The following is a 191,990-nucleotide window of genomic DNA, read 5'->3' as shown; positions in this document are numbered from 1 at the left end:
CTCAACAACTGGTTCAGCCTCAACAACTGGTTCAGCCTCAACAACTGGTTCAGCCTCAACAACTGGTTCAGCCTCAACAACTGGTTCAGGCTCAACAACTGGTTCAGGCTCAACAACTGGTTCAGGCTCAACAACTGGTTCAGGCATAACACTATTAACTGACTGCGCTAAATGGTCATTATCATCAATACCGCTTTGCAGCTCATCGTGACTTGGTGTCTGATAATCAGCATTATAAAGCTCTGGCGGCGGTGCTGACGCTTCATGTGCAATAGCATCTGGGGCTGATGCCGAAGAAACTGGTTCTATAGCTGGTACTTTTGTAGCAGACCCATCACTATCATAAGTATTGCTCAAGACTTCATCGACTGGCAATGGACGAAACGCCAGTAATCGCAAAATGCACATCTCAAGCGCTTGCATCGGCGTACTTGCAAGTTTGACACCTTCACGGGCTTGTACAACAATCTCATAATATAGCTGCAATACATCAGGGCTGATATGCTGAGCTAGCGTATAAATATCTTTTGCTTGCGCCTCATTGACATTAAGAGCGACCTCAGGCAACAGTTGGGTCAATGCCAACTGATGTAACAGCTCAGCGAGCCCATCGAACATGCTAGTCGCATCGACCATTTGCGCACGCATTTGCTCAATGTGAGCAGCAACCGCAGACTTATCATGATTATAAATATCCGTGGTTAGACGTACTAAGTCAGCAGCGTCAATGAGACCAAGCATTGCATTGACAGTAGCATCATCCAATGCGCCTTGGCCAAAAGCAATGGCTTGATCGGTCAATGATAGAGCATCACGTACAGAACCTTTAGCTGCACTTGCCAATTGCCAAATGGCTGGCTGAGTATAGCCTACCTGCTCTTTAGTCAAGATATTTGCCAAATGCTCGCTAAGTAACGTTTGAGGTAATGGACGCAGTACAAACTGCAAGCAGCGCGAAATAATCGTAATCGGTAACTTTTGTGGATCAGTCGTCGCTAATAAAAACTTAACATGCTCCGGTGGCTCTTCTAGCGTTTTTAATAGCGCGTTAAAGCTGTGCGTAGACAGCATATGTACTTCATCAATCAGATAGACCTTATAACGCCCTTGGCTAGGCGCATAAGGCACATTGTCTAATAGCTCACGCGTGTCTTCAACCTTGGTACGAGATGCGGCATCAATCTCAATAAGATCAATGAAACGCCCCTGATCAATAGCAACGCAGTTATCACATACACCGCAAGGAGTACTAGTAATACCAGTATCACAGTTCAAGCATTTAGATAAAATACGCGCAATCGTTGTCTTACCCACACCGCGCGTACCTGTAAACAGATAGGCATGATGCAAACGATTATAATCAATCGCATTAATTAGCGCTTGAGACACATGCGTCTGCCCAATCAGCTCGTGAAAGTTTTTTGGTCGGTATTTGCGAGCTAAAACTTGATATTGCTGCGTCATAATAAATGCCAATGTAAATAATACAAATATAAAGGAAGCGTCGGGCTAATGAATCATACTATGTTTAGGTTATAACTGAGCTTGAAGTTGGGCCAGTCGGTCATATAAGCGCTGAGTGCTTTCATCAATCAATGAGCCAGCTTGATGAAAAATATCCAGATAAACCTCAGTGTTTACACTGTCTTCACATGGCCGAAACTCTACGCCCAGTAAAAACAAATCATCCATTACAGGCTCTTGTAACTGAACATTAATATCTGACAATAAATCTTTATAAGAGAGCCTAACATTCTCTGCGCTCAGCGAACTGCTATCGTCTTGCGCATAAAACACCATGAGATAATGGCGTCCAAATACATGATAAGAATGCTCATGGCGGACATACCCATTCCAGCGCGAGTCTTGATCCATGGTTCTATAAGCTAGGATTTTTTCTACTAGACATGCATAGGTATACATTGACTCATCTACCAAAATATCAACCTGCTCATTTGGTAAAGGTCTACCTGCTTCATAATAACGCTCAAGAACACTGTTAAACAGCTTGAACCACATCCGAGTATTTTTTTGCATCTCAGCCATTAAGGCACCGGCATACACGTTCTGATTCGGCTCTACTGCTTTAAGTAAGCGTAATTCAACTTGCTCAATTAACTCGTTATCGATTAGCTGCTCTTGCACCCTAATCGCTCTATGATGAAAGTCAGGTGATTGTAGAAACTGTTTAAGCAATGTCGATTCGTTTTGAAATGATACAAAGCTAGATAGCTGACGACGATGGAAGTCTAAAAAAGTTGTCAAATCACTTGGAGTAACCAACTGATTGAGGATATCAACGAAGTTTTGATGACTAAAGACTTGTAGGATACTTTGCTCATCATCTAAGTCTAAAACACAGTCTTCTGCAAAAAACCGACTGCCATATTCGTAGCCAACTGCATAAGATGAATGGCCCAATTGATCGTCTTGATGATTAATAGACAATGACGTTAAACCGATAAAATAAACCGCTTTATCAGTTGTCACGGTATTTCTATCTACAATTAGGCTATCGTTTTTTTGATAAATCTGAGCGTGGCGTTTGATAAGTTGGTTAACAACTTCTTTTCTCCACTCACGAACTCTAGGATTATCCACTTCTTGTCTATTCGCTTGCATCACAACCGTATTGACGAGCAGATAAATAGTAGCGCCAGAAAACTCAAAAACAAAATCATAACCCTGAAAATGATCAGAGTCAGTGATTTTGTCATCAGGCAACTCATACAATGATAAAAAACATTGCTGAATCATTTTTTGCCATGGCGCATGTGATGCTTGCTGAATATCCATAATACCTCTATAAACGATATTTCACAAAAAAGCTTATACCCATTCTGTGAAAATGAGCAAAAGCTTTTTATGCTGAGTTAAGTATCAGTTTGGATTTATAGCAAGCAAACCCACATTAGCTATCTTGTTTGCGGCGCATATGCGGGAACAAGATCACATCACGGATACTAGCAGAGTCGGTAAATAGCATTACTAGACGGTCAATACCAATACCCTCACCGGCTGTCGGTGGCAAACCATAAGACAATGCTTCGATATACTCTTCATCGAAATGCATAGCTTCATCATCGCCAGCGTCTTTTTCAGCGACCTGACCACGGAAGCGCTCGGCTTGGTCTGCTGGATCATTAAGCTCACTGAAGCCATTGGCCAACTCACGACCACCAACGAACAGCTCAAAACGATCAGTAATCTCAGGATTGTCATCACTACGGCGCGCTAGAGGCGAGGTCTCAGCTGGGTACTCAGTAATGAACGTTGGCTGACGTAATTGATGCTCAGCCGTTTCTTCAAAAATAATTGTCTGTAGTTTACCCACACCAAACACATCTTTAACTTGCTGCTTAAGTGTCGTAGATGCGTACTCTGCTAGGTATTCACGATCATTGATACGTGTCATGTCAAAGTTTTCAGCATATTTTGCAATCGCATCAGACATTGATAGACGAGCAAATGGTGCTTTTAGGCTAATGGCTTCTTCTTGATAAGTCAGCTCTGTTGTGCCCAACACATCTATTGCTAACTGATTAAACAGACGCTCAGTCAAATCCATCAAGTCATGATAATCAGCGTAGGCTTGATAGAACTCAATCATGGTAAATTCTGGGTTATGACGGGTTGAAACCCCTTCATTACGGAAACTACGGTTAATCTCAAATACTCTTTCGAACCCACCAACAACCAGACGCTTAAGATAAAGCTCAGGCGCGATACGTAGATATAAAGGCATGTCTAATGCATTATGATGTGTCTCAAACGGACGGGCTACTGCGCCGCCTGGTATCGGATGCATCATTGGCGTTTCAACTTCCATAAAACGCTCATTGAGCATAAATTGACGAATACCGCTGACGATCTGACTACGAACCATAAAGGTATTGCGAGTCGTCTCATTGGTCATCAAATCAAGATGACGATTGCGATAGCGCGCTTCGACATCAGCCAAGCCATGGAACTTGTTTGGCATTGGACGTAGTGATTTGGTCAGTAGCGTAATTTCTTCAATATGCACATATAAATCGCCTTTACCTGAGCGACCGATATAGCCAGATACCCCAACGATATCACCCAAATCTAGTGATTTGATGCTCGCACGCGTCTCCTCATCAAGCTCTTTACGTGCTACATATAACTGAATACGGCCTGTCATGTCTTGGATCACGATGAACGAACCACGGTTGAGCATGACTCGACCTGCCACGTTGACCTGTGTTTTTTCACCATTTGCTGCTTTTTCTTCAATTTCCTGCTTTGAGACACCATCAAAAGCCGTCTGTAAGTCTTGCGCATAATCAGTGCGTTTGAACGTATTAGGATACGGCTGTTTACCTGAAGCACTGATATCGTCTAGCTTGGCTTGCAGTTGTGCGATTAGCTCGTTAGCATCTTCTACGACTGGGGTTTGATCTTGGTTCTGATTATTGTGCTTTGACATAACACTCTCAATATTTTTAGGTAATTAAATGGATAAACGAAAACAGAAAAATTAAATCAATACTTATTATTATAAGAACAGACATGGTGATAAAAACGATAAAACTGTTGGTGCTTTTAAAGACTAGCTACTAGTCATTGCCACCGATACTGGCCATCAAATCAGCCTGATGCTCACGTAATAGTGCATCAAGAATCTCATCCAAGTCGCCTTCCATAATGGAGTCGAGTTTGTATAAGGTAAGGTTGATACGGTGATCGGTCATGCGACCTTGTGGAAAATTATAGGTACGGATACGCTCTGAGCGATCGCCACTACCGACCAAGTCACGACGTATAGAATCCGCCACATCGACCTGTGCTTGCACTTTGGCCTGTTGAATTTTAGAGACCAGCATTTTCATAGCATGTGCACGGTTTTTGTGCTGGCTACGCTCTTGCTGACACTCTACCACGGTACCTGTCGGAATGTGCGTCAAACGTACGGCAGAGTCAGTCGTGTTCACGTGCTGACCACCCGCGCCGCTTGAGCGGAAAGTATCCATCTTGATATCAGCAGGATTGATATCAACGCTATCATCAATCTCAACTTCTGGCATGACCGCAACGGTACAAGCTGAGGTATGCACACGACCTTGGCTTTCGGTTTCAGGGACACGCTGTACACGGTGAGCGCCTGATTCAAACTTTAAACGACCATATACACTATTGCCAGATACGCGAGTGATGATTTCTTTATAACCGCCATGCTCACCTTCATTTGCAGAGAGCACTTCTAGTGTCCAGCCCTGGCTCTGCGCGTATTTTTGGTACATACGGAACAAGTCACCAGAGAAAATCGCTGCTTCATCGCCGCCTGTCCCGGCACGAATCTCCAAAAATGCTGGTACTTTATCATTAGGATCTTTTGGTAGCATCATCAGATTAAGCGCTTCTTCCATCTCTACGATGGTATCACGTGCACTCTCAATCTCATCGATCATCATCTCTTTCATGTCAGGATCTGTTGCATCGGCTAGCATCGCTTCTGCATCAGCCTGATCCGTTTCTGCACCCACGTAGTTTTGCCACAGCGTCGTGATCTCCATCAAGTCGCTGTGCTCAACAGACAATTCACGGAACTTATTATTATCACTGATGACACTAGGATCTGATAATAAAGCGGTGACCTCTTCATAACGGTCTACCATCTGGTCTAAACGCAGGCGTAAGGATTCTTTCATAAAAGGACTTTTAATTAGATAAGAGGAATAAGCCCGTGATTATAGCAAATTTTTTGGGGTAAATTAAAACCTCTAATCATTCTTGTTGATATTGTCGGTAATCTCGATGTTATCTTCTCCAACATCTCTGTTTATATTTAGATGTCACAGCTTAATTTCAATAGCAAAAACAACAGACAAAAAAATAGCTAAGAATATTCTTAGCTATTTTTATCAAAACAAGTAGTCAAAGTATTAGACCTTGCGAACTAAGACCGATCCAATAGAGTAACCTGCACCAAATGAGCAAATAACGCCCAGATCGCCTGATACTAAGTCATCTTTGTGGCGATGGAATACAATCATAGGACTCGCTGAGCTAGTATTGGCAAATTCAGCAATAACACTCGGAGCAATCGATTTATCGGCATCTTTACCAACCACGGTACGTAGAATCAAATCCAACATATTGGCATTGGCTTGATGCAACCACATCATCTTAACATCAGATGTTGGGATGTCGTTTTCTTGCAAGTGCTCAGTGATAATCTCTGACACTTTTGGACAGACTTCACGGAATACTTTACGACCGTTTTGCAAAAACAGCTTGTCAGTAACCGGTGCTTTGATATCTGGATACATTTCAGTCTGCGCTGCTAGATACTCTGAGCGATCCATAAAGCCGTATTCGTTTTTGATGTTGGTCGAAAACTGAGTAAATAGCTTAGAGTTTAGAATCTCATAACCTTTTGGCGTATCTAATTCTTCAACGATAGAAGCGGTCGCCACATCACCGAAGATAAAGTGGCTGTCACGGTTACGCCAGTTTAGATGCGCTGAGGTAATCTCAACGTTGACCACAGCAATACGTTTGGCCAAGCCAGAGATGATAGAACCATGTGCTTGTGACAGACCAAAAGTCGCCGCACTACATGCAACGTTCATATCATAAGCAAAGCCGCCAATCATACCAATTTCGTTCTGGATTTCGATAGCAACCGCAGGATAAGTACGCTGGAAATTTGAGCAAGCAAGGATGATACCATCTAAGTCATTGGCCTCAAGTCCAGCATCAGCCAAAGCGTCTCTCAGTGCTGCTGCACCCATTTCGGCCATTACCGACAGCTCTTCGCCCAAGTTACGGTAAGGAATAACTGGCGCCATGATTTCAGTATTTAAGATACCTTCTTTTTCCATCACATAACGTGATTTAATGCCAGATACTTTTTCGATGAAAGCAGCTGAAGAAGGCTCTAGTGCCGTCACTGTCTCTGCAGCTATCTCTTCAGCATGTTCGGTATTATAGTTTTCAACATACTGGTTAAATGACTCAACTAGCTCTTCGTTACTAATGCTGTAAGGTGGGATATAAAGACCAGTGCCTGTGATACAAGTCGTCATGATAAGCTTCCTTGTCTACTACTGTGGTGCTTGGAATAAGCATAAAAGTGGAAAAATAATAGCCATTCAAATTCAGTGAATAACTGTAAACTTAAAATCAGTGTGTTTATTATGCCTGAATATTATAATTTTTCTAATACTTTGTTACAAATAACCTGTTTGTTGCCATAAATAAGCAAAGACTGGCCGCATTTTTCGGTAGCTACGTTATAATTGGCATCATTTTATTCTGTACTATTTGTCGAACGATCTTAATTATTCAGAACATTGACACACGCTCATACTTAGGAATGCTAATGGCAGAACTTCTCAACTGGTTATTTGGTCAATACGCTGACTACTCTACGATATTCATCGTCCTTGAATTGATTGCTGTTGTCTTCGGTGTGGCCAGTGTCTTACTCGCCAGCAAAACCAATATTCTAGTCTTCCCTATCGGACTGGTCAGCACTGCTATATTTGTGTATCTACTATGGAAGTGGCAGCTGTTTGGCGATATGTTTATCAATGCTTACTATACCGTGATGAGCTTGTATGGCTGGATTAACTGGTCAAAGAACAAGAAAAACCAGTCTGTTGAGCATGGGCAATCAGATGCTAATAACGTCCGTATTGAGCATTTGCATGCAGACGACATCCCTATCCTCTCTGCTTTGGCAGCAGGAACGATAGCTTTTGTAGGCTTGGTTTATTATTTCCGCCCAGTGATTAATAATGGCTTTAGCCTAGACGGTGCGGTACTTGGACTCCATTTATTTACTTGGGTCGATTATACTGACATGCTCACTACCGCTTTATTTTTGATGGCAATGTGGCTCATGGCACGGCGTAAAATCGAGCATTGGATACTCTGGATCATCGCTGATGCGATATCGGTACCGCTATACTTTTATAAAGGTTTTACTTTTACCGCGCTACAATATGTAGTCTTCACTCTTATCGCAATCTGGGCATACTATGAATGGCAACGACGCTACCGTGTACAACCTCGAGCAGCATACGCCTAAATCTGTCATCAACGTCGCGGTTTTAGGGGCAGAAAGTACGGGTAAGACGACCTTATGTCGTGATTTGGCCGAGCATTTTGATACTCCTTGGGTGTCAGAATACATGCGCACCTACTTACAGGCAAAGTGGGACGACGAGCAGCTGACTTGTACGTGGGAAGATCTGATCCCTATCGCACAGGGACAGGTTACACTAGAGAATACCTTGGCCAAACAAGTCGCTCAGTCGAATAATGCCAGTCATTATTTGTTTTGCGATACCAGTTTGTTTGAGCTGATGGTTTATTCTTATTGGTATTATGGCGACTGCCCAACGGATCTTGAGCAAGCAGCGTTGGCGCATCACTATGATTTGATATTATTGACTGAGGTTGATACGCCATGGGTGGCTGATGACCTGCGAGACAGTCCACACCAACGCGATGAGATAAGCGACTATTTCGCCAGTCAATTAAGCAAGCATCAAAAACCATTTCAACGCATTAGTGGCGATAGAAAAGCGCGCGTTCAGCAAGTAGTAGCGCAGCTCGCTAATATAGATAAAATATCGCCTGACTAAAGCTAAAATAAACCATACCTATAATCAACGTTATTTATTCTTTAAGACTTTCGTGTCTTTAAAAATTTTTTGTATTTGAAACCTAAGAGATACCCATGCTAAAGAAGTTTGAGCTTTATTTAGAAAAAACCATATTTAATAGCCGCTGGATACTGGCGCCTTTTTATCTAGGATTAGTGCTAGGCATTATTTTATTATTTATTAAGTTTGTCCAAAAGCTATGGTATATGTTTGCTGACATTCTGACGGCCTCTGAAGCCAGTGTGATTGTAGATATATTGGTATTGGTTGATATCTCTCTGGTTGCCAGTTTATTGCTTATCATTATATTCAGTGGCTATGAAATTTTTGTCTCAAAAATCGATACTGGCACCCATGATGATCGTCCTAGCTGGATGGGCAAAGTAGACTTTTCTGGCCTAAAGCTCAAAGTTATCGGAGCGATCGTTGCTATCTCGGCGATTGACCTTTTGAAATCCTTTATGGATATATCTAGTGGAATGAGTGAACTTGATGCTGACAAGCTCATGTGGAAGGTCATTATTCATATGACCTTTGTATTGTCTGGCTTGTTATTCGCTATCATGGATAAAGTCGTTGGCGATACAAAAAAGCATTAAACACATTAATAATCGAAAAACAATTATCCGAAAATATCAACTTTTACCCTTTCACAGTTATTCCATATTTCCTGCACATCTTCTCTTCATGCCCTCTCTATGATGTCTTTTAAAGCCACAGTCTGCTATCTCGGCAGCTGTGGACTAAAGACACTTAGGAGGCGACCACATGCAAAAAACATTATTGACTAAGTTATCCATCATTGTAGGACTTTGTATCGTTTTTTCGATTGGTCTCAGTATGATTAGCGACATCATATATGAGAGACAATACTACGCAGAGTCAGTGATAAAAGAAATCACCGAGCAGCACGTCAATCCACAAGAAGTCATTAATCCATTTATCGCCATCCCTACGACAGTCACACCAGCATGTCAGTCATCTGATACACCAAATGTAAAGAACAAATGCGAACCGTCATACTCGAAAATCGAGACGATATTTGCCTTTCAGACGCAGGCAGCACAGAACCTAAAAGTAAACACAGACACCTATAAACGCGGTATCTATAGCGCTACTAGCTATGATGGTCAGCTGACATTCAATCAAAGTTATACGCTTGGTAAGACTTTAAAAAATTTAGACCAGGCTGGAACTACAATTGACGATGATGCAGATAAGACACAGCTAGCCAAAACCATTACCCACTGGAACAAGGTAAAACTTATCATTCCTGTGTCTGATTTGCGCGGTGTCGCTACCCTGCCTACTGTCACAATTAATCAAAAAACAATTGCAGCAAACTATCCGCAGATACCAATAATAGAGAACTTAACCTATGTCGAAGTAGATATTCCTAAAGATGTATTGGATCAATTAATCAATCCTACTAGCCAGCAGAATAAAGATAGCTTGGCTACCACAGGCTCAATAAATACAGATCTAAATAAATCAGAGGTGAGTAGCAAGTTATCTAATCCTAGAGACAATCAAGCGCTCAATATTGTGATCGACTTACCATTAGCTGGCATTAGTAATTTAACGACTGTCCCAACTGGGCAGAACTTTACTCTGTCTATGCACAGTAACTGGCAGACACCAAACTTCATCGGCAAAGCATTACCAAATACCAAGAGCATCACCGCTAAAGGATTTGATGCCAGTTGGCAAAATCAGTATTTAACCGTTGCAAATAATCAGTACCTCTCTCAATGTCTCAGCTTGCCTAACCATCAATGTACTGTCATAAGTGAATCAACGCTCAATATCGATAGTCATTCGTACAATCCTGATTCGCTTGAGGCATCAAGAGGTCTGACGACAGACAGTACAGCAGTAGCTGGTAGTAATCAAAGTGTTCTGCTAAACAGCTTTGGCGTTAGTTTTGCAAGCCCCAACGATGTCTATCTACAAACTGAAAGAGCCATGAAGTACGCCTTGCTATTAATTTTGGTATCTTTTGGCACTTTCTTTTTATTTGAAGTGCTCAAATCAAGTCGTATTCACCCTATCCAATACTTATTGGTCGGTTGTGCACTGCTGTGCTTTTACGTCTTGTTGCTACCGCTGGCCGAGCAAATCGTCTTTTGGCAAGCCTATATGGTAGCGGCCAGTGCTTGTGTTGGGCTTATTGGCTGGTATAGCTATTATGTATTTGGCGGTTTAAAACGGGCAGTAATCTTTACCGCGACACTTGCTGGGCTATATGCTGCGTTTTTCGGTATTTTAAGTACAGAAGATCTCAATCTATTACTGGGTGCGATATTCTGCTTTGTGATACTTGCCTGCGTGATGGTGATGACTCGCAAACTTGACTGGTATAAAGTGACATAAATGATGAGAGCCATGCGCTGTATAAAGCAAGTCAGACAAACTGTCAGTAAATGAGAGGTTTTTATCTGATAATTTGAAAAAAATTGGCTGCCTTAGCTTATTAACTGAGCTAAGGCAGCCAAGTAGTAATATTATTTGACGATATGATTGTTTAACGCTTTAACCCAATTATTGCAATTATCCTCGCAGCGCGGGCAACACTGATTGGGGTCAGAGATTTCATCAACGTAACCGCAATACATACAAGCATAATAAACACCTGCTTCTACTTGCTCGACCGGTCGGTATTGCTTGGGGAAAAGCGGCATCCCGTAGTCTGTTTTTTCAGAGGTGTGCAATAAAATACTAAAATTGCCATCAGCTTCGAGCAAACCAGTACGCACTTGACCTAAATGCTCAACCCCTTGTTGGCGCATTTCAGCAAAAAACTCATCGTGTGACATTTCACCTTTTTTGATTTTATCAAGCACCAGCATGCCATCTTCTACAATATACATTGAGCGCCCCTCTAGCAGGTCCTCAAAAGGCTGGAACTTCATCATCGCCCAAGTACAGAGCCTATAAAATGAAATGACCGTACCCATGATTAATACCGCTTGGATAATAGGCAGGTCTTCGGTGAACATGGGATCACCTGCGATAGAGCCTAACGATAAAATGATGGTTAACTCAAAAATAGAAAGCTGACGAACGCCGCGCTTACCAGTGAATCGCAAAAATGTGATAATTAATACAAACATGACAGTGACACGTATTAAAATTTCTACGGCAAACCACCAAGTTGTGTCATGAATAAAAATACTTGCCCAATTCATACTATCTTTCCTATTTATTTATCTAATTATTGTGTTTCATGAGTGTTGTTCTAATAGTTCATTTGACGCGAAGCACATCATCCCTATTTTTAGACCTTATCGTCAATACAACTATCGTTATTCTGATTTAAAAGAGACTTTTTGCCATAAGTACGACAAAATATCCTGTCTTGTGAAACGGCTATAGATTAGATTAATCAGTTATAAATCTATTATCTTTGCTAAGAATAAACGTTCGTTATAACAGCGTATCTTAAGACCTAAAACTAAAATCCTATGTTTGCCTGTTTTGTGCCATTTATTCATTGTAGGAATTACTTTTGAAAGCCACGATTTATACTATTATTGCGTTAATCGCCTTTGCTGCAAATTCTCTGTTTTGCCGAATGGCATTGGCGGAAGGCTACATCGATGCTTGGAGCTTTACCATCATCAGGCTAGTGAGTGCGACGGCCTGTCTAGGTATTATCATGGCTATACATGCTTACAGACTGCGACGCCAAACGTCTAATCATGACGAATCTACTGTCCACGCTATATTAAATGACAAAGGCAGTTGGTTAAGTAGTCTCAGCTTGGTGATTTATGCGCTGTGCTTTTCAATTGCGTATGTAGAGCTGGATACTGGCACTGGGGCATTGATTTTGTTTTCAGCGGTTCAGCTGACGATGATTGGCTGGGGTATCTATAAAAAAGAACAGCTCAGCGCGCTACAATGGTTAGCGTTTGTCGTTGCAGTGGCGGGGTTTGTATATCTGATGTTGCCATCCGCTGCCATACCGTCACCATTGGCTGCAGCGTTAATGGCTATGAGCGGCATAGCTTGGGGAGTATATAGTATACGCGGCAAATCATGTGTCTCACCGCTGCGAGCGACAGGGTTTAATTTTGTGCGTAGTTTAGTCGCTGTGCCTATACTACTACTGGTAGGTATGACGTATCTAGATGACTTAGGTTTGAAAAATATCAATTTGGATGGTATTACCATTGAAGGTGTACTACTCGCCTGTGCATCCGGAGCGATCGCCTCAGGGTTGGGCTATAGTATCTGGTATACAGCGATGCCACTATTGAAAAACACACAAGCCGCTATCGTTCAGCTATGTGTCCCTGTGATTGCTGCGTTGCTAGGTGTGATATTTTTATCTGAGCAGTTAACTATGCCCTTTATTATCGCAAGTACGGTCATTTTGGGCGCGGTCTTGGTGTTTACCTTAAATAAAAAAGTACCGGTATAAAATAATGCTATTAACAACCTATCATTAGCTAAACTGCTCAGAAAAAGTTCCAGCTTATGATTCTACCAGACAACATAAAACGCCCCGACTCTTATAAATCGAGGCGTTTTATATTCGAGTTATTATTTTAATATTGCTAGTCTACGGTCAACAGTCGTTGAACAACAGCATTTAAGCAACAGTAACTTCTAGACGAGTATCGACATTGCCGCGAGTAGCATTAGAATACGGGCACACCTGATGCGTAGCTTCGATCAACTGCTGCGCCTGCGCTTCATCAATACCTGATACTTCTACAGACAGCTCTATCTCTAGGTTGTAGCTACCGTCAGCTTTCATACCGATACCTACTTGCGCAGAGGTTTTTGAAGCGGTAACAGGCAATTTCATGTGCTGTGCAGTCATGCTCAAAGCGCTATCAAAACAAGCCGCGTAACCCATTGCAAAAAGCTGTTCTGGATTCACGCCTTCTTTGTCTTGCTCTTGAAAAGATACCAAGTCAAATCCTAAAGAACCATCGTCTAATCCAGTATGGCCAGAACGTCCACCAGTAGCGGTTGCACGCGTTTTATAAAATATTTTCATGAGTAATTATTCCTTGTTTCATATTATTAGAGGTCGTACTTACGCTGTTGCGATGAGATTATTATAGAATCCTCTGCATTTATACGTTAGAACAAACCTCTATAACTCTTGCCTAATCCTACAAATATTTATACTATCAGGCAACTCTATAAAATAAGCACTCGTGATGAATCAAACGACTATTGACCAACTTTTAGCAGTACTACCTAGAAATAAAACCATCGAGTCCGCTGTTTCAGGCTTGTTCTTTTACTGCGCGGACAAACCAAGCAAAGCCGTGAGCTATATTCAAGAGCCAAGTATTTGTATTGTACTGCAAGGTGAACGAGAGATTTACTTGGGTGCTGACTGTCAAAGGTTTGACAATAGTAACTTGATGTTCTGTCCAGTTAATATACCGCTAAGTATGCATATTAAACACGCTTCGATAAAGAACCCTGTCATTGTTTTATCAATGAAATTAGATTTAGCCATGATTAGAGATGTCTTATCACAGATACCGACCACACACCCAGTAGCAGGCAGCCATTTAGGAATAAAGTGGCACTTAGATGACACCGTAATGGACGCGTTTGATCGATTGATACACTTGCTTGATTATCCAAACGATATTGATTTTCTGTCTTCTTTAATTCAACAAGAAATATACTATCGCCTACTCTTGGCTGAGCAAGGCAACAAACTTAAGCAATTGGTCGTTAGCGGTAGCCATACACACCGCATTGCCCAAGCAACTGACTGGATAAAGGCACATCTAGATGAACCTATCATGGTTGAGAGCTTGGCTAGTAGATGCGGCATGAGTGTCTCAGGGTTTCATCAGCATTTTAAAGAAATAACCCAGCTGAGTCCGCTACAGTATCAAAAAAGCTTACGTTTAATGGAAGCCAGACGCTTAATTAAGATGCATGGGGCGCAAATATCACAAATAGCGATGCAAGTAGGCTACGAAAGTCCTAGTCAGTTTAGCCGAGAATATAAGCGGTTTTTTGGTCTGAGCCCAAGCAATGAGTTGTAGTTATAATTTTGGGGCTGTAGTAGATAAGCACTATGCTAGACTACTTTTATGAAGATAACCCGTTGTAAACTAAGTAAAAAAGCACAGCGAAGGCTGTTAGAGTTTTTCACAGCTGAAGTGACTGCTAGAACAGCCGCAGATTTGCTTGATATTCAGCCTAATACTGCTGCACTTTTTTATCATAAAATAAGACTTGTGATAGATTACCATCTCTCATTAGAAGCTGATGAGCTTTTTGATGGTGAGGTCGAATTAGATGAAAGTTACTTTGGCGGTGTACGCAAAGGCAAAAGAGGTCGCGGGGCAGCTGGTAAAACCGCTGTATTTGGTATTCTAAAACGAAACGGTAAGGTTTATACCATTGTCGTAGCAGACACCAAACAGACTACCCTAATGCCTGTTATTAAGCGTAAAATCAAGCCTGACAGCTTTGTTTATACGGATAGCTATCGAAGTTACAATGCATTAGATGTGAGTGAGTTTAAACATTTCAGAGTCAATCACTCTATAGAGTTCATTTGCGGTAAGAACAATCACATCAATGGCATTGAGAACTTCTGGAATCAGTCCAAACGAACACTCAGAAAGTATAATGGGATTAATAAGAAGAACTTCCATTTGTTTTTAAAAGAGTGCGAGTTTAGATTCAACTATGGCTCACCATCTAATCAGCTGAAAACCTTGAGAAAATGGTGTGATATTTAATCCTTATCTACTACAGCCCCTTTTATTTTCTAATAGAATAAATTTAATTTGCTTAGGCTATTTTCTACTATACCTATGAAACTCTTCCCAAAAAAACAACATTTTTAAGTTGAATAACTTGTGAAGTATTTCAAATAAATAGAAAAATTGGTTGACGTGACCATATATTCGTATTATAACATATTGCATATATTTAAAATAATGAATGTATAGGAGCAGCTTTACTCTGTGTACGATCGATGTAAAGCGATCAATAGAAAGCTTAGGGAGGAGATAACATGATTCGTTTAAGCTACACTCTCAAATGCTGGGCACTTGGCATCACGTTTTTTACAGTGTTCTACTTTATGGTAGTCATGAGTGACCCTGGCTTTAGTAAGTACATTTATATGTTAGCTTTCAGCACTTTGCTATTCCCTATCGCTAAGCGTGCAGTCGATGTCATGACCGATTTTTTCGCACCAGATATTGAATTGTTCAATGGATTGTTACCATCACTTTTAATCAATATTGTGATTTGGATACTTACTCCATTTATCGTCGCATTAACTGTGATTGCCTATATACTTTATAGCATGGGTGTATTGACAGAAAAGATTAGCCATTAGATACCAATCATTAAGTGCCAATTATCAAGTACCAATCATTAAATACTAGACATTAGATACCAGTCGCTAACTATCAAACATTAAGCCTTAATAGCTCATAGAGAAGATAGTTTGCAAACTATCTTCTCTAACTATATATAGCTACTAAAACGATCAATAGATTTAACTTACAACGGCTAATTGCTGGCTTTTTTGCCAACAAACTGTACTACAGCGCTAAGCCCTTGATGGCGCTTTCCTTCTGATACCATACGCAACTTCTCTACACCAGTCACTTCGTTCAGCCCTACAAGCTCATTTTGAAAGTTCTTTAAAGTGCCAAAACGTTCCCTTTGACTGGCAGGTAGTCCACCGACTGCCTCTGTTTCAAGCTGTCGTTCTGTATAAGCTTCGACGATAAATACGCCATCTGGCTTGAGAGCAGTGCCAACTTGTGCATGTACATATTGACGTACCGTTTTGGGCACGTGTGCCCAGATAGAAACTATAGCGTCCCATTTATCCTGACCAAAGTTGTAATCTGCTAAATCAGCTACTTGCGTGATAATAGCTACGCCTCTATCTCTGGCCAACTTGTTCGCTTTGGTCAGACCTACTTCGGACTTATCCATCGCAGTTACCTTGAAGCCTTGCTCAGCTAAGAATACTGCATTCCTACCCTCGCCCTCTGCTAGACAAAGTACGTGTCCACCTACAGGTATCTGCTCAAATGTCTCTCTCAAAAAATCATTAGGTTCGGTGCCAAATGCGAACTCTGTGCCGCTATAGCGTTCATCCCACATCCTAATAATCCTTTTATTTGAGATTGATATCCAATTTAGTAGGTAACATATGGCATGTAGAACACATAGTAATAAAGCACACATCATAAAATTAATGCGCACTCTATAATATAGCGTACCATACAAACCTAAAACTTAGCCTAACTCACCTTATCCCACATCTTGCTTAGACGCTTGGGCGATACTGCCATACGAGTTTTCATAGGCTGGGCAAACAGTTGAATACGATACTCTTCCACCATCCAACGATACTCACTGATAGCTTCTTTATCCGCACGTCCTGCTAGCCGCTCCATATGCAAGTCAAGCGCGTAGACGCCATCAAGGTCAGCGTCGAGATTGTGCTCCAGACGCTCTAGTCGAATCTGTAGCGCTTCAAGATAGCGTGGGTACTGTTGCCAGTGGCTATAGTCCATCCGATAAACAAAATCTGCCAAATGTAAGTCTTCTAGCTGATCTTCGATATCATCGATAGACTCACCAAATATCTCACGATCTAACATCAATAACCCTTGGCGAATGCGCTGCCAACGAGTGTAGACATTCTTAAGCGTTTTGATGACGCTTTGACCAGTTAATAAGAAGTTATTCACTACCACTTCGAGAGTTTGTGCATACTCTTCAGAGGTAAACGGTAGCTCCTCGCTCAATCCAACTGCGATGTTATCAGCGCTTTCTGGTAAATTTTCAGAATGATCAAATAAGACATAGTGCTCTTCGAGAGCCGCGTCTAACGCAGCATCTATAACGATCGTTTTGAGTTTATCCATGTCGCCAAGTGGCGCAAATGCCAGTTTAAAGATACTATCGATTTGGCTCGTTAATTGCTTTTTCTTTGCACCAAGTTTGCCTTTGATTAAAGTCAGCACCCCGATACGATGTGCTTGAAGTGCTGCATTGACATCAGTGTATTGATGAATCGATACAGCTTCTCCCGCTTCATCAGCGACAAGCGCTGCAAACTGTTTCATCACCACACCTGCACTATGATGGTTTTTGCTAAAAGCAAAATGCTCAGGGAACTCAGTATGCACGCCTTGCTGCTCATTTACCGCTTGACTGGTTTCAGATGCATGACGAATCTGTAGGGTTTGTAGATCACGGCCTTTTTCGATGATACGGTTTTTCTCATCGACCACGCAGATTTGTGGCTGCAAATAACGATCAATCGTAGATGGATTGAAGTTCTCTGGCGTCACCGACATGATACCGCGACGATGTAATGCCTGACACAGCTGCTTCAGTAACCCTTGTCCACCCTTTGGTTGCAACTCATCAAACAAACTGTCTGCAGTATTGGGTATCGGTACGATTTGACGACGTATCTCTTTTGGTAGCGACTTGAGCAGCTGCAACACCAATTCATAGCGCCAACCGGGCACGCCCCACAGTAGCTCAATAGCGTCGAGCTGCGGTAATGCGGCAAGCGGTACACGTATGGTCACACCATCATCATCGCTGGCTGGATCAAAGATATAGCGGAGTGGCAGCTTTAGATCGCCCAGCTTCCACACTTCTGGGAAGTCACCTGTGGTCGGCGCTTGGCTATTAAGTACGTCTTCATCAGTAAAGAATAGATGCTTGGCATTATGCTTTTCGACTTCTGCACGCCAATCTTCAAACGCTTTGCGACTGGCAACGTGCTCAGGAATTTTCTTATCATAGAACTGATACAGCGTCTCTTCATCTACCAACAAATCGCGGCGACGCAGCTTGTCTTCGATACGCTCAACATGAGCAATCTTATCCATGTTATGTTGTAAAAATGGTGCATTGCGACCAAAGTTGCCCGTCACTAAGCCATCACGGATAAATATCTCTCGTGATTCAACTAAATTAACTTGCTCATAGTTAGTCAGCTGCTTACTAATAATAATCAGCCCAAACAAACTAATCTGTGCGTAAGCTTTGACGCGTCCTGTTTTCTTGGACCAATGTGGTTCGAAATAGTGATATTTCAGCAAGTCACCTGCTGCTGAAATAATCCATTCTGGTTCGATTTTGGCAACAGTACGCATAAAGACTTGTGAAGTCTCCACCATTTCAAATGCCATCACCCAAGGGGGTATTTGTTTAAACACCGTACTGGCTGGGAATATCTTGGCCTTTTGCTGACGCGCAGCCAAATACTCACCGCGGCTTTCAGTCTTATGCGCGATGATAGACAATAAACCCGTCAATAACGCTCTATGCAGATTGGCATATTTGACCGCTTTTAGCTCTTCATCTTCGATCGCTGTCGGATCATTGACAGCCACATTTTTATCAGCAGCTTTTGATTCATTGACATCAGTTAATTTCAGCTCAGTGACCATTTGTACCAATTGACGGTGTGTCTGATGCCATTCACGTACACGTGGGAAGCTTAAATAGTTTTTCTTAGCAAACTGCTTACGCTGATTACCAGACAGTTTATTGCCGTCTTCATCTTTTTCAAACAGCGCCTTCCATAGGCTCAGATAAAACAAAAAGTCAGAGTCGTCTTGACGGAAGACCGCATGCTTTTGATCCGCTTGTGTACGTTTATTGGCAGGACGCTCACGTGGATCCTGTACAGCAAGCGCGGCCACAACGATCAGCATTTCACGAATACAATCAAAATCAGAACCAGCCACCAGCATACGTGCCAGCCTTGGATCGATTGGCATACGTGCCATTTTCTGACCAGTCGCTGTCAAACGTAGGTGATCAAGCCCTTTTCTCGCTTTTGGCTTGTTAGCTTTGTCTTGAGCAGCAATGTCTTTCTTAGAAGTAATAGCGCCCAATTCATCTAGCAGTTTATGACCATCAGTAACCAATCGGCTATCAGGCGGCTCAATGAATTCAAAGTCATCCACACTACCTAGACGTAGATTGGCCATTTGCAAGATTACTGACGCTAAGTTAGTACGTAAAATCTCAGGCTCAGTAAACTCAGGGCGGCCACTAAAATCTTCTTCACTATAAAGACGAATACAAACACCTGGAGCAACACGCCCACAGCGACCTTTACGCTGATTGGCAGCTGCTTGTGAAATTGCTTCAATCGGTAAACGCTGTACGCGTGAGCGATATGAGTAACGCGAAATCCGCGCAAAACCCAAGTCAATAACATAACGAATACCCGGTACGGTTAATGCGGTCTCAGCAACGTTGGTCGCGATAACAATACGGCGACCTCGACCCGATGGTTGAAAGATACGCTGCTGCTCTTCATAAGTCTGCCGTGCAAACAATGGCAGTACTTCTGTATGGCGAGGGCCATGACGCTCAAGCACTTCCTGCGTCTCGCGAATCTCCGCTTCAGTCGCAGCAAATATCAAAATATCCGCTTGATCGGCGTGACCCTTACTCTGCGCATCGCTAAAGCACTCTTCGACAGCGGCGACCACAGCACGTGGCAGGTTCTCTTCAAAATCATCGTAGCTGTCATCTTCTGAGCTATTCACTGGCTCATCTGTCAACGGACGATAACGGACTTCTACTGGAAAGCTACGGCCTTCTACATTAAAAATAGGCGCAGGGACTTGCCGTTTAAGCTTGCTATCATAACGGCTAAAGTATTCACTAAAGCGCTTGGTATCAAGGGTTGCCGAGGTAATAATGACTTTTAAATCTGGGCGCTTGGGCAGCATCTTTTTGAGATAACCCATAATAAAATCGATGTTTAAACTACGCTCATGCGCCTCATCGATAATAATCGTATCGTACTTACTCAAGAACCGATCATGACCCAACTCAGCGAGCAAAATACCATCCGTCATGAGCTTTACAACAGATTGCGCTGTCCCTTGCTCATTAAAGCGAATCTTAAAACTGACCGTATTACCTAATGGCTCACCCAGCTCTTCTGCGATACGGTTTGCCACACTACGAGCAGCCAATCGTCTTGGCTGTGTATGCCCTATCTGGCCTGTAATACCGCGCCCTGCTAGCATCGCAAGCTTAGGCAACTGCGTCGTTTTACCAGAACCCGTCTCACCAGCGACAATAATGACTTGATTATCGATAATCGCTTGTACTAAGTCTTCTGCGCGCTGGCTAACAGGCAGATCTAGATTTAGTTTGGCAGGTAAATCACTTGGAATACTATCGATACGTGCCTGCACAGCTTCTTGAGAACGCGTTTTTATTTTCTCGTACTGAGCACGTTTTTTAGCGAGTACATCATCTGAGTTGTTCTTTTGTTCAGAACCCTGATTAGGTTGTTTCTTCTTAGACACAGCAGCACGTGCCAGCTCTCGTTCAAGACGGCTTAAGTAATAGCTGTCTTTAGCAAGTACTGGTAGATCCGCCAGTGGTACTGCTGGCTTCTTAGTATCTTGAGTTTCATTTACAGTAGATGTATCTGAATCGCTGTTTTCAGGAATATTGGGCTTAGAAGTATTGGGCATATTTGCTTAGGCTATTTATTATGTAGAATTGGTTAGATTATGGGGGTAATTGGGGTATGATTCAAGTTAGTCGAGTCCTGATTGCTCTCGTAAGCTGTCCATTAGGTTTATTTAATCAAGCGTGTATTGAGTTACTTTTATAAAATTTAGATAAATCTATTATAGCGCCAATTTCTTTAAATTCTTGATGCTTAGATAGCCGACGTACTCTTTGTCTTCTTTAGCATTCAGCTCATCTGTATCACTAATAGGCTCAATCGAAAGCTGAACATTGGAGATAAGATCATTTACGTTATATATGTCATCTATATCTACTGCAAACTTATCATCAATATGAGAAGCTGCATTGAAAGGTGACGTTTTATCTTTAAAAGTAGATTGCTTATAAAAATCACTTTTTTTTGCTTGTTTGATCGCGTCAGCTTGGTTAGGTGCAACGATGAGTAGCTTATAATGGAATTCTTCAAAACTGTCCTGCTGATAGCCACCTAGATTGATAAAGAATAACTTTAAGTCAGCAGCAGCCTTTAATTGCTGACTTGGTTCAATTAACTTAATGGCATAACTACCCACTTTGGCAATCGCTCGATACGAATCAATATGCCATTTATTTTTTACCTCAGGCCAATGTTCATTGATATCTCCTATCAAGTCACTCACTTGACTGGCTGCACCAAAGAAAATATCGTGTTGCTCAATCAGACGGCCTTTAGGACGGCCGCCCAATTGAACCATATATAGTGTTAGCATTTTACGTAATCTCTATTAAATAAAAACCCATAGTTAATCTAAAGGTAATGCTGTCATTGCTAGGATAGAACGTTTTTAAGTACTGTCATACTGGAATCACTCTACCCGTCTTCAATGCAAATGCCCAATCTTCACGTCCGTTTCTTAGAGCCATATTTGCTGCTGCTTCATGGTCATAAGCGACCCTGACATGCTCAGTTTGCCAATGTTTACCTTGTTGAGTCTCAATACATTTGATAAGAGCATAATTAGCATGAGGCGAATAAGTTTGCATCTTATGAATAATAGGCAAATCGTCTTCGTAAGCTGGATAGCCAACGCTACCACTATTCACAATAGTTTGTCCTGACGACAGTACTACTGTACGCGGGATGTGTGTATGACCACATAAGATAACATCATTATCAATACCATCAAGTAACGCCAATATAGTCGCATCATTACGCACTATTGGTTGACCCGTTTCGATATCCTCTAGTAAATATATCATGTCATCGGTCGGCGAACCATGGCAGAGGTATACATCCTCACTAACATGAAAATAAAATGGCAAAGACCGCATCCATTCAATCGCTTTTTTAGAGAGATCTTTGATAATAAAACCCATGGTTGGATTATTAGCAATTTCTGCCGTAGTGGCTTCATAAATCTGCCTATCCTGATTGCCTCTAATGGTAATAATATCATCTCGATTTGCCATTAATAGCTCATAGGTAGCATGAGGTGCTATTGGCCCGTATAAAATATCACCAAGATTGACAATCTGATCAACATCTCGATATCTTATATCGGCAAGCACAGCTTCAAGAGCGTAGATATTACTATGAATATCTGAAATCGCAGCGATGGTTGTTATCTGTTTCTTTTCTAAGTTATCCATTTCCTGACTCACTAATTAAAAACTGCTTTACAACGTCAACGGTTGCTAACGGATCTTCTTCGTGCGGTACATGACCTAAGTTATCAAATATTTTAAGCTGACTATTACGTATATCTCTATGAAATAACGCGGCATTTCCTACAGGAATAAGATCATCTTTTGCACCCCATAAGATCAAAGTCGGCATGTCTAGCTGCTTTATTTGAGCTTGATCGCTCTCATCATCAGTTTCATTTAGGCGACGACTCAAAGCCTGCCGATTACCTTTACGTAGGGTCAATTCATAGTATCTATTAACTAAGGCATCGTTTACTTTGCTATTGTCTGCATACACACTTAAAACGCTTTTCTCAACAACACTTCTGGGTAGGATACGATTTAAAATTGGTGACATCATTGGATATTTAGCAAGTTTAAAACCAATAGGGACATGTTTGGGTGTTGCTGGATAACCAACTGAGTCTACCAATATCAATTGACTGACACGCTCAGGATACAAAGCGGCGGTGCGCCACGCTACCTTGCCTCCTAATGAATTACCGGCTAGCGTGACACGATCCAATTTCAAATGATTGAGTACTTCAATGACAAACGCCGCATAATTTTCGCTGCTGTATCGCGTGCTCTCATCCACGTAAGGACCGGTCAAACCGAACCCTGGTAAATCCATGCTCACGACACAGTATTGATCAGACAGCGCCTTGGTCCAGCCCTCCCATGTATGCAAACTTGCCGATGTACCATGCAATAAAACGATTGTTTCGGGTCGGTTTTTTTCGGCTGCATCGCCACGGTGTGTATGACAATTAGCTGACTGCACTACATGCGCCTGCATACCTTGTATGTCTATAAATTCGCTGTTGGGTAGTTGCCATTGTTTTAACTCAGCGATGGTACGATCAGGTGCCCAATATTTTGCTATAAATGCCATTAACACGGCAATTGCGCCTAGTAATATCAGAACAGTTGCTTTTAATAAGTACTGTGTCATGTGATCAAATCCATTTAATAAGATGACGTTAATAATAAACATTCTATACCGTTATCTCATACGATAAGCCATAAAAAACCCCAACGTTCAATTTGTCTTGAACATCGGGGTTTCACTTATACTAAGCAGATATGACTAGGATTGTAATGACTACTTGATTATATCAAGAAAAAGTACGCCCATAGCCCGATAACGATAGTAGCAATGATATTTAATATGATACCTGTACGAATCATTTCTGTTTGCTTGATCAAACCTGTACCAAACACAATAGCATTTGGCGGTGTGGCAACTGGCAACATAAAAGCACACGATGCACCAATACCGATGACCAATACGAGCACCTCATGTGGCAAACCCATCTGCTCTGCAATAGCGGCAAATACAGGCACTAACAATGCTGCCGAGGCAGTATTGGAAGCAAATTCTGTCAAGAAAATAATAAATGCTGAGACTGCCATCATCACAATGATAAGTGGTGCAGAAGACAGCGCAGTTGCTACGGTTTCCCCTAGTACCAAAGACGCCCCAGATACTTTCAAAATTGTCGATAGCGCAATACCACCACCAAACAACATGAGCACACCCCAATCCGTATTGTCTGATACTTGCTTCCAAGATACCAATCCTAAGCTCACTACCGCAGCTGCTGCTGATAGTGCAACGATAGCATCAGTGTTCGTGATATCTAAAGCTGCTCCGATCTTTTTGGAAAATATCCAGCTCAATGCCGTAACGATAAAGACGATGATAGTGACGATGCGTGGCTTGTTCCAAGCAATCGGCGCATCGTCAACAAGGACAATGGTACGATTTAGGTTCGGCTTTAGGAACACATACATCGCACCCAACAATAATGGTAACAGTACCAGCATCATTGGAATACCAAACTTCATCCAGTCTACAAAGGCAATATCGAGCGCCTTTGCTGCAATAGCGTTTGGCGGCGAACCAACAATCGTACCTAGGCCGCCAAGGCTGGCTGAATAAGCAATACCTAATAGTACAAAGACAAACGTACCGCGGTCTTTTTCACGATCGACTTGCGTCAAGATACCGAGTGCCAATGGGAGCATCATCGCAGCCGTAGCGGTATTCGATATCCACATCGATAAAAATGCCGTCACACCAAATATCAAAAATACTGCTGTACTCAGTTTGCCACCAGACATCGATAGAATCTTTAGTGCGATTTTTTTGTCTAGCTGCTGCACATGCAATGCTGCTGCCAAGGCAAAACCACCAAAGAATAGATAAATAGTAGGATTGGCAAAGCTTTGCAGACCGATTTCAGCATCGAAGTCTGGTATGCCAACCAAGGCACCGATTACTACGACAAGTAGCGCTGTTATGGTGACGTGCACAGCTTCTGTAAGCCAAAGCACCCCAATGAAAAACAGGACTGCGAGACCTTTATTAGCATTGATATCGAACGGCAACACATTATAAATAATCAACGCAATAATCGCGGCAATAGCGACCACAATTAACCCTTTTCCTGTACCTTTTGGGAAGGTATCAGTAAATAAATATTCATTACCATCATTAGGAAGATGGCTATCTAGCTTTTGCTCTGACATAGAATGTCCTTATTGAATCAAAGACGGTGTAAGAAACCTAAAAATAAAACATAAATTATCGGTTAGTGTATTTTGATAAACACATTACCATTGAGGTAAATCTAATTATCTGCAGACATCACTTGAGATATATACGTCGAAACTCGCTTTTCTACAACTTATGCTAGTAATCCGTAAACTTAGTCGCTAACCACGTGATCAGCTTTATTATTAGTTGCATGGTTGATTGCAGTCTCAGTTACACATAGTCACTAAACAAGTGTACTCTGTATATGTACAAGACTATGACCACATTGCATACTAGGTAAGTTAAATAAAAGCCAAGCGCTAATAAATGCGAGCGTCAACGAATAAAGATTTAATTAAAACATCTCTATTAAGAAGTAAATAAAAACACTGGAGTACTTTATGACAGACTCAAATAAAACGGACTCAACGACCAAAATGGCACCAAAAGACATCAATCAAGATGGCCTAGCCAAAGAAGATCAACAACGTACTGACGACTCTATGCTCGATATGATGCAAGGGATGCATGAGCACGAAGATCATAAAGAATAAGACCAAAGCATGTTTTGATAGCTCGCTATTCTACACCTAAATAAACATGCAAAAAACCAATACAGTTAATAATAGGCACGATAGGCGTTTATCACTATGATAAGCGCCTATCTTTTTTTGGTTCTCTCACCTCTGGCAGATGATCTGAGACATAGTTGTATACAAATGCTGCTGTAGATACAATGGCGATGGGAACAAACAAAGCATCATAGCTGACTTTTGCAAACAAGAAAGCGCCTACTGCGCTACCACCGCAGAAACAATACCAGATAATGGCTTGAAACCCTAAGGTTGGCTTACTAATAGAACGACCAGCAAGCCAATTACCAATTGCCGCCCCCATGTCTGAGGTCAGCCCTGTCAAGTGGGTGGTCCGAATGACCGCCCCACTATAAGTTGCCACCATCGCATTTTGCAGTCCACATGCCATTGCTGCTGCTAATTGCCCTAAGTAATCATGCTGCTGATACAACCAATAGCTAACCAACAGTAGTGCTGCTTCTAGATATAGCGCTCGTCCATAACGACGACCGAGTTTCAATGATGTCTGTCCAATGACAAAGCCGCTTAGTATAGCCCCTGCCAAAAAGGACAGCAACAAGGTACCAATATATAAAATACTACGCGCGTCTGAATGAGCGATTGCCGCTGCAAACAAGCTCACATTGCCCGTGACGTGCGAAACTGATAAATTGGCAAACCCCATTAACGCCGTCGTATTCACGCAACCAGCACTAAAGGCCAATACCGCCCCGCCCCATAGTATCCACCTTGGTAACTTGGTTATCATATCCCTCGTCCAAAAGCACGCAGCCAAAAAGCACGTAGCCAAAAAGACTCATAGTATAACTAGAAAAGACAGCCATTTGGCTGTCTTTTCTATTATCAAACGAATCATCTATAACAATTACTGTGCTGGTTCATCAAGCATCATCAACTGCTCGCTGATAGCTACTGTATTGAAGCCTGCATCAACGAACATAATCTCACCTGTGATACCAGATGCCCACGGCGACAATAAGAATAACGCAGCGTTACCTACTTCTGTCTGTGTGATATTGCGTTGTAATGGCGCAATTTTTTCGCTGATATCGAGCATTTTACGGAAAGATTTGATACCACTAGCCGCTAGCGTGCGGATAGGACCTGCAGATATCGCATTAACACGGATACCTTCACCGCCCATAGACGTTGCTAAATAACGAACACTGGCTTCTAAACTGGCTTTTGCCATACCCATGACATTATAGTTTGGCAATACTGAAATACTGCCTTCGTAGGTCAATGTCAACATAGAACCATGGCGCATCGCTAGTAATTCACGAGCCGCTTTAGCCAATGCAACGAAGCTATAGCTAGAGATGTCATGCGCGATGTGACTGCCTTCACGAGTCGTTGCGCTAACAAAATCCCCATCCAACTGATCCATTGGGGCAAAACCAATGGCGTGTACCACACCATCAATACCATCACCCCAATGCGCGGTTACTTGCTCAAAACAAGCAGCAATCGACTCATCAGAGGCGACATCACACTCTAGCACCAAATCCGCTTCGAACTGTTCGGCAGCCATGTCCACACGCTTTTTGATTTTATCATTCGGATAAGTCAGGATCAGTGAGGCGCCTTCGCGGTGTAGCGCTTCTGCAATAGCCCAGGCGATAGAGAGTTTACTTGCGATGCCAGTTACGACAAATCGTTGTCCTTGCAATAGCATAAGATTTCCTTTTGAATCAATCGAGATGATTTAGAGTATAGGTTTATTTAGAGTAATCAGAAAGTGACGCGTCATGAAATGATGCAAATCAAAAGATGACTTATTATACACGAATTAGTTTAAGTAAACAGTCGTAAACTGTACTTGTCGACTCTCATTAACGTTGTATTAACCTCTCATTTAGTAAACCAATCAGATATCTGCCATCCATAACGGTCTTTATATAAACGTTCTAAACGTTATACACCGTTATAGTTATGACCCTATTGATTTGTCTGACGACTCTGAACAGATTAAACACTCAACTGCTTGCTACAGCAGTATGAAGTTCAGCAGATTTCGAGTATAATCACAGCCCTTCCCAGCTTGCACAATTTTATAAGAATCCTGACATGATAGGATTCAACGTTAAGCTACACCCACATTTTGGATGGCTGCCAAACTTATGAGTAACACCCCAATAATAACCCCAGATTATAAAGAAAGTACCGAATCCTATCGCCAACTGATTGGTTCAACTGGCGAAGACTTAGATCGTCCTGGTTTATTAGACACGCCTGTACGTGCGGCAAAGGCTTTTGCTCACTTAACCAAAGGCTATCATCAAAGCATTGAAGAGGTGGTCAATGATGCGGTTTTTCCATCGACCAATCGTGAGCTAGTACTGGTACAGAACATTGAGTTTTATTCACTGTGCGAGCATCATATGCTACCGTTCCATGGTGTGGCTCATATTGGCTACCTGCCTGATGGTCAAGTACTGGGGCTATCGAAGTTTGCCCGCATTGTCGATATGTTTGCCCGTCGTCTACAAATACAAGAAAACCTGAGTGAACAGATTGCACAAACCATCATGGATGTTACTGGCTGTCGCGGCGTGGCGGTAGTCATAGATGCCTCGCACATGTGTATGATGATGCGCGGTGTCAGCAAACAGCATTCAACCACGCGTAGTACCGCGATGCTTGGTGAGTATCAACACAACAATCAAGCTCGTAATGAGTTTTTGGGTGCCGTCCCTAAGCGCCAACCGGCGTTTTAAACTATTAATATTTTAGGCTGTTATGAGTAACAACAAACAAAAAGGACGCTAATGCGTCCTTTTTATTTGGCTGAGCGATAGAAAATAGCACTAACCAACTGGTTTTACATCATCTACCCAATCGCCATAACCAGCAGCTTCCATATCTGCAAGCGGAATAAAGCGGAGCGCTGCTGAGTTCATGCAATAGCGCTTACCTGTCGGTGCTGGACCGTCATCAAATACATGGCCCACGTGTGAGTCCGCGTAACGGCTACGAATTTCAGTACGGGTTCCAAATATTCCTCTATCTGGCTTTTCAACCACTAAGCTCGTATCCAATGGGCGAGTAAAGCTCGGCCAACCTGTACCAGACTTATATTTATCACGCGAAGAATACAGTGGCTCACCAGATACGACGTCCACGTACAATCCAGGCTCTTTATTATCCCAGTACTCATTATCAAAGGCGCGCTCGGTACCTTCTTTTTGTGTGACCTTGTACTGAATATCACTAAGGGACTTCTTTAGCGCATCTTGTGAAGGTTTTACAAATGTATCTGGGTTAAAACCTTTGCCTACCTTACTATCCGATGTGTTATTTGGCGTCACTTGCTGTGTGCTATCTGCTTCGGGCGTAAACTTACTAAAATCAAGCTCATAGTTTTTACCATAGACACTCTCGATAAATTGATAGCGACCAGAATTAAAGGTATAAGCTTTATAGCGTATCGGGTTCTTTTTATAATAATCCTGATGATACTCTTCAGCAGGATAAAAAGTGCTAGCAGGAACAATCTCGATCACTACTGGCTTGTCATACACACCAGATGCTTGCAGGGATTGCTTGGCTGCTTCTGCGATTTGCTTTTCTTGCGCATTGTTATAGAAAATTGCTGGACGGTACTGTGTGCCGCGATCAACATACTGCCCTTTATCATCAGTAGGATCAGCGATTCTCCATAGCGCCTTTACTATACCATTGTAAGTAATCTTCTTAGGATCATAATACACCTGCGCCGCTTCTGTATGCCCAGTACCACCTGCCGACACCTGCTTGTAGGTTGGGTTTTCAGCGGTGCCACCCGTATAGCCAGACACGACTTCTACCACGCCAGGGATTTTTTCATAACCTGCTTCAACACACCAAAAACACCCACCCGCTACTGTGGCTACTGCCAATCCTGGCGTAGTCGGTGCATATGGGTTAGCGGCAGTTGTGTTCTTTACAGTAGAGCTGTTTTCAGTTGATGCGCAGCCTGCGTAAATCGCACTACTCGCTATGATAACTAACCCTATAATTCTAGATGGTAATATGCGGTTCATGAAAATCTCCTAAGCGTAATGTCCTTTACATATCCTAACGCTTTTGTATCACTAAAACATTCCTATACTGTTATATATTTACAGTTTATTAAGATATTTTTTATCAACTGAGTTTAATTACAATATAAATTAAACGGTTATTTGATAACGATTATATATTTTAGTATGAGTTAACTATAGAAATAAGGCGGAAACTTTATTACCTCAATGCATTAAAAAAGCCCATTCTCAAAAAAGTAATGGGCTTTTATTTATCGTAAGGTTATCAATGTAAGCATAGGATTACGAAGATTTTTGGCTACCTTTATCAGCACGTTCGTCACTTACCTGCTTAATTTTCGTTAGAATTTCTTTGATTTCAGTTGCTGACAGATAGGTTGGCACGGCATAAGTATCGCTGACCTCTTTTGCAGCTGCCTTTGCAATATCATTAAAGTCGCTGGTTTGCATACCATTGACAGTCGGATCAATATTTAGATCTGCAATCAAGTCTCTAACTTGCGCAATCAGGTTATCTGCTATCTCACTATCGCCATTAGCTGCTTGACCATCCTGTACCATACCAGTTCTTTTCGCCAATGCAGCCAGTCTTTTTTTGCTCGCTTTGCGATTGACGTCGAGCACATAAGGCAACACGATGGCGTTAGCACGACCATGCGGAATACTATAGTAAGCGCCTAACTGATGCGCAATAGCATGCACATAACCCAGACCTGCTTTGTTAAAGGCAATCCCGCCGTAATGAGCGGCGATACCCATCTCTTCTCTTGCTTTTAAATTGCCACCGTCTTTATAAGCTAGTGGTAGGTAATGCATAACAGATTTTACGGCAGAGGCTGCATAATAATCTGTCTCTACGCTAGCATTGGCACTCATCCATGCTTCTAAAGCATGGGTCAATACATCAATGCCAGTATCTGCTGTTATATGGGCTGGCATGCCTTTCATAATAACTGGGTCAATCGCAGCGGCTAGTGGTACCATTCTTGGGTCGATAGACAATGCTTTTTGATGCGTTTTGTCATCAGACACTACTGCACCAAGTGTCGCTTCTGAACCCGTGCCAGCTGTCGTTGGTACGCAGTATAGCGGCGTTGCAGGCTTTCTTGCTTTAAGAATACCGATTAGCTGCTTTGGCTTGCACTTATTGCCTTGAGACATTGCTATCATTTTGGCCGCATCGATCACTGAGCCGCCACCAATAGCTATGATAGAGTCACAATTGGCCTCTATAGACTGACGTAGTCCTTCTTCAACTACTTTAAAAGTAGGATCTGGCGTAACACCGTCATAGATGTGGTAACTGATATTTTTCGCATCTAGATAATCGGTAACTTTTGCTGGTATGCCCAGTTTGTTGAGCACTGCATCCGTGACAATAAACACATTGGTATTGCCTTCATTGATAAGCATATCGCATAGCTCGTCACAGGCAGTCTCGCCAACGAATAACATCGGTCTTCTGATAGGTATCACATAAGATACTGCTTTTAATACCTTTGCCCGAGTCTTAGCCACAGCCAAATAACCAGCATGCTGCAAACTGTTGTTCTTTACCAATTTAGTAATACTGTTTTGTGTTTTCATGAGCACAAAAATCCTTTTTAATGATGGTTTTAACGGCAATAAAGACCGTTAAAGACCGTTTTTGCCAGCCAGTTAAATATTACTAATTTACGAGCGCCAGAATGTATAAAGATACGTATCACAGCATTATAAAATGGGCAGCTCTCTAAAATTATTGTACCACTGCTCTTTTCAATATGTCGCTATTATTATGAACTGCAATGTGTCAATTTTATACCAAGCCGCTTATTTTAGTCGCTTAATTTGATTGATCAATCTAAGTGGCTACAGTAAGTCGTTTAAACTAGTCAGTACTTGCCCTTAATAATTGCTGAGTGTAAGTATGTTGTGGATGATTAAAGAGATCTTCGGTACGTCCAGACTCTACGCAAGTGCCTTGTTTCAATACCATGATATGCTGACACAGTGCACGTACTACCTTGAGATCATGACTGATAAAGACATAGCTGACTTGCAGTCTTTCTTGGATTTCACGTAATAAACTAACTACTGTTACCTGTGTGGTACTATCGAGCGCAGAAGTAGGCTCATCCAATATAAGTAGACTGGGTTTCATAATAAGTGCGCGCGCCAGTGCCACGCGTTGACGCTGACCACCTGACAGCTCATGCGGATAACGCTGCGCAAATGCTAAAGGCAAATGTACCGTAGCAAGGCTATCTAGTACCGCTTGCTGACGGGTAACTTTATCCACGCCTTGTACCAGCAGCCCTTCTTCCACGATTTGCATGACCGTCATACGCGGATTAATACTGGCAAATGGATCTTGAAATACCATCTGTATCTGCGAGCGGAAGTTACGTAGCGCTTTTTTGGACAATCCTGAGATATCTTGATCATTGACCACTATCTGCCCATTCACACGTGCTTGGTTGCTCAGTAGTTGACTAAGCGCCAGTGCAATGGTGGTTTTACCAGAGCCAGATTCTCCAACGATACCCAATGCCTGACCTTTTTGCAGTGTCATATCGACACCTTTGACCGCATCGAACCAGCGCTTGGTACCTCCAAGCAGACCTTTTTCAATTGGGAATTGTACATTAAGACGCTTCACTTCTAGTACGCTTGATTGTTTATCTGCGTTATCGTCTTCTATGATTAATGCTTGCCCAAAGTCTTGCTTGATAAGTGTGCGAGTATAATCGGCCTTAGGCTGATCAAATACCGAAGATGTTTTACCCTGTTCAATCGTTTGACCTTGGCGCATAACGATGACCTTATCACTATAGCGCCTGACCAGATTGAGATCATGACTGATTAGTATCATCGCCATATTGTGCTTACGTTTGAGATCATCTAGTAGCACCAAAATCTCATGCTGCAAGGTAACATCGAGCGCAGTCGTTGGCTCATCAGTAATTAAAATATCAGGCTGCTGAGCCAATGCCATGGCAATCATCACTCGCTGACGCTGACCACCTGATAGCTCATGTGGGTAACGGTTCAACTTGTCAGCAGGATCTGTAATATTGACATCATTTAGCAAAGCAATGCTGGTGTCTCGCCATTGCTTTTTAGGTATTCCGCTTAGACGCAACGATTCAGCAATTTGTTTGGCGACCGTATGTAACGGATTTAATGCGGTCATTGGCTCTTGAAATACCATACCGATACGCTGTCCACGAATAGCACGTAATGCGGCATTACGCGCCTTATCATTCGCTATGGGCAAGGTCGACATGCCTGTTGTACTTGCCAGCTGCACCTCACCAGTAACGGTGAGGCTGTCTGGTAACAAACCTAATAGCGCAAGACTGGCAATTGATTTACCAGACCCCGACTCACCAACGATGGCCAGAGTTCGCCCTTGTCGTAGCTCATAAGACAGCGCATCGACCAATTGGACGCCTGTAGTCGTCGTGATAGTGAGCTTATCTACGGTTAGCATAAGTTTATCTTGTGCACTATTAGGGCTTTGACTTGGTGCGCTGTTTTGCTTGGTGGCGATAATATTTTCAGTCATGTTAAGAACGCCTCGGATCAAACGCATCACGCAGCGCTTCGCCAACGAAGATAAGCAATGACAAAATAAAGGTCAAACTAAAGAAGCCTGACAAAGCAAGCCAAGGTGCATCGAGGTTATTTTTACCTTGTACCATTAGCTCGCCAAGAGACGGCGAGCCAGGCGGCAATCCATATCCCAAGAAATCCAGCGCGGTTAAGGCGATAATATTGGCCGTTAAAATAAATGGCAACTGCGACAAGCTAGAAGCTAATGCATTGGGTAAGATATGTCTGAGCATGATTTGGCTGTCCGAAACGCCTAAATTGCGTGCAGCTCGTACATAGTCAAAGTTGCGGGCTCGCAAAAACTCTGCCCGTACCAAACCAACCAGACCCATCCAGCCGAACAACAGCATCATGGCGAACAGCATAATAATACTAGGACTAAACAGACTGACCAAAATAATAATCATAAATAGCTGAGGCATACCGCCCCATACTTCCATAAATCGCTGCCCTGCCAGATCTACCCAGCCACCATAATAGCCTTGTACCGCACCAACGATAATTCCAATCAGTGCGCCTGCAAGCGTCAAGGCCAAACCAAACAGTAACGACACTCGCATACCATAAAGTATCCGTGCCAGCACATCACGCCCCATATCATCAGTGCCAAGCCAGTTCTGAGCATTGGGTGCTGCTGGATAAGGCAGACCAAGCTCGACGTTGGGCGTCTGGTCGGCAAACGGAATAGGCGGCATTATATAAAACCCTTGCTCATCAATCAGCGACTGCACTGCAGGGTCTTTATAATTAGTTTCGGTCTCAAATACACCGCCAAACATCGTTTCAGGATAGGCCTTTAATACCGGAAAGTAATAATCGTCTTGATACTGCACTAGTAAGGGTTTGTCATTGGCAATGACATTCGCGGCCATGCAGATAACAAATATCACTGCGAAAACAAACAGCGATATCACCCCTAGACGATTTTGACGAAAGCGATTTAAACGCGCTTGCCAGATAGGGTTTAAGCGTTGCTTTTTTGTGGTAGATAGCTGCTCAGGCATTGGCGCTTTATCTGATTCGCTATTAATAGGACTGCTCTTTGATGAAGGTTGATTACTTGACATTAGCGCCCCTCAAAATCAATACGAGGATCAATTAAGTGATAGCTCAAATCACTGATTAACTGCAGTAGCAGCCCCACTAAGGTAAAGATAAATAGTGTGCCAAATATCACTGGATAATCGCGTTGTTGAATGGCCTCAAAACCTAGCAAACCGAGGCCATCAAGTTTAAAGATAATCTCAATCAAAAAATTACCCGCAAAGAAGATACCAACGATAGCGGCTGGAATACCTGCGATAATAATCAACATCGCATTGCGAAAAACATGGCCGTATAGCACCTGACGCTCACCTAAGCCTTTAGCACGAGCGGTCAATACATACTGTTTGCCCAGTTCCTCTAAAAAGCTGAATTTGGTCAAATAGGTCAAACCCGCAAAACCGCCTACAGTACTTGCCAGCAGCGGTAACGCTAAATGCCAAAAATAATCTTTCACTTTACCAAGCGCGCTGAGCTGATCAAAATTCTCGGACGTCAGTCCCTGTAATGGAAAGATATTCCAATAGCTGCCACCCGCAAAGAAAACCAATAAAATCACTGCAAAGACAAACACAGGTATCGCATGTCCGATCGCTAGCAGCATAGCCGTGGCTTTATCAATGCCTGAGCCATGATGCATCGCTTTATAGACGCCTAACGGAATGGCGATCATATAGATGAGCAGCGTACTCCACAGCCCAAGCGATATCGAGACTGGTAACTTCTCTACGATGAGGTCGGTCACTGACTGCCCTTTAAAAAAAGACTCACCAAAATCTAGCTGAGCGTAGTTCTTTAGCATGAGCCAAAATCGCTCTGGAGCGGATTTATCAAAGCCATATTGAGCATTGATCGCAGCGACCATCTCCTCAGAGAGACCACGCGTGCCTTGATAAGTACTGTCGTTGCCACCTGCACTGCCCGCACCAATATTACCGCCAAGCGCATTGTCTTTTGCGCCCTGCTCAATAAGTGCCAGCTGCTGCTCAACAGGCCCGCCCGGTGCCGCCTGTACGATCACAAAATTGGCAAGCAATATCAAAAATAGTGTCGGCAATATCAGTAGTAGTCTTTTTAAGATATAACGACCCATAATGGCGACTTCCTAAATAAAGAGAGATAGCAATGACGTTCAGCAGCGAATTGTGGTGTATTAAATAGGTGCTTAAAAGCAAACTATTTGTTAAAAACTTACTTTAAAAGTTGTTTTTCAGCTCACGTAACGCTGCAAATACCGTTAACGACTTCTCATCATCGATAGGCATTTTGGATTTAACTCCTGCGATTACACTCGGCTCTTGTGTACGTAAAAACACATTTACCGTGCGCTCATGCTCTAGTGTCACTGGTAGCGTTGCCATGCCTTGTTCAGTTTGTACCTCTGCTCGTGCTAAGGCTTGCTGCATCGATTCATTGTCAGGTTCAATAGATAGACCAAAACGTAGGTTACTGGCCGTATATTCATGCGCCGGATACAGTAGCGCCTCATGAGGCAAGCCGTTCAAACGCTTAAAGCTCTCATGCAGTTGCTCAATCGTACCAGTAAACACACGTCCACAACCTGCACTAAACAACGTATCACCGCAGAAACAATGCTTTTGCCCATCGATATCCAAAATATAGGCCATATGGCTAGCGGTATGCCCTGATACATCCCAGACTTGCGCAGAGCAGCCCCATGCGCTCACCGTGCTACCGTCTTTGATAGTTTGATCTTCATCGACGCCATGCTCACTATGCGCAACCAGATGAGTCATCGGATACGATTCCTGCAACTCTGCGACGCCGCCGATATGATCATGATGATGGTGAGTCGTCCAAATCGATGTTAGTTCGAGCTCATGCGTCTCTAGATAATCAATGACCGGCTGGGCTTGACCTGGATCAATGACAATCGCCTGCTTATTATTTTCATTAATCAATGTCCAGACATAGTTATCGCTAAATGCTTTGATTGGGTGAATACGGATACTCATGTTAAATCCTTACCGGTAGTTATTTTTGTTACGTGTTATTTTGAATTATCTAGGGCGTGTCCTCAATTCAAACGAGTGCCCTCTAAATGGGCTAAAAACAGCTAAATTTTGCCAAACATCGTCAAATAGTTGGTCAATATCTCGATATTATCTGCACTATTTTCCTCGTTTGACGGCAATTTATCTCATTTTTATCACCATTTTTAAAATGAGGACACGCCCTAATCTAACTGTTATTTGATAGCAATATCATATAGGCTCAGCTGTCCGTTATCACAAGGTCAAACCTCATATAAATACTGTCTACTGCTTTAAATATTTATTAATGCGCCCTTCTGCCTCTTTATCCACCCACCAGTAATCGATACCAACAGCATTGGTCGGTAGTTTTTCGGTATGACGATACTGATCCCAGTAGGCGACATTGGTGCCAGATTTGCCGTATAGCGGTACGACATAATGCCCTGCGCGTAACAACCGATCTAGCACCTGCGTATACAGTACAATCTCGTCACGATTTTTAGCATTACCAAGGGCAGCAACGACTTTATCGACAGCTGCATTCTTGATGCCAACACTATTATGATTACCCGGCTCGTCAGCAGCAGCGCTACCCCAGAATGCCGCTTGCTCAGCACCAGGAGATAGACTTTGAGCAAACACGTCCACGACCATATCATAATCAAAACGGCGCATACGCTCATAATATTGCGGCCCATCAACTTGGCGCAAAGTAGCATCAAATCCCAAGCGTTTTAGATTGCGAATATAAGGCAACAAGACACGGCCCATGGTCTCGCCTGTCATCAAAATCTCAATCTGAGCAAGCGACCCATCAGGTTGATATAGTTTCATATCCTCATAATAAAACCCAGCCTCTAATAACAGCTTACGCGCCTCTAATAATCCTTGACGATTAAAACCATTACCATCACTGGTAGGTAGCTGCCATTCTGCTAATGTTGCTTGGCGCTGTGTCGGTTCAAGCTCAGACAATAACGGTGTCAATACCTGCATCTCTGCATCAGATGGCGTACCCTTTGCTGCAAGCTCTGAGCCATGGAAGAAGCTCTGCAAACGCTCGTACTGCCCATGAAATAGGGTTTTATTCATCCATTCAAAATCATAAGCAGCTGTCAGTGCTTGGCGAACTTTAATATCTTGAAAGATTGGGCGACGCAAATTCATCACCAACGCTTGCATCGGTACTGGATTTTGACTGGTTATCGTCTCTTTTTGGATAAGCCCTGCTTTTACGGCAGGGAAATTATACCCAGTTACCCAGTTCGATGCTTTATTTTCGGGGCGAAAACGGTATTGACCAGATTTAAAACCCTCAAAGGCAATCTCATCACTTTGATAATAAACAAACTTGATCATATCAAAGTTGTAGCGGCCACGATTGACCATCAAATCACGACCCCAATAATTGGGATCACGTATATAACTTACCGAACGCCCAGCATCGACGCGTCCCAACTTATAAGGACCACTACCCATCAATGGTGACAGACTGATTTTCTCAAAATCGGCATCAATGGAAGACTTGGCAAATATAGGGAACTGGCCAACAGTCAGTAAAATCTCTTTGTTGTCAGCAGAGGCAAAGACAAACTTTACTTGTTGATCATTAATGATTTGAATGTCTTTGATATCGCTAAGATAACTGCGAATATACATGGGGCCTTTGTTCAATATCGCCTCAAAAGTCGCTTTTACATCGCGACTGGTCACACCCGACCCATCCCAAAAACGAGCATTAGGATTGAGATGATAGATAATCCAGCTGGTATCATCTGGATCATATGTCACTTTACTTGCCAGCTGTGGATACATGGTAAATGCTTCATTTAATGAGCCAGTCATCAAAGTATCATACAGATAGTCTGTGCCAATCATCGCGACGCCTGTGGTCATCCATTTATTGGCGCTATTAAACGTACCGCGAGCATCTAGAGACAGCGTACCTCCTGATGGCGCTTTTGGATTGGCATAAGGTAAGTAAGGTGCATCGATGTACTTAGTAGGACTATTGTGACCAAGCGCGGTCGTCGTGATAGGTGCAGCGATACTGCTCGGTATCAAACTGACGGTGATGGTTAGCAATACAGCTTTTAACAGGGCGTTTTTTATTATCATGACGTTATAATAAACCTCTATGCTAACCAATATAAATATCAAAACGTAAAGCCTGACAGCAAAACAGCGTTATAGCAAAATTTTATCATAACAAACTTAGGTTTTTTAACCTAATGGTTTGCCGTGGATATCGCTTCATGGTGATAGCATTAAGCGATATCCACGGCAAACCATTATTACTACGCGCTAGCATGACCAAACTGTCTGTTTATAAATATAAAAAAGGCGCAACCATGACTAGTTACGCCCTTCTTGATGTGCAGTTTATATATAAAAACTTTATACGTTAGCGGTTACTCTTTTGCTTATGCATGCTTTTTTTCGAACGCAATCATAAAGTCAACCAGCTGCTGTACCCACTCAATTGGTACGGCATTGTAGATGCTGGCTCGCATACCGCCTACGTCACGATGACCTTTTAGATTTAACAAGCCAGCTTTTTCTGACTCTTCTAAGAATACTTTATAAAGGCTGCTGTCTGCTAAAGTAAATGGCACGTTCATGATAGAACGATACTTAGAATCTACTGGATTATTATAAAAACTGCTGTCATCGATTGTCTTATAAAGTAAGTCAGCTTTTTGCTGATTGATTTTACCGATAGCAGCTACACCTCCCTGCTCTTCCAACCAATCAAACACCAGCCCTGCTAAGTACCAAGAATACGTCGCTGGCGTGTTAGACATAGACTCTTTGTCAGCTTGATGCTCATAGTTCAGCAGCATAGGACACCATTCACTTGCTTGCCCCATCAAATCGTCACGGATAATGACAATGACTAGACCTGCAGGACCGATGTTTTTCTGGGCGCCCGCGTAGATCATGCCAAATTTAGACACATCTATCGGCTGCGACAAGATACAAGATGACATATCAGCAATGATTGGCGCATCTACTTGTGGCGGCTCAAATATCTGTAGGCCATGAATTGTTTCATTAGCACAGTAATGAAAATAAACGGCGTCTTTACTGATATTCCAATCGCTTTGCGCTGGTACGTCAGTAAAGTTATTCTCTTTGCCAGTCGCAACTAAATTAATCTCGCCCAAACCCAATGCTTCATAGCGCTTAGCTTCTTTGATTGCTTTACCTGACCACGCTCCTGTCGTCAAATAGTCACCGCGTCCGCCATTTAACAGATTCAATGGAATCGCAGAAAACTGCAAACTTGCGCCACCTTGCAAAAACAGCACTTTATAGTTATCTGGTATTTCCATAAGCGTGCGTAGCTTAGCTTCCGCCTTGTCAGTAATGGCCATATACTCTTTACTACGATGGCTGACTTCCATGACCGACAGGCCGCGACCTTGCCAATCAAGCAGTTCGCTCTGCGCGCGCGCTAATACGGCTGTTGGCATAGTAGCAGGACCAGCACAAAAATTTGGCAGGCGATGCGGGGTGGCAGTTGCTGTAGACGTTGGGGTTGTAGGCATAATCACAGTCCTAGGTATGATGAAATAAAAGGATGTTTTTTATTTCAGTTTGTTGATAAAGGCAATGGTATCGATGTTAGTTTTTATACAACTCAATGAGATATCTGCTCCCACAACTGACGTTTAGCATCACTGTCTGCGAGCATTGCTTCTAATGTCGGCACAGTGGTCAGATTGGGATGTTGGAGGCCGTTAGGCAGCGCTGTCAGTGCAGCAACTTGTATCTCTTCACTCCGGCCAATTCGAAAGATATATCCTGCAAGACTGGCATTGGCAAGCTCAGCAGTATCCATACCGTCGCAAATCGGGAATGATGTTGTCTCGCAAGTGATTGATAGCGCTTGAATGATGTTTTGCCATAGTTTTTGACTGTCACTATTTAGCGCTTTGATATCAACCAATATCACCCAGTCACCATAGCGGCCACCTTGCAGGTCAAATGGTGCTACTTTTTTTAAGCTATCATCATTTATGCTGTCATCACTAGTACTCTGCGGAAAATTACTCTGCGCGAATTGAGGCTGCTCAATAGGGGCATTCGTAGAGGTTACAGCAGTTCGGTTCGATGTAGTACTTGGGATGTCATGATAGTTAGACCCAGTACTTGAACTAACAGTATTTGAACTAGCAGCACTTGAACTGACCGTAGTTGAATCAACGGAATCAAAACTATAAGTAACAGGGCTTTGCTCACTAGCCGTCTGTTCAGTAGTAGCTTGCAAATCAGTACCATACTCATCGGCAACATAGTCGCTAGCGTTATAATCATTGATATCATAACCACCAGAAGGTTGATCAACTGTGTCTACCACTCTAACGCTCGCTATTACTTCATTGTTATTAGACTCAATATCAGTGGAATCAATATTTGACTGCTCAACCGAAGCTGTCGCAATGTCAGCCATATTGATGGTTTCTGACTCAGGTTGTACCCACTGATTGATACCCATCATCGCTAGAATTTGGCGTTGCTGCACACGGCGCTGTAATACAGTTAGTGGGTCTTGGGTATCACTCATTCGACTCTACTATCCTACTCATTTTGTTTATATCATTTACAGATGTGTTTATGGTTTTGGCAGCTCTCACTGAGTATGCATCACACTATTAATCAAATACTAGATCCATACCCATCAAAACAGCTGTCGAATACCGAGCCAACGCTCTGATATTGCCAGCAAACAATCGTATTCATCTTGGCTGATTATCGTATCGTGTAACATCACCGTATGCAACGTACTTAGCCATTGGCGATACTCATTATGAGTCGGCTGGTTCATCTCACTTTCATTATAATCTATTTGGCTACCGTCCTGTTGCTTCTCTCGATAATTATCAGCATTCTGAGCACCTACCAAGCGCTTGATAGAGTGATTGGTAGAGACAGGAACCGCAGAAATAATCGCCAATAACTGAATGCTATTCAAGTGCTGTGCGGTCAATAATAGCCACTGTAAATTAACGTCGCTTACTGTCATAAGATCAATATTAATCAAGCGCGCATGCCGTCTCAAATCTACAATATAATGCGCCACACTGTCGTTACCCTCACTCAATAACGATCGGTCATGCATTGAAATCATCTGGCCTTTTGCATCTTTTGATAGTCGATAAGCCAATAAGACAACAACTGATACTTCTGATTTACTAAGTCCTGTAAACACCTGACCTGAAGGGTCCAATTGCGCCCTTACGTCTTCCATACCAGTCTTCAGTATTTGCGGCCATAGAACCTGCGAGTCCGTATCTTGTAAAACTTCAGACAATATCGGTAGCAACTGCTGCAAATGCAACGCTTGCCATAGTGATGATATTGGCGATTTTTGAAGTGTTAAAGCTAACGAGTTATTCAGAGCCATAGCATTGGAGTTATCACTAGATATATTTTGATCTGATGAATCATAAGCTAAGCTTTTGGTTAAGTCAGATGTCAGTTGTTGGTTAAATAACTTAAATATGCCCTGCTGATAACGCAACAACATCGTACGGCATTTTTCTTGTTTTTTATAGTACTGATGACTGTCGTGACTATGATCGTTTTTACTTTTGAGCTTTAGATCTTCAATACATAGTTCAGATAAATTATTTTGATGCAATTGGTTTAAGGCGAGCTCAATCAAAGCGCTGTCTAAACGCCTGTCCAAACTGGCTACTACTGTCATCAGCTTAGTATCTATCCTATGTGGCAATACTTGCTCATGGGAAGTCGAGTCAGTCGCAACAGAGAAGCCATCATTCCAAATATCATTCAAACTATAAGTGGCAGTCGCTGATAATGATTGATACTGATGACAAAGCAAAACAGCTTCAATTAATGCTAGCGCACCTAGAGGATGATAACTATGATTGAGTATATACTGAGGTAGTGACACCTTTTGAATATCGCTAACATCAATTAGTGTGTTTTCTAGTAGATCAGCGTCAGGTTTGGATTGCCACGGTTTTAACAGCTGATGAGTACCAACGTCTTCGGCCTGTACTTGAAGCCGCCCATCAATTACTACATCAACTTCTACGGCAAACTCTAAACCGTCATCAATCCCTGATTCGCTACTATCCGTATTACGACCGTCGCTTATAGACTCAGCAAGGACTTTTGTGTCACTTGTCTGTTTAGTGTCACCTATATTAATCGTTGCGGCTGTTTGAGATCCAAGTACTGACGAGTGCCGCGTATTTTTTTCTGGCAAATATTTACTTAGGCTATTTTCTTTTGTTATTCCCCAATCACCTAAGCGGCGTTGCCTATATATTTCTTTGACCTTTTGCTGATTTATTCGCTTTTCTTTGGCGACTTGTACCGCGAACTGATGATAAGCATCCGCATTAATAGCGCTCATACGCTCAGTCAAGCTTGGGTGTGTGGCAAACCATGACACATCCCCTAAGTCTGCCCCACTACTAGCAAAGAAAAAATGACTGAGTCCATTGATATCAGCAATGCCAGACAAACGCGAGCCGAGCGAGTCTTGATGAATGGCTTTTAAGGTTTCGATAATCGCAGGCGTACGTGTCAATTGAACACTAGTGGCATCAGCAAGTAGCTCGCGCTCACGATTAAAACTGTGCTTAATCAACTGCGCGCTTGCCATACTGGAGAAGCTTAAACCATGCAGTAGCAATGTCCAGACACTACGCGGGGCTTGACGATCTATTATAGGCGGCGTTTGCACCCATTTAGACTGACGCTTGGCTGAGGACTGCTGTTGTTGTGATTGCTGCTGCCAGTAAGCGACCCATTCACTATGCGTGGTGAAATTAGCGGTTTGCGCTTCTGTATTGCGTGCAAGCGTATCAACCTGTCTCTGTGATAGAAACTTTTGGGAAATACTATCGCTATCAAAATAACGGTAATTAGATATTGGGTCACTCCAGTCGTATAGTATCTGCAAGCCTGCCAATACCACCATCAGCTGTAAATTGAACGTAGCATCACCGTGCAATATATGACCATATTCATGACCAATGAGTCCGTATAGCGCCTCATCAGACAGTTTATCTAACGCACCTTGAGTAACGACGAGTACCATATCTGAGCTATGGCGACCAGCGACGAAACCGTTGATACCCTGCTCGTCAGGTAGCACGTACAAAATAGGGGTTTGCAAACCTGCCGCAATGGCCAGTTGTTGAGCGATTTCATAGTAGCGACGATAAACGGGCGGAAAATCGCGCTCGTCACGTACTGCTATATGACGTGAACTATAGCGAACCTTTTCTTCAGCTTCGTGTTGATGAGCGACTCCTTGACTGTGCTCCCATGCTTCTTGGCTGTTATCAATGAATAGCCTAACCGCCCCTACTCGCTGAGCAATAGCGCGGCCACCTGCTCGCAGGCGTCGATACTCTAAAAAACTACCACCAACGAAACTGCCTAACGTCAAGACAATGACCAGAACCAATACCCAGTAGTATATACCGCCTGTAAATACTGTCAGCAGTATAGACATGACAGCCAGTCCCACTGCCATATGAGCAAGTACAATCAGGAAAAACAGTCCATAAAGTAATAGACTGCGCCGCGTACGTATCCGCTGTTCACCAAAAAAATCCATCAGATTAGGCTGCCTAGAGTTCGCCAAAATTGTCTAAACCTTAGCCCATATTGACAATCGGTGCCTGAGCAATCGCTTCTCTGTCTTCGAATACCAACTGACTGAGTGGACGAAAGCCAAACGTCGTACTAACGAGGTTATTAGGAAAGACTTCGCGATCATTATTATAAAACATTACGCTGTCATTATAATGCTGACGGGCAAATCCGATGCGATTTTCCGTATTGGTTAGTTCGTCCATGAGTTCCTTGATCATACTATCGGCTTTTAGCTCAGGGTAGGCTTCGACGACAGCGGAGAATTGACTCAACGCTTTGGACAACATACCTTCTGCTTTTGCAAACAGTGCCATGTGCTCTAGTGAGTCTGGCTGATGCTTATTAGAGTCTTGTAGATCTTGAGCATGATTACGCGCATTAATGACTCGGGTTAACGTCTCTTCTTCATGGCTTAAATAACGCTTGGCGGTCTCAACCAAATTTGGAATCAAATCATGACGACGCTTCAATTGCACATCTATTTGAGCAAAGCCATTCTTTGCTTGGTTACGTGCGCGTACCAATTTGTTAAATACTGATACGCCAAACACGACTACTAACACTATAAATGCAATAAATAGCCAAACAAACATCTTCATAATCAAACCCCAAAGTGTCTAGAATGTTAACAAAAGTTATTACATTGTATTTTAACTCATATTAATCAATGACGCTTTTAAATTGAACAGAAAATTAAATAGCGTATCGAACGAAATTTTGGACAAAAAAAAGCCCTTTACAATGAAGGGCTTAATACATCATAAGATCATCTTTAATACTTTTTGATGTAAAGATCAAATTTCAGGCAAAAAAAAGCGACTCCAAAAGCACATCCTCGGCACACATCATAACTATTACCGTTGCTACCTTCCGGTCCTGGCGGGATTCATAGAACAATGTTGCGAGGCTACCAATGGAGCCACCAGATGCAAATTATACAAGGATTTTTTTATTTTGCAACCCCTGTGATAAAACTGTTTGTTTTGCGCGATAAATAGCCTATAGATTGGCTCACAAAATTGTCACAGTAACTTATACATATTTTGTTACTTTATAGAATGAAGCTAAGCAGCTGTTTTAATCTAAAAAATAACAGGCTTGGCTTTTATATAAAAAAAAAGGTAGACACCATTCATATGGTTGCTAAACATGAAAATTCACTTAGGAGATAATAATGAAAAACACTTTATTAAATAAAGCAGCACTAGCTTCTGGTACAGTTTGTCTCATGACCGCCATGATGGGCAGCGCCCATGCAGAGCCAACAGGCTATGATCAACTGACGTTTCAAACAGAAGTAAAAGAAGAGATCCAAAACGATGAAGTGCGCGCCAGCTTATACAAAAAAGCACAGGCAACAGACTCGAAGACATTGGCTACGATGCTCAGTACCTCTATCAATAACGCGATGAAAATCGCCAAGCGCTACCCTAGCGTGACCGTGAGCACAGGACAGCAGCGCACCTATCCACGCTATGACAAAAACGATAAGATTATCGGCTGGACAGGACAGGCAAATATAGATCTGAAAAGTACTGACTTTGCAGCGACCAGCCAGCTCATTGCTGACTTGCAAGAAACATTGGTCATGGATAATCTAAACTTTGGGGTTTCAGACACCAAAAAAGACGCCCTTGAGCAAAAACTTATGACTGAAGCATCACGCGCCTTTCAGCAGCAAGCTAAGAATCTCACTCGGGCATGGGATGCGCGCAATTATCGCGTGGTCAATGTTAATCTGAACACAGGCAGCAACTATCCACGCCCAATGTACAGCGCCATGAGCATGAAATCAGGAATGGCAGACGAGTCAGTGCCAAGCCAAAGCTTTGAATCTGGTAACAGTACGGTATCGGTCACTGCTAACGGTACCATTGAGCTAACCAAATAAGTCAACGTACTTCTAAGCCAATCAATTGATATTAAAAAAGGTAAGTACCATCAATGGTGCTTGCCTTTTTTTTACTAGGTCGTGTCCTCATTTTAAAAATGGTGATAAAAATGAGATAAATTGCAGTCAAACAAGAAAAATAGCGCAGATAATATCGAGATATTAGTCAGCTATTTGACGCGGTTTGGCAAGATTTAGCCATTTTCAACCCATTTAGATGACTATCGGTTAAATTGAGGATATGCCCTAGCGATATCCATCATATTTAATCGTTGTCGTTATTGGGATTGAGACTGAGCCACTTCTTTTTGACTCAGTTTCAACTTCATTTTTTGATACCACGATAGGTTTTGATATGCCAAAAGCTGCTGTGCGATCTTTTTCTTGTTTTGTAATGTGGTATTGTTTTGAATCACATAGACAGTAATGGCTACTTGCTCAAGCGTTCGACCTGTCTCGCCTTGTATCAAAGCTTTTACCGTATGAGCACCTGGCAACACATTTACCGTAGCAATCGATGTACTCAGCCCCTGTGCCACTTCCTTATCATCCAGATAAATACGCACACTGTCACCTGCTTGTAGCGCAGGCTTGATTTGTACAACCACATCAATACTTTGCACTGGGCGGCGATAAGCTCTCTCTTTACTGGGTTCAGCAATCGTTAATTGATAGCTGACTGGTGCTTTCACTGTCGCAGTCGTCGTAGCAGTGGCAGGTGCATTTAGTGTTTGTGTCGCCGCAACTGGTTGAGTGATGACATCAGAACCACTTGTTGCACTGCTACCTGCTGTAGTAGCAACTCCTGAGCCATTCGTCTCATTACCTGTTGTGATGGCTATTTGACTGATTTGTTTGCCAGTTTGCTGCTCATAACTCTGCGGACGATCGGTAAAAGTTACTTGACCGGTTTGCTCGTCAATAACTTTATAGATAGGTGCAGCCTGTGTAAGCGGCATACAAAGACTGGTAGCAATTGTCAGAAGTGCTACCTTTATACTGCCTTTCAAAAAAGAAGATTTTGATAATAATGCCATAGTCAGTCAGCCTAATTGAGGTCTATTACTAAAAATTGAGTATCTATCATTATGCGATACTTTCGCAGTGAAATCAGTAGTCGTCGATATGAATTCGGTAGTAATGTCAAAGAAAGATGCTCCATAAAGATTTTCACCTCTATAAAAAGACATAAAAAAACCAGCTAAGAATAACTTAGCTGGTTTTTATGACTCAAAATAACTGAGTGCTTTAGCGACTAATTAGCAGCTGTAGTACATATCAAACTCAACTGGATGTACAGTTACGTTCAGACGTTGTACTTCTTCTTCTTTCAAAGCGATAAACGCTTCTAGCATGTCTTCAGTGAAGACATCGCCTTTTAACAAGAAGTCATGATCATCACGCAATGCTTGCAATGCGACGTCTAAGCTCTCTGCAACCGTTGGGATTTGTGCTTCTTCTTCTGGTGGCAAGTCATACAAGTTTTTGTCAGCAGCTTCACCTGGATGCATTTTGTTTTGGATACCGTCAAGGCCGGCCATCAACAATGCAGCAAACGCTAGGTATGGGTTAGCCGTTGGATCAGGGAAACGGGCTTCTACACGTACCGCTTTCGGGCTGCTTACGTGTGGAATACGGATAGATGCTGAACGGTTAGATGCTGAATAAGCAAGTTTAATAGGCGCTTCATAATGTGGTACTAGGCGCTTATAGCTGTTCGTTGATGGGTTAGTAATCGCATTCAACGCACGAGCATGCTTGATAATACCGCCAATGAAGTACAATGCTGTTTCAGACAGACCAGCGTACTCATCACCAGAGAATGTATTTACGCCGTCTTTTGAAATTGACATATGTACGTGCATACCTGAACCGTTATCACCAACGATTGGCTTAGGCATAAAGGTCGCTGTTTTGCCAAACTGATGCGCAACGTTATGAACAACATATTTCAATTGCTGAACTTCATCCGCTTTACGTACCATCGTGTTAAATGCAACACCGATTTCAGACTGGCAAGAAGCAACTTCATGGTGATGAACTTCAACTGAACCTTCACCAACAATTTCTTCGATGCGTTCACACATAACAGCACGCATATCATGTGAGCTATCGATTGGTGGTACTGGGAAATAGCCGCCTTTCACACGTGGGCGATGCGCCATATTGCCCCACTCGTAAGTTTCGTTAGTCGACCATGCTGCTTCTTCAGCCGTGATTTTATGACTAACGCCAGACATATCAACTGACCATTTAACATCGTCAAATACGAAGAATTCAGGCTCAGGACCGAAGTAAGCAGTATCACCGATACCAGTAGACTTTAAGTACTCTTCAGCGCGACGTGCGATAGAGCGTGGGTCACGGTCATAACCTTGTAGCGTTGAAGGCTCGATGATATCGCAAGTCACTACTACAGTCACTGCGTCAAAGAACGGGTCAACAAAAGCAGTTTCTGGATCAGGACGCAAGATCATATCTGACGCTTCGATACCTTTCCAACCAGCGATTGATGAGCCATCAAACATTTTGCCATCTTCCATGACATCTTCATCAACGGTATGCGCTGGGAAGCTGATGTGCTGCTCTTTGCCGCGTGTATCAGTAAAGCGAAAATCAACCCATTTAGCATTAGAGGATTGGATAAGATCTAATAGTTTATTCGACATGAATAGTCTCCGTTGTGTTGATCACGTAATTGCGATTTAAAATTATTAATATGATGTTCTTGTCCAAGAATGTCAGATGTGCTCTCAATACTAAAACAGCGCATTCGATATTATGCTTATTATCAGCACTATTTTGCGTATTAGTCAAGATGCTCATCTAAAGCGTTTACTTAATCAGACCAATATTTGTGCACATGGTCTAACATACGCCAATTCAATCCTAACGACATTCTAGCAATATACAACTCATAATGCTGAACTCTTCGGGCTCTTGTTAATAATTATTTTTAGACCAATTTCTTGGCTTTAAAAATAATCATAACAGCAATAATGCAAAGGCTATGCCAATGTATTACCACTCTGATAACAGATATAGTTATAGATAGATTTAATTATCAATATTTACAGTGGTTTATACGATTAATATCGTTATATATTCATTAATTCTCATCTAGTTCAGTTTTAGAATAGCACTTAATTAGAGCACCAGTTGAGAACCAAAGGCACTTAATTGGTGCAAATACAAATATATTTATTATTGAAATGCTATTTATTAGTGCGCCGTTAATAGCTGAATTAATAACATTATCCCTGCTCAAACTATTTTCATTATCGACAAAATAATAAAAAATATGTTTTTACTTGGTGCTTACTTAGATAGCCCGTACCCTACATTTGATAGAAAACAAAATAGTGGTAAGATAACCGCGCGCAATAACCTCCTCTGTTATAGTCAGAGCTGCTTGTGTTCGGCAATCAAGTGACTCGATAACAGTGAGAACAAATTTTATGTTAAAAATATAATAAAACTGATAAGTTGAAGCCTTAATGATTTTGATGATCGATAATTACGATAGCTTTACGTACAATATCGTACAGTACTTCGGTGAGCTAAAGCAGGACATCACTGTCTGGCGTAATGATCAGGTCAGCATTGAGCAGATTAAAACCCTTGCACCTGATGTGATTGTGATTGGCCCAGGTCCGTGCGATCCTGACCGTGCAGGTATTTCGCTGCAAGCCATTGAGACATTTAAAGGAATTATTCCTATACTGGGTATTTGCTTGGGTCATCAAGCTATCGGTCAAGCCTTTGGCGGTCAAGTGGTCAAAGCTGGCGAAGTCATGCATGGCCGCTTATCAGCTATCTATCACAACGAGCAAGGTGTGTTTGCTGGCTTGCCTAACCCGTCACAGGTTACGCGTTATCATTCGCTCGTCATTGACAAGACAAGCCTACCAGACTGCCTTGAACTTACCGCATGGACACAGAATGCTGATGGTAGTATTGAGGAAATCATGGGTATTCGCCATAAGGCGTTTGCTGTAGAAGGCGTCCAGTTCCATCCTGAGTCGATATTGAGCGAAGCAGGTTACCAATTACTCAATAACTTTTTACAGACTCACGGCTTGTCTACTCTAACATCCGATGAACTACCACAAGTTGGTTAGGTTTGACTAAAAGCACGTCGGTAAAAATGCTGCTTTTATAAGCCCATACCAAATTTCACACAGATTCATATAAAAAATAATAGTAAGTGAGACCATAATGAGTACGAAAAAAATAGAAGAAACGCACACGCCAGAGAGTATTACAAAATTGTCTGATGATCAAACGCACCAATTGCTAACCACAGCTTTGGGTAGAATATTTCAACACATCGATTTAACCTTTGATGAAATGTATCAAGTGATGCTCATCATCATGCAAGGTAGATGTAGCGACGCTATGATGGGCGCTATCTTGACGGGATTACGTATGAAGGGCGAATCCATCGACGAGATTACTGCATCAGCCAGCGCCATGCGTGCACTAGCCGCCAATATTGAACCAAAGAACTGTGATTACTTGGTAGATATCGTTGGTACTGGCGGTGATGGAGCTAATCTGTTCAATGTCTCGACTGCATCAGCGTTGGTTGTTGCGGCGGCTGGTGCACAAGTTGCTAAGCACGGCAATCGCGGCGTCTCGACCAAATCTGGTAGCTCAGACTTACTTGAGCAAGCAGGTATCAGTCTTGCGCTCACGCCAGAGCAAGCAAAAGACTGTATCGAAAATCAGGGTATCGGGTTTTTATTTGCGCCCAATCATCATAGTGCAATGCGTTACGCCAACCCTGTACGCCGTGAGCTAAAAGCGCGTACCATCTTTAATATTTTGGGCCCATTGACCAACCCTGCTGGCACGCCAAACTTAGTCATCGGTGTGTTTACCGCGCAGTTATGTGAGCCAATTGCCAAGGTGATGAAAAACTTAGGCGCACGTCATGTCATGGTAGTAGGCGCAAAAGATGGTCTTGATGAAATCAGTCTTGCGACTTCGACCACAGTCGCTGAGCTAAAAGATGGTGAGATATCAGTCTATGACATAATGCCAGAAGATGCGGGTATCGAGTCACAAACCCTTATTGGCCTCGATGTCGACTCTCCAGCACAAAGTCTTGAGTTGATTCGTGCTGCGCTATCTGGAGCCGACACCCATGACCGTGCTGTACTTAAAGCACGTGACATGATTGCGCTAAATGCAGGTGCCGCGATATACACCGCAGGGCTTGCCAGCAACTACCCTAACGGTGTTAGCCGAGCACAAAAAATCATTCAAAATGGCGATGCTTTACTCAAACTTGAGTCTTTAGCCAACTATACCCAACAGCTAGTCGCTCAAGGTTAATCTATACGCATTTATATACTGTCTATAGTCAAAGAAATTTAAAAAGGATAACAGGCAGCCGACCGCAGATTGTACAAGTCGTACATCTAAGAAGGACAACGTCGTAGCCATTTAGTAGTTATTAATAGTTTTCTTACTATATTTACATTTAACGATATTCGGATACCAGTATGACCACAACTCATTCAGACATACCATCAGTGCTACAGCGCATTGTCGCCACCAAAGTAGAAGAAGTAAAAGCCGCTCGCGAAGCATTGTCTCTAGAGGACTTGAAAGCACAGGTCGCAGCTGATGATAAACCGCGTCGAGGTTTTGCCGCGGCGCTACGTGCTGCTGGCACTAAAGAAAATGGTATCGGTATCATTGCTGAGATTAAAAAAGCCTCACCGTCTAAAGGCATTATCAATCATAACTTTACCCCTGCTCTATTTGCGCAGCAGTATGAGCAAGCGGGCGCTAGTTGTCTGTCTGTATTGACCGACCGTGATTACTTTCAGGGCGATGACATCTATCTTATTCAGGCGGCTAATACTTCAAGCTTACCGACATTACGTAAAGACTTTATGATTGATGTCTATCAAATCTATCAATCTTACCTAATGGGCGCTGACTGCATCCTACTCATTATGGCTTGCCTAGATGATGCGCAGGTACAAGAGCTACATGCACTCAGTACTGAGCTTGGTATGGACGTATTGATAGAAGTACATACTCAGTCTGAGCTTGAGCGTGCGCTACAGTTGCCACGCTCAGCGCACAATATTTATGGTATCAATAACCGTGATTTGAACACCTTCGATGTTGACCTGCAAACCACGCTTGATCTCAAGAAAATTTTAAACGATGCCCTCGCTGCTGATAGTGCTGAGCAAAAACCACTTATCGTGACTGAGAGTGGTATTCATAGCAGTGATGATATTCGTCTCATGTTAAATAACGAGATTCAGCACTTTTTGATCGGTGAGCAATTTATGAAAACTGATCATCCTGGGCAAGCGTTACAATCCTTACTTGCGAGCGTCGCAGCAGACGGGTAAAGTAACTCAATAATTTATGCTTAAATAAATGCTCAATAGCTTGAACAATGTCTATGCTATATACACAGTTCAATCAACCATTCATCAATCAACGATACGTTAACTTTTATGTCAAACTCTCTGTTTTCAAAAGAAATGCAAGACCAGCTCAAAGAACTCAAAGGCCAGCTGAGCAAGGGCCGTGATACTAATTCACCTGAAGGTGAGAATCAAAAGCCAACTGAGCCGGTGTCGCTACCGACTCAAAAGCAAGTAAAAAAGACAGTCAAGCAGCTAGATAGTGAACATATCGATGACGATAAAGTTCTGTTTATGCAAGCCATGCACGGTGTCAATCAGCTAGAAGACAAAAATGTCCGCTCACCTGCCAGCGCAACTAAAGCAGGTAAACCTGATGCAGCGACATTATCTAAACGTGCCGCAGCTCAAGGTAGTGAAGCCAGTGATCTAGGCGCAGGCTTGTCAGATATGCAAGCACTACTGAACCCTGTCGCTGCTGAAGCTTATTTGTCTTATAAGCAGCCTACACTGCAAAATAAAATCTTTGATCAGCTCAAAAAAGGCAAGCTGCGTTGGTATGACGCGGTAGATATCCATGGCTGTACGATAGAAGAAGCACGCGAAGCGATGACTCAACTGTTGAGCCAAGCCAAGCAGAAAAACGAAACTATGGTAAAAATCGTCCATGGTAAAGGTAGCGAAGCGATTCTAAAAACCTGTATCAATGGCTGGTTACGTCAATTGCCAGAAGTACTAGCGTTTTGTTCTGCACCACCAAAAGATGGTGGTAACGGTGCTGTACTAGTACTACTTAAAAAACCTAAAGCAGATGGCGAATAGGTCTATTGTTAGTGATACGGTACTACATAAAAAGGACTGCTTATTTGCAGTCCTTTTTCTATCAATCATTTATGGTCTAGACGTAGACTGCAACGATGTTTCCTTCAATGAACGCTCTCTTTAATGTACATTCCATTTAATGTTAGCTTCTCATTCTGCATTAATATCTTGACTTGAGCTCCTTCTAATTAGCAAAGCGAAATCACTATGAGCATTCAGACTATTGAAAATACCAACGAGCTAGAACAGCAAATTGCTGCACTGATTACCATTGAACCAAGGTTCGCCCCTGTCCATAAGCAGGTCGGGACACCTAATCTTAGGCATAATGCAGGTGGGTTTGAGCAGTTGATGAGAGCGATGGTTGGTCAGCAGTTATCAGTTGCCGCCGCTGCCAGCATTTGGAAACGGTTGGTTGATGCAGAATTGATTACCCCGCAAGCGATACGTGAAGCGACAGACGATAGTTTGAAGACGCAAGGATTGTCTAAGCAAAAAACTCGTTATGTGCGTTCTTTAGTGGATCATGATATAGACTTTGCAGCCTTAGAAACTTTGCCAAATGAAGAGGTCATAACAACCTTGACAGCTGTGACAGGGATTGGACGTTGGACAGCTGAGATGTATTTACTATTTTCGCTAAAACGTGCAGACATACTCGCTGTCGATGATTTGGCCATTAAAGTTGCAGCCATGGAGTTATTAGGCTTAGCAGAGCGCCCAACCCCTAAGCAGCTTAAAGACTTAACTCAGCACTGGTCACCTTATCATAGTGCTGCCAGTCTATTGCTTTGGTCGTACTACGGCTCATTACGTGATAAAACCGCAGTACCTTTATAGCTAATTGAGCAAAAATAGCACTAATATTACTAAACGCCATTCGGGATAAAAAAGTCTCTTTTAAGGCTGGTTCCATATAGAAAAGCCAGATTTGTTTTTAGTGTGCTTAAACTTACTTTTTCTTAGCATATGACTTTTATGCTTTAGTGCCTTAAGCGCACCACTTCTGCTGACGGTCGCCATAGAGAATTTGTGGTGACTTGCAACATCATTTTTAGCCTTGTCGCTATCTTTACGAATATTAACGCCATCATCGTTGTAATCTTTCCTGTATACGCTTGTGTTTACTTCCTTGTTATCAGACACTTCATTATTAGCAGAGTTACTACTGTTATCTGATTCATTTCCTTCTGCTGATTCATCAGTGCTACTTCCCACATGATGTTCAAGCTCCGTTTGATTAACAATCAACTGCTGAGTCGGCAATGCATGTTCTACCTTATATTTCGCGACTTTCTTTAATATATCGACAAACAAAGCGTTTTGTTTGTCATAGAACTCAATGATACCAATAGCATTCACATAAGCTTGCAACTGAATAACATAGCAATCTTGGCGCAGCTCCAAAATATTGACCTGATTCCATTCTTGATTGGTCAAATCATGCTCTTTTATAAATTCATCCAAGTCATTGACCATTTTAAATATTACGTCAAGATCAGCGGTACGCTTAATATATAAGTAATGGAAGAAACGAAACATATCGCGAGAGGTAAAGTTTTCGATCTGCATCGATGAAAAATCACCGTTTGGTACCGTAACAATCGTCCGCGACAATGTCCGCACGCGCGATGAGCGAATACCAATGTCGATAACTGTGCCTTCGTAAGTACCGAATTTACAGTAATCACCGATACGCACAGGTGAATCAGCGACGACGACGACACTACCAACTAAGTTTTCAATCGTCTTTTGCGCACCAAGGGCTAATGCCAAACCACCCACACCCAGCGCAGCAATACCAGTGGTCAAATCAAACCCTAGATTGCCAAAGATAACAATGACAGCAAATATTAATAGCAGTGCTTTGACGACTTTACGCAATAGTCCCAAGATAGAGACTCGTTCTGTATAGTTTTTCTTATAGCTTAGGTTCACAGCACGGGTGAATATCGCATCGATGACGCGCAGTAATAGCCACGTTAATGCCAACCACGAGGCAATATCTGTAAAGCGATTGACAGGCTCTCGCAGCGTAACTGACACGCCAGCGTAGACCATGACCTCAGACAATATCAATGCCATGATAACAACTGACAGCGGTAAAATTACTTTATTTGGCAAAGGTAGCGGGACGCCGCGTACTCGAGGATATGCGATGCGTAATAAATGGTACAGTAGCCATACCATGATGTACGTCAGCACAAAACTACTGATAATCATCGTGAGTGCAGCGACCAAATCAGCCATTTGATAACCAAATAGCTTTTTGCCTTCTAATGAGTCAACGGTATAACGAGAAACCAAGGTCGGTTCAGTGTTCTCTATCACTTCTGGCACTGAGCTGAGCGTATCGCTCGAAAACTGCCAATACTGCTCACCCTGCTTTGATACCACTCTTTCGAGTAATAGTGGGACGCTTTTTTCACCGACATTGATGACACCAACATTCTCTTGGCTCGGTGGTAACTGGTCGGTCAGATTACCTTCAGGTGTATTGTTAATCTGCAAATCAGGTTGAAACCGACCACCTGCATCCAATGCTTGTTTGAATTGGCGTACGACAGTGGTTGGATTGTCAGACTTCGACAAGTTTAGATAATTACTTGCCAGTAAGTAATCATTTTCGCCTAATGCACTGATAAACCCTTGTACCGTATGACGCGGTGTATCTCTGCCAAATGAATCAGGCAATGGCGTACTTACTGTCTCTCCACTACTGTCATTACCTACTCCCAAAGCGCCAGCCTCAACAGCGTAGGCATTATTTGGCAATGCGATACTCAACAGCATAGTCAGTAATAGCATCGCGACTATAAATGGCATCTTAGTAATAGCAGAGAATAAATTAGGCGAAGGACTGGGAGTCAGATTATGCTTGATAGACAAAACAAACCTCTTAGTTTAAAAATGGCATGATAAATGACAGGTGGCGTCCATACTATAGTAACAATTATTTATAACAGCAGTGCTTTTGATTACGCAATTTTGTAGCTAACTGTATTGGTATTTGGTTTCTTACTCTATGTGCACTTCTAATAGTAGGTGTTTTTAAGGATAGGCTTATCTTATAAAATTCAATAAGTTCTCATAGAATATCTAAGTAAAGTAATTTTTAACTGACTATTTAGCAAGCTAACCTGAATAACATTCAGCCTACCCTGAATAAACATTAGGTTAAAGTAGTTTATAAAGCAGGTTAATTTGTAGATAATGAGCGCAGTTTTGCTTATATACTGTTTTTTGTAACTTTTGACCCCTTTTACGTCATAATAGTTACCTCTCATTTCTGCATTTTTAACTTGATTACTTTGGAATCGACTATGTCTGTATCACGTGCATCTTCACGTACCTATCTTCGTTTAAGTATTTTGAGCGTTCTTAGCTTACTTGCAGTAAATACTGCAATGGCAGCTACCTCTGAAAATATTTCCATCAACGATAGTAACCTACCACAAGTTGAGCTTGATGAAATTGTCGTGACAGCCACTCGCACACCTACTAAGACAAGTAATGTAATTGCGCAGACACGGGTGATCGATAAGGAAGAGCTACAACGTTATCAAGGTCAGACTGTTTTGGACGTACTCAAACGTCAACCAGGCGTCGCTTTTAAACAAAACGGTGGTCTTGGTACTACTTCAAATTTTTACATGCGCGGCTACGACAGCAAACAAATTCTCGTGTTAATTGATGGTATACGTTATAGCTCAGTCAGCGCTGGAGGCGCCGCGTTAAACTTGCTACCTGCTGATCAAATTGATCGAATTGAAGTTCTCTATGGAGCATCAGGTTCTAGCATCTACGGTGCGGATGCGATGGGCGGTGTCATTCAAGTATTCACTAAAGGCGGCAATATAGATCGAAGCAGTATGTCAGTTACCGCAGGTATCGGCTCAAACGATCATTATGTATACGGTGCAAGCGCACAACTTGCCAATACTAATGGTACTACATTAAGCCTTTCAGCCAGTCACAACGAAACAGATGGTATCAATGCGACCCGTCCAGATCCCAGTAATCAAAATGACCCTTATAATAAAGACGATGATGGTTTTGAGAGCGACAGTGTAAGCTTAGCAGTCAATCAGCGTTTTAGCGACACGTTACTGACAGGTGCTAGCATCTTGTATAGTAAATCCACTACTGAATATGACGATGGTACTTTTGAAGACGCTCATGCTGATCAAGAAAACGGCGCAGCACAAGCTTATGTCGACTGGCAATATATGCCTGATGCCTCTGTTAAGCTCCAATATGGTCACTCTATTGATAAAAGCGAGTCTTATGCTAAGTATCCAAATGTATTCGATGGTACTCAAGACCAGATTAGCTTAGTTGGTAAAAACAAGCTGCTAGCTGGTGAAGGTGTTTATGGTCTCGAATACCTCACTCAAGACTTAGACAGCACGGCTTACAGTATTGATGACCGTAATGTCAAAAGTGCCTTTGCTGGCTATGTCATCGCCAATGACCGCTTTGATGCACAAGCCAACCTACGCTACGATGATGACTCACGCTATGGTGATGAAACCACCTATAATTTGGGCGGTGCAATGCATCTTAGTCCTGATTTCCGCGTTGGTGCGAGCTATGCTAAAGGCTTCCGCGCACCTGTCTTTAATGATTTAAGCCCTGCATATGGTGGCGATCTTAACCTTAATCCTGAGACTAGCGACAACTATGAAGTATTTGCTCAGTACGATAGCACTCGGCACAGCACACGTCTGACAGGTTATCGCAGTGATGTGGATAATTTAATTGCTTACTCTAATTTCAAAGCAAAGAATATCAATAGCGCTAAGATTGAAGGCATATCATTAACCTCTGACTGGGAAATGAACGACTATCTGTTTGGCGGCAGCTATGACTACCAGAAGGCAGAAGACAGTAGTGGCGGAAGTGATGATGGCAACTCTCTTCCCTACCGTCCTGAACACAAGGGCTTGGTATATGTCGGATACCGTCTGCCAAGTTTAGATATACGCGCTGAATATCAGTATGTAGGGGACTATTACAGCAGAATTACCAATACTGACTCTCAATTTGTAGACAACTATGGATTGCTGAACATCAGTGGTAACTACAAACTTACTGATAATTTGTCTATGACTGCACGTCTAAACAACATCACTAACGAAGATTATATAACAGATATTGGCTATAATACTGACGGTATTAACTACTTTACCTCTCTAACCTACAACTGGTACTAATTTTGGCTGAGTAGTATCAAAAAACATTAAAACAAAAAAGGTCATCAGTCGATGGCCTTTTTTATGGCTATAGATTCCTGTTTGAGGTTTTGTTTGTCTAAGGCATCAGCTATTTATCTCAGTCAATAGGTGACAATTAACCACTCATCTATTACAATAACGACCTCCGAGAGGTGTTGCGCCATAACAGTGATTTACTGCATTAACATTCTATAGTTATGCAATCAAAGGTTATGTTAGGCTCGGTTAACTGTCGAGAGTCCATATTTTTGGTCGCCCACAGCACAAACAACGGCACCTGCGTTTTTATTCTTTTTATCATTCGTTAACCACTGATAGGAGCATATTATGGACGCAGTGTCTACTACACCATCTGCCCATACGATCGATCCCTCTTTCACTGACTACAAAGTCGCTGACATCAGCCTTGCTGATTACGGCCGCCGTGAAATTACCCTTGCTGAAGCCGAAATGCCTGCCCTAATGGGTTTGCGTCGTCGCTACGAAGCAGACCAGCCGCTTAAAGGCGCGAAAATCGCTGGCTGTATCCACATGACCATTCAGACAGCCGTACTTATCGAGACACTAGTTGCGCTTGGTGCTGAAGTACGCTGGACATCATGTAATATCTTCTCAACTCAAGACCATGCTGCTGCTGCAATTGCTGCTGCTGGTATCTCTGTTTATGCTTGGAAAGGCGAAACAGAAGAAGAGTATGAATGGTGCCTACGTCAGCAAGTCCATGTTGGCGGCGAAGCATCAGGCCAACTTTGGGATGCTAACTTAATCTTGGATGATGGCGGTGATTTGACTGCTTTGATTCACAATGATTATGCAGAGCTGCTTGACAACATCCATGGTATCTCAGAAGAAACCACCACTGGCGTTCATCGCTTGGTTGAGATGCTTGGTAAAGGTACACTTAAAGTACCAGCCATCAACGTCAACGATGCGGTTACCAAGTCTAAAAATGATAATAAATATGGCTGCCGTCATAGCTTAAACGATGCTATTAAACGCGCTACCGATATGTTCCTTGCTGGTCGCCGTGCCTTGGTTATCGGTTATGGCGATGTAGGTAAAGGCTCTACACAAAGCTTACGTCAAGAAGGCATGATCGTACGTGTTTCAGAAGTTGACCCTATCTGTGCTATGCAGGCATGTATGGACGGTTTTGAAGTATTATCACCATACATCGACGGTGATAACACGGGCGGCGCAGCTAGCATCAACAAGCGCTTGCTTGAAGATACTGATATGATCGTCACCACAACTGGTAACTACCATGTTTGTGATAGAAATATGCTAGCAGCCCTTAAACCTGGTGCTGTAGTATGTAACATCGGTCACTTTGATACCGAAATCGACACACAATTTATGCGTGATAACTGGCGCTGGGTTGAGATCAAGCCACAAGTTCATCAAATCTTCCGTTCAGACGATGAAAACGATTATTTGATCTTGCTTGCTGAAGGTCGCCTAGTAAACCTAGGTAACGCAACTGGTCACCCATCACGCGTGATGGACGGCTCATTTGCCAACCAAGTATTGGCTCAAATGTATCTGTTCGAAGAGAAGTTCGCTGACTTGCCAGCTGACCAACGTACTGACAACCTATACGTAAAAGTATTGCCTAAGAAGTTAGACGAAGAAGTGGCCGCTGCGATGGTTGCAGGCTTTAACGGTACGCTAACCAAGCTGACCCAAAAGCAAGCTGAGTATTTGGGTGTGCCAGTTGAAGGTCCATTCAAGCCTGACGCTTATAAATACTAAAAGGAGCCTGACTGTGAGTAAGCCTGCTTTCTCCTTTGAGTTCTTTCCTGCAAAGACCGAGCAAGGTCACGAAAAGCTTCTCAGCACTTACGATGAGCTTAATAAGTTATTACCAGCTTATTTTTCGGTAACTTACGGTGCGGGCGGTTCAACCCGTAGCCGCACCTTAGATATCGTACAGGCACTCAGTGCGCGTGGTACCACTGAAATCGCGCCGCATATGTCTTGTATTGGCGATGACAAAAGTGAAATCGCTGAATTGCTAGAGTATTATAAGACTTTAGGTATTAGACGTTTAGTAGCGCTACGCGGCGACTTGCCATCAGGTCAGGTGGGCATGGGTGAACTACCATTTGCGGTAGATTTGGTAAAGTACATTCGTGAGCATTCGGGTGATCACTTCCATATCGAAGTGGCCTCCTACCCTGAAATGCACCCACAAGCGCGTAGCTTTGAGTTTGACATTGATAACTTGGTAAATAAATACCAAGCTGGTGCCAATGCGTCGATTACCCAGTTTTTCTACAACGCTGACAGCTATCTGTACTTGCGTGATAAGTTAGAGAAACGCGGTATTGATACAGTAGCTCAGCCTTTGGTCGCTGGTATCATGCCAATTACCAATTCAAGCAATCTCTTGCGTTTTGCTGATAGCTGTGGCGCCGATATTCCGCGCTATGTACGTAAGCAGTTGACGGATTTTGGCGATGATAGTAAGGCTATTCGTGAGTTTGGCTTTGATGTGGTTTATCGTTTATGTGAACGCTTGATTGCCGAGGGCGTACCTGCCATGCATTTTTATAGCATGAACAAAGTTGAGCCAAACAAACGCTTGGTAGAAGCATTGGGATTGACCGCTTAAACTTGTAAGCATTCTAGAATATCCCTCAATCATTCCTGAATACATTATTAATGACTGGCGTTTCTAGGAGCGCCAGTTTTTTATTGTCAAAATTTTGACCAATAACCCTTTACCGTTTTATTCATACACTTTATCTTATTTGATTTTTAAAAATTTCTTCACTGTGTAATAATGCTGCTCTAAAAATAATTATCTTTATTAAGAAAAATTCTCATAAAACAAATGTCATTAATTGTCTCAAGTGATATTCTATAGATCTAATAATAATTACACTCAATCAAATAATAGGAATAAGACCACGTGCGACGTTTTTTTTATGCCGTTAACAACGACAATGCTGATGCCTCATCACTACCTAAATTGGGTGAGTTACCGCTAGGTAGCAATGTCGAATTACCCGATAGTGTAGTCCATCATTGGTGCCGTGTACTACGAGCCAATATTGGGGATCAAGGGATTTTGTTCGATGGATTTGGTGGCGAATATACAGTAGAGCTACAGGCAATCAGTAAAAAAAATACCACTGCTACTTTGCTTACACATATAGACGACGATCGTACGCCGCCTACTATCACTCAGATTGGTTTGGTAATGAGCCGCGGTGAGCGTATGGATTATGCTATCCAAAAAGCAACTGAGCTTGGAGTGACTGCCATTCAGTTGCTCAGCAGCCACCATGGCGAAGTCACATTAAAACCTGCTCAAGTTGAAAAGAAACTGGCGCACTGGCAACAAGTGGCCATCGCTGCTTGTGAACAATGCGGCCTTAATCGCCCACCTCTTATTCTTGCGCCACAATCAATCAACGAATGGCTAAGCAATACCAATTCTGATGCTAAGACTACTGAGGCTATGGCTACTGGCGTTACGAAGGCGCAAATGGCCGTCAGTTCTATCGTTTCTGTGCTTAGTCATGATTCTTACTATCAAGTATTAGCAAACGCTGCAGATCTATGTATGCAAATGAGTGTACCAGCAGCAGGACAACCTGCCATGCCTGACGCTCTATCTGATATTCTTAAACAACAGACCCCTTATATCAAACTGTTGATCGGGCCTGAAGGTGGTTTGAGTCACGATGAATGTCAGCAAGCGGAGAGTGTTGGATTTGAGCCTTGGCAAATTGGAACAAGAGTCTTGCGTACCGAAACTGCACCAGTGGTAGCGTTAGCTACTTTACACGCCTTAAGCACCTAGTAAAAACTGATAAGTATTAGTATGACTATCGTAGTTTTTATCTTTTATACTTATAGTCAAAAATAAAGTCTGTTCTGTATCGTACACAGTAAAACGCGATGCCAACTCAATGTTAATAAATTGATAATGCAGTTCTTATTTTTATAAGCCCTTATCTTTTGTGAGCCACTATTATGAGCAATTTTGACACTATTCCAGTATCAATCAAGCAGCAGTTGATGAGTACGCTATGTGAACAGCTTGAAGACGCCATATTTGTATTAGATGATAATTTACGTTATTTAGCGGTCAATGCCAGTTATGAGCTTATGATTGGCTACAAAGAAGATTTCTTGGTTGGTCGGCCACTTGGTATTTATGCTGCTAAGTTTTTATCAGAAGCAGAACAGCTTATCTTGAAAGACATCAGTAAAAACCTAAACAGTCATGGATTTTACGAACTTGATTTTTCGATGATCAATCGTTATGGCGAGCCTATTGATTGTCATGTCACTTATCGCAAGATTTATATAGATCAAATGGCTTATCATATTGGTATGCTGCGTGATATGTCTGCAGTTATTAAAGATCAAAAACAGGTCGCCCATTTACTCAACTATGATCAGCTCACAGGTCTCCCTAACCGCAAGGTATTTTTGAGTCAGACAAGTGACATGCTATTGGATAGTTACCAAGAGGTTGTCCTTGTACGCTTAAACATTGACCGTTATCGCAATCTTGCCAGCCTATTAGGGCCTGATGGTGCCAATGATTTAATAAAAAACTTTGCAGAAGGAGTCGAAAAGCTCAAACTGCATAATTTACGCTCCTTTTCTCACTTTGGGGGTGATGATTTTGCGCTATTATTTGAAGTTAAAGATGCCAATATGGTACGTCATCAGCTAGACACACTCATGCAAATGTGTGAGCGTCCCTTCTCTACTGACAAGAGCCATGCGACAGATGCAAATATCTATTACCATATTTCTGTGGGTGTGAGCTGTTTTCCAAAAGACGATAACGAAGTAACGGGTTTATTGACCAAAGCAGAAAAAGCATTGGACTATGTCAAGCAGCATGGTGGCGATGATATTCGCTGGTACGACGAGGCAATTGAAAGCGCCACCGCTGGTAGCTTAGAGCTAGAGTCTGAGCTTAGAACTGCTACCACTGAAGGTCAATTCGTTCCTTATTATCAGCCAAAGTTCTCATTAGAGACTGGGGCTATCACAGGTTTTGAAGCATTGGTACGTTGGCAACACCCCACTCGCGGATTGCTCAAGCCCGTTCATTTTATCAATGCCATTATCGCGCACAAGCTATCCTTTGATTTGTTTTCGCAACTGGCTATTAAAATCGTCAAACAACTAGCCGTTTGGCAACAGCAAGGGTTTCATCAACACGTCTGTATCAACGCTGATGCCGCGGAATTTAGCCACCCTGACTTCTTTGATATGGTAAGCACACTACTGACAGCAAATGACGTTGCTGCCCATCAGTTGCATATTGAAGTAACCGAGTCGTCTTTGATTCAGCGTCATGATAATGTAAAAAAACAGCTTAACTCGCTTAGAGAGCTTGGCGTACGTCTAGCGCTCGATGATTTCGGTACTGGTTATGCGTCATTAAGCTACTTGCAAGAATATCCATTTGATTTTATCAAGATTGATAAGAGCTTTATCTCCAATATTGAAACCGATCGTACCCAGCACGCGATTGTAAAAGCCATTTTAGACTTAGCAGTCGCTTTAGACATGCAGGTCGTTGCTGAAGGTATCGAAACTGAGCAGCAGCGCGATGTGTTGTTAGATATGGGTTGCAAAATTGGTCAGGGCTATTGGTTTAGCAAACCTGTGGCTGCTGATGTCGCCACTGCGATGCTGATTCAACAAAATGCTTCTGAGTAAACGCTAAGCTATTCGTTATTAATCATAAACTACTATGTTAAGACTCCTAACATACGAGCATGTTTAATGTTTATCACGTTTATATCTGTGAAATAACTTACAGGCTCGGTTCTACCAAATAATGTTGTCATTTATACTAATGCGTTTGTCTTTATGGCAAACGCTATTTTTTTGCCTGTCGTTTTTTCATGTTAATACCGGTCATATAAAGGACTATCTGTCTTAGTAACACTAAATTTTTCATATGCTTAATGCTGCTATCTCCTAGCGCCTAACGTCGATTGCATAACCGATGCAAGATAGGTTCATGACTTATCAGTCCTGTCACCAAACTTGTATAATCACCTATGAAAGCCTATCTTTTATAGTGAATTTGTTAGAGCACATTTAATCTCTCATTGACTCTGACAATCACCACTCTTTTTAACACTATTTTATGTAATCGATAGCATGGTTGACCTGCTTTACTGTTTATCATTTATTTAGATTTCCAGACTGGCTAGGCAAGAATAACGCACTAGAGAATAGTGCGACCATATGCTCATTATTGGCTATGATCGGTTACATTCCAAAAAGGACAGGAAGTTATGCAATACAAAGCGCCCTTACGTGATATCCAATTCGTTATGCATGAACTACTCGATAGTGAAAGCCACTACAAAACTTTGCCTGCGTTCCAAGAAGCTGACCGCGAGCTAATGGACAGCCTGTTTGAAATGGCTGCAAGCTTTGCTGAAAACGAACTGTCGCCATTGAACCAAAGCGGTGATGCTGAAGGCTGTAAGTTTGACAATGGTAAGGTCACCACGCCAAAAGGCTTTAAAGAAGCTTATGACGCGTATTGTGAGCTTGGCTTCCCTGCTTTATCTGCTGAAGAAGATTTCGGTGGTCAAAACATGCCGTTCTCATTATCTACTGTCATCAATGAAATGGTTGGTACGGCTAACTGGTCATTTTCTATGTACCCTGGCCTATCACATGGTGCTATCCAAACCATCGAGCATCATGGTACTGACGAGCAAAAACAAACCTATTTAGAAAAAATGGTCACTGGCGAATGGTCAGGCACCATGTGTCTTACTGAAGCGCATGCGGGTTCTGACTTGGGTATTATCCGTACCAAAGCTGAGCCTAAAGAAGATGGTAGCTATAGCATCACGGGTCAAAAGATTTTCATCTCTGCCGGTGAGCATGACCTAACTGGTAACATCATCCATATTGTATTGGCTCGTCTACCAGGTGCACCTGCTGGTACCAAAGGTATCTCATTGTTTATCGTTCCTAAAATGACGGTCAACGCAGATGGTAGCGTTGGCGAAAGCAACAATGTCGTTTGTGGCTCTATCGAACACAAAATGGGTATCAAAGCCTCTGCAACTTGTGTCATGAACTTCGATGGCGCAACAGGTTACTTGATTGGACCTGAAAACCGTGGCCTACAGTGTATGTTCACCTTTATGAACGTGGCACGTATCGGTACTGCCGTGCAAGGTTTGACTGCAGCAGAGTATGCATTCCAAGGTTCATTGACTTATGCAAAAGACCGCTTAGCGATGCGTTCACTATCAGGTACGAAAGCACCAGAAAAAGCGGCTGATCCTATCATTGTACATCCAGCTGTTCGTAACATGTTGTTGACGGAAAAAGCCTTTGCTGAAGGTGGTCGTGCGCTAGTTTATTATCTCTCACATTTTGCAGATACCGTCGCAAAAGGCGAAGGCGAAGCGTTGAAGTTTGCTGACCAAATGTTGTCACTACTGACACCAATTGCTAAAGCGTTCTTGACTGAAACAGGTTTAGAAGCTGCTAACCATGGTATTCAGGTTTATGGTGGTCATGGTTTCGTTAGCGAATGGGGTATGGAGCAGAACGTACGTGATACGCGCATTTCTTGCTTATACGAAGGTACCACAGAGATTCAAGCACTTGACTTGTTAGGCCGTAAAGTCTTGGGTTCACAAGGTAAGCTACTTGCTAACTTTGTAAACGTTATCAAAGAATTCTGTGAAGAAAACAAAGAAAATGACGAGATGGGTCAGTTCATTCGCCCACTTGCCAAGCATCTTAAAGAATGGGGCGATTTGACTGCACGCATCGGCATGCAAGCAACTGAAACGCCAGATGCTGTCGGCGGCGCTGCAGTAGACTATATGTATTTCAGCGGTTATGTAACTCTAGCTTACTTATGGGCGCGTATGGCACTGGTTGCTCAGACTGCTATCGCAAACGGTACTGGCGAAAAAGCATTCTATGATGCTAAAGTTAAAACAGCTCAGTTCTACTTTGCTAAGCTATTGCCACGTACTACTACGCACGTACAGCGTATCAGCACTGGTGTAGAGCCATACATGAGCATGGACGTTGATCAGTTTGCCTTTTAATTAAAGCGCTAAACTTCGTAATCGTATAATCTGAGCGGCAATATACTTCGGTGTGTTGCCGCTTTATTTTGCGCGTGCTTATGACGACTATCAACATAGTTTTGACAGTAGCAACTATCTATAAGCACCGACCTGTCTACCTTCTCACATTATAGTTATCAGCAAGGTGTCTATAAGCACTTCAATAGCCGCTGCTAACTTTTGGTGTACGCACAATTCACGAAGAAATACACTCGCTCACAAGCTTATTTGTTAAACTTTGATTATTAATCGCTAAGGTTATACCAAGAAAACAGTTGATAATCTTAACAACTTCAATTTTAATTATTTGAACCAAAGGAATGTTTATGGCTGTTTATAATGCCCCTCTTAATGACATGCGCTTTATCTTAAATGACGTATTTAAGGCGCCAGAGTTTTGGCAAAACAACGAAAACTTGGCTCATGTTGACATGGAAACTGTCGATATGATTTTAGAAGAAATGGGAAAACTGTCAAAAAACATTCTACTTCCTATTAACCGTAGCGGTGATGAAGAAGGCGCAACTTTCGAAGGTGATGGCGTCGTCACGACTCCGACAGGATTCAAAGAAGCCTATAAGCAATATGCTGAGTCTGGTTGGGTTGGCTTAAGCGGTAATGCTGAATACGGCGGTCAGGGCTTCCCTAAAATGGTTACCATGCTCACCGAAGAGATGGTTTTCACTGCCAACCAATCATTTGCCCTGTATCCAAACCTAACAGTCGGTGCGACGCTTTGTTTAAATGCGGCTGGCTCTGAAGAGCAAAAGCAAACTTATCTAGAAAAAATGTACAACGGCGAATGGGCTGGCACTATGTGCTTGACAGAGCCGCATGCTGGTACTGATTTGGGTATTATCAAAACCAAAGCCGTGCCTAATGATGATGGTAGCTATGATATCTCTGGTACCAAAATCTTTATCACTGGTGGTGAGCATGACCTTACTGATAACATCATTCATTTGGTATTGGCAAAAACACCAAATGCACCAGAAGGTTCAAAAGGTATCTCACTATTTGTCGTACCAAAATTCTTGGTCAATGCAGATGGTAGCTTAGGCGAGCGCAATACGTTAGCGGTAGGCTCTATCGAACACAAAATGGGTATCAAAGCCTCTGCGACTTGTGTCATGAACTTTGATAATGCTAAAGGTTGGATGGTTGGCGCGGAAAACACTGGTCTATCATCTATGTTCATCATGATGAACTACGAGCGTGTCACTATGGGCTTGCAAGGCCTTGGTGGTTCTGAGCTTGCCTATCAAAATGCAGCATTATATGCCAATGACCGCGGTCAAGGCCGTAGCGATACACAGCTACAAAGCCCAGAAAAACCTGCTGATGCTATTATCCATCATGCTGACGTCCGTCGTATGCTATTGAATGCCAAAGTAAACACTGAAGCGTCACGCTGTTTTGCGATGTACGTTGCCAAAAACCTTGATGAAGAGAAGTTTAGTACCGATCCTGAATCAGCCAAAGCGGCTGCAGCTCGTGTTGCCCTACTGACACCAGTTGCTAAAGCATTCTTGACTGATAAAGCATTAGAGGCCACTGTTGATTGTCAGCAAGTATTTGGTGGTCATGGCTATATCCGCGAATGGGGTATGGAGCAGATCGTTCGTGATACACGTATTGCGCAAATTTATGAAGGCACCAACGGTATTCAAGCGCTTGACTTACTAGGTCGTAAAGTTGCTCGTAACAACGGCAAGTACGTCACTCACTTCTTGGGTGAGATTCGTGACTTTGTTAGCAATATGCAAGCAGACCACGCTATTAAACAAGCTACGTTAAATGCAGCAGATACCATTGAAGAGCTAACCACAACTGTGCTTAACAACATCGGCGAACGCAAAAACGAAATCAATGGCTGTGCGGTTGACTACATGCATGCGTTTGGCTACCTCGCCTACTCGTACATGTTTGCGTTGATGGTAGAAGCTGCTAATGGTAAAGAAGGCGAGTTTTATACCAATAAAGCCAAGCTTGCTGACTATTTCGTCGGTCGTGTCTTACCGCGTATCGATGCTCATGCACAGATGGTCAAAGCTGGTAGTGACCCAATGATGAACTTTGATCTTGCTTATTTTGATGTTCCTGCAAGCTAAGTTAGCTTTAAAACTCACCTAAAATACCTTGATTAAAAGGACAGTCGTGTTACTGTCCTTTTTTTTGTCAAAATAACTGCTAACAAAATAATTCAATATCAATTGGCAGTTCCGATTAAAATAACGCAAGACCAGATGTCGCTCGACTACAATTGAACGATTGGTAAACATTACTCAACTACTTATACAGACTTAAATAATAAAAACGATTGAAACAACCATGATAAAGGGTGCGACGTGTCAGAATTAAAACGCATTTTACAACAGATTACCGCCTTGAGCGACGTGCCAGATCCTGCGGTACTCAAACGCTTGATTGATGAGCTACGAGTCAGTGATAAAGAACCTGCATTGGCCAACGAAAAAATTCAATCCCTTATTGATATCATACATCAGCATCCAGAATATGGAGATGGGCTGTCTAGTTTTGTACTAAAACTGATTATCCAATATCGACAAATTGCGCTATATACCGACACTGGTATTATGTCAGACCAAGGATTCTTCAACAGTTTACGCCGTTTGATTGGCCATCGGTTTTTACCATTATTACCACAAGATGACTCTGTCGTTGAACTGGTGGGCTACTTATTTAATAAACGCTCTGATGAACGCTGGCTTGCCAATATTGAAAAGGAAAAATGGGACAAACTGGTTGAGCTGGTGCGCGTAGAAGAGAAACATTTAAATCTAGTCGCTACCGCAAAAAACAGTATTTTAAACGCTATTATTATTTTGTCTTATCGCATCAGCGGTATCGGCTTGCATCCTGATTTGATGGAGTCCTATCCACAAATACTGAACTATTCCGCGTCTTTTGTTGCACAAAATCAAGAAGCCGTACTCTTCGTCAATCAATATCGTCAAGCACATGAGCTTGATACCTTGACAGACATTACGCCCGAGCAAGCAGTCGACCCTGCACCCCTATTGGTTATGCTTGAACAGTGCGAAGATATCGTCGCTACCGTACGCAAGCGGATTTATAAAACTGGTATCTCTATCCGTTTGACTAATATGATGCTGCGTTTAGATCAAAGTTTGCAGCGTATGCGGATTTTGACTGAGTTGGTCACAGATGATAATCAAAAGCGAGATCGTGCTGTTATCGAACTGATACAGGCGCTCATCACTACGGCCAATCAGCGCTATAGTATTGGTTATTTGATTGATAACAATACCAAACTGCTCTCTCGCAAAGTCACAGAAAATGCCAGTCGCGTCGGTGAGCATTATATTAGTACCGACAAAGCTGGCTATCAAAAGATGCTCAAAAAAGCCTCTATTGGTGGCTTTATCATTGCATTTATGGCAACCATAAAAATACTAGCGTATCACTTAGCGCTCGCACCCATGGGTCGCGCGTTCATCAACAGTATGATTTATGGTTTGGGCTTCGTATTTATTCATGTTATCCGTGGCACAGTAGCGACCAAGCAGCCAGCCATGACCGCTGCTGCAATCGCTTCTACCATTTCTGAAGGCTCTGGTAAAAAATCACATCAATTGACCAAGCTATCAGAATTGGTCGTCGATATCTTGCGTACCCAGTTTATTGCTATCATGGGTAACGTCATGTTAGCCGTACCCGTCGCCTTGATTATCTCTTTTGCTTGGTTGCAATATACTGGCGCGCCAATGATCGATACCGAAAAAGCAGGACACCTGTTACATGATCTCGACCCCTTTCACTCATTAGCACTACCCCATGCTGCCATTGCGGGGGTTTACCTGTTCTTATCTGGTTTGATTGCCGGCTACTACGATAACTTGGCAGTTTATAACAACGTAGGCGCGCGTATACAACGTCACAAATTATTAAAATACATATTGCCTAGTTCATGGCTTCAGCGTTTAGGCGGCTTTATAGAGGCCAACTTGGGCGCTATCATGGGTAACTTCTTATTCGGGGTGTTCTTAGGTAGTACCGCGACTATCGGCTATATCTTCGGCTTACCAATTGATATTCGTCACATTGCCTTTGCTTCAGCAAACTTGGCACACGGACTATTCAATATATCTGCTGATGACATCAGCTGGAGCCTCATCCTAATTTCTATACTTGGCGTGGCACTTATTGGTCTGGTCAACTTGATCGTTAGCTTTTCGTTGGCACTGTTTGTCGCCCTACGTTCTAAAGAAGTTCGCTTTTTTGAATGGAGTCGCCTCACAAAACTGGTATTTGGCCATATTATTAGTCATCCATCTGATTTTTTCTGGCCACGTGATAAGCCTATGAAATATGCGCGTATCGATAGTCAGGGTCACATGATATTTGATGATACCTCCGCACAAAAAAATGGCAAATCCATACCGAGTAATTATGTGGTAAGGCGTTTGTCTGATGTCAGAATCCTGCCTGAATCTAAACATGCTGATGCTCAACATTCCCAGACAAACACCGACATCAACTATGAAAAGCAGCCAACAGATGAGCATACGCAGCCGTATAGCTCTCCTGAAAAGGTAATGGATTTGGACGATGGTTTAGTCGATGACGAGCTAAACAGCGTTCATTATACCGATGACATCCAATACGATAAGGTCACCAAAACGATAAGTGCGGTTGATAGCGACGTTGTTAGTGATGATCCACACCATACTGACTCTGATGACAAGCAGACTGGTGACGCAAAAACACCTTTACCAAAACCTAAAAAACCACCAAAGCTACCTAGTTAAATAGGTAGCTTTGGTGGGTTTTTGCTCGATCGACTGTTGTTACTAAAATTATTTGTCATAACGTCTGTTATCAGAGTATGTTCGATGCGCTATAAAGGTAGCGAAGCATTGGCTATATAATTAGCATTCTTTTGTCTATCATCCTAAATTGTCCTAAATTAATTGACCACAGACTTTTGTAGTGGTCAATTAATTTAGGACACCTGATAAGAGGTTTTGATTAAAGTAACGTCTTTCTTTTTCAGCCGGCGATAAATAATGATTGAAGCTGTGCGGTCTCACCGTTTGGTAATAGCCCCAGATATAATCGCTAATAGCACTTGATGCTTCAGCTATATCCTCGTAGCCACCCTTTGGCATCCATTCTGTCTTAAAGCTTCTAAAGAAGCGCTCAGTGGGTGCGTTGTCCCAACAATTACCACGACGGCTCATACTTTGTGTCATACCCTTACAATCAGCTATCGCGTCAGCGAATTTCTCACTGGTGTAGTGCGACCCTTGGTCAGAATGAAACAGCACACCGCTTGGTTTAAGTCTAGTGTGATACGCCATCTGTAGCGCTGAGCTGGTTAAGAGACTGTTGGGAGAGTCAGAGACACTAAAGCCAACCACACGTCGAGCAAACAGGTCTAGAACAACCGCTAAGTAACACCAGCCACCTTTGATACGAACATAAGTCACATCACCTGTCCAAACTTGATTAGGCGCATTTGGGCTAAACCTGCGGTCTAATATATTGTCATGGGTTCTATGCGCTTGATCAGCGTGCTTGTACTTGTGAGACTTAAGCTGACAACTGACCAAACCCATTTGCTTCATAAGCTTAGCGGCTGAGTAGCGCGTCAACCTAATGTGATGCTCATTCCACAGCATGGCGATAATGGTGCGAGTGCCTGCTGACTGCTTTGATTCGTTGAATACCTGACGTATCAAAGCTTTGAGTTTGACACGCTCAATATCAATGGGCTTAGTCTGTTTGCCGTAGTAGTAGGTGCTTCTCACTATACCAAATAGACGACACAACTGGCTTTTATTTAGGCGTTTGTCTTGCTCTACAAGCTTACTTATCAGTAGTAGCTTTTGAGACTGTCTGATGCCAGTAGAGCTGAAGCCTTTTTTAAGATGTCGCGCTCCATGATCAATTGCTTAACTTGTTTGCGAAGCGCCTGTAGCTCTCGTTGTTCATCGGTGAGTGCCAAACCTTGAGTTGGCGTAACCGCTTGCTGCTCTTTTTTATACTTGCGTACCCAGTTATCTAGAGTAGATGCGCCCATCCCTAACGATTCTGCCACTTCTGCAATCTTACGCTTATGGTCAACTACTAAGCTGACGGCTTCTAACTTGAATTCTCGGGTATATTCTCTGCGTTTGGTAGTCATACTGGTTATCCTCTTTGGGGTAGTATAACCGCTTATGCGCTGTCCAATTTTATTATGCCACTACAAATCCACATTCATTGATACACAAAATAAAAAATGGTTTTTTCTATCAGTGATATTCAGAACTCAATATCTGCTTATATATATCAAGATGAAGCATTAATATTTAAGATATATGAAGAAGGAGCGATGAGGGTCATGATATATGAAAATCAGATCATTATAGAATATCTGAATTATCAGGATTTATACGCTAAAAGACTTACTATTATTGATGTGTATCCAATATTTAAAATTGACCACTCTACTCTGATAGACAAGGATATGAACCAGCTAAACTAAATACTTTAAAGGTATTATCATATTAAGATGTACCTACAGCGAACCAATCAGGTGCTTTCACTGGTTCGGTACCCTAGTGAGGACTTGAACACTAAGCTGTGGGCTAATGGTATCAACGTTTTAACTCGCTGAGATAGTCTCAGTGTACTTCATGGTGTACAAAACGTTAGATTATCAAGCTTAAAAAGCCTTGGATAGAACTATTGCTGAAGTTTTAAGGAGCCTTTCCCAAACTTTGTGTAACTGCTTATAATCCATTAACAGGAGAATAAGCAATGACTAACCAAAACGACATTAAAAAACTGGCCCAGCAGATGGCTGGTAGCATGAAAAGCTGAGAGCATCCTACATTTTGTGTAATTATTGATGAAAGCCACATAGCTGTTACACAGAATATAGGATGCTCTCCATTATTAAGCTTATATACCTATAGAATAGATAATTCTAGCCAATATGGAGGCGTTTTTCCTTTAGAAGCTTGAGAACGTGGCTGAAGAATACGCAATTCATATTTACCTGAATATGGAAGCTTGTAATAACCTTGGTTATCTAGTTCAGAGGAATATTCTCCTACATTGACAGAATCTGATAAATTCTTATTAAATAAATAAGAATCTACATTCCCTCCCGTTGTTTTAACAGAAAGCTTTTGGTTCTTTTTGGCATAAAATGTATAGGAATCGTACTTAATACCCTTTAATTTCCCATAATAGTTAGCTGAACTAGCGCCTTTTTTAAATTGAACATCAACAGTTTTAGCCACTGCATCTGAAGATGCGGCCATTACTGTAGGACTTACCATTAGAACAGGAAGCGCAATTAGAATAGCAGCCGTTAAGTTTTTCATATTTTAAATCCCCGAGCAGTAAAAAATACCGATTTTAACTTACTTCACGCTATTAAATTTTATAGATATGTTATATTAGTATTACTAATATAGAGAGTGCGTTGGTAAGTTACTGAATAAGGCTGCCCGTAATGGATAGTATTAATTAATGCCCTAGCTTCTAGTTCTACCGCAAACCTACCTATGGTAGTAAAAACCTGAATTTCATCACGTAAACAAAGAGAACACTGCTAAATAGTAGTGTTCTCTTATTATATTAAAGGAAAAATTATGCGTTCTTTGCTTCTAACGACAATGTGCTTAACGGGCAGCTTAGCTCTAGTGGCTTGTAGTAACCATCGTGCCGACACCACGGATCTGAGTAAGCAGCCTACAATAGAAGCGCCGGTAGCGTCAGGGGCATTTACTGCTTTTGGAAACAAAGGGAAAATTTGGCGAATAGTGATTGAAGGAAATGAGCTAAGTATAGAGGCAAATTTCTTAAAGCCAACGACAGCAACAGTTACCGTGGTGGGTTCTGGTTCTGTCAATACTGAAGGTGTCGAATACGCGAGTACTGTCAATGGACAGCCTATTGTTGTGAATATAAAAAATAACCTTTGTATCGATGACAATGGCTATCAAAATGAATTTACTGCAATATTAACTTACGCAGGCAAAGTATATCAGGGTTGTGCCGTTGCCGGTGCAATAGAAATTGCGCCTACATAGCAGATAAGCCTAACCTATGAATAAACCATTGAAAAAATTTAGCCTAGTATTCTTACCATCATTTTTGTGGGTCGTATTAACTGGGCTAGGATTTGGCTCTCAAAGTCTATCTAATTTGATTGAAATTATAGGAATTTTTATAGTATCTGTGCTGTGTTTATTTATCCCAGAACGATTTATAAAATATCAACACCTTCTTCTAATACTCTTAATAATCACTGCCTTAGTGCGTTTTTTAACCCCATATATACCGGAATAATATTAAACCAGTTGGCTATCTGAACCGCCCCGACTATATCGGAGAGCGTTTTATTTGAGTCAGGCAACTTTGCCTGACTCATTAAGACTATCATAATATTGCTTTTCAAACTCAAAAGGTGATACATAACCAATCGTACTATGCATTATCATATGAATTACCCGCGTTCCAACAAAGGTAATAACGCCAGAATCAGCCATCTGATCAGTATAACGAATAGATAAATACTGAACGCCTCTATCACTACGATGAATAACGTCTTTTGGGTTGTTTCTGTCTGCAATGGCTTGATTTAACGCTGCCATCACCATATCGATGTTCATACGATTAGATACCTTCCAGCCAACAATACTACGGACAAACACATCTATAATAAACGCAGTATACCCCAACGAAACCAGTTATTTCACCCTTTAAGTCTATTAACAGACTACTTAAAACAGACTGGTATAATGGAACTACTTATAACAGACTGTTTATTTAGCCTTATATATTAAGACGCTTATAACATTCATTATGAACTCGGGCACTGTGCGCTTGAAGTTATTACCTTACCGTCACCCAATCTATAAGCTAATAGATAATTACCCCACACGCAGCCACCATCGAGTGCGCGCGCATGTGGCAAATCAATCTCGCCTTTTAGCGCAGCCCAATGCCCAAATAGTATCTTACGAGTGCGCGGCACTTGCCACTCAAACCAAGGCAAAAAATCGATTGGCATAGCCTCATCTAAACCTGCTGAAAAGCTAAACTCAAGCAACCCATCCTGCTTACACAAGCGCATACGCGTAAAGTAATTAGCAATTGCACGCATCTTAGTAAATCCTTCGATACCTGCATGCCATTCATCCGCTTCTTTGCTATATAGATTCGGCAGCAATTGATCGAGCTGATTCAAATTACTTTGCAGCTGAGCTTCTAATTGCTGTGCGTATCCTGCAGCGGCTTCAATACTCCAATGCGGTGGAATCCCTGCATGTACTATTACCGTGTGCTCATCAGGATAGGCTAATATCGGCTGCCTACGTAACCATTCGAGCAACTCATCACAGTCATCCGCAGCAAAGATAGGTGCCGTTTTGTCTTTATTTTTAAGCTTGGCGGCCCCGCGCCAGACTGCTATCAAATTAAGATCATGATTGCCCAATACCGTTGCCGCAGCGCCTTGCTCACACAACACTTTGACATGACGCAGCGTGTTCAATGAGTCCTCGCCGCGTGCTACCAAATCACCAGCAAACCATAACTTGTCTTGGGCAGGATCGAAATCCAGTGTCTTTAGCAATTGTAGATATGCAGCATAGCAACCCTGTAAGTCACCGATAACATACTGATGGCGAAAACTCATAACACCTCAACGATTTAAATACGATAGTTAAAGACAGCTCGATAAGAAATAAATACTTAAGTACTAGTCATAAAAATAAAGCATAAAAAACCGCCATTATAATTGACGGTTAGTAGCATGCTTTTATGTATCAAAAATACATTATACGTCTAGCTGTTGTGAATGATTGCTTAGGTTCACAAAGTCTGTGACGCTTAATGTCTCAGGTCGTGCCTGCGGATCAATACCACAAGCCTCAAAATCGTCTTCGCTCAATGTCGGTAGCAACGTTGATTTTTTGAAGATAGCACGTAGCGTCTTGCGACGATGGTTGAAAGTCTCACGTACGACAATGGCAAAATGCTCTTCATCATTTGCGACTACTGGTTTGTTGATATGCGGTGTCAGGCGGAAGACAGCACTGGTCACCTTGGGTGGTGGATTAAACGCACCGCGAGGAACGGTCAGCAAATAATCTGTATCACAATGGTACTGCATGATGACCGATAAGCGGCCATAAGTCTTGCTGCCCACATCAGCTGTGATACGCTCAACCACTTCTTTTTGCAACATAAAATGCATATCTTGAATCACATCGGCATAGCTAAGCAAATGAAACAAGATAGGCGTTGAGATGTTATACGGTAGGTTGCCCACTACGCGCAGCTTACCGCGCTCTTCACTATATAGCTCACGGTAGTCCACATGCATCGCGTTGTCTTTGATAATCTCAAAGTTTGGATGGCTATTGGCACCGATACGAATACGCAAGCTATCTGCCAAATCGCGATCTAGCTCCACCACTGTCATTGCATCCACTTCTGCCAATAACGGCTCGGTCAATGCGCCCATACCAGGCCCAATCTCGATCAAATTGTCATCGCGCTCTAGACGAATACTTTCGACGATTTCGCGAATGACGCTAGTATCATGCAAGAAATTTTGGCCAAAGCGCTTACGCGGCTGATGTTTGGCAGCACGTAAGCTGTTAGAAATAGTTTGAGCATCAAATGAAGTTTTGGACATAAAAGAGTCTTAATGTATAAAAGATAAATGGGCGATGATAATGTAATGGCAGCGATATACTGACTTTATAATGGTGAATTATACCACAGCTCATAATTAGGCTGTGTTTTTGAATAATTATTATCGATAGACGAGCCATGCTTTCGAGTAACCGGCCCGGTAACTTTTTACCTCTACATTCATATAATATAAACTCTGACTATTCTAAATAGTAGCGTCAAATCAAGTGCTAGCAGACAGAAACAGGTCCAAAGATGGCGACATCATAACGATTGCGGCGTAAAACTAAATCGATAATTAAACGATTTTTAACGCTTCTTGGGTTTAATAAAGCCCCACTGCATAACGCAATTGGTTATGTTTCACCTTTTGAGTTTGAAAAGCGCTATTATGATAATTTAACCCTGTCAGGCATTGCTGTCTGACTCCAGTAAAGTAAGCCAGTCTCTGATATGGTCGAGGCAGTTTAGCCCTACGCGATCGTCAGCCCGCCAGATAAATACCCTTAGGGAACTCACATATGATCCTGAAACTTAACGTCACCCTCCATTATCGACTCTCAGAGCCAATGGATCTTTTGCTTCAGATTGAAGCTGCCGATCTTGCGGATCAACGGGTACGGTCAGCCGAGATTTGGACATCAGACGTTGCGCATTTTTCACGGGTTACCGCCGATGATGGCATAGGAGAGCGGATTTGGATTCATGCCGAAGGGGATTTTAGCTGCACTTATCTCGCAGAAATCGCCGTTGACCGTCCTGCCTTAGACATATCGGCACTGTCCCAAACGCCCTTGCATCTTTTGCCCGGAGAGACGATCAGGCATTTAATGCCGTCTCACTATTGCCCGTCAGAACAGTTCCATGCCTTCGTGGACGCCGAGTTTGGCGATCTCACTGGCGGCGCACGGATTGCCGCAATGCGCGACTGGATCGAGTCGGCATTTAGCTATGTACCCGGATCGAGCCATGCACAAACCACCGCGCTCGACAGCTTTGCTCAACGTCAGGGCGTATGCCGCGACTTTGCGCATGTTCTCGTAACACTAGCGCGCGCGTCGTCGATACCAGCTAGGTTTGTGAGCGTTTATGCGCCCGATGTGACACCACAAGACTTTCATGCCGTGGCCGAGGTCTATCTTGAAGGGAGCTGGCACCTCATTGATCCGACTGGCATGGCAGGTGCCGACACAATGGCCCGCATCGGTGTTGGGTCCGATGCGTCCAACGTCGCGTTCTTAACCTCGTTCGGATCCATGGAGCTCATCAACCAATCGGTATCCGTAACCAGACAAGCTTAGGGTCCTGATCCTAGGCTTTCGAGCCTGTGTTTAAGACAGATGCTGCCTGTCATACACGATAAAAACTTTACTAAATCGTCTTAAGCGGCTGCCTTTTTAGGTAGGCATTACTGATAATAAAATTATTAAGTACTATGTGAAAAATATCTATAAGTACTGACTTATACAGCAGGTACATCGATAAGTGACTTATCCGCCATCTCATTAGCCATATTTAGTGCTTGATATAAACTGGTCGCACTCGCACCGCCGCTTCCTGCCAATTCTAACGCCGTACCATGATCGACAGAAGTGCGAATATAAGGCAAGCCTAAGGTTAGATTGACCGTATCGCCAAAACCGTGCGATTTTAATACTGGCAATCCTTGGTCGTGATACATGGCAATGACCGCATCACAGTTTGCTAAATGTCTAGTGGTAAATAACGTATCCGCTGGCATCGCTTCTGATATATTGATACCTGCATCGATAAACTCTCTCAGAACTGGATTGATAATCTCAATCTCCTCACTTCCCAAGTGCCCGCCCTCGCCTGCATGTGGATTGAGACCGCAAACCAAGATACGAGGCTGCATGAGACCAAACTTCTCTCTCATATCATCGATGACAATTTGTACCGTTTGGCGTACGTTCTCCGCAGTAATCGCAGCAGTGATGTCCTTTAATGGTAAATGCGTAGTGACAAGCGCGACTTTCATCGCTTGATTGGCCAGCATCATGACGACTTTTTTACGATCGCTTTGCTGCATAAAAAATTCAGTATGACCACTAAACATGGTGCCATCTAATAGCTTGATACCAGCATCTATCAACGCTGATTTTTGCAATGGCCCAGTGACGATGGCAGCGACTGTATTATTTATTGCCAGTTTATGAGCAATATCTAATTGCTGAGCCACCATCGCTGAGTTAGCGATATTGATTTGCCCGCAGACAACTGGTGCGGCACAAGGAATACTCAGTAGGATGAAAGCACTATCAGCGTCTATATCTTGCTGCGATATCTGATCTACCAAGTTAACATCGACGTTATCGGCATTTATATCTGTATTGATAGTATGCCAACTAGGTATGCTTTTGAGAACGCTAGCTGCAACCAATTCCTCCGCGCGAGTTTGCATCGCTTTAGCATCAGCAGTCACCCAAATTGGCCGAGCAAAGTCTTGCAACTTACCCTCTGCTGCTAGTCCTAGTACGACGTCCATGCCAATACCCGCAGGCTCACCTGTAGTGATTAATAGCGGGCGCTTTTCTTCTGTCATAACAATAGCCTTTTTTATTTAAATTACTGATTTTATTATATTTATAATTAATATTTTAAGTTTTTACAATTAGATGCTTTATGGTATTTCTTAGTTCATGAAAAACAATCACTTTAGATTTAGTTCTTTATCAAGTCTAAAAAACCACATTATGTGTTAAACTTTCGCATCTGATTGTAGCATTTACAGACAAACCTGAGACCGCGTTTTGGTACTTCTATCATAGAGGCGCGCTACGTTTGTATTGCTCTATCATCGACATCTTTTTTCATACCCATTTTAACTCATTAGGCACTCATGGCAGAAAACGACAAAACCGACGACCTACTCAATCAGACACCGCCGCACAATATCGATATTGAAAAGGCATTGCTCGCGTCTTTGATGAGTATCGAAGAGGCGTACGACAAGATTGCCGATATTGTCACCAAAGATGACTTTTATGCTGGGCGACATCAATATATTTTTGATGCTATCGCCCATTTGGCGGCAGTGAATGAGCCTTATGATACGGTCATGGTACACGACTGGTTAGAAGCGCAAAAGCTACTCAAAGGTGCAGGTGGTGACAGTTATTTGGCTGATATTTTGAGCCAAAGTCCTGCGACTTTGTTTAACCTGACTGCCTACGCCCAGCGTGTGCGTGAACTATCAACCCTACGCCAGTTAATTACCACTGGTAATGACATGCTGACGCTTGCCTATAATCCAAAAGACCAAAGCGTTAGCGACATTCTAGACAATGTCGAAGGCAAAATATTTAGTATCAATGAGCAGCATAACAAACGTGCGGAACAGCGAGGACCTGTTGGTATTACCTCTGTCTTAACCAATGTTATCGATAAGATTCAAGAACTCAAATCAAACCCCGATGGCATGATTGGTTTGCAGACACCATTTGCCGAGCTGAATAACAAAACCCAAGGCCTACAAGCGGGTGACTTGATTATTGTTGCTGCGCGTCCTTCGATGGGTAAAACCACTTTTGCGATGAACTTGGCAGAAGGGATTTTGTTTAATGAAGATTTGCCCGTCGTGGTGTTTTCGATGGAGATGCCCGCTGAATCAATCGTCATGCGTTTGCTGTCCTCATGGGGCGCGATTAACCAGACGCACCTGCGTTCTGGGCAAATGAACGAAGATGAATGGGCAAAGATGATGAACGCCATTCAACACTTGCAATCAAAGCATCTATATATTGATGATAGTACTGCCCTACCGCCGTCTGAGATGCGTTCCCGCTGCCGCCGTATCGCCAAAAACCATGACGGTCGCTTGGGTGCAATCGTAGTCGATTATCTCCAGCTTATGAAAGTGCCAAGTCTAGATGGTAACCGCGTTGGCGAGATTTCCGAGATTTCTCGTAGTTTAAAGGCACTGGCACGTGAGCTTGAATGTCCCGTGATTGCATTGTCACAGCTTAACCGTAGTCTAGAAAACCGTCCAAATAAACGTCCTATCATGTCGGATCTACGTGAGTCTGGTGCGATTGAGCAGGATGCCGATTTGATTATGTTCATCTATCGTGATGAGGTTTATAATGAAAACTCGGACCATAAAGGCGTGGCTGAAATCATCATTGGTAAACAGCGTAACGGCCCTATTGGTACTATTCGTTTAGGTTTTGAAGGTCAATTTACCCGCTTTATTAATCTAACGCCAGAGTACTATCAAGGCGTGAGTTTTGAGAATGATGAGTAACCTATTTTATAAAATTTAAGTCTGACCAAGACTAAGCTTTATATAAACTCAGGTTTAGTCATCGGTTAATAAATCATTTTATACAATCAGTTTTAATACAATAGCCAGTACCGCATCAACCCAATCGATGCAGTACTGGCTTTATAACTTCATAATTCTACTCATACAGAAGGCGATTATGCGCACAATTACTATAAAACCAAAAGCCCTTACTCATAACCTAAATCAAGTCAAACAACGAGCACCCCAATCTAAAGTGTTGGCTATGGTCAAATCCAATGCTTACGGGCATGGCGTAGCGGCAGTCTTGCCAGCCCTGCAGCAAGCAGATGGTATCGGTGTCGCGACTTTAACCGAAGCATTAGAAGCCAGACAGCTAGGTTGGGAGAAAACCATCGGTCTAGTAGAAGGTGCGTTTACCGCTGATGAGTGGCAGCAAGCGATTGATCATGAGATTAGCTGCGTGATTCACCACGGACCACAGCTAGAGTGGGCACTACAAAACATCCCGCCAGCTGGCAGTGCAACTAGAGTGGCTTGGCTCAAATACAATACGGGCATGAACCGTTTGGGTTTCAATGCTGAGGGTGTGCTGTCAGCAGCAAAACGTCTGCATGAAGCAGGTTATCAGCTGATTCTAGCCACGCATTTTGCCAATGCTGATGATCACGATCATCCATTAAATGCCATGCAGATTGAGCGTTTCTCAAGCGTGCTAGCTACTTTGAAAGACACCATTAGCCCAGATATCCAAGGCTCATTATGCAACTCTGCTGGTATCGTCAACTTCCCAGAACATCATTATGATTGGGTACGTCCAGGCATTATCTTATACGGTAGCTCGCCTGTCGTTGATAAAAGCGCACAAGAATTAGACTTGCAGCCCGCGATGGAATTTAGTGCTCAAATCATTGCTCTACAAACCGTTAGCGCAAATGATGCGATCGGCTATGGTAGCCGCTGGCGTGCGCAGCAAGACACCAGAACGGCATTGGTCAGTGTTGGATATGGCGATGGCTATCCACGTGTGGTCACGGATGATGCGTATGTCACTGTTATGAATGCTAACGACAGCCAAAGCTACCGCTGCCCAGTGATTGGACGCGTGGCTATGGATATGATTGTCATTGATATCAGTAGCGCACCTGAGAGTCTTGCTATAGATAGCAAGGTCATGCTCTGGGGCGATGCGCCGCGTGTCGATGAAATCGCAAGTCATGCTGGGACGATTAGCTATGAGCTATTATGTCGCCTGAGCATACGTCCAAACCGTACACAGGCATAATCATTAGCGGCACAGTCATTAGCGTACAAGGTATCGTGGATTGCTAATGTGATTTCGGTCTATTTGGCAAGCCATTTGATCTTGATAAAAATGAACGTTTACATTGAAAGTAAATACGCTATACTAAAAGTTTGTTGTCAACCCAGTATACGCACTGACGCGATGCTATTGAAGACTGATAACGTTTCACTGACTGCGATCGACTGCTAGGATTACTATGAGTTTGCGCCATTTTTTAACCTTATCTGATTTAACCAAACAAGAACTAGAAAACTTAATCAAACGTGCAAGCGAATTGCGTAAGATGCAGCACGCAGGCGAGATATACCAGCCTTTTGTTGGTCGTACGCTTGGTATGATATTTGAAAAATCTTCAACGCGTACCCGTATCTCGTTTGAGACCGGTATGGGTCAATTTGGTGGTAACGCCATATTTTTATCACCAAACGATACGCAGCTCGGTCGCGGCGAGCCACTAGAAGACTCAGCACGCGTGATTTCTAGTATGGTAGATATCATCATGATTCGTACCTTTGGGCACGAAAAAGTTGAAACCTTTGCTGAATACTCTAGTGTACCGATTATCAATGCATTGACCGATGACTATCATCCATGCCAGTTGCTCGCTGATATGCAGACCTATTACGAGCATCGCGGTAGTATCGAAAATAAGATTGTGACTTGGGTTGGTGATGGCAACAATATGTGCTCGTCATTTATGCAAGCTGCCAATCAGTTTGGTTTTGAACTACGCGTGGCAGCGCCTTATGGGTTCGAGCCTGATCCGAAACTTATGGAGCGCTTTTCACACTGCGTCAGTCTGGTAGAAAACGTACAAGATGCGGCAAAAGATTCTAATCTAATTGTCACCGATGTGTGGGCAAGTATGGGTCAAGAGTCAGAGCAAAACACACGTGCACGTCGTTTTGCGCCTTATCAAGTGACGCCGTCTCTATTAGACAAAGCTGACCCTGAAGTGGTGTTTATGCATTGCTTGCCAGCCCATCGTGGCGAGGAAATCTCTCATGACATGCTTAATGACCCGCGCTCTGTCGTATGGGACGAAGCTGAAAACCGCTTACATGCACAGAAAGCATTGATGGAGTTTTTACTTAAAGACAAAATCAAGTTACCTGCATAACTTAGGCTATTCTATAAAAAGACAGTGAGATCAATAGTAAGATAACTTGCTAATAAACTCCTAAATAAGTTCCCAAATAAAAAAGCCGTCCAGATCTGGACGGCTTTTTTATTTATACAAATGATTTGATCATAGATTAACGCGTGAGCGTTGTCACGCCATTAGCACCTGCTTTTAGCAAAACGTCTGCTTGGTTTGCTGCAAAGATACCATTACATACCACACCTACGATATTATTTAGCTCTTTTTCGAGCGCGATTGGATTACTCACATCCAAGTCATAGGTGTCTAAAATGACATTACCATAATCAGTGACAAAGTCTTCACGATATACGGGTTCACCGCCCAATTTGGCCAATTGGCGAGCCACATACGAGCGTGCTTGTGGCAATACTTCAATCGGTACTGGAAACGCGCGACCTAAGATATCAACGCTTTTGCTATCATCGACCATACAGACGAACTTATTTGAAGCTGCAGCCACAATCTTTTCGCGAGTCAATGCACCGCCGCCGCCTTTGATAAGTTGCAAGTGCTCATTGACTTCATCAGCACCATCGATATAAACATCCAATGTACCAGCAAAGTTTAAATCGACTATTTCGATACCAAGCGCACGAAGTTTGTCTTCTGTCACCTGTGAGCTAGCGACAGCGCCAGCAAGCTTCAATTGTGGCAACAACTCAATCAAACAGTTGACCGTACTACCTGTCCCTACCCCAAGTATCATATCGTCTTCGATATAGCTTAGAGCAGCTTTGGCCGCGGCTTGCTTTTGTGCTTGCTGATCACTCATCATAAATCCTTGGAAAATAAACGTATGGTCTTAAAAAAAGTAAAAGGCTAAAACAGATAAAATGCGCGGCTATTATAACCGATGATATTAACGGATGTTAGCGCATCATGACGCTAATTTGTGAGTCCTATCGTGCCTACACTAAGACTTAACTTCGGCAAATACCTGCACTTCATGTAAATTCAAGTACGAAATCCCAAGAAAACTGCAATTGAGTCTTGCAAGATACTAAAAATCGGCATAGGCTAATCTATTTCGTTTTTATATTCATTTATACTTTTTATATTCACTCTGTTTAGGGATTACTATGCTGTCACACTGGGTACGAGCCATCTTACAAGCCACCGTCTATGACGTTGCTATTCAAACACCACTTGAAACGGCGCCCAAGCTGACCCAACGTTTTGCCAATGACATTCGATTCAAGCGTGAAGACTTACAACCAGTCAAATCATTTAAATTGCGCGGTGCCTATAACCGTATCAGTCAGTTGAGCGACGAGCAAAAAGCACGCGGCGTGATTTGTGCTTCAGCAGGTAATCATGCGCAAGGCGTGGCTTACTCTGCACGCAAATTATCACTAAATAACATCATCGTTATGCCAACCACGACTCCTGACATCAAAGTGGATGCGGTAAGAGCACTTGGTGGCAATGTAGATCTGCACGGTGATAGTTTTGATCAAGCAAACCGCTATGCGATTGACCGCGCTGAACGCGAAGGACTGACCTTTATTCCGCCTTATGACGATGAACTGGTCATCGCAGGACAAGGTACCATCGGTCTTGAGCTGACCCAGCAGTGGCGTAATATGGACTATGTATTCGTTGCCGTTGGTGGTGGTGGTCTGATTTCAGGTGTGGCCGCATTTTTAGGTGAAGTGGCACCACATGTCAAAGTGATTGCGGTAGAAGCCGAGCAGTCAGCTTGTCTAAAAGCAGCACTTGAAACAGGTGAACGTGTCAAACTTGAGCAAGTAGGATTGTTCGTCGATGGGGTGGCAGTCGCGCAGATTGGTGAATTGCCTTTTGATGTCGTCCGTACGCAAAAAAGCGATAACTCAGGCCCTATCGTTGAGCCTGAAGTGATCACTTGTACCAATGATGAAGTGTGTGCGGCTGTCAAAGATATCTTTGAAGAGAATCGCAGTATCGTTGAGCCTGCTGGCGCGTTGTCAGTCGCTGGTATGAAAAAATATATCGAAGCCAATAATATTCAAGATAAAAACTGCGTCGGTATCATTTGCGGTGCCAATATGAATTTTGACCGCCTGCGTTATATCGCTGAGCGTACCGAAATCGGTGAGAAAAAAGAAGCCATCTTTGGGGTTACTATTCCTGAACAAACAGGCGCTTTTTTGAACTTCTGTCGCAGTCTACATGGCCGTAACATCACAGAGTTTAACTACCGTGCTGACAGCAAAAAGTCACCAGACTCAATGGAGCCTGCCTCAATCTTCGTAGGTATCGCTTTAAAAGAAGGCGAAAAAGAGCGTCAAACCATCAGTAACCAATTGTCAGACGATGGCTACACTGCTCACGACCTGACTGATGATGATATCGCCAAATCACATATTCGTCATTTGATTGGTGGTCATGCTCATGTCGAAAACGAACAATTGCTACAAGTAGTATTCCCAGAACGTCCAGGCGCATTGCTAACGTTCTTAGAAAAATTGGGTGATGACTTCAATATTACTTTATTCCATTACCGCAACCATGGTGCTGCTGAAGGTCGTGTGCTGGTTGGCCTGCAAGCCTCTGAAGGTAACTCTCGTCAGCTACAAGACGCGCTTTTAGATATTGGTTATGACTGTGCCACGGTCAATGACAACATTGGCTATCAGTTGTTTTTAAGATAACCTCTTAAGAGTATGTTCCTAAGATGAATAACAAAAGCGGCTTCTCTTATGATTAGCCGCTTTTTGCATCATATAACCCGATACTAGGGAATGTCCCTATTTTAAAAATGGTGATAAACGTTTGAACTGGGAACACGTCCTAAGCACTACAATCACAAAAATACATTTGCAAATAGTAAAGTTGCCCTAATATTATTTATATAAAACTATGATTTAATATAAAAACGAATGCAGAGTGACTCTTATGAAGAAAAATGCTAATGCTGATGATAATAACCAAGGTTTGGTGAAAATCCGTCTCGATAAATGGCTTTGGGCAGCTAGGTTTTATCGTACACGCACCCTAGCCAAACAAGCGATTGAAAGTGGACGCGTGCACTATGCTGGTAGCCGGGTAAAAACCAGTAAAGAGATTTCAGTCGGAGATGAGCTAACCATTCGTCAAGGCTCAGCGACCGCTATGACTGAAAAGACTGTCGTTGTTGAGGCGCTATCTGCACAGCGTGGCAATGCGACCGCCGCTGAGGTACTATATTCAGAGACAAAAGAGAGCGAGACGCGCCGTGCTTACTATGCCGAACAGCGCAAACTGGCCAACCTTGCTCGTCCTGACAACAAACCCAACAAAAAAGAGCGACGCGATCTACAGCGTTTTAAAAGTAATCAAGATTAAAACCGTTTCACTATCTCACCTTTTGGCCATGCATCATATGGCCAAATTTCCATTGTTAAATGACGCTATTGTTTAGTCTCTATCCTTGCCATTCCAAGCATTAAGCGTTACGCTAGCAGCTGATTCAATCGATTGCATGCTAATAAAAGCCGCATTAACAATGCTGGTCTCTTATAGCATGTTTTTTTTGTTATAGAAGGTCATATTATGCTGATGAAAGCCTGTACTCCCTCGTCTGTATTATTGGTATGTTTGGGAAATATCTGCCGCTCCCCTACTGCTGAAGAAGTTTTTCGTCAGCAAGCAGCGATTGCTGGACTATCTATAAAAGTAGACTCAGCAGGCACCAGTGATTGGCACGTTGGCAGTGCGCCTGATGCTCGCTCACAACGTCATGCTAAGTCACACGGCTATAAAATTAATAAGCTGGTCGCTCGTCAAGTTAGTACCAGTGATTTTCATGATTTTGATTTAATCTTAGCCATGGATTCACAGAATCTAGCTGATCTACAAGCTATTAAAGACAGCATTGCAGAGTCAGAAGATAATTTAGCAACACTAGCGCTGTTCAGTGAAGAAGACCCTACCTATTGCGGTAGCGATGTGCCAGATCCATATAAGGGCGATAACGATGATTTCGAAGAAGTGATCGAGCGTATCGAATCAAGCGCCCAAGCTTGGATAGAAAGCTGGAAAGCCTGCTAGCCATACCGTCTATATTTCTGCTACTCTTGCATCCGGTATCCTCTATAATAAGGTTAATCTTCTATAAAAGAGCTACAGCGTTAACCTCGCTTGAAGTATCACAGTTACGTCTGCACTCAGTTGCTTTGTATCTCTTTTAAATTGAAACAACTATAACTACCTTATCATTTATTATCCTTTTGCCACATAGGCTATGTTATGACCCAAGCTTCACGCCTTGACCACAGTACTCAGTCTACCATCAGCTCTGATGTTTCGAATGTTTCAGCGACTGCCGTAGTTAATGATTCAATCGATTTGTCACATGATAATACTATGGCATTGGCTTGTGTTGCTGACTCTGTAGTGACATTAGAGAATGAAGCGCAGCTTGATGATTTTATGGCAGCTTATATAGAGGATACAGCAGACAAGCTACCACTGTTTGTACTGTCTGGCGGTAGCAATGTTTTATTGCCTGCCGCGTTGAAGGCTATAGTATTGCAGCCAAAGATGCGTGGTATTCATCTGACCAATCAAACCGACAATTATGTTGATATCGAGGTAATGGCTGGTGAGAACTGGCATGATTTGGTCGTACATACGGTCAATCAAGGTTGGTATGGATTGGAAAACCTTGCACTAATACCGGGCCTGACGGGCGCAGCACCCATACAAAATATCGGTGCATACGGCGTACAATTAGAAGACCGCTTACAGTATGTACGCGCCTATCATTTGCCGACACAAACTTGGCACCATTTATCAGCTGCCGATTGTCAATTTGGCTATCGTGACAGTATCTTTAAACGCACACCAAACACATGGCTTATTAGTCGTGTGGGTTTCAGATTACATACTGATCCTGCCAATATTCTAGCCAGTTATGGCGATGTACAGACTGTGGCGCAGCGCTATGCGGAGCAACAAGGGCGCGAGCAAGCGATGCCTCATGATGTTATGCAAGCCATTATAGATATTAGACAACAAAAACTGCCAGACCCAAAACAGCTACCTAATTGTGGCAGTTTTTTTCAAAACCCTATTATCGCTCAGGAGCAGTTCACAGCGCTGCAAACAACTTATCCAGCTATCGTTGGTTATGCGATGCCTGATGCAACGATAAAAGTTGCTGCAGGTTGGCTCATTGAACAAGCAGGGTTAAAAGGCGGCGGCATTGCACCTATTTTTACACACAAGCAGCAAGCACTAGTACTGACCAACCATACGCCTCAGCAAGCCACGCAAGAAGATGTAGCCATAGCGCAGAAACATATCGCTGCTACTGTCTATGAAAAATTTGCCATTCAATTGTCACGTGAGCCAGTCTGGGTAAATGCTGATGGCTCAATTGGATATGCTGAGCATGTGGCCTAAAAAATCATGGTCTAAGCGGCTATTATCTAAACGATTATGGCGATATTACTTGCGGTTTTCTGAACGCATGGTGACGCTTTTTCGCATTATCAATATTACTTTTATACTAGGCTCCACGTCTGTCATTTTAGTGATTATTAGCCTATTTACTCCGCCGTTTTCGCAAGCAATCGTTTATATCTTTTCTCTATTGCCACTACCTGATATGCCTTCTGCTGCCATGAGCTCACCGCCTACTGCCTATGTAGTCTTAGGCGGCGGTCTGACCAACGACCACAACAACCAAATTATCTTGAATCGTTATAGCCTCAATCGCGCCCGTACCGCTGCAGGCGCTTACCATGACTTACCTCTACCGATCGTACTGAGTGGTGCTGAAGCTCCATGGCTCGGTCAATGGTTGATGGAACACGGTATCGACGGACTGATCAGTGAAAATGCCAGCATGAATACATGTGAAAACGCCCGTTTTACAGCCAAACGCATTCCGCTACGCCATGTATATTTGATTACTGACAGCTATCATATGGCACGTGCACGCAGACAGTTTGCCTTAAACGGTATCAATAGCACACCACTTCCTGCGCCACTGCCAGTAAGACGCGACTGGATGAAGCCTGCGTACAATTTAAGTCACTCAAGGCGCGCTGTCTATGAGGTCGCAGCCTACCTGCGCGATGTGATACGTCCACAGATGGACTGCCGCCATGCCAAAGATGTGACTTCACAGCAGCTATTGACCCCAAGAGGCAGTGTTGCAAAAAACTCTGACGAATAAACGTTAAAGATATATACGATACCATTGAGAAACTCATCCTAAATGCTACCGAACATCCACTACATTTGTGATGGGTGTATAATAATAAGAGACACTGCTATTTAAGAGATTTGCCATGCTCAGTATATTTTTATTAATTCCATTAAGTCTCATGCTGTTTGTGGTTGCTATTTGGGCGGTGCGTTATGCGGTCAAGTCAAATCAATTCGAAGATCTGGACAATGCATCACAGCGTATTATATTGGATGACCGTCAAGAACGCCGCCAAACCATGCAGGCTCATGAACGCTCAGCACCTACTCAGCAACAAGATGAAACAGCGGCAACTGTTGGAAATAACAAACATTCTGAGATAGATAAAGATTCAAACATCTAATTTATCTACCTTATAAATGCGTAATTTATTGGTGCCGTTTTATTAACCAGTTCAGCACTAGCAAGTTCGCCCTTTACTATTCTTAGGAGACGCATTCATGACCATCGCTTTACTTGTGGCGGCATTACTAATGGGATTCTTTGGTTCACCGCATTGTTTAGGCATGTGTGGCGGTCTTGTGACCGCATTTGGTCTGTCTATGAAAGATGTCAGCCCCGCCAAACGTCGTGCTTTGGTGGCCACGTATCATTTTGGGCGTTTAACGAGTTACGCATTATTGGGTTTAATTGCAGGGCTAATCGGTATTACCGTATTAAAGCCATTGATGATGGGTAATAGTACACCGCGTATTTTATTAGGATTGGTACTGGTATTCGTCGGTGTGACGATGCTTGGTGCGCCGTTTTTGACTAAGCTTGAACGTTTTGGTATGCGCTTTTGGCAGTATCTTAGCCCATTGCGTCAAAAGGTATTTCCACTCAATACTTTTCCGCGCGCATTAACAGCAGGGTTGCTTTGGGGCTTTTTGCCTTGTGGTTTGGTATATGGCGCTCTACTAATTGCGGTCGTTGCTCATAGTCCATTAAGCGGTGCTGCGTTGATGTTTGTCTTTGGTCTAGGAACCATACCGATGTTGGTTGCGACGCACGAAACGGTCGGTTGGCTACGTGATAAGATCGGACGTTTTCGCTTAAGGCAGTTAAATGGTGCGGTTATGGTCATATCAGGTTTGGCAGTAGCGGTCGTGCCGATGGTCATGGCAAATATGCATGGCGGCCATGGTGAGATGAATCATGGTAGCCACACTGCTATGATGTCTGATATGGACTCTCACGACATGAGCCAAATGAATCATGATACGGATATGGCAGCAGACATGGATCACAACATGCAGGATATGGACGACCATATGGATCATAGTATGAATGACATGAGTGATGAATCAGTGGACATGAATCACCATGAGCATACTGAGATGATGGAACACGCTCAATAAAGTTATCGGTAACAGATACTATTAACACTTAGCATATAAAAAAGCCCTCAATACCATTTTCGATATTGAGGGCTTTTGCTTGTTAAGTAGTGCTCAGTTTATAGCAATTATTCCTGCCACTGCTCAAGCGTAAACTTGGTTTCCAAGTGCTTCTCTAATGCCGGTATATTGAAGGCATCATCTTCACTCACAAAGCTGATACTAATACCTGTCTGTCCCGCACGGCCCGTACGACCAATGCGATGTACATAATCATCTGGCTGATCAGGCAAAGTAAAATTAACCACATGGCTGATATCATCGACATGGATACCACGCCCTGCTACATCTGTCGCCACCAAGATAGACGCGTGACCATCTTTAAAGCGCTGTAAGTATTTCTCACGTTTTTGCTGAATGACATCGCCCGAGAGCATCACAATATTATGCGCTTGACGCAGTTTGTGATACAGACGCTTTACTTGGTCTTTACGATTGGCAAAGACGATGACCTTCTCTACTGCTTCATCACTGATAATACGCTGCAAGGCGTCTAGCTTTTGATCTTCTGTCAGCAAATAAAAATGCTGATCTACTAACTCGCTGGTCTTGTGTTCAGGCTCAATTTCAACAAACTGAGGCTCATGTAACCAACGATAGGCCAAATTCATCACATCTTGGTTAAAGGTTGCAGAAAACAACAAGCTTTGGCGATCGGTATTGGCAGGCATTCGACCAACTAGGCGTTTGATATCAGGAATGAACCCCATATCTAACATGCGATCGGCTTCATCAAGTACCAGTACCTCTACTCTATCTAGATACACCATGCCTTTATTAGCAAGGTCAATTAGACGGCCAGGCGTCGCTACCAAGATATCAACGTATTGACGTTCAAGCTCGTGCTGCTGAGTTTCATAGTTAGTACCGCCCATAATACAGACGCTATGTAGCGAGGTATATTTGGTTAATGCAATACAGTCATCAAATATTTGCTGAGCCAATTCGCGAGTTGGCGCCATGACCACAGCACGCGGCTCACCAAGATAGCGCTCTTCGTCATTGGTAAATGGACGCTTAAGTAAGGCTTCCATAATAGTCAGTAGAAAAGTCGCTGTTTTCCCTGTGCCCGTTTGTGCCTGTCCAATAGCATCTTGATGTGCCAATGTATGCGGTAGTATCTTTGCTTGAATCGGCGTCAATTCAGTAAAGCCTAGATCACTTACTGCACGCAGGGTCGCTGTTGAAAGTGGCAAATCAGTAAACGTTGTAAAATTGCTCAAAAAAATATCCTTTTAAATGAATTACTTGTATTTTATTAATTATAAATAGGCTCACAATGAACCTTTATAGTGTCAAGTGTAGTGTTTAAACCGTGAGCAGTAAGAGCAGATTTATCAAGTCTGCAAACTACCATCAGACATATAGGCATAAAAAAAGCCAAGCCCGAATCCAATCCTACCAAATATGCTGCGGTTCACTCAACATAGGTAAGATAAGATGGGCTTGACTCAGTAGTATATCAGTAGTTTGTACAGACATTATAACTAAACCGCTTTAATGTCTGAGTAAACTACTCTTCTATCTTTCTGACTTCTTCAGCTTGCAGACCTTTGTCACCTTCTACTACGCTGAACTCAACTTTTTCGCCATCCTTTAGAGAACGATAGCCATCACCCTGAATCGCGCGGAAATGGACAAAAATATCTTCTCCGCTGTCACGTTGAATGAAACCAAAGCCTTTTGAGTCATTAAACCACTTAACGATACCTTGCTCACGAGCTGACATAATATTACTTCCTAAAAAAGTCCGCTTAGCCCTAGCTTCCTTTGCGACATTGCATATAAACAGGGTCTAAGATTATGAAATCAAAAATTAAGAGTATTACTACTCTACTTACCATCGTCTATGTAGTACTTCAATTACCTACATAGTGCTTCCATAACGAATTCGCCAAAAGCGCTTATCGTCATGAAATTTGATGATAGCAACAAACTTGCAATATTTATTGCATAAAAAATATCATAGCACGGGTTTTTAGCAACATAAAGACTTTTAATATGCTTTTTGATATCTAAATAATTTTTTTAGACAAATTTTTATAACCTAGCTGGCAAGCTGTTATGATAAAGAGCAAAATGCGTTGAAGCCAATTTAGCTTGGCAGCTCGCGCCTTAAATTATTCATATATTATTATAAATTATTAATATCGCTCAATAGTTACCGAGACCATTATGACCTCCTCTACTCCATCAAAAACAGCCGAACAATCGACTAACGAAAATTCAAATCAAATACTGACTCATAAATTACTACTGGTAAATGGCGTAAATCTGAATTTACTAGGTAAACGGGAACCGCATATTTATGGTCATACGACACTTGCTGATATAGAAAAGCAACTAGTTGAGCGCGCCGCACGCCACGGTGTAGAGTTAATATGCATACAGTCCAACCATGAAGGTAAGCTAGTAGACGACATTCAGCATCATGGATTATTGGCGGACAAATCTGCCCAAGTCGATGCTATCATTATCAACCCGGCTGCATTTACGCATACTTCAGTGGCTCTACGCGATGCGCTATTGGCCACCCAAAAGCCGTTTATAGAAGTACATTTATCCAATGTTCATGCCCGTGATCCTTTCCGTCATCATTCATATCTAAGTGATGTTGCGGTCGGTGTCATTTGCGGCTTGGGACAATTGGGCTATCAAATGGCGCTTGATTACTGGTTGAGCAATATGTATGCAGTTGACACAAACAAATGATATGACTGTGCTTACTTTTTTGTAAATGATTACTTGCGTCTTCACACATTAGTCAAACAGTAATCTTGCAATTAAAATAATAGAATTACGACTGAGCAAACAACCCATTATACGGTGACATGAATGGCAAAATCGTCCGGAAAACGCTTTATGAAACTCGCTGGCATGACAGCGAGTATTGCTGGCAAAGCCGCCAAAAACTCATTTAAGCATCTCTCAAGTGACGAAGAAAAACGTCTGCAAGCTCGCTCAGATCTGATGCAAGACGTGGGCGTTCAAATTGCCGAAACGTTGGGTGAGATGAAAGGCGCAGTGATGAAAGTCGGACAGATTGCTTCACAATATAAGGATGTGTTCCCGCCTGAGGTTGCGTCAGCACTTGAAAAGCTACAGAAAGATGCGCCGCCAATGCCGTATGCGCAGATACGAGCCCAAGTTGAACGCGAGCTAAAAGCACCGATCTTAGAATTGTTTAGAGAGTTTGAAGAGACACCTTTTGCCGCAGCATCCATTGGACAAGTGCATAAAGCGACGTTGCCATCGGGTCAAAAAGTGGTGGTCAAAGTCCAGTATCCTGATGTTGATGAAAACTGCGATAGCGATCTCAAACAAGTACGTATGGCATTAAAAATCGCTGGCGTGCTCAATATGAGTAAGCAACTACAAGAGCAGCTTTTTAATGAGATTCGCCAGAGCCTGCATGATGAATTGGACTATGTCAAAGAGGCTCATAACTTACGCGTATTCGGCGCTTTTCATGCAGAAGATGAAGGCCTTATTGTTCCAAAAGTGATTAGCAGCCATTCTTCTAGACGGATTTTAACGCTGACCGAAGAGATGGGAGAGACATTGACTGTCGCTGCGACATGGGACAATGACGTCAAACAAAAAATAGCAGAGCGCCTATTTCACTTTACCGCAGGTCAGCTGTTTGGGTTGTACCGTATGCACTGCGATCCTCATCCAGGTAACTTTGCGTTCCGTCATGATGGCAGTGTCGTGGCTTATGATTTTGGTGGCATCCGCAGCTATAGCGATAGCGAAGTGCAGCTATTCAAACGCTTTGTTAAACATGCGCTAAGAGGTGACGTCACTGCACTTGAACAAGATTTGATTGCCCTAGATATTCGCCGCGAAGATGATAAGAACATCCCTGGTGAGTTTTATGAAAAGTGGCTATCGATTGGGCTTAAACCTTTATCCATTAGCCCCTATCAAGAAGGCGAATTTGATTTTGGCAGTAGCCAAGTCCATCACGAGGCCATTGCACAGATGCGTACGTCTTTAAAGTACTTCGGTCAGTTTCAACCCTCAGCTACCACTATGATGCTAGACCGTACTGTATCAGGACAGTACTGGAATCTGGTCAACCTAGGCGTCGAGATCGACCTTTCACCACTGGTTGACGAATACATCGATGCGTAGATGCGTAGTAGGTAGGTATATTGACTGCCACGATTAAATCTATTTTTAGATATGTAGCGCGTGTCCACAACGATCGCAAAAGTCTGCCCCTACTGCATGGCCGAACTTACCACAGTTTGGACAAGTCACTGGGTTAAGCTGTGGACGCATATTACGTGCTAACTCTGACGTAAAAATACCTGTTGGTACAGCAATAATCGAATAACCCGTGATCATGACCATGGTTGCAATTGCTTGGCCGAGCGGTGTTTTAGGTGACATATCACCATAGCCAACCGTCGTCATCGTGACAACTGCCCAGTAGATAGACAATGGAATACTGGTAAATCCATTTTCCGGCCCTTCTACCACATAAATAATTGAACCAAAGATGGTTACTAACAATACAAGCGATAGGAAGAAAACCGTAATTTTCTGCTGACTGGTTTTTAATGCCGACGCCAAGAACCCAGCCTGTTGCATATAGGCCTTGAGCTTAAGAACGCGGAATACACGTAAAATACGCAATACCCGTATCACCAGTAGATACTGTACACCCACAAACATTAGGCTCAAATAACTTGGCAATACAGACAGTAAGTCTACTATCCCAAAGAAACTAAAAGCATAGCGTAAGCGGTTGGGTGCTGAAAACAGCCTTAACGCATACTCAATGGTAAACAAAATGGTAAAAAACCACTCTGCATAAAAGAACAACGTGCCATACTGCAAACGCATATATAGCACACTATCAAGCATGACGACGGCCACACTGGCTAAAATTGCAATCAGCAACACAATATCAAAGAGCTTACCCAGACGAGTATCGGTGCCTTCAATAATGATATGCGTACGGTTACGCAAGTGTGTAAGAGCTTCGGCGGTTGGTTGCTTCATAGAATCAGTACTTTATAAAATCAATGGCTTGATAGCACGCAATGACTTAAAATGTGATGGATACGGGCAAGTTGGTCAAAATAGCTAAAACTGGTTTATAATATCGCTCACCTATCACAGTGAATACAATCTATAAGTTGCCACAGTGTAGCAAAAAAGCACTCTCAACAACATACAAATCGTTAACGTGCCAGTAGCGCTACTACCTCAAATAGACAAAGTAATGATAGTATAAAATTAGGCAATCAGATATCGAAGGTTGTTGTTGATCACTTTTTTTACCCATAAAAATAGTACGTAGAACTTAAGGATGTTATATGGCAGGCCATTCAAAATGGGCAAATATTAAACACCGCAAAGCCCGTCAGGATGCAGTAAGGGGTAAGATATTTACCAAGATTATTCGCGAAATCGTTTCAGCTGCCAAACAAGGCGATCCCGATCCTGACAAAAACCCACGCTTACGTGCCGTTATCGAAAAAGCCCTATCAGTCAATATGACGCGCGACACGATTAATCGTGCTGTCGATCGTGGTACAGGTGGCGGCGATAATGAGAATATGGAAGAAGTCAGTTACGAGGGTTATGGTGTTGGTGGTGTGGCTGTACTGGTCGAAACCATGACGGATAACCTTAATCGTACGGTCAGCGAAGTACGTCATGCTTTTACCAAGAATGATGGTAATCTTGGCACATCAGGCTCAGTGGCGTACCTATTCACTAAACGTGGCGAAATCACTTTTAACGATGTCAGCTTAGAAGATGAGGTCATGCTCGTTGCACTAGATGCGGGCGCCATTGATATCGAAAATGATGGTGAAAGCTTACTCGTTATCACTGAATGGGAAAGTTTCGGTCAAGTCCAAGATGCTCTTAATGCGGCTGGTCTTGTTTCTGACAGCGCCGAGGTTACTATGTCACCATCTACCACGGCTGAGATCGACAATGTCGATGATGCTGAAAAGATCATGAAGATGATTGATATGCTAGAAGATGCTGATGATGTGCAAGAGGTTTATACTAACGTGAGCTTCTCTGCTGACGTCATGGCTCAGCTTGAAGCATAAGCGTATTAATTGTTCAGTAAAAAGGGCCAGATACTAAAAGTATTTGGCCCTTTTTTATTAAAATAGCTCCAGACTCAGTTTTACGTCCAACTTCCTTCTAATGATAGTAAATACTCTTTTTTATCTAGCCCGCCTGTATAACCACCGAGCTTACCGTCGCTGGCAATCACTCGATGACAAGGAACAATAATGCTAAAAGGGTTTTTGCCATTGGCCTGCGCAACCGCACGGAATCCCTTTGGACTGTTGACACGCTGCGCGAGTGTGGCATAGCTGATGGTTTCGCCATACTCAATACCTTGTAGTGCCTGCCATACTCTTTTCTGGAACTCAGTACCCATAGAGAAGTCTAAAGGCAAATCCAATGTCTTACGTTTACCATCAGCATAGTCTTTAAGTTGAAAAATCGTTTCTATTAATAACGCTTGAGCAGGTTCATTCATGCTTAGGCTATTTTTATCTATAAAGGTAAAGTCTTCATCTGTCAGTCCATAGTACTTTTTAAGTTTGGGTACAGATTTTGAGCTATGCCATGAGTTATCTGCCAGCAGCCAGTTGGCTTCAACGAGCATAGGCTGACCATGTTCATTGACACGAGCAATCAGTGTTAATCGATGTAATCCAAAGGCTGCTGTGGTAACTATCATAGCGTCTACTTCCCTATTCTTTTAAAAATGATTTACCAGATAAAACTGGCTCTCTTATTCTTTATCGTCGGTCTCGAATAAAGCGGCGACAAATTGCTTCGGACTAAAAGAACGCAAGTCATCAATAGTCTCACCCACACCAATATAGCGGATAGGCACATCTGTCGTTTCGGCAATATTAAACACCACACCACCTTTAGCAGTACCGTCTAGCTTAGTAATGGTGATGCCTGTCAGTGGCACAACTTTATTAAACAGTTCGACTTGGTTGATAGCATTTTGACCCGTGCCAGCATCCAGCACAATCATACCTTCATGCGGAGCACTTGGATCCGCCTTACGCATGACACGTACGACCTTCTCCAATTCTGCCATCAAATGTGTTTTGTTTTGCAGACGTCCAGCAGTATCGGCGATGAGCACATCGATATTTTTTGCTTTGGCTGACTGCATCGCATCAAAAATGACAGAAGCGCTGTCAGAACCATGACCTTGCGCTACCACTGGAATATGATTACGCTCGCCCCAAATCTGTAGCTGCTCAGTAGCTGCCGCACGGAACGTATCACCCGCTGCCAGCATAACTGATTTACCTTCACCCTGTAGACGCTTGGCAAGCTTACCAATCGTTGTGGTTTTCCCTACGCCATTGACACCTACTACTAATATAACGAATGGCTTTTTGCTAGTATCAATCACCAATGGCTCAACTTTTGGTGTGAGGATATCAACCAATTCACTTTGCAATGCTTTATATAAAGAATGTGCATAGATCAAGTCACCACGATCTGTTTGCTCGGTGAGGCTCTTGATGATACGGTTCGTCGCGTTGACGCCAATATCGGCTACCAATAGCTGATCTTCGACTTCTTCTAATAGCTCGTCATCAATCTCTTTACCACCGATTAAGATACTGACCATGCCTTCGGCTAAGTTTTTGCGTGACTTACTGAGGCCCGTTTTCATACGGTTGAACCAGCTGCCTTTCTTCTTATTTTCTTTTGTCTCTTGTGACTCTGTAGCAGGCTCTTTGGTAGTAGCTGCCTGTGTGTCGCTTTCAGCCACTGGGTTTACACTTGGTGTATCGCCCAATTGCTCTTGCAATGGCATAGCAGGAATGGTTGACGCAGTATTAGTTTGACTTGTAGCAGCGCCTGTCTCTGTAGCGCTTGAAAAGCTTTCAGAATTACCTTTAGGGACATTATGCTCTTCTGTCATGACAATTGGCGTCGCCAAAGCAATATTTTCTGCAGCATCATTGCTAGAGACGTCCTGGTTTACCGTACTGTCCTTCTGTGGAGCAATACTCTCTGTTTCATCAATAATGGGCACAGATTGCACTGGTAGACTGGGTAAGGTAATATCATCGTCATCTAAGTCGTCAAGACCAGCATCAAGGTTAATGACTACGCGGTTGCTATTGTTTGGGTTGTTCATAAATTTGCCCTAAAAGTTATCACGATCAACTATTTGTTTATTGTTAATGGATTTACATATTGTCATCTGGCTACAAGCGACATAATATCTAATTTTGACCTATTTTAGCATAATTCAAGTCATGCTCAGCCCTTACCCTATTAGACTATCGTCAAAATTTATCTGTTTAAAAAATCACTCGATGATTTGAGAAAGTTTTGCTTAAGGTTTGGACACAAAATTCTGACCTGTTACTTGTCAGACTTCGCCTACTCTACCAAGACTTATTCGATAAATACTTATTAGGAATCCGTTATGTCATTACTCTCTAAGCACTACAAAAAAATCAGCAGCATCAGTGTAGCTGTTTTATTAACGACGACTATATTGGTGACAGGTTGCACGACGACGCAAGAGTTTAGACCGACTGCTAGCGTTATGGTTGGTGCTCAGACTTCTTTGTAATGTCTTCTATCACTATGATTAGCATTTAATTCTTCTATTATTATTCTATATAAGTAGACCATACCATGCCATTGTCTTTACCTATAGCAGCTGCGCCATTACGCATGGCTTGTGCCTTAGCAGTAGCAGCGTCACTTACTGCGTGTCAAACCAACACGATGCCTACTAATTCTGCAACCGCGACAAGCTCAATCACAACAGATAGCTTGGCTCAAAACATATCAGATGAGAATAAAACGAGCAAAGACACACAGCCGTCTGAGTTGACAATGGACATGTCAGGTCGACATGAATATCAGTTAGAAAACGGTCTAAAAGTCGTTATAAAAGAAGACCACCGTGCCCCAGTCGCTATGACACAAATCTGGTACCGAGTGGGCTCGGCAGATGAGCCTCTTGATAAAGGTGGTATCTCTCACTTGCTTGAGCACATGATGTTTAAGGGCACGACCAATGTCTCTAGTGATGATTATGAGCGGCTAATTGCTAAGTTTGGCGGCGTCAACAATGCCTTTACCAGCTATGACTATACCGGATACTACGAGCTGTTCCCTGCCAATCGTATGCCATTAGCGTTAGAGCTTGAAGCAGATCGCATGAAAAACCTTATATTCGATGACAAAGAATTTGCCAAAGAGCATCAAGTGGTCATGGAAGAGCGTCGCCAACGTACTGATGACAATCCCCTTGCCAAAGCGTATGAGTCATTTCGTCTGCTGGCCTTACCTGACAGCCCAAAAGGCGAATCTGTCATTGGACCTATGAGCGAGCTAGAATCGATCAAACTTTCAGATTTAAAAGACTGGTATAAGACGTGGTATGCACCAAATAATGCAACGTTAGTCATTGTCGGCGACGTACAACCACAAGAAGTACTCACTCAAGTAAAACGTTACTTCGGTGATTTAGAAAAAAGCAACCTACCCAAGCGTACTTCTGTGACTCAAAAAGGCTTTCGTGGTTATCAAAAGGTAGACTCCGAGCAAGCCGTACAAGTGCCCGTTCTACTGATGGGTTACAACGTGCCAAGCCTTGCCACGGCAGGCTCAAACAATGAAAAACAAGCTTATGCCCTGTCACTTGCGCAAGATGTGCTCGATGGCGGCTTATCTGCACGCTTAGAGAGTCGACTAATACGTGAGCAAGGTCTGCTTACTACAGTTGGTACTTCTTACGACTTGTTAGATCGCGGTGATGGGCTGTTTTTAATACAAGCAACACCTCGTGAAGGCGTCAGCTTAGAGCAAGCACAACAAGCTATAACTTCGGAAATAGAAAAGCTAAAAACCGATCCTATTGCCGATGACGAGATCAGTCGCGCCAAGACCAATACGGTTACTGGTTTGATTTATGCGCAAGACAGCATGGAAGGACAGGCACGTATGATTGGCTCGTTACAATCTATCGGTCTAGATGACAGACTGCTTGCTAAACTGCCAACTAAGCTCGACGGTATCAGTGTGGCTGACATTCAGGCTGCCAGCAAAAAATATTTGGTCAAAGACAACTTGACGGTGATGCATGTCGTGCCACCTAAAGACAGTAAAACCCCAGCGAAATAGTCGCTGCCTATTATCAAACGTCTCATAAAAATGGCCATAGCACCGTATTCTTAATAAGAAGAAACTCATGATTCAGAATAAATACGACTCTAAAGCAAAACCAAAATCTTTTAAAACTGCTTCAGCCTCTATAAGAAGCACTATCGCATCTAAAAAGGGATCTTATCTCAGTGCTAGCGTAATTTTTGCTTTTGGTATCTTGGCTACTACTGCTCAAGCTGATACAACAGCTGCTGAAGATTACCGCTCACCTGCTGCAGTCGATGCAAGTGCGCCAATTGCTGCCTTATCTAAACTGACCAGCTTAGCCGATGACAAACCTTTAAAAGTCACCGTACCGACCATTCAACAGTTTAAGACCAAGTCTGGCGTACCTGTTATGTTTGTACAAACGACCACCTTGCCAATTGTCGATGTTGATTTGCGTTTTAATGCTGGTAGCGCGCGTGATGGTAGTATCAAAAAGGATGGTTTTGGTATTGCGAATATGACAGCGACGATGCTCGAACAGGGCTCAAAAAGCCTAGATGAAAATGCATTTACTCGTGCAGTGGAAACGTTGGGCATCAATCTAAGCAGTAGCGCCTATAAGGATATGTTTATTGTTTCACTGCGTAGCCTATCTGATGATAAGCATCTCCTGCCAGCCATTGACCTAATGACACAGATGGTGAGTGAACCTACCTTTGACGAGCAAGTTCTAGCTCGCAATAAAGCAAGACTGTTGGTAGGCCTGCAGCAACAAAAACAAGATCCCAATAGCTTAGCAAGTATCGCTTTCAACGAGGCTCTATATGGTACTCACCCTTACGCGCATCCATCAGTCGGCACGCTAGAAAGCGTTCCTACGATTGAGAAGCAACAACTGATAGACTTTAAAAATAAATATCTAGTTGCAGCAAACGCGTCTGTTGCTATGACCGGCAACCTGACATTAAAACAAGCCAAAAAACTGGCAGAAGACATCACTGCTAAATTGCCTACCGGCCAAGCTGCCACTGATTTACCTGAGCCGAAACCGCTTACTAAAGCGCAGCACGTTCATATTCCATTCCCAAGCACTCAAACCACTGTACTCATGGGACAGCTGGGTAGTAAACGGGCAACTGACCCAATAGCACAGCAGCAGCAGACCAACTTTGCTGTTGGAAACGAAGTCATGGCAGGCAGTGACTTTAATGCGCGACTAATGACGGAGGTAAGACAGAACCTCGGCTATACTTATGGAATCTCGGGATCGATGAATCCGATGCTCTCTCGAGGTCCCTACCAGATTGGTTTTTCAACACGTAATGACAAGGCGCGTGCGGCTATTGATGCAAGCTTAGCGGTTATCAATGAGACGCTAGACAAGGGTATCACCAATGAGGAGATGCGCTTAACTACAGATAATTTGAAAAACAGCTTCCCGATGGGGTTTGCGAGCAATGCTGGTATTAATAGCTTACTTGGAATGATGAATTTTTACCAATTGCCGAATAATTACTTAGCTGACTATACCAATCGCATTGATCAAGTCACACTTTCAGAGGTCAATCAAACCATGCGAGATACGCTAAAGCCTGATAACTTTTTAATAGTTACGGTTGGGCAAGAAGATCCTTGGAAAGAAAAGAAAGTGGTAGAAAAAACCAGTAAGAAATAAATCGCTAGGAAGCAATATTAGAAATAAGCGTTATCAATCCAATGGACGTATTATAAATGGTAAAAAATACTACTCATAATATGTCCATTTAAATATTTGAACGGCTATAATCTTTAAATAAGAAGCAGAACATTCTTAATGCTTGGCATTAGGAATACTTGGCGTCAGAAATTTTTAGCGCAACATCATAGACAAAATGCTCAGGCTTATGGGTAGCCCCGTTATAGCTCAAACGGATAACATGCTTATCATAAGACGTCACTTTATAATTACCATTGGCAAAATTATGTAGCGTCGGCACAATTAATAGCGCTTCTATTTGACGGTTATCTACTTTAACATTGAGGCGCTGACCCTCTCGCGGATATAAAAAATAATCACAGTAGTCATTTACCATGACCTCTGATATACGTTCAATAACCTGATTACCCGTTTCTTCTTGAATTAATTTTGGACAGACATCAGAGCGCTTAGACGCCAAACGAGCATAAGAGTTCTTGATACTATCTTCTATCTCTTTAGAGCTTTGTATATGTCTATCAGCTTTATCCGTCACTATCATATTGTTTTCAGAGGACATCTCTGTACTACACGCATTAATCAATAATACCGACATAAGTGCAGAAGTAAACAAAGCGCCATACTTATAGTTCGAGTGCAAAAGACCTTGCTTTTCGTTATTTAATTTATGATAGATTTTCATTGTCGAGCGCTGATTTTTCATAGTTTTCGCTTAAAGTAAATTTGGTGGTTTTCTTTATAAGCCATGAAAATATAAAGGCGATTGATAACAGATATTATTAAAGCATAGTTTTTAAAGACCAAACAAATTTTTAATGAACTCATGCGTCTATCCTACGAATCCTACCAAATAATTACAAAATTATTATTTTTAGTAAACACCGGAATAGTATATATAAAAATGAATATATATCTAGCGTTATCTCGGCTAACTTTATAATTATTTGAATTCTCGATTCTTGATAAATCAATTAATAGCGGCAAGAAGAGGAACTACTAGCGTGATTGAACCCCCACTTACGATAACCATCAGTATCTAAATGAATAGCCCCTGTCGCATATAATCCTAAGCCAAAATTATAAGGCTGCCCTTGATACTGCCAAAACTGACATAAGCCATCATGCATGGTACTCAAGCGCCATAAATTGTCTTCGTACTCAGGCACCCAGATATCCATAGCACTTGCATTCATATGCTTACTACTGTCTGCCCCGCCTGCACAGTCATTCAAACCTGGGTTACGATATACCGAACGTATCTCACTGCTGAGTGGTAAAATACCTTGGTTTTTCAACTCACTATAAAGGCGCAATGTTGGTACAATGTTAGACCATAGCTCTTGAGGTGGCAGTTGATAAGGCTCATATCCGCATTTACTCCAACTACGGGCAGTCGTCAGCAGTTGAGACAATGGCGGTACATTCTGTGATCCGACTCGTGCGCTAAGATAACGCTCATACTCTGCTACTTGTCTGGCACGATAACTATTGCTATTTAACCATGCATTAAAGTCCATATTCATAGAATCGTTATAAGCACCATTATAGGTGTTGTTTGCTGTACTATAAGTAGTACCGCGTCTCACTACATTCACACGTTTGTTTTCTTCAATGGACAACCTAGCATCAATCTCGAAATCACGCTGTTTTTGTACAATCAAGTTTTGCATACTGTCGCTATTTGATGCGTTCGCACCACTCAACATGGTAACACCAGGACGCTGATTTGAGCTGTTAGTAGAGGGCGTTATATACGCATTACTGTTATTGCTTGTACTGCTACTTTGACGTATTTGAATACGGCGTTCACTATCATCACTGATGATAACGGCATGAGCACTGACACTGCCAGCACATAGGATAAGGGTGATAATAGGTTGGCAAATTTGCCTATACGCATGGATTTTTGATTTTATCATTGCAATAAACTACCGCTAAAAACGTTTTATCGATACTATCAAATTTTCAACAAGCAGGCTAAACTATCGCTTCTAATTTGAAGTCCAATATTGATAATTAACACTTATCCTTACAACTTTTATAATTGAGTGACTTTATTATTATTTGTGAATGATATAGCCATCGCGTGCTCGCATACTTTTATTAAAGTCGGTACTTTTAAGTACGCTTCTCATCATTATTTACAATGAGATAATTTAGTTAGTCCTTCCCTCCTACACCAATTGTTAGCCAAATTCTGCCTATGTCTTCTAACCCGCAATATCGTTTTTCACGTCAGAGCCATCATTTGGGTCAAGGTCATGCACCGACGCTATGGCAACGTATTCATATCGACCCATGGTTAACTTTACTGTTATTGACGGTTTGTTGTATTGGTCTGACGATTCTATACAGCGCCGCCAGCCAAGATATTGGTATGGTTATTCGCCAAATGGTCAGTTATGGAGTGGCATTCGCGGTAATGTTTACCATGGCGCAGATACCGCCCAGTCTCTATCGTACTTTTACGCCCATATTTTATGTCTTAGGACTTATATTATTGGTATTGGTAGATATTATCGGTGAAGTACGTATGGGTGCTCAGCGCTGGATCAATTTGCCTGGGTTCGGTAGTGTGCAGCCTTCAGAGTTTATGAAGCTTGGTATGCCAATGATGTGTGCTTGGTTTTTGTCTAAGCGTGATTTGCCACCGTCAGCATCTAGCATTGCTATTACCTTAGCATTGATCATTGTACCGGTACTATTGATTGCTAAAGAGCCTGATCTTGGTACGTCGTTACTGGTCGCTGCTAGCGGCATATTTGTGCTTTTCTTAGCAGGCCTCTCGTGGCGATTGATTTCTGCTGCTGTAATTTTAGCTGTGCCGTTTATTGCTTTTGCTTGGAACTTTTTACTTCATGACTATCAGCGTACGCGGGTATTAACACTCCTTAATCCTGAAGCAGATGTACAAGGTGCTGGATGGAACATCATTCAATCGAAGACAGCCATTGGCTCTGGTGGTCTTACTGGAAAAGGCTATCTAGAAGGCACGCAATCACACCTACATTTCCTACCAGAAGGCCATACTGACTTTATTATTGCCGCCTTCTCCGAAGAGTTTGGTTTACTCGGTGTGATGCTACTGATGTTCATTTATTTCTGCCTTCTTTCACGCGCCTTATATATCGCTTTCACTCATCCTGATGTTTATAGTAGATTGTTGGCTGGTGCTATCGCTATGTCTTTCTTTGTTTATATATTCGTCAATGTCGGCATGGTTGGCGGCATTTTGCCTGTCGTAGGTGTTCCACTACCATTTATTAGTTATGGGGGTACGGCTATCGTGACTCTGATGGCAGGATTTGGCCTACTCATGTCTATCCATACACATAAATCCGGCTAACTGGAATAATATACTTTCTGTATAATTCGTCTTTCAAGTAAGTCGTTATAATAATTATGGTAGTACCATTAAGATAAATTGTTTTGTACTACAAATGATTTGATAAAAGACAATGATCCATAGCGTGAAGAAAAGTTTTATTCTGAGCGCTGTGGCTTTTTTATTTTAATGGTCTTCATATAATTTATGTTCATATCGATCACTAGAATAGTTACAAATCCGAAATAATTGTTCGTTTTAGTGCCTCTTATTTTTAATAGTAAATAGACATGATTTTCAATATGAGTTAATCGCCTATAAGTTCAGAAAGATTTTATTCCTTGTTTTTTACAAAAAATTGCGTTAACCTCGTTTCACTGTACTCTGATACATAACCCGTACATAGCTACTAATAAACTTTGCATTTAAATATATTTAGGTTGTAGCGTAGCCGTATAGTTAGCATCTTGTAGATTCCAGACTTTCAAATACACTACTTAATTAACGGTTTGATAACAAAGCGATACGCGATGTCCTCTGAACCTTTTATTAACGTAGCATTCTAATGAAGTTTGTAGATCGCACATCATGTAAATACGACATATAGTGACATTGTCACTCAGTCCTGATTTTGGACTTTGTATTCAATGCTTATCGCTAACTATCATTTGAGCGTATCGTCAGTCACTTTAGCTCTATTTCTGCTGAACACTGATGATAATGAAATGAAAAATTACCATATATTAATATCTATAAGAGCCACGCATTAATCAATATGAAAACAATAGATTAATGCCATGCTCAATCTAAAATATTTAGAGTTAGGTTTTGATGTATAAGTTATAGAGGTATTTATGAACAAGCGTTTATCTGGTTTACTTACAATGTCAGCAATGTTATTTGCTGGCTCTGCAGTTGCTACCAATGCAAATGCTGTAGAAGCAAAGACCACACTTGCTATGATTTCGCAAGATAACGCCTCCCACATTGACCGTGTACTTGGTGAATTAAGCCGTCAACATGATGGCGCATCAAGTTTGGTAAAGTCAGCCCGTCAGCCGACCTCATTGGCACTTAGCAGCTCATTGTTAGCCAATGATACGACACAAGTTACCAATGATGAAGATGTATTAGAGCGCCTAACAGCTGTTGCCTCTAACTCTGTCAGCAAATTTAAGCAGACTGGCCTTGCGTCTTGGTATGGTCGTAAGTTTCATGGTCGCAAGACTGCCAGTGGTGAAACTTTCGATATGAACGGTTTAACTGCAGCGCATCGCTCATTACCATTGAACTGCTATGTCAAAGTCACTAACAAAACCAATGGCAAAAGTGTCGTGGTAAAAGTGAACGATCGTGGCCCATTCCATGGTAACCGTGTATTAGACCTATCTTATGGTGCTGCCAAAAAACTCGGTATTACGAGCAAAGGTGTGGGTAACGTTGCTATTGAGCGCGTTGCAGGACCTTAATTTTAGGTATCGGTTTTAAAGACCAATAATATTGCTAGCCTATATAGCAAAAAAGCCTAACTAATACTTAGTTAGGCTTTTTTTATGGTTTATATTTATCATTCCAAACTAATAGTAGCGACTGAACTACTCAAAACACAGTACTATTAATTCTATGTACTTTATAACTCAAATGCGCTTTCGATGGCATCATCAAGACGCTCAACAGCAATCACATTGATACCTTTGAACTGAGGCGCATCTTTAGCAGGCGCATTGGCCTTTGGAATGATGGCATGTTTAAACCCATGTTTCATCGCTTCTTTCAAGCGTTCTTGTCCGTTAGGTACTGGGCGTATCTCGCCCGATAGACCCACTTCACCAAATACTGCTAATGAAGATGGTAACGCCCTCTCTTTAATACTTGAAGCACAGGCCAACAGTACGGCCAAATCAGATCCTGTCTCTATGACTTTGACGCCACCAACGACGTTGACGTAGACATCTTGTCCACTGGTATGTATCCCGCCGTGGCGATGCATCACTGCTAGTAGCATGGATAAACGTTGGAAGTCTAAACCTAGCGCCATTCTTCTAGGTGAGCCTTGTGAATCATCGACCAAGGCCTGCACTTCTACTAGTAACGGCCTTGTACCTTCACGGCTGACCATTACTACAGATCCAGCAACAGGTTTATCGTAACGACTTAAAAATATCGCTGATGGATTGGCGACTTCTTTGAGCCCCATATCAGTCATACCAAAGATACCCAGTTCGTTAACCGCACCAAAGCGATTCTTGACCGCACGAATCATACGAAAACGCGAGTCAGATTGGCCTTCAAAATAAAGCACGGTATCAACCATATGCTCCAATACTCGCGGACCCGCTAGCGTACCTTCTTTGGTTACATGTCCTACTAAAAATAGTGCCGTTCCCGTTTGCTTAGCATAGCGAGTCAAAATCGCAGCAGACTCTCTAATCTGACTGACACCACCTGGCGCAGAGTTAATAGCGTCCGTATAAATCGTCTGAATAGAATCAATAATAGCGATGGCTGGCTGCTCTTGCGTTAATGCAGCGCAGATAGTTTCTACGTTAGTTTCGGCCAATACACGCAGTCTATCAGCAGGCAAGTCTAAACGTTTGGCTCGCATGGCCACCTGTGCAAGTGACTCTTCACCCGTCACGTATAATGCACTACCTGCCAATGAATCAGCTCGTGCCATATTGGTCGCGGTTTGTAGCAAAATCGTTGATTTACCAATACCTGGATCACCACCGATTAACACTACGGAACCCGCCACTAACCCACCACCCAGTACGCGATCGAACTCACTGATACCGGTTGGTAGGCGTGTGTCGAGCGTCACACTTACTGCATTAAGCGGCATGACAGCACTGTGAGTACCAGAGTAGTTACCAGCTGGCGCGCTGCTACCACGAGTAGCAGCTCGTGCGTTATTAGGCTTCGCGGTGCTCTTATTGTGATGGGGCATGCTGACATTTGGGGCTTCGACCAAGCTATTCCATTCCCCGCAATCCGTACACTGCCCAGCCCATTTGCCAAAATGCGCACCGCAATGCTGACAGACATAGCTGCTTTTATTTTTTGCCATAGCTTATAAGCCTTATTCAGAGGATCAATCAAGAATAATGAAGAAAGTATTGTCACGCTTTATAAGCGCTGATTTAAAAATATTTGTTATGATAAGTCAGCTATTAGTTTTGCAAGCTGTACTTGAAAGAGGATGATGTTAATTGTAGAGATATTAATTGTAGATATAAGTAGTAACTGGCTTATAAGCTCTATATAAAATAGTTGTAGCCAGCTCTATTAGTTAATCAGAAAATATAAAGTTGTTAGTATAACTTTTACACAGCATTTGGAAAACAAAATGAATAGGAAGTAAGGAAAATCCATACCAGATAATGCTACTTTAACGGCACCTTTTTGTTTTGAGCGCACTATATAAAATAGAGTATGAGATAAGAAATTTAACGCTCTCACTTATACTTGAAAGTCTTTACCTAGATAAACGGATTTCACTAAATCATTTTCTAACACTTCAGCCGAAGTGCCTTCTGCAATGATAGCCCCTTCTGATACGATATAAGCTTTTTCACAAATAGCCAGTGTATCTCGAACATTGTGATCGGTGATCAAAACGCCAATGCCGCGATTTTTAAGCGTCAAAATAACGTCTTTGATATCGCCGACAGAGATAGGATCTACCCCTGCAAAAGGCTCATCCAATAAGATAAACTTAGGATCAGCGGCCAATGCTCGCGCAATCTCACAGCGACGACGCTCACCGCCTGACACGCTCATACCCTGAGACTTGCGCACATGTTCTAAATGGAACTCGCCAATCAACTTTTCAAGTTCTTGCTGTTGTTCAGCTTTATTTAATTCTGTACGAGTCTGTAGGATAGCTAAGATATTATCTTCGATAGATAATTTACGAAAGATTGATGCTTCTTGTGGTAGATAGCCGATACCCGCACGCGCTCGCTCGTGCATTGCATATTTAGATAAGTCCATTTTACCTAGCGTAACGCGGCCCTTATCCATATTGACCAGTCCCACCACCATATAGAAGCTTGTCGTTTTACCAGCACCGTTAGGCCCCAACAGTCCGACGACTTGACCCTGTTCGACAGAAAATGAAACGTCTTTGACTACCCAACGCTTACCATAGCGTTTGCCTAAATTTTGCATAGTCAATCGAGCGACGGGCGCCGTATTGGTATTTGATGCCGATAGGTCTAGATTTTTATCATCGCTCATAACTTACTCTTACTTTCACAAAATTTAAGCATTGCTAAAGGCAGACTTATTTACTCATAGCCTGTTTATTTGGATTAACGTACGCCACTTTGGTTTGTACCGTTGTTAGGCGGGAATACCAGTTCAACGCGCTGATTGCCACCAGCAGTCGCTTCAACATCACCTGCCTTTAGGCTATAACGGATAACATTACCAGCGAAGCTTGCACCATTCTGAACCAACTTTGCATTGCCAGTTAGCGTAATAATCCCAGACACTGCATTGTAGTCAATCTTATTAGCCTGACCTTTTGCCAAGCCTTTCTCTTGCGTGACTACTTGCTGCATAGTCGCTGGACGGCCAGTTGCTACCGCTGAATTAATGCTACGCTGCTGAGAAAGATTGACCGTGATGTTGTCAGCCGTCATCTTAAACGTACCTTGAGTAATAATGACATTACCTGCATAACTGGTCACGCCAGTACGCTCACTATAAGTGGCTTTATCCGCTAGTAATTTAATCTGCTGATTAGAATCTGATGGCAGTGCGTGACTATATAGCGGTAGCGCCAATAACATCACCATTGGCAGTGCGCGCAATTTGTGCAAGCAGAGTGATGATGCGCGTAAAGTAGGCAAAAATTTAAGTTTCATATAAATAACTCATTTCATAATAGGTGGTAGGATTTGCAAACTTTATGCTAGCTGCTATTTTTTGACACAGTAAATAAGAAAGACTTTGATTAAAATAATGCTTTATCTTGGCGTTCAGATGGAGAAAAGGCAACAGCCACTTGGCCAAATTCATACTCACCCGTCTCAAGATTGGCAGTCATACTAGAGGCTTCAAATCGATTCATGCCTTGTTCGATTTTCACAGGCGCGTCACTGTATACTTTGCCTGATTTCGTATTGCCCTTTAGCGTACTACCAGTTACTTTTATTGGTTCGATATCAGGAGTACTCTTATTGCCTTCGCTCACCAGTGTAAATCCACCTGATAAACTAAGCTCCCCTGTCTGTTGACTAATAGCTGCACTGCCCGCCTGAATACGATAGCGTTGCTCTGCAGATGGTTCCCAATTCATGGTAATGCCTGACATTTCATCCTGATTGGTCTCAGGATTATGCGTCAAAGACTCAGCGGTAAGCTCGTATTCGGTTTCACCTTGTTCATTGGTCTGCACGGCTTTGATATCAGTGGCTTCATAATCGACATCTGTTGTTTCAATATTGACTGGCGGCGTTACGTCGCCTTGCTGCTGAAAAAACCAACCTGCGATACCAGCAATAATTAAGGCTAATACAATTAAGACACGTGTATTCACGACTGTTTATCCTGAGTTTGCGCCTCATCAAGCGTGTAATGCGCGATAAAGTCTTGATAATGTCCATGACCTTTTAAAATAAGGTCACATATCTCGCGCACTGCACCAGTACCGCCAGCACGAGTCGTTACCATGTCACTGCGCTTGATAACTTCAGCATGCGCGTTAGGTACGGTTGCCGCGAATCCTACTGTTTGCATTGCTTTGATATCCGGTAAATCATCGCCCATATAGGCACAGTCGGCAGCAGTGATATTCAGGGCAGGATCTAAAGACGATAGCAGCTCGTTTAATGCGATTAATTTATCATCACGGCCTTGCACCACATGGTTAACGCCCATTTCTGCTGCTCGCTTATTCACCATCGCACTACTACGGCCGGTAATAATGGCTGTCAAAATACCGTAGCGTGCTAACGACTTAACACCCACACCATCATGTACTGAGAACGCTTTGGTCTCAACACCATTAGCATCATAGATAATTTGACCATTGGATAAAATACCATCAACATCCATGACCAATAGTTTTACTTGTCCGGCTTTCTGTATCAAGTCCTGCATTATTTGTCTCTTTTTAATATTTATTTTCGAAGCGTTATTCTATATAGCTTAACTATTTCAACGGCAACTCACAAACCTTATTTGACCCCAGCTTGCAGCAAATCATGCACGGTAATAATAGCTTCTAAACGACCTTCATCATCAATAATCAATAACTGGCTAATACCACTCTCATTCATAACACTTAGCGCATCTGACGCACGCATCGTTTTACTGATATGGCGTGGATTGCTGACCATTACTTCATGCATTGGCGTTTGTAGATCGATACCTTTTTCTAACCCTCGGCGCAAGTCACCATCTGTGAACACACCGACGACCTTATTGTTATCATCAGTCACTACTGTCATGCCCAATCGCCCAGCAGACATGGTAAATAAAGCTTGTTGCAATGGGGCTTGCTGATGAATCAAAGGCAAGTCTTCTGAATTGGTGTGCATCAAATCTTCAACACGCGTCAATAGCTGACGACCCAAGGCACCAGCAGGATGCGATAATGCAAAATCTTCAGAAGTGAAATTACGTGCGTGTACTAAAGCAACCGCCAATGCATCTCCGAGCGCTAAAGTAGCTGTCGTACTGGAGGTAGGCGCTAGATTAAGTGGACAAGCCTCTTGCGATTGACCTAGCGTTAATACAATGTCAGCTGCTCGCGGTAGCATACCGCGCTTATCACGACTGATACTGATGAGAGGGATATTTAGATGTTTGACCACTGGCAATAGCATCTTGATTTCATCTGACTCACCTGAGTTTGAAATAGCAAGCAGCACATCACCTTTTACAAGCATACCCAAATCGCCATGCCCTGCTTCACCAGGATGCATAAAAAAAGCAGGCGTACCAGTTGAGGCAAAGGTCGCTGCAATCTTGCGTCCAATTAGCCCTGATTTGCCCATGCCCGTGACTACCACTCGACCCTTACAAGTCAGGATGATGTCACATGCTTGGGCAAATCTGTCGTCAATCTGCTCTGTTAGTAGTGCTAACGCAGATATCTCTGTGTTAATGGCCTCGATAGCAGTGGTAATAAATTGCTCATGGGTTAAGTTGTTTTTGGTATCACTCATGAATCCGCTCTATTTTTATAATGAATCAATACGCTATTTTACTACACTATGTTTCATATTAGTAATAGTCTACAAAATCTACACTAATATAGTGCTTTATACTGAATAAAGAGCTTGCTGCTAGCTATACAAAAAAAACCCACTATATCAGCAGGTTTTAAACGAATAAATCATGTCTTAATATTTTCTAGACAACATGCTCGATTATGGCAATGAGTTAGCTGTTGCTATCATTAGAACCGTCGTTTGGCTTATCTTCAAAGCCTGTATTATCTGCCGTGGCATCAAACCCACGATCTTGACCAAAACCACCACGCTCAAACCCGCGCTCTTGTCCTTGACCGAAGCTACCGCGTTCAAAACCACGATCCTGACCTTGGCTAAAACCACCGCGATTAAATCCACTACGACTCGATGCAAAACCACGTTCTTCAAAGCCGCCAGCAACAGGGTTGCTACCACGTTCAAAGCCACCGCCTTGATATCCAGTCGGTGCTGCGCTCTGAGGCTGAGCACTTGTACCTGTCGTTGTGCTACTACGTGGATTACGTGCTGGCACGACTGTTGAAATAGCGTGCTTATATACCATTTGGCTCACTGTATTTTTCAGGAGAACAACATATTGATCAAATGATTCAATTTGGCCTTGTAATTTAATACCATTTACCAAAAAAATAGAGACAGGAATGCGATCTTTGCGCAGCGAGTTCAAGAACGGATCTTGTAAAGTTTGTCCTTTTGACATGAAATCTCTCCTAAATATTATATAGTTATGTTTTGAGTGCCAATTATTTTAAGTGTTAATTTAATTATAATGGCTAAAAGGTAGATACAATAAGGTGTTTTCTTTATAAAACGTATCTAAATAAATATTCGTTGCTCTTAAGTGATTCCACTTTATCGCGAATACGTTATTATTGTAAATAATTAAGTAACTAGTTGTTTCGTTAATAATTTCTATCTACAAAAGTCTATAAACCAGACATCATAACAATGCTCAACGCACTGAGCCAAATTATAACAGCTATCTATGTCAATTTTTGAAACTAATTGTGTTAGCTATCATTGCACCTTAAGACAAGTACTCTCGTGCTTCGGCCATGGTTTTAAACGTTTGCAATATCATACGACTGCTAGCATCAGCCCCGCTCTCAAACTCTACTGTCCCATTCGATGATGCGCTAGGCAATTGCATTACTTTTCTCAGCCATGTGTACTGACGTTTTGCTAGCTGTCTTGTAGCATATAATGCCTTATTTTGCATTTCCTGACAAGCAAGCGCCTCGGTCTCTTGGTTAGCCATATTTGGTTGAGTAGCTGACTGAGCAACATTATCTGAGATTTCTTTTTCTCCGTTGACAGCTGTATGCTTTCCAAAAGCTTCATAAAATTGAGTTTTATCCAGATGAGTCTCATCAAATATCGGATGCTCAATATGCACCAAGTATTCTAGTACTTGCCTGTAGCCCACACAGCGCATCGAAGGCATATTAGGCGTGAGCGGATACTTTTTTAGTAAGTCTATGACTTCAGCCACTAGCCCTTCATTCCACATGATATCTAGACGTTGTTCGATACGATTATGTAGCCATGAACGATCTGGCATTACCGATAGCGCGTGCCACTGCTGCTCTGGGTTGTGGGCTAGGGCTTGCTTTGGCTTGCGCTGCCAGTCACTTATTGGAATATTTGTTTGTAGGTAGACCTCAATTGCTCGCGTGATACGCTGAGTATCAGTAGCATTCAAACGCTCATGGCTTATAGGGTCTATACTACCCAAATAATCATATAGAGCGCTAATACCTTCCTCTTGACGCCACTGCTCTACGCGCGCCCGTACGCTGTCATCGCTATCGGGCACAGGAGACAACCCATCGAGTAGCGCCATGTAATACATCATGGTGCCGCCTACTAATAATGGTATCTTGCCATTTCTATGACATTCGTCAATAAGACGGGCAACGTCACTGACAAACTCAGCCACACTATAGCTTTGCATAGGATCAACGATATCGACCAAATGATGTGGATAACGCGCCAACTCAGCCGCTGTTGGCTTGGCTGTGCCAATATTCATATCACGATATATCAGTGCTGAGTCCACTGAGATTAATTCAAAACAATCTGTATCGTATAGCTCGTACGCTAGTGACGTCTTGCCGCTAGCAGTTGGTGCCATAAGACAAACCACGCTGTTATCCGTCAGTTTGTGAGGTAGGCTATCAGACGAATGTTGCATAAAGTGGCCTTTCATAATATATGGATAACTCAGATATCGATTGGTTTAACTGCTTTAAGATGTTGTAATTATTTTCAGATATTCAGGATAGCATTAGCTTTACTAAGCGATGACTATCTATCGCTTTAATAGCATTGTTCATGATTATTTCAGCAAGATCATTCACGAAAACCATTGAATCTTGCGCAGACATTTGCGTATTGACCGTCATAAGTTGCTGATTAAACTCAGTAGCACTGCTTGGTAATCTATCTTTTTTGAATACTTGCTGACTAGAAGTAAGTGATTCAAATAACTGGCTTAGTTTAAGCTGCCAATCTTTAGCACTTATCAGTACACACTGCCCTTGGTGATAAAATAACAGCCAAGGTAGACTTCTATCCTCTGTGCTTGAGTCAATACCAATAGTTTCTACGTTTTCAATAATATCTAAGCAAATTGGTAAAGATGCAGAGGTAGTTGCTCCATCAGAATAATGCGACGTGCTGTTGTTACTATTGTTACTTTGGTCTGATCGCTCATTGATATAAGATCGCACTGACTCTTGCAATGAAAGATTATTTGAAGATGATTGGTTTGCAGTAGACTGATAAGACTGTCTAGTAGATTCTACTTGATTATTCTGCCTTTGGTTATTGCTAGACTGACTACTTGAGATGGGCATTTCAGACGAACGACCTTCAGAAGCATTATTATTTGCCCATTCCACAGATTTGTATTGGTTGTCAGTTTCTGTCATCGCTACGGACGCAGATGCAGAATCAATTCCAAGCCCAAACTTAGCTACATCAATCGTTTTCAACTGCTTACGAACTGTATGGCCTAAGTGCGCCATAATATTATTCAATGGACTGATTTTGATACGCTGTTTAGATGGATGCACATTGATATTTAACCATTGGGTTGGCAAATCAAAATACAGTGCATACCCCATACCTGCTAGCTGCGCACCTTGTGCCAGTTGACGTATTTGATTGCTAATCAACGCTTCTTTTACCAGTCTGCCATTTACATAGAGCAGCTTTGGTAAGTCAGATTTATCATGATGTAGCGGCCATAACCAACCACTAATCGCTGCTCGATTAACATTGCTATCATCGTACGCTACAGACGACTGTACCAAACTCGACAAATCTATCGATATTGCTAATGCATTATCTGTCAATGCCATACCAGTCGCTTGTTCTAGACGCGGCAATGGCAAATGGCTGTCATTATTACCACTAATACTCGTAGCACTTGCAGATAATGATAGACGTTGCTTATTGTCATGAAAAAGTGTCAAAGCAACATCGGCACGCGCCAGTGCGACTTCTCGGACAATCGTTTCGATATGACCGAATTCAGTAGCAATAGATTTTAGGTTGCCTCGGCGGGCAGGTACATTGAAATACAAATCTTTTACGACAATCGTAGTACCGCGGTTATGAACAACTGGTAACAGTTTCGGTGTATCATCTAATACGCCAGCGACCTGTAATTGACGACCAATACCGCTCTCATCATGACTACTGGTTAAGGTTAAACGCGAGACAGCAGCCATCGCCGCTAATGCTTCACCGCGAAAACCCAACGTCGTAATACCATGCAAATTAGCAACGTCAGCAACCTTACTGGTCGCATGACGAGTAATGGCCATAACCATGTCATCAGGATGAATACCCAACCCATTATCTACCACTTCAATCAAACCCATACCGCCTTGAGTGATGCGCACTTCAACATTGGTCGCACCAGCATCGATAGCATTTTCGAGCAACTCTTTGACCACTGCTGCTGGACGTGTCACCACTTCACCTGCTGCTAATTGATTGATCAGCAACGGCGATAGTTTTTTAATGCGGGTATTAGAATGATTATCTGGCATTGATAGATGTCATATTTTTGGAAAGTAGCGATTGGTATAATTTAGATATTCGTTTAGATGTCAAGTTGCGATAGATCCAAGCCCTGCGCTTGGCCTGCCTTTGACAGTCTCAACTGCACTTGGCGAGCTTCAGTGCCGTTATCATCGCTTACACTTTGAGTCATATCGATAAATAACGTGGGCGGCGGAAGATAGCTATCAGCACGGCTAGCCCATTCGATGATGACTAATGCTTCAGGCTCATCCAGATACTCGTCAAATCCAATAAAAGACAGTTCTTCTGGATCTTGGAGACGATATAAATCTGCATGATAAACTGGCTTGATCGAACCATCTTTTCGCTGAATACTATAAGGCTCAACCAAGGTATAGGTTGGACTTTTTACCGCACCTGTATGACCAAGCGCTTGTAACCAATAACGCGTCAATGTCGTTTTACCAGCGCCCAAGTCCCCTGCCAGCCACACGCTACCTGTCAGTGGTAATGTCGCTAATTGCTCAGCCAATGCTTGAGTATCTTGCTCAGAGTTTAGTATCAGAGTCTTTAAGTATTTGCTATTTTCTATAGATTGACCATCACACATCAGACTGAACCTGCTCTGTCTGTACCTGCATGGTCACAGTTGGATTGATAAAGCTTTCACCGCGAATCAGTTTGGCATACAGCTCAGAGTCAGTCCACTCAGCACGAACCTGCTCACTGAATTCAAAATTTTCTAGAACTAGTTTACCCATTTGATCGTTTGCAACATCATCAGCAAAACACTGCGCATACCCTGTCGCCGTCTCATGGGCAATTACTGAGTACACGCTGACATCTGCTTCACCATTTTGCATTTGTGTCTGACGTAGTATTTCTTGTGCCCAAAAAAATATCACTCGTGAAAACTGCTCTGCCGATGGTGAAACTGGTAGGCTTATCCAACGTGCGCTAAATTTCTTACACGCTGCGACATACTCAGGATCATCTTTGTTCCAAAAACAAATAGCATGATCAAAGCTATCGATAATGTCTTTGATAGAAGATTTTAGCAAACCAAAGTCATAAACCATTTGCCCATGGTCTAAACGAGTGGCCTCAAGGATCAGCTCAATCTGATAGCTGTGGCCATGAATCGAGTGCTTACAACGCTCAGAACTACAGTTACGAACGATGTGAGCATTTTCAAATTTGAATAGTTTACGAATACGCATAATAATTTGACCAAAACAGTAAGCACTATGGTGCTAAATGTTAATAAATAAGAGTTTACCGCGTTTATGAATCGGTTTATGACGCATTATAGCAAATCGCCATGTATCCGTAAGTAAGCACTTATTAATACAATGATTGATTGAACGAATCAATTGGTAAACTAGGACTGACCGTAAACATAAAGGATTTGAATGATACTTGAATCGTAGACGAATTGTGCGAGCGCTATCTATTACTAAAGCTTAAGCCTATACTCTATTCAGTAAACAGCTATGTTAGCTGTATTCACACTGTCTTGAATTCGCTTAACTTTGCGTAATGAGTAGTGTGCTGTAAAAAAGGAAACGATGATGAGCAAAGGTCAAGACAGCAAGAAGAATGTTAAGAAAAAGCCCCTTTTGACTGCTAAAGAGAAGAAAGCTGCCAAACAAGCCAAGAAAGACGACAACGGTAGCATCTTAGGCAAACATTAATAATCGATAGACTAATATGCCAATCTGACCTAACCGTTCGATTGGTATTTTTTTTGGTTCGTCATTGGCCTTTAGCTAAGCACTGTCTTTAATTGAGCTTAGGTTTTGATTAAGCTCCGCGCGGCGCAAACATAATAATCGCCATTCCTAATAGCGCAACTACCGAACCCACTATGTCCCACATGGTTGGTCGTATACCATTGACCGTCCACAACCACAAAATCGCCATACATATATAAACGCCACCATATGCCGCATAGACCCTGCCCGCAGCAGTTGGGTGTAATGACAGCAGCCAAACAAACGCGACTAAGCTCAGCGCACCAGGTATCAGCAGCCAGATTGACTTGCCTTCTCGCAGCCACAGATAAGGCAGATAACATCCTGCAATCTCAGCCAATGCAGTAAGCGCAAATAGCCCAACCGTCTTTAATTCTGTCAAAAATCACTACTCCTCATCTACTACTTTTCTAACCTGCTAAAACCAGTCAGGTATTGTACGGCATTCCCCAAAATAAACACCCTATCCCTGTCACTACTTATAAAAAGCTATTTTGTCTGACATTACAGTCAAAATCACAGTAAAATCTATCATAACAAACAAACCTCTTAGATAACTATCTATCGAGGCCATACCGACATTGTAAATAGGAAGTTAGCATCATGATGCGTATTGGATTATTTTTATTAACCAACTTGGCAGTGATTGTGGTATTTAGCATTGTGTTTGGTATTTTATCGAGGTTTTTTGGAATCGGTGGTGTGCACAGCGCAGGTGGTCTCAACTACATTAGCCTTGCCGTTATGTGTGGTATCTACGGTATGGTCGGCTCGATGGTGTCGCTATTTATATCGAAGTGGATGGCTAAAAGATCCACTGGTACGGTAGTCATAGAATCGCCACGCACCGCTACTGAGCAATGGTTAGTTGATACAGTCGCCAAACAAGCGCGAGACGTAAATATCGGTATGCCTGAGGTTGGTATTTTTAATAATTCGCAGCCAAATGCCTTTGCGACTGGCTGGAATAAAAATAAAGCATTGGTAGCGGTTTCGTCTGGTCTACTACAAAATATGAATCAAGATGAAGTCGAAGCAGTATTGGCGCATGAGATTGGTCATGTGGCGAACGGTGATATGGTAACCCTTGCCCTCATTCAAGGGGTCGTAAATGCCTTTGTAATGTTCTTTGCACGTATTGTAGGCAGTTTCGTTGATCGTACTGTGTTTAAAAATACCAGTGACCGCCCAGGTATTGGTTACTTTATTACGAGTATCGTAATGGATATCTTACTTGGATTTTTGGCATCTGCCATCGTGATGTGGTTCTCACGCTTACGTGAATTCCGTGCGGATCAAATGGGCGCAAAATTGGCCAGCCGCGAAAAAATGATTAGGGCGCTTGATGCGCTTCGTCCTTCTGCACAGCGACCAGATCAAATGCCTGAGAGTATGAAAGCATTTGCGATCTCATCAGGACAAACGCAAGGCTTTAGTATTGCCAACCTATTCCGTTCACACCCAACGCTTGATGACCGTATTGCGGCGTTGAGAGAATATAATCCTAATTAATGACAATCGATTTAAAACCAACTTGCTACTTGTTAGCAGGTTGGTTTTAAAAAAATACTTTATATAGAAAATTAGAAGTTAGAGTATGAATACTCAGTAACTATCATTTTATTTAGTAGTAAAAGGCTAAACATTAGCGCTAGTTTAAATAAAAGAGATATTACTTCTTTACATTAGCGCTAGTTTAAATAAAAGAGATATTACTTCTTTTCCTTAGACGGAAAAAGCGATACCAAACCATCTCCTATGATTCCTCGCCAAGCAAAGTAATCATGTCCTGCAGCATACTCTTGATAATGTGTATCGTACCTTTTTGCCAATAAAACGTCTCGCAGATGACGATTGGTTCCCAATATACCGTTGCTACCACTTTTACCACGAGCCGTCTCAAACACGCCTGCGCTCAAAAAGAAACGAACGGGTGCCTTATCCATTTTTATTACCTCAGACGCTACGAAGTGTTTATCTTCTGCTGTCTGATCTTTTGGATGCCACCAGTAAGACCCAGACATAGAGATAACATTGCCAAATATGTCGGGGTGACGTAGTGCGATAGTCGTCGCTGCTAAACCGCCATAACTTGACCCTGCAATGACCGTTCTATCCGTTGGTATCGCTACTGGCAATCGTTTATTTATTTGTGGTACTAACTCATTGGCCAATACATCTGCAAAAATTGGGTTGGCAGGTAATTCACGTGCACGGGCATCATTGTCAGGATTGCTAATAAACACCGCTGTCACTGGTGGAACCTTACCTTCTGCAATCAAATTATCTAAAATCGTGGGCAATCCAACCGTATCAATATAGGCTTCCGCATCAAAGATATATAACAGCACCGCATCATCTTTACTATTCTCCTTGTTGTTATTAACAGTTGGGGAGTAAATGGTGATATCGCGAGTATTGTCCAATGTACTATTGGTAAATTTAAAGGTAGACAACGCTCCTTTGGGAACCTCTGCCTGTCTTTTTATCCAACGCCTATTTGGTGCGTCTTTTAACGTAATAGTAGATTTGGTTGTGTACTTATCAGTGGCTGAACGTGGCCATGAATGGTGATTATAAGGATCGGCTTGAGCCACGGCTTTTATGGCGACTCTACGAGCAAACTCAGACAGAGGTGGCTCAGGGGTATTGGGAGCAATCTGATAGGATAAGTGCGTGTTGTTTGGCACAATAAAGCTTTTGTACCATGTATCAGAGTCTACCAATCGTTGCAATGCATCATGATTGGTGGACGGGCCACCCATTAACTTGACATTGCGATAGTCTCCTCGCGCTAAAAACGTCATCACAGTGCCCAAAGCTGTGTCTTCAATCAGCGGTGTACCTAATACTTCCACTTCCGCCCAAAAGCGATCTGTACTCTGCCCTTTCTGCAATGACTCAAGTAATGCCGATACTCTGGGGCTGAGTAACGTGTCAGAACTGTCTAGAGAATTTCCTAAAGAACCTTTTAAATCTTGCTCTGCTAAACTAACACGTTGTTCGAGCACTATCTGATAAGCACCTGAGCCAGACAGTCGCCAGGTCTCTGCACAGTTTTCGGCTACTGAATAGAAGTGTTGTTTGCCACTTTTATTATCAATCAAACGGCGCGATACTTTTCCTGTGGCATCGATAACATCTAGCGTCATCATACTTCTATCACTCTCAACATATCCGGTTAGATAATCGCCTGTATCGCAAGGAACGCTAAAATCTAATGACTTATGCTGTGGCTTGATATCAGCGTTTTCCCTGTTGGAATGATTTAAATCGCCTTTCAAGGGACTTTCAATCGTTAGCATCGTTGCCTCCGAACCAAATGCAGGAAATGACGCCGAATATAATAAAAAGGTAAAGCCTGCTATGGCCCATTTCTTCTTAGGAAGAAATCGTATGTATCTCATTCACTACTCCCTCATTTATTCACTGACAAACACCTAATTTCTACCTTTACAGAATGTCTAGCGAATGATACAAATTTGATAATTTATTCTGTATAATTAAATAGACAATGACAATTTATTTTTCCTTTATAAAATAAAAAGCCCACCTGACTCAATTAAAGTCAGATGGGCTTTTAGAATAGATATAATGACTAACTAGATATCAAACTCAAGCGCTCTATCCCCTTCGCTATCTTTAATGCGCGTTGGCAGACCAATTTTGTTGAGCAGATTGATAAATGGCTTAGCATCTAACTCTTCGACGTTGACCATTTTGCCTGCATCCCATTCGCCAGTCGCGACTAATATCGCAGCAGCAACAGGTGGCACGCCTGCGGTATAAGAGATACCTTGGCTACCAACTTCATTGTAAGCGTCTTTGTGATCTGAGACATTGTAGATAAACACTTCCGTCTCAACGCCATTGATTTTACCTTTGACTTTATCACCAATGCAGGTCTTGCCTGTATATTCTGGTGCCAGCGAGCTTGGATCTGGTAGTACCGCCTTAACGACTTTCAACGGCACAACTTCTTGGCCTTCAGCAGTCATCACTGGCTGCTCAGACAATAGCCCTAAGCTTTGTAGGACAGTGAAGACATTGATGTAGTGCTCACCAAAGCCCATCCAAAAGCGAATGTTTGGTACATCTAGGTTGGCTGACAGTGAATGCACTTCGTCATGACCGCTCAGATAGCTATTCTGCACACCCACAACTGGCAAGTCATCCGTACGTTTGACTTCAAACATTTTGTTAGACTGCCATTTGCTGTCTTGCCAAGAATAAACCGTACCTGTGAACTCACGGAAGTTGATCTCTGGGTCAAAGTTGGTCGCAAAGTATTTGCCATGACTGCCCGCATTGATATCGATGATATCAATATCCGTCACAGATCCTGCATCCATCATGTCATAACCCAAGCGTGCATAAGCATTGACCATACCGGGATCAAAGCCTGCGCCTAGAATAGCTGTGACATTGTTGTCTGCACAGCGCTCTTTACGTTGCCACTCGTAGTTGTTGTACCAAGGCGGCGTCTCACAAATCTTGCGTGGGTCTTCATGAATAGCCGTATCTATGTAGGCAGTACCTGTCTCAATGCAGGCTTCTAGTACGGTCATATTGATAAATGCCGAGCCAACATTAATAAGTATCTGTATTTTTGTGTCTTGTATCAGCTGCACGAGTGCTTGGCTGTCCATCGCATCGACCTGATGCGTATGCAAGACCGCAGCCTGCTTAAAGCTGTCTTTTTCTTTTACGCTCTGCGCGATAGCATCGCATTTGTCTTTGGTACGTGAGGCGATATGGATCTCGCCAAGCACATCATTATGCATCGCACATTTATGCGCGACCACTTGAGCGACACCGCCTGCTCCGATGATCAGTACGTCTTTTTTGTTAGATTTGGCTTGTTGGTTTGTGTTCAATGAACAATCCTCCTTTGTGTCCCTGTCGATACCATTGATTGCGGCTATGCAAAACAGAAACGAGTGAATGATATGCGTGAATTAAAAAGGAAGACCGAGGAAAACCCACGCACCCGTCGGGCAAATACCACTCTAGTGTTTGCCCGACGCGATTATAACAACTTTTATTCCTTTATCGGTAAAAAATATGTATAAAAAGTAGAGATACTAAAATGTCTACTAATACAGATTAAGCCTTTGTTTTTTAATCATTAAAAATATAAAAACCCGACAATAGCATAGTCTTAAAAGCTAAGGCTACTAAGGCTTAAGATAGGCTGGCTTTATATTCCTCATAGTCAAACTCACGCTGGATATCAGTACTGCCATCCAAACGGCGGATCACTATCGCTGGCATATTGACCCCATTGAACCAATTTTTCTTGACCATCGTATAACCGGCAGCATTACCAAAGGCAATCTTATCGCCTATTTGCAAATTATTCGGTAATGCATACTCACCAAAGATATCCCCTGCCAAGCAAGAACGACCGTAAATAATGGTATGGTCTGCCGACTCTGCATTAGTTTCAGACGGTGCAGCTTCTGCTGGACTACCCGTAGGTGCAATATTGCCAGCAGTATTATTGATCGCAGCAATCGGTGCGGATTCACGATAGATAAGCAAGTCGAGCATATGTGCTTCAATCGAAGCATCGACGACGGCGAGATTTTTTTGATTATGCATGGTGTCTAACACCGTCGTCACCAAAGTACCTGCGCCGTGAATACTCGCTTCACCTGGCTCAAGATAGACTTGCACGCCATAGGTTTCGCTAAAAGCTTTCAAACGTGCAGCCAACTTTTCTAATGGATAATCAGGCGCGATAAAGTGGATACCGCCGCCCAAACTCACCCACTCAAGCTGCGCTAAGATATCACCAAATCTATCTTCGATATCTGCCAAGCTTTCACTAAAGGCTTCAAAGCTGTCATTCTCGCAATTGTTATGAATCATGACGCCAGTGATATCGCCAAGTACTGCTGCGATTTTATCTTTATCATGCTCACCAAGACGGCTAAATGGACGCGCAGGATCAGCAATCAAAAAAGATGAGTTGCTGGTCTTTGGATTGAGTCGTAGACCTACGGGTATATTTTGCGCGGCGGCTTGCGCTTTAAAAGCGTTGAGCTGTGAGATTGAGTTAAAGATTATTTTATCCGCATAGTTCAATACTTCAGGGATTTCGTCTGCACTATAGGCGACGCTATAAGCATGCGTTTCTTTTTTATCGCTACTACTGGCATCATCGTTGTTACCAAAGGTCTCATAGCCCAATCTTACTTCGTTAAGTGAAGACGAAGTCGTACCATGAAGATAAGGCTGCATTACATCAAAAACACCCCATGTGGCAAAGCATTTTAGTGCCAACAATGCCTTTGCACCAGACAGCTCACATAGCCTAGCGATGATTTTCATATTAGCGACGATGGCCGCTTCATCAAGCACGTAGTAAGGCGTTGGTGGCAATGTCGCGTTGATAGAATTCTCTAGATTTTTTGCATTCATAATAGATTACCTAATAGACACTCTGCTGTTGGTATCTTGACAGACAGATATAAATATTTGCGCTATAGTAGACTAAATTCATCATAATTAGAATATCTTATGGCACTCTCAACCGATTATTCCACCTCAGCCAGTCGATCCCATTCATCACAATTGGATCCGAAAAACATAGATTTGACTTATCTAGATCCTGATGCGCGTGCCGTGTTGGATTTTTGGTTTGATAAAAACAATGAAGCGTACTGGTTTGAACAAAACGATCGTTTTGATAAGCAGATACAGGATAAGTTTGGCGGTATTTGGCATGCAGCGAAACAAGGCGAATGTGTCAGTTGGCGTATCGCAGAGTCCTCATTAGATGGTAATAGCTCGATAACGGCATTGGCAGGTCGCTTGGCAGAAATTATTGTACTGGATCAGTTTTCACGCAATTTATGTCGCGGACAAGCAAGTGCATTTGCGCAAGATGGTATGGCATTAGCACTCGCCCAAGAAGCCATTCAACAGCCTTATTTTGATACTCTACCAATGCAATGGCGTAGATTTATTATCATACCGTTCATGCACTCTGAATCGGCCATGATTCATAAGCGTTATCTACCGCTATTCGAACAATTAGATGATGCAAACACATTAGATTTTGAACATCGTCACAAACAAATTATCGATCAATTCGGGCGATATCCACATCGCAACGAGGTACTAAATCGCGACTCAACCGAAGATGAAAAGAATTTTTTAAAACAGCCTAATTCATCGTTTTAGGCCACATTCCTAGTATTGTACGAAGATAATTAAAGTTATTACACAAAAAATTATTACATAAAAAGAAGGTCTGAATCATATCACTGGTTCAGACTTTCTTTTTTAAGACAAATATTTAGAGAGTATTAAATACTTATTAGTAATTTACCTTACCAGTAGTAAACGTAAATGACTGCTGCTCTAATGTTTTATCGTCAACCAAAATATCAAAGCTGACCTTATATTTGCTATTGCCATAAAGTCCGCAATTACCACCTTTATTACTACCTGATTCACAGCTTTTGAGCGCATCCGTTAATGGCAAGATAAATGCTTCATTCGTTGGTAGCGCATAATTCGTACCTTTGTACGGATCATTGTCAGAATCAAGCAGTTGAATCGGCAAATCTATATTACGCTGCACATCTCTGAATTTAACATTACTCACTTTAACTTTATCAGCGGATGGCATGTTGATATAAACCGGCTGTCCGATAGGATCAGTACGTAAATTGCGCCCAGAGCCTCTGACTGGATTTGGGGTTTCGTTATAAAGTGCAGTGACTGTCCCCGTCACATCTTGACATGGATACGTAAAAACACCTTCAAGCGTTTTATTTATCGTGGTTTTTGTCCCTGCAGCATTGCTTACTAAAACATATCCTTTGTTGTTAGCAGCATTTTTACCACTAGGTGTATAGGTTACCATTCCTGTTCCTACTACACCTGAGGTTGGCAACATTAAAAAGCGTAGATGATAAGGCGCTGACAACAACGACTTTGCCATAGAGCTTGCCACGGCTTCTGTACTTAAAAAATTGCCTGCCGAACTGTAATAGACAGACTGGGCAATGTTTTCAGTGACACCATATTGAGAGTTACCATAGTCTGCATTGATCAATCGATCTGCCAGATCTAATCCACCGAAAAAAGGATTGTTAGCACCCGTAACACTGGCAATATCGCTAATTTCATTTTCGAAATGCGCGTTAAAGCTGGTTGGTAAGCTATTGGCAAATACATATTTTATGTAGTTCGCGTGCTTAATGGCAATATCGTCTAGCTCTGTATTAACGGATAGACCATTTAGGCCACAACTGCTTCTTGCCAAACTAAACTGATTATTTGCACTTAGTGCTGCTTGTGCATTATTATCAGCTGACCCATTGCCATCAACGTTAGGAGTACCACCACTTTGTTCAGTTGGTGTCGCTATAATCGGAGCTGAGGTGATTGGTTCTGACGTTGTTAGCTTAACTTTCTCATCACTTTTCGAGCCATTTAAACCATCCACAGATGGATCACTTCCTTCAGACTCACTACTTCCACCACAACCAGTCAGAAATAGAGTCAAAAATAGCACTGCAGCAAGGCTTTTTTGGGAAGTGTTGGCTATCATCTCTCATCCTATAAAGTAGTAATATTTGTGTGTCACTTATAGTAAAAATAAATATTAGAACTTAGCTATTGATTTAATAGCCTTTGATATTAAAAACGTGCTGTATTTAAATTTATAAAACCTTGCTCATTGTTTTTAAAGAAATTACATTCATGAGTATAAATTTTTTACTCTCATATTACAATATGATTTTTCGCTTAGGCTATTTCGAAGACTGATTATAAGTCCAGTATTATTAAGTTTCTAGCATTCTTCTCACTGGCGCAAAACTACGTCTATGCGTTGGCAAGACGCCATATTTTTCAATCGCCTCCATGTGCGCACGCGTTGGATAGCCTTTGTGTTTGGCAATACCATATTCCGGATACTGAGTATCCAGTGCATACATCGTCTCATCACGACTTACTTTTGCTAATATACTGGCCGCTGCAATACTAGTATGACGCGCATCGCCTTTTACCCATGCTTGGCAATCAATCGCCAATGGCGCTCCCTCTAAATGTTTAAAGCTATCATAGTTCAAGTCAGGGCAACGATTTCCATCAAACAGTACTTCGATCTTTAATTGATCAAGCGACGTGCTGTTATCATTTCCAGTAGTCGAGAATTTTTTAAAAATCACTTCTAGCAATGATTCAGTACATAAGCGCATGCCAAGCATCGTTGCTTGCAATATATTCACCTGATCGATTACTGCTGCTGGTATATCAGCGATAATATAACCGATAGCATACTGCTGAACCAATGGATAAAGGATATCGCGCTTTTTTTCACTCAGTTGTTTGGAGTCTGTCAGTATCGACAACGGCGTGTCTTTAAGCGGTTGCTCTTCAATGAGCCCTGACCAAGTCGCAGGTAATATTGCCGCCGCCACATTGACGCTACCTAGTAACGGCCCGCGTCCTGCTTCATCAACGCCGATTTGCAGTATTGATTGCTCTGTCTCTTGGTTATCATTAGTCAGATATTGAGTAATCAACTCAGCGGTATTCATTTGCCCATATAAACGTATGGGCGCTGCTAACTGAATATATTGTCCTTTGACATCAATATGCTCGATATTGATGTCAATCGTCTGAGCTGAGCTTTCTGTACTGTGTTGAATATGCATAATATTAAAAGGTCTTTCTTGGTTAATTAGGATTAATAGTATCGGTATTTTGGATAAACCACTGTTCAATCACGCTATTTGCAGGCTCATGGTTACTTTGCTGATGTAGCGACTGCTTTGTCACTAGTAAGTCGTGTAATTGCTCGGCATAAGCGCGTGGTTGCAGCAATCGCATCACGGTACGGCAGATATTGTCACCGCTTGCTTGCTCTTGAATCAGCTCAGGTACAATCGGTGCATTAGCCAATATATTAGGCAATGCCACATATGGCACTTTTACCAGACGCTTGGCAATTTGGTAAGTCAGCTGATTTAATTGATAGACCACTACCATCGGCCGTTCAAGCAGCATTGCCTCCAGCGTTGCTGTCCCAGATGCTAGCATCACGATATCTGACGCCGCCATGGCATGTTGGCTAAATTCTGGCTGGGTATCATCGTAGACCACCACAATTGCTGCACGCAGCTGCTCTGAGCGTTGATCGATCACCTCTTGCACGATATATTGATGGTTTTGATCGACCGTTGGAATAATAAAGCACAGCTTAGGATCTAACAGGATTAACTTTTGGATACCATCAAGCATCAATGGCAAAATGGCTGTAATTTCACCGCGCCTAGAGCCTGGCATCACACAAATAAGCTGACTCACATCATCAAATCGTTCGATGAAGAACTGCTGCAACCCATCATTGTCCCAAACGAGCTCACTGCGACGTTGATTGATTGGTGTATCGATAAGGGTCTGATCAATGGTTCGTAATAATGGATGACCCACACAGATCGCTGGATGGTTATGTCGCTCATAAACTGGCAACTCAAACGGGAATAGGCATAGCACCAAATTGGTCGCCGCTTTAATATTATGGATACGCGACTCGCGCCACGCCCAGATAGAAGGACTGACGTACTGCACACAGAACACGCTCTGAGGCTTTAGTTTTTTGGACACTCGTAAATTAAAGTCAGGCGCATCAATACCGACGAACCAATCAATATTAGCAGCCTTAAATGCGCTCAGTAGCTCGCGGCGCGCTTTGAGCAAATCGGGTAGCTGCGACATGACTTCAACCAGACCCATCACTGCCAAGCGCTCTAACGGGAAGATACTCTGTAGCCCTTGCGCCTGCATTTTTGTACCGCCTACGCCTACCCAGACAATATCATCACGTAGATTATTCATTTGCCGCATAAAATCTGCGCCTAAGCTGTCACCAGATACCTCACCTGCGACAATGCCTATTACTAGCGGCGTAGCATTTATATTTGCTACTTGAGAATCCGTCTCGGCTTGATGAATGAGGTCAGTATGGTGATGAGACGTAGCAGAATCTGTCATGACAAGCTCTCGATATTAGAAATACACAAAATAAAATAAACCGTTATTATAAAATATAACGTAATAAATCAGCGATACGACTCATAGATAATGTGCGCACTCATCCGTACTGTTTGAATGACACAGTTTGGGCCACCCATCGCTAATGTTGCTATCATACTTGACGATGATACAAATAGCGAAATTCACGCATAAAATCTGAGCGTTATGCACCAAAAACTCAATCAACTCTTATTAATAGATAGAAAAACCAAATGCTAAACGTGCATTTAGAACGTCAAATATCACGCTAAGTCTCTATGAGTATAACTAAGTTTTAGTTTCCTCATTCCAGTTATCAGTCAATTAACTGCTCGACTACCCTTGTCAACCAACACTTTTGTCCGCATAATGATTATTCCTATAAATCAGCTAGACGATATATAACCATGACAACATCAGTTACCCATAATGCAGATATTGACGACGTGAATATTGAAAAATTTATTCCTTTAATTACTCCCGCCGAGCTAAAAGCCGAGCTGCCTCTGTCAGACGACGCGTATAACACCGTACTAAAAGGTCGTAATACTATTCAAGATATCTTGGATGGTAAAGACAAGCGTTTGTTTGTGGTCATTGGCCCTTGCTCTATTCACGATATCAAAGCCGCTCACGAATATGCCGATCGTTTAGCCGTATTGGCAAAAGAAATCGAAGACAGTGTATTTGTAGTCATGCGTGTTTATTTTGAAAAACCTCGTACGACGGTTGGTTGGAAAGGCATGATCAACGACCCTGACATGAATGACAGCTTTGATATAGAAAAAGGCTTGCGCACGGCTCGTAAATTGTTACTTGATCTGAATGAAAAAGGTCTACCTTGCGCGACTGAAGCACTTGACCCAAATACACCGCAGTACATTCAGGATCTAATCAGCTGGTCAGCCATTGGTGCACGTACCACTGAGAGCCAAACGCATCGCGAAATGAGCTCTGGTTTATCATGCCCAGTTGGCTTCAAAAATGGTACTGATGGCGGTATGACGGTAGCTGTAAATGCCATGCAAGCGGTTAAAGAAGGTCATAGCTTCTTAGGTCTATCATCAGATGGTAAAGTCTCTATCATCAAATCTAAAGGTAATCCTTACGCGCACGTGGTACTTCGCGGTGGTAACGGCAAACCTAACTATGATGAAACTGCGGTAGCTCAAGTTGAAAACGAGCTGGCAAAAGGCAAGACCAATAGCAAGATTATGATTGACTCAAGCCATGCTAACTCCGGTAAAGACCCTTACCTACAACCGATGGTTATCAAAAACGTTGCCGAACAAATTCAAAACGGCAATAAATCAATTATCGGTATGATGATTGAGAGTCACTTAAAAGGCGGCAATCAAAAATTGACTGCTGATTTAAGCCAGCTTGAGTATGGCAAATCGATCACCGATGGTTGCCTAGATTGGGATAGCACTGTCACAGCATTACGTGACTTACGTGATATGGTAAAAGATGTGCTACCAAATCGCTAATAGCTAATAGCTATCTGCGATAATTTATCGTCGAGCAAACAATAAAAAGCCCTTTTCGCACTGATGCGAAAAGGGCTTTTTATTTATGAACGTTTTATAAGAAATACTGTATTCTCAAACTTGGTTAGCAATGACCAACAACGATACATGTTTCATTAATTGGTCAAAGCTAACCAAGTTTTCAATTAACTATTTGCAGCACCTAACACACTCTCTAAGCTTTCGAGCACATGCTTAGATGAGACATTCTTTTGTAAATCTATCAGCTGCTTGTGCGCCATTTGGCGGCGAGGCTCAGCCAACGTATTCCAGCGGGCCAGTACTTGCAGTAAGCGTGAGGCTAATACAGGATTGGCATCATCTAATTTCTGAATCACGCCTGTATACATCTCTAGACTTTCTGCCGTCCAGAGTACCGTCGGTTGCGAGCTAAAAGCGCTGATAACTGAACGGACACGGTTAGGGGTATTCCAATCAAAGTCCGTATGCGTCAGTAGCGACTTAACCATATCAGGCGTCACATCGTCAGCGGCAGCTTGTACACTGAACCACAAATCGATAACCAGATCATTTGCTTGGAAACGATCATAGAAGTCTGCTAAGTACTTATCTGCATCTACCAGCTGATGATTGACCATGGCCTTCAATGCACCAAAGCGCTCAGTCATACAGCTCGCATTGTCATACTGCTGCTGTGCCCAGTCTGCTGCATCATCTACATTCGCCGTCAATGCCATATCGAGTACGACATTACGCAGCGCACGAATGCCTCGAGCTTCAGCGCTATCCTCATAAGACTGCATTGGCAGATTATTGTACAGCTCAGCCCATTGGCCTTTTAACTTATCAGCCACTTGCTTGTATAGCCCATCACGCTGCTCTTTAACCAACACTGGATCGTAGTCTTTAGAAATAGCAGAAGCCAGCTCTTGCGCTGATGGAATATCAAGCAATCGTGCCGCTAGCATCGCATCATCAGCTGCTAAGACAGGCAGTGTCTGCGCTAATGCTTCTAGGTATACATCAGGGCTGCTCTTCGTACCTTGGCCTTGCAGCAAAATACGATTTACCAGCATTTGAGTTACTTGCCAGCGGTTAAACCCATTGGTTTCATGCTTAAGCAAAAATGCTAAGTCTACATCTTGATAGTCATAATTGAGCTGTACTGGCGCGCTAAAGTCACGTAGTAATGACACAACAGGCTCACTCGCGACATTCTCAAAGACAAACGTTTGCGTCGCCTCGTCAAGCAATAACATACGCTCAGCAACGATAGCGCCTGAGTCTTTGTCAAATAAGGCGGTTGCTACAGGTATCGGCAATGGTTTTGGTGCATCAAAGCCTTTGACATGGCGTGTTTGCTGATTCAAAGTGATGGTCAGCGTCTGTGCGTTGCTATCATAGGTTTGAGAACCCGATACCACTGGCGTACCAGGTTGACGATACCAATCAATAAAATTCTCGATTTTGTCATCGGTGATACTCAGTGCTGATAAAAAGTCCTCAACCGTTACCGCTTGTCCATCATAGCGACGGAAATATTCATCTGTTCCTTTGCGGAAATCATCTGGCCCTAACGTATTGGCAATCATGCGTACAATTTCAGCGCCCTTCTCATAGACAGTCGTCGTATAAAAGTTATTAATCTCAACAAAACTTTCTGGACGTACTGGATGTGCTAATGGGCCTGCATCTTCGCTAAATTGATGGGCACGCAAGGTCGCCACGTCATCAATACGCTGTACCGCACTTGACTGTTGGTCTGCTGAGAATGACTGATCACGGTAAACGGTAAAGCCTTCTTTTAAACAAAGCTGAAACCAATCACGGCAAGTAATACGGTTACCTGTCCAGTTATGAAAGTACTCATGAGCAATAATGGCTTTTACGCTAAAACTACGGGCATCAGTGGTCGTTTCAGGGCTAGATAACACACAAGCGGTGTTAAAAATATTGAGACCTTTATTTTCCATTGCCCCCATATTAAACTGGCTGACCGCCACAATCATGTAGCGATCTAGATCGTAGGCTCGCCCGTAATTGACCTCATCCCACTTCATAGCGTCTTTTAGGGCTTGCATACCAACATCGCATTTATCGATATCAGCAGACTTGGCATATAACTCAAGCAATACTTCTCGACCTTCGCTAGTCGTATAAGAATCTGTCAATACGTCTAAATCAGCAACCACACAGGCAAATAGATAACTTGGCTTATTGGTTGGATCGTGCCAGATGGCATAATGGCGGTCTGGCGCATCGGCCACTTCACCTGCTTCGACTAAGTTACCATTGGCCAACAACGTCGGATAACGCTTATCTGCTTCAAGTCGCGTGGTAAATATCGCCAACACATCAGGGCGATCGGGATAAAAAGTAATTTTACGGAAACCCTCTGGCTCACATTGAGTGACAAACATAGTATCGTCACTACTACCGGCCATGTATAAGCCTTCAAGCGTCGTATTGGTCTGCGGACAGATACGTACTTGAATGTCTAAAGTAGCTCGCTCAGGGGCATCATAAATCGTCAGCTTACCTGCTTCCTGCTGATAATCCTCAGTGCTCAGCGTCTTACCATTCATCGTAATCGTTAGCAGCTCTAATGACTCACCAAATAAGACGATATCCCCTGCCGTTTGACGTACCATCTCAAGCGTACTGTCTACCTGCGCGTAGTCTTCAAACAGCTTAATATCTAAATGCACTGTCTCGACATCAAAACTTGGTTTGGTATAGTCTTTTAGATTAATCTTGCTTGGCGCATGGGGCGGCACATCTGGCATTTCAGGATTGATGATTTGTGCATCAGTTTCAGCAGTAGACATATGGTGTCCTATTATTATCGTTGATTTGGTTATAAGTTATTTTTACTAGGGATAAGTAATGAGTAATATGATTTCACTATTTGCAAAAGGCACTAGTGCAAATAAAGACTTAGTCTCTAGGCTAACTAATCAGCTAAGCGCATAGTAAGCTAAGCACATAGACAAAGCTTCGTAGTGATTAAGCTAACTTTTATTACTAAATTGATTTTCTCATCAAGCTTATAGCTAGATTGACCTAAATCGCCAAATTTCAAGTATGCAAAGTAAGATATCGTCGGTTCAAGATGATTTAAATATGAAACATACGTTATCAATTGGATAATGTCGTTGAAAATGATTTAATAGTCATACTGATGACCTATCATTTAACTAACGGCCTATTATATGACAAAAAATACGGTGAAACGCGCAGACATTACCCTACCTTTGCTTATAGAGTATGTTGATGCACTACTACCCTCATTAACGACTCAAACAGAACTGTCACCTGAGCATAACAAAGATAATAGTGAAGCATTATGGGTAACCCATAACCATGCCGACTTATTAGCACTACAAGCACAACTTGACGATACTACATCTACTAATAAGAACACTGAATCGAAGCTGAACGCACGACACTTATCAACGTTATCAGATCTTGCTAAACAGCATGTACCTGATCGTTATGAGCTTGCTTGCTTTTGGCTGCCTACCTTGTCAGAAGAGCTGACTCAACACTATGTGCCGCTACTGATGCGCTACCGTGACCTGTATGCCGCGCATTTGCTTATTGCATTGGACAGCTCGATAGACCTAAAACCTTACGGCTTTACGCCATTTGATATATTGAGTGAGCCATCTCTAAATATTGATAATATTCAATCTATTACCTCATCAACCGTTACTGCGACGCTTTGGCAATTTAATCTATATGACTACAAACAACTGCCGAATTGGCTCAATGCTGACTACTGGGCCAACCCTGAAAACTGGGGCAAGCACCGCTGGTAATACGCTCGATTTTATCTATCGTAATTTACAGTAAAAATACTTACATAAATTAACATTTAGTATATTATAGATAGAGATTGCCTAAGTTTTATCGGAAGCAGTTAAAAAAAACAAATTTAATTAAAATTTTAGGAGCTCGTCATGTCAATCAGTTTTTCTAAGATCGCTGTTCTTGCTGTACTATCAAGCGCTGTTGCACTGACCACTGGTTGTGCTACCAAGCGCACTACTTCAGAAGTTGTCGTTGCCCCGCTAGGCATCCCAGGTGGACAAGTTGGCTATAATGGTGCGGTTATCGTTGATAACTCAAACGCTGTCATCACGGGCGCTGAGAATATTCAAGCAGTGGTCTACTTTGCCTTTGATAGCAGCGAAATTACTGCTCAATCAGCGAGCGCCCTTAACCAACACGTAAGCCTGCTAAATTCAAACCCAGCAGCGACTGTCGTTATCGCAGGTCACACTGATGAGCGCGGTAGCCGTGAATACAACATGGCACTAGGTGAGCGACGCGCACAAGCTGCCCGTAACTACCTTGCTGCTCAAGGTGTCACTGCAAACAACATCCGTGTCATTAGCTATGGCGAAGAGCGCCCTGCAGCAGCTGGCAACACTGAAGACGCGTATGCACAAAACCGTCGTGCTGAGCTGTCTTACTAAATTGTGATTTAGCGTTATTTATAGCGTTCGATAGTTTAATAAAAGCCCAGCAAGAGTATATTGCTGGGCTTTTTGGATTTTTAGTAGGTTAATTAGATATAAACTATTTAAATATAGCTACTGTATGACTATCTATGTATCAAATACATAGCGTTCAGACTTACTCAATTCTATGATAATCGTTTTTGACGACTAGTAATATATGCCGACTTCCAACCTTACCCAGATACAGTACACGCAACTCGACACCACGACATGGTGTGTGACTGCCCAAGTGAGCGAGTCAATCAGTCATTTAGTCACTGGAAGCTTATGGAACAAGTCATTATGGTTGTCATCATGCAATACGTCGTGTAAAGACATCATTAAGCTCAATAATCTAAATTGGTACTATCAGGTGGCGACAGCAGCACCTAGACACTTAGTACCTGCTCTAGCACGTAAACAGCGTCAGCAGCAGCGGCAAGGCGTCAGGCAACTATTGCAAGAGCTGCTTAAAAAATTAGAAATAGATGACACCTTGGATGAGTCAAGCTTTCCCTATCGGCTCGTCAACAGTCAGCATTACGTATGCTTTAGCCATACAGGAGCTGGTAGTTCAAAGCAAACTACAGAATCGAATCAGACAAATTTTACACGTTTACACAGCAAAATAGCGGTCGTGATCAGTCGTCAGCGTCCTGCTGGTATCGATATAGAGACCAATAATATTGCGTGGCATGTAGTCAAGCGTTTCTATTCAAAGAGCGAGCTGACCATTTTACAGGAGCTATCTACAGATCAGCGAGAACGCACTGCCAAACTGTTATGGCAAATAAAAGAAAGCTTTATCAAAGTGAACCAATATACATTAGCTCAAGGCTTAGGTATGGATTACTCTCACCTTATTCCTAGCTTGATTGAAAATAATAGAGAGATTAACTCTGCCTCTGTACTCAATGATAGTGAAGATACGGATTACCAATCTGTTTACCGCATTGCCACGTTACGATCTCAGCAAACTGTCATCGTTTTCTGAGCAAGGTTTTCTAAGTAAAGTTCAAATCTGACTTTTAGCATATCTTTCAATACTCTATTTTAAGCATAAAAAAACGACCCTAAAAAGGATCGTTTTTTTGTTTTCTACTAATGACAGTATTTAAACTGTGATTAGACTAGAAACGGTAAGTTGCGCCAACTTTAACGATTGGCAACCACTCTAACCAATCTTTATCTTCTAGCTCTTGCTCAGCAAGTTTAGCAACTTGACCCGCATTAAGACCAGAAGGTATATCAGTAACACCGTTAGAAACTCTCACAACATTTTCTGGGTCAGTTGCATTTACAGTAGCATTAGTTTTACCCATGTATGCTGCACCGATTTCACCAAATAGACCGAAGTTGTTTGTGATGTTCGGACGGAAACCGATAGTAGCGTAAGGAGCTAGCTTGTTACGATGCTCCATAGTACCTTGTAAAGTACCTACATCATCTGCGTTGTATGACACATCATTAATTTTGTAAGTACCGCCTTTAGAGTTAGCAGTTACATCAAAATCGTTGTCTGGAACGATGATACCAGCACCAACTGTGAACCAGTTACCAGTAGGACGTAATTGTACACCTAGGTATGGGTTGCTAAAGTCAGCATCTACATCATAGTTTACGTCGTCTGCATCGAAATCACCGCCGAAAAGGTCAGCTACATCGCCACCTGCCCAACCAGCTTGTAGTTCAGTTTTCTCATTCATTGACCAACCGATGTTCGCACCATAACCTAGAGTACCAACTTCAGCGCTAACTGATGCTGGGTTTACTACTTTACTGAAGAAACCTTTAGTACCACCAACAACAGCGCCAGTAGTGTTGCTTACTACACCAGCGTTAGCATCATATGCGTAAGAAGCAGGTTCTGCTTGATAGGCAACAGCAACTGGCTCAACTTCATATGCAACTGCAGCGTTGTCATCAACAACGATAACTGGATCAGCAGCTAATGCAGCAGTTGATGCTAGAACAGCAGCAGAGATTGCCGTCAATTTAATAAATTTCATAATTATTCTCCTAAAGTGTGAAATAAACCCGCCCATAAAAAACGATGATTGTGCTTTTGTTAAACCATCATTTTGTTGAGGTGATTAAAACAATTCTGACTTAAAAAGTCACCCCTACTGATGCTGTTTTTATTTGCCATTATGTAAAGATTGCATAGGTACTGTAATAATTGCTACACCAATCTGCAAAAATTCGCTTTTATGTTACATAACGTCCTTAAAGTAACCAAACAGCGTAAACATGAGACTTCGCTTGCTTAATGTTTATGTAAGGGTATTGCAAAACATGTCCACATAATTATCTAGAACGCACTTTGAATCAATGACAGTTATATGGCTTAACCTTACCGAATAGTGTGCCTTGTGAGTTAACGTATCTATTGTTACTTATATGAGAAAATCTACACCAACAAATAAAACGATATAAATGATCTCATATAACGCGACTAACGCTTGCCTCAAGCGGATATTATGCTAAATTAGTTGTTATAATAGATTTGTTATAGAACGTCAGTATTGTCACCATTTGTCTTATTTATGAAAATTTTGTGATGCTGTCTGCTCTATTTCTTTACTCCTACTGAGTCATATATATGCCTAAAGTATCGTCGATTACCCGTGTCCTAGAAATCATCGAAGCAGTGTCCTATGCTTCAAAACCGCTTTCTCCACTAGAGCTCTCACAAGAGCTAGATATCCCTAAACCGACCATTCATAGATTGATTCAAAACTTGGTTGATGATGGTTTTTTGACTGTTGATATTGGTGGCGGTATTATCCCTGGTAAGCGCGTACGCAATTTGAGCGTTGAGCTATGGCAACAACGACTGTTCTTTAACGAGCGGCAGATGATTTTGCAAAAACTGGTTGATGAGCTTAAAGAAACTTGCGGTATTGGCATTCCCTATCATATGAATATGATCTATACCAACCGTGCTCAGACGACCTTGCCACTACAGATTTATCTTCCTGTCGGGGCAAAGTCACCTATGTGGTGTACAGCGACTGGCAAGCTATATCTAAGCCAATTATCTACGACTAGCCGTATGAAAATATTACAAGGGTTACCACTAGATAAGTTCACTAAGAATACCATTACTGATATCGATGCATTAAATGCCGAGCTTGATCGTATCGCTGATACTGGTATCGGCATTGATAATGAGGAGTTTATCTCTGAGATGGTGGCAGTGGCTGTACCTATACTCGACAAAAAGTCACGCTATCTGGCTTCTCTCTATTTGCATGCACCAACTATACGAGTATCACTCGACGATCTGCTGACTCATGTACCACGCCTACAGAAAGCTGCGCAAGACGTTCAGACGCTCGTCTACGATCTGCAAAGCTAATACTATCTATTAGCCATCAAAAAAGGTCTACGCTATGATTTTAGCGTAGACCTTTTTCTTTTTAGCAAATGCATTCTCTTAATTAATGCCACCTACTAATGATACGAAAAATTCTTAATATTAGTATCTTTAAGAATTGGTATTCCTAAAAATTGATATGTCTAAGAAGGTTACATTCAAAAGAGAAGCAGTCAAGAGAGTCATGTTTGAGACAATAATGAGACGTCATGACGTCCGATAATACTAGAAAAATCTTTATCACCATTCTCTACAGTATGTGAGGCATATAACTCTGTTGCTTTGGCACCCATTGGCGTCTCTACTTCAGTGTCTTGAGCAGTTTGCATCGCAAGGTTTAGATCTTTTTGCATCAATTTGCTCATAAAGCCACCTTGATAGCCGTTGCTAGAGGGCACATTTTCCATGACTTTCGGATAAGGGTTATAAACTTCTAGTGTCCAGTTACGCCCTGAGCTCTGTAGCATGATGTCTGATAGCACTTTGGGATCTAAGCCGTTCTTGACTCCTAGATTAATCGCTTCTGCCGTGCCTGCCATCAGAATACCTAACAGCATGTTATTACAGATTTTAGCCACTTGTCCTGCACCGTGCTCGCCAGCATGAAAGATGTTTTTGCCCATCACGGCAAGTATTGGCTCAGCCTTAGCAAAAGCAGCAGCATCGCCACCAACGATAAAGGTCAAGCTACCAGCAATTGCCCCGCCCGTACCACCAGAGACCGGTGCATCTAAAAAGTCGATGCCAAGTTTATCTGCCGCCTCTGCCACTGTCCTTGCATCAGCAGCCGCTATCGTACTACTGTCAATCACAAGCGTGCCTTTTGGCAGCTCTGCAAGCAAACCATTAGAGCCGCTATCACCCAAGTACACAGAATGTACGTGCTGACCTGCAGGTAACATACTAATCACAACTTGAGCGTTACTCGCAGCATCTTTAGGATTGTCTGCCACCCTAGCACCTGCTTGCTGTAGACGCTGGGTTGCAACCTCAGACAAATCAAAAACAGATAGCTCGTAACCTGCCTTTAATAAGTTCTCTGCCATTGGCGCACCCATATTACCAAGCCCGATAAAGGCAATATGTGGTTTAGTGGTATTATTATTCATTGTACTTGTATCCTTTGTACCCATCTCATCACTCCTTGATGATTTATAATGTAGCCATGACTACATTCTGTCTTACATTGTTTATTAGTGAATATTACTTATTATAAATGTCGTTCTTTCACGCCCTAGCATACTTCTTTAAAATTTTATAAAACGGCTAACCGTCCTACTTGATAGAGCGCTTTTAGGCAGTTAGCGGACACGTTGACTGCCTAGTGCGTTATCACCCAACCAACCCTCTAGAGGGTGTTCATTTTTTGGATAAGGATTGACAAAGTGCTGATCGATATACGCCTGCCCTTCTACACTCAGACAGTCTGCTAATGAACGCGACCATTTGGGATTTCTATCTTTATCAATCAATAGCGCCCGCACACCTTCTCTGAAGTCAGGATTGGCTGCACAATGTACTGCGACATTAGTCTCTAAATACAGCACTTGCTCGATCGATAGGTCAGCGACTTTATAATAGAGCGCATAGGTCAATGCTGCCGTCACTGGGCAGCCATGGCGATAAGTGGCGACTGCGCGCTGCGTCCAGCTGTCTTCTGCAAAGTTTTGGTTTAGCTGTGCGAGCGCAGTATCGCTTTGTAGCAGCGCATCGATATCAGCCAGACCACCACTATTCATCAACTGCTGAATAGGTTGCCAATATGTTGCAAGCTTACTATCTGGCAGTTCGGCTACTGGCAACTCAGCAAGCGCACGGCTGACAATACTATGCGCACTATTGTCATGGCACTTATTTGAACTGCTCGTGTTATCGACTGCCTGCCAGTCGCTCTGTCTGAGGCGCTGCATGACGGTATCATAATCCTGACTGGCAACGGCATACTCTGCCAGATTGGCCAATAGCGCATCGCTGCCATTACACATCGCGCCAGTTAGACCTAAAAACAAACCCGTCTTAGCAGGCATGCGCTGCAAAAACCAACTGCCAGATGCATCAGGGAACAGTCCAATGGTGACCTCAGGCATGGCAAAACGTGTGCGCTCAGTGACCAGACGATGACTACATCCTGCCATCAGCCCCATACCGCCGCCCATGATGATGCCATCGCCCCAAAGTATTAATGGTTTCGGATAAAAATGCATTTGACGATAGAGACGATACTCATGACTGAAAAACTCAGTAGCATAAGGGTTTGGCATGGGTGCACTGGTAGACATACTGTCATAGAGCTTACGAATATCGCCGCCTGCACAGAACGCTTTGTCGCCTGCACCTTTTAATACGAGCGCCACCACTTGATTATCATCTTGCCACTGCTCTAGCTGCGCTGATAGCAATTGACACATATCAATGCTGAGCGCATTAAGTGATTTGGGTATATTGAGTGTCATGACTCCAATCAAGTGCCCGCAATCTGTCGGTTCAGTATTGAACAATACAGAGGCCTCTTGCTCGATATTGTTCGAAGAGTTTTGGGTATCGTCGGTAGCTGCTGTCATAAAAGTGACCTACAAAGTTAAAAAGTTAAATAATGTCATGAGTGTTATGACCCAAGCATTTTAAGCAATGCTTATTTGTTTTGCCAATTGGGTTTACGCTTTTCTAAAAAGGCTTGTACCCCTTCGCGCTGATCCATCGTGTCAAACAATTTCACGAACGCTTCACGCTCATGTATGAGATTTTGCGCAGGCGGCGTATCTCTAGCCGCTTGAATAAGTTGCTTGGAATAACTGACAGCAACGGGTGATTGTTTAGCGACTTTTTCTGCTAAGGCCTGAGCGACTTGCAACCCTTCGCCTTTGGCCGCGACCTCTTCAACCAGACCGATACGCAATGCCGTCTCTGCATCGACCCGCTCACCGCACAGTATCATGCGCTTAGCCCAACCCTCTCCTACTAACATAGCTAGGTTCTGTGTGCCGCCAGCACATGGCAATAATCCCACGCCCGTCTCTGGCAGTGCCATCTGGGCGTGCACTTCTGCGATACGGATATCACATGCGAGCGCACACTCTAGCCCGCCGCCCATCGCATAGCCATTGATGACAGCGATACTGACGCCACGATAGGTAGATAGCGCTTCAAATGCTTCACCAAATGCAATCGCCATACTTATTGCGCGGCCTTTATCGCCGTCTGAGAAGTTGTTTAAATCTGCACCAGCTGAGAAGAATTTTTCGCCATCTCCATGCACGATTAATGCGTAAACATCGTCGTTGGCATTGAGATCTGTGATGAGCTGCTTAAGTGCTTGCAGACTGTCCATCGTCCACGTATGTGCCGGTGGGTTATTCAACGTCAACGTTGCGGTATGGCCATCAATTGATAGCTGTAGATTTGTATAATCTGTCATAAAACATCCTTGTTTCAGTAAAACGAGATAAATTAGCGTAGCTGGTTTAGCCCTTCATTTTGTAGAACTTGACGTGAAATAATCACACGCATGATCTCATTGGTACCTTCCAGAATTTGATGGACACGTAAGTCTCGTACATGGCGCTCAAGCGGATACTCATTTAGATAACCATAGCCGCCGTGCAACTGCAGGGCCTCATTAGCAACATCGAAACAAAGATCTGTAGACAGACGTTTTGCCATTGCGCAGTAGGTAGACGCTTGTCCATCGTTGTTGTCAACTTTATCAGCTGCTAGATACAGCATTTGGCGTGCGGCGATGGTCTGGGTCAACATATCAGCAAGTTTAAACTGTACCGATTGTAAGCTAGCAATCGGGCTACCAAACTGGCTGCGCTCTTGCACATAACTGGTTGCGGTCTCTAACGCCGCTTGTGCCGTACCTACCGCACAAATACCGATATTAATACGACCACCATCCAGTCCTTTCATCGCGATACGAAAGCCTTGGCCTTCCTCACCTATCAGGTTTTCTACAGGGACTTTAACGTCTTTAAAACTAATCGTGCGTGTTGGCTGTGCTTTCCAGCCCATTTTATGCTCGTTTTTGCCATATTCGATACCAGCACTATTGGCGTCTACGACGAACGCTGACACGCCTTTGGGCCCAGCGCTACCAGTACGTGCCATTACTACCAATACATCGGTTGAGCCTGCGCCAGAAATGAAGGTTTTTTCACCGTTTAGTACGTAATGCTCGCCTTGCTTCTCCGCTTTGGTACGTAAGGAGGCTGCATCAGACCCTGCATTTGGTTCTGTTAGGCAATAGCTGCCAAGCCACTCACCGCTGACCATATTGGGTAGATATTTTTTGCATAGCGTATCGCTACCATATTCACCAATCATCCATGCCGCCATATTATGAATACTCATATACGCTGCTACAGCCGTGTCGCCCCATGCAAGCTCTTCGAATACCATCGCTGAGTCCAGTCTTGGTAGGCCCAAGCCATCATATTCTGGATTGGTGTACAGTCCCAAAAAGCCAAGCTCACCAGATTTTTTGATTATATCTATTGGGAAATGCGAGTTACGATCCCATTCAGCAGCATTTGGCTTTAGCTCTTTTTGCGCAAACTGACGAGCCGTCTGGCGAAAGGCGACTTGGTCATCGGTCAATGAAAAATCCATAGGGTCATCCTTGTTCTTATAGATCAAATAGAGGGCTTAAATCTCGGATAAACGTTGATAAAAGCGCTAATAAAAAGGTTGGTCAGAGATTTTATAAGACATTAGCGCGACATGATAGCGGTATAACGATAATAAAATTGCGTTTAATAGTACCGCAAGTCGCATTATCGTCATACCTAAAACACAAAATGTCATACTGATAAAACAATGAGCTGACGATTACATTGAAATCGTTGTATTGACACCGCGGCTCGCTTCATCATCAAACCAACGTGCAGTCACTGTCTTTGTCTGAGTATAGAACTGTACGGCTTGCTTACCATAAGGACCTAAGTCACCAAGCTTGCTGCCACGTGAACCTGAGAACGAGAACATAGGTAGTGGCACAGGGATTGGCAAGTTAATACCGATTTGACCAACTTGAATGTCTTGCTGGAATTTATGTGCAGCTGCCCCTGACTGAGTAAATATCGCCGTACCATTGCCATGTGGATTGGCATTCAATAGTGCAATCGCTTCGTCCAAGCTGTTAGCACGCATAATACATAGTACTGGACCAAAGATTTCTTGTTGATAAATTTGCATATCACTTGTGACATTATCAAAGATAGTTGGGCCAACGAAGTTACCTTTCTCGAACCCTTCAACGGTAATTCCGCGACCATCTAGTATCAAGCTCGCGCCCTCTTCTACCCCAGTCCCAATCAAATGCTCGACACGGGCCTTCGCAGCAGGCGAAATCAACGGCCCCAAATCCTTGTCATTTTTGCCAGCTGAGACGACCAAGCTTTCTGCTTTTGCTTTAATCTCATCAATCCACTCACCAGCTGCGCCTACTAGTACGACGACTGACAGCGCCATACAGCGTTGACCAGCTGCACCAAATGCTGCGCCTGCTAACTGATTGAGCGTTTGCTCTTTATTGGCATCTGGCAGGATAACGCCATGGTTTTTGGCACCCATCATGCACTGGGCACGCTTACCTGATTGACTGGCACGCTCATAGACGTGTTTGCCTACATGAGTAGAGCCTACAAAAGAAACGGCTTTGATATCTGGATGGTCGCAGATAGCATCGACGGTTGCTTTGCCTCCATGTACCACGTTTAGAACGCCTTCTGGTACGCCCGCTTCAATCGCTAGCTCAACCAAACGCATAGTCACCATCGGATCTTGTTCAGACGGTTTTAGGATAAATGTATTACCCGTAGCAATCGCCATTGGGAACATCCATAGTGGAATCATCGCTGGGAAGTTAAATGGTGTGATACCAGCGCAAACGCCGAGTGGCTGCCAAATACTATAAGTATCGACACCTGACGCCACGTTTTCTACAAAGTCGCCGATTTGCAGATTGGCAATACCAGCGGCATGCTCTACCACTTCTAGACCGCGGAACACATCACCGCGTGCATCTGCAATCGTTTTGCCTTGCTCTGCGGTCAAGATTTCTGCCAGCTCATCCATATGATCACGAATCAAAGATTGATACTTTAAAAAGATACGCGCACGCGTGGTGATTGGCGTTTTGCGCCATGTCTCAAACGCAGTCTGTGCGGCTGCAACCGCTTGGTTAATCTCATCATTGGTAGTTTGTGGCACTTTGGCAATGACTTCTTGCGTCGCTGGATCAGTGATATCAATCCATTCGTCGGTGTTTGATTGTACGAACTGACCATTGATAAGCTGTTGAACGTGGTGCATAAGATATCCTTATCTTTTTTGCGAGAGTACCGTGTGACGGCACCTAGATATTTATTAGAAAAATAAAAGCGATGAGTGTTTGTCTGTAAAGCATTATTAAAAACTGAATTTTAAAATGATTTATTTTGTATCGTTATTGACTATAACAATAAATCATTTTTACGGTCAAGCGCTTTATCAAAATTTTTGCTAAGTTTATTTTAATAGCACGTGCTCTTATAAAAATTGTTTAAATAACAAAAACAAAAAAGCCCATGATGACTCATGAGCTTTTTGAAGTTAACCTGAATTTGATACGCAATGAACAACATCACTATTTTTGTATGAGGCTAATTTATACCAATCAATAATCCTTCATCGCTTGCTTGATCGCATCGATTGCTGTTGGATTGTCAAGCGTTGACATGTCTCCTGTTGGCTGGTCTTCCGCTAACGCACGAATTGAGCGACGTAGGATTTTACCCGAGCGAGTCTTTGGCAATGCCTGCGGGAAATAAATAGCAGCGGGTCGAGCAATACCGCCCAAAGATTTGACGACAGCGCCTATTACTTGCTGCTCGATGCGAAAACGGTTTTCGGTGGTTTCAATTTGCGTCTGATCTTTTAGGACGCAGAACGCAATAGGTAGCTCACCTTTTAGCTCGTCTTGAATACCCACCACAGCACACTCTGCCATCTCTGGATGCGTACTGATGGCCTCTTCAATCTCTTGTGTACCTATACGATGTCCTGCGACGTTAATCACATCATCGGTACGCCCTAAGATGTAGAAATACCCTTCTTCATCTGTCACTGCATAGTCCGAGGTTGAGTACTGCTGACCATCAAACAGACCAAAGTAGCTGCTAATAAAACGCTCATCATTACGCCATACCGTGGTGAGACAACCAGGTGGTAGTGGTGCTTTAATTGCAAGCAATCCTTTTTCGCCAGCCTGACAAGGATCGCCCGTTTCCTCGTTGATGACATGCGCCTCATAGCCATACATCGGGTAACCAGGTGACCCTTGCTTGTGCGGCTTATGATTGAACTTTGGCGTATGGCTGAGGATTGGCCACCCAGACTCTGTTTGCCAATAGTGATCTAAAATTGGCACGCCTAGGTGCTGAGTCAACCAACTAGCTGTCGATTCATCAAGCGGTTCACCTGCCAAAAAGAACGACTTCACACTAGAGACATCGTAGCGCGTCATCCAGCTTTCATCTTGTTTTTTGAGCATGCGCACGCCTGTGGGTGCGGTGAATAAAATATTAACTTTGTTAGCTTCAACGATACGCCACCAGATACCTGGGTTTGGCATATGCGGCAAGCCCTCATACATAATACTGGTCATACCCGCCAGTAACGGCGCATAGATCGTATAAGAGTGTCCTACAGCCCAACCAATATCAGATATCGCCCAGAAAGTCTCGCCTGCCTTGCCATCATAGACATAATCTATCGACGTCGTCAGCGCGACTGCATGACCACCTGTATCGCGCTGCACCCCTTTTGGTGTACCGGTCGTACCAGAAGTATAAAGCAAATAGGACGGGGTATTTGACTCGAGCCAAACTGGCTCTACGACTGCATTGGCCTCACAGCTATGACGACGCTCAGTTGCATAATCAACATCGATCGCTTTGGTTTCGAATGGTAATATACCGCGATTGACCACCAGCACATGCTCTGGTTTGACAGTCGCTTGCTCAACGCCTTGATTGACTAGGTTTTTATAATTGACAACCTTACCGCCTCGTAGCCCTGCATCTACCGTAATGACCATTTTGGCTTCGGCATCGTCCATACGGATAGCCAAGTTATGGGCGGCGAACCCACCAAATACGACTGAATGGACGGCACCAATACGAGCACAAGCCAGCATGGCATAAGCCGCCTCTAATATCATCGGCATATAGATAATGACACGGTCACCCTTGCCAATACCGTGACGCTGTAGCACATCGGCAAAATAATTAACTTCTTTATATAAGTCATTATAAGTCAGGCGGCGCTTGGTATAGTCTGTATAAAACTCGACGTTATTGCCCAAATCTTTAAACGAATCAACGACCGCTGGAAAAGTTTCTATCAACTCTTGATTAATCTCTGATGACACCCACACAAAGGCATCTTGCTCTGCCCGGTCTGCTAGATGGCGATCGACGCAGTTATAACAAAGATTTGTCTCACCGCCGACGAACCATTTGGCAAAAGGCAGATTACTGTCATCTAGAATTTGCTCAGGCTCTTTATGCCAATAGATACGCTTCGCCTGCTCAGCCCAAAACTGCTCTCGATCCGTAATAGACTCATGATAAATATCAGCGAAGTTTGGCGTGTCTGTCGTTTGGGTGGAAACTGGGGATAGGGAATGGTCGCTCATAGTAGCTGTCCTTAGCATAAACGAGAAATGAGGCAATAGTATTTTATAGTTAAGGCACTCAATAAGTTGTCACGGTACTCACCTCGCACGGTGCACTGTCTGCGTGCAATTGGCTGTTACCAACTCTAAAATGCTTCAACTATAAAAAACCATGTCTTAGTAAATACTGGTCATCCTTGCCAGAATTAAAAAACCGATACATATCGTATCGGTTTAAAATGTAGCAGAGCCTATCGGAAAGGTCAACTATTAAGCGTGTAATACGCACTACATTTTGACGAATACAAATATTTGAACATTTAACTAATACTAATTAAATCTCAGTTTGATTGGCATACATCTCACGCATGACTTTTTTGTCATGTTTACCAACGGAAGTTTTTGGTAGCTCATCAACGAATTTAAACTGGCTTGGCACACCATACTTAGGAATGATACCGCGCTCTACCGCTTTTTCTGCAATCGCTTTGATATCATCAGCACTAGTATCCTTAGCATCAGGCTTTAGCACCACCAAAGCCAACGGACGCTCGCCCCATTGCTTATCACGCACCCCAATCACTGACACATCGGCTACTGACGGATGTAGTGATAAAATAGTCTCAATCTCTAGTGATGAAATCCACTCACCACCTGATTTGATCACATCTTTTAAGCGATCGGTGATTTTGATATAGCCATCAGGACGTATGTAAGCGATATCTTGGGTATGCATATAGCCATTTTCCCATAACTCTTTGCCAGCGTCGTCGTTTTTAAGGTAACTTTGGGTCAACCAAGGCGCACGTAATACCAGCTCGCCTGTATTGTCTGGCCCAGTTCCCACTGACTTATTGCCTTCACCCCATACCTGAGCATCGACCATAAGTACGGGTTTACCTGTCATACAACGACGGGCAATGTCTTCTTCTTCAGTCATTTCAGGCTCATCGAGACTAAAACCCGTTAAGCTAATAAGCGGGGCGGTCTCTGACATCCCGTAGCCTGTGTAAACTTCAATGCCTTGTGCCATCGCCGTTTTGGCTAGACCTTCGGTCAATCTTGAACCACCAATAATCATTTTTAGACCATTAAAGCTGGCGTCGCGATCCTGTGCTTCTTTGAGTACCATTTGCAAAATCGTTGGTACACAATGGGTGATACTGACCTTTTCATTGACAATTAAGTCCATCAACGTATCAGGCGCATAACGACCTGGATAGACTTGCTTTAGACCGACCATGGTTGCTGTAAACGGAAAACCCCATGCATGTACATGGAACATTGGCGTCATCGGCATATAGACATCACCATAGCTCACGCCTTGCTTATCAGGCAGCATACCCAAAGTTGCCGCTTCTGCTAGTGTATGTAGCACTAGCTGACGATGACTAAAGAAGACCCCTTTTGGATCACCTGTCGTGCCTGACGTATAAAAAGTCGTCGCAATGGTATTTTCATCAAAATCTGGGAAATCAAATTCGCTATTGGCAGCTTCTAATAGCGCTTCATATTCGCCTGTGACACGGCTTTGATTACTACCAAAGATACCTTCAGCCGTGACACCATTGTCATCTAGCCAAATAATATGCTCAATACTTGAGTTCTCGAACTGATAGTCTTTAACCAATGGCGCAAACTCAGAGTTGAGCATGAGCACTTTAGGCTTGGCATGGTTGATGGTATAAAGGATTTTCTCAGGCGATAGACGGATATTGACGGTCTGTAAAACGTACTCTGACATTGGCACGGCAAAATAAGACTCAAGATAGCGATGACTGTCCCAATCCATCACGGCAACCACGTCACCTGCATCAAGCTTTAGGTCTGCCAATACATTGGCCAAACGATTGATACGCTCAAACAACTCTTTATAAGTTAGGCGCTTTTTGTCCGCATATACAATCTCTTGATCTTGCGATACCGTTTTTGCACGGCTTAATAGTTGCTTGACCAGTAATGGATAATCGTAGGCAGATGGTGCACTGTGGTAAATGTTTGACATAGAACTGACTTCCTTGTTTGTCGTACTTATAAGGGATAAATAACAATAATAATCAAGTTACTAGCAGCATAAAATCTACTGCGCTAACCATTTTAATTTTTATAATAACATCGTTATTGATAGTAAGAAAAAAGTGGCGCTGTGTAAAGCGGTCTTACATTAAGTATCACAAGATGACTGATCAAACATACACTACATAAGAAAGCCAATCACTTTGCCCGTACTGTGGTTTTAATCATTCCAAAACTGGCTATTAATAACGCCAGTACCTGCACAAACAATAACAACCATACGGTAAGAGACCACTGCCCTCGCGCATAAGCTATGCCACCCAGCCAGGCCCCTAGCGTACCGCCTGTATAGTAGCCCATATAATATAGACCCGAAGCTAATGATCGGCCTTTTTTCACATTGACCGCGATATAGCTGATAGTCGCTGACTGCGTAATAAATACACCAGACGACATAATAGCCAGTCCTATAATCACCCCCCATAATGGCGTGGCCAGAGTCAATAACAATCCAACCATAGATACGACGATAGCTACCCGTACTGTACGCGCTGAGCCAAACCGTCGTAGCAATGTCGTAGATAATGGCGTGATAATAACACCAAGCAAATACACTGCAAAAATATTAGCAAGTGCCCCTGTCGTCAACTGATACGGTTCATCTGCCAGATGTAAATTAATAAAAGTGAAGCAGCCTACAAGGGAGAACAGCACGCAAGCGCCAAGCAGACATGCTGTTACCACATAGCGATTGGTGACGTGCTCACCCAGCGTCTGTATCGCTGAGCGAAAATTGGGGTTGGCCACAAAGTGACGAGACGATGGTAGCATCTTGCCGACCCATATCGCGCCTAGCAAGGTCATTGCGGTCATGACGTAGTAACCATGCCGCCAGCCAATCAACTCATGCAAATGCCCCAGCAAGAACCGACCCATAAAGCCACCAAGCACGCATCCTGACACATAAAAGGACATCAACTCAGTCATTGCCCGGCCCTCAAACTCCTCACCGATATAGGCAATTGTCACCACCGTAATACCCGGTACGGACAATCCTTGCATGAAGCGCCAAATGCCGACCCATTCAATGCTCGAGCTCTGGGCAATAAGCGCTGTCGGTATCGCTAAAAACAATAAAGCGCCAACGATAAACGACTTGCGCCCGACTGCATCTGAGAGCATGCCCAAAAATGGTGACATGATGGCAATGGCCAACACAGTGGCACCAACGATCATGCCAGCCTGTACTTCGGTCGCAGCAAAGTCCACCATCATAACTGGTAGTACTGCCTGAATAGAATACACTTGCAAAAAAGCAAACATACCTATCAGGCCAATTGTGAGCTTCAGTATCCACGACGTTGAATGATTGGAGATGACTGGCGGCACAGCTGTTATATTTTGGATCTGATCTTTAGAATTATTCACAGGGGATCTGACTATATTGGTTATACCATGACTGTAAATAATAACCGTCACTGGCGTGGATGATAGAGAGGAATAACGGTGATTTTGCTTATGCTAAATGTATAAGCAAAATCACCGTTATTAAACGATAAATGCTCATCATAATGACAAGCAAATTATGGTAGCACATTCACTAATATACTCAGGTTTAAAAGTGTTATTAACGCTTGATAGATTCTTTATTTGAGCTAGAGATTATCGTAGAAAAACTTGACTAGGAATCACGTTACGACTTGGTACGATGAAGACAGTTTTCGACTCACGAGGTCAAGATCAACGTTACGTTTATTGCATATACAGGATAGTATGGTTAGATGCTATTAACTCACTTGCTAATCATTTAACTACTTTAACGATTGATAACAATGACAGTTAACAATCACTACCTACGTCTATCTTTTCTAACCCATAGACGTGCACGACCACACAACCTATGAGAATACGATTTACGATGACAAAAAATATGGTGCTTTCACAACTTATGATCGCGATGAGTACATTGGTTTTCTCTACGATGGCTGTAGCAGAAGTAACTGCGTCCGAAACTAGGGTTGAAGGTCTTAATCCAGTCGTACCGACGTCTAACTATACAAAATCACTAGCGTCAGTAGACTGTATAAAGGATGACGCTATCACTGCTACTGAGCTCACTAAAACACGCGATAACGGTCCGTTTTCTGTCAGTACCAAGCACGTGAGTCGCCAATCAGCCAATGGCTTTGGTGGCGGTACCATACATTATCCAACGGATGCTGCTAACTGTGGTCTGCTAGGTGGTATCGCGGTGGTGCCAGGTTACGTGTCGTATGAGTCTTCTATCAAATGGTGGGGACCGCGTTTGGCCTCTTGGGGATTTGTCGTTATTACTATCAATACTAGCTCCATTTACGATAACCCAGATAGCCGTGCTGAGCAATTGAGCGCGGCTCTCGATCATCTCATCGCGGATGAAACAGTGAGTCATATAATCGATCCAAATCGTTTGGGCGCGATTGGTTGGTCAATGGGCGGCGGCGGTGCGCTACGATTGGCAACTGAGCGCAGTACGGTGCAAGCCATCATTGCACAAACACCCTATCACGATACGAGCTATGGCGCGATGGATACGCCTGCTCTATTCATCGCTTGTGAAAACGACCGTATCGCCCCGAATAAAAAATATACCAATACCTTTTATCAAAAAGCTGACGGTCCAAAAATGAAGGTCGAGATTAACAACGGCAGTCATTTCTGTGCCAGCCATCGTTTTAACGAGAAACTATTAAGCAAGCCTGCTATCGCATGGATGCAACGTTATATTAACGGTGATACCCGTTTCGATAAATTCTTATGTGGCAATGAAAGCTACAAAAATGATCCTCGTATATCAGCCTATGATTACAAAGACTGTTTATAAGCTATCTTTTAACCCACTTAATAAAAGGAAGGAAAGACAGCCTTCACTGCTGATGATGACATTTGAATAACAACTCTTTTTTATTTTTACACATTTACATTGCTTATATCTTTTTTCTTACAGACATTACTGCTATAAAAATTAATAATCATTATAGTCAATCCTCTATAAATTGGATACGGTGTCAGGCTCGCTTAGTCTACAACTTGTAATACTTTCACTCGCCTTCCTTGTATCCAAGGTATATTGAACCGACTATAGGGTGCTATAAACAAGTAAAACGATTGAATAAATGAACGATTAAGGAGCAATGTTGATGACTGATAAGATGTATGATTTGGGTGCAGGATTTTGGAGTATTCGAGGATCATTTATCAAAAACGGTATCCTTGATATCGGTGTCCAGTGTGCACTCATAAGACTATCATCAGGACGGTTTATCTTTTTGGATAGCTATACATTAACTGGCGATGTGCGTCAGCAAGTCATGGCATTGACCAATGACGGTCAAAATGTCGAAGCCGCCCTCAATGTTCATCCGTTTCATACAGTACACTGTGCTCAAATGGCAGAAGACTTTCCGCAAGCGACGTTTTATGGCAGTAGCCGACATCCAGAGCAAGTACCTGAAGTCAATTGGGCAGACGACTTGGTCGAAAGCGATGCCGTTGCTGCACGCTACCCTGAACTCCAATTTTCTATACCTCAAGGCATCCATTACATCTCACCGGATGAAACAGTTCATGCCAGCTCATTATTGGTCCATCATCCTGCTAGCCAGAGCATTTATGTCGATGATACCTTTGAGATACCTCCTTCCAAGTTAATAAATGCCGTGCAGCCTAACCTAGGCTTACACCCTACTACCAAAAAAGCGCTCAAAGATGAGCCAAATGCAGCTAAACACTATTGTGATTGGGCAGTAGAGCTGGCAAGTGAGTGGCGTGATGGTCGTCATTTTTGCGGCGCACATTCAGGCTTAGTGGTATTTAAGGAAGGTCAATTTGAGACAGCACTTATATCAGCGATTGATTTGGCTTGCACTGAGCTTGAGAAAGTATAAAAGCGTGAACCTTTAGAAAACATATTATTAAAACAGCTCGAAAGATGAAGTTTACAGTGAAAAAGTAGCTTGGTTTTGTTTACATATTTTATTTCATTTACTAGACGAGGAAATTTATAAATGACTGATCACATTCATGATTTAGGCGCAGGATTTTGGAACATACGCGGAACATTCCGTCTCGGTGGCGTGCTAAATATCGGCACTCAATGCTCGTTGGTCAAGCTGCCATCAGGGAAATTTATCTTTTTGGACAGTTACGCTCTAACGGGTGATGTTCGAGATGAGATTATGGCACTCACTAACAATGGTCAAGATGTCGAAGCGGTGCTGAACGTACATCCGTTTCATACAGTCAGCTGTGCTCAAATGGCCAAAGACTTCCCGCAAGCGACGTTTTATGGCAGTAGCCGTCACCATAAAAAAGTGCCAGGAATCAACTGGGCAGATGATTTGGTAGAAAGTGACGCAGTCGCTGCACGCTATCCTGAACTTAAGTTTTCAATGTCAGAGGGCATTTACTATATTTCGCCCAATGAGATGATCCATGCAGGTTCTTTATTGGCTTATCATCCTGCCAGCCAAAGCTTGCACGTAGATGATACTTTTATGAGTCCACCAATTAAGTTATTAGAAGCTGTATTGCCTGAGCTGATATTGCACCCCACGACCAAAAAAGCACTGAAAAACGAACCAAACGCGGGCGCGCAATACTGCGACTGGACGACCAATTTGGCTCATGAATGGCGTGACGTACGCAATTTCTGCGCTGCGCATTCTTATCTTGTTCAGTTCAAAAAAGGTGGGTTTGAGAAAGCTCTGGTGAAAGCCGTTGAGAAAGCACGTCCAAAACTAGAAAACGCCTAATTTCTCACACCTTAGACATATATTTTTTATAGATATAAAAATGGGTCGCTATTACTGTATTTACTAGTGTAGCGACCCATTTTTGTGAGCTGATCATAATCATATCAACACTATTATCGAAGCTGTCACCGAAACAGCAATGTCGCAAGCTCATCTTCGTTGTTCAGAATATCTGCTAATGTATAACGCTCAAGCACATTAACAAATGCGGTGAGCGCTTCAAAAAACACGCTTTTTAGCTGACAGGCTGGACTAATCACGCAGCCTAGTGATTTATTCTTTTTTTCCTCAATGAATGTCACTGGCAAATCCGCCGGATGAGCGCCCTGCTCACTATCCTTATGAGACGCTGGTACGGCAAAGCACTCTACCAAATTAAAATCAGGCTCTATCTGTTTGATCAATACGCCCAAATTAATATCTTTAGGCGCACGTGCCAAGCGTATGCCACCGTTTTTGCCACGCACACTTTCTATATAACCAAGCTGACCCAGCTGATGAATAATCTTAGTCAAATGACTTTTAGAAATACCATAGCTGTCAGCAATATCGCTAATATTAGCCAATAGTGATGGATCTGGTCTTACGGCTAAATAAATCAATGAGCGTAGCGCGTAGTCACTATAATTGGTCAGTCGCATGTACTTGCGTTCCTATTTTTACAAATTTTATATATTAAGCTAGGGCGTGTCCTCATTTTAAAAATGGTGATAAAAATAAGATAAATTGCTGTCAAACGAGAAAAATAGTGCAGATAATATCGAGATATTGACCAACTATTTGACGATGTTTGGCAAAATTTAGCTATTTTTAGCCCATTTAAAGGACACTCGTTTGAATTGAGCACACGCCCTAGACAAAGTAAGTCGCATTTTTGGTAATAACGTTTAGACATAGCATTTGTAAACAGTATCGTTAGCCCACTTCAACCAAATAAACCATCAGACCGAGGACGTGCCAGCATGGGCAGATAACTGATGCAAAATAGCACAAAACAAGCAATCCAAGCACCCTGTGCAATCATAATCCAAACTAGGTAATGACTCATATCTACTAATGGTAGCAGTACGCGGCTAACAAATACCAATACCATCAAACCGTACATAAGATTTACCGTTTTGGGCGGTTGGTGAATGCTGCGACCCGTATGACCCAAAGATACTCGCGTCATCATTGCCACCGTCATCATACCGATACCTGCAATCGCCAATCCATGCATGGCGAGGCTGTGCGGATAACCCAACCAAGGCTGTAGTGCGTATAATAAGAAACTCAAACACATGCCCAAAAACGCAATATACAATGACCAAAGTAATGGTTTTTGCCAAATACCGTGATGATACCACCCTATCAGGCGAACGATATTAATGACTGCCACACCGAGCGCCGTAACCGTCAGCAAATACTGGTTTGGATAAAACACATCACTGATAAAAAAGGCGAAGAAAAACACTAAGCTTGCGATATCTTGTCCTTTACTATTACGTAGCTTAACGGGTTCTGACGTTTCCACACCTATACTCATACTAAGACCACGTTCGATAAAAAATGGCACTACGCGGCGGCCAATAGTCAGCACCAAACCGATGATCAAGTAGAACCCAAGATAAATACCTATCTTAGTTGTATTCATATCAGCATTAATAATGCCCCAATAGCAGAGTCCGTTGCCAAAGGTCAGCAGTGCCAGTTTTGCCAAGATACCCATTTGCTTGTACTGCTTAACTTGCCATACTGCTCGACATATCACATATGCCATCGAGGCGACAAATACTACATCAAAAATGGCTGCTATATATAGCCACGATATACTATCACCTATGAGCGTTATGCCAACCCCAAAACCCAACCAGCTCAGACGAGCCAGCAACCAACAGACAAAGATACCTAGCAGTTTATAACCATGCGGCATCATCACCCCTGTCCATGTCTTGACCGCGGTTAGCAAAAACCCGGCTACCACTGCTAGGGCATAACCATACACCATTTCATGGCCGTGCCAGTATAACGGGTTCAAAACCTGTGCATCGATATCCGTGTGACCAGTGAACACAAACGCCCATAGCAGCATCGTTACTACGGCAAATAGCGCAGCAGCACTAAAAAATATGCGAAAGCTTAAATTAAGGATAGGATTCGGAGAGCTTGGTGGTTTGCTAGGTAACTTGATAGATTGCATAGCCATCTTCTTAGAGGAGTATAGATGGCTTTAATTATAACATTCATTTTAAATGAACTTTATTAATCTTTAGTCCAACTATCAAATACTTTACTCACCGAATTGCGGCGCCTACGGGAATCTCTGAGACCAACATCTCAATTATAAAAACCAAGAAAGCAGAATGGCTGTTCTTTAGCTATTATTTAGCCATGACTTAGTCAACACCACTTACAACTGTAATGCCGCGATGACTAACGATACGACCACTATCGCCGTGACATACTGCCTAACTTTAAAATATATGTAACTGATAATCTGCGCTCGATGAAGGCTATAATCAATAACCAACAGACTTATAAACCCAATCACTAATAGCCAAATAAAACCAATGGCTGACAAGGTCAAAAAACCAAGCCAAAGGCCAAGCGCAATGACATTGCTATACAGTGGAAGTCTAATAGCCCACTTATTGTTGTCAGCTAAATCTAAATGATTACCCCAATGCGCGCCTGCCATAAACGAGCCAATCATTAGGCCATAAGCACTTAGTATATCGACTACCGAGCCAAGCATAGGCACGGTAACAACGTCTATCATCAGCAAAAATGCACAGGCGACAAACGGAATAGCACCTACAAAAGTTAGATAAGGACTGGGCTTTTTCATTGTTTAAACCTATCTTATGATTAGTCTAATAATAGTTGTCACCTGTTGAGTGGAAGTTTTCAACATACATTAATCACTCTTTTGAGTGTTGCCTTGCCACTGACGGATAAATTCACCGTTTGGATCGTATTGCTGGGTTTGCTTGTCGAGATTAAACTGTCGGCATCCTCTTGGATCAGCGCCGACGCCTGCCAGATACTGCCAATTGCCCCAATTACTGCCGACATCATAATCAACAAGATGTTGCTCAAAGTAAGCTACCCCATAACGCCAATCAAGGCCTAGCTCATGGATAAAGCAACTGGCAACCAGTTGTCGTCCACGATTCGACATATAACCTGTCGTACGCAATTGGTTCATGCAAGCATTGACGATAGGATATTGTGTTGTACCACTCTTCCATTGCGCTAACAGACTCTCAATCAATTGAGTTGAAGGCGCGTGCTGAGCGATGCCTTTAAACCAAAACAACTTTTGCCGATGGGTGACAGCATACCAATAAAAATACTCACGCCACAGCAGCTCGAACCATATCCAGTAGGTAGAGTCATTTGCGATAATATCGCGCTCATAACGGCGCAAACGATTTAATACTGTGTTTACAGACAGCGAGCCGTTTGCAAGCCAAGCGGAGAACTTTGTGGAATGCGACCACTCATCAAGCGCGTTTCGGGTAGTTTTGTAAGTGCTGGGCGCATCGGAACAGAAATAAGCATCTAAGTGCTTAAGACCATTTGACTCGCCACCTCTGAAGCTGGATGGCTGCTGTGATGGCTTATCACGCCCTGCCTGATTAGACAACTGAGATTCAAAAAAGCACTCGTCCCTACTCAACATATTGTCAGGTAATGGAGCAAGTGTTTCTGGTGTTGGATAAATTGCTATATCTTTTTCTGCATGCAGCAAATCATAATCGGTTTCGATTTGTTTACGGGTGGTGTTCTAAAAAGTATGCTGGCATTAGACGTAGCCATAATTGACATAAAAGAACACCAAATCAAACACCTTAAAGTGATTATCAAGCTTCTTAGAGAAACAACAGGTTTTTCTAACCGCCCGACGCAATCGGTGTCTAAGACGGCAGTTATTACCTTCAATGCCTACCGTATGAGATTTGCCAACTCGTTTGTGATCAAGTTTAAAGGCTGTTATAAAACTGTCCCAGTTATCCATGCTAATCGATTCATAGCTGACTGTAAGCTGCTTAAGACGCGCTCTTAACTTCTTAGCCGTTTTTAAGTCACGTCTGCCCCAAACATAAGCAACAATCTCATTGGTAGCACGGTCATAAGCATAAATAAGCCAAACTTTACGCTTTTTGCGATACACGTAAGTCCAGAATTCATCAACCTCTAAGCGTTCATAGTAGCGCTTCTTAGGCGCGATCTTATAAACAGATGAGCCTATGGTACTAAGCACTTTTCCAATACTGACTGAGGCCATAACCGCTATGTCTCTAACACCGCAACCATGAACCGTCATTAGCCGTATTTTATCTTCTATTTGGGAGTGACAACCTTGGTAGGTTAAAGCATGATCACCAATGAATTGACGTTTGCAGTCCTTACAATGGTAGTTTTGCTTACCATAGCTTTTTATGCCATTTTTCTTTAAACTGGGACTGTGACAGTCGGGGCAGCTGATATCTATTTGTGTCTTCATAACCTTAAATATATCATCTTGCTTTGGCTGTCACCCTCCTTTTATCTCCTCAGCATACTTTCTGACACACCACCTGTTTACGAAATTGCGTAAAGCTTTTGGGTAAGCTCTCTAGCGGTAACTCATCAAACAAAGTTGCCGTTGTTTGAATGTGCCACTGTATCTCTGGATATTTCGCCTGTAGAAGGTCATATACTTTGTTTTGATTATAATCTGCCGTTTGACTGATGCAGATATCTGTCACTTGTTGCTGCGCTATTAGATTACTCAACTGAGTAAAGACGTCTAATGCTTCTTCGCCTTTCTGTAAATACAGCAATCTATTACCACGCTGTATCAGTGACGCATTTAAATCAGCCAAGCTCTCATGCAAAAACTGCTGACGAGCTTGACCCATAGCCTCATAACGATAGGCATCGTAATGATCTTTATTATCTAATATATCTGTCAACGATGACGCGTAAAGCAATAGCAGTTTTCCATTAATGGATATCTTAGATGCTTTCAATAAAGTGGCATTGTCCGCTACCCGCAAGTCATTATGAAACAGTACCAACGTGACATTGTTATTCTCTGAGTTGTTCACTGCTTGATTTGACATACCCTATCCTTCTGGCTGTTTAGCGCTGATTTATTATTTTTAAACTTTAATCTCAAAATATCATATACGATATCCAACATAATTAGCATTCAACCATGATGCGAGCCTAACACTTGTAAGGCACTGCGTTCAGCCCCAGAAACCACTTATAAGCATTGACTCTCATATGTCTGACTGCTTAAATGGCTTACCTCTAGGAGAACACCATGACTCAAAATAATACTACGACTGAAGAAAATAAATCAGATGAAAAGCGTAAACTTATTAATCGATTTTTGATGAGGCTGACAAAAGAACAGCCTCAAATGTATTACGCGACTACCTCTGAGATATCGCGGAGTATTCATACGATGATAAAAGAGCACACCAATCGCTTGTCGGTAGAAGAACAAGCACTGGTAAGACGGATGACGATGGAAGAGATTGAAGGGCTACTTGGCTTTCATGCCAGATAAGAAATTGACCAACTTCAAATACGTCATTCTCAGTAAGTTGCCAAATATCACACAAAAAAGACCGCTATCAAAGCGGTCTTTTTTATTAGCTATCAGCATTCTATTTTAGGACAATTAGAATGGATATTCACGTGGTTCATTTTGCATTGAGATCCAATGCGTTCTAGTGAACTCTTCTAGTACCCACTCACCGTTAAAACGACCGATGCCTGAGTTTTTCTCACCACCAAAAGCCACGTTACTTTCATCGTTTACTGGAATATCATTTATATGGGTCATACCTGCTCGGATACCACGAGCGAAACGTAAACCTTTTTGCATGTCTGCGGTAAACACCGCACTAGATAAGCCATACATAGAATCATTAGCTATCGACAAAGCATCCTCTTCATTTTTGGCTCGAATAATGCCTATCAATGGTCCAAATATTTCATTATAGGCAATATCCATCTCTCTAGTAACTTCGGTAAAGACATGGGGCGGGACTAATTGACCATTGATTTCACCGCTCAAGAGCATTTTTGCGCCCTCTTTCTGTGCCTCATCAATCTTATCTCTAAGTGACTGAACTTGTTTCTGATTGATGATTGGGCCAATAGCAGTACCTTGATCGTTAGGATCACCTACCTGTAACGTTTTAACATGAGACAAGAAACGCTCTACAAACTCATCGTACACTTCATTTTCAACAATAATTCGGTTAATAGCCATACAAATCTGGCCTTGATGCAAGAACTTACCGAACACGGCTGCTTTTACTGCCTGATCAATATCTGCATCCTTGAGTACAACAAATGGACTGTTTCCACCTAACTCAAGTGCCACTTGTTTGATATGCTCACCACCATTAGCTAGCTCACCGATGTGTTTACCCACTGAAGTTGATCCTGTGAATGACACAAAACTTGACGCTTTGTGTTCAACGATTGCATCGCCTATCTCACTACCTGAGCCGACCACGACGTTTAATAGACCTTTTGGTAGACCTGCTTCTTCAAACACTTTAGCCAATAGCAAACCACCTGTTACTGGTGTATCGCTAGCAGGCTTGAGCACGACAGCATTACCAAGCGCTAAGGCTGGCGCGATAGAGCGCTGAGTTAAATGTAGTGGGAAGTTCCACGGGCTAATAACAGCGACTACGCCAATTGGCTCACGATAAATGAAGTTTTCTTTACCAGGAGTATTCGATGGGCGAATCTCACCATGGACACGATTAGGGAATGTCGCTGCTTCAAGGGTAATCGCGCGCGTCGCACCGAACTCGACCATGGCTTTGATACGGGTACTGCCCGACTCTTTGATTAGCCAATCGACGATTTCTTCTTGGCGCTGATCAAGTATATTTACGACCTTATACAACACTGCGGCACGTGCTGCTGGTGTCTGCTTGGCCCACGCTTCTTGAGCTTGGGTCGCAGCATCATAGGCTTCGTTCAACTGATCCTTGGTCGCTTGCTGGATCTCTACCAGCGTATCACCGTTATATGGGTTGGTATTGGTGTTGGTGCTATCGTCTTTACCAGTCTGCCATTCACCAGCGATGAACTGCAAATGGAAGTCACTGTATGCATTCGTAGTATTGGTTGACATAATCATCCTTATTTTTAATTTGTTATGTTAAGTATTGGTTTGCGATTATTAAAATAAAATTATTAAGTCGGCGATATCTTAATGAGAAAATATCTGGCAAGTGATAAGTCTGAAATCGTTACTGAGCTATCAATCAATAGTCATCAATTAAAAAAAGCTCTAATGAAAAATGATCTTTAGCAATAAATACTAACGGTAACGGATAACAACAAAACCTACCTTGCTAGACGACTGGTCTAATGCTACCATAGCTATTAATAAAACAAGACTACTTTGTCAGTGAATATTGTTGATAGAACGTAACACATATAACTATATCCTATTACAATATGCCATCAACGTGACGTTCAAATGAACGCTAACTGTTTTAACTGACTATCTAATACATACGCTAATATAAGCAACTACCAAGGGAGACAATCCTGTTTATGTCTAATACAGACGCAACTACCCCAGATACCAAAGCTCATTTACTTGCTACTGGCTACCAATTAATTGCTAAAAAAGGTTTTACCGCTGTTGGTCTAAAGCAGATTTTAGATACAGCAGGTGTACCAAAGGGTTCTTTTTACCACTACTTTGCTTCTAAAGAGGCCTTTGGTGAAGCCATTATTAATCATTACTTTAGTTTATATAAGACTCGGTTAGATGTCATCGATGCACAAGATGTCAGTGCGCAGCAAAAACTATATGATTATTTTCAAAACTGGTATGACACGCAGCAGAACGGCTGTGACCATGAGAAATGCTTGGTGGTTAAGCTCAGCGCAGAGGTAGCCGATATGTCAGAAACCATGCGTAAGGCACTCGATACTGGCTATCAGCAGACGACCATGTGGCTTGCTAAGCAGATCAAAACTGGCTGGCTCGATGAGTCTGTCCCTCGTCACGATAACATCTCGGCTGAGAGTATGGCCAAGCGCTGGTATTTTGCATGGCTTGGCGCAAGCTTGATTGCAAAGATTAGCCAAACCAATACGCCTTTAGCAGAAATTTGGCAGATGACCACGACCCAAATGGGACGATGATCGTTAACCGTTTGAATTTCTATCGACTGTACTTCTAACGTAACCATTAAGGCACATTGAATATTCATAACGTTCATAGATAATAGCTATCAATATTATGCTTGAGTATTCAGTGTGCTTTATGACTTTCTCTTTTCTGAACGAATTTCTTAAAGACATCTGCATATGACTTAGACAGTTATACGAGAGTCTTGTAAATATCACTAGACGACTGGTCTAATTGGTGTACAATGCGCACAAATATTAAGAATGAATGTCTATACGAGCATTGCTTATCATTCATTGATTAATATCAGACAATATCTCATGTCAAAACCATTTAATTGAACCGTTTTTATTAAACACTTTTTATTACTAATTAGGAATCTTATGAATAACTTCCAATATTACAACCCAGTCCGTATCGTTTTTGGTGAAGGTCAAATCGAGCAATTATCAGATCTAGTCCCTACTGATGCGCGTGTCCTCATTACTTATGGTGGTGGTTCAGCACAGCGTACTGGTACTTTAGACGAAGTAAAAACAGCACTAGCGGCAAGCGGTAACCGTACTGTATTTGAATTCGGTGGCATTGAAGCCAATCCAGAGTTCACCACATTACTTAAAGCCGCTGATATGGTTAATGAGCACAACATCGACTTCTTATTAGCAGTTGGCGGTGGTTCTGTGATTGACGGCAGCAAATTTGTCGCACTCGTTTCTTCATTGACTGAAGAAGACGGCACTGTCTCACGTGACCAAGCTTGGGATGCCTTAACTGGTTATTGCAAAAATATCGACTCTGCTGTCGACTTGGGTGCTGTATTGACCATCCCAGCCACAGGTTCTGAGATGAACTCAGGCGGCGTCATTAACTATAGCGAACGTCAAGCAAAATTACCGTTTGGTAACCCATTGGCCTTCCCTAAATTCTCAATTCTAGATCCAATCAAAACACTTACCTTGCCTGAGCGTCAGGTTATGAATGGTGTGGCTGATGCATTTGTTCACGTAATGGAACAGTACCTAACTTACCCAGTAAACGCTAAAGTCCAAGATGCCTTCGCTGAAAGCCTGCTTAAAATCCTTATTGATGAAGGTCTAGTTGTTAAGCAAGATCCAGAAAACCTAGAAACACGTAAGAACATTATGTGGACAGCGACCATGGCATTGAACGGTCTGATCGGTACTGGTGTGCCACAAGACTGGACAACTCATATGGTTGGTCATGAGCTGACGTCACTACACGCTATCGATCATGCACGTACGCTAACCATCGTATTGCCATCAGTCATGCGTGAGCTAAAAGAAAGCAAGAAAGAAAAACTGCTTCAGTATGCACGTAACGTATGGAACATTACCGATACTAACCTAGATGACGATGCCATCATCGAAACGGCTATTGTCTACACTGAAAACTTCTTCCGCGAGCTTGGCTTGCCAGTTAGCCTAGAAGATGTTGACTTGACGGAATCAGCGATTGATCCAATCATCAAGCAGCTTGAAGTGCATAACATGGTTAAGCTTGGTGAACATGGTACCAACGACTTAGAAGTATCACGTCGTATCCTGCAGCGCGCTGTAACTAGCAAAGCGTCTTAATAAGCGCTTTAGCAAGAACCGTCAGAAGAATTATAAGAAAAATCGCGACAGTAACAATAAGTACATATCGTTATGCTATTTATAGTAGTAGCTATTCCATGCTGAGTAGCTACTACATTTAACACCACTATAATAATGACAATTAATAAATATAAAGGAGTCCTACAATGAGCTTCGACAAACAACAGAATCAACAAACCAACCGTCAAATCAAATTGGCTAGCCGTCCTAATGGCGAGCCAACTGCTGACAACTTTGATCTGACAACTAGCGACATTCCTACGCCAAAAGATAACGAGATGCTACTACGCACTGTATATCTATCACTAGATCCATACATGCGTGGGCGTATGAGCGATGCAAAAAGCTATGCAGACCCATTAGAAGTCGGTGACGTCATCATGGGTGGTACCGTAGCGCAAGTAGTCGAGTCAAATATCGATAGCTTCTCTGTAGGCGACTTAGTCGTATCAAACTCAGGCTGGCAAGACTACAGTGTTAGTGATGGCGAAGGCGTCCTCAAACTAGACAAAAACATGGCAAACCCTTCTTATGGTTTAGGTGTGTTAGGTATGCCAGGGTTCACCGGTTACATGGGTCTGACTGATATCGGTAAACCACAAAAAGGCGAAACTTTAGTTGTCGCTGCAGCCACTGGACCTGTCGGTGCCACTGTCGGTCAAGTCGGTAATCAATATGGTCTGCGCACTGTCGGTGTGGCAGGCGGCAAAGAGAAATGCGACTTTGCAATCAATGAGCTTGGCTTTGATATCTGTATCGATCACAAAGCTGACGACTTCGCTGAGCAATTAAAAGCAGCATGTCCAGATGGTATCGACATCTACTATGAAAACGTTGGCGGTAAAGTGTTCGATGCCGTATTACCACTATTGAACGCGCATGCCCGTATCCCAGTATGTGGTCTAGTATCACAATATAACGCCACTGACTTACCTGACGGCAAAGACCGCTTGGGTATGCTAATGGGTCAAATATTGGCCAACCGTTTAACCGTCAAAGGTTTCATTATCTTTGAAGAGTACGGCGACCACTTCCCAGAGTTCTTAGAAACTATGAGCAAATGGGTAGAGTCAGGCGAAGTAAAAACCAAAGAGCACATTACTGACGGTCTAGATAATGCCCCAGATGCATTTGTCAGTATGTTAAACGGTGATAACTTTGGTAAAACCGTAATCAAAGTATCTGACGTTAAATAGTTACTGGTTAAACATTGAGTAGTTAAGCAGCTACTGACAGTTAGCAATCGTTGTGAATAACTACTTAACAACATAAATTGCTAATATCACTACTGAAAGTTGCTCACAAAGCAGGAATAATGCTAACAGTCATTATTTGCATCTAGGCTAATTAAGTAAAAACAGCTAATGATGTAACGGAAAACTTATGACTGTTGGCTATATAGTTACTAACACATAAATAATAAACAAGGATAATTATGAACATTTTAATGGTACTAACTTCTCATGACCGTTTAGGCGATACTGGTAAGAAAACTGGCTTTTGGCTAGAAGAATTTGCTGCACCTTACTATGCGTTTCTCGATGCGGGTGCCAATGTTACTCTAGCGTCTCCTGCAGGTGGTCAGCCACCACTAGATCCTAATAGCGATACTGAAGATACACAAACCAAAGATACCAAGCGTTTTAAAGACGACAAAGAGGCGCAAGAGCACTTGGCCAATACCAAGAAACTTGCTGACATGAAAGTAGAAGATTTTGATTCAGTCTTTTATCCAGGTGGTCACGGTCCATTGTGGGACTTGGCAGTAGATAAGAACTCTATCGAATTGATCGAGAATTTCGTCAAGCAAGACAAGCCTGTTGCCTTTGTTTGTCATGCACCTGGCGCGCTTAAAAGCGTCAAAGTTGATGGCGAGTACTTAGTAAAAGGTAAAACCGTTACTGGCTTTACCAACTCAGAAGAAGAAGCGGCTGGCTTAACAGATGTGGTGCCTTTCTTAGTAGAAGATGTCTTGAAAGCCAACGGTGGTAACTATGAAAAAGCGGCCGATTGGGAATCGTTTGTCGTGGAAGATGGTTTATTGATCACTGGTCAAAACCCAGCATCTTCAGAAGAAGCGGCTACGCGTTTGATCAACAAGCTCAAAGGTTAATATCATGATTCGCTTACATCACCTTAATCAGTCACGTTCGTTGCGTACGCTTTGGCTCTTAGAAGAGCTAGGCGTGCCTTATGAAGTGGTCAGTCATCAGCGCGATGCCAAGACTCATTTGGCACCAGATTCCCTGAAGGCAGTTCACCCACTCGGTAAATCTCCAGTTATCGAGATGGACGGCCAAATTTATGCTGAATCAGGGGCCATTACTGAGTTACTGATTGAGCGATTTGCGCCCGAGCGTCTACGTCCTGCGACAGACAGCTCGGACTATGGGTATTATCTACAGTGGATTGACTTTGCAGAAAGCTCGCTGATGTTGCCATTAATGCTTGAGCTATTTACCAAAAAAGCAGGCATTGATGACAATGAGTTTTTGAATGGCTATATCGATACAGAAAAAACCAGATTGTTTGAATATCTGGATGCTTCGGTTGAAGGTAAGTCGTTCATTGTGGGTGATAAGCTAAGTGGTGCTGACTTTATGTTGTCATTTGACTTAATCATTCTCGCTAAGCGTCAAAAACTCGACGCCTATCCGCATATCAAACAGTATGCTGAAAAGCTAGCCAGTCTTGATAGCTATCAGCGTGCGATGCAGCTAGAGGCTAAGTACGACCAATCCGTTTAGCATTGCATCATAACTGACAGACCAATTTTCCGATACACACAAACAGCTCTGTATAGAGCTGTTTGTGTGTATAGCATTTTTTACTTGTTGCATCGCTTGTTTTAATGTTCGTCATATTGCACGAAATACTGCTATATCTTTATTCAATAGCGCCAATGAGTTACGCGCTAATGACAAAAGCGCTATAAAGATTATGATAAAATATGCCCTGCATTTCTTCGGTTATCTTTCCAGTTTGACCAGCATTTATATCAGTAACTCCGCTGTTTTTAAGCTATGAACATTCATCGTACTGACCTGATTTTGCGTCTGGAATCTGTTCTATGCCATTCTATTTCCTTATACAGATGATGGTACGTCCATGAGTAACGAATATCAGTTTAAGCCCCACGAACAACCGATAATGGTAGGCTCTCCTGCCAACCCTGATCATCCTGCACGCCGTAAAGTATTTTATTTACTTATTGGGATTTTCGTTGGTCTCACTGCTAGCTTCCAAAACGGTCTACTCGTCGCAAATCTTACTCAAATTCAGGGTCAACTGGGCTTAACACCAGCCGAAGGTGGCTGGATATCTGTTAGCTATAATATGACCAATGCCTGTATCACCGTTCTGCTGTACAAAATTCGCCAGCAGTTTGGTATGTCACTTTTTAGTAAAATCACTCTGTTCTTTTTGTTAGCTGCCACGAGTTTACAGTGGTTAATCAGTAGTCATTTGTTAGATACGCCTAATATAGGAATTGAGCCTTATTACCTAGAGATTGTCGCCAGGGGACTTAGCGGTATGGTGGCAAGTGGCATGACCATCTTAGGGTTATTCTATTGTTTGCAAGGCATGCCAACCGTCAAGCGGACCAGTGGCTTAATATTGGGTTTTGGCTTGGTGCAGTTTGGTATTCCACTATCACGAATCATCTCGCCCTATCTCGCCATCGACGGTCAGCTTGAAAACTTATTTTTATTTCAATTTGGCTTGGCACTGATTTGTTTTGGGCTGATTAATATATTGGAGCTACCGCCAGGTAATACAGAAAAAGTATTTGAGAAATTGGATTTTGTAAGCTTTGGTTTTTTCGCCAGTGGTCTGGCTGCATTGGCTGTCGTTTTGGTACAGGGTCGAATTTTATGGTGGACGACACCTTGGCTCGTCTATCCACTGATGATTGCTATCGTCGGGATTAGCATCGCTCTATGGATTGAGACGCATCGCAAAAATCCGATGCTACAAGTGCGCTGGATGCGTAGCCGCAATATTATTGCCTTTATGGTGACGGGCGCTGTCATGCGGATTTTGCTATCTGAGCAAAATGTCGGAGCGGCAGGATTGCTCGCTAACCTCGGCTACGGTAACGATCAGCTGGTTACTTTTTATGCTGTTATTATAGCCGCCAGTGCACTGGCTTTGATTATTAGTATTTTTAGTACCAATGCGATGGATTTGCGCCGACCTGTTATTTTTGCAGTGGCATTGATTGCCTTAGGGTCTTGGATGGATGTTGGTGTGTCTATTAATTCAGCGCCCTATATGTTTTATCTTAGCCAGTTTTTGATTGCCTTTGCTGCAGTCTATTTCATGGGGCCTTTGGTTTTCGAAGGATTTTTGCGAGCTATTGCTAGTGGCCCTGCTTATATCATTAGTTTTTCGGTCATCTTTGGTATTTCCCAAACGGTTGGCGGATTGGCAGGTGCAGCGGCTATTCAGGCATTTACGACCATTCGTACACAGGTCCATTATGCAGATATGGTCAGCTCACTGAACTTGGGTGATCCTACGTTCAGCGCTCAAATTGCTGGTACTCGTAGTGTATTGTCAAACCAAACGACGGACGCAGCGCAAGCGAATGTGGCTGCAATGAGTCAAGTGTTGCAAGGGATTCAGCGCCAAGCAACTGTCTCCGCTTATAGCGATCTGTTCTTTTTAATGGCCAGTTTTGCTACTTTCGTTACAGCCATTTTATTGATCAACTATTTTTATAACCGTTACCACAAGCGCAATCCACTTGCTAAAGAGCTTGCCGTTATTGCAAAAATGCGTGAGTCAAAATAACTCAGTTTATTCTATTAATCATGTTTCACCTCATTCATTTATAGCCAGTCCATTTCAATATTTATTAAAAATTTAGGAGCACGTCATGAGCCAAGAAAAACCAAATGAGCTTAGTCAAACACCTCAGACGTCCACTGGCGCTCCAGCAACAAACACACCTATAGCGTCCGATATAAGTAAAGAGAAGGCTGCTGCAATCTCTTCGCAATCAGAAACTAAGACAGCAGAAGATGATGTAGAAAACAGTTCAGATAGCAATGAACCACCAATGCCACCAAAAGAGCCAATACCCGATACTACTGGTTGGTCGCCCAAGAAAAAATCCTATCTGAATTTAGTCTTATTAATTTTATTGATTGTCATTGGCGTGGCATTGATTTTGTATGCATGGAAGCTCCCACCGTTCACCCCAACGGTACAGCAAACCAATAATGCTTTTGTCAAAGGTCAAACCACTATTATTAGCCCGCAAGTTTCTGGCTATGTCACCAAGGTAGCCGTGCAAGACTTCGCCAACGTAAAAGCTGGCGACTTACTCATAAAAATAGACGATCGAACCTTTCAGCAGCAGCTCGAACAAGCCCAAGCAAATACAGAGGTAGCTCTTACTAACCGCTCTACCAATGACCAAGACACGCAAACCAGTCAAGCACAAATCGAAGCACGTAGAGCTGATTTGTATAGTGCCAAAATCAATGTAGAAAGTGCGCGTGAAGATGTAAACCGTTATCAAGGTTTAGATGCTATTGGTGCGGTATCAAAAGCAGAAGTTGCTCATATCAAGGCGCAATTGGCCCAAGCACAGGCAGGTGTACAGCAAGCAGAAGCCAATTTACAGGCCGCTCAAGAAAACCGTGAAAAGACTAGCGGTAGTCGCTCATCGCTAGATGCAAATATCAAAAATGCTGAGGCAGGCGTCAAGCAAGCGCAAATCAATCTAGACAATACTATTATCACTGCGCCTGAATCTGGCCAGCTAAGCCAAGTCAGTGTCAAAGAAGGCCAATACGTCAGCGCTGGTACGCAGCTTATGTATATCGTGCCAAAAGGCATTTGGATCATTGCAAACTTTAAAGAAACTCAAATAGCCAATATGGCAATCGGTGAGCCTGCGACCATTCATGTCGATGCGCTTGGCGGTGCCAAATTTAATGGTCACATCAGTAATATCTCGCCAGCAACGGGCAGTGAGTTTAGTGCAGGTGCAGCCAACCCTGCGACTGGTAACTACATAAAAATCGCTCAACGTATCCCTGTACGCATCGACTTAGACCAAGATCAGCCTGAACTGGCACGCTTACGTCCTGGTATGTCAGTCTCAGTGGATGTCGATACCAATATTAAATGAAAGGTTAAATAAAAAGTTAATTAAAAAATAATGCTAATTAAGGTCAATAGCTAACGTAAAAAAGCCACCCTAGGTACCAAAGAAATTGGATTTAGAGTGGCTTTTTTAGTTTTGTATAATCTATAGCTTCAAACTATAACAACTATGGCAATAAACGTTTGGTCGTCCAGCTTGTATTGCCTTCATTGACTTTACTATCATCGCCGCTACTCTGCGTATACACAATTCGGTCATGCATCCGATTGGCTCGACCTTGCCAAAACTCAATACTTTCAACCGTAATCTCATACCCACCCCAAAACTCTGGCGTTGGTACAGTAGTATTGTCAGGGTGCGCTGCTTGAAGCTGTTCAAACGTTTGCTCCATGATTTCACGATTGGCCACTTCACCACTTTGCGGTTGACTCACCCAAGCGCCTACTTGGCTATCATGGGGACGCTTTTGGAAGTAAGCAGCCGATTTATCAGCATCTATTTTAGCGATACTACCGCTGATACGGACTTGACGCTCTAGCTCATGCCAAAAGAATAATGCTTCAGCGTTAGGGTTTTCTGCGATATCCTGCCCTTTTGCGCTTTCATAATTGGTATAAAAAACAATACCTGTCTCAGTAATTTCGCGTAATAACACAATACGGACGCTAGGCTTATTGTCTGCGCCACATGTCGCCAAACTCATTGCATAAGGCTCTTGCACCTTTTGCGCTAGCGCCTCATTCATCCAAGCTTTAAAAATCTCGAATGGTGACGTTGGTACTGACTGTTGGTCAAGCTCACCTTTCTCGTATGAGAGGCGTTGGTCGGTAAAGTCCATGCTCATGGCAGTTCCTTATTTGAAAACTATAATGTTGTTGTCTTAAATACCAGTTATTGCCTTAAATAGTATTAGCCTAGTACTGATTTTATAAGATCAGCTAAGTCATTCGCCATTACATCGCATTCAATTTCATCATCTGACTCTACCATCACGCGAATCATAGGCTCTGTACCTGACTGACGTATCAATAGACGACCTCGACCCTCTAGCGTTGCCTGTGCTTTATCAAAAGCAGCAACCAACTCCTCATGTTTGAATGGATCTTGCATTTGAGACAAACGTACATTGACTAGCTTTTGCGGCAACACTTCAAAACCTTCAACAAGCTCACTTAGCGCACGCTCTCTGGCTTGCATCACTGCTAATACTTGCAAGCTAGCAATGATAGCGTCCCCTGTGCGACTTTTATCTAAGCATAAGATATGACCAGATGGCTCACCGCCCAATATCCAGCCATTAGCTTCTAAATCCTGCATCACATAGCGATCACCCACTTTTGCACGGGTAAATTGAATACCTGCATCTTTTAGCACCAGCTCTAGCCCCATGTTGCTCATGAGTGTGCCGACAACACCTTCAGCTTTGGTTTTACCTTGGGTAGCAAGCACATATAAGATCCCATCGCCGTCGACTAGCTTACCCGTCTCATCAACCATTACGATACGATCGCCATCACCATCTAGTGCAATACCGACATCTGCTTCATGCTCAAGCACGGCCTTTTGTAAGCTTTCAGGATGGGTAGAACCACATTCAGCATTGATATTGATACCGTCTGGCGTATTATTGATGGCAATCACGTTGGCACCCAACTCGCGCATTACTCTAGGTGCTACGCTATAGCCTGCACCATTGGCACAATCCACTACTACCGTCAGATGACTGAGGTCATATTGATAAGGAAAACTGCCTTTGCAAAATTCAATATAGCGACCTTTAGCATCATCAATTCGGTTGTTTTTGCCCAAATGTGCAGGATCAAGAATAGGCATTATGGCAACATCACTACCAACGTCGTTCATAATTGCCGTCAATTTATCATTGATTGCAGTTTGCATCTCATCACTTATCTTTTTGCCATCACCTGAGAAAAACTTGATGCCATTATCATAATAAGGATTGTGCGAGGCTGAGATAACCACACCAGCATCTGCATTAAAGCTACGGGTCAGATGCGCAATCGCTGGGGTTGGTAATGGACCAAGCATATAAACATCAACACCAGCCGCATTAAAACCTGCTTGTAATGCTCCCTCTATCACATAGCCTGACAGACGCGTATCTTTACCAATCACCACACTTGGCTTACGCGTAGGGTTTTCATTTTTTTCTATGAGTACAAGTCCAGTGACATAGCCTAGTTTTAAAATAAAGTCAGGGGTAATTGGTAATTCACCAAATTTTCCGCGAATTCCATCAGTGCCAAAATAGCTCATTATATGTTCCTCAAGTCAAAAAATAAAAGGCCAAGCATATACGCAGGCAATACTATTGTTGTAATAATCTGTTTCTGTATTTTACAAAAAAAACAGCCAACAATAACAGAGCATTGTTGGCTGTTTGTATCTTAAGCTCGCTGAAGCTTTACGTCTCAGCTAACATCAATACATTTTAAATCTACAAAAGAGAAGTATTTTACGGAACGATCTAGTTTACTCGATAGTTCGGTGCTTCTTTAGTGATTTGCACGTCATGCACATGCGATTCTTTCATACCCGCTGAGGTTACTTTGATAAACTGCGGATTGGTACGCATATCTTCAATCGTGGCAGAACCCGTATAACCCATTGATGAACGTAAGCCACCAACCAACTGATTAACGATACCCGCAACTGGTCCTTTATAAGGAACACGGCCTTCGATACCTTCTGGTACTAGCTTCTCTACACCGTCTTTTGCATCTTGGAAGTAGCGATCTGAAGAACCATTTGATCCTGACATTGCACCCAAACTACCCATACCGCGATAAGCTTTATAGTAGCGACCTTGGAACAGCTCAACTTCACCTGGTGCTTCTTCGGTACCAGCCATGAGTGAACCAACCATGATGCATGATGCACCAGCAGCGATTGCTTTTGCCATATCACCTGAGAAACGAATACCACCGTCAGCAATCAATGGAATGCTATCTTTTAAAGCACTAGCAACGTTATCAATGGCTGAGATTTGTGGTACACCGATACCTGCGATAATACGCGTGGTACAGATAGAACCAGGGCCGATACCTACTTTTACTGCATCAGCACCTGCGTCACGTAAAGCGATTGCAGCTTCACCTGTTGCGATGTTGCCACCGATTACTTGTACGTGTGGGTAGTTTTTCTTAATCCAAGAAACCTTATCAATCACACCTTTTGAGTGACCGTGCGCCGTATCAACAACGATAACGTCGACATCAGCGGCGATTAATGCTTCAACGCGTGCTTGCGTATCAGCACCAGTACCAACAGCTGCGCCAACACGTAGGCGACCTTGCTCGTCTTTACACGCATTTGGATTGTTTTCAGCTTTGGCAAAATCATTAACAGTAATTAAACCACGCAGGCGGAAGTTATCATCAATGACGATGACTTTTTCGATGCGGTGCTCATGCAACAATCTTTTGATATTCTCGTTGCTTTCACCTTCATGAACAGTTACCAGCTGCTCTTTAGGCGTCATGATCTGGCTAACTGGCAATGACAAATTGGTCTCAAAACGCCAATCTCTATGGGTAACAATACCCACAACATTATCTGTGCCTTTTTCGACCACAGGCACACCTGAGATATTGTTATCTTGGGTCAAACGCAGCAATTCACCAATCGTCATCTCTGGGTGGACAGTGATAGGATCAACAACGGTACCCGCTTCAAATTTTTTGACACGGCGTACTTGTGTGGCTTGCTTTTCGATGTCCATGCTCTTATGCAAAATACCCATGCCACCAAGCTGTGCCATTGTGATAGCCATTTCAGACTCAGTCACAGTATCCATTGCCGCAGAGATTAGCGGAAGATTAAGTGTGATGTTTTTGGTCAAACGAGTAGACAGATCAGCAGTTTTTGGTAGAACTTCAGAATAGGCTGGTAATAATAAAACGTCATCAAAGGTTAAGGCTTCATCGACAATTCGCAACATACAGACCCCTAGTGGTGGTTATTTTGATGGGTAGGAGCTCAGGGTTAAGCGTATCAATCATTGCAGCTGCAAGCACAGTGCCGACTCATCGCTAACCACTCAGTTATCCTATAAAAATAACGCCACATTATAACAAATAAGCGCCTCGCTGACACACTATATTTGTCAGATTATTTTACACAAGTGCGTCTTTATCGATGGTAGTTGTGCTTCAAACCATTAATAACTGGCTTTTAAAGCTAATTAAATTCGCAAGGCTCATCGCTATTCCCAATTTCTAGTCGCCTTTTGTTAACGTAAAACGCTCTGTAGGTAGATATTGGTTCTGTTGTGCATGCAGGTAACCAAGCATTTTCTCTCGTATCTCACAGGCTAGCGTCCATGCTTCTATAGGCCCTACTGATGAAACAGCGCCGCGCAGTTGAATGGTATTTTCGGTCACATCTACCACGTACATTTCAGGTTCTGTTTTATTATCCCAAAGCTTATTGTCCTTGACCATCGATATAAACGCCTCTCGGATAGCGTCGATATCTGCGCCATAATCGATATATAAAAACACAGGACAGGTCTGATGAACTTCCGTATGTGACCAGTTTTCCACTCGTTCAGTGATTAGCTCACGCATTGGCACGATCAATCGTCGCTCATCCCATGTTTTTAACACGGCATACGTGTAACGCAGGTCTTCAACCGTACTAAAATTACCGTCCATTATCACACTATCGCCGATTCGCACTGGCTGCGTCACTGCTACCTGTACACCAGCGATGATATTCCCTAATATTGGCTGTGCCGCAATACCGATAACCACACCTGCAATACCCGCTGAAGTCAATAAAGTTTTGCCAAGGCCTTCCATATTGGCAAATTCACTAAGACCTATCCAGAAGCTTCCCAAAATCATCGCGAAAATAAACACACGGCGAAATATTGATACATAAGTACGGCGGCGACGTTCTTTATCGAAATGCTCTGCAGCCAAATTTTCAATCTGCATGTCTTGATAGCGATTGGCAAAAAAGTTAATGATACGAATGCCTAACCACATGGTACTAAATACCAGTCCAATCCAAATCAATGGACGAGTAGATGAGGCGACTGCATCTAAATAAGGAAAACCACCAGAAACCAAGGTAAAAACCAGTGAAAAACTGATGGTAAAGGTTAATGGTACTGTTAGCTTGCTAACCAAATCGGCGACGCCGTTGGTACTGCCAACATACATGCTGTATTTTTCTTCATCGATATAATGATTGATGATTTTTGCAGTACCTTTACTGAGTAGCCAACCCATACCCATGGTTAATAAAAAGAACAATATCAGCGCTGAGAATTCCCATAGCGCAATTCCAAAAAACTTTAGCTTTAACCAAGTGGGCAAATAACGTTCGAACTCGGCTGGATGATACTGCTCATAGAGATTATCAATATTGCCTACTGTCTGCGCCGAAAACACCCAGACAGGTGCTTCATCTCCTACCCGCACTCGCTGCAAATAAATAGGAACACGGCGCTCGCGATAATCAACATAGCCAAGCTGAATAGAACGTCTGGCAATACCCATGACACTGCTATTATTACCAAGCGGTGGTTCAATTAAGCCATCGGGACGATCTGGCATATCATCGAATACATAGAGCTCTTTTTCGGACAATAAAAAATCCAGTCGCTTTGTGAGATCAAGCGCACGGCTACGTTGGCTTTTCTCATCAATCAAATTCATGTTTAGTGCGTAAGCGGCCAAATCATACTGCTGCTTCATTAACGCTGATTGAAAAAACTCTAAGGCTGCAAGCGGTGTTTCTAAGTTAGGTGGCTCAGATAACGGCGGCAACCCAGCATTTAGCTTATCGAGTATATAGTAGCTCTCACTATATTCTCCGGTCAGTGCCGTATCACCTTGTAGTCTGCCTGCCTGCTCCACTGCGCTACGCTCAGTAGGATCAAAGATCTCTTCAGTGATACCAGAAATGCTGATACTTTCATCTTTAAGCGCATTGACTTGCTGAGCTGCATATTCAGTAAAACTATCAGGCTTACTAGGCGTTTGTTTTTCCGGCTCGCTCGGACTCTGTCCATTTTCACTGTTTGCTGCGTAAACAGGTGAATAGATGACACTTATAGCGGCAATAAAAAGGCCCAACAGTACTTGCAGCACATGACTTTGAAAACGGCTTTTCTCTACATCTACTTGATGATTATCATCTGAGCGCAAAACGGCACAATGATGGTTCATAGGATTGTCTTTAAGAGTATTCATGTTTTCAAAGCCATCAGTCTACAAAAGGAAAGTATAAAAAATATATCGGTGCTGCTTTAACCTAATTCAGTAAGCAAAAAAAAGCCAGCCTAAAGCTGACTTAATTTATTACGAGATTTGTAGCTATTTATCCTATAAACGGCAAACATTATTTTAAGCGCGGCGCCATGTCGTGCCAGCACGGCTATCTTCGAGCTCAATACCCGCCTCTTTTAGTTGCTCACGTATCTCATCAGCACGGGCAAAGTTTTTATTGGCTTTAGACTCTGCACGTTCGATAATTAAATTATCAATAACCGCATCCGTTAGACCATCTTCTGCCTGATCACCAGTCACTGCTTGCAAAAACTGCTGCACTGGCTGCTGTAAAATATTCAATACTTGAGCCAATGCTTTTAGTTTCTGGGCTAATTGCCATGCGGTATCGACGTCTTCCGCTTTAATGGCTTTATTGATATCGCGAGCCAATCCAAATAAGACGCTGATGGCGGTCGAACTATTAAAGTCGTCATTCATTGCCTTGATGAAGTCTTGACCAACCGCGCTATTGTAAGCTTCAGCCACTAAGTCTTCGTTGATTATGATTGATTGTCCTTTTTGTTGTTCAGCCAATTTTAGTGCATTGTATAATCTACTTAGGCTATTATGCGCTTCATCTAAGGCGCTATCAGAGAAGTTAACTTGGCTGCGATAATGGCTCGATAATAAGAAAAAACGCACCGTCTCAGGTAAGTACTTTGCCATCACATCACGAATAGTAAAAAAGTTGCCCAATGATTTAGACATTTTTTCGCCATCGACATTGATAAAACCCACATGCATCCAGTTACGTGCATACTCACAACCAGTCGCTGCCTCAGACTGCGCGATTTCGTTTTCGTGATGCGGGAACTGTAAGTCATGACCACCGCCATGAATATCAAAGGTGCTACCTAAGCACTTAGTCGACATCGCTGAACATTCAATATGCCAGCCTGGACGCCCTTGACCCCATGGCGATGCCCACTGCGGCTCGTCAGGTTTTGCCGCTTTCCATAGTACAAAGTCAAATGGATTACGTTTATCATTTTCAACCTCGACTCGCGAACCTGCCTGCATATCGTCTAGATTGCGCTTCGATAATTTACCATAACCGTCAAAGCTATCAACAGCATAATAGACATCACCGTTGTCGCCTGCATACGCGTAGTTGCCAGTGACTAACGTCTCAATCATATTCTGCATATCATCGATATGATCGGTCGCACGTGGCTCAGCATTTGGCATCTCACAACCAAGGGCAGTAGCGTCTTCATGCATCGCTTCAATAAAACGCTGCGTCAATGTACCAATCTCTTCACCGTTTTCAGCAGCACGGGCAATGATTTTATCATCGATATCAGTGATATTACGTACGTAATTCACGTCGTAACCCAAACGTGCCAACCAACGAACGGCCATATCAAAACCGACCATCACTCGCGCATGACCAATGTGACAATAGTCATAAACGGTCATGCCGCACACATACATACCAACCTGCCCTGCTTTGAGTGGTACAAACTGACGCTTGCTGCCAGTCAATGAATCGTAAATGGCAAGTTGGGACATCGCATCTGCAAGTGGTGTGGTCATAGTAAAAAAGCCTTGTAACGTAAATGAAATAAAGAAATGGGAAATCTCAGCCGCCATGTATGAATAAGCCATACCAACGACTGTAACTATAAATCAAGAAAATAAAAAATTCAGACCAAAAACGTCGTGATATAAAACGTAACCCATTATCTTAGCGAAAACAGGCGTAAAATACTACAATGAGCGTGCAACTAACGCTATTCAATCATAAAAACCGTTAAGGATGTAAAGATGGGCAATCGCTTAAGCAAAATATACACACGTACTGGAGATGATGGCAGCACTGGTATGGCTGATGGCAGCCGCCTTAGTAAAGCGGACGATCTATTTAGCGTCATGGGTGACATCGACGAGCTCAACTCACATATCGGCTTGGTACGTGCGCAACTAAAGCACAATAAAGGGCAATCTATAGAGAAAGAGTTCTCTGAAGCCTTGGTCATCATTCAGCACCTGTTATTCAATATAGGCGGCGAGCTTGCTATGCCAGAGTATGAAGGGGTTAATGCCACTCATATTGAATGGTTAGAGCAGCAAATAGATATGATGAATGCCACATTGCCACCGCTAAAAGACTTTATTCTGCCGACAGGTTCTATATTGGTGAGTCAATTACACGTGGCGCGTAGTGTATGTCGCCGCGCTGAACGTCAAGCTGTGATATTGCAACAGCAGCGTCCACAAGCGATTCGTCGTACTGCTGTCAGCTTTATCAATCGCTTATCCGATTGGCTGTTTGTTGCTGCACGCTTTTGTACAGATCCAGAAAAAGTCTCTGAGGTATTGTGGGACAGTCAAGCATTGAAAACGTTCACTGACAGTCAATAATACAAACTAAGTATTTGATAATAAATAGCTTAAACGCAAAAACCCCGCGACATAATTGTTGCGGGGTTTTTATTATTCAGCGATAGCAATTCGGTTTACTAGAAATCGCTAACTCATTACAATGACCAATTAATAAGTCGCACTGTTGTCTTCAATGATGACCATATCAATGGTTTCATCTTTAGGCACTGCTTTTGGTATGGCGGGCTTGCTAGGCTCGGCAGCAGCTGCTTGGGTGTTTGCAGTCGAACTGTTCTGACTCTCAGCAGGCTTATTGATGGTTGGCGGCGGCGTAGGTTCAGTTGGGCGAATTGGCTCAACTGGCGTTACGGTTCTTGGCTGACGGATTGGCGCTGTTTGAGTAGTATCGTTGTTCTGCGTTGCACGGCGCTCAGCAGCACGTTGGGCGCGTTGCTCATCCATTGCAGTTTTGAATATAGAACCTGCCATCACATCTGCAACAACAGTAATCAAAGCAGGCTGACCTGCAATACGCGTACGTACTTGACCGCCTTGAGTACCGACGATGTAAGTAAACGCATCATCAACGAGCATATTGTTATTGATACGGATATTGTCTTGCGCTAAACGCGATTGTAGACTTGGCTGATTATTGGCCGCTTGTACCTGACTGGCTTGATACAAGTCTTCACTTGGTAGCGTCATGCTGACACTTGCTTGGCAAGTGGTCATACCGTTTTCATTGGCTTGTTGCAAGATGGCAGCGTTTTGGACATCAATGACAACGCCATTGGTTTTTTCGCTAACCACACCATTTGCTAAACTGATTTCAGCATCATTTGCATAATTGGCCGCCAATGACTGTGCTTGTTGATTGAGCGTATTTTTCAGAGCTGACTTAAGGCGATCTTGCACCATAGGATCATCACAACTGATCGCAGGTGCAACGCTATTTTCAGCGTCGACAGTCTCTTGTTCTGTTAGCTCTGCCTGCTCAGTAGTGTCTTCTTTATCTGAGCGATCACAGCCTGCAAGCGCTAAACCACATACCAATCCAATCCCAGCAACTTTATGCCACTTGCTCAAACTTATATTTGCTACGCTCATACTAACTCTACTCCCAATTTACAGGTTCATACCGCCACTGACTGACAGTGTTCAACATTCAAATCGCAACGCTAGCTGCTACAGATATGAAAACCACATCATTATACGGTGTTTAAATCAAATGGTCATTAGTGTAGCCCATGGATATACAAATAGTGCCCCTCATTGTGGAAAAAACCTGCGTTTGGTTGCAAAAACATAACAAACATTCGCAGATTTGGACTCTAAAAAGTCATATTTAAAAAAGTACGGATTTCATCACAGTTTTCATTAGACGTCGTTGATATGACGCTATATGATTGGGCATAAAAATCATCGATAATTGGTGCATATGATAAATTTTAGAGATACGTTGTTATTAGGTCATCGAGGCGCGCGCGGTGAGGCGTTAGAAAATACCTTTTCAGGCTTTCAATACTCTCAAAATCTTAAGTCAAGAGGCTTAGCAGGCGTAGAATTTGATATACAACTAAACGCTGATGGCCACTTAATTGTATTCCACGATGACGATCTAGAGCGTATGTGCGGTCGGCAATCACGTATTGATCAGTTAAAGCTCACAGAGATTCAATGTCAGTTGCAGTTTGGCCAACCCATTATGACATTGGCAAGCATAGCGCCTGCACTTAGTGGATTTAACGTTATTGAGCTTGAAATTAAAACACATAGCCGTACCAACTATGCGGTGTTGATTGCAGCCCTTCGGCAGGCATTTATTGATACACCTCTTGCCAGCTTACCAGTTGTATTGACGAGCTTCGATGTCGAGTTACATAACCGTTTGCAACGTCACAAACTATTATCTCATATGCCTCGCGGCTTGCTTATTCGTACGCCAGAAGCGTTGGCAAGCGCGACCAATACCGCATTGCAACTCGGCTGTATTCAACTGGGCATTCATTATCCGCTTTTGACCCAAGCCGTCATCAAGCATAGCCACCGTTATGGATTGCCCGTAAGTGCTTGGACGGTTAATGATATTCCCACCATTGAGCAGCTCATCAAATGGGAGACTGATGTCATCATTACGGATTTTCCAAGTCATTTGCTGTTGCCTTGACCGAGTTATCCGTACTTTTTTGATATTTAATCATTTTTTCGATAAACGCATTCTTTCCTACATATCTACCCTTCTTGTTACACTTCTCCTTCATGTCTGATAAGTCACTCGTATTTTTGATCAATACATTCTATAATCCATACAAGTTATTGTTATTTAGCAATATTTTTATAGTGTATAAGTGTTCACTTTACACGCTTTTTAAGGTACTATGGTGGCTTAAATTAATACCGTTAGGGATATTATATGATTGCAAAAAAAGCACTTGGCTTACCGCTTAAAGGCTTACGTTTCGCTATCAAATCTGGTGATACGCTTGTAAAGACCGCCAGCACTCAAGTAACGCGTTTTAAAACTCGTTTCGATGAGAAAAAAGCGCAAATGGCGCTTGATGAGCAGCCTGTTGCAAAACGCAATTATGCGAAAGCTTCTGAGCAAGCGGATCTTTCTGCGCAAGAGCAAAGCATTGATATGCGTGAGTTTGAATTTACCAAAGCACCAATTAACTGGATTCCAGCGGCTATTTTAGTAGCGACGCCAATTGCTGCTGCTGTGATTACGCCATGGTATCTATGGACTCATGAAGTTAGCGCTCCTGTTTGGGGTGTGTTTGGTGCCTTTATGGTATGGACAGGTATCAGTATCACGGCGGGTTACCATCGTCTGCTATCGCACCGTGCTTACAAAGCGCACCCTATTGTCAAAAACTTTTTATTGTTAGGTTCAACCTTAGCTGTACAAGGCTCAGCGTTTGATTGGGTTTCTGGACATCGTACTCACCATCGTCATGTAGATGATCGTTTGGACGATCCATATTCAGCACAGCGTGGTTTTTGGTTCAGCCATATTGGTTGGATGCTACGCAACTACCCTAGCGGTAAATTTGATTATAAAAACATTCCTGATTTGACCAAAGACAGAGTCTTACAGATTCAGCATAAATATTATGGTTTGTGGGTAGTTGCCATGAATGTTGGTATGGTTGCTGCTATTGGTTGGCTCATTGGTGATGTTTGGGGTACTTTACTGATCGCTGGTTTGCTGCGCTTGGTATTAACTCATCACTTCACCTTCTTCATCAATTCGCTATGTCATATGTTTGGTACACGTCCTTATACGGATACTAATAGTGCTCGTGATAACTTTTTCTTAGCTATCTTTACGTGGGGCGAGGGTTATCATAACTATCATCATTTCTTCCAGTATGATTATCGTAATGGCGTGAAATGGTGGCAATATGATCCAACAAAATGGTTGATTGCTGGTTTATCAAAAATCGGTTTAACGACGGATTTGCGTACTGTTGATGATACGACTATTAAGCATGCCGAAGTGCAAATGCAGTTCAAAGCAGCACAACAGCAGATCGATACAGCCACAAGCACTGGGCTTGATCTTCCTCATGCGATGAAGAGCTTCCAAGACCGCATTAAGTTTGAATACGATGCATTTAAACAAACTGTCGAAGAATGGCAATCACTGAAAGCTCAAACTATTGAAATGAAAAAAATAGAATGTGCTGATCGCTTACGTGAAGTTGATGATAAGCTAAAGCATGATTATGCGAAAATTGAACAGAAAATCCTTGAGCATAACAGCAATCTAAAAACTGCTTTCCGCTCTATTGGCGCGAACGAAAAAGCGGCTTAATTAACCTCTGATTTATTTTATAATTTTGAAGCTTCTCCATCCCCCTATCCGTCCTAGATAGGGGGATTTTTTTGCTTATACTTTATCGATTATGTCATTCTAGCTACTTCTAATGATTTTATTATCATAATAAATGGTCAAATACATTGGCTGAACCATTGCTTTCTCTAATCCAAAAACAATAACCATCTCATCCATCATATTCAGTTAATTAAAGACCGAAAAATTTATTTTTTGTCCAGATATTACAAGAGATGGACAGAGTGCAACGATGCCATATGAGAGCTATGCTATAGTGATATTCTCACTTTTATATTTGAATGGAAACGGCCTGTATGCGTTATCAAAACACTTACGTCAACCTAGACACGCGCCTTTATCATGAGCAGCCACCGACGCCACTAGACAATCCTCGTGTCGGTCACTTCAACACTCAAGTTGCACAGCAGTTAGGTTGGGCAAACGACGAGGACCTGATGACCAATTGGGTTGAGATATTGGGCGGTCTATACTTGCCAGCTGATTTTAAACCACTATCGATGGCCTATGCTGGTCACCAGTTTGGACAATGGGCTGGGCAATTGGGTGACGGACGCGGTTTGCTAATGGCGCAGGTACTCGATGTTGATGGACAGCCACAAGACTTGCATCTCAAGGGTGCTGGCTTGACGCCCTATTCACGCATGGGTGATGGGCGCGCAGTCTTGCGTAGTACTATTCGCGAATACCTGTGCGGTCATGCATTGACGCAGCTTGGCATACCCTCGTCTAACGCATTGGGGTTTGTGGTATCTGATACGAGAGTGCGCCGTGAGCGTATCGAAGCAGGTGCAGCGTTGATGCGTGTGGCAGACAGTCATATTCGTCTCGGTCATGTTGAATGGATTGCCAGCTTTGCCCCTGATGTACTGGGTGAGTTCACCGACTATATGATTGACACCTATTATCCAGAGTGCCGCGATAGCGAAACGCCTGTCTTAGCTTTCTTGACCGCAGTGGTTGAGCGTACGGCTCGTATGATTGCTGATTGGCAATTGATTGGCTTTGCTCACGGTGTGATGAACACAGATAACTTATCTATCACAGGCAGTACTTTGGACTTCGGGCCGTTTGGCTTTATGGAGCGCTTCAATCCTGCATGGATCAATAATCACTCAGACCATACGGGTCGCTACGCTTATCAGAATCAGCCTGCTATTGGACATTGGAATCTAAATGTCTGGCTGCCACACTTTATGCGCCTAGAAGGCGTCACTCGTGAGACGCTCGCTGAGTGTTTAGCGCCTTATGAAGCAACCTTTATGCAGCACTATCAGCAAGGTCTGTGCCGTAAGCTTGGCTTACCGCATCAAAGAGAAAACCTCAGCTTGGCCTTTGAATGGTTGACGCTATTAGAAGACAACTTGCTCGACTATACCAATAGTTTCCGCGCCCTACTCGGTTTGGTCGCACCAGCAGATCATCCTTATGAGCAAAAGCTACTGGCTACCATGACCACTGAATTAAACAGTGATGCGCAGCAAGTATGGCAAGACTGGTCAGCACGTTATCTGGCACAGATCGAGCAGCTGCCACTTGAGCAGGCAATTGATGACATGACAACCAACAATCCTGTTTATGTTCTTCGTAATAGCATGGCGCAGCGTGCAATTACTGCCGCAGAGCAAGGTCAGTTTGAAGAGGTTGATCGAGTGTTTCGTTTATTAGCCAATCCTTATAGTGTGCAAGATATCGCTAATGATTTAGATAGCAGTACGCCTGCACCGGATACACCGCAGATGCCTATTAGTTGCTCATCTTAGTAGTTGCCCATCTTAGCATCTTTCAATTCTGTAATATTTTGAAACATTATGAAATTAAGGTTGATATCTAGACGCATTTTTTGGCATTATCAACGAGATAAATAACGAATATCATTTTATTATATTATTCGCACAATTCACCGTTGTTGACTAGGCAGTGAATTGGCAATAATGCTAGAATGAATATTTTAGCTAGTTTGCTTTTTTGACCTGATTTTTGATCGTCGACCATGATTTTGATGGTCGTGAGTCGTTTAACGTCTTTGTACCTTTCAATTATTATCATTCAATGATCTTTGGAGGGTTAGACGTTGTTTTTTATCACCATTTAATTTATTCCAACCATGGCAATTATTATGAATGACGATACCACTTCGAATACGGATAACCTCAGTACAGAAAAAGAACAGTTTGAACAAGCTGCCTTACATTACCATGAGTTTCCACGCCCAGGTAAAATTTCGGTAACCCCTACTAAGCAGCTAGCCAACCAACGTGATTTAGCACTCGCCTACTCTCCAGGCGTTGCTGTACCTTGTCTTGAAATTCAAAGAGATCCAAAACTTGCGTCTAAATACACGGCACGTAACAACCTAGTTGGTGTTATCACTAACGGTACTGCTGTATTGGGTCTGGGTAATATCGGTCCATTGGCATCGAAGCCAGTCATGGAAGGTAAAGGCGTTCTATTTAAGAAGTTTGCAGGTATCGACGTTTTTGATATTGAAATTGCTCAAAACGATCCAGATAAGTTCATCGAAGCGGTTGCCTCACTTGAGCCTACCTTTGGTGGTATCAACCTAGAAGACATCAAAGCACCAGAATGTTTCAAAATCGAGCGCGTACTACGTGAGCGCATGAACATTCCTGTGTTCCATGATGACCAACATGGTACGTCAATCATCGTTGCCGCAGCCATGCTAAACGCTTTGTTGATTACTGGCAAAAAAATCGAAGATATTAAAATTGTTTGTTCAGGTGCAGGCGCAGCAGCCATTTCTTGCCTAGATATTATTTGCGCACTTGGTGTTAATAAGAACAATATCATTGTTTCAGATTCACGCGGTATCATCACCACTAGCCGTGAAAACCTTGACGAAACCAAACAACGCTATGCTCGTGATGTTACGGCTACTTCTATCGAAGAAGTCATGGACGATGTCGATATGTTCCTAGGCCTATCAATGCCAGGTACACTATCAGAAGATATGGTTCGCCGTATGGCAAAAGACCCTATCGTCTTTGCACTTGCCAACCCAACACCTGAAATCATGCCAGAGTTGGCACATGCGGTACGTCCAGACGTCATCATGGCAACTGGTCGCTCAGACTATCCAAACCAAGTAAACAACGCGCTATGCTTCCCGTATATCTTCCGCGGTGCATTGGATGTTGGTGCAACCACTGTTAACGAAGAGATGAAAGTCGCTTGCGTAAAAGCAATCGCTGCGATGGCACACGTTGAAGCCACGCCAACTACCAGCGCTAGAAACATCGAAAAGATGCAGAGCTTTGGTCGTGATTACTTAATCCCAGGCCCTCTAGAGCCAAACCTAATCATTGAGATCGCATCTGCTGTTGCCAAAGCAGCGATGGATTCAGGCGTTGCCACGCTACCGATCGCTGACATGCAAGCCTATCGTCAGCGTCTGTCTGAGTTTGTTTATAACTCAGCGTTTGTGATGAAGCCAATCTTTGCTCGTGCTAAAGCCGACCCAAAACGTATCGTGTACTGTGAAGGTGAAGACAACAACATCTTGCTTGCTGTACAAGTGGTCGTTGATGAAAAGCTAGCACAACCTATCTTGGTTGGTCGCCCTTCAGTTATCGAAGCCAATATCAAAAAGCTAGGCCTACGTCTAAAAGCTGGCGAAAATATTACCATCGTCAACGTTGATGACGATCCTCGCTACAAAGACTACTGGCAGGGCTACTACGAGAAGAACAAACGCCGCGGTGTAAGCATTGAGCTTGCTCGTCGTGATGTTCGCCGTAAGACGACTTTGATTGGTTCTTTGCTGGTTGAAAATGGTGCAGCAGATGGCATGGTATGTGGTACATTTGGCCATTACCAATTGCATCTAAAATACGTTGAAAGCGTCATTGGCAAAAAACAAGGTATGAACGACTTCTATGCGATGAATGCGGTACTCATGCAAGATCGTAATATCTTTATCGCTGATACTTATGTCCATGAAGACCCAACAGCTGAGCAATTGGCTGAAATGACTGTCTTGGCAACGGATCAGCTACGTCGCTTTGGTATTACGCCACGCGTCGCGCTAGTGTCTCATTCTAACTTTGGCGCTTCAGATCGTGCCAGCGCTGTCAAAATGCGTAAGGTTCATGAGCTATTGACCAATATGAATGTCGACTTTGAGTTTGAAGGCGAAATGCAAGGTGATGCCGCGCTTAACGAAAATATTCGTCTAAACGATATGCCATCAAGCCCGTTAAAAGGTGCAGCGAACCTGCTTATCTTGCCAACCCTTGATGCCTCAAACATCGCTTTCAACCTACTTAAAACAGCGACTGGCAGTGCTTCTATTGGCCCTATCCTATTAGGTACTAATAAGCCGGTCCACATTTTGACGCCATCAGCGACAGCACGTGGTATCGTCAACATGACTGCATTGACCGTCACTGAAGCGCAAGACCTAGAAAACGAAAAATAGTCATATACCATACCCAGTATGAATGCACTGTATCGGTTCAATATAATTTGGATACAAGGAAGCCGAGTGAAAGTACTACAAATAGTAGACTGAGCGAGGCTGACACCCTACCAAATTTGTAGAGGATTGATTATATTAAGAAGGGCTCTGTCATCCATTGACAGAGCCCTTCTGCTATACTAAAACCAGTCAATGCAACTTATAGAGCATTGGCTGGTTTTTTGATTCATAAAAATTGAGCTAGTGATATAAAGCTCGATAATAACAAGAGGCTTCTATGCAAATTTATCTCGTAGGCGGTGCTGTACGCGATCGACTGCTTAAACGTCCTATCAAGGACAAGGACTTCGTCGTCGTTGGCGCTACTGTGGCAGAGATGGTTGATGCAGGGTTTCAACAAGTGGGCGCTGACTTTCCTGTGTTTTTGCATCCGACCAGTCATGAAGAGTATGCATTGGCACGTACAGAGCGCAAGCAAGGGTCAGGCTACAAAGGTTTTAGCGTACATGCCAGTCCCGATGTCAGTCTAGAGGATGATTTGCGCCGTCGTGATTTAACCATCAACGCGATGGCAATTGAAGTTACCAGCTTAACTGACGACACCCCTATTGACGGACAGGTCATCGACTACTATGGCGGCCTACAAGACTTAAAAAGTAAGACATTGCGTCATGTGTCCAGTGCTTTTAGCGAAGACCCATTACGTGTACTTCGAACAGTGCGTTTCTATAGTCGTTACTACGATTTGGGGTTCACCATCGCGGATGACACTTTAACGCTGATGCGTCAATTGGTCGATACAGGAGAGCTTGCTCATTTAAGTGCCGAGCGTATCTGGCAAGAGTCAAGCCGTGCAACTATGCAGTTATCACCGCAAGTCTATTGGCAAAAACTGTTTGAAATTGGTGCACTCACAGAGTATTTCGCGCCTTTGCATCATGCTTGGGATAATGTCCAAATAAGGGAAACAGCGCAGACAGCATTATATTTTGTAGGACAGATGCAGTTGAATTTATCGCAGCGCTGGGCGCTACTAATGACTAGCTTGTCTTCATCATTATTTAATAGCGAAAACTCTGAGTCTCCGTCTAACGTATCAACCGCTATAAAAAATATTAACGCTATCGGTGATAAAGCCAAAGTCCCAAAAGCACATACTCAGTTCGCAACTTTATTCGTTCAGCAAGCTGAAAAACTAAGCACAATAAATAACTTAACTGCGGCTGAAAAAATCGATCTAATCCAAGCCTGCGGTGCGCATAAGGAGCCTGATAAGCTCTCTCAACTGCTAGTGTGCAGTCATGTGTTACAGCTAGCAATACAGCATCGCCAAATGATGTTAGCACTAAACAGCTTTCATGCTGTCGGCATGACTGACATTGCGCCAGACCTTAAAGGCCCCGCTATTGGTGCAGCCTTACGCCAAAGCAGGATTGAACACTTGCAAGCGCAACAATGATATAGACAAGCACCTTAGAGAAAAAAGTAGTATTGCTATGAACCAAGAAACTAATGCCTATCAAACAGAAAATATAAATAACCAAACGCCAGTGATGCTTGTCACAGGTAGTGCTAGGCGCATTGGGGCGGCTATTGTTAAAGCGGCTCATAAGCAAGGCTACCGCGTTATCATTCATTGTCATCGTAGTGAACAAGACGCTAATGACTTAGCTGACCATCTGAACGACATCCGTGCTAATAGTGCAAAAGTTATCGTTGCTGACTTGACAATAGTTAATGATAAAACAGCTTTAGACAGCTTTGTTGGAAGTATTATAGAGGCGTTTGGACAGCTTGATGTACTGGTGCATAATGCCTCGCGGTTTTATCCTAGCCCACTTGGTAGTATCAATCATGCACAGTGGGATGAGTTGCTTTTGACCAATGCCAAAGCCCCTTTATTACTAAACCAAGCCCTACTACCTTATCTTAAGCAACAACAAGGCTGTATTATCAGTTTATTGGACATACACGCGCATGATAGACCATTTAACAACTATACCGTTTACAATATGGCGAAGGCCGCGCATCGAATGATGGTACAGTCGCTAGCGCTAGAGATGGCACCTGAAGTAAGGGTCAACGGGGTTGCTCCTGGAGTCAACATTTTGCCTGACCCTACTAGCGACCAAGCTATTGATAATGAGCAACAACAAAGTATCATCGATGCTATCCCTATGCGGCGAATAGGCCAACCTGATGAGATTGCTCATAGCGTACTGTATCTTGTGCAGGCAAATTATGTCACAGGAGAGATCATCACCGTGGATGGAGGCCGTAGTCTAACCATAGCTGGTGGTTACCTGTAATACAAAAATATGGTTCAATAAAAAATATCTTGATTACTGCCTATCTTTTACTTGAAAAATTAAAAAAATCAGGTATCATTGTGCGTCTAACGTTAGGGCCCATAGCTCAGTTGGTTAGAGCAGAGGACTCATAATCCTTTGGTCGTAGGTTCAAGTCCTACTGGGCCCACCAAATTCAAACCCTTACAAGCATTGGCTTGTAAGGGTTTTTTATTGCTTAAATTTCATGCAATCACATTGATGTAATTATTTTTTTGATACTATCTTGATACTTTGATCCTTATAGTAATTAAAGTATGATAACTACTAGCACTATGGTTATTTGCTGCTGCATGGGTGATATATGAAGGTTAAACTTACCAAAAAATTTATTGATTCAATAGACTATACCGCTAAAGGTACTGATATCTATATGGATGATGTATTGACTGGATTTGCACTACGTGTAGGTAAGCAGTCTAAACGCTATACATTACATAAGCGTATAAATGGAAAGCTATATCGAGATGAAGTAGAAGAAACGCACTTGATCACGCTAACCGAAGCACGTGAAAAAGCCAGCATAATGATGGCAAATATAAAAAAAGGTATGCATGTTTATGACGGGCTTCATGAGATCTTTGAAGACACTAAAGATAAGACTGATAATGTACCAACATTGAGAGATGCATATACCTACTTTAAATCAGCAAAGACTGACTTAGCTAAAAATACTATTACTACTTATGATCGTCAAATACTACAGAATCTGAAAGACTGGCTAGATGTATCTTTAAACGATATATCTAAATCAATGATAAGTGATAAGCATAAAGAGATAAGCAAGCATAGCAAATCTCAGGCTAACGCAACTATGAGAACTCTAAGGTCAGTTTGGAATTATTGCCGTGATAGCTTTTTAGATGATGACGAAGACTTTTTAATAAAAGAGCAACCAGTACGCATACTTAACGCCAAGAAAGATTGGAATATAGTTAAGCCGCGTACTAAACATGTTGAAGAAGAATATTTAGGTATGTACCTCAAAACACTTTTGAATTATGTTGATAGAAGCTCACACATGCAAGCGCCCCATAGCAATAATGCACGAGATATCGAGCCTTTCCTAAAAACTGTGTAACTGCTTATAATCCACTAACAGGAGAATAAGCAATGACTACTCAATCTGACA

Annotated in this window: 155 protein-coding genes, 1 tRNA gene, 1 other RNA gene and 1 pseudogene; 72 read left to right on the top strand and 86 right to left on the bottom strand. The window is 42.7% G+C overall.

All coding sequences use genetic code 11. From position 1 onward, the window contains the following. The 5 genes from dnaX to HCZ91_RS08230 form a co-directional block, all read right to left on the bottom strand. A partial coding sequence (dnaX, locus tag HCZ91_RS08250) for a DNA polymerase III subunit gamma/tau (protein WP_179799002.1) occupies positions 1–1,464 on the bottom strand: 1,464 nt, incomplete at its 3' end. A 69-nt stretch (positions 1,465–1,533) separates the two neighbouring features. After that, entirely contained in the window at positions 1,534–2,796 is a 1,263-nt protein-coding gene (locus tag HCZ91_RS08245; protein ID WP_179799001.1) for a hypothetical protein, read from the bottom strand. 115 nt (positions 2,797–2,911) lie between these two features. Further along, positions 2,912–4,450, bottom strand: a complete 1,539-nt coding sequence (gene lysS, locus HCZ91_RS08240; RefSeq protein ID WP_102090341.1) for a lysine--tRNA ligase — start codon at positions 4,448–4,450, stop codon at positions 2,912–2,914. Between the two features lie 130 nt (positions 4,451–4,580). After that, the gene (gene prfA, locus HCZ91_RS08235) at positions 4,581–5,672 is read right to left on the bottom strand and encodes a peptide chain release factor 1 (protein WP_165596982.1); all 1,092 of its coding nucleotides are present in this window, start codon (positions 5,670–5,672) and stop codon (positions 4,581–4,583) included. Between the two features lie 234 nt (positions 5,673–5,906). Continuing rightward, entirely contained in the window at positions 5,907–7,052 is a 1,146-nt protein-coding gene (locus tag HCZ91_RS08230) for a beta-ketoacyl-ACP synthase III (protein ID WP_057760302.1), read from the bottom strand. 296 nt (positions 7,053–7,348) lie between these two features. Here HCZ91_RS08230 and pnuC point away from each other — a divergent pair, with 296 nt between their 5' ends. The 4 genes from pnuC (at position 7,349) to creD (ending at position 11,012) form a co-directional block, all read left to right on the top strand. Then, positions 7,349–8,059 carry a nicotinamide riboside transporter PnuC gene (gene pnuC / locus HCZ91_RS08225; protein WP_179799000.1) on the top strand — a complete coding sequence of 237 codons (711 nt, stop codon included), beginning with the start codon at positions 7,349–7,351 and terminating at the stop codon, positions 8,057–8,059. Continuing rightward, entirely contained in the window at positions 8,031–8,618 is a 588-nt protein-coding gene (locus HCZ91_RS08220) for an ATP-binding protein (RefSeq protein ID WP_346342184.1), read from the top strand. Before pnuC ends, HCZ91_RS08220 begins: the two co-directional genes overlap by 29 nt. Before the next feature lie 95 nt (positions 8,619–8,713). Further along, complete coding sequence (locus HCZ91_RS08215; protein ID WP_101204361.1) at positions 8,714–9,238, top strand: TIGR00645 family protein; 525 nt, start codon at positions 8,714–8,716, stop codon at positions 9,236–9,238. Between the two features lie 169 nt (positions 9,239–9,407). Beyond that, positions 9,408–11,012 carry a cell envelope integrity protein CreD gene (gene creD, locus HCZ91_RS08210; protein WP_179798998.1) on the top strand — a complete coding sequence of 535 codons (1,605 nt, stop codon included), beginning with the start codon at positions 9,408–9,410 and terminating at the stop codon, positions 11,010–11,012. Between the two features lie 131 nt (positions 11,013–11,143). On the opposite strand, the gene HCZ91_RS08205 is transcribed toward creD, so the two are convergent. Next, positions 11,144–11,827 (bottom strand): YetF domain-containing protein, encoded by a 684-nt coding sequence (locus tag HCZ91_RS08205; protein ID WP_179798997.1) that lies wholly within the window; start codon positions 11,825–11,827, stop codon positions 11,144–11,146. Between the two features lie 320 nt (positions 11,828–12,147). Between HCZ91_RS08205 and HCZ91_RS08200 the strand changes: the two genes are divergently transcribed. Continuing rightward, the gene (locus HCZ91_RS08200) at positions 12,148–13,065 is read left to right on the top strand and encodes an EamA family transporter (RefSeq protein WP_102091711.1); all 918 of its coding nucleotides are present in this window, start codon (positions 12,148–12,150) and stop codon (positions 13,063–13,065) included. A 171-nt stretch (positions 13,066–13,236) separates the two neighbouring features. Here HCZ91_RS08200 and HCZ91_RS08195 read toward each other — a convergent pair whose 3' ends face one another. Then, a complete protein-coding gene (locus HCZ91_RS08195; RefSeq protein ID WP_101204365.1) occupies positions 13,237–13,650 on the bottom strand; it encodes an organic hydroperoxide resistance protein in 414 nt (137 codons plus the stop codon). Between the two features lie 166 nt (positions 13,651–13,816). Here HCZ91_RS08195 and HCZ91_RS08190 point away from each other — a divergent pair, with 166 nt between their 5' ends. The 3 genes from HCZ91_RS08190 (at position 13,817) to HCZ91_RS08180 (ending at position 15,981) form a co-directional block, all read left to right on the top strand. Next, positions 13,817–14,668, top strand: coding sequence for an AraC family transcriptional regulator (locus HCZ91_RS08190; RefSeq protein WP_179798996.1), 852 nt, complete (start codon positions 13,817–13,819; stop codon positions 14,666–14,668). A 48-nt stretch (positions 14,669–14,716) separates the two neighbouring features. Beyond that, positions 14,717–15,373, top strand: coding sequence for an IS1595 family transposase (locus HCZ91_RS08185; protein WP_045455674.1), 657 nt, complete (start codon positions 14,717–14,719; stop codon positions 15,371–15,373). Positions 15,374–15,651: 278 nt separating this feature from the next. Next, entirely contained in the window at positions 15,652–15,981 is a 330-nt protein-coding gene (locus HCZ91_RS08180; RefSeq protein WP_101205009.1) for a hypothetical protein, read from the top strand. Positions 15,982–16,157: 176 nt separating this feature from the next. On the opposite strand, the gene HCZ91_RS08175 is transcribed toward HCZ91_RS08180, so the two are convergent. The 6 genes from HCZ91_RS08175 to HCZ91_RS08150 all read right to left on the bottom strand — a co-directional run bounded on the left by HCZ91_RS08175 (position 16,158) and on the right by HCZ91_RS08150 (position 25,337). Continuing rightward, positions 16,158–16,763 carry a class I SAM-dependent methyltransferase gene (locus HCZ91_RS08175; protein ID WP_179798995.1) on the bottom strand — a complete coding sequence of 202 codons (606 nt, stop codon included), beginning with the start codon at positions 16,761–16,763 and terminating at the stop codon, positions 16,158–16,160. A 140-nt stretch (positions 16,764–16,903) separates the two neighbouring features. After that, positions 16,904–21,136 carry an ATP-dependent RNA helicase HrpA gene (hrpA, locus tag HCZ91_RS08170; RefSeq protein ID WP_257020007.1) on the bottom strand — a complete coding sequence of 1,411 codons (4,233 nt, stop codon included), beginning with the start codon at positions 21,134–21,136 and terminating at the stop codon, positions 16,904–16,906. A 159-nt stretch (positions 21,137–21,295) separates the two neighbouring features. Then, the gene (locus tag HCZ91_RS08165) at positions 21,296–21,886 is read right to left on the bottom strand and encodes a DUF1543 domain-containing protein (protein WP_102091714.1); all 591 of its coding nucleotides are present in this window, start codon (positions 21,884–21,886) and stop codon (positions 21,296–21,298) included. A gap of 85 nt (positions 21,887–21,971) precedes the next feature. Next, on the bottom strand, positions 21,972–22,766 hold the full coding sequence (locus HCZ91_RS08160; RefSeq protein ID WP_102078401.1) for a metallophosphoesterase family protein: 795 nt from the start codon (positions 22,764–22,766) through the stop codon (positions 21,972–21,974). Then, entirely contained in the window at positions 22,759–23,757 is a 999-nt protein-coding gene (locus HCZ91_RS08155) for an alpha/beta hydrolase (protein ID WP_179798994.1), read from the bottom strand. Before HCZ91_RS08155 ends, HCZ91_RS08160 begins: the two co-directional genes overlap by 8 nt. A gap of 158 nt (positions 23,758–23,915) precedes the next feature. Beyond that, a complete protein-coding gene (locus tag HCZ91_RS08150; RefSeq protein WP_179798993.1) occupies positions 23,916–25,337 on the bottom strand; it encodes a DASS family sodium-coupled anion symporter in 1,422 nt (473 codons plus the stop codon). A 408-nt stretch (positions 25,338–25,745) separates the two neighbouring features. Here HCZ91_RS08150 and HCZ91_RS08145 point away from each other — a divergent pair, with 408 nt between their 5' ends. After that, entirely contained in the window at positions 25,746–25,898 is a 153-nt protein-coding gene (locus HCZ91_RS08145; protein ID WP_166739249.1) for a hypothetical protein, read from the top strand. Positions 25,899–25,992: 94 nt separating this feature from the next. Here HCZ91_RS08145 and HCZ91_RS08140 read toward each other — a convergent pair whose 3' ends face one another. Together HCZ91_RS08140 and HCZ91_RS08135 are read right to left on the bottom strand one after the other, a co-directional pair. Further along, entirely contained in the window at positions 25,993–26,688 is a 696-nt protein-coding gene (locus HCZ91_RS08140) for a YoaK family protein (protein ID WP_179798992.1), read from the bottom strand. Between the two features lie 117 nt (positions 26,689–26,805). Continuing rightward, the gene (locus HCZ91_RS08135; RefSeq protein WP_179798991.1) at positions 26,806–27,615 is read right to left on the bottom strand and encodes an enoyl-ACP reductase; all 810 of its coding nucleotides are present in this window, start codon (positions 27,613–27,615) and stop codon (positions 26,806–26,808) included. Positions 27,616–28,060: 445 nt separating this feature from the next. Between HCZ91_RS08135 and folE the strand changes: the two genes are divergently transcribed. Further along, complete coding sequence (gene folE / locus HCZ91_RS08130; RefSeq protein ID WP_179798990.1) at positions 28,061–28,657, top strand: GTP cyclohydrolase I FolE; 597 nt, start codon at positions 28,061–28,063, stop codon at positions 28,655–28,657. A 90-nt stretch (positions 28,658–28,747) separates the two neighbouring features. On the opposite strand, the gene msrB is transcribed toward folE, so the two are convergent. The 12 genes from msrB to ffs form a co-directional block, all read right to left on the bottom strand. Beyond that, the gene (msrB, locus tag HCZ91_RS08125) at positions 28,748–29,962 is read right to left on the bottom strand and encodes a peptide-methionine (R)-S-oxide reductase MsrB (protein ID WP_179798989.1); all 1,215 of its coding nucleotides are present in this window, start codon (positions 29,960–29,962) and stop codon (positions 28,748–28,750) included. 282 nt (positions 29,963–30,244) lie between these two features. Further along, a complete protein-coding gene (locus HCZ91_RS08120) occupies positions 30,245–31,549 on the bottom strand; it encodes an iron-containing alcohol dehydrogenase (RefSeq protein ID WP_179798988.1) in 1,305 nt (434 codons plus the stop codon). A 283-nt stretch (positions 31,550–31,832) separates the two neighbouring features. Beyond that, positions 31,833–33,437, bottom strand: coding sequence for a dipeptide ABC transporter ATP-binding protein (locus HCZ91_RS08115; RefSeq protein WP_257020012.1), 1,605 nt, complete (start codon positions 33,435–33,437; stop codon positions 31,833–31,835). A 76-nt stretch (positions 33,438–33,513) separates the two neighbouring features. Next, on the bottom strand, positions 33,514–34,563 hold the full coding sequence (locus HCZ91_RS08110; RefSeq protein WP_179799011.1) for an ABC transporter permease: 1,050 nt from the start codon (positions 34,561–34,563) through the stop codon (positions 33,514–33,516). A gap of 62 nt (positions 34,564–34,625) precedes the next feature. Beyond that, positions 34,626–35,696: a microcin C ABC transporter permease YejB gene (yejB, locus tag HCZ91_RS08105; RefSeq protein ID WP_179798986.1), complete on the bottom strand. Its 1,071-nt coding sequence runs from the start codon at positions 35,694–35,696 to the stop codon at positions 34,626–34,628. A gap of 103 nt (positions 35,697–35,799) precedes the next feature. Next, positions 35,800–36,579, bottom strand: a complete 780-nt coding sequence (gene gloB / locus HCZ91_RS08100) for a hydroxyacylglutathione hydrolase (protein WP_179798985.1) — start codon at positions 36,577–36,579, stop codon at positions 35,800–35,802. A gap of 303 nt (positions 36,580–36,882) precedes the next feature. Further along, positions 36,883–38,715: an extracellular solute-binding protein gene (locus tag HCZ91_RS08095; protein ID WP_179799010.1), complete on the bottom strand. Its 1,833-nt coding sequence runs from the start codon at positions 38,713–38,715 to the stop codon at positions 36,883–36,885. A 308-nt stretch (positions 38,716–39,023) separates the two neighbouring features. After that, positions 39,024–40,151 (bottom strand): 3-phosphoserine/phosphohydroxythreonine transaminase, encoded by a 1,128-nt coding sequence (gene serC, locus HCZ91_RS08090; protein ID WP_179798984.1) that lies wholly within the window; start codon positions 40,149–40,151, stop codon positions 39,024–39,026. Between the two features lie 92 nt (positions 40,152–40,243). Next, positions 40,244–41,170 (bottom strand): DNA polymerase III subunit psi, encoded by a 927-nt coding sequence (locus HCZ91_RS08085; protein ID WP_179798983.1) that lies wholly within the window; start codon positions 41,168–41,170, stop codon positions 40,244–40,246. A gap of 114 nt (positions 41,171–41,284) precedes the next feature. Continuing rightward, positions 41,285–44,233, bottom strand: coding sequence for a M48 family metalloprotease (locus tag HCZ91_RS08080; protein ID WP_257020006.1), 2,949 nt, complete (start codon positions 44,231–44,233; stop codon positions 41,285–41,287). Between the two features lie 13 nt (positions 44,234–44,246). Next, on the bottom strand, positions 44,247–44,843 hold the full coding sequence (locus HCZ91_RS08075) for a LemA family protein (protein WP_179798982.1): 597 nt from the start codon (positions 44,841–44,843) through the stop codon (positions 44,247–44,249). 220 nt (positions 44,844–45,063) lie between these two features. Continuing rightward, positions 45,064–45,160: signal recognition particle sRNA small type (gene ffs / locus HCZ91_RS08070), an RNA gene on the bottom strand. Positions 45,161–45,418: 258 nt separating this feature from the next. On the opposite strand from ffs, the gene HCZ91_RS08065 reads away from it, so the two are divergent. Continuing rightward, positions 45,419–46,135 carry an SIMPL domain-containing protein gene (locus HCZ91_RS08065; RefSeq protein ID WP_179798981.1) on the top strand — a complete coding sequence of 239 codons (717 nt, stop codon included), beginning with the start codon at positions 45,419–45,421 and terminating at the stop codon, positions 46,133–46,135. 278 nt (positions 46,136–46,413) lie between these two features. Here the strand turns inward: HCZ91_RS08065 and HCZ91_RS08060 are convergent, their stop codons facing one another. Continuing rightward, positions 46,414–47,172 carry a DUF4124 domain-containing protein gene (locus tag HCZ91_RS08060; protein WP_179798980.1) on the bottom strand — a complete coding sequence of 253 codons (759 nt, stop codon included), beginning with the start codon at positions 47,170–47,172 and terminating at the stop codon, positions 46,414–46,416. 222 nt (positions 47,173–47,394) lie between these two features. Then, positions 47,395–48,804, bottom strand: coding sequence for a type I glutamate--ammonia ligase (gene glnA, locus HCZ91_RS08055; RefSeq protein WP_057760355.1), 1,410 nt, complete (start codon positions 48,802–48,804; stop codon positions 47,395–47,397). Positions 48,805–49,632: 828 nt separating this feature from the next. Here glnA and HCZ91_RS08050 point away from each other — a divergent pair. The 5 genes from HCZ91_RS08050 to HCZ91_RS08030 all read left to right on the top strand — a co-directional run bounded on the left by HCZ91_RS08050 (position 49,633) and on the right by HCZ91_RS08030 (position 54,195). Beyond that, complete coding sequence (locus tag HCZ91_RS08050) at positions 49,633–50,256, top strand: aminodeoxychorismate/anthranilate synthase component II (protein ID WP_179798979.1); 624 nt, start codon at positions 49,633–49,635, stop codon at positions 50,254–50,256. 97 nt (positions 50,257–50,353) lie between these two features. Then, a complete protein-coding gene (gene trpD, locus HCZ91_RS08045) occupies positions 50,354–51,475 on the top strand; it encodes an anthranilate phosphoribosyltransferase (RefSeq protein ID WP_179798978.1) in 1,122 nt (373 codons plus the stop codon). A gap of 170 nt (positions 51,476–51,645) precedes the next feature. Beyond that, positions 51,646–52,515 carry an indole-3-glycerol phosphate synthase TrpC gene (gene trpC / locus HCZ91_RS08040; protein WP_179798977.1) on the top strand — a complete coding sequence of 290 codons (870 nt, stop codon included), beginning with the start codon at positions 51,646–51,648 and terminating at the stop codon, positions 52,513–52,515. A 108-nt stretch (positions 52,516–52,623) separates the two neighbouring features. Then, positions 52,624–53,355: a Smr/MutS family protein gene (locus tag HCZ91_RS08035; RefSeq protein ID WP_179798976.1), complete on the top strand. Its 732-nt coding sequence runs from the start codon at positions 52,624–52,626 to the stop codon at positions 53,353–53,355. A gap of 207 nt (positions 53,356–53,562) precedes the next feature. Then, entirely contained in the window at positions 53,563–54,195 is a 633-nt protein-coding gene (locus HCZ91_RS08030) for a DNA-3-methyladenine glycosylase 2 family protein (protein WP_179798975.1), read from the top strand. 60 nt (positions 54,196–54,255) lie between these two features. Here the strand turns inward: HCZ91_RS08030 and HCZ91_RS08025 are convergent, their stop codons facing one another. Next, the gene (locus tag HCZ91_RS08025; RefSeq protein WP_179798974.1) at positions 54,256–56,244 is read right to left on the bottom strand and encodes a mechanosensitive ion channel family protein; all 1,989 of its coding nucleotides are present in this window, start codon (positions 56,242–56,244) and stop codon (positions 54,256–54,258) included. A 434-nt stretch (positions 56,245–56,678) separates the two neighbouring features. Here HCZ91_RS08025 and HCZ91_RS08020 point away from each other — a divergent pair, with 434 nt between their 5' ends. The 8 genes from HCZ91_RS08020 (at position 56,679) to HCZ91_RS07985 (ending at position 71,484) form a co-directional block, all read left to right on the top strand. After that, positions 56,679–58,571 carry a TonB-dependent receptor gene (locus HCZ91_RS08020; RefSeq protein WP_179798973.1) on the top strand — a complete coding sequence of 631 codons (1,893 nt, stop codon included), beginning with the start codon at positions 56,679–56,681 and terminating at the stop codon, positions 58,569–58,571. Positions 58,572–58,919: 348 nt separating this feature from the next. Next, on the top strand, positions 58,920–60,344 hold the full coding sequence (ahcY, locus tag HCZ91_RS08015) for an adenosylhomocysteinase (RefSeq protein ID WP_179798972.1): 1,425 nt from the start codon (positions 58,920–58,922) through the stop codon (positions 60,342–60,344). A 13-nt stretch (positions 60,345–60,357) separates the two neighbouring features. Continuing rightward, positions 60,358–61,206 carry a methylenetetrahydrofolate reductase gene (locus HCZ91_RS08010; RefSeq protein ID WP_179798971.1) on the top strand — a complete coding sequence of 283 codons (849 nt, stop codon included), beginning with the start codon at positions 60,358–60,360 and terminating at the stop codon, positions 61,204–61,206. A 300-nt stretch (positions 61,207–61,506) separates the two neighbouring features. Next, entirely contained in the window at positions 61,507–62,403 is an 897-nt protein-coding gene (locus HCZ91_RS08005) for a 16S rRNA (uracil(1498)-N(3))-methyltransferase (protein WP_179798970.1), read from the top strand. A gap of 173 nt (positions 62,404–62,576) precedes the next feature. Further along, positions 62,577–64,289 carry a GGDEF domain-containing protein gene (locus HCZ91_RS08000; RefSeq protein WP_179798969.1) on the top strand — a complete coding sequence of 571 codons (1,713 nt, stop codon included), beginning with the start codon at positions 62,577–62,579 and terminating at the stop codon, positions 64,287–64,289. Positions 64,290–64,876: 587 nt separating this feature from the next. Then, complete coding sequence (locus HCZ91_RS07995) at positions 64,877–66,670, top strand: acyl-CoA dehydrogenase C-terminal domain-containing protein (protein ID WP_102090567.1); 1,794 nt, start codon at positions 64,877–64,879, stop codon at positions 66,668–66,670. Positions 66,671–67,017: 347 nt separating this feature from the next. Beyond that, positions 67,018–68,802 (top strand): acyl-CoA dehydrogenase C-terminal domain-containing protein, encoded by a 1,785-nt coding sequence (locus HCZ91_RS07990; RefSeq protein ID WP_101204979.1) that lies wholly within the window; start codon positions 67,018–67,020, stop codon positions 68,800–68,802. 237 nt (positions 68,803–69,039) lie between these two features. After that, positions 69,040–71,484 (top strand): site-specific recombinase, encoded by a 2,445-nt coding sequence (locus tag HCZ91_RS07985; RefSeq protein WP_179798968.1) that lies wholly within the window; start codon positions 69,040–69,042, stop codon positions 71,482–71,484. 189 nt (positions 71,485–71,673) lie between these two features. Here the strand turns inward: HCZ91_RS07985 and HCZ91_RS07980 are convergent, their stop codons facing one another. The 3 genes from HCZ91_RS07980 to HCZ91_RS07970 form a co-directional block, all read right to left on the bottom strand. Next, a complete protein-coding gene (locus HCZ91_RS07980) occupies positions 71,674–72,552 on the bottom strand; it encodes an IS3 family transposase (protein WP_346342186.1) in 879 nt (292 codons plus the stop codon). Then, positions 72,552–72,863 carry a transposase gene (locus HCZ91_RS07975; protein ID WP_179798967.1) on the bottom strand — a complete coding sequence of 104 codons (312 nt, stop codon included), beginning with the start codon at positions 72,861–72,863 and terminating at the stop codon, positions 72,552–72,554. Before HCZ91_RS07975 ends, HCZ91_RS07980 begins: the two co-directional genes overlap by 1 nt. Positions 72,864–73,632: 769 nt before the next feature. Next, positions 73,633–74,052: a PPC domain-containing protein gene (locus HCZ91_RS07970; RefSeq protein ID WP_045455780.1), complete on the bottom strand. Its 420-nt coding sequence runs from the start codon at positions 74,050–74,052 to the stop codon at positions 73,633–73,635. Positions 74,053–74,322: 270 nt separating this feature from the next. Here HCZ91_RS07970 and HCZ91_RS07965 point away from each other — a divergent pair, with 270 nt between their 5' ends. After that, on the top strand, positions 74,323–74,763 hold the full coding sequence (locus HCZ91_RS07965) for a hypothetical protein (protein WP_179798966.1): 441 nt from the start codon (positions 74,323–74,325) through the stop codon (positions 74,761–74,763). 318 nt (positions 74,764–75,081) lie between these two features. Here HCZ91_RS07965 and HCZ91_RS07960 read toward each other — a convergent pair. The 3 genes and pseudogenes from HCZ91_RS07960 to rsmA form a co-directional block, all read right to left on the bottom strand. Further along, positions 75,082–75,408 (bottom strand): annotated as a pseudogene (locus tag HCZ91_RS07960) (DDE-type integrase/transposase/recombinase); the annotation flags it as partial. A 128-nt stretch (positions 75,409–75,536) separates the two neighbouring features. Beyond that, on the bottom strand, positions 75,537–76,373 hold the full coding sequence (locus tag HCZ91_RS07955) for a symmetrical bis(5'-nucleosyl)-tetraphosphatase (RefSeq protein ID WP_179798964.1): 837 nt from the start codon (positions 76,371–76,373) through the stop codon (positions 75,537–75,539). A 141-nt stretch (positions 76,374–76,514) separates the two neighbouring features. After that, complete coding sequence (gene rsmA, locus HCZ91_RS07950; protein ID WP_102091795.1) at positions 76,515–77,378, bottom strand: 16S rRNA (adenine(1518)-N(6)/adenine(1519)-N(6))-dimethyltransferase RsmA; 864 nt, start codon at positions 77,376–77,378, stop codon at positions 76,515–76,517. Positions 77,379–77,898: 520 nt separating this feature from the next. Between rsmA and HCZ91_RS07945 the strand changes: the two genes are divergently transcribed. Then, a complete protein-coding gene (locus HCZ91_RS07945) occupies positions 77,899–78,678 on the top strand; it encodes a transglutaminase family protein (protein ID WP_179798963.1) in 780 nt (259 codons plus the stop codon). A gap of 161 nt (positions 78,679–78,839) precedes the next feature. On the opposite strand, the gene pdxA is transcribed toward HCZ91_RS07945, so the two are convergent. Next, entirely contained in the window at positions 78,840–79,940 is a 1,101-nt protein-coding gene (gene pdxA, locus HCZ91_RS07940) for a 4-hydroxythreonine-4-phosphate dehydrogenase PdxA (protein ID WP_179798962.1), read from the bottom strand. A 297-nt stretch (positions 79,941–80,237) separates the two neighbouring features. Here pdxA and dnaB point away from each other — a divergent pair, with 297 nt between their 5' ends. The 3 genes from dnaB (at position 80,238) to argF (ending at position 84,067) form a co-directional block, all read left to right on the top strand. Continuing rightward, positions 80,238–81,641 (top strand): replicative DNA helicase, encoded by a 1,404-nt coding sequence (dnaB, locus tag HCZ91_RS07935; protein WP_057760393.1) that lies wholly within the window; start codon positions 80,238–80,240, stop codon positions 81,639–81,641. Between the two features lie 178 nt (positions 81,642–81,819). Further along, positions 81,820–82,926, top strand: a complete 1,107-nt coding sequence (gene alr, locus HCZ91_RS07930; protein WP_179798961.1) for an alanine racemase — start codon at positions 81,820–81,822, stop codon at positions 82,924–82,926. Between the two features lie 217 nt (positions 82,927–83,143). Further along, positions 83,144–84,067 carry an ornithine carbamoyltransferase gene (argF, locus tag HCZ91_RS07925; protein ID WP_057760398.1) on the top strand — a complete coding sequence of 308 codons (924 nt, stop codon included), beginning with the start codon at positions 83,144–83,146 and terminating at the stop codon, positions 84,065–84,067. A 136-nt stretch (positions 84,068–84,203) separates the two neighbouring features. On the opposite strand, the gene rpiA is transcribed toward argF, so the two are convergent. Then, on the bottom strand, positions 84,204–84,863 hold the full coding sequence (gene rpiA, locus HCZ91_RS07920; protein WP_057760400.1) for a ribose-5-phosphate isomerase RpiA: 660 nt from the start codon (positions 84,861–84,863) through the stop codon (positions 84,204–84,206). Between the two features lie 307 nt (positions 84,864–85,170). On the opposite strand from rpiA, the gene ilvA reads away from it, so the two are divergent. The 7 genes from ilvA to HCZ91_RS07885 all read left to right on the top strand — a co-directional run bounded on the left by ilvA (position 85,171) and on the right by HCZ91_RS07885 (position 91,609). Next, positions 85,171–86,724, top strand: coding sequence for a threonine ammonia-lyase, biosynthetic (ilvA, locus tag HCZ91_RS07915; RefSeq protein ID WP_101205019.1), 1,554 nt, complete (start codon positions 85,171–85,173; stop codon positions 86,722–86,724). A gap of 244 nt (positions 86,725–86,968) precedes the next feature. Then, positions 86,969–87,397: a S4 domain-containing protein gene (locus HCZ91_RS07910; protein ID WP_057760405.1), complete on the top strand. Its 429-nt coding sequence runs from the start codon at positions 86,969–86,971 to the stop codon at positions 87,395–87,397. A gap of 207 nt (positions 87,398–87,604) precedes the next feature. Next, the gene (locus tag HCZ91_RS07905; protein WP_101205020.1) at positions 87,605–88,102 is read left to right on the top strand and encodes a low molecular weight protein-tyrosine-phosphatase; all 498 of its coding nucleotides are present in this window, start codon (positions 87,605–87,607) and stop codon (positions 88,100–88,102) included. 315 nt (positions 88,103–88,417) lie between these two features. Next, positions 88,418–89,458: a UDP-N-acetylmuramate dehydrogenase gene (gene murB / locus HCZ91_RS07900; RefSeq protein WP_257020010.1), complete on the top strand. Its 1,041-nt coding sequence runs from the start codon at positions 88,418–88,420 to the stop codon at positions 89,456–89,458. 49 nt (positions 89,459–89,507) lie between these two features. Then, a complete protein-coding gene (locus tag HCZ91_RS07895) occupies positions 89,508–90,236 on the top strand; it encodes a YdcF family protein (RefSeq protein ID WP_257020005.1) in 729 nt (242 codons plus the stop codon). A gap of 115 nt (positions 90,237–90,351) precedes the next feature. Next, a complete protein-coding gene (gene ccoS, locus HCZ91_RS07890; protein WP_102091786.1) occupies positions 90,352–90,612 on the top strand; it encodes a cbb3-type cytochrome oxidase assembly protein CcoS in 261 nt (86 codons plus the stop codon). A 97-nt stretch (positions 90,613–90,709) separates the two neighbouring features. Continuing rightward, the gene (locus HCZ91_RS07885) at positions 90,710–91,609 is read left to right on the top strand and encodes a sulfite exporter TauE/SafE family protein (RefSeq protein WP_179798959.1); all 900 of its coding nucleotides are present in this window, start codon (positions 90,710–90,712) and stop codon (positions 91,607–91,609) included. A 107-nt stretch (positions 91,610–91,716) separates the two neighbouring features. Here the strand turns inward: HCZ91_RS07885 and HCZ91_RS07880 are convergent, their stop codons facing one another. Both HCZ91_RS07880 and HCZ91_RS07875 read right to left on the bottom strand, forming a co-directional pair. Next, positions 91,717–92,871 carry a DEAD/DEAH box helicase gene (locus HCZ91_RS07880; RefSeq protein WP_102091784.1) on the bottom strand — a complete coding sequence of 385 codons (1,155 nt, stop codon included), beginning with the start codon at positions 92,869–92,871 and terminating at the stop codon, positions 91,717–91,719. Between the two features lie 290 nt (positions 92,872–93,161). Then, the gene (locus HCZ91_RS07875; RefSeq protein WP_057760416.1) at positions 93,162–93,377 is read right to left on the bottom strand and encodes a cold-shock protein; all 216 of its coding nucleotides are present in this window, start codon (positions 93,375–93,377) and stop codon (positions 93,162–93,164) included. A gap of 446 nt (positions 93,378–93,823) precedes the next feature. Between HCZ91_RS07875 and aroQ the strand changes: the two genes are divergently transcribed. Both aroQ and HCZ91_RS07865 read left to right on the top strand, forming a co-directional pair. After that, positions 93,824–94,360, top strand: a complete 537-nt coding sequence (gene aroQ / locus HCZ91_RS07870; RefSeq protein WP_179798958.1) for a type II 3-dehydroquinate dehydratase — start codon at positions 93,824–93,826, stop codon at positions 94,358–94,360. A 123-nt stretch (positions 94,361–94,483) separates the two neighbouring features. After that, positions 94,484–95,785, top strand: coding sequence for an AarF/ABC1/UbiB kinase family protein (locus HCZ91_RS07865; RefSeq protein WP_179798957.1), 1,302 nt, complete (start codon positions 94,484–94,486; stop codon positions 95,783–95,785). 45 nt (positions 95,786–95,830) lie between these two features. Here HCZ91_RS07865 and HCZ91_RS07860 read toward each other — a convergent pair whose 3' ends face one another. After that, positions 95,831–96,661 carry an ion transporter gene (locus HCZ91_RS07860; RefSeq protein WP_057760421.1) on the bottom strand — a complete coding sequence of 277 codons (831 nt, stop codon included), beginning with the start codon at positions 96,659–96,661 and terminating at the stop codon, positions 95,831–95,833. 317 nt (positions 96,662–96,978) lie between these two features. Here HCZ91_RS07860 and HCZ91_RS07855 point away from each other — a divergent pair, with 317 nt between their 5' ends. Further along, complete coding sequence (locus HCZ91_RS07855; protein WP_179798956.1) at positions 96,979–97,728, top strand: YebC/PmpR family DNA-binding transcriptional regulator; 750 nt, start codon at positions 96,979–96,981, stop codon at positions 97,726–97,728. An 80-nt stretch (positions 97,729–97,808) separates the two neighbouring features. Here the strand turns inward: HCZ91_RS07855 and HCZ91_RS07850 are convergent, their stop codons facing one another. Together HCZ91_RS07850 and ftsY are read right to left on the bottom strand one after the other, a co-directional pair. Further along, entirely contained in the window at positions 97,809–98,375 is a 567-nt protein-coding gene (locus tag HCZ91_RS07850) for a methylated-DNA--[protein]-cysteine S-methyltransferase (RefSeq protein ID WP_179798955.1), read from the bottom strand. 54 nt (positions 98,376–98,429) lie between these two features. Continuing rightward, positions 98,430–99,485, bottom strand: a complete 1,056-nt coding sequence (gene ftsY / locus HCZ91_RS07845; RefSeq protein ID WP_218870101.1) for a signal recognition particle-docking protein FtsY — start codon at positions 99,483–99,485, stop codon at positions 98,430–98,432. Positions 99,486–100,106: 621 nt separating this feature from the next. Here ftsY and HCZ91_RS07840 point away from each other — a divergent pair. From HCZ91_RS07840 to HCZ91_RS07830, 3 genes are all read left to right on the top strand, one after another. After that, positions 100,107–100,256, top strand: a complete 150-nt coding sequence (locus tag HCZ91_RS07840; RefSeq protein WP_165598598.1) for a hypothetical protein — start codon at positions 100,107–100,109, stop codon at positions 100,254–100,256. Between the two features lie 65 nt (positions 100,257–100,321). After that, the gene (locus tag HCZ91_RS07835) at positions 100,322–101,818 is read left to right on the top strand and encodes a pitrilysin family protein (protein ID WP_179798953.1); all 1,497 of its coding nucleotides are present in this window, start codon (positions 100,322–100,324) and stop codon (positions 101,816–101,818) included. A 67-nt stretch (positions 101,819–101,885) separates the two neighbouring features. Further along, entirely contained in the window at positions 101,886–103,463 is a 1,578-nt protein-coding gene (locus HCZ91_RS07830; protein ID WP_179798952.1) for a pitrilysin family protein, read from the top strand. A 148-nt stretch (positions 103,464–103,611) separates the two neighbouring features. Here HCZ91_RS07830 and HCZ91_RS07825 read toward each other — a convergent pair whose 3' ends face one another. Next, positions 103,612–104,187 (bottom strand): hypothetical protein, encoded by a 576-nt coding sequence (locus HCZ91_RS07825; RefSeq protein WP_179798951.1) that lies wholly within the window; start codon positions 104,185–104,187, stop codon positions 103,612–103,614. A gap of 268 nt (positions 104,188–104,455) precedes the next feature. Beyond that, positions 104,456–105,403 (bottom strand): D-Ala-D-Ala carboxypeptidase family metallohydrolase, encoded by a 948-nt coding sequence (locus tag HCZ91_RS07820; protein ID WP_179798950.1) that lies wholly within the window; start codon positions 105,401–105,403, stop codon positions 104,456–104,458. Between the two features lie 284 nt (positions 105,404–105,687). Here HCZ91_RS07820 and rodA point away from each other — a divergent pair, with 284 nt between their 5' ends. Both rodA and HCZ91_RS07810 read left to right on the top strand, forming a co-directional pair. After that, a complete protein-coding gene (gene rodA / locus HCZ91_RS07815) occupies positions 105,688–106,830 on the top strand; it encodes a rod shape-determining protein RodA (protein ID WP_057760433.1) in 1,143 nt (380 codons plus the stop codon). A gap of 833 nt (positions 106,831–107,663) precedes the next feature. Next, on the top strand, positions 107,664–108,278 hold the full coding sequence (locus tag HCZ91_RS07810; protein WP_101205034.1) for a septal ring lytic transglycosylase RlpA family protein: 615 nt from the start codon (positions 107,664–107,666) through the stop codon (positions 108,276–108,278). 161 nt (positions 108,279–108,439) lie between these two features. Here the strand turns inward: HCZ91_RS07810 and radA are convergent, their stop codons facing one another. The 11 genes from radA to HCZ91_RS07755 form a co-directional block, all read right to left on the bottom strand. Beyond that, on the bottom strand, positions 108,440–109,876 hold the full coding sequence (radA, locus tag HCZ91_RS07805; protein ID WP_179798949.1) for a DNA repair protein RadA: 1,437 nt from the start codon (positions 109,874–109,876) through the stop codon (positions 108,440–108,442). Between the two features lie 392 nt (positions 109,877–110,268). Further along, positions 110,269–111,048 (bottom strand): LPS export ABC transporter ATP-binding protein, encoded by a 780-nt coding sequence (lptB, locus tag HCZ91_RS07800; RefSeq protein ID WP_179798948.1) that lies wholly within the window; start codon positions 111,046–111,048, stop codon positions 110,269–110,271. 74 nt (positions 111,049–111,122) lie between these two features. Further along, positions 111,123–111,611, bottom strand: coding sequence for a lipopolysaccharide transport periplasmic protein LptA (gene lptA / locus HCZ91_RS07795; RefSeq protein WP_179799007.1), 489 nt, complete (start codon positions 111,609–111,611; stop codon positions 111,123–111,125). 158 nt (positions 111,612–111,769) lie between these two features. Next, the gene (gene lptC / locus HCZ91_RS07790) at positions 111,770–112,354 is read right to left on the bottom strand and encodes an LPS export ABC transporter periplasmic protein LptC (protein ID WP_057760443.1); all 585 of its coding nucleotides are present in this window, start codon (positions 112,352–112,354) and stop codon (positions 111,770–111,772) included. Next, the gene (locus tag HCZ91_RS07785; protein WP_179798947.1) at positions 112,351–112,917 is read right to left on the bottom strand and encodes an HAD hydrolase family protein; all 567 of its coding nucleotides are present in this window, start codon (positions 112,915–112,917) and stop codon (positions 112,351–112,353) included. Before HCZ91_RS07785 ends, lptC begins: the two co-directional genes overlap by 4 nt. A 77-nt stretch (positions 112,918–112,994) precedes the next feature. Beyond that, a complete protein-coding gene (locus tag HCZ91_RS07780; RefSeq protein ID WP_179798946.1) occupies positions 112,995–113,987 on the bottom strand; it encodes a KpsF/GutQ family sugar-phosphate isomerase in 993 nt (330 codons plus the stop codon). Positions 113,988–114,204: 217 nt separating this feature from the next. Continuing rightward, the gene (gene hfq, locus HCZ91_RS07775; protein ID WP_179798945.1) at positions 114,205–114,732 is read right to left on the bottom strand and encodes an RNA chaperone Hfq; all 528 of its coding nucleotides are present in this window, start codon (positions 114,730–114,732) and stop codon (positions 114,205–114,207) included. 327 nt (positions 114,733–115,059) lie between these two features. After that, positions 115,060–116,226: a tRNA (adenosine(37)-N6)-dimethylallyltransferase MiaA gene (gene miaA / locus HCZ91_RS07770; protein WP_179798944.1), complete on the bottom strand. Its 1,167-nt coding sequence runs from the start codon at positions 116,224–116,226 to the stop codon at positions 115,060–115,062. An 82-nt stretch (positions 116,227–116,308) separates the two neighbouring features. After that, positions 116,309–118,093, bottom strand: a complete 1,785-nt coding sequence (gene mutL / locus HCZ91_RS07765) for a DNA mismatch repair endonuclease MutL (protein ID WP_179798943.1) — start codon at positions 118,091–118,093, stop codon at positions 116,309–116,311. A 53-nt stretch (positions 118,094–118,146) separates the two neighbouring features. Continuing rightward, entirely contained in the window at positions 118,147–118,677 is a 531-nt protein-coding gene (tsaE, locus tag HCZ91_RS07760; RefSeq protein WP_179798942.1) for a tRNA (adenosine(37)-N6)-threonylcarbamoyltransferase complex ATPase subunit type 1 TsaE, read from the bottom strand. Further along, a complete protein-coding gene (locus tag HCZ91_RS07755) occupies positions 118,670–119,287 on the bottom strand; it encodes a 6-carboxytetrahydropterin synthase (protein ID WP_179798941.1) in 618 nt (205 codons plus the stop codon). Before HCZ91_RS07755 ends, tsaE begins: the two co-directional genes overlap by 8 nt. Before the next feature lie 351 nt (positions 119,288–119,638). On the opposite strand from HCZ91_RS07755, the gene HCZ91_RS13945 reads away from it, so the two are divergent. Further along, on the top strand, positions 119,639–119,761 hold the full coding sequence (locus HCZ91_RS13945) for a hypothetical protein (RefSeq protein ID WP_021815223.1): 123 nt from the start codon (positions 119,639–119,641) through the stop codon (positions 119,759–119,761). 109 nt (positions 119,762–119,870) lie between these two features. Here the strand turns inward: HCZ91_RS13945 and HCZ91_RS07750 are convergent, their stop codons facing one another. Next, the gene (locus tag HCZ91_RS07750; RefSeq protein ID WP_057760460.1) at positions 119,871–120,203 is read right to left on the bottom strand and encodes a YnfA family protein; all 333 of its coding nucleotides are present in this window, start codon (positions 120,201–120,203) and stop codon (positions 119,871–119,873) included. A 221-nt stretch (positions 120,204–120,424) separates the two neighbouring features. On the opposite strand from HCZ91_RS07750, the gene htpX reads away from it, so the two are divergent. Next, positions 120,425–121,333 carry a protease HtpX gene (gene htpX, locus HCZ91_RS07745; protein WP_179798940.1) on the top strand — a complete coding sequence of 303 codons (909 nt, stop codon included), beginning with the start codon at positions 120,425–120,427 and terminating at the stop codon, positions 121,331–121,333. Between the two features lie 200 nt (positions 121,334–121,533). On the opposite strand, the gene HCZ91_RS07740 is transcribed toward htpX, so the two are convergent. From HCZ91_RS07740 to HCZ91_RS07730, 3 genes are all read right to left on the bottom strand, one after another. Further along, complete coding sequence (locus HCZ91_RS07740) at positions 121,534–123,228, bottom strand: alpha/beta hydrolase-fold protein (RefSeq protein ID WP_179798939.1); 1,695 nt, start codon at positions 123,226–123,228, stop codon at positions 121,534–121,536. Between the two features lie 195 nt (positions 123,229–123,423). After that, complete coding sequence (locus HCZ91_RS07735; protein ID WP_179798938.1) at positions 123,424–124,698, bottom strand: saccharopine dehydrogenase family protein; 1,275 nt, start codon at positions 124,696–124,698, stop codon at positions 123,424–123,426. Between the two features lie 307 nt (positions 124,699–125,005). Next, a complete protein-coding gene (locus HCZ91_RS07730) occupies positions 125,006–126,247 on the bottom strand; it encodes a carboxynorspermidine decarboxylase (protein ID WP_179798937.1) in 1,242 nt (413 codons plus the stop codon). Between the two features lie 99 nt (positions 126,248–126,346). Here HCZ91_RS07730 and HCZ91_RS07725 point away from each other — a divergent pair, with 99 nt between their 5' ends. Continuing rightward, the gene (locus HCZ91_RS07725) at positions 126,347–127,012 is read left to right on the top strand and encodes a DUF924 family protein (RefSeq protein WP_179798936.1); all 666 of its coding nucleotides are present in this window, start codon (positions 126,347–126,349) and stop codon (positions 127,010–127,012) included. 136 nt (positions 127,013–127,148) lie between these two features. Here the strand turns inward: HCZ91_RS07725 and HCZ91_RS07720 are convergent, their stop codons facing one another. The 3 genes from HCZ91_RS07720 to lpxB form a co-directional block, all read right to left on the bottom strand. Beyond that, positions 127,149–128,390 carry a CAP domain-containing protein gene (locus tag HCZ91_RS07720; protein WP_179798935.1) on the bottom strand — a complete coding sequence of 414 codons (1,242 nt, stop codon included), beginning with the start codon at positions 128,388–128,390 and terminating at the stop codon, positions 127,149–127,151. A 235-nt stretch (positions 128,391–128,625) separates the two neighbouring features. Further along, positions 128,626–129,501 (bottom strand): ribonuclease HII, encoded by an 876-nt coding sequence (locus tag HCZ91_RS07715; protein WP_179798934.1) that lies wholly within the window; start codon positions 129,499–129,501, stop codon positions 128,626–128,628. A gap of 22 nt (positions 129,502–129,523) precedes the next feature. Then, entirely contained in the window at positions 129,524–130,840 is a 1,317-nt protein-coding gene (gene lpxB / locus HCZ91_RS07710) for a lipid-A-disaccharide synthase (protein WP_179798933.1), read from the bottom strand. Positions 130,841–131,268: 428 nt separating this feature from the next. Here lpxB and HCZ91_RS07705 point away from each other — a divergent pair, with 428 nt between their 5' ends. Beyond that, positions 131,269–132,351, top strand: a complete 1,083-nt coding sequence (locus HCZ91_RS07705) for a 3-deoxy-7-phosphoheptulonate synthase (RefSeq protein WP_102078467.1) — start codon at positions 131,269–131,271, stop codon at positions 132,349–132,351. A 185-nt stretch (positions 132,352–132,536) separates the two neighbouring features. On the opposite strand, the gene pepN is transcribed toward HCZ91_RS07705, so the two are convergent. Next, on the bottom strand, positions 132,537–135,137 hold the full coding sequence (pepN, locus tag HCZ91_RS07700; RefSeq protein WP_257020009.1) for an aminopeptidase N: 2,601 nt from the start codon (positions 135,135–135,137) through the stop codon (positions 132,537–132,539). A 426-nt stretch (positions 135,138–135,563) separates the two neighbouring features. Here pepN and HCZ91_RS07695 point away from each other — a divergent pair, with 426 nt between their 5' ends. The 3 genes from HCZ91_RS07695 (at position 135,564) to HCZ91_RS07685 (ending at position 137,850) form a co-directional block, all read left to right on the top strand. Continuing rightward, positions 135,564–136,172, top strand: a complete 609-nt coding sequence (locus tag HCZ91_RS07695; protein ID WP_179798931.1) for a DUF6231 family protein — start codon at positions 135,564–135,566, stop codon at positions 136,170–136,172. 141 nt (positions 136,173–136,313) lie between these two features. Then, the gene (gene pal / locus HCZ91_RS07690; RefSeq protein WP_179798930.1) at positions 136,314–136,832 is read left to right on the top strand and encodes a peptidoglycan-associated lipoprotein Pal; all 519 of its coding nucleotides are present in this window, start codon (positions 136,314–136,316) and stop codon (positions 136,830–136,832) included. A 202-nt stretch (positions 136,833–137,034) separates the two neighbouring features. Further along, on the top strand, positions 137,035–137,850 hold the full coding sequence (locus tag HCZ91_RS07685) for a 4'-phosphopantetheinyl transferase superfamily protein (RefSeq protein ID WP_179798929.1): 816 nt from the start codon (positions 137,035–137,037) through the stop codon (positions 137,848–137,850). A 136-nt stretch (positions 137,851–137,986) separates the two neighbouring features. Here the strand turns inward: HCZ91_RS07685 and HCZ91_RS07680 are convergent, their stop codons facing one another. Then, positions 137,987–138,865 carry a hypothetical protein gene (locus tag HCZ91_RS07680; RefSeq protein WP_179798928.1) on the bottom strand — a complete coding sequence of 293 codons (879 nt, stop codon included), beginning with the start codon at positions 138,863–138,865 and terminating at the stop codon, positions 137,987–137,989. A gap of 593 nt (positions 138,866–139,458) precedes the next feature. On the opposite strand from HCZ91_RS07680, the gene HCZ91_RS07675 reads away from it, so the two are divergent. Next, entirely contained in the window at positions 139,459–140,217 is a 759-nt protein-coding gene (locus HCZ91_RS07675) for an IclR family transcriptional regulator (protein ID WP_102078462.1), read from the top strand. Between the two features lie 200 nt (positions 140,218–140,417). Here the strand turns inward: HCZ91_RS07675 and mmsB are convergent, their stop codons facing one another. The 8 genes from mmsB to HCZ91_RS07635 form a co-directional block, all read right to left on the bottom strand. After that, complete coding sequence (mmsB, locus tag HCZ91_RS07670) at positions 140,418–141,344, bottom strand: 3-hydroxyisobutyrate dehydrogenase (RefSeq protein ID WP_257020004.1); 927 nt, start codon at positions 141,342–141,344, stop codon at positions 140,418–140,420. A gap of 192 nt (positions 141,345–141,536) precedes the next feature. Further along, the gene (locus HCZ91_RS07665; RefSeq protein WP_179798926.1) at positions 141,537–142,796 is read right to left on the bottom strand and encodes an enoyl-CoA hydratase/isomerase family protein; all 1,260 of its coding nucleotides are present in this window, start codon (positions 142,794–142,796) and stop codon (positions 141,537–141,539) included. Between the two features lie 71 nt (positions 142,797–142,867). Further along, entirely contained in the window at positions 142,868–143,650 is a 783-nt protein-coding gene (locus tag HCZ91_RS07660; protein WP_179798925.1) for an enoyl-CoA hydratase, read from the bottom strand. A 32-nt stretch (positions 143,651–143,682) separates the two neighbouring features. Continuing rightward, entirely contained in the window at positions 143,683–144,843 is a 1,161-nt protein-coding gene (locus HCZ91_RS07655) for an acyl-CoA dehydrogenase family protein (protein ID WP_165597745.1), read from the bottom strand. A gap of 219 nt (positions 144,844–145,062) precedes the next feature. Next, positions 145,063–146,547, bottom strand: coding sequence for a CoA-acylating methylmalonate-semialdehyde dehydrogenase (locus tag HCZ91_RS07650; RefSeq protein WP_179798924.1), 1,485 nt, complete (start codon positions 146,545–146,547; stop codon positions 145,063–145,065). A 343-nt stretch (positions 146,548–146,890) separates the two neighbouring features. Further along, positions 146,891–148,912, bottom strand: a complete 2,022-nt coding sequence (locus HCZ91_RS07645; protein ID WP_179798923.1) for a propionate--CoA ligase — start codon at positions 148,910–148,912, stop codon at positions 146,891–146,893. 313 nt (positions 148,913–149,225) lie between these two features. Beyond that, on the bottom strand, positions 149,226–150,896 hold the full coding sequence (locus tag HCZ91_RS07640; protein WP_179798922.1) for a fatty acid--CoA ligase: 1,671 nt from the start codon (positions 150,894–150,896) through the stop codon (positions 149,226–149,228). A 209-nt stretch (positions 150,897–151,105) separates the two neighbouring features. Further along, the gene (locus HCZ91_RS07635; protein WP_346342185.1) at positions 151,106–152,284 is read right to left on the bottom strand and encodes an MFS transporter; all 1,179 of its coding nucleotides are present in this window, start codon (positions 152,282–152,284) and stop codon (positions 151,106–151,108) included. Positions 152,285–152,825: 541 nt separating this feature from the next. Here HCZ91_RS07635 and HCZ91_RS07630 point away from each other — a divergent pair. From HCZ91_RS07630 to HCZ91_RS07620, 3 genes are all read left to right on the top strand, one after another. Next, a complete protein-coding gene (locus HCZ91_RS07630) occupies positions 152,826–153,770 on the top strand; it encodes a prolyl oligopeptidase family serine peptidase (protein ID WP_179798920.1) in 945 nt (314 codons plus the stop codon). Positions 153,771–154,086: 316 nt separating this feature from the next. Then, complete coding sequence (locus tag HCZ91_RS07625; RefSeq protein ID WP_179798919.1) at positions 154,087–154,833, top strand: hypothetical protein; 747 nt, start codon at positions 154,087–154,089, stop codon at positions 154,831–154,833. Between the two features lie 120 nt (positions 154,834–154,953). Continuing rightward, positions 154,954–155,700, top strand: a complete 747-nt coding sequence (locus HCZ91_RS07620; RefSeq protein WP_179798918.1) for a hypothetical protein — start codon at positions 154,954–154,956, stop codon at positions 155,698–155,700. A gap of 125 nt (positions 155,701–155,825) precedes the next feature. Here the strand turns inward: HCZ91_RS07620 and HCZ91_RS07615 are convergent, their stop codons facing one another. The 6 genes from HCZ91_RS07615 to HCZ91_RS07590 form a co-directional block, all read right to left on the bottom strand. Further along, positions 155,826–156,341, bottom strand: a complete 516-nt coding sequence (locus tag HCZ91_RS07615) for an Rrf2 family transcriptional regulator (protein WP_075106063.1) — start codon at positions 156,339–156,341, stop codon at positions 155,826–155,828. A gap of 284 nt (positions 156,342–156,625) precedes the next feature. Next, a complete protein-coding gene (locus HCZ91_RS07610; RefSeq protein WP_179798917.1) occupies positions 156,626–157,879 on the bottom strand; it encodes an NnrS family protein in 1,254 nt (417 codons plus the stop codon). A gap of 210 nt (positions 157,880–158,089) precedes the next feature. Continuing rightward, positions 158,090–158,527 (bottom strand): DUF3429 domain-containing protein, encoded by a 438-nt coding sequence (locus HCZ91_RS07605; protein WP_179798916.1) that lies wholly within the window; start codon positions 158,525–158,527, stop codon positions 158,090–158,092. Between the two features lie 69 nt (positions 158,528–158,596). After that, complete coding sequence (locus HCZ91_RS07600) at positions 158,597–159,451, bottom strand: DASH family cryptochrome (protein WP_179799006.1); 855 nt, start codon at positions 159,449–159,451, stop codon at positions 158,597–158,599. Positions 159,452–159,487: 36 nt separating this feature from the next. Next, the gene (locus HCZ91_RS07595) at positions 159,488–160,189 is read right to left on the bottom strand and encodes an IS1 family transposase (protein ID WP_179798915.1); all 702 of its coding nucleotides are present in this window, start codon (positions 160,187–160,189) and stop codon (positions 159,488–159,490) included. Positions 160,190–160,238: 49 nt separating this feature from the next. Next, positions 160,239–160,790 carry a deoxyribodipyrimidine photo-lyase gene (locus HCZ91_RS07590; RefSeq protein ID WP_179798914.1) on the bottom strand — a complete coding sequence of 184 codons (552 nt, stop codon included), beginning with the start codon at positions 160,788–160,790 and terminating at the stop codon, positions 160,239–160,241. A gap of 206 nt (positions 160,791–160,996) precedes the next feature. Here HCZ91_RS07590 and HCZ91_RS07585 point away from each other — a divergent pair, with 206 nt between their 5' ends. Continuing rightward, positions 160,997–161,245: a hypothetical protein gene (locus HCZ91_RS07585; protein WP_057760515.1), complete on the top strand. Its 249-nt coding sequence runs from the start codon at positions 160,997–160,999 to the stop codon at positions 161,243–161,245. 114 nt (positions 161,246–161,359) lie between these two features. Here HCZ91_RS07585 and HCZ91_RS07580 read toward each other — a convergent pair whose 3' ends face one another. After that, positions 161,360–162,838 carry an aldehyde dehydrogenase family protein gene (locus HCZ91_RS07580; RefSeq protein WP_179798913.1) on the bottom strand — a complete coding sequence of 493 codons (1,479 nt, stop codon included), beginning with the start codon at positions 162,836–162,838 and terminating at the stop codon, positions 161,360–161,362. Between the two features lie 428 nt (positions 162,839–163,266). Here HCZ91_RS07580 and HCZ91_RS07575 point away from each other — a divergent pair, with 428 nt between their 5' ends. The 7 genes from HCZ91_RS07575 to HCZ91_RS07545 all read left to right on the top strand — a co-directional run bounded on the left by HCZ91_RS07575 (position 163,267) and on the right by HCZ91_RS07545 (position 171,613). After that, the gene (locus tag HCZ91_RS07575; protein WP_179798912.1) at positions 163,267–163,866 is read left to right on the top strand and encodes a TetR/AcrR family transcriptional regulator; all 600 of its coding nucleotides are present in this window, start codon (positions 163,267–163,269) and stop codon (positions 163,864–163,866) included. A gap of 369 nt (positions 163,867–164,235) precedes the next feature. Further along, a complete protein-coding gene (locus HCZ91_RS07570; RefSeq protein ID WP_179798911.1) occupies positions 164,236–165,447 on the top strand; it encodes an iron-containing alcohol dehydrogenase in 1,212 nt (403 codons plus the stop codon). Between the two features lie 167 nt (positions 165,448–165,614). Beyond that, positions 165,615–166,664, top strand: coding sequence for an NADP-dependent oxidoreductase (locus tag HCZ91_RS07565; protein ID WP_179798910.1), 1,050 nt, complete (start codon positions 165,615–165,617; stop codon positions 166,662–166,664). Between the two features lie 239 nt (positions 166,665–166,903). Further along, positions 166,904–167,581, top strand: a complete 678-nt coding sequence (locus tag HCZ91_RS07560) for a type 1 glutamine amidotransferase domain-containing protein (RefSeq protein WP_179798909.1) — start codon at positions 166,904–166,906, stop codon at positions 167,579–167,581. Positions 167,582–167,585: 4 nt separating this feature from the next. Then, positions 167,586–168,215, top strand: a complete 630-nt coding sequence (locus tag HCZ91_RS07555; RefSeq protein WP_179798908.1) for a glutathione S-transferase — start codon at positions 167,586–167,588, stop codon at positions 168,213–168,215. A gap of 361 nt (positions 168,216–168,576) precedes the next feature. Next, positions 168,577–170,265, top strand: coding sequence for an MFS transporter (locus HCZ91_RS07550; RefSeq protein WP_179798907.1), 1,689 nt, complete (start codon positions 168,577–168,579; stop codon positions 170,263–170,265). A gap of 85 nt (positions 170,266–170,350) precedes the next feature. Next, positions 170,351–171,613 (top strand): HlyD family secretion protein, encoded by a 1,263-nt coding sequence (locus HCZ91_RS07545; RefSeq protein ID WP_179798906.1) that lies wholly within the window; start codon positions 170,351–170,353, stop codon positions 171,611–171,613. A gap of 142 nt (positions 171,614–171,755) precedes the next feature. Here the strand turns inward: HCZ91_RS07545 and pdxH are convergent, their stop codons facing one another. From pdxH to cysS, 5 genes are all read right to left on the bottom strand, one after another. After that, entirely contained in the window at positions 171,756–172,427 is a 672-nt protein-coding gene (gene pdxH / locus HCZ91_RS07540) for a pyridoxamine 5'-phosphate oxidase (protein WP_179799005.1), read from the bottom strand. Positions 172,428–172,498: 71 nt separating this feature from the next. Then, positions 172,499–173,866, bottom strand: a complete 1,368-nt coding sequence (gene glmM / locus HCZ91_RS07535; RefSeq protein ID WP_179798905.1) for a phosphoglucosamine mutase — start codon at positions 173,864–173,866, stop codon at positions 172,499–172,501. A 211-nt stretch (positions 173,867–174,077) separates the two neighbouring features. Beyond that, on the bottom strand, positions 174,078–175,550 hold the full coding sequence (gene guaB, locus HCZ91_RS07530) for an IMP dehydrogenase (protein WP_179798904.1): 1,473 nt from the start codon (positions 175,548–175,550) through the stop codon (positions 174,078–174,080). Between the two features lie 277 nt (positions 175,551–175,827). Further along, a complete protein-coding gene (locus tag HCZ91_RS07525; protein ID WP_257020003.1) occupies positions 175,828–177,813 on the bottom strand; it encodes a mechanosensitive ion channel family protein in 1,986 nt (661 codons plus the stop codon). A gap of 153 nt (positions 177,814–177,966) precedes the next feature. Next, complete coding sequence (gene cysS, locus HCZ91_RS07520; protein WP_179798903.1) at positions 177,967–179,427, bottom strand: cysteine--tRNA ligase; 1,461 nt, start codon at positions 179,425–179,427, stop codon at positions 177,967–177,969. Between the two features lie 231 nt (positions 179,428–179,658). Between cysS and HCZ91_RS07515 the strand changes: the two genes are divergently transcribed. Next, positions 179,659–180,255, top strand: a complete 597-nt coding sequence (locus HCZ91_RS07515) for a cob(I)yrinic acid a,c-diamide adenosyltransferase (protein WP_179798902.1) — start codon at positions 179,659–179,661, stop codon at positions 180,253–180,255. Between the two features lie 129 nt (positions 180,256–180,384). Here the strand turns inward: HCZ91_RS07515 and HCZ91_RS07510 are convergent, their stop codons facing one another. Next, positions 180,385–181,323: a hypothetical protein gene (locus HCZ91_RS07510; RefSeq protein WP_179798901.1), complete on the bottom strand. Its 939-nt coding sequence runs from the start codon at positions 181,321–181,323 to the stop codon at positions 180,385–180,387. 331 nt (positions 181,324–181,654) lie between these two features. On the opposite strand from HCZ91_RS07510, the gene HCZ91_RS07505 reads away from it, so the two are divergent. The 8 genes from HCZ91_RS07505 (at position 181,655) to HCZ91_RS07470 (ending at position 191,939) form a co-directional block, all read left to right on the top strand. Continuing rightward, positions 181,655–182,383 carry a glycerophosphodiester phosphodiesterase gene (locus HCZ91_RS07505; RefSeq protein ID WP_101205086.1) on the top strand — a complete coding sequence of 243 codons (729 nt, stop codon included), beginning with the start codon at positions 181,655–181,657 and terminating at the stop codon, positions 182,381–182,383. A gap of 471 nt (positions 182,384–182,854) precedes the next feature. Further along, the gene (locus HCZ91_RS07500) at positions 182,855–184,033 is read left to right on the top strand and encodes a fatty acid desaturase (RefSeq protein ID WP_179799003.1); all 1,179 of its coding nucleotides are present in this window, start codon (positions 182,855–182,857) and stop codon (positions 184,031–184,033) included. Between the two features lie 335 nt (positions 184,034–184,368). Continuing rightward, positions 184,369–185,835, top strand: a complete 1,467-nt coding sequence (locus tag HCZ91_RS07495; RefSeq protein ID WP_179798900.1) for a protein adenylyltransferase SelO family protein — start codon at positions 184,369–184,371, stop codon at positions 185,833–185,835. A gap of 356 nt (positions 185,836–186,191) precedes the next feature. Beyond that, a complete protein-coding gene (locus HCZ91_RS07490) occupies positions 186,192–188,510 on the top strand; it encodes an NADP-dependent malic enzyme (protein WP_179798899.1) in 2,319 nt (772 codons plus the stop codon). A gap of 277 nt (positions 188,511–188,787) precedes the next feature. Next, positions 188,788–189,969: a tRNA nucleotidyltransferase gene (locus HCZ91_RS07485; protein ID WP_179798898.1), complete on the top strand. Its 1,182-nt coding sequence runs from the start codon at positions 188,788–188,790 to the stop codon at positions 189,967–189,969. 37 nt (positions 189,970–190,006) lie between these two features. After that, a complete protein-coding gene (locus HCZ91_RS07480) occupies positions 190,007–190,819 on the top strand; it encodes a pteridine reductase (protein WP_179798897.1) in 813 nt (270 codons plus the stop codon). A 95-nt stretch (positions 190,820–190,914) separates the two neighbouring features. Next, a tRNA-Ile gene (locus HCZ91_RS07475) sits at positions 190,915–190,991 on the top strand. Positions 190,992–191,162: 171 nt separating this feature from the next. After that, entirely contained in the window at positions 191,163–191,939 is a 777-nt protein-coding gene (locus HCZ91_RS07470; protein WP_257020002.1) for an Arm DNA-binding domain-containing protein, read from the top strand. Positions 191,940–191,990 lie beyond the last annotated feature (51 nt).

The organism is Psychrobacter sp. BI730, from assembly GCF_013414195.1.
Classification (GTDB): domain Bacteria; phylum Pseudomonadota; class Gammaproteobacteria; order Pseudomonadales; family Moraxellaceae; genus Psychrobacter.
The sequence above is the reverse complement of the archived record's forward strand: the minus strand, read 5'-3'. Positions and strand labels throughout refer to the sequence as shown.

What these genes read in the sequence shown, in the direction of transcription:
- HCZ91_RS08245 (WP_179799001.1), bottom strand. Translation starts at nt 2,796, where the DNA reads ATGGATATTCAGCAAGCATCACATGCGCCATGGCAAAAAATGATTCAG.
- lysS (WP_102090341.1), bottom strand. Translation starts at nt 4,450, where the DNA reads ATGTCAAAGCACAATAATCAGAACCAAGATCAAACCCCAGTCGTAGAA.
- prfA (WP_165596982.1), bottom strand. Translation starts at nt 5,672, where the DNA reads ATGAAAGAATCCTTACGCCTGCGTTTAGACCAGATGGTAGACCGTTAT.
- HCZ91_RS08230 (WP_057760302.1), bottom strand. Translation starts at nt 7,052, where the DNA reads ATGACGACTTGTATCACAGGCACTGGTCTTTATATCCCACCTTACAGC.
- pnuC (WP_179799000.1), top strand. Translation starts at nt 7,349, where the DNA reads ATGGCAGAACTTCTCAACTGGTTATTTGGTCAATACGCTGACTACTCT.
- HCZ91_RS08215 (WP_101204361.1), top strand. Translation starts at nt 8,714, where the DNA reads ATGCTAAAGAAGTTTGAGCTTTATTTAGAAAAAACCATATTTAATAGC.
- creD (WP_179798998.1), top strand. Translation starts at nt 9,408, where the DNA reads ATGCAAAAAACATTATTGACTAAGTTATCCATCATTGTAGGACTTTGT.
- HCZ91_RS08205 (WP_179798997.1), bottom strand. Translation starts at nt 11,827, where the DNA reads ATGAATTGGGCAAGTATTTTTATTCATGACACAACTTGGTGGTTTGCC.
- HCZ91_RS08195 (WP_101204365.1), bottom strand. Translation starts at nt 13,650, where the DNA reads ATGAAAATATTTTATAAAACGCGTGCAACCGCTACTGGTGGACGTTCT.
- HCZ91_RS08190 (WP_179798996.1), top strand. Translation starts at nt 13,817, where the DNA reads ATGAATCAAACGACTATTGACCAACTTTTAGCAGTACTACCTAGAAAT.
- HCZ91_RS08185 (WP_045455674.1), top strand. Translation starts at nt 14,717, where the DNA reads ATGAAGATAACCCGTTGTAAACTAAGTAAAAAAGCACAGCGAAGGCTG.
- HCZ91_RS08180 (WP_101205009.1), top strand. Translation starts at nt 15,652, where the DNA reads ATGATTCGTTTAAGCTACACTCTCAAATGCTGGGCACTTGGCATCACG.
- HCZ91_RS08175 (WP_179798995.1), bottom strand. Translation starts at nt 16,763, where the DNA reads ATGTGGGATGAACGCTATAGCGGCACAGAGTTCGCATTTGGCACCGAA.
- hrpA (WP_257020007.1), bottom strand. Translation starts at nt 21,136, where the DNA reads ATGCCCAATACTTCTAAGCCCAATATTCCTGAAAACAGCGATTCAGAT.
- HCZ91_RS08165 (WP_102091714.1), bottom strand. Translation starts at nt 21,886, where the DNA reads ATGCTAACACTATATATGGTTCAATTGGGCGGCCGTCCTAAAGGCCGT.
- HCZ91_RS08160 (WP_102078401.1), bottom strand. Translation starts at nt 22,766, where the DNA reads ATGGATAACTTAGAAAAGAAACAGATAACAACCATCGCTGCGATTTCA.
- HCZ91_RS08155 (WP_179798994.1), bottom strand. Translation starts at nt 23,757, where the DNA reads ATGACACAGTACTTATTAAAAGCAACTGTTCTGATATTACTAGGCGCA.
- HCZ91_RS08150 (WP_179798993.1), bottom strand. Translation starts at nt 25,337, where the DNA reads ATGTCAGAGCAAAAGCTAGATAGCCATCTTCCTAATGATGGTAATGAA.
- HCZ91_RS08145 (WP_166739249.1), top strand. Translation starts at nt 25,746, where the DNA reads ATGACAGACTCAAATAAAACGGACTCAACGACCAAAATGGCACCAAAA.
- HCZ91_RS08140 (WP_179798992.1), bottom strand. Translation starts at nt 26,688, where the DNA reads ATGATAACCAAGTTACCAAGGTGGATACTATGGGGCGGGGCGGTATTG.
- HCZ91_RS08135 (WP_179798991.1), bottom strand. Translation starts at nt 27,615, where the DNA reads ATGCTATTGCAAGGACAACGATTTGTCGTAACTGGCATCGCAAGTAAA.
- folE (WP_179798990.1), top strand. Translation starts at nt 28,061, where the DNA reads ATGAGTAACACCCCAATAATAACCCCAGATTATAAAGAAAGTACCGAA.
- msrB (WP_179798989.1), bottom strand. Translation starts at nt 29,962, where the DNA reads ATGAACCGCATATTACCATCTAGAATTATAGGGTTAGTTATCATAGCG.
- HCZ91_RS08120 (WP_179798988.1), bottom strand. Translation starts at nt 31,549, where the DNA reads ATGAAAACACAAAACAGTATTACTAAATTGGTAAAGAACAACAGTTTG.
- HCZ91_RS08115 (WP_257020012.1), bottom strand. Translation starts at nt 33,437, where the DNA reads ATGCTAACCGTAGATAAGCTCACTATCACGACGACTACAGGCGTCCAA.
- HCZ91_RS08110 (WP_179799011.1), bottom strand. Translation starts at nt 34,563, where the DNA reads ATGCCTGAGCAGCTATCTACCACAAAAAAGCAACGCTTAAACCCTATC.
- yejB (WP_179798986.1), bottom strand. Translation starts at nt 35,696, where the DNA reads ATGGGTCGTTATATCTTAAAAAGACTACTACTGATATTGCCGACACTA.
- gloB (WP_179798985.1), bottom strand. Translation starts at nt 36,579, where the DNA reads ATGAGTATCCGTATTCACCCAATCAAAGCATTTAGCGATAACTATGTC.
- serC (WP_179798984.1), bottom strand. Translation starts at nt 40,151, where the DNA reads ATGCCTACAACCCCAACGTCTACAGCAACTGCCACCCCGCATCGCCTG.
- HCZ91_RS08085 (WP_179798983.1), bottom strand. Translation starts at nt 41,170, where the DNA reads ATGAGTGATACCCAAGACCCACTAACTGTATTACAGCGCCGTGTGCAG.
- HCZ91_RS08075 (WP_179798982.1), bottom strand. Translation starts at nt 44,843, where the DNA reads ATGAAGATGTTTGTTTGGCTATTTATTGCATTTATAGTGTTAGTAGTC.
- HCZ91_RS08065 (WP_179798981.1), top strand. Translation starts at nt 45,419, where the DNA reads ATGAAAAACACTTTATTAAATAAAGCAGCACTAGCTTCTGGTACAGTT.
- HCZ91_RS08060 (WP_179798980.1), bottom strand. Translation starts at nt 47,172, where the DNA reads ATGGCATTATTATCAAAATCTTCTTTTTTGAAAGGCAGTATAAAGGTA.
- glnA (WP_057760355.1), bottom strand. Translation starts at nt 48,804, where the DNA reads ATGTCGAATAAACTATTAGATCTTATCCAATCCTCTAATGCTAAATGG.
- HCZ91_RS08050 (WP_179798979.1), top strand. Translation starts at nt 49,633, where the DNA reads ATGATTTTGATGATCGATAATTACGATAGCTTTACGTACAATATCGTA.
- trpD (WP_179798978.1), top strand. Translation starts at nt 50,354, where the DNA reads ATGAGTACGAAAAAAATAGAAGAAACGCACACGCCAGAGAGTATTACA.
- trpC (WP_179798977.1), top strand. Translation starts at nt 51,646, where the DNA reads ATGACCACAACTCATTCAGACATACCATCAGTGCTACAGCGCATTGTC.
- HCZ91_RS08035 (WP_179798976.1), top strand. Translation starts at nt 52,624, where the DNA reads ATGTCAAACTCTCTGTTTTCAAAAGAAATGCAAGACCAGCTCAAAGAA.
- HCZ91_RS08030 (WP_179798975.1), top strand. Translation starts at nt 53,563, where the DNA reads ATGAGCATTCAGACTATTGAAAATACCAACGAGCTAGAACAGCAAATT.
- HCZ91_RS08020 (WP_179798973.1), top strand. Translation starts at nt 56,679, where the DNA reads ATGTCTGTATCACGTGCATCTTCACGTACCTATCTTCGTTTAAGTATT.
- ahcY (WP_179798972.1), top strand. Translation starts at nt 58,920, where the DNA reads ATGGACGCAGTGTCTACTACACCATCTGCCCATACGATCGATCCCTCT.
- HCZ91_RS08000 (WP_179798969.1), top strand. Translation starts at nt 62,577, where the DNA reads ATGAGCAATTTTGACACTATTCCAGTATCAATCAAGCAGCAGTTGATG.
- HCZ91_RS07995 (WP_102090567.1), top strand. Translation starts at nt 64,877, where the DNA reads ATGCAATACAAAGCGCCCTTACGTGATATCCAATTCGTTATGCATGAA.
- HCZ91_RS07990 (WP_101204979.1), top strand. Translation starts at nt 67,018, where the DNA reads ATGGCTGTTTATAATGCCCCTCTTAATGACATGCGCTTTATCTTAAAT.
- HCZ91_RS07975 (WP_179798967.1), bottom strand. Translation starts at nt 72,863, where the DNA reads ATGACTACCAAACGCAGAGAATATACCCGAGAATTCAAGTTAGAAGCC.
- HCZ91_RS07970 (WP_045455780.1), bottom strand. Translation starts at nt 74,052, where the DNA reads ATGAAAAACTTAACGGCTGCTATTCTAATTGCGCTTCCTGTTCTAATG.
- HCZ91_RS07965 (WP_179798966.1), top strand. Translation starts at nt 74,323, where the DNA reads ATGCGTTCTTTGCTTCTAACGACAATGTGCTTAACGGGCAGCTTAGCT.
- HCZ91_RS07955 (WP_179798964.1), bottom strand. Translation starts at nt 76,373, where the DNA reads ATGAGTTTTCGCCATCAGTATGTTATCGGTGACTTACAGGGTTGCTAT.
- rsmA (WP_102091795.1), bottom strand. Translation starts at nt 77,378, where the DNA reads ATGTCCAAAACTTCATTTGATGCTCAAACTATTTCTAACAGCTTACGT.
- HCZ91_RS07945 (WP_179798963.1), top strand. Translation starts at nt 77,899, where the DNA reads ATGATCCTGAAACTTAACGTCACCCTCCATTATCGACTCTCAGAGCCA.
- pdxA (WP_179798962.1), bottom strand. Translation starts at nt 79,940, where the DNA reads ATGACAGAAGAAAAGCGCCCGCTATTAATCACTACAGGTGAGCCTGCG.
- dnaB (WP_057760393.1), top strand. Translation starts at nt 80,238, where the DNA reads ATGGCAGAAAACGACAAAACCGACGACCTACTCAATCAGACACCGCCG.
- alr (WP_179798961.1), top strand. Translation starts at nt 81,820, where the DNA reads ATGCGCACAATTACTATAAAACCAAAAGCCCTTACTCATAACCTAAAT.
- argF (WP_057760398.1), top strand. Translation starts at nt 83,144, where the DNA reads ATGAGTTTGCGCCATTTTTTAACCTTATCTGATTTAACCAAACAAGAA.
- rpiA (WP_057760400.1), bottom strand. Translation starts at nt 84,863, where the DNA reads ATGAGTGATCAGCAAGCACAAAAGCAAGCCGCGGCCAAAGCTGCTCTA.
- ilvA (WP_101205019.1), top strand. Translation starts at nt 85,171, where the DNA reads ATGCTGTCACACTGGGTACGAGCCATCTTACAAGCCACCGTCTATGAC.
- HCZ91_RS07910 (WP_057760405.1), top strand. Translation starts at nt 86,969, where the DNA reads ATGAAGAAAAATGCTAATGCTGATGATAATAACCAAGGTTTGGTGAAA.
- HCZ91_RS07905 (WP_101205020.1), top strand. Translation starts at nt 87,605, where the DNA reads ATGCTGATGAAAGCCTGTACTCCCTCGTCTGTATTATTGGTATGTTTG.
- murB (WP_257020010.1), top strand. Translation starts at nt 88,418, where the DNA reads ATGGCATTGGCTTGTGTTGCTGACTCTGTAGTGACATTAGAGAATGAA.
- ccoS (WP_102091786.1), top strand. Translation starts at nt 90,352, where the DNA reads ATGCTCAGTATATTTTTATTAATTCCATTAAGTCTCATGCTGTTTGTG.
- HCZ91_RS07885 (WP_179798959.1), top strand. Translation starts at nt 90,710, where the DNA reads ATGACCATCGCTTTACTTGTGGCGGCATTACTAATGGGATTCTTTGGT.
- HCZ91_RS07875 (WP_057760416.1), bottom strand. Translation starts at nt 93,377, where the DNA reads ATGTCAGCTCGTGAGCAAGGTATCGTTAAGTGGTTTAATGACTCAAAA.
- aroQ (WP_179798958.1), top strand. Translation starts at nt 93,824, where the DNA reads ATGACCTCCTCTACTCCATCAAAAACAGCCGAACAATCGACTAACGAA.
- HCZ91_RS07865 (WP_179798957.1), top strand. Translation starts at nt 94,484, where the DNA reads ATGGCAAAATCGTCCGGAAAACGCTTTATGAAACTCGCTGGCATGACA.
- HCZ91_RS07860 (WP_057760421.1), bottom strand. Translation starts at nt 96,661, where the DNA reads ATGAAGCAACCAACCGCCGAAGCTCTTACACACTTGCGTAACCGTACG.
- HCZ91_RS07855 (WP_179798956.1), top strand. Translation starts at nt 96,979, where the DNA reads ATGGCAGGCCATTCAAAATGGGCAAATATTAAACACCGCAAAGCCCGT.
- HCZ91_RS07850 (WP_179798955.1), bottom strand. Translation starts at nt 98,375, where the DNA reads ATGATAGTTACCACAGCAGCCTTTGGATTACATCGATTAACACTGATT.
- ftsY (WP_218870101.1), bottom strand. Translation starts at nt 99,485, where the DNA reads ATGCCATTGCAAGAGCAATTGGGCGATACACCAAGTGTAAACCCAGTG.
- HCZ91_RS07840 (WP_165598598.1), top strand. Translation starts at nt 100,107, where the DNA reads ATGTCATTACTCTCTAAGCACTACAAAAAAATCAGCAGCATCAGTGTA.
- HCZ91_RS07835 (WP_179798953.1), top strand. Translation starts at nt 100,322, where the DNA reads ATGCCATTGTCTTTACCTATAGCAGCTGCGCCATTACGCATGGCTTGT.
- HCZ91_RS07830 (WP_179798952.1), top strand. Translation starts at nt 101,886, where the DNA reads ATGATTCAGAATAAATACGACTCTAAAGCAAAACCAAAATCTTTTAAA.
- HCZ91_RS07825 (WP_179798951.1), bottom strand. Translation starts at nt 104,187, where the DNA reads ATGAAAAATCAGCGCTCGACAATGAAAATCTATCATAAATTAAATAAC.
- HCZ91_RS07820 (WP_179798950.1), bottom strand. Translation starts at nt 105,403, where the DNA reads ATGATAAAATCAAAAATCCATGCGTATAGGCAAATTTGCCAACCTATT.
- rodA (WP_057760433.1), top strand. Translation starts at nt 105,688, where the DNA reads ATGTCTTCTAACCCGCAATATCGTTTTTCACGTCAGAGCCATCATTTG.
- HCZ91_RS07810 (WP_101205034.1), top strand. Translation starts at nt 107,664, where the DNA reads ATGAACAAGCGTTTATCTGGTTTACTTACAATGTCAGCAATGTTATTT.
- radA (WP_179798949.1), bottom strand. Translation starts at nt 109,876, where the DNA reads ATGGCAAAAAATAAAAGCAGCTATGTCTGTCAGCATTGCGGTGCGCAT.
- lptB (WP_179798948.1), bottom strand. Translation starts at nt 111,048, where the DNA reads ATGAGCGATGATAAAAATCTAGACCTATCGGCATCAAATACCAATACG.
- lptA (WP_179799007.1), bottom strand. Translation starts at nt 111,611, where the DNA reads ATGGTGATGTTATTGGCGCTACCGCTATATAGTCACGCACTGCCATCA.
- HCZ91_RS07785 (WP_179798947.1), bottom strand. Translation starts at nt 112,917, where the DNA reads ATGCAGGACTTGATACAGAAAGCCGGACAAGTAAAACTATTGGTCATG.
- HCZ91_RS07780 (WP_179798946.1), bottom strand. Translation starts at nt 113,987, where the DNA reads ATGAGTGATACCAAAAACAACTTAACCCATGAGCAATTTATTACCACT.
- hfq (WP_179798945.1), bottom strand. Translation starts at nt 114,732, where the DNA reads ATGTCAAAAGGACAAACTTTACAAGATCCGTTCTTGAACTCGCTGCGC.
- miaA (WP_179798944.1), bottom strand. Translation starts at nt 116,226, where the DNA reads ATGCAACATTCGTCTGATAGCCTACCTCACAAACTGACGGATAACAGC.
- mutL (WP_179798943.1), bottom strand. Translation starts at nt 118,093, where the DNA reads ATGCCAGATAATCATTCTAATACCCGCATTAAAAAACTATCGCCGTTG.
- tsaE (WP_179798942.1), bottom strand. Translation starts at nt 118,677, where the DNA reads ATGTGTGATGGTCAATCTATAGAAAATAGCAAATACTTAAAGACTCTG.
- HCZ91_RS07755 (WP_179798941.1), bottom strand. Translation starts at nt 119,287, where the DNA reads ATGCGTATTCGTAAACTATTCAAATTTGAAAATGCTCACATCGTTCGT.
- HCZ91_RS13945 (WP_021815223.1), top strand. Translation starts at nt 119,639, where the DNA reads ATGAGCAAAGGTCAAGACAGCAAGAAGAATGTTAAGAAAAAGCCCCTT.
- htpX (WP_179798940.1), top strand. Translation starts at nt 120,425, where the DNA reads ATGATGCGTATTGGATTATTTTTATTAACCAACTTGGCAGTGATTGTG.
- HCZ91_RS07740 (WP_179798939.1), bottom strand. Translation starts at nt 123,228, where the DNA reads ATGAGATACATACGATTTCTTCCTAAGAAGAAATGGGCCATAGCAGGC.
- HCZ91_RS07730 (WP_179798937.1), bottom strand. Translation starts at nt 126,247, where the DNA reads ATGAATGCAAAAAATCTAGAGAATTCTATCAACGCGACATTGCCACCA.
- HCZ91_RS07725 (WP_179798936.1), top strand. Translation starts at nt 126,347, where the DNA reads ATGGCACTCTCAACCGATTATTCCACCTCAGCCAGTCGATCCCATTCA.
- HCZ91_RS07720 (WP_179798935.1), bottom strand. Translation starts at nt 128,390, where the DNA reads ATGATAGCCAACACTTCCCAAAAAAGCCTTGCTGCAGTGCTATTTTTG.
- HCZ91_RS07715 (WP_179798934.1), bottom strand. Translation starts at nt 129,501, where the DNA reads ATGCATATTCAACACAGTACAGAAAGCTCAGCTCAGACGATTGACATC.
- lpxB (WP_179798933.1), bottom strand. Translation starts at nt 130,840, where the DNA reads ATGACAGATTCTGCTACGTCTCATCACCATACTGACCTCATTCATCAA.
- HCZ91_RS07705 (WP_102078467.1), top strand. Translation starts at nt 131,269, where the DNA reads ATGACAACATCAGTTACCCATAATGCAGATATTGACGACGTGAATATT.
- pepN (WP_257020009.1), bottom strand. Translation starts at nt 135,137, where the DNA reads ATGCCAGATGTGCCGCCCCATGCGCCAAGCAAGATTAATCTAAAAGAC.
- HCZ91_RS07695 (WP_179798931.1), top strand. Translation starts at nt 135,564, where the DNA reads ATGACAAAAAATACGGTGAAACGCGCAGACATTACCCTACCTTTGCTT.
- pal (WP_179798930.1), top strand. Translation starts at nt 136,314, where the DNA reads ATGTCAATCAGTTTTTCTAAGATCGCTGTTCTTGCTGTACTATCAAGC.
- HCZ91_RS07685 (WP_179798929.1), top strand. Translation starts at nt 137,035, where the DNA reads ATGCCGACTTCCAACCTTACCCAGATACAGTACACGCAACTCGACACC.
- HCZ91_RS07680 (WP_179798928.1), bottom strand. Translation starts at nt 138,865, where the DNA reads ATGAAATTTATTAAATTGACGGCAATCTCTGCTGCTGTTCTAGCATCA.
- HCZ91_RS07675 (WP_102078462.1), top strand. Translation starts at nt 139,459, where the DNA reads ATGCCTAAAGTATCGTCGATTACCCGTGTCCTAGAAATCATCGAAGCA.
- mmsB (WP_257020004.1), bottom strand. Translation starts at nt 141,344, where the DNA reads ATGAATAATAATACCACTAAACCACATATTGCCTTTATCGGGCTTGGT.
- HCZ91_RS07665 (WP_179798926.1), bottom strand. Translation starts at nt 142,796, where the DNA reads ATGACAGCAGCTACCGACGATACCCAAAACTCTTCGAACAATATCGAG.
- HCZ91_RS07660 (WP_179798925.1), bottom strand. Translation starts at nt 143,650, where the DNA reads ATGACAGATTATACAAATCTACAGCTATCAATTGATGGCCATACCGCA.
- HCZ91_RS07655 (WP_165597745.1), bottom strand. Translation starts at nt 144,843, where the DNA reads ATGGATTTTTCATTGACCGATGACCAAGTCGCCTTTCGCCAGACGGCT.
- HCZ91_RS07650 (WP_179798924.1), bottom strand. Translation starts at nt 146,547, where the DNA reads ATGCACCACGTTCAACAGCTTATCAATGGTCAGTTCGTACAATCAAAC.
- HCZ91_RS07645 (WP_179798923.1), bottom strand. Translation starts at nt 148,912, where the DNA reads ATGAGCGACCATTCCCTATCCCCAGTTTCCACCCAAACGACAGACACG.
- HCZ91_RS07640 (WP_179798922.1), bottom strand. Translation starts at nt 150,896, where the DNA reads ATGTCAAACATTTACCACAGTGCACCATCTGCCTACGATTATCCATTA.
- HCZ91_RS07630 (WP_179798920.1), top strand. Translation starts at nt 152,826, where the DNA reads ATGACAAAAAATATGGTGCTTTCACAACTTATGATCGCGATGAGTACA.
- HCZ91_RS07625 (WP_179798919.1), top strand. Translation starts at nt 154,087, where the DNA reads ATGACTGATAAGATGTATGATTTGGGTGCAGGATTTTGGAGTATTCGA.
- HCZ91_RS07620 (WP_179798918.1), top strand. Translation starts at nt 154,954, where the DNA reads ATGACTGATCACATTCATGATTTAGGCGCAGGATTTTGGAACATACGC.
- HCZ91_RS07615 (WP_075106063.1), bottom strand. Translation starts at nt 156,341, where the DNA reads ATGCGACTGACCAATTATAGTGACTACGCGCTACGCTCATTGATTTAT.
- HCZ91_RS07610 (WP_179798917.1), bottom strand. Translation starts at nt 157,879, where the DNA reads ATGCAATCTATCAAGTTACCTAGCAAACCACCAAGCTCTCCGAATCCT.
- HCZ91_RS07605 (WP_179798916.1), bottom strand. Translation starts at nt 158,527, where the DNA reads ATGAAAAAGCCCAGTCCTTATCTAACTTTTGTAGGTGCTATTCCGTTT.
- HCZ91_RS07595 (WP_179798915.1), bottom strand. Translation starts at nt 160,189, where the DNA reads ATGAAGACACAAATAGATATCAGCTGCCCCGACTGTCACAGTCCCAGT.
- HCZ91_RS07590 (WP_179798914.1), bottom strand. Translation starts at nt 160,790, where the DNA reads ATGTCAAATCAAGCAGTGAACAACTCAGAGAATAACAATGTCACGTTG.
- HCZ91_RS07585 (WP_057760515.1), top strand. Translation starts at nt 160,997, where the DNA reads ATGACTCAAAATAATACTACGACTGAAGAAAATAAATCAGATGAAAAG.
- HCZ91_RS07580 (WP_179798913.1), bottom strand. Translation starts at nt 162,838, where the DNA reads ATGTCAACCAATACTACGAATGCATACAGTGACTTCCATTTGCAGTTC.
- HCZ91_RS07575 (WP_179798912.1), top strand. Translation starts at nt 163,267, where the DNA reads ATGTCTAATACAGACGCAACTACCCCAGATACCAAAGCTCATTTACTT.
- HCZ91_RS07570 (WP_179798911.1), top strand. Translation starts at nt 164,236, where the DNA reads ATGAATAACTTCCAATATTACAACCCAGTCCGTATCGTTTTTGGTGAA.
- HCZ91_RS07565 (WP_179798910.1), top strand. Translation starts at nt 165,615, where the DNA reads ATGAGCTTCGACAAACAACAGAATCAACAAACCAACCGTCAAATCAAA.
- HCZ91_RS07560 (WP_179798909.1), top strand. Translation starts at nt 166,904, where the DNA reads ATGAACATTTTAATGGTACTAACTTCTCATGACCGTTTAGGCGATACT.
- HCZ91_RS07555 (WP_179798908.1), top strand. Translation starts at nt 167,586, where the DNA reads ATGATTCGCTTACATCACCTTAATCAGTCACGTTCGTTGCGTACGCTT.
- HCZ91_RS07550 (WP_179798907.1), top strand. Translation starts at nt 168,577, where the DNA reads ATGAGTAACGAATATCAGTTTAAGCCCCACGAACAACCGATAATGGTA.
- HCZ91_RS07545 (WP_179798906.1), top strand. Translation starts at nt 170,351, where the DNA reads ATGAGCCAAGAAAAACCAAATGAGCTTAGTCAAACACCTCAGACGTCC.
- pdxH (WP_179799005.1), bottom strand. Translation starts at nt 172,427, where the DNA reads ATGGACTTTACCGACCAACGCCTCTCATACGAGAAAGGTGAGCTTGAC.
- glmM (WP_179798905.1), bottom strand. Translation starts at nt 173,866, where the DNA reads ATGAGCTATTTTGGCACTGATGGAATTCGCGGAAAATTTGGTGAATTA.
- guaB (WP_179798904.1), bottom strand. Translation starts at nt 175,550, where the DNA reads ATGTTGCGAATTGTCGATGAAGCCTTAACCTTTGATGACGTTTTATTA.
- HCZ91_RS07525 (WP_257020003.1), bottom strand. Translation starts at nt 177,813, where the DNA reads ATGAATACTCTTAAAGACAATCCTATGAACCATCATTGTGCCGTTTTG.
- cysS (WP_179798903.1), bottom strand. Translation starts at nt 179,427, where the DNA reads ATGACCACACCACTTGCAGATGCGATGTCCCAACTTGCCATTTACGAT.
- HCZ91_RS07515 (WP_179798902.1), top strand. Translation starts at nt 179,659, where the DNA reads ATGGGCAATCGCTTAAGCAAAATATACACACGTACTGGAGATGATGGC.
- HCZ91_RS07510 (WP_179798901.1), bottom strand. Translation starts at nt 181,323, where the DNA reads ATGAGCGTAGCAAATATAAGTTTGAGCAAGTGGCATAAAGTTGCTGGG.
- HCZ91_RS07505 (WP_101205086.1), top strand. Translation starts at nt 181,655, where the DNA reads ATGATAAATTTTAGAGATACGTTGTTATTAGGTCATCGAGGCGCGCGC.
- HCZ91_RS07500 (WP_179799003.1), top strand. Translation starts at nt 182,855, where the DNA reads ATGCGTGAGTTTGAATTTACCAAAGCACCAATTAACTGGATTCCAGCG.
- HCZ91_RS07495 (WP_179798900.1), top strand. Translation starts at nt 184,369, where the DNA reads ATGCGTTATCAAAACACTTACGTCAACCTAGACACGCGCCTTTATCAT.
- HCZ91_RS07490 (WP_179798899.1), top strand. Translation starts at nt 186,192, where the DNA reads ATGAATGACGATACCACTTCGAATACGGATAACCTCAGTACAGAAAAA.
- HCZ91_RS07485 (WP_179798898.1), top strand. Translation starts at nt 188,788, where the DNA reads ATGCAAATTTATCTCGTAGGCGGTGCTGTACGCGATCGACTGCTTAAA.
- HCZ91_RS07480 (WP_179798897.1), top strand. Translation starts at nt 190,007, where the DNA reads ATGAACCAAGAAACTAATGCCTATCAAACAGAAAATATAAATAACCAA.
- HCZ91_RS07470 (WP_257020002.1), top strand. Translation starts at nt 191,163, where the DNA reads ATGAAGGTTAAACTTACCAAAAAATTTATTGATTCAATAGACTATACC.